The sequence below is a fragment of the Paraburkholderia sp. HP33-1 genome (assembly GCF_021390595.1).
GTDB lineage: Bacteria > Pseudomonadota > Gammaproteobacteria > Burkholderiales > Burkholderiaceae > Paraburkholderia.
In genome coordinates this window covers 399,059-626,589 of the sequence record NZ_JAJEJR010000001.1, presented here as the reverse complement: position 1 = coordinate 626,589, position 227,531 = coordinate 399,059, and the positions used below count along the sequence as shown (strand labels likewise).

Sequence of the window (227,531 nt, the reverse complement as noted above, 5' to 3'; positions counted from 1 at the left end):
CGGCGAGCCTGTTTTCGAGCTTCACCTATATCACCCCGATTCTCGAGGACGTGACCGGCTTCACGCCGCACGCGGTCACGCTGGTGCTGCTGCTGTTCGGCCTTGGCCTGACGGTCGGCAACACGCTCGGCGGCAAGCTCGCGGACTGGCGGCTGATGCCGTCGCTGGTCGCGTCCATGATGGCGATCGTCGTGATTCTGTGTGTGTTCGCGGGCACGATGCACGCCCGCATTCCGGCGATGCTGACCGTGTTCGTGTGGGGCGCGCTCGCGTTCGCGATCGTGCCGCCGCTGCAGATGCTGATCGTCGACCGCGCGAGCCACGCGCCGAATCTTGCGTCGACGCTGAACCAGGGAGCGTTCAATCTCGGTGACGCGACCGGCGCGTGGCTCGGCGGCATGGCGATCGGCGCGGGCGCGCCGCTCACGACGCTGCCGTGGGTCGGCGTCCTGACCGCGCTCGGCGCGCTGCTGCTGACGCTGTGGTCGGTGTCGATCGAACGTCGGGTGGCGGTGGCGGGATAAGGCGAAAGCCGGCGGCGAGTTGACGATTAGGCCCTGGTTGCTGCCTATTGCCATCGATCCGCACGGTGCTAATCTTCAACCCACGTTGCGCGGGCACTCGATAAACGGCCCATATTTTGTGGCGCCGCCGCAAGCAACGGGGAGACATTCATGGTATCTCTGCGCGCGTTGCGCCGTGTCTGCCTGTCGGGCGCGGCGATCGCGGTAACCGCAATCGCCGCCGCGAACTGCGGAGGCGGCGGAGGCGGAAACAACAACGCCCCGACGGGCGCGAGCGCCGGCGGCAGCACCGGTACATCGGGCAGTGGCTCGGGCACATCGATGGCGGCCGCGCAGGACGTGCTTACCTATCACGACGACGTCGCGCGCACCGGCCAGAACCTCAGCGAAACCACGCTGACGCCCGCCAACGTGACGGCATCGACGTTCGGCAAGGTCGGCTTCTTCGCCGTCGACGGCAAGGTCGATGCGCAGCCGCTGTTCGTCGGTTCACTGGCGATCGCGGGCGGCACGCACAACGTGCTGTACGTCGCCACCGAGAATGACAGCGTGTTCGCATTCGATGCCGACACTGGCGCGACGCTGTGGCAGGTCAGCGCGCTAGGCGCCGGCGAAACCCCGAGCGACAGCCGCGGCTGCAGCCAGATCGTGAACGTAATCGGCATCACGTCGACACCGGTGATCGACCGTTCGCGCGGGGCGCACGGCACGATCTACGTCGTCGCGATGTCGAAGGACGCGGCCGGCAGCTATCATCAGCGCATTCACGCGCTCGACCTCGCGACCGGCGCCGAGCTGCTGAACGGTCCCAATGAAATCGGCGCCTCTTACCCGGGCACAGGCGCGGGCAATACGAACGGCGTCGTGCCGTTCACACCGTCGTTGTATGCGGAGCGCGCGGCGCTGCTGCAGCTCGGCAACACGGTCTACACGACGTGGACCTCGCACTGCGACGACGGCGGCTATACCGGCTGGATCATGGGCTACAGCGCCGACACGTTGCAGCAGACCACCGTGCTCAACGTGACGCCTAACGGCACCGGCGGCGCGATCTGGATGAGCGGCGCGGGCCCGGCGTCGGACGGCTCGTCGATCTATCTGCTCGATGCCAACGGCACCTTCGACACCACGCTCAACTCGAGCGGCTTTCCGGCCAGCAACGACTTCGGCAATGCGTTCCTGAAGCTCGGTACGTCGGGTGGCCTGTCGGTCGCGGACTACTTCGCGATGACGAACGTCGTGCAAGAGTCCAAAGGCGACATCGACCTCGGCTCCGGCGGTGCACTCGTGCTGCCGGACCTGACCGACGCGAACGGCGTCGTGCAGCATCTGGCAGTCGGCGCGGGCAAGGACAGCACCATTTACATGGCGAATCGCGACTCAATGGGCAAGTTCAACGCGACGGCCGACAACATCTATCAGGAGCTTCCCGCGCAGCTGGCCGGCGGCGTGTTCGGCATGCCTGCGTATTTCAACGGGCGCGTGTATTTCGGCTCGGTCGGCGATTATCTGAAGGCGTTCACCGTGAGCAATGCGAAGCTGTCGATCACGCCGACCGCGCAGAGCGCAATGACGTTCGCCTATCCCGGCACGACCCCGAGCATCTCGGCGAACGGCGCCACGAACGGCATCGTGTGGGCCGCCGAAAACGGCACCGTCGCGGCACTGCATGCGTTCGACCCGGTCACGCTCGCCGAGCTGTACAACAGCAACCAGATGGGCACGCGCGATCAGTTCGGCGCGGGCAACAAGTTCATCACGCCATTGATCGCGAACGGCAAGGTGTATGTCGGCACGACCAATGGGGTGGCGGTATTTGGGTTGTTGGGCGGCTGAGAGGACGGCGTGCCGGGCCATTGCGACCCCGCGCGTCCAAGGACTCGCTCGTCGCGACTGCTTCGCGTTCACTGCCGCGCCGGCAAAATCTCCCCGGCACACGCGCCGAACCCCACGCGATATCCGTCGCCCTGGCACCAGCCGACGAGCGTCAACTCATCACCGTCCTCGATAAACGTGCGCGTGCCGCCCTCCTTCAACTCCAGCGGCTTCGTGCCGTTCCACGTCAGCTCGAGCAGGCTGCCATATGAATCCTCGCTCGGCCCGCTGATCGTCCCCGAGCCCATCAGGTCGCCCACCCGCGTATTGCAGCCCGCCACCGTGTGATGCGCGAGCTGCTGCGCCATCGTCCAGTACATGTATTTGAAATTGGTCCGCGCGATCGTGCTCGCTTGCTGCGCGTGTTGAGCACGCAACGTCACTTCGAGGTGGATGTCGAACGCGTGCTCGCCTTGATGCCGCAGGTACGCGAGTGGCTGCGGCTCCTGCACCGGCTGCGCGACGCGGAACGGTTCGAGCGCATCGAGCGTGACGACCCACGGCGAGATCGTCGTCGCGAAGGTCTTCGCGTTGAACGGGCCGAGCGGCACGTATTCCCATTGCTGGATGTCGCGTGCGCTCCAGTCGTTCAACAGCACCATGCCGAAGATGTGCGCCTCCGCATCCTCGCACGCGATCGATTCGCCGAGCGCATTGCCGCCGCCGATAATGAAACCCGTTTCCAGTTCGATATCGAGCTTGCGGCACGCGCCGAATACCGGGCGCTCCTGATCCGGCAGCTTCAGCTGACCGTTAGGACGACGCACCGGCGTGCCGCTCACCACCACCGACGACGCGCGGCCGTTGTAGCCGATCGGCATCTCCGACCAGTTCGGCAGCAGCGCATTCTTCGGATCGCGAAACATCGTGCCGACATTGGTCGCGTGTTCCTTCGACGAATAAAAGTCCGTGTAGCCCGGAATCTGCACCGGCAGATGCAGGCGCGCATCGGCCACGCGGACCAGCGCCTTCGTGCGCAACGCGGCAGCGTCGCGCAGCGTCGCGGTGTCGCGCGCGAGCAGCTGGCTCAGCTGAATACGCACGCTGCGCCACGCATCGCGGCCGAGCGCGATGAAATCGTTCAGGGCATCGCGTGCGAACACGTTCTGCGCCGGCGCGCTCAGCAGACCCGCGGCTTGCAACCCGGCAAGATCGACGATCTGATCGCCGATCGCGACGCCCACGCGCCGCGCGTCGTTGCCACGGTCGCTGAAAATGCCGAACGGCAGGTTCTGGATCGGAAAGTCGCTGGCCGGGTCGTTGGCCGACTCGATCCAGCTCTTGCGCGCCGGATCGAGCGTCGCCTGAAGATCGTTCACCGCGTTCATCGTTGCTCCGGATTGAAGTGTTTCTTGAGACCTTGCCAGCACTCGTAGTAATGCGCCTGCAGTTGCGCGGTTTCGAGCGCGAAGCGCGTCGGCTTGATCAGCGTGCGCGTCTCGAACATGAAGGCCATCGTGTCGTCGACCTTCTTCGGCACCGAGGTATCGCTATGCGAGGCCTTCTCGAACGTGTCCGCGTCCGGGCCGTGGCCCGACATGCAGTTGTGAAGGCTCGCGCCGCCGGGCACGAAGCCCTCGGCCTTGGCGTCATAGACGCCATGCACGAGACCCATGAACTCGCTCGCGACGTTGCGATGGAACCAGGGCGGGCGGAAGGTATCTTCGGCGGCGAGCCAGCGCGGCGGGAAGATCACGAAGTCGATCGTATCGACGCCCGGTGTATCGCTTTGCGATTGCAGGACCAGAAAGATCGACGGATCCGGATGGTCGAAGCTGATCGAGCCGATCGTGTTGAAGCGGCGCAGGTCGTACTTGTACGGCGCGTAGTTGCCGTGCCAGGCCACGACGTCGAGCGGCGAATGGCCGATGTCCGCGCGCCACAGATTGCCGTTCATCTTCGCGACGAGTTCGAACGCGCCTTCGCGGTCTTCGTACGCGGCTTGCGGCGTCAGGAAATCGCGCGGATTCGCGAGACCGTTCGAGCCGATCGGCCCCAGGTCCGGAAGACGCAGCAGCGCGCCGAAGTTCTCGCAGATATAGCCGCGCGCGCTGCCGTCCGGCAGGCTCACCGCGAAGCGCACGCCGCGCGGGATCACCGCGATTTCGAACGGTTCGATATCGACGCGGCCCATCTCGGTCGCGATCTGCAGGCGCCCTTGTTGCGGCACGATGAGCAGCTCGCCGTCGGCGCTGTAGAAGAAGCGGTCCTGCATCGAGCGGTTCGCCGCGTACAGATGAATCGCGCAACCGCTCATCGCTTCGGCCGAGCCGTTGCCCGCTATCGTGACCCAGCCGTCGATGAAATCGGTCGGCGCAGTCGGCATCGGCAGCGGGTCCCAGCGCAGCTGGTTCGGCGGCGTCGGCGGAACCTCGGCGAAGTTCGCAACGAGCCGCTCCGACGATATCAACGTGAACGGCTTGTGCATGGCCGCCGGGCGAATCCGGTACAGCCACGAGCGACGGTTGTGACCGCGTGGCGCCGTGAACGCGGTGCCCGAAAGCTGTTCGGCGTACAAACCATAGGCCGCACGCTGTGGCGAATTGCGGCCGCTCGGCAGCGCGCCCGGCAACGCCTCTGTCGCGAATTCGTTCGCGAAACCCGACTGATAGCGAGGCTCGATTTCAGGCCGCAGGCTTTGGTCGGCCGGCGCACGTTTTGAGGTATCCATGCAATTCTCCGAAAGTTGCTCGGTTCTTTCCCGGTTAGTACGTGATTTTTGCCATCAGGCCGGCTCCACCTCGGACGCGCGGCTGCGTTGCCGGGTCACGCTCGCGCATGACCGGATTGGTCTGGAATCGATGCGCGGGCGCTTCGGCATCGTCTTAGCGACGCCTAGATTTACGTATAGTAAAACGAATTATGAATAGTGAAACTAACGTATACCCTTGGAATACCACGTCCCGGATGTCGTTCACACCTCGCTCGGCCCCGGCCGATAAGCGTGCGGCCAATATCGTTATGAACATTTTGTTCATGTGAGCACGGCGCGGACTGCTACCATCAATGGATGCGACCATTGCGTCGCGTCGTCACGCGCCCGGTGCGCGTTCACCGTCGCCACTCATTCGCCCACATGATTTCGCCGACCATCCCCGATCTGATCGCCCGCGCCGCTCATCACCCGTTTCTCGGCGAGCATCTGGCTATGGGACACGGCACGCAAGGCGGTATCGCGCTCGCGCACTTCGACGGCATCGAGCTTGCGAGCGCCTACGAACCGATCTTCGATATCAGCGTGCATGGCCTCGCGCAGTCGCTGTCCTGCGGCGCGGAAGGAGTCGACCGGTTCGGAGACGAACTCGGCTTTCAGGCGGTCACGCACAGGCTCGACGCACCGCCGTTCGACGTGTTCGATCCGTTCGACAAGATCGCCGACGACCAGCGGCTGGTCGCGCTGGATCGCATGTCGCGCGCGCTGCACGCGATCAACTTCTTCGGCGCGCAGCGCCATGGGCTGCTGTTTCTGCGCGTGCACGAGCGGCTGCTGAAGAGCGTGAAGTACGATCACGGCCGCCATTTTTCGAGTGTGCTGACGTCGTTCAATCTGAATCCGGCGCGCATCGTGATCGAGCTGCCGGCGGCGGCGGTCGCGCACAAGACCTTTCTCGGCTATCTGACGCGCAGCTATCAGCACTACGGGTTCAAGGTGGCGGGCAATCTGTCGAACGCGGGGCAGATTCTGTCGGTGTCGGAAACCGCGCGGCTCGACTTCATCAAGATGGATGCGGCGGTCGCGTTGCGCGACGCGACCGTGAAGCCGCTCGTCGGCTACGCGAACCGGCTGCGGGTGCCGCTGATTTTCAATCGCGTGACGGATGAAGCACAGTTCCTGGCGCTACAGCAGTACGACGTGCGCTTCGTGCAGGGGCCATTGTTCACTGCGCATTATCACGACCGGGCGGCGTGACACGGTGTGTGCCCGGCGAGCCAGGGCGCCTCTGGATCATTTCAGCCTGGCTCCCCCAGGCGACGCGCGAGCGCCTTCAGGCGCGGTGCGACATTCTCGCGAAACACCTGCTCCCCCATCGACGACGCCGGCCCGCTACAGCTGAGCACGAGCCAGCGCTTGTCGCGCGGCTCGCGAAACGGCACCGCGACCGCATTCACGTCGTCGTGCCACGCGCGAAACGAGTAGCAGCAGCGCTCGGTTGCGAACGCGGCGATCTCCTTTTCGGCTTTCGCGACGAGCATCGGCCCCGCCTTGCCGGCCGCTTTTTTCAGTTCTGAGAGTAGCGCGGCGCGGACGTCGAGCGGCTGCACGGCGAGATACGCGCGGCCCATCGAGCTCGTCAGCATCGACAGTTTCGAGCCGGATGCGAGGCCGAGCGTCAGCGCGGTTTCGCTGCGAATCGTCTCCAGATACACCATGTCGAGCCCGTCGCGGCAGCCGAGCGAGACCGCCGCGCCGACCTCGCGCGCGAAGCTGCGCAGGTGCGGGCGCGCGAGTTCGAGTGTGTCGGTGCCCGACAGCAGCGCGAAGCCGAGCGACAGCACGCCCGCGTCGAGCGCATATTTGCCGTGGGTTTCGTCGAGCCGCAGATAGCCGAGCACGCTCAACGTGTAGGCGAGCCGGTTCACGGTCGCCTTCGGCAATCCCGTGCGTTCGACGAAATCGCGGTTACCGAGCATCGTTTCGCCCGGCCGGAACGCGCGCAACAGGTCCAGCCCGCGAGCGAGGGCCACGACGAACTTGCGTTCGTCGAGCGCAGCGGAGAATGTGGATGGCAGCGTCATAGGGTGCTACACTCGATCGTCGATTGCAAAACATTGTTTCGCAGGGCGGAACTCAAGTCAAGCTTGTTCTGAGCGAGAGAATCAGGAGATACGTCATGGCCGTGGCCGCGCAGTTTCACTGGGAAGACCCGTTGCTGCTGGATCAGCAACTCACCGAAGACGAACGCATGGTGCGCGACGCCGCTGCGGCTTACGCGCAGGACAAGCTGCAACCTCGCGTGCTGGAGGCGTTCCGCCACGAAAAGACCGACATCGAGATCTTTCGCGAAATGGGCGAGCTCGGCCTGCTCGGCCCGACGATTCCCGAACAGTACGGAGGCCCCGGTCTGAACTATGTCGCGTACGGGCTCATCGCGCGCGAAGTGGAACGTGTCGACTCCGGCTATCGCTCGATGATGTCGGTGCAGTCGTCGCTGGTGATGGTGCCGATCCACGAATTCGGCTCGGACGCGCAGAAGGACAAATATCTGCCCAGGCTCGCGCGCGGCGAGTGGATCGGCTGCTTCGGTCTGACCGAGCCGAACCACGGTTCCGATCCGGGCGGCATGGTCACGCGCGCGAAGAAGGTCGACGGCGGCTACTCGCTGTCGGGTTCGAAGATGTGGATCACGAATTCGCCGATCGCTGACGTGTTCGTCGTGTGGGCGAAGCTCGAGGAAGACGGCGAGGACAACATCCGCGGCTTTATTCTCGAGAAGGGCTGGAAGGGTCTGTCGGCGCCGGTGATCCACGGCAAGGTGGGTTTGCGCGCGTCGATCACCGGCGAAATCGTGCTCGACGAAGTGTTCGTGCCGGAAGAGAACATCATGCCGGGCGTGAGCGGCCTGCGCGGCCCGTTCACGTGTCTGAACTCGGCGCGCTACGGCATCGCCTGGGGTGCGCTCGGCGCGGCTGAAGCGTGCTGGCACACCGCGCGTCAGTACGTGCTTGATCGCAAGCAGTTCGGCCGGCCGCTCGCCGCGAACCAGCTGATCCAGAAAAAGCTCGCCGACATGCAGACCGAAATCACGCTCGGCCTGCAAGGCGTGCTGCGGCTCGGCCGCATGAAAGACGAAGGCACCGCCGCCGTCGAAATCACCTCGATCATGAAGCGCAATTCGTGCGGCAAGGCACTCGACATCGCCCGCCTCGCGCGCGACATGCTTGGCGGCAACGGCATTTCGGACGAGTTCGGCGTGGCCCGCCATCTGGTGAACCTCGAGGTCGTCAACACCTACGAAGGCACCCACGACGTTCACGCGCTGATCCTCGGCCGTGCGCAGACGGGCATTCAGGCGTTCTTCTGATACCGATGTCGCAGTACCGATAATGGCAAAAAGCCGGTTCTTTCGAACCGGCTTTTCGTTTGGTGTCGCGCCGCTTAGCTGTTCGGCTGCGGCGTCAGGCGCAGGTACGGACGCAGCGCCTTGTAGCCCTTCGGGAATTTCTGCCTGATGACTTCTTCGTCCTTCAACGACGGCACGATCACGACGTCATCGCCCTGCTTCCAGTTGCCCGGCGTCGCGACCGAGTGACTGTCGGTCAGCTGCAGCGAGTCGATCACGCGCAGCACTTCGTCGAAGTTGCGGCCGGTGCTCGCCGGATAGGTGATGATCAGACGCACCTTCCGGTTCGGATCGATCACGAACAGCGAACGCACGGTGAACGTCTCGTTCGCGTTCGGATGAATCATGTCGTACAGCCCGGAGACCTTGCGGTCGCCGTCCGCGAGAATCGGAAAACCGACGTTGGCGGCTTGCGTCTCGTTGATGTCCTTGATCCACTCCTTGTGCGACTCCGCGCTGTCGACCGACAACGCGATCGTCTTCACGTTGCGCTTTTCGAACTCGCTCGCGAGCTTCGCGGTCAGGCCCAGCTCGGTCGTGCAGACCGGCGTGAAGTCGGCGGGATGCGAGAACAGCACGCCCCAGCTATCGCCGAGCCACTCGTGAAACCTGATGCGGCCAATACTCGACTCCTGTTCGAAATCCGGCGCAATGTCGCCAAGACGTAGACTCATAGTGCATCTCCTGTAGGTATTCGGATGGGTTCGCGGGTGCGTCCGCGGCGGATCGTTGCGATAAAGCATAAGGCAGCGATGGTACGTGGCGAACCAACATCGCGTCAGTACTTTATGCGTTTTTGTAATTTTCTCCCATTTGACGGAAACTTTGCGGGACAGATCAACTCAATCCCCTATCGGTCTGGAGCAGAGTGCCCTCAAAAGGGTTTCTTAACGCCGCGCGCTGCCGGAAACGGTTCATGCGGCGGCGGCAAGCAACCGGCACTACGCTCGCCAGCAACCGTTTCTTTGGTTACGATTCTCGCGTAGCGTGAGACAAAGGGAGCTGTCAATGTCGGAAGTCAACAAGGAGAGATTGATGTCGGATATCAAAACCGTCCTCGCGGACGCTGAAGACCTGCTGAAACAGGCCGCGAGCGCTACCGGCGAACGCGCGTCGGAACTGCGCGAGACCGCGCTGACGCGCCTGAAGCAGGCGAAGGAAAAGGCAGCCGACGTTCAGGTCGTGGTCGTGGAAAAAGGCAAGAAGGCCGCCCGCGCCACCGACGACTACGTTCACGAGCATCCGTGGGCGTCGATCGGCATCGCCGCCGGCGTCGGCGTGCTGGTCGGTCTGCTGATCAATCGCAAATAAATGCCGGTGAGGCCGCCGGAGCGGGCCCGTCCGGCGCATCGGCGAAATGGGCGGACCGGCGCGAGCCTCGCCGGTCCCCTTCCGCTGGCGCGCGTGCGCGCCGGTTAGGCCATCACGCGCAACGCCCACAGCCATGACGACCGAAACACACTCGCAGCGCGCAGAACACAGCCCGTTGCGCCGTATTCTCAGTTCCGTGTTTGCGATCCTGCAAACGCGGCTCGAACTGGTGGGCATCGAACTCGCCGAGGAAAAAGACCGCCTGCTTGGCGTGCTGTTTCTCGGCCTTGCCGCGATGATGCTCGCGTCGATGGCCTTGATCGCGTTGACCGCACTGGTCGCCATTGCCTTCTGGGACACCTACCGATGGCAGGCGCTCGCCGGCATCACTGCGGTCTACGCGATTGCCGGCCTCGTCTGCGCGCTGAAAGCGCGCAGCGGTTTGCGCAACGCGCCGATGGTATTCGAAGCGACCATCGCCGAGTTCGAAAAGGATCGCGACGCGTTTCGCAACCGCGACTGATGGGCAGATTTGACTGCGTCCGATCCATCGCCCCACCTTCACTGCCACCGACACGCCATGAGCCCCTCCCGCCCCGATACTGCCTTTCGTAACAAGCGCCCTTCGAAGGATCTGAGCGCGCCGCATCTGCGAGCGCTGCGCAAGGAATTGCTGCTCGTGCGCGCGGACGTCGAGCGCGTCGAACTCGCTCAGGCTACCTTCGAATTTCGCCAGGCCGTTACGCGTTTCAGCTGGCTCAAGTTCGTCATCCCCGGTTTCGGCGGCGTGCGCGTCGGCAAAGGGCCGAAGGCGAGTGTGCTCAACGCGGGCACCATCGGCGCATTGCTCAAGCAGTATCCGATCATCAGCTCGATCGCTTCGCTGTTGCTCGCCAAACCGCTGCGCGCGACAGTCGTCGCGGGCGCGAAGCCCGCGCTCAAGTGGGGCAGCATTGCGCTCGGAGTGTGGGAAGCGTTCCGGATCTGGCAGCAGATGAAGAATGACTCGGCGGCGGCGGCTTCCGCTTCGGCGCAATCTGCGGCCGCGCAAGCCGAGCCGATGTGAAGCGGCTATCGTGCTCGCCGCCGCCGGGAGTGGTTTTCGATGATCCGCTAACTCGTATTCCAGCATTCATTGCCTGTAGGCGCAGAGCCGCCCGCGTCGTTTCTGTTGCCCCGCTGACCTGCCGCATCGAGCATGAACGTGCCGCATGGGTCGTCGCGCATCGGGCCCGCTTCCGCGGGCGCCGCTTCGACCGAATAGCCGCCGTTCGTGTCGTCCGCGGGCAACACGCGCAGGTGATACACCGGCGTGCCGAACTGCGGCGCCTGATCGAGTCCCGCAGGCAAGGCCGGCACGCCATCGCTCGCTGCACCCTCGACGAATTGCGCAGCCCGATATAACGCCGACGCCGCATCGATGCGATGTGTGCGCGCGATGTGACCGCGGTACGAAGGGATCGCAAACGCAGCGAGCGTGGCGACGATCGCTAGCGCGATCACGAGTTCGAGCAGCGTAAATGCGCAAGTGTTTGGCCTTCTCATACGTCTCCAGTCGGTGCGTTCCTCAGAATGGTCGCGCGGCAACGCGCCGCCAATGACGTTCGATCGTGCCATCCTCGATCACCAGCTCCATCTGCAACCAGACCTGCGACTCGCCGCTCTGGCCGAAGCCACGCGCGGTCAGCAGATAGGCAGTGGCGTTCGGTCGATTCGCGAGACGCCAGGGCTCGATCAGGCATTGCGGCGCGCGCGATGATCCCGGCCACTGCGCGACAGGCGTGACGGCGCCTGCGTCGAATGCGGTTTCACGCTTCCATTGGGCCGGCTCGCCGGAAACGAGTGGCGCTGTGGGCGCGTCGCCACCTGGCGACAGCACGTTGCGCGCGCACAAGGTCAGCGCTGAATCCGCCGCATGGAAAGCCTGCAGATAGTCGCGCACATTGGTCGCCGCGCGAGCCGCCGCGAGCGACGTCTCGAACCAGATTGCGGACGTGGCGAGCATCATGGCCGAGACCAGCAGCACGATGGCTAGCACGACACCGCGTTGATGCCCACGTCGGGCATGGATTCGACAACTTCGCTTAACTAAGTATTCTGGCTGGCCGCGTAGCGTTGCCGTGTGACGCCCCATCACGCCGACACCTCCGTGCGATTGCGCAGCGCAACGCGTCGCGAAAACGCCTGCCGAGGCCGCAAGTCGGTGCCAAGCGTGCTCACGCCATCGCAGTCGACGTACTTCGTGCGCTGCCCTTGCGGCGCGCCGCGGACCAGTATGCAGACATCGACCGCAACGACGTTCGTCCATTGATCCACCGGCACTGCCGACGCATTCACTGCATCGGCCGCGCCGGCCAGCCAATAGCGCAGTCGCACGCGCTCGACGCCTTCCACCAGCGGCTGCGCAGACCCGGCATTGCCGCTGCCCACACAGTAAAGTTCCGGCTCGCCGGTCGAGCCGCTGACATTGGCGAAGTAGCGATTGACCACCGGCGCGCCCTGATCGCCCAGTGCCGCGTCGCCGCCTTTGACGGCCTGTCCGACGCAGTCGGTGATCTGGCCGCTCGACGATGGCCACGTCGATACGACGTCTGCGACGTAACGGATCGCGACGCCATCCGAGCCGGTGCTCAACGTGGAGCAAGCGAGGCTGTCGTCGGCGCCGGTCGGGCGACCGCCCGAGCAGCCGAACAACGCAGGCGCCTCGTTGTAGCCGATGACATCGGCGGGAACGAAGCCGGCCATCTGCAATTGCTGGCCGATCAGCATCAGCGCGGTCAACCCGGCTTCGCGAATCCGTGCCGCGTTGCTCGCCTGCACGAACGCGCTACGCTGCGTTGTGTAGAGGGACACGGCGCCCGCAGTCACGATCAGCCCAAGCGCCATCGCGATCACGAATTCGATCAGCGTATGGCCGCGTGCGCAATGCGGCCGTTTCATTTCGCGAACGCCAACGCGACGCACGATGATCCGGCGGGCGCATCGATCCCGCCGCAAGGCTCCGGTTTATCGATCACCTGGCCGGCAATCGGCCGGTCCTGCACGGACGCCCACGTCACGCGCGCCGTCGCGACCGCGCCGCTCTCGCCGATCGATACATCGGCTTGCGGCAGCAGGACGCTCGCCCGCGCGCTCCATTGATTGAGCCCGACATCTCCCGTGGAAGACGTGCTCGCCGCTTCGGCAATCGAGTCGGCTAGCCACACGGCATTCTCGCGCAGCGTCATTGCACGGGCTTCGCGTGCGGTCCACACCTGAGCCGCGATCAAACCCAAAGTGGTTGTCGCGATCAACGCTACCGCCAGCATCACCTCGATCAGCGAACTGCCGACGCAGGCCGATGCGCGCGCGCGCAAACCAGTATTGAGTACGGACCGCCTCATGACGTCGCTCCGCACGCGCCCTGTGCAAGCCGCGCGCGACCACCTGCCGCGATACTGATGCAGCGCCGCCACGGGTTCCCTTGCATCGATTTCGATGGACTTCGCGGCGCAATGTCGAAGCTTCGAAATGCGCCGATCAGTTGCCCAGCCGGCGGCGTGAACGTCATATCCGTCTGTACGCCGGTGATGCTGACCGCCGCGAGCGCCGGCTGCGCGCGCAGCAGCGACGGCTTGCCGCCGCGCTCGGCGAACACAGCCCAGCCGCAGGCCCAGTCGGCAATGCCGTCGGCGCAGGGTTGGCCCGACGCAAGACAGACGCGCGCCGCATTGACGCGACACACCGTGATGCGCGTACCACGCCGTAGCGCCTCGCTGCGGGCATAGGCGAGCGTCGATAGCAGCGCCTTCGAGCGCGCGTCGACCTGATCGCGCATATGCCATGCGGCAAACGACGGCATTGCCATCACGGCAATCAGCATCACGAGCGCTATGACCGCCAGCGTTTCGACGAGCGTGAAACCGGTGCGTGATGGCCGGTAAATCCCATTGCATTTCATCTGCATACCTGATCGTTTTGAACGAATGCAGCCAATCTAGCGATTTGCGGGCGTTCCGACCATCGTCCGAACGGCCAGGTGGCATTCAGACGCTAGCGCACGCAACAATGCACGTGACGATCCATCACGGAGGCGGGAGAAGCGATGCGTGAACAAAGGCGCGAAATGCGCGAGGCGATGAAAACGAACGACCGCAAGCCAGGTGCGGCACGCGCGCGCTCAGCGCTTGCGGGACGGCTTGGGCGGGGAAGAGGCGCGGCGGAATTCCTCGATCACGTCCTCGAATTCGGAGACGTCTTCGAAGCGCCGGTACACGGAAGCGAAACGGACATAGGCGATCGTATCGAGCGCGCGCAACTCGTTCATCACGAGTTCGCCGAGGCGCTCGCTACGCACCTCGCGCTCGCCGCTGCCAAGCAGCTGATACTCGATGCGGGCGACCGCCGCCTCGATCGCGTCCACCGCAACCGGGCGCTTGCGCAGCGCCAGTTGCATGCTCGCGACGATCTTGCGGCGATCGAACTCCGTGCGCGTGCCATCCTTCTTGACGACCGACGGCAACGCCAGCTCGACCCGCTCATACGTCGTGAAACGCTTGTCGCAGGCCGGGCAGCGGCGGCGCCGGCGAATCGTCGCGCCGTCTTCGGATACGCGCGAGTCGACGACCTGCGTATCGGCATGGCGGCAGAAGGGGCAATGCATGACAGCTTAGCCGTAGACCGGGAAGCGCTTGGTCAGCTCGGCGACCTGAGCCTTCACGCGCTCGATCGTCGCGGCGTCTTCCGGGTTATCCAGCACGTCGGCGATCAGGTTGCCGACCTGCTCGGCTTCCTTCACGCCGAAGCCGCGCGTGGTCATGGCCGGCGAACCGAGGCGGATGCCCGAGGTCACGAACGGCTTTTCCGGATCGTTCGGGATCGCGTTCTTATTGACCGTGATGTGCGCCGCGCCGAGTGCCGCTTCGGCAGCCTTGCCGGTAATCTTCTTCGCGCGCAGGTCGACCAGCATCACGTGGCTTTCGGTGCGGCCCGATACGATGCGCAGACCGCGCTTGACCAGCGTCTCAGCGAGCACGCGCGCGTTCTCGACGACCTGCTGCTGATACGCCTTGAATTCCGGCGACAGCGCTTCCTTGAACGCGACGGCCTTCGCGGCGATCACGTGCATCAGCGGACCGCCCTGGATGCCCGGGAAGATTGCCGAGTTGATCTGCTTCTCGAACTCGGCCTTCATCAGGATCACGCCGCCGCGCGGGCCGCGCAGGCTCTTGTGCGTGGTAGTGGTGACGAAATCGGCGTGCGGCACCGGGTTCGGATAGACGCCCGCAGCGACGAGACCGGCGTAGTGCGCCATGTCGACCATGAAGTAGGCGCCAACCGACTTCGCAATCTTCGACATGCGTTCGAAATCGATGCGCAGCGCGAACGCGGACGCGCCCGCCACGATCAGCTTCGGCTTGTGTTCGTGCGCGAGCTTTTCAGCAGCGTCGTAGTCGATGTCTTCGGCTTCGTTCAGGCCGTAGCTGACCACGTTGAACCACTTGCCCGACATATTGACGGGCGAGCCATGCGTGAGGTGACCGCCGTGCGCGAGGCTCATGCCCATGATCGTGTCGCCCGGCTTGAGCATCGCGAAGAACACACCCTGGTTCGCCTGCGAGCCCGAGTTCGGCTGCACGTTCGCGGCTTCGGCGCCGAACAGCTGCTTCACGCGATCGATCGCCAGTTGCTCCGCGACGTCGACGTATTCGCAGCCGCCGTAGTAGCGCTTGCCCGGATACCCTTCGGCGTACTTGTTCGTGAGTTGCGAGCCTTGGGCGGCCATCACGGCCGGGCTCGTGTAGTTTTCCGACGCGATCAGTTCGATGTGCTCTTCCTGACGGCGGTTTTCCTGCTCGATGACTTTCCAGAGTTCAGGATCGACGTTGGCGATGGTGCTTTGGGCTCTGTCAAACATACGGGTTCCGTTGAGTGTTTTCAGGTTGACCGGATCGTGCGCCGAATCCTGCGTAGAGGGTACACAGCGGGGTACGCAGCGCTGCGGGTGGTGAGGTCTGCCGTGACGTGGCGAGTGGAGAGTCGCCGCACGCGCGAGGCAGGCCAGCCACCGTCAGCGCAGATTCATGCGCGCGGTTCACGGCTGCCCAGGCGAACGGCAAAACGGCACCCTGCGCTTCACGGTGGGTTGTTCCACCTTGAACCCGATTGGTTGAATCGGCTGAGTCGGACGACTCGGTTCTATCGCCAGTCACGCAGGGTCGAGCGCGTTAGTGTATTGGAAGAGGCCCGAATAGGCAACCAGCTTGCGGGCGCTCCAGCGGCCGCTGGCGGGCCATCCAGCCATGCTGGCGCGGCCGCCACGCAACCGTCTGACGAAAGCGCGCCGCCCGCGTCGCGCACCCGCTGCGCGCCCCCGCGACCGGCGCCGATCTGCCTCGTGCATCCTTGCCGCAGCGCCGCATTGGAAGTAGGCTTGGGGCCTTTGCCTCTTACCGACCAGGGAACTGCAATGATCGTGTTTGTCACTGGAGCGTCGGCCGGCTTCGGCGCCGCCATCGCCCGCGCATTTGTCAAAGGCGGCCATCGCGTCGTCGCCACCGCCCGCCGCAAGGACCGCCTGCAGGCACTCGCCGACGAGCTCGGCGACGCACTGCTGCCGTACGAACTCGACGTGCGTGACCGCGCCGCCGTCGAAGCCGTGCCGGCCTCGCTGCCGGCCGGGTTCGCCGCGATCGACGTGCTCGTCAACAACGCCGGCCTCGCGCTCGGCACCGAGCCGGCGCACAAGGCGAGCCTCGACGAATGGAACACCATGATCGAGACGAATTGCACGGGCCTCGTGCAGGTCACGCATGCGCTGTTGCCCGGCATGGTCGAGCGCAATCGCGGGCATATCTTCAATCTGGGCTCGGTGGCGGGCCGCTGGCCGTACGCGGGCGGCAACGTGTACGGCGCGACCAAGGCGTTCGTGCGCCAGTTCAGCCTGAACCTGCGCGCCGACCTCGCCGGCACCGCGCTGCGCGTGACCGACATCGAGCCGGGTCTGTGCGGCGGCACCGAATTCTCGAACGTGCGCTATCGCGGCGATGACGACAAGGCCGCCAAGGTCTACGAAAACGTGCAGCCGCTGACCGCCGAAGACATCGCGGATTCGATCTACTGGATCGCCACGCGCCCGGCCCACGTCAACATCAACACGATCGAGCTGATGCCGGTCGCGCAGTCGTTCGGCGGTCTGGCCGTGCATCGCGGCTGAGTTTGAGGGCGGGCGGGGACGCCCGCCGGTGCGGCAATTTGCCCCGCCACTCCCATTCACGGCTTTGCCGCATGGCGGCCGACATCGTGCTCCTCGCAGTCCTGGCACGGCCGGAAAAGCCGGCCACGATCACCGCCGACGCCCGCCACACGGACCGCACACTTTGAAACAGACCCCTCGGTGTGCGTTCCGGTAGAATGCGCCGCATGAATATGTCGACCAGCCAGCCCGGCACGGAAATCGGCTACACGTGGCCCATCCGCGTGTACTACGAAGACACCGACGCCGGCGGCATCGTGTTTTACGCCAATTACCTGAAGTTTTTCGAACGCGCGCGCACCGAATGGCTGCGCGCGTGCGGTGTCGACCAGCATCGGCTCGCGGAAGAAAACGACGCGATTTTCATCGTGCGCAGTACCGCGGTCGACTACCGGGCTCCGGCCCGGCTCGACGACATCGTGAAAATTGTCAGCCGGATCGAGCGTCTTGGCCGAGCTTCGGTAGACTTCGTGCAGGAAGCGTGGCGCGAAGGCGTGTTGCTGGCTACCGGTTCGGTCCGGGTTGGCTGCGTGGACCGCGCGACGCTGCGGCCGGCCGCGATCCCGGCTTCGGTTCTCGCCGCGCTGCGGCGCGGGCCGGGCGTGAGCCAGCACGGGGACTGAACAGCGGCGACATGTCAACGGACGATGCCTGCGCCTCGTTGTTACGGGGCCAGCGAACTCATACCGGTCAGGTAACACAAAGCATGGTTCGGCTTCGATATCGCCGAAGCTTCCGTTTTGCTCACGGCAAGCTTGAAGCGGCCTTGCAGCCGGACGCCCCCTTCCCGGGACGTTAAAACGAATCTTTATGAACACTACACAAGATCTGTCGATCGTTTCACTCGTACTCAACGCGAGCCTGCTGGCCCAGGCCGTCATGGCTCTGCTGCTGTTGCTGTCGCTGCTCTCCTGGACTTTCATCTTCCGTAAGTGGTTTGCGATTCGCCGGGCGCGCGCGCAAACTGAACGCTTCGAGCGTGATTTCTGGTCGGGCGGAGACCTGCAGGCGCTGTATCAGAGCGCCGCGAACAACCGCCACACGATTGGCGCGCTCGAGCGGATTTTCGAGTCCGGCATGCGCGAATTCCTGAAAGGCAAAGAGAAGCGCCTGAACGATTCCGGCGCGATTCTCGACGGCGCCCGTCGCGCGATGCGCGCTGCGTTCCAGCGTGAAATGGATGTGCTCGAAGCGAACCTCGCGTTTCTCGCATCGGTCGGTTCGGTCAGCCCGTATATCGGTCTGTTCGGCACGGTGTGGGGGATCATGAATGCGTTCCGCGGCCTCGCCAACGTGCAGCAGGCCACGCTCGCGAACGTCGCGCCGGGCATCGCCGAGGCGCTGACCGCCACCGCGATCGGCCTGTTCGCCGCAATTCCGGCCGTGGTTGCCTATAACCGCTACGCGCACGACATCGACCGCCTGGCGATCCGCTTCGAAACCTTCATCGAAGAGTTCTCGAACATCCTGCAGCGCCAGGCACAGTAAGGAGGCCACGATGGCAGGCTCCCGCTCCTCAAGCATGCGCGGCTCGCGTCAGCGGCGCGCGATGGCCGACATCAACGTCGTGCCATACATCGACGTGATGCTCGTGCTGCTCGTGATCTTCATGGTCACGGCGCCGCTCGTCGCGCCGTCGATCGTCAATCTGCCGACCGTCGGCGGCGCCGCGCCCCAGCAACAGACGCCGCCCGTGATCGTCAACATCCGCGCCGACGGCAACATGAGCGTCAAGTACAAGGACGACTCCGGCACGCAGCAGCAGGAAGACATGACGAAGGCTGGCCTCAACGGTTTCATCGCGGATCGGGCACAATCGCACCCCGATCAGCCCGTCGTGATCGCCGCCGACAAAACCGTGAAATACGAAGCCGTGATGAACGTGATGTCCCAGCTGAAGGCTCAGGGCGTCAAGCGCGTTGGATTGCTCGTCAAATCGCAATGATCCGCAAGAACTCCGACTATCCGCTTCAGCCACCGCGTGAACGCGGCACCGGGCGAGCTTTTCTGTTCGCGCTGGTGATGCATGCGCTGCTCGGATTCTTCCTGTATCACGGCATCCACTGGCAGAACAGCACGCCCGAGGGCGAGGAAGCGGAACTGTGGACCGAGGTGCCGGATTCTGCGATCCCGCATCCCGTTGTCACGCCGCCGCCCGCGCCGGTCGCCCCTGCCCCGCCCGTGCGCGACGAGCAGGCCGACATCGCGCTGCAGGAAAAGAAGCGCCAGCAACAGGAAGCGGCTCGCGCGGCGCAACTGGCAGAACAGCAGCGCCAGCAGAAACTGAAAGAGCAGCAGGACGCGGAAGCGAAACGTCAGCAGCAGCTGGCGGAGCAACAGGCGGCCCAGCTCGCCGCGCAGAAAGCGGCGAAGCTCAAGCAGCAACAGGAACAGCAGCAGGCGGAGAAGCTCAAGCAACAGCAACTCGCCGAGCAGCAAAAGCAGCAGCAACTGAAAGAGCAGCAGGAGCAGCAGCAAAAGCAGGCTCAGGCGGAAGCGCAGAAGAAGGCTGACGCGGAGAAAGCGGCGAAGGCCAAGGCACAAGCCGATGCGGCCGCGCAGGCGAAGAAGCAGCTCGACGCCGAGCGTCGCGCGCGGCTTGCGCAGATGCAAGGCGTCGCGGGCGGTGTGGGCGGCAGCAGTACCAGCAGCAACGGCCTGGGCAAGAGCGGAACGGGTAGCGGTTCGGGCGGCACAGCGGCAACGTCGGCATTTAACGACAGAGTTCAACGGCGCGTTCGTCCGAACATCATCTGGTCGGGCCCGACTGAAGGCCTCGAGACGGTGATCGCGGTACGTTGCTCGCCTGGCGGCACGCTGCTGAGCGCATCCATTTCCCGCAGCAGCGGCAACTCCGCGTGGGATGCCGCCGCATTGCGGGCCGTGCAGCGTTCCGATCCAATGCCCCAAGACGTCAACGGCAAGACGCCGGAAAGCTTCACTATCACGCTGGTCCCGGCAGGTTGATGGCAGCCCTGACAACCGACTGGCGCCCCACGCCGCGCCCTGCCCCGCGCGGCGTTGCATGGGAACGAAATAGCCGCTTTCCGGTCTGTCTGCTGTCTTTGAGTATTAAGTAAAACCGTTTTGAGGAACCCATACAGCATGAGTTTGATGACCAAGCTAGGCCTGCGAACACTCGTGGCAACGTGCCTGATCGCCGTCGGCGGTGCCGCCAACGCACAACTCAACGTCCTCGTGACGGGCGTCGGATCCACCCAGTTTCCGATCGCAACGGCGAATTTCGCCAATGAAGCGAACTCCCCCCAGCAGGTCAGCACGATCGTGCGTCAGGATCTGCAACGCAGCGGCAAATTCACGAACATCGACGCAGGCTCGACGCCGGTCTCCGAAACCGATTCCGTGGACCTCGGCGCATGGAAGGCCAAGGGCGCCAATGCATTCGTCGCGGGCAGCGTAAACCGTCTGCCGAACGGCCAGTACGAAGTGCGCTTCAAGCTGTACGACACGGTCAAGGGCGAAAGCCTCGGCGGCCTCGTGCTGGTGAGCCCGGAAAGCGGCTTGCGCATGAGCGCGCACAAGGTCGCGGACTACATTTACGCCAAGCTGATGGGCAACCGCGGCGTGTTCGCGACGCGCCTGTCGTACGTGATCAAGACGGGCGGTCGTTATCAGTTGCAGATTTCAGATTCGGACGGCCAGGACGCGCATATCGCGCTGTCGAGCCCCGAGCCGATCATCTCGCCAGCCTGGTCGCCTGATGGCACCAAGGTCGCCTACGTATCGTTCGAGAAGAAAAAGCCGATCGTCTATATTCACGACCTGCCCACGGGCCGTCGCGTGGTCGTATCGGATCAGAAGGGTAACAACAGTGCGCCGGCCTGGTCGCCGGATGGCCGTACGCTCGCCGTCGCGCTGTCGCGCACCGGCAATACGCAGATTTTCGCGGTCAACGCCGACGGCAGCGGCCTGCGTCGTCTCACGCAGGGCAGCTCGATCGACACCGAGCCGACCTACTCTCCTGACGGTCAGTGGATCTATTTCACGAGCGACCGCGGCGGTGCACCACAGATCTACAAGATGCCGGCGCAAGGCGAAAGCGCGAGCAGCGCGCAGCGCGTCACGTTTACGGGCAGCTACAACACCAGCCCGCGTGTGAGTCCTGACGGCAAGCAGCTCGCCTACATCTCGCGCGTCGGCGGTGCTTTCAAGCTATATCTCCAGGACCTGCAAGGCGGAACCGCCACGGGCCTGACGGACACGACACAAGACGAATCGCCGAGCTTCGCGGCGAATGGTCAGTACATTCTTTACGCCACTCAGGTGAACGGCCGTGGCGTGTTGGCCGCAGTATCGACCGACGGTCGCACTCGGCAGGTCCTGTCCGTTCAGGGCGGCAACGTACGCGAGCCGTCCTGGGGCCCGTTTATGCAATAACGTTGATGCAATAACACAAGGAGAGTAATCAAATGATGTCCAAACTTCGTTTCGCATTCGCCGTCGTGATGGTCGGTGCATTGGCCGCATGTCACTCGGGCGTCAAGCTCGACGAAAATGCCAACAAGGGCGCTGGCAGCGCTCAACCGAACCCGAACGACGTCGCGACGGTCAACGTCGACCCGCTAAACGATCCGAACAGCCCGCTCGCGAAGCGCAGCATCTACTTCGACTTCGACGCCTACTCGGTCAAGGACGACTATCAACCGCTGCTGCAACAACACGCGCAGTATCTGAAGAGCCACCCGCAGCGTCACGTGCTGATCCAAGGCAACACCGACGAGCGCGGCACCAGCGAATACAACCTCGCACTCGGCCAGCGGCGTGCTGAAGCCGTGCGCCGTTCGCTGTCGCTGATGGGCGTGTCGGATTCGCAAATGGAAGCCGTGAGCCTCGGCAAGGAAAAGCCGCTGGCAACGGGTCATGACGAAGCGTCGTGGGCACAGAACCGCCGCGCTGACCTCGTGTATCAACAGTAAGTCAACGGGTTATGAGCCGAATGACGCATCGTTTCTCCTGGCTGCGGTTTGCCGCAGCGGCCTGCGTCGCAGGCACGGCCCTCGCGGCCGTGCCCGCCCATGCGGGCATGTTCGACGACGATCAGGCCCGCCAGGCCATTCTCGATCTGCGCTCGAAGACCGATAGTCTGTCGAGTCAGCTGTCGGCGGCGCAGCGCACGATCCTCGATCAGTCCAACCGACTCGACCAGCTGAACCAGCAGGTCGCGACGCTGCGCGGACAGAACGAGGACATGGCGAACCAGCTCACGACGCTGCAAAAGCAGCAGAAGGACTACTACACCGATCTCGATGCGCGCCTGAAGAAATTCGAGCCGCAGCAACAGACGGTGGACGGCGTCCAGGGCGACGTACAGCCGGGTGAAACCGATGCGTTCAACGCGGCTTCACAGCAATTCCGCAGCGGCGATTTCAAGAACGCGGCGGCATCGTTCCGCAGCTTCATCTCCAAGTATCCGAGCAGCCCCTATCAGCCGACGGCGCAATACTGGCTCGGCAACGCGCTGTATGCGCTGCGCGACTACAAGGGTTCGACGGCGATCTGGCAAGGTATTGTGGCCAAGTACCCGCAGCATCCGCGTGCTCCGGAAGCGCTGCTCGCGATCGCGAACAATCAGCTCGAACAAGGCCAGAAGGCCGCGGCGAAAAAGACGCTCGAGCAGATCGTCGCGCAATACGCCGGCTCGGACGTCGCGCAGTCGGCGCAGAGCAAGCTGTCGCAGATCAAGTAGTTCGTGGTGGCGGATTGATCACGTTTTGATGTAGTTGGCAGTAACGCGCAGTGTCCGGAGTGATAGCCACGCGCGCCTCTCGCTGGAAAGCCCGGGTAGCGATGCCCGGGCTTTTCATTTTCGCCCGACGGCCTTGCTGAGTTGACAGGGCATCGGTGCGCCGATATAATCTCGCTTCTCTTTTGGGTCGTTAGCTCAGCTGGTAGAGCAGCGGACTTTTAATCCGTTGGTCACAGGTTCGAATCCCGTACGGCCTACCAAAAGATTCAAGGGCTTAGCGTTCGCGCTAGGCCCTTTTTCTTTGCTCCGCAAAAAGCCTCACTGACCATCCCCCTGTCTTCGCTCACGCTGGGCGGCCGCGTTTCGGCGGTCGGCAAGATTGAAGAGCGATAATGGTCCGGCTAAGCGACTAGCTCGTTGTCTGCAACCATTCTGATCTCCCGATCGACGCTCAACTGACTAGCAAAGGGGAAGCCCCATGGTGAAAAGCACTAGCCTACGCTACGGTCCGACGGCCCAATTCTTCCATTGGTGTACTGCGATTCTTGTCCTCGTCGCATTTGTGTATGGGCCTGGCGGACCGGAGCAGCGCGTGTACTCGTCCGTCCACGATTTCGACCGGCGACTCCATGAGACATTGGGATTGTGCGTGTTCGCGCTGACTGCCATCCGATTGCTATGGCGGACGATCGATACCCGACCCAAGACACCCTCCGTGTCGCGCTGGATGGATCTCATGGCGACAGTCGTCCAATCGCTGCTGTATCTGCTTCTCGTTGCACTTCCGCTGACGGCCGTGGCTGGCGCATGGCTCGAAGGACACCCTCTGACGCTCGTCGCCGGTGTCGAAATTCCACCTTTGATCGCCGTCTCACATGATGCAGGCGCAACCCTGGCATCGGTCCACAAGTTGCTCGGCGACGCAATCATGTGGCTTGCGGGACTGCACGCGCTCGCTGCTCTGTTCCATCACGCCGTCCTGAAGGATGACGTACTGATCACCATGCTTCCTCGCTGGTTTCCGGGGGCACGGGCAAGAGCTGGCCGGTAAGCCCTGAAGCGTGCTCCTCAGAAGCGCTTGGAAAAGCCAACGGTCAGTCCGTGCGGCAGAATCTGCACGAAAATGGGCGTTTGCCAGGTGGTTGCGAAATAGCCGACCGCCGTACCCAGCGCCCAACCCGCGAGGACGTCTGTTTGCCAGTGCGCCTGTGCCTTCATCCGGGCCACTGCGTCATAGGCGGGCAATAGTTCGAGTGCCCAGACCCATGGGTACCGTCGTCCGTAGTTGACGATAAACGGCGTAACGAAGCTGGCCTGCAAGGTCACTTCGCCGCTCGGGAAGCTGTCGCCACCGCTCACGAACCATGCGCCCGGCCCCTGCCCGCTATTGGGGCGTGCACGGCGAAACGCGTATTTCATGCCCTGCGCGGCAACCGCCGAGATAGCCCCAGCATCCACCGTTTGCCAGAAAGTATGGCCAAGCTCATTGTCGTTGCCCAGCCACAGCGCGCCGCCCACTGCAGTGGCGATCACCGAATACTCGAGTGCCAGCTGGACGTTCCGGTTCCAGATGCCGCTCTGGTCGTACGCCCATACGTGGTCAATGCCGGCGTGCGCTGTCAGGCTGACGGCGCTTAACGCTGTCGTAACGATCAAACGCTTGCAGATGCAGCTCAACAACGCCAATGATCTCGTAGACATGGTTACCCCACCATTCGGTGCGGATACCGCCGCGTTGGCAATTGAAAACCGAACGACCGCACGCTGAAGGAGCCGTTGCGAAATCACAGGCTGCACCGAGGCTCAGCTATCGAAGGCCAAGCCCGAGCTCCTTTGATGATTGCGCACTTCCTCAGAATAGTTGATTGAATTGGTGGCGCAAAGTGTGGTCCAGCGAACGTTTTCGGTGACGATTCGAAGCAGGCATTCGTGCACCAAGCGTGGCGCAGAGCCCCTCTTCGGGTTCGCGCCACGCCGCATTCTAAATTTTTAGTAATTTTCGATTCACGTTTGTGCCACGGGTGGTTTGTAGCCTCGCGAGCTGCAATACCGGCTGCAACTTTCAAAAAATTTCACCACCCTACTCAAGCGAACAGAATGCAAACCACCCTGAAGGCGCTTCCTATCGCAGTTCTGATCTCCGCCATCTACGGCTGCGGCGGCAGCACCCAAAACACGGCGTCGCAAGGCAGCACGAGCGGCACCCCGGCCACGACTTCCACCAGCAACTACACGGCCGGCAACCTGCTGGTCTCGCGCACGGCCTATGACCCCACGTTCACGCTGAGCGGCACGCTGCCATACAACGCGACGCCCACGACCACCAATGCAGCGCCGGTGACCGCTGTCACGCCGGGCACCTTTCCGAATGTGTTCACCAACGATGCGAACGACGCCAACTTCGGCGTGACGTCGGAAGCGTATCTCGATCAGTGGGCACCGAACGCGACGAGCCCGTCGCAAACGCTGGACATCACCGCGCAGGCCGCGAAAAGCAACGTGAATTTCGCCTCCAGCTTCGCCTCGAAGTCCGAGCTTGCGCTGAACGTGTCGCTGGATCAGAAATCGCTGACGTTCACCGGCTACAACACGTCGATCGACCAGGCCGATATCTCGAACTCGAATACGCCGGGCGTGGTCGACACGACGAATACCGACGTCGCGACGCCGACCTACCGTACCGTCGCGCAGCTGAATTTCGCCGACAACAGCCTGTCGTTCACGAACACCAACGCCTACGCCGGCAACAACAGCCGCGCAGCGGTGCTGGCCAACGGCATGTACTACCTCGTCGGCAATGCCGGCAATTCGGGCAAGAATCCGAAGCCGACGACGGCGCAGCTCGACATGCTGACGATGGCTACCGGCGTGCAATCCATCGCCCCCGGCAGCCAATGCGCGTTCACGCAGGTAATCGGCGCCTTCCAGTCCGGCACGGGCACCGGCACATATGCAGTCGCACCGACTGGAACGGCATGCTCGCTGGCGTCGATGGGTTCGATCACGGGCGGCAGCTCGACGGGCGACCAGTTCGGTTTCTCGATCACGAGCCTGCCGACGACGCCCGCGACGGCCGCCGACAAAACCGGCAAGGACGTCAACCTCCGCGGCCTCTTCGTCGGCCCGGACGGCACGATGTACGTCTCCAAGGGCAGCGGCGGCAATGGCGTGAACACCGTCTACCAGGTGGGCGCGACCGGTGCGCTCGCCAATGGCGGTACGCTGCCGCAAAACGCCGCGATCACGATCGTGCCGGGCTTCACGACGGCCCTCGCGACGAACCTGACAGCGCTCACGTCGGCTAGCCAGGTAACCGGCACGGTCTATCCGTTCGGTATGTGGATCCCCGCGTCGAATCCGTCGATCATGTTCGTCGCCGACGAAGGCGACGGCATTGCGGGCGACCAGGTGAGCGGCAGCGGCGGCCTGTGGGTCTATCAAAACCAGAACGGCACGTGGAAGCCGCTCGCCAACCTGACGACGGGCCTGAACCTCGGCACCGCCTACACCGTGACGGACACCACCGGTGTGTACGGTACGAAGGGCGCGAGCTATACGACCACGCCTGACGGCCTGCGCAACATCACGGGCCAGGTCAACAGCGACGGTTCGTTCACGATCTACGCGGTGACCTCGACGATCGGCAACAGCCTGGGCACCGTGTTCGATGCGGGTGCCGACTCGAACCAGCTCGTCAAGATCACGGTGAGCATCAGCGGTTCGACGGTGAGCTCGGCGCAGGGATTCACCGTGATGCAGACCGTGCCGTTTGGCCAGGCGCTGCGCGGCGTCGCGCTCGTGCCGAAGTCCTGAGCGGAGTAGTCGATTCACAAGTAACGACCCGCCATCTGGTGGGTCGTTTTTTTTCATGCACTTCCATGCGTGAAAGCCGTCGCGACGGGCCGCCGTCTCACCTCAACGCGCTGGCAGTCCCGCATTGAACCGCAATACGATCCTGCAGCCCGGCGTGTTGTCGTGAATCTCCACGACGGCCTCGTGCACCCGCGCGATCGCGGCCACGAGACTCAAGCCGACTCCATGTCCTGAAGGCGCCGACTCCTGCCCGTTTCTGCTGCGATAGAACGGACGCAGAACCGCGTCGCGCTCGCCCGCCTCGATCCCGGGTCCGGTGTCCGCGACCTGCACGACCGGCCGTCCTGCTTCAAGCGCCGCTTGCAGCGTCACCGCGCCACCGCCGGGCGTGAACTTCAGCGCGTTATCGAGCAGATTCTCGATCGCGCCGAACAGCAGGTCCACGTCGCCGCGCGCGAAAACCGGTTCGGACGCAAGCACCGCGACCGACAAACGGCGGCTTTCCGCGACCGGTTCGTACAACTCCGCGACGTCGCGCAAGATGGTGTCCAGCGAGACGTCGCCGAAGCTCGCGCGTCTGACATCCGCTTCAACCTCCGCGATTCTCAATAGCGCGGTGAAACGGTTCAGCACGATGTCCGACTGTGTGATCGCGGCGTCGACGGCGCTTGCGTAGTCGTCGACGGTATGCGAGCGCCGCCGCGCACGTTCGAGCCCCGCGCGCAGATGCGTCATCGGTGTGCGCAGATCGTGGGCGATGCCCGCACATACGCCGCGGACTTCGGCCACGAGCCGCTCGATTTCATCGAGCATCAGGTTGACGATTTCCGCGAGACGATCGAGATCGTGATGCGTGCCGCGATCCGGCAGACGCCGGTTCAGCTGGCCCGCCATGATCTCGCGTGCCGTCAGACTCATCGACCGGATGCGCCGGTTCGACATCGCATGAAGCGCGGCGCCGCAGCCGACGGCGAGCAGAATCGTCAGCGTGAGCCCGAGGCACAGGATCTTCACGAGCGTATGGTCGAAATGAATGATCTCGTCGATCGAGTGACCGACGACGATCCGCAAACCGCTACGCGTCGGCACGATGATGCCGCGGAAATGACTGTCCGGCGACGGCGGCCCCTTGTTCATCGACTGCGCGTAGTAGAACGGCCGGCGTTCGCGCTCGGCCGGCAACGCAGGGATATTGCCGGCGAGCCAGCGGCCGTTCTCATCGAACACGCCATAGGGTCGGCTGCTCGCGATGTCGCGCCGGCTGAGCGCCGCGATATTGGCAATCGCCTCGGCGCGGCCAATCGAACTGAACTCGGCCACCTCTCCGCGCAGCCGTTCATCGACCTCGTGCAGCAGATACGTGTGCATCATCCAGTAAAGCATCGCGAACAGCACGACCGCGCAACTGACGAACACCATCAGCAGCCACGTGACGTGGCTCGCCGGCAGGCGCGGCCAGCGCCTAGTCGCCGGCACGGAGCACATAGCCGACATTTCGAATCGTGTGGATCATGAGCGAAAACCGTCCGTTCAAACTGATCTTGCGGCGCAGTTGACCGATGTGCATATCGATCACGTTGGTCTGCGCATTGAAGTGGTAATTCCAGACCGACTCGAACAGCATCGCGCGCGTCACCGGCTGCTCCGTATGCAGCATCAGGTATTTGAGCAACTGGTACTCGCGGGGCTTCAACTCGATCGGCTCGCCCGCGCGCCGGACCTGAGCCGTGTCCATATCGAGCACGAGGTCGCCGACACTCAGCACGAGCGGCTGATCCGAGGAAGAGCGGCGGCGCAGCAGCGCATTGAGGCGCGCGGTCAGCTCCAGACTGTCGAACGGTTTGGTCAGGTAATCGTCGCCGCCGGCGCGCAGGCCGCGTACGCGCTCGTCGACCGCTGAAAGCGCGCTCAGTATCAGTACCGGCGTTTGTTTGCCGACGTTGCGCAACGTGGAGAGGATCGACAGGCCATCCACATCGGGCAGCATCCGGTCGAGCACGACGGCGTCAAAATCGCCGTTGAGCGCGCGCAACAGGCCGGCATGGCCACTCGATACGCTTTCCACTGCGAAGTCGTAGTCCTCTAGCGCGGTGGACACCTCGAGCCTCACACGCTCGTCATCTTCGACGACGAGAATGCGGGGTCTTCGCCCCGCGGGGTAGTTGATCGCTGCTTTGCTTTCCAAGAGGACGTCGTTTCCTGTGGTCGTGTGTCACCGCATGAACGGCGACGTCAATAGCGGGGTACGTCCGTGCGGGCGCGGAGTATGACAGGGCCATGTTGCTGCTTCATGACGCGTCCGCAACCGGGCCGGAAACCGTTCACGCGCGCAACTAGTCGAGCTTCAGTGCCGCGCGGACCTCCGCCTTCGCCTCGGCAAAGTCGCGCTGAAAATCCGGATTGGCCATGAGCGCCGCCGCGACGAGCGTTCCGTCGATGCGGCCCGCTTCGACATCGCTCGGATAGTGCACGCCGTCGACGACGCGGTTCATGCCGAATTCGCGGCCGCGCTCGAACAGCGCATCGCGCTTCTCAGGGACCATCTGGGCGAGCAGGATCGCGCACAGATAGCCGAAGGTCGCATGGCCGCTCGGGTACGAGTTGTAGTCGTCTCCCGCCCGCTTCGGCACGATCGGCTGCACGTCGCGGCTCTCGACGAAGGGCCGCGCGCGGCTAAAGAAGTGCTTGCCGCCCTTTGCGACTCGCTCGGCATCGTGATCGACGGCCTCGAACAGCGCAGCGGCTTTCGGCAGACCGGCTTCGTTGAAGTCCGGCCCGAGCACATCCGCGAAACGGAACACGGACTTCGTGGCGTCCGCTTTCGCGCGCGCAACCTGCTCGGGCGTGCGGCTGCGTTGTGCGTTCAGCACGGCATCGAGATCGGCCAGCTGGCGCTCGGAACCGTCGGCGGCAGGCGGCGCGAGCAGCGCGCCAAGCGGGATTTGACGGGCGTCGATATAGCTCGCATCCGCGGACGGTGCGGCGTAACTCGCTGCACTTGCAGCGACGAAGAGTGAAGCAGCGAGGGGTATGCAGGTAAAGCGTTTCATTGTGTGCGGAAAACGAAGAGGGATTGATGCGAAGTGGCACGGCGCTATCGCCGGCACCAGAAACGAAGTGATTCACCGCCTGAACGGTGCAGCCGATGCTAGTGCGCACGTATGAATGAGCGGTGTCCACAAACTTACAAACCTGAGCGCGCCGCCTGGCTTCAGCGCGGATCGCGATGTCGTCGGGCATCCGTCATAGCAACTTTAACTTCGTAAGATACCGATCACTTCGCGTTAATGGACGGTTGATAGCATCCCGCCTCGTTCGACTCCCAGTTCATTGCCCCACTCGCGAAAGGATGCAGCACCATGCAACGGGTTAGTTTTCCCCTTAGAAAGAAACCGCTGACGCAATTCGTTCTTGCCACACTGTGCGCGGCCGGCGCGCAGATCTCGCATGCCGAGACCTCGGGCGATCTCGGCTCCGTGCAAAGCACGGCCGTCTCCTCATCGAACAGCGGCACGGCCGCCAGCACAAATGTGCAGTCGGCGCCGGCACAGGCGCCTTCGCAAGGCTCGCTCACCGCAACCCAACCGCAGTCGGTGATCAGCCGGCACTACATCGAAAACAGTACCGCTCCGACCGAGAACTACAGCGAGATCGTGCAAATCGCGCCGAGCGTGTCGAATGTCGATCCAAACGGCTCCGGCCTGATGGAATCGCAGAGCCTTTCCATTCGCGGCTTTCAGGACGGCCAGTACAACGTGACGTTCGATGGCATCCCCTTCGGAGATACCAACGACTTCACCCATCATTCGACGTCGTTTTTCTCGAACCGGGTGCTCGGCAATATCGTCGTCGACCGCGGTCCCGGTGACGCTTCGCAGATCGGCTTCGCCACGTTCGGCGGAACGATCAGCCTGCAGTCGAGGGATCCGTCGGCAACACCGGCATTCTCGGTACTCGGCTCGTACGGAAGTTTCGACACGTGGCAGGCTGGCGCCGAGTTCAATACCGGCTATCTGCAGCAATGGGGCGATGCGCGCGCGATGGTCGGCTATACGCAGAGCAGCAGCGATGGTTACCTGACCAACGCGAACCAGCGCCGTCAGAACGTCTACTTCAAGCTCGACAAACCGATCGGCGACAACACGCTGCTCACGCTGTTCGCGACTTACAACAACATCCACCAGAACGTGCCGCTCGGCGCGACGGCCGCGCAGATCCGGCAGTTCGGTCCGAACTTCGGCCTGAGCGCGGATCCGACGAGCCAGGCGTACGCCGGCTACAACTTCGACAAGATCAACACGGACTTCGAATACATCGGTGTGAAGTCGCAGGTCGCCGGGTGGGTGATCGACAACAAGCTCTATACGTACGGTTACTACCACAACGGTTTCAACGGGCTCGACCCGAACGGTGAAACGCCGAACGGCACGATCTTCGGCCCGAACAACGTGCCCGGCCAGGAGATGAACAACAACTACCGCGCCTTCGGCGACGTCCTCGCGCTCGAGCGGCAGTTCGGTCCCGGCAAGCTGCAGACCGGCATGTGGATCGCGCACCAGTCCAACTTCCGCGACAACTTCAATGTCGATGCGTCGCTGAACTTCGCGTTCATCTCGCAGAACTTCACGATGAACGACACGATGCTGACGTTCCAGCCGTATCTGCAATACGCCTGGCAACTGCAGAACGGTTTGACGATTACGCCGGGACTCAAGTACGTGTCGTTCAACCGCAGCATCGATACGCCGATGAACCAGAAGACCGGTGAGCCGCTCGATTTCAGTCACACGTGGGACAAGGTGCTGCCGTCGCTGACGCTGCATCAGCAGATCACGCCGCAATGGAGCGCGTATGCACAGTACGCGCAGGGCTTTCTCGCGCCGAACCTGAACGTGTTCTATGTCAACGATCCGACCATTTCGGGGCAGCCCGATCCGGAACAGACCGACAACTACCAGATCGGCACGACGTACAAAACGGGTCGCCTGACCGTCGCCGCCGATCTGTACTACATCAACTTCCGCAACGCGGTGACGAGCCGCACGGTCGGCAACAACGTGATCTTCTCGAATGCGGGCGGCGCGACCTACAAGGGCGTCGAAACCGAGGCGACGTTGTCGGTCGGCGACGGTTTCAGCCTGTACGGCAATCTGACCTTCAATTCGGCCAAACAGAAGAGCACCAATACGTGGATGCCCAACGCGCCGCAATCGACCGCCGCCGCCGGCGTGCTCTACGAACGCGGGCCGCTCGCCGGTTCGTTGCTCATGAAGTTCGTCGGCCATCAGTACGGCGACACCGGCAACACGCAGCCGATCGGCGGCTACGCGGTGACCAACTTCGCCAGCTCGTACAGATTTGACCGACTCGCATCGTGGACGCATAACACGCGCCTCGGCTTCCAGATCGACAACCTCTTCAACCGCACCAGCATCAACGCGCTGGCCGGTTATACCGCCGCGGACAATACGCCGCTTTACTGGACCATCCCGGGCCGCGCGTTCGTCGCGACGCTGTCCACCGATTTCTGAACGGAGCTTCTTTCATGACTGTCGAAAACCTGCTGCATCTCGCGAACAATTCTGGTGGCGTGTTGTACGTGATTGCCGCCATGCTGTTCATTGCCCTTACGATCATCATTGAGCGCTCGTGGTTCTTGCAGCGCGCATCGAGCGGCAGCCGCGCGGCGCTCGACCAGATCGACCGCCTCGAACCTCTGAACGCCGCCACGCTGACGGCATGCGCCGAGAAGTTTGAGGCGCTGCCGATGGCGAGCCTGCTGAAGGTCGCAGGCCGGCTTGCCGGTCAGACGTCGCGCGAAGAACTCGACGCATGTCTCGACGAGGAGATCATGCGCGAAGCGCCGAACATCGACCGCTTCCTGTGGGTGCTCGACACCATCGTCACGCTCGCCCCGCTGCTCGGTCTGTTCGGCACGATCGTCGGCATGTTCAATGCGTTCCAGGTGCTGTCGAATCCGGGCAATGCGCCGACCCAGGTCACGGGCGGCGTGGCCGAGGCGCTGATCGCGACCGCGTCGGGCCTGTTCGTCGCGATGATCGGCCTCGTGTTCTTCAATGGCCTGCACAACCGCGTGAGGAGCGTCGTCCATCAGCTCGAAACCGTGAAGGCGGCGCTCGTGAACCGGCTCGCGGCCAGAACGCATGAGCCGTTCAAGACCGTGCATGAAGTGCCGCGCCCGGTAGTCGGCAAATTCGCCTCGCAGGGAGCGTGACAATGAAGTATTTCGAGGTGCGAAAGGCGCGCATCGAGATCATCCCGATGATCGACATCATGTTCTTTCTGCTGGTGTTCTTCATCATGATCACGCTGCACATGATTCCGAACGCGGGCCTGCGCACGCAGCTGCCGTCGAGCGCCACATCGCAATCGCTGCCGCCGCCGCAGGTCACGGTAACGCTCGCGAGCGACGGCAGTCTGTCCGTCGACGGCCGCACGCTGAACCTTGCGCAATTGACCACCCTGCTCGCCGCCCGCACGGACGTCTCGCACACGGTCGTGACGATTGCCGGCTCGAAAGAGGCGCAGATCCAGCACCTCGTTTCGGTGATGGACGCGTGCCGCGCCGCGGGCGTGTCGCAGATCGCGCTCGCTGCGCAGCCCGTGGCGAACTGATATGGCAACCGTACCCGCCTCCGCGATCGTCCAGGAACGAACGCGCCTGTTGCCGGCCGCCGCCATCGCGCTCGCCGCGGAAGCGCTGGTGCTCGGCGTGACGATTGCGCTGCTCACGCATACGACTCGGATGTCTTCCGTGTCGCATGAGGCGCCGCCAACGCTGCTGACGCTGGCGGCACCGGCTCCCGCGCCGCAACCACCGCAACCGCCGCAGCCGCCTGCGAAGCCCGTGCCGCCGCCCGTGCGGCCGGTCGTACCGGTGCACCATGCGGCGCCTACGCCCGTGAAACCCGTGACTGCTGCGGTGCCGAAGCCTGCGCCGACTCAGGTGCCGGTGCAGCCCGCGGCGACGCCGACCGAGCCGCCGTCCACGCCAGCGCCGCAACCGCCAGCTCAGCCCGCGCCGCAACCGGCACCCGCCGCGGCGCCGGTTGCCGCCGCGCCTACGCCAAGCTTCGAGGGCGCGCTGCGCTCGGCGATTCAGGCCGCGCTGCGCTATCCCGAGTCGGCCCGCATGGCTGGCATGACGGGCCGCACACGCGTGGCCTTCAAGTATCGCGACGGCGTCGTGTCCGACGTCAGCGTCGTGGTGTCGAGTGGCATCGGACTGCTGGACCGCGCGGCGCTCGCGGCCGTGCGCGACGCCACCTATCCGAAACCCGAACCCGCGTTCGTCGGCAAAACGCTAGCGGAGCAATTGTGGGTCGACTTCAAATTCGACAACCACGAATGATGATGCGCTAACGCCCCACCGTAACAGGGACGTCATCCACTCACCGGAATGACGTTCATCTTCCCGATCGATACGCACTACTAACCTGGATCCACTCAACGTGAAACTGAAAAATATCCTGTCCGCACTGGCCACCTGCGGCGTCGCTTCCCTGCTCGCCCTGTCGAACGTCCATGCGGCAACGTCCGCCAACGCCGATCAATTCGAAATCGCGAAACGCTATGGTCTCGACGGCGGCGAGCGCTGGGATTACGTGGCGTACGACGCCGTTCGCCAGCACCTGTTCATCAGCCGCGACACGCACGTGCAGGTGATCGATACGCGCACCGGCAAACCGGCCGCCGAGATCGCCAACACCGACGGCGTACACGGCTTCGCGTTCGTCGAAGACCGCAAGCTCGGCTTCGTCACCAACGGCCGCGCCGATACGGTTAGCGTCATCGACCTCGACTCGCTCAAGGTCGTCGATATCATCAAGGCCGCGGGCCCCGACCCGGACGGCATCCTCTACGTGCCGGCCTTGCAGCGCATCTTCGTGAGCAATGGCCACGACGGTAGCGTGAGCGCGATCGACGTCGCGACGCGCAAGGTGGTCGCCACGATGAAAGTCGGCGGCAAGCCGGAGGCGCTCGCGGCGGACAGTCACGGGCACGTGTTCGTCAATGTGGAAGATCGGGCCGAGATCGTCGAGATGGACGGCCGGTCCGCGACGGTGCTGGCGCATTGGCCGCTCGAACGGTGCGAGTCGCCGACCGGACTCGCCATCGACCCGGCGAGCGAACGCCTGTTTTCGGTTTGCGGCAATCACCGCATGATGATCGTCGACGCGACGTCGGGGCGTCGCGTGGCCCAGGTGCTGATAGGTGGTCACCCTGACGCGGCGGCTTTCGATCCGGCCTTGAAGCTCGTGTTCAGTTCGAACGGCGCGGACGGCACGCTGACAATCGTTCATGAAGACGACGCGGACCACTACACGGTCGCGCAGAACATGCCGACGCTGGAAGGCGCGAAAACGATGGCGCTCGATGCGCAGCAGCACCGCATCTATCTGGTGTCGTCGAAGTTCGGCGCGGCCGAAGCGGCCACGGCCGCCAATCCTCATCCGCGCGCGACGGTCATCCCCGGCACGTTCGAAGTGCTCGAAGCGCAGCTCAAGGCACGCTGATGGGCGGCACCGACGCGCGGCCAGGCGTTGATCGCCGCGGCGGGTGAAACAGCAGTTCGCCTACATGAGGCCGTGCGCGATGCCGCTCGGCCTCGCCCGATGCTCCCTGTCGTTCGACACGCCGAAATCGGCGGCTTGCAGTGAAGTGGTGGCCGAACTGGCCGTCGTACGCTTTGCGCTGGCGCGCGCGAGGATGAGCTGCTCGTGTGCGTAGAAAAATTCGAGTTGGCGCGTGTCGGACGCTTTTCGTTCGAGTTCGAACACCTGCTCGAGCACGCGCCGTGACACGTGAAAACGCTGAAGCCCGCGGCCAAGCTGGATCTGAAAGACAACGCCGTCGCTGTTATGCGGCACCGCTGCCCAAATAAGCGGAATGCTGCTCATGGAGCCCCCGTGAGTCTGCGTCTTCATATCGGGACTACCGACGATTTCATCCTCGCACGTATAAATGCACGGCGCGACTTTTCAAAATTTAAAAACCTTGATTTGGTATTTTCGCCACAGTGGCGGATGAATGCGCGCGCCAGCACAGCAGGAACGGTCCTTGCGCATGCGGGCGCCGTCGCCTATAACTCCCGAAGACCGTGTGCTGCGGGTCATGGCACCACCGTCGTTCAATCCGTTGATGAGAACTTATAACGAGGAAACATCTTGGATATCGAAACCGTACGCACATTCATCATGACCCGGGGCGTCGACATCGGCACCAAGGTCGTCGGCGCTATCGTGCTGTGGATCATCGGCCGCTGGGTCATCGGGCTGATCTCCAGCCTGTTGCGCAAGATGCTGGCACGCAACGGCAAGGTCGATCCGACGCTCGCCAACTACCTCGCGTCGATTCTCGGCGCGTTGCTGAACCTGCTGCTCGTTCTCGCGATCCTCGAAATCTTCGGTGTGCAGACGACGTCGTTCGCCGCGTTGCTCGCCGGTCTCGGCCTCGCGATCGGTACCGCGTGGGGCGGCCTGCTTGCGCACTTCGCGGCCGGCGTGTTCATGCAGGTGCTGCGGCCGTTCAAGGTCGGCGATTTCGTCATGGCCGCGGGCGTCACCGGCACCGTCACGGAGTTGGGCCTGTTCGGCACGACGATCGTCACGCCGGACAATGTGACGACCATCGTCGGCAACAACAAGATCTTTTCCGACACAATCTCGAACTACAGCGTGTTGCCGTACCGGCGCGTCGAGCTGACTGCGAAGATCGCCAATGGCGTCGATCCGACCGACGCGATCGCGCGCTTGAAAGCCGCCGTCGCGAAGATTCCGAACGTGGCCGAAAACCCGGCGCCGGACATCGAGGTCCTGAGCTTCACGCCGGAGGGACCACTGCTGTGTGTACGGCCGTACACATCCAACCAGAACTACTGGCAGGTCTACTTCGACACCAATCGCGCGATCGTGCAGACTTTCAAGGATGCCGGCTATCCGACGCCGGAAACACCGCTCGCGCCGCGCGCAATCACGCGCGATTGACGGCATCGAACGTCCGCGCGAACGCGACCGGCGTTCGGGCAGCCCCATGAAAAAAGGCGTCGCGAGATTCGCGACGCCTTTGTGTTTTCAAGGCCCGAAATACAGCAAACAAGCGCTAGTCAACGCGGACTCGCGTTCGGCCCATTCTTGCGCAGCATCTTCCACAACGCGCCGAGCACGATCGGCACGATCGCCGCGCCGATACCGACCAGCACGATCACATTCAGATACTGACGGATAAACGGGATGTTGCCGAAGAAATAGCCAAGCAGCACGAGCGACAGCACCCACGACAGCGCGCCGACAACGTTGAACATCTGGAAGCGGCTCAAGGTCATCGACGACGCGCCCGCGACGAACGGCGCGAACGTCCGCACGACCGGGATGAAACGCGCGAGCACGATCGTCTTGCCGCCATGCTTCTCATAGAAGTTGTGAGTCTTCTGCAGCGCGGCGCGATCGAGGAAACGCTCCAGCACCGGAATATGCGTATTGAACACGCGCGGTCCGATCGCACGGCCGATCAGGTAGTTGGTCGTATTGCCGGCGACCGCCGCCGCCAGCAGCAACAGGATCAGCAGTCCAAGATGCATCTGCCCGGTCGCGCAGAACGCGCCGCCGATGAACAGCAACGAATCGCCCGGCAGAAACGGCAGAACCACGAGCCCGGTTTCGGCGAACACGATCGCGAACAGCACCGCGTAGACCCAGGCGCCGTACGCGTGAATGAAGTCCCCGAGAAACTTGTCGATGTGCAGGACAAGGTTGGCGAAATGTAGCAACGTATCCAAGGGACGTCCTTTTAAACCAATATGTGCGTAGAGGGAAAACGGCCGCCGCGCGACCCGGGAACAGGGGCAGCAAACGGCGTGCCGAGCGCTGCCGATTGACCGCGACATGATACCGAAAGTGCCTCACGGTGATTAAAAAACTGCTGATTGGGCGCATGCACGGGTGGTGTGCGCCGAGTCGCTATAATTTCGCCATGTCCGAATTCCCCGAAACGCCTGCCGGCACCATCGCCGCGACCGCACTCTCCGACGCTTCCAGCGCGGCGCCCGCGCCGCGTCCGCTGCGCGCGATCCAGCCCCTCCCCGATCAACTGATCAGCCAGATCGCCGCTGGCGAAGTGGTCGAGCGGCCGGCGTCGGTGGTCAAGGAACTGCTCGAGAATGCGCTCGACGCGGGCGCGCGGACACTGCGCATCCTGCTCGATGAAGGCGGCGTCAAACGCATCTCGATTACCGACGACGGTTGCGGCATCCCCGAGAACGAACTCGTGCTGGCACTGACGCGCCATGCGACCAGCAAGATCCGCTCGCTTGCCGAACTGGAAGCGGTCGCGACGCTCGGGTTCCGCGGCGAAGCGCTGGCGTCGATTGCGTCGGTCGCGCAGATGAGCATTACGAGCCGCACCGCCGACGTGCCGCACGCGGTGCGCATCGATGCGCAAACCGGCGTGCTGAGTCCCGCCGCCGGCACCCAGGGCACCACGATCGAAGTCCGCGAGCTGTACTTCAACACGCCCGCGCGCCGCAAATTCCTGAAGAGCGAACAGACCGAACTCGGCCACTGTCTCGAACAGATCCGCCGTGCCGCGCTCGCGCGGCCCGATGTCGCGATTTCAGTGCTGCACAACGGCAAGGCCGTCGAGCACTGGAACGCCAGCGAGCCGCCCGCGCGCGTCGCGAAGATTCTTGGCGATACGTTCGCGACCGCCCATCTGCCGCTCGACGAATCCGCTGGTCCGCTCGCGATCTACGGCTGCGCCGGTCTGCCGACCGCGAGCCGCGGCCGCGCGGACCAGCAGTATTTCTTCGTCAACGGCCGCTTCGTGCGCGACAAGCTGCTCACGCACGCAGTGCGCGCCGCGTATGAAGACGTGCTGCACGGAGAGCGCTTTCCGTCGTACGTGCTGTTTCTCGATCTTCCGCCGGAAGGCGTCGACGTCAACGTGCATCCGTCGAAGATCGAGGTGCGTTTCCGCGATTCGCGCTCGATCCATCAGTTCGTGTTCCACGCGGTGCAGCGCGCGCTCGCGCGGCATGCGGGCGCGTCGCCGGAAACCACGGCGGGCGGACATGCGGCGCATCTGGAGCCGTCGGCCGGTGGACCGGCTTCGTTTGGTTCGACAGCGCTGGGTGAGGCAAGTGGCGCAGGTGACGGCATGGGTACGGGCGCCGGTCTTTCAGGCGGCGCCGGCTTCGGCGCGGGAAGCCGTGGCGGCTTCGGCGGCGGCGGATTCAGCGCAGCGCAGCCGGGCAACACGTGGATGCGCCAGGCGCGCATGACGCAAGGCACGCTGCCGGTCGCGCAACCGCTGGCGGGTTACGACGCGCTGTTCGGCCGCAAGGATCCGCTCGCCGGTCGAGTCGAAGGGGCATCGCTGTTCGAAGCGCGCGACTCGGCAACCGACTCGACGTCGCCGTACGACGCGGCGCCATTCGCGTCGCGCCCGACACCCCACGCGTTCGATGCCACCGACGACCAGCCGCTCGGCTTCGCGCTCGGCCAGGTCCACGGCATCTACGTGCTCGCGCAGAACCGCCACGGTCTGGTGATCGTCGACATGCACGCCGCGCACGAGCGCATCCTGTACGAGCAGTTCAAGAACGCGCTCGCCGATCGCACGATCGCCGTGCAGCCGCTGCTGATCCCGCAGACGATGCAGGCCGACCCGGTCGAAATCGGCACGGTCGAGGAAGAGCGCGACACGCTCGATGCGCTCGGCTTCGACCTCGCGGTGCTGTCGCCGACCACGCTCGCGATCCGCGCGGTCCCCGCCCTGCTGAAGGACGCCGATCTGCAAGCGCTCGCGCGCGCGGTGCTGTCCGACCTGCACGCGTTCGGCGGCTCGCGCGTGCTGACCGAGCGTCAGCACGAACTGCTCGGCACGCTCGCGTGCCATCACGCGGTGCGCGCGAACCGGCGTCTGACGCTCGACGAAATGAACGCGCTGTTGCGCCAGATGGAAGCGACCGAGCGCGCCGATCAGTGCAACCACGGGCGTCCTACCTGGTACCAGCTGACGCTGGCCGATCTCGATCGGCTCTTCATGCGCGGGCAATAACGCGCCGCGTTGGATCACACCGTTGCGCCGCGCGCCCGTTTGCCCATGACGTCACGCCCTACCCCGATCCCGTGCCTGCTCGGACCCACCGCGTCGGGCAAGACCGCTGCCGCACTCGCGCTCGCCGCGCGGCGGCCGGTCGAGATCATTAGCGTCGATTCGGCGCTCGTCTATCGCGAGATGGACATCGGCACCGCGAAGCCGACCGCCGAGGAACGCGCGGTCGCGCCGCATCATCTGATCGATATCGTCGATCCGGCCGACTCCTACTCTGCCGCGCAGTTTCGCGCCGACACGCTGCGGCTCGTCGGCGAGATTCATGCGCGCGGGCGGCTGCCGCTGCTGGTCGGCGGCACGATGCTGTACTACAAGGCGCTCACGCAAGGGCTCAATGACCTGCCCTCCGCTGACGCCGACGTGCGCGCGACGCTCGACGCCGACGCCGCCCGCGACGGCTGGCCGGCGCTGCACGCACGGCTCGCCGGGATCGATCCGCTCACGGCCGCGCGTCTGGCGCCGAACGACTCGCAGCGCATCCAGCGCGCGCTGGAGGTGTTCCTGCTGACCGGCCAGCCGATGTCGACGCTCCTCGCCGCGCCCGCGCGCATCGACGACGCCGCTTCGGCGTGGCGCTTCGTGCCGGTCGCGCTGGAGCCGTCCGAGCGCGGCGTGCTGCACGCGCGCATCGAGCAACGCTTCGATGCGATGCTCGCGCACGGTTTCGTCGATGAAGTGGTGAAGCTGCGCGCGCGTGGCGACCTGCAGCCCGAGATGACGTCGATGCGCTGCGTCGGGTATCGGCAGGTCTGGGAATACCTCGACGGCACGGTCGACTATCGGACCATGCGCGACAAAGGCATCTTCGCGACGCGGCAACTCTGCAAGCGGCAGCTCACGTGGCTGCGCAGCATGCCGGAGCGGCAGGTGGTGGATTGCTGCGATCCGCACGCGACGGCGCGGGTGGTGGAGTTGATCGAGACGCTGGTTTGAGACGCCGATCAGGGCGAGTGAACCGGAGGAATTTGAAGCGGGGGGATGTAAAACGCGGGATTTGAAGCAAAGGATTCGAAGCCCGCGCGGCGCACCGTTACGGCACGCCACGCGAACCCTCGTCGATCTTTAGACCACGACCGTTTGCGCTTCGCCCGCCGCGCTTTCACGGACCGTGCCGATCTTCCAGACCTGCTCGCCCGCCGCGGACAGCGCGGCGATCGCCGCCTCGGCATCCGCCGCCGAAACGATCACCGCCATACCGATACCGCAGTTGAACACGCGGTGCATTTCCGCATCGGCGACGCCGCCGTGCTCCTGCAGCCACGAGAACAGCGGCGGCAGCGGCCACGCGCGTTGATCGAGTTCAGCCGTCAGACCTTCGCGCAGCACGCGCGGAATGTTCTCGACGAGGCCGCCGCCCGTGATGTGCGCCATACCCTTGACCTCGATCTGCTGCATCAGCGCGAGCAGCGGCTTCACATAGATGCGCGTCGGCGCCATCAGCGCGTCGGCAAGCGTGCGGCCGTCGAAGTCAGCGTTCAGATCGGGATTGGCGCGCTCGATGATCTTGCGCACCAGCGAAAAACCGTTCGAATGGATGCCGCTCGAGGCGAGTCCGAGCACCGCGTCACCCGGAGCGATCTTGCTGCCGTCGATGATCTTGCTCTTTTCCACCGCGCCGACCGCAAAACCGGCCAGATCGTATTCGCCGTCCGGGTACATGCCCGGCATTTCCGCGGTTTCGCCGCCGATCAGCGCGCAGCCCGACAGCTCGCAGCCGTGCGCGATGCCCTTCACGACAGTCGCCGCCGTGCCGACGTCGAGCTTGCCGCAGGCGAAATAGTCGAGAAAGAACAGCGGCTCGGCGCCCTGCACGAGGATGTCGTTCACGCTCATCGCGACGAGATCCTGGCCGACGGTGTCGTGCCTGTTCAGCTGGAACGCGAGGCGCAGCTTGGTGCCGACGCCGTCGGTGCCGGACACGAGCACCGGCTCCTTGTACTTCTTCGGCACTTCGAACAGCGCGCCGAATCCACCGATGCCGCCCAGCACGCCGTCGCGCAGGGTCTTCTTGGCAAAGGGCTTGATGGCATCAACGAGGGCGTCGCCCGCATCGATGTCCACGCCGGCGTCGCGATACGACAAACCTTGGGCGTCAGGGGTGGATTTCGGTTGATTCATGGGGAAGAGCGAGAAGGTCGGTAAAATGCGATTTTACCCGATGCTGGCCGCATGGCTGGAATTCGCGCGTTCCGTCGAGATCCGGGAAACGACTTTGCAATACGATACCCCGATTCCGGCGCCGCCGGCCCGCGCAATTCCGTCCGCCGCGCTTCGCGACGCGCGGCCTGGCAACCCGGCGAGCACGCTTTACGACAACTGACCGCCTGGCAACGTTCCAGGCCCCGAGGCCCGGGCCATTCGCGGCTTGAGCCTCATTTTCGGCATTAACCTACTGTGCTTCGTCAACTGACGCTCGATCTCGGCACCCCGCCGCCATCGACATTCGACAATTTCTTCGCCGGCGCGAACGCCGAGCTCGTCACGCGCCTGCGTGAGCTCGACAACGCGCTCGCCGCTGGACCGGTCGCCGATCGCACCTTCTACGTCTGGGGCGAAGCCGGCAGCGGCCGCACGCACTTGTTGCAGGCGCTCGTGCACGAAGCACCGCCGGGGCATGCGCGCTTCGCCGGTCCGCAGAGCAGCCTCGCCGCCTTCGGCTTCGATCCGCGCGTCGCGCTCTATGCGATCGACGACTGCGACGCGCTGTCGGCCGCACAGCAGATCGCCGTGTTCAACCTGTTCAACGAAGTGCGCGCGCATCCGACCAGCGCGCTCGTCGCCGCGGGCAACGCGCCGCCGATCGGCATGACGGTGCGCGAAGATCTGCGCACGCGCCTCGGCTGGGGTCTCGTGTTTCACCTCGCGCCGCTGCCCGACGACGCGAAGGCCGCGGTGCTCAAACGCGCGGCGCGCGAGCGCGGCATCATGCTCGCCGACGACGTGCCGGCCTACCTGCTCACGCACTTTCGCCGCGACATGCCGAGCCTGATGGCGCTGCTCGACGCGCTCGACCGCTTCTCGCTCGAACAGAAGCGCGCGGTCACGCTGCCGCTGTTGCGCACCATGCTCGCGTCGCCCGACCCCGCCACCGCGCCGGGTTCACACGCCGCCCTGCCCGCTTCAAGTAAAATAGGCGCCCATGGCTAACCTTGCACTCTTCGATCTCGACCACACGCTCATCCCCACCGACAGCGACCACGAATGGGGCCGCTTCATGGTGAAAAAAGGCATGGTCGACGCCGAAAATTTCGCCCGCGAAAACGACCGCTTCTACGCCGACTACAAGGCCGGCAAGCTCGACATTCATGCTTATCTGATCGCCATGCTGACGCCGCTCGCGAAGTACACGCGCGCGCAGCTCGCCGACCTTCACGCCCAGTACATGCACGAGGTCATCACACCGGCCATTCAGCCGGTGGCGCTCGAACTCGTGAAACAGCACCGCGAAGCGGGCGACCTGTGCTGCGTCGTCACCGCGACCAACGAATTCATCACGCGGCCGATCGCGCAGGCGTTCGGCGTCGACACGCTAATCGCGTGCGAGGCGGAGACCGTCGGCGGCGATCCGCACGGCGCCTACACCGGCCGCCCGACCGGCACGCCGAGCTACAAGGAAGGCAAGATCGTGCGCACCGAAATGTGGCTCGCGTCGCTCGGCAAGAGCTGGAGCGACTTCGAGCACAGCTATTTCTATAGCGATTCGCACAACGACATCCCGCTGCTCGAAAAAGTCACCGATCCCATCGCGACCAATCCGGACGACACGTTGCGCGCCCATGCGCAGGCCAAAGGCTGGCGCATCCTCGAACTCTTCCAACCCTCGTGATCAAGAAACTCATCCGCAAGCTATTCGGCCAGGACGCGGCGACCGCTGACGCCCCGCTCTCAGCCGAGACCCACGCCGCGGCCAGCGCCGACAGCGACGCTCATGGCAACAAGACGGCGCGCGGCAAGTCCGTTTCCGGCACGACCGCACGGCCGCGTCGCAAGTCTGCCGCCGCCAAGGCGCCGCCCGAGCCGGACGTGCCCGTCATCATTCCGCACGACGTTCACGGCATCGACCCCACGCTGATCTCGCGCAACGCGATCCGTGTGACCGAGGGCCTGCAACAGGCTGGCTACCGCGCGTTCATCGTCGGTGGCGCGGTGCGCGACTTGCTGCTCGGTGTGAAGCCGAAGGACTTCGACGTCGCGACCGACGCGACGCCCGAACAGGTGCAGAAGCTGTTCCGCCGCGCGCGCATCATCGGCCGGCGCTTCCAGATCGTGCACGTGCAGTTCGGCCAGGAAATCATCGAGACCTCGACGTTCCGCGCGCTGGTCGATCCGCCCGCGGCCGACGCGCCGCCTCCGAAGCGTCTGAAGCGCGACGAGCTCGACCGTCGCACCCACGCGGTCGACGCGAGCGGCCGCGTGCTGCGCGACAACGTGTGGGGCGAGCAGCACGAGGACGCCACGCGCCGCGACTTCACGATCAACGCGATGTACTACGATCCGGCCACCGAAACCGTGCTGGATTATCACAACGGCATGGCCGACATGCGCGCGCGCCTGTTGCGCATGATCGGCGACCCGGCCACGCGCTATCGCGAGGATCCGGTGCGCATGCTGCGCGTCGTGCGCTTCGCCGCCAAGCTCGATTTCGACATCGACGACGCCACGCGCGCGCCGATCGGGAAGATGGCCGATCTGATCAACAACGTGCCCGCCGCACGTCTGTTCGACGAAATGCTGAAGCTGATGCTCTCGGGTCACGCGCTCGCGTGCCTGAAGCGGCTGCGCCAGGAAGGCCTGCATCACGGGCTGCTGCCGCTGCTCGACGTCGTGCTCGAGCAGCCGACCGGCGAAAAATTCATTTCGCTGGCACTCTCCAACACCGACACCCGCGTGCTCGCCGGCAAGCCGGTGTCGCCGGGCTTCCTGTTCGCGACGCTGTTGTGGCACGACGTGCAGCAGCGCTGGCAGAAATTCGAGGCCGAAGGCGAGTATCCGGTGCCTGCGCTGCATCGCGCGATGGACGAAGTGCTCGACATGCAGACCGAAAAGCTTGCGATCCACAAGCGCTTCTCGGCCGACATGCGCGAAATCTGGGGCCTGCAACTGCGCCTCGAAAAACGCTCGGGCCGCAGCGCGTTGAAGCTGCTGGAACACCAAAGATTTAGAGCGGGGTATGATTTCCTCCTGTTGCGCTGCGCATCGGGCGAACTCGACGAGTCGGTCGGTGCATGGTGGACGGAGTTCATCGAAGGAGACGCCGCCGCGCGCGAGACATTGCTCACGCAAGGCGGGAAGGACCGGAGCCCTAGAAAACGACGGCGGCGCGGTGGCGCCAGAAACCGCAAATCAGGCGACGGAGTGGAGGGCGGCTCGTCCGCCGAACGCACGGACAACGACGCGGGCCATGAAGGCTCGTACGAAGACTGACGCGGCGTTCGCGGAAAGCCGTCAAACGACAGTTGCAGGAAGTTATGCCATGACGGTTGCTTATCTCGGCCTCGGCGCGAATCTCGGGGACGCGCGCCAGACCCTGAAAGACGCGGTGGTGTGCCTGGCCCAACAGCACACCATCACCGTGCTCGCCAAATCGAGCCTGTATCGTACTGCCCCGATCGACGCGGGCGGCGACGACTATTTCAACTGCGTCGTGAAGCTGGAAACGACGCTCCTCGTGCGGCAACTGCTCGCGCTGTGCCACAAGATCGAGCATCAGTTCGGCCGGGAGCGGCCGTTTCGCAATGCGCCGCGCACGCTCGACCTCGACATCCTGCTGTACGGCGATCAGTCCATCGACGAAGCCGATCTGATCGTGCCGCATCCGCGCCTCGTCGAGCGCGCGTTTGCGCTGGTTCCGCTCGTCGAGATCGACGCGGCGATCGTCATTCCGCAACATGGCCGGGCCGCCGCACTGCTCGACAGCGTCAGCGATCAGCGCATCGAAAAGGTGAAGTCGCCCTGCCAGTGTCCGATGTACAGTGCGCTGACCGGCAACTCCGCCGAGAAAGGCCGCTGCGAATGAGTTCGCCGCCGCTCACGGTCACCGCGCCGCAACTGCGCCCGCCGTTCGGCTATATCGCGATCGAAGGGCCAATCGGCGTCGGCAAAACGTCACTCGCGCAGCGCCTTGCGCAACGCTGGTCGATGCACGAACTGTTCGAGCGGCCACAAGACAATCCTTTTCTCGAACGCTTCTATCGCGACACCGCGCGCTATGCACTGCCGGTGCAGCTGCACTTCGCGCTACAACGCGTGCAGCAGGCGCAGGAAGTGAGCGCCGCGCAGGTGGGCGGCACACCGCTGATCGCCGACTTCATCACGCAGCGAAACGACATCTTCGCGCGTCTGACCTTGCAGGAAGACGAGTGGCAGCTGTATCGCTCGCTCGCCGCGCGGCTCGACGTCAGTGCGCCGGCGCCGGACTTCGTCGTCTATCTGCAGGCGAGCCCCGAGGTGCTGTTCGCGCGCATCCAGAAGCGCGCGGTGCCGATGGAACTGCAGATTTCCGATGCGTATTTGCGCGCGCTCTGCGACGCATACAACGAATTCTTCTACCACTACGACCGCGCGCCCGTGCTGACGGTCAACGCCGAACACCTGAATCCGCTCGACTCCGACGCGGACCTTGCGCTGCTCGCCGAACGCATCGGGACGATGCGCGGCCGCAAGGAATTCTTTGTCAAAGGCACGTCGCTGTAAGCGGCGGCGGCTATTTCTTTTTTCTGATTGGATTGACCATGACTTATTTGCAGGAAACGAGCCGGAGCGCGATTACCGTGCCGAAACTGCAGGCAATGCGCGACGCCGGCGAAAAGATCGCGATGCTCACCTGTTACGACGCGAGCTTCGCCGCGCTACTCGATCGCGCGGGGGTCGACACGCTGCTGATCGGCGACTCGCTCGGCAACGTGCTGCAAGGCCAGGCGACTACGCTGCCGGTGTCGCTTGCCGACATCGCGTATCACACGGCGAGCGTCGCGCGCGCCCGGCCGTCGGCACTGATCGTCGCGGACCTGCCGTTCGGCACGTACGGCACGCGCGAAGACGCGTTCAGGAGCTCGGTCGAACTGATGCGCGCGGGCGCGCAAATGGTCAAGCTCGAAGGCGGCGAATGGCTCGCGGACACGGTACGGTTTCTGGTCGAGCGCTCGATTCCGGTGTGCGCGCACGTCGGTCTTACGCCGCAGTCGGTGCATGCGTTCGGCGGCTTCAAGGTGCAGGGCAAGACCGAGGCGGGCGCGAGCCAGCTACTGCGCGATTCGCTCGCTGTGCAGGAGGCCGGAGCGCAACTGATCGTGATGGAAGCGATCCCGTCGCAACTCGCGGGCGAGGTCACGAAGCAGCTGCGCATTCCGACGATCGGCATCGGCGCGGGCCTCGACTGCTCGGGTCAGGTGCTCGTGCTGCATGACATGCTCGGGATTTTCCCAGGCAAGCGGCCGCGCTTCGTGAAAGATTTCATGCAGGGACAGCCGAACATTCAGGCGGCAGTCGAGGCTTATGTGCGAGCGGTAAAGGACGGCACGTTTCCGGGCCCCGAGCACACTTTCTGATGCTTCTTTGCCGCGCGAGCGCGCGGCATTCCGGCCGCAGCGCTCTAACGAACGAGCCGTGCCGGTACCGCGCCGCGCAACGCGTTGCACACGAGCAGCGCCTCGGCGTTCAGTACATCCGCCTGCGTCAGCACTTTTTCAGCTGCCTGCAGGCTCGATGCCTCGTCGAGCAACACGCTTCGCATCACGCCAGGCAGCACGCCTGATGCGAGCGGCGGCGTCCACCATCGTCCCGCGAGCTTCACGAATACGTTCGAGCGGCCGCCTTCGGTCAGCTCGCCCCGTTCGTTGAAGAACAACGTATCGAAGGCGCCCTTCGCTTCGGCTTCTCGCCAGCCGCGGTCGTAGTCGGCGCGACGCGTAGTCTTGTGGTGCAGCAGCGGATCAGCGGCGTGTGTCGGCGCGAATTGCGCGTCGGTGCCGAGCAGAACACCCACGGTCGCATCCGCTAATGGCGCAAGTACCGCGGCTGTGATCTGCGTCGCGCCGCTCTTGCTCAACGCTAGCCGCATGCGATGCGCGGTGCGCGCCGGCAGCGCCGCGCACTGCGCGGCGATCTCTTCACGAATGCGCCCTTCGTCGCACCCGAAGCCGAGCGTCGCGGCGCTCGACGACAAACGCCGCAGATGACGCTCGAGATGCCGCACGCCGTCTTCCCGCGTCGCGTACATCGTTTCGAACAGCTCGAAGCCCGGCTCGGCGCCGGTCAGAAAACGTCCTTTCAATCGACACTCCTCATGCTCGTCGGCGGCCACGCTGTCGAGCACGATGCCCGCGCCGATGCCCATGCTGCCGCGCAGACAGTCCGTGCCGCCGGCTTGCGCCGACGGAGTCAGCGTCAGCGTGCGGATTGCCACCGACAGGCAGAAGTCGCCGCAATCGTGATCATCGCCCGGCGCATCGAGCCACCCGATCGCACCGGTATAAAGCCCGCGCGGCGTACTCTCCAATTCATCGATCAACTGCATCGTGCGATGCTTCGGCGCGCCGGTAACCGAGCCGCATGGAAACAGCGCGCGCAGAATCGTCGCGAACGAGGTACCGCCGGGCAACGTCGCTTCCACAGTCGACGTCATCTGCCACACCGACGGATACGGCTCGACAGAAAACAGCGCGGGCACGTTGACCGACCCAATCCGCGCGACCCGCGACAGATCGTTACGCAACAGATCGACGATCATCACGTTCTCGGCGCGGTTCTTCGGGTCATTGGCGAGAAAGCTGGCGTTGCCTCGGTCGGTGACGGGATCATCCGAGCGCGGCGCCGTGCCCTTCATCGGCCGCGCGCGCAGCGTCTCGCCGTGCTTTTCGACGAACAGCTCGGGCGAACACGACAACACCCACGCATCGTCCGGCAACCCGATCAGCGCGCCGAACGGCACCGGCTGACGCGCTCGCAATCGCCGATAGAAGGCGAGCGGCGAGCCGAACACGTCGAAGCCGAGCCGGTAAGTGTAGTTGACCTGATAGGAATCGCCCGCGCACAGCGCGGCGTGAATCGCGTCGATCGCCGCGTCGAACTGCGCGCGATCGACGCTTTCGCGCACATTCGCCGTGCCCGCGACCGACGGCTCCAGCGCGCCGTTATCGCGCGTCATCAGCCACGCGTCGACCTCGTCGCGCGCAAGCTTCGTGCAGCGTTCGAACAATAAAAAACGCAGCGTGGCATTGCCACGCTGCGTTTCTGTGGACCGAAGCGCATCGATACCGACGAGCGCACGGCCAAATTCGTAGTCGGCGAGCACGACGGCGTGCAAACCGTTGCGGGTATCCTCCGCGACGCTGTCGCATACAGCGTCGAGCTGCGCCGCCTCCGTACAGACCCGCTCGCGCACGAAACCCGTGTACAAGCGGCTCGATGGACGCGCCGCCGTTGCATCGCAATCGTCGAGAAGCGCGAACACCGCGCCGCGCCTGTCCACCGTCATACTGACCGCCAAATCAGATCAATCGAAAAAGCTCTTCACGCGATCGAACCAGCTCTTGCTTTGCGGACTATGCCGCGAACCGCCTTCCACGAGCGCCTTTTCGAACTGCTTGAGCAGATCGCGCTGCGTCTCAGTGAGCTTGACCGGCGTTTCGACCTGCACGTGCACGTACAGATCGCCGGCGATACTCGAACGCAGCCCCTTGATGCCCTTGCCGCGCAAACGGAACGTCTTGCCCGACTGCGTGCCTTCCGGCACCGTGAAGCTGGCGCGGCCGGCTAGCGTCGGCACCTCGATCTCGCCGCCGAGCGCCGCGGTGGTGAACGGAATCGGCATCTGGCAGTGCAGATCGTCGCCGTCGCGCTCGAACACCGAGTGCTGCTTGATATGAATCTCGACGTACAGATCGCCCGACGGTCCGCCGTTGATGCCCGGCTCGCCATTGCCAGCCGAACGGATGCGCATGCCGTCGTCGATACCGGCCGGAATCTTCACTTCGAGCGTCTTGGTTTCTTTCACCTTGCCGGCGCCGTGGCAGTGATTGCACGGGTCCGGGATGTAGGTGCCGGAGCCGTGGCACTTCGGGCAAGTCTGCTGGATGCTGAAGAAGCCCTGCGACATGCGCACCGAACCCGAGCCGCTACAGGTCGGGCAGGTTTCCGGCTTGGTGCCCGGCTTCGCGCCCGAGCCGTGACAGACTTCGCACGAAACCCAGCTCGGCACGCGAATCTGCGTGTCATAGCCGTGCGCGGCCTGCTCGAGCGTGATTTCCATGCTGTAGCGCAGATCGGCGCCGCGATAGACCTGCGGGCCCGCGCGGCCACCTGCGCGTCCACCACCGCCGGCCGCCTGGCCGAAGATGTCGCCGAAGATGTCGCCAAATGCATCGGCAAAGCCGCCGAAACCCTGCGCGCCGGCCCCACCCATGTTCGGATCGACGCCCGCGTGACCGTACTGATCGTACGCAGCGCGCTTTTGCGAATCCGACAGCATTTCATAGGCTTCCTTCACCTCCTTGAAATGCTCTTCCGAATCCTTGCTGCCCGGATTGCGGTCGGGGTGGTGCTTCATCGCGAGCTTGCGATAAGCCTTCTTGATTTCGTCGTCGCTCGCGTTCTTTGCGACGCCCAGAACCTCGTAGTAATCCCGTTTCGCCATATCGGTTCAACGCCGCCGCGCAAAGCGACGCGGTAGCTCCTTGTGAATGCTGTGGAGTCTCACGACTCGTCCGGCCGCTGTCTGCGCCGCGTTTGCCCACGGTTCAAAACAACGCCCTCCATAAAACGAACGTGCCCGGAGAGCCCACAAGGCTCGCCAGGCGCGAAAACCGCTCTTGCACTCCAGGCGCCCCAAAGACGCCGTTCTGGTGCAGCCGGGCCGCGCACATTGCTGTGCACGGCTTTACGGTCGGATGCCGACCTGGCTTTAGTCTTTCTTCACTTCCTTGAACTCAGCGTCGACCACGTCGTCGGCCTGCTGGCTCGCGCCCGCCGATGCACCGGCACCGCCCGCCGCGCCGGCTGCCGCTTCGGCACCTTGCGCAGCCTGCATGTCGGCGTACATCTTCTCGCCCATCTTCTGCGAGGCCGTGGCCACCGCTTCGATCTTCGCTTCGATCGCGGCCTTGTCGCTCGCGCTGCTCTTGAGCGCGTCTTCGAGGTCCTTCAACGCGGCTTCGATCTTGTCCTTCTCGCCAGCTTCGAGCTTGTCGCCGTACTCGGTCAGCGCCTTCTTCGTGCTGTGCACGAGGGCGTCACCCTGGTTGCGGGCGTCGGCCAGCTCACGCAGCTTGTGATCTTCTTCCGCGTTCGCTTCGGCGTCCTTCACCATCTTCTCGATTTCGGCTTCGGACAGACCCGAGTTCGCCTTGATCGTGATGCGGTTTTCCTTGCCGGTCGCCTTGTCCTTCGCGCCGACGTGCAGAATGCCGTTTGCGTCGATGTCGAAGCTCACTTCGATCTGCGGCACGCCGCGCGGTGCCGGCGGAATGCCTTCGAGGTTGAACTCGCCGAGCAGCTTGTTGCCCGCTGCCATTTCGCGTTCGCCCTGGAATACCTTGATCGTCACGGCGCTCTGATTGTCGTCAGCCGTCGAGTAGACCTGCGCGTGCTTGGTCGGGATCGTGGTGTTCTTGTTGATCATCTTCGTCATCACGCCGCCGAGCGTCTCGATGCCGAGCGACAGCGGGGTCACGTCGAGCAGCAGCACGTCCTTGCGGTCGCCCGACAGAACCTGGCCCTGGATCGCGGCACCCACGGCCACGGCTTCGTCCGGGTTCACGTCACGGCGCGGATCCTTGCCGAAGAACTCCTTCACCTTTTCCTGCACCTTCGGCATACGGGTCATACCGCCGACCAGAATCACGTCGTCGACTTCACCGACCTTCACGCCCGCGTCCTTGATCGCGACACGGCACGGCTCGATGGTGCGTTCGATCAGGTCTTCGACCAGCGCTTCCAGCTTGGCGCGCGTGATCTTCAGGTTCAGGTGCTTCGGACCCGATGCGTCGGCCGTGATGTACGGCAGGTTGATTTCGGTCTGCTGGCTCGACGACAGCTCGATCTTCGCCTTTTCAGCCGATTCCTTCAGGCGCTGCAGCGCGAGCACGTCCTTCGACAGATCGACGCCCTGCTCCTTCTTGAACTCGCCGATGATGTAGTCGATGATGCGCTGGTCGAAGTCTTCGCCGCCGAGGAACGTATCGCCGTTCGTGGACAGCACTTCGAACTGCATTTCACCGTCGACGTCGGCGATTTCGATGATCGACACGTCGAACGTGCCGCCACCCAGGTCGTACACCGCGATCTTGCGGTCGCCCTTTTCAGCCTTGTCCAGACCAAACGCGAGAGCCGCGGCGGTCGGTTCGTTGATGATCCGCTTGACTTCCAGACCGGCGATGCGGCCGGCGTCCTTGGTCGCCTGACGCTGGCTGTCGTTGAAGTACGCCGGCACGGTGATCACGGCTTCCGTGACGGTCTCGCCGAGGTAGTCCTCAGCGGTCTTCTTCATCTTGCGCAGCACTTCGGCGGAAATTTGCGGCGGCGCGAGCTTCTCGTCGCGCACCTGGACCCATGCGTCACCGTTGTCGGCCTTCATGATCTTGTACGGCATCAGGCCGATGTCCTTCTGCACTTCTTTTTCTTCGAAGCGGCGGCCGATCAGGCGCTTGACCGCGTACAGCGTGTTCTTCGGGTTCGTGACCGACTGACGCTTGGCCGGTGCGCCAACGAGAATCTCGTTGTCTTCCATGTAAGCGATGATCGACGGCGTGGTGCGCGCGCCTTCCGAGTTCTCGATCACCTTGACCGAGTTACCTTCCATGATCGCCACGCACGAGTTGGTCGTGCCGAGGTCGATGCCGATGATTTTGCCCATTTTTTCAAATCTCCTGACTTTGATCGCTGCGGAAAGCGCCCGGTTGGCCCATCTGGCGGCGGGGCGATCCGCTCTCAATTCATACCTGCACTCAAAATAAGTGCGGCCGCATCGTTTTCAAGACCTTTTTTGCGATGCGGTCTTTAATTTTTTTCAATCACGGGGCGGGCCCCTGAATCTTTGCTGCGAGTCCGCTTCGTCAGCCGGCACGGCGCCCCCCGGCGCTGCTGGCCGGAAGCACCTGAATTGACTGGATCTTTTGCGACGCGAAGCGATGTGAAACGACGGTGCGGACGCGACGGGCCCAAACGCCCGGCGTGCGCCTCGCCGTACTTATTTCGGCGCCGCGACGGTCACGAGCGCGGGACGCAGCACGCGATCCGCGATCACGAAACCCTTTTGCAACACCGCGACGACGGTGTTCGGCTCCTGGTCGGCCGGCACCATCGAAATTGCCTGATGACGATGCGGGTCGAACTTTTCGCCGACCGGATTGATGGCAACGACGCGGCCCTTCTCGAGCGCGCCGCTCAGCTGACGCAGCGTGAGCTCGACGCCTTCGCGGACCTTCTGCAGGTCGTCGGATGAATGGGCCACGGCCGCCTCGAGACTGTCGACCACGGGCAGCAGATGCTCGGCGAAGTTCTCGATCGCAAACTTGTGCGCCTTGGCGACGTCTTCCTGAGCACGACGGCGCACGTTTTCGGTTTCGGCCTTGGCGCGCAGGAAGCTTTCCTGCAACTCGGCGATCTTCGCCTGAGCGTCGGCCAGTGCCTGCTCGCCAGCACCCTGGGCCAGTTCAGCGGCGGCGCCGGTGTCCGGCTGTTGAGCAGCGGCCTGGGCGGCCTCGGCGGCCTGGCGCGCGGCTTCGTCGGCGGGCGTGGGATTCTGGCTCGTCGGGTTCTCTTGCGTGTTTTCCATGTCGCTGAAAGTCGTAAAAAAAGTAAAAGCCAAAGGCGGTGAAAGCCGTTCCAACACGCGGCAATTTGTGCGTTGCAAAATCGCGACACGCGCCTTCGCGGCGACCTGCCAGTCCGGACCGCAGATGGGGCCCGAAAAAGCCGTTTCAAGCGGCTCCGACGGTTTTTTCGCACCACCTTCGGGCAGGCGAAATGCGCCGTAACAACCATTAGCGTGGCGCAATCAGATAGAGATTGAGTGCGGCCCGCAACTGGCCTATTCTCCAATCATGCAGCAGAAACGCCACGTTAACCCTAATTTAACGTAAGCCTTACCGAAGCCTGACAGTTGTTCCGATCGCTGTATCAGCCCACCATCTTCCCAAGGGGAGTACCGTGAAACTGACCTTTGCAATCGGGGTGGTCGCACTGGTACTGATAGGGGGCACCACGACCATCTGCATGTCCGGTGCGGTCAACGACCACACCACGGAGTACGGTGGCGCCAGAGCCACCATGGAGCAGTTCCTCAATCCCCACCTGAAAATCTGTCGATAGTGCGCCGGTCGCGCTTGGTCGGTCGCCCGTGCAGCGCGGCAGCCGGTTCGTGGTACACCCTGCGCCGCTCCTGCTCGACCTGCCGCTTCGCCCGGCTCTCCGCGGTTTCTACATAAAGCGTCTGCGCCACACTGGCCGGGCCGCGCACGTCGCACACGCCCAGCACTTCCACCTGCCACACGAACCGCTCGATCTCGATTTCGACCAGATCGCCGACACGCACGTCCTTCGCCGGTTTCACCGCCACACCGGCGATGCGCACGCGCCCCTTCTCGACCGCGTCCGCCGCCAGCGAACGAGTCTTGAAAAAGCGCGCTGCCCACAGCCATTTGTCTATGCGCAGCCTCGCGCCCGGTTCGGTTGAAATGCGATAGTTCATCTGCGTATTCAAGCTCCTGTGGTGTGCGGCACAGGTACCGCCTGCACCGGCCATCCCTGCAGATGCTGCGCAACGATTTCGCCGAGCGCGGCAACCCACGGCTGCGACGCGTTCAGACAGGCGATCCGGTGAAACTCCTTGCCACCCGCCTGCAGAAATTCGTTGCGCACTTCCATGCCGATTTCCTCGATCGTCTCGAGGCAGTCGGCGGTGAAGCCCGGGCAGAACACGTCAGCACGTCGCACGCCTGCCGCGCCGAGTTCCTTCAACGTCGGTGCCGTGTAGGGCTGCAGCCATTCGGCCTTGCCGAAGCGCGACTGGAACGTAATGCGGCATTCCATCGGCGTCAACCCGAGCGCCTGCATCAGAAGCGCGGCGGTCTGCTGGCATTGCTCGTGGTACGGGTCGCCGAGATCGAGCGTGCGCTTCGGTACTCCGTGAAAACTCAGCACGAGTTTGTCGCCCGCGGCGAAGTCGGGGCGGCCGTGCTGATGCCAGTAGTGATGCACCTGCGCGGCAAGCGCTGCGATATACGCCGGGTGATCGGCGTACTGGCGCACCGTGCGAATTTCCGGCTGGTTGCGCATGCGTTTGAGTGCGCTAAAGGCTTCGTCGAACGCGGTCGCGGTAGTCGACGCCGAATACTGCGGATACATCGGCATCAGCAACACGCGCTCGGCGCCGGCGAGCTTCAATTGGTTGAGCATGGCCGGAATGCCGGGCGTGCCGTAGCGCATCGCATAGTCGACCAGCACCGTGTAGTCGTTCAGTTGCAGCAGATGACGCAAGCCCTCCAGCTGCTTTTCGGTATGCACGCGCAACGGCGAGCCCTCGGGCATCCACACCGCCGCGTACTTCTTCGCGGAGCTGCGGCCACGAAACGGCAGAATCAGCAGACGCAGAATGAGCTGCCACAGCAACGCCGGAATTTCGACCACGCGCGGGTCGGACAGGAACTGGGCGAGATAGCGACGCACCGCGCGCGGCGTCGGCGCGTCGGGCGTGCCGAGATTGATCAGCAACACGGCGACGCGATGCGACGTGGCGTTCTGTGAAGGCCGCTCGAGGTCGAAGCGCATAGGCAGCAGAATTCACCGCTTCATGCGGCGAGTCGATTCAGTGGAGATTCATTATAGCGGCGCGGGTCCTGCCCGGCCCCGCCAGACACCCATGGCCATTCGGACGATTGGCAGACGCCGCGCGCTCGCGCATCATGGCCGGGACGGGCTGCGATGACGGCAGTCCCGCGCAGCGCGAGGACTACTGCTGACTCAGCGTCATGGACAGCAGCCGCGCGGTGATGTCGACGATCGGGATCACGCGGCTGTAGGCCATGCGGGTCGGCCCGATCACGCCGAGCGTGCCGACGATCTTGCCGTTCACCTCATACGGTGCGGTGACGACGCTCATTTCCTCGATCGGCACCAGAGTCGATTCGCCGCCGATGAAAATCTGCACGCCCGCCGCATGACTCGACACGTCGAGCAACTGAAGGAGGCTGGTCTTCTGGTCGAACACATCGAACAGCTTGCGCAGGCGCGCCATGTCTGACGAAAGATCGGCGACTTCGAGCAGATTGCGCTCGCCCGAGATCAGCACGGTCTCGCCGGTGTCGGATTCGTCGGTGCTCGCGGTGACGGCCGCGTGCATCAACGAGGTCATGTCGCCGCGCAGCTCGTCGATTTCCCCGCGCAGGCGGCGGCGCACTTCGTCGAACGACAGGCCCGCGAAGTGCGCGTTGATGTAATTGGAGGCTTCCACCAGCTGCGACGGCGAAAAGTCGCGCTGGGTGGCGAGGATGCGGTTCTGCACGTCGCCTTCGGGCGTCACGATGATCAGCAGAATGCGCTTGTCGGACAGGCGCATGAATTCGATCTGCTTGAACACGTGGCTGCGGCGCGGCGTGAGCACGACGCCGGCGAACTGCGACAGGTTGGACAGCACGCTCGCCGCCGCGGCAACGATCTTCTGCGGTTCGCCCACCTGCAGCGTGGTCTTGACGGTGCGCATCACCGCTTCCTCATCAGCGGCGGATTCGACCGTCAGCATCGTGTCGACGAACAGACGGTAGCCGCGCGGCGTCGGAATGCGCCCCGCCGAAGTATGCGGACTGATCACGAGCCCCAGATCCTCGAGATCGGACATCACGTTGCGGATCGTGGCCGGACTGAGTTCGAGGCCCGAATAACGCGACAGCGTGCGCGAGCCGACCGGCTGACCTTCGGCGATGTAGCGCTCAATCAGCGTTTTGAGGAGGGTTTGTGCGCGAGGATCTAGCATGACGAAAAATTTTAGCTCAATGGCACCGCAGCCGCGAGCGCCCGCGGCGCCCGCCCCCGCCGAATGCGTCGCCGTCGGCGGGCTCGCATGTCATCAGGTCTTCACCATTCTAACGATAATCGCGACATACGCAGACGCCCCATGTGCGGTGACCCACTACCGGGTTGGTCTGCGATTCTTTTCAGGCCCCACCTATGGTGTAATGCCGGCATGCAAGTGACCAGCCAGTTCAAGACCGTCGCGCTCGTCGGGCGCAGCAATACGCCGGGCATCGGCGAGCCGCTCACCGCGCTCGCCGCGTGCATCGCGAAGCTCGGCCTCGAAGTCGTGTTCGAAGCCGACACCGCCGCCGAAATCGGCGTGACCGACCACCCGGCGCTGCGTCTCGCCGAGATCGGCGCGCGCGCCGACGTCGCCGTGGTGCTCGGCGGCGACGGCACGATGCTTGGCATCGGTCGCCAGCTTGCGCCATATCGCACGCCCTTGATCGGCATCAACCATGGGCGGCTCGGCTTCATCACCGACATCCCGATTTCCGACATGCGCGAGATCGTGCCGCAGATGCTGTCCGGCAATTTCGAGCGCGAGGAGCGCATGCTGCTGGAAGCGCGCATCGTGCGCGATGGCACGCCGATCTACCACGCGCTCGCGTTCAACGACGTGGTGGTCAACCGTAGCGGCTTCTCGGGCATGGCGGAACTGCGCGTGTCGGTCGACGGGCGCTTCATGTACAACCAGCGCTCGGACGGCCTGATCGTCGCGACGCCGACCGGCTCGACCGCGTACTCGCTGTCGTCGCAGGGGCCGATCCTGCATCCGCAACTGCAGGGCATCGTGCTCGTGCCGATTGCGCCGCACGCGCTGTCGAACCGGCCGATCGTGCTGCCGGACGAATCGAAGGTCAGCATCCAGATCGTTTCCGGGCGCGAAGTCAACGTCAATTTCGACATGCAGTCGTTCACGTCGCTGGAACTCGGCGACACGATCGAGGTGCGCCGCTCGCGTCACACGGTGCCGATTCTGCATCCGGTCGGCTACAGCTATTACGCGACGCTGCGCAAGAAGCTGCACTGGCACGAGTACCCGTCGCACGAAGAAGACTCGAGGCCGTAAGCGGCGCGTTGAAGCGCGCACGCCGCCGCGGCCGTCACCCGAACCCCAAGCCCAACCCGACGACTTCCATGCTTCGCCACCTCTCGATACGCGACTTCGTCATCGTCGCCGCGCTCGATCTCGAATTCGACAGCGGCTTTACCGTTTTCTCGGGCGAAACCGGCGCCGGCAAGTCGATCCTGATCGACGCGCTCGCACTCGCGCTCGGCGCGCGCGCCGAGGCAAGCGTCGTGCGCACCGGCGAGAGCCGCGCCGACATCACCGCGGAGTTCGAGACGCACGCGCTCGTCGATCAATGGCTCGACGAGCAGGCGCTCGGCGCGGCCGACGAAGGCCAGCACGGCGGCACCGTGATGCTGCGGCGGGTGGTCGACGCGAACGGCCGCTCGCGCGCATTCATCAACGGTACGGCGGCCACGCTCGCGCAGCTGCGCGAGGTCGGCGAAATGCTGGTCGACATTCACGGCCAGCACGCGCACCAGTTGCTGATGCGCCCGGACGCGCAGCGCGAGCTGTTCGACACGCACGCGGGCCTGTCCGACATGGCCGCCGCGGTCACGCGCGCATGGCGCACGTGGCGCGACAAGGCGCAGGCGGTCGAGCACGCGCAGACGCGCGATCGCGAGCTGCAACTCGAGCGCGAGCGACTCGCGTGGCAGCTCACCGAGCTCGACAAGCTAGCGCCGCAACCGGGCGAATGGGAAGAGGTCAACACCGAGCATCGGCGGCTGTCGCACTCGGCGAATCTGATCGACGGCGTGCAGGGCGCGCTCGGCGCGCTGTCCGAATCGGACGACGCGATGATCACGCATCTCGGCTCGATCGTATCGAAGGTGCGCGACCTCGCGGAGATCGACCCGGCGCTGAACGACGTGCTCGCCGCGCTCGAACCCGCCGAAATCCAGTTGCAGGAAGCGGCGTATTCGCTAAGCCACTACGCACAGAAGCTCGAGCTCGATCCCGAGCGGCTCGCGCAGGTCGAAAAGCGCCTCGACGCGCTGCACTCGGCCGCGCGCAAATTCCGCCTGCAACCCGAGACGCTCCCGGAAGAACACGAAGCGCGGCGCAAGCAATTGGCCGCGCTCGACGCCGCCGCCGACCTCGACGGCCTGCGCGCCGCCGAGGCGCAAGCGAAGGACGTGTTCGTCGCCGAAGCGAAAAAGCTGTCGAAGGCGCGAGCGAAAGCGGGCAAGGCGCTCGGCGAGGCGGTCACGACCGGCATGCAGGAACTGTCGATGAAAGGCGGCAGCTTCGAAGTCGCGCTGGTGCCGCTGCCCGAAGGCGGCGCGCATGGGCTCGAGCAGATCGAGTTTCGCGTGGCCGGTCACGCCGGCGTGCCGCTGCGGCCGCTCGCGAAGGTTGCGTCGGGCGGCGAACTGGCGCGTATCAGTCTTGCGCTCGCGGTGATCGCGAGTGCGGCCAGCCCGACCCCGACGCTGATCTTCGACGAAGTTGACACCGGTATCGGTGGCGCCGTGGCCGAAGTGGTCGGTCGGCTGCTGCATCAACTCGGTGAGGCGCGCCAGGTGTTGTGCGTAACGCACCTGCCGCAGGTCGCCGCGCGCGGCGATCATCATTTCCAGGTGGCGAAGACCGGCAACGGCAAGGGCGGCACGCTCAGCAGCGTGACCTCGCTAGACAAGGCGAGCCGCATCGAGGAAGTCGCACGCATGCTCGGCGGCCTCGAAATCACCGCGACCACGCGCAAGCACGCGAAGGAAATGCTGACCGCTTGAGTTTGCGCCGTGTGTAGGTCACGGCAAATGACCTGAGCCAAGTTGGCCGAGACCTCACCACCCATCCCGGCCACGCATGACGCGCTTCGCGAAGCGCGTCAGCGCCGTCACCCAAACACCCTCTTCCACAACGCCAGCACCGCCTCGCGCTCGGTCGTCACCAGCGCGGGATCGACCCGCGCCTTCTCCATCCCGTCGAGCCTCAGAGTGTGCTGCAGCTTGCGATACCGCCGATACGCGGCGCCGACCGTCTCCGCTTCCGCCTCGCTCATCAGCCCGAAACGCGACACCTCGCGCAACAGCGCGATATTGCCGGTATTGCGAATCAGCTCGGGATCGCGCGCCGCATGCAGCAGCACCCAGTACTGCACGGTGAATTCGATATCGACCATGCCGCCGCGGTCGTGCTTCAGATCGAATAGCGCCGGCGTATGGTTCGGATGTCCCGCCGCGACACGCGCGCGCATCTCGACGATCTCCTTCGCGAGCGGCGGCGCTTCGCGCGGCGTCGTCAGCACCTGTTCGCGGATCGCCTCGAACTTCGCGCCGATCTCCGCATCGCCCGCGCAGTAGCGTGCACGCGTCAGCGCCTGGTGCTCCCACACCCACGCGGTGTTCGCCGCGTCGCCCTCGCGCAGCTGGTAGCGGCGAAACGCGTCGAGATCGGTGACGAGCAGGCCCGACTCGCCGTTCGGCCGCAGCCTCAGATCGACGTCGAACAGCGTGCCGGCGCCGGTCGCGGTCGTCAGCCACGTGATCAGGCGCCGCGTGTAGGTGGCGTAGACGTCGGCGGCGGCATCGTCGGGATCGTCGTACAGGAAGATCAGGTCGAGGTCCGACGCGTAGCCGAGCTCCTTGCCGCCAAGCTTGCCGTAGGCGATCACCGCGAAGCGGGGCGCGTCGCGGTGACGTTTGGGCAGCTGCTTCCACACTGCGTCGAGGGTCACGTCGAGCACCGCGTCGGCCAGCGCGGACAGCTGGTCGCTAACTTGCTCGACGGAGAGCTTGCCGGCGAGATCGATCAGCAGAATGCGGAACACCTCGGCCTGATGCGCGTGGCGCAACAGATCCATCTGCTGCTCGACGCCGTCGGCGGCCGCGAGCCGCCGGCGCAGCGTGCGCTTGAATTCGGTCCAGTCGAATGGGCTGTTGATCGCCTCGCCGTCGAGCAGCTCGTCGAGCAGTTGCGGATGGCGGATCAGATAGCCGGCCGCCCAGCGCGAGCCGCCCAGCACCGACAGCACCTGGTGCAGCGCCTGCGGATACTCGGTCAGCAGCGCCAGATACGCGCCACGCCGGCTCACCGCTTCGAGCAGATCGAAAAAGCGCGCGACGGTGTCGCCGCGCCGCCCGGCCGGCTCCAGGGTGCGCGCGGCTTCGAGCGCGCGCTGCGCGACGATGTCGAAACGCTGCCGGCTGCGCTCGTTCAGGCCCGCGTAGCGCGACGAACGCCACACCGCCTGCAGCCGCGCGAGCAGCACGCCGGGCTCTGCCACCCCCAGTTCGACGAGGCGCGCGCGCAGCGCGTCGTCGGCGCTGTCGTCGGCGAGCGCGCTGCTCCACACCCACGCAGCCGCGCCGTCCTCAGGCGCTGCGCAGCCGTCGCGGCCGCCCACCTTGTCAGCAAAAATCTGGTCGAACTGCTGTTCGACGAACTCACGATGCGCGTCGAGCTTCGTCATCAATTGCGCATAGTCGTCGCAATCCATGGCGCGCGCGAGCGCCAAGCGGTCTTCGTCATCGACGGGCATCGCGTGGGTCTGCGCGTCGTTGCGGTATTGCAGACGATGCTCGATCTCGCGCAGAAAGCGGTACGCGTGCGACAGCTTCAAGCAGACCGACGGATCCATCAGCCCGTGGGTAGCCGCGTGACGCAGTACGGCGAGCGTCGGTCGCACGCGAAAGCCGGCATCCTGGCCGCCGCGGATCAGCTGAAACACCTGCGCGCTGAATTCGATTTCGCGGATGCCGCCACGGCCGAGCTTGATGTCGTCGGCCTTGTCCGGACGCATCGAGGCGCGGCGCTGCGCCTCCTGGCGAATCTGCAGATGCAGCGCGCGAATCGCGCTGATCACGCCGAAGTCGAGATAGCGTCGATAGACGAACGGCGTGACGATCGCGTCGAGCTGCTTGCGCAGCCGCTGCGCCGCGGCGCTCGCGCCCTCGGATACGAGCCGCCCCTTGATCCACGCGTAGCGCTCCCACTCGCGGCCCTGCACGTAGAAATATTCTTCGAGCATGCCGAGGCTGCACACGAGCGGCCCTGAATCGCCGTTCGGCCGCAGACGCATGTCGACGCGGAATACATAGCCGTCGGCGGTGACTTCGGCGAGCGCGCCGATCAGCCGCTTGCCGAGGCGCGTGAAGAACTCCTGGGTCGCGATCGGTGGGCGTTGGCCGCCGGCGGTCTCGCCGTCGTCTTCATAAACAAAGATCAGGTCGATATCCGACGACACGTTCAGCTCGCGCCCACCGAGCTTGCCCATACCGACCACGCCGAGCGCGAGCCGTTCGCCCTGCGGGCCGCGCGGCTCGCCGTACAGCGCCTCGAGCTCGGCGCTCAGCACCGCCAGCGCGCGCTGGATCGTCGTTTCCGCGAGATCGGTCATCGCGCCGGTGACTTCGGCGACATCGGCCTCGCCTGCCAGATCGCGCTCCATCACCGCGCAGAATACTTCGGTGCGCAGCTGGCGCAGCGCGCGCTTGAGCGCATCTTCATTGAACGGCGCACCGGCTGGGCCCGCCGCCTCGGCACACAGTAGGTCGAGACGCGCGTCGATGCGCTCGCGCGTCAGCGGCTCGTCGGCCAGCGCGCTGACACGCGCGACGAGTTGCGGGCGGGCCGCGGCGGCGCGCGCGGCGTAGTGCGAATAGCTGGAACTCAGCAGAATGGCGTCAGTCATCGAAAATCTGGCTCGCTCGTTGCTTGATCGTATTTGTCCGGCGGTATCTGACGGTGTCCGGATGCCCTCGCGCCTGCCCCGTCGCGGGCCGCGAGGCAGCGTGCGAACAGGGTTTGCAGAAGGTCCGCCGACGCTTTCCCGTGTGTTACATTTCGTCGTTAACTCGCAAAACTACCATACGCCTAGCCGCTGCAGCATGTCCGAGCGAAACGAATCCGCCGACCCGCAAGACCCATCGCAGGTCCGGCATGTGCGCGGAAGCGACCACATTGTGCTGCGTCGGACGTTGCGCGTGCTCGCCACGCTCGCACTCGTCCTCTATTTCATCGCGACCGGACTGTTTCTGGGTTTGCGCTACGTGGTGCTGCCGCGCGCCGACCTGTTCCGGCCACGCATCGAAGCCGCCGTCTCCGACAAGCTGAGCGCCCAGTTCACGATCGGCCGCCTCGCGCCGCACTGGAGCGGCTTCCAGCCGGGGCTCGATGTGACAAACCTCGTCATCCGCGATCACGACGGCCAACCCGCGCTGACGATTCCGCACGCCACGGCGACGATGTCCTGGCGATCGCTATGGTTGTTTCATCCCGCGCTGTCGAGTCTGATCGTCGATCAGCCGGATGTGCTGGTGTCGCGCAGCGAGGACGGCGTGCTGTCGGTCGCGGGCGTGCCGGTGCCGACGCGCCATAGCGGCAACGACATCCTGTCCACCTGGCTGCTGCGCCAGCAGGCGATCGTCGTGCGCGGCGGGGTGCTGCGCTGGCGCGACTCCACCCGCAAGGAGCCCGAACTCGCGCTGCGCGACATCCGCATCGCGATCCTCAATGACGGCTACGACCACCGCATGGCACTGCAGGCGCCGCCCGACGGCCAGGTGCTGAAAGGCCCGCTCGATTTCCGCACCTCCTTCCGCCACGCACCACTCTCCGCGATCGGCAAACCGATCAACTGGAGCGGCCAGGCATACGTATCGACGGGCCCGGTCGATCTGCCGACGCTCGCGCGCTACGTCGAATTCCCGATCGAGACGTTCGCCGGCCGCGTCGACAATGCAATCTGGATCGACTTCCGCGAAGGCCGCATGACTCAGGCGAGCGGCCAGCTGAACGGCAACGACGTCGCGCTGCGCGTGAGCCCGACCCAGCCGAAGCTGCTCCTGCCGGTCGCCCATTTTCTGTGGCGCGTAGGAGCGGGCGAAGGCGACTACACGCTGCAGCTGTCGGACCTGAGGGCCGAACTCGGCCAGCCGCCGCTCGAAGACGGCACGCCGCTCACGCGCATCCTGGACTTCGAGACCCTCGACAGCCGCTACCGGACCGCAACGCTGCAGCATGGGCAGCTTTTGAGCATCAGCGGCGATCGCGTCGATCTCGGGATCCTCGCCGAATTCAGCCGCGCGCTGCCGCTGCCGCGGCGCTTGCTGAACGAACTCGTGCGCATCAATCCGCGCGGGCTCGTCGCGAACTACGTCATCGAGGTCGAGCGCGCCAAGCCGGAATCCGGCGAGTTCGGCGGCGACCGTCGGCCAGGGGGATCGGAGCCGATCGAGCGTTATCGCTTCAAGGGCGATCTGCAGGGCATCAGCTTCGCTGCCCAGGAGCCGGGGCCGGGTCTCACGCCGCGCGGACACCCACGCGCCGGCGTTCCCGGCATCGAAAACCTGTGGGGCAATGTCGACGCCGACGAAAAAGGCGGCCACGCGAACCTCGACACGTCCGACGTGGCGATCACGCTGCCGGGCGTGTTCGACGATCCGCGCCTCAAGTTCGCCCATCTGCACGGCCGCGCCGACTGGACGATGGGTGCGAAGGCACCAGGCGACACGCGTCCGGCGTTCGCGGTCAAGCTCAACGACTTCGGTGTATCGAACCCGGACGCCGACGCGACCTTGACCGCGAGTTACAGCAATCCCGGCCATGGCCGCGGTTCGCTCGACCTGAAAGCCGACTTCCAGCGCGCGCAGGTGACGCGCATTGCCCGCTATCTGCCGACCGCGGTCAGCGAAAAGCTGCGCATTTACCTCGGCCACGGATTGCAGGCTGGTGTGTCGCGCGGCGGCACGATCGAAGTGCACGGCGACCTGACCAAGTTCCCCTACGCGCGCGACCCAGACGCCGGCATCTTCCACATCGTCGCGCCATTCACTGGCGGCAAATTCGATCCGACGCCGTTTCCGCCGCGCAACATGCGCAACGGCACGCCAAACGTTTGGCCGCCGCTCGACGGCATCGACGGCGTGTTCGAGCTCAAGCAGAACGTACTGCGCTTCGACATCGATCGGGGGCGCTACAAGCGCGTCGCGCTGACTGACGTGAACGGCCATATCGACGACCTCGGCACGAAAGGCTCGAACCTGATCATCCAGGGCAACGGCCGCGGCCCGCTCGCGGACATGCTCGACTACGTGAACGGCAGCTCGCTTGGCATCATGGCGCGGCATCAGACCGAGAAGATCCGTGCCGAAGGGGCGGCGTCGCTCGCGCTGAAGCTGACGATCCCGCGCACGCCGAAGCCGCATATCGGCGTCGAGGGCGCGCTCGGCTTCCAGAACAACCGCCTGAGCGTGAGCCACGTGCCGCCGCTGTCGCAGCTGAACGGCCGGGTGCGTTTCACCGAGCATACGGCCGAGGCCGACCGGCTCTCCGGGCGGTTCCTCGGCGGCGACGTGCACGCGAACGGGGGCTTCCGCCAGGACGGCACGTACGCTCTCGCGCTCAACGGCCATATCGCTGTCGCTGCCGCGCGCGAGCTGAATCTGCAGGGTCCGGCCGCGCAGGTCCTCGCCCATATGAGCGGCAGCGCGCCTTATGCGCTGAACGTCACCGGCGCGAAGGGCCGCCTGCCCCAAGTCAGCGCCAACTCCGATCTGACCGGGCTCGCGCTTGATTTTCCGGCGCCGTTCAAGAAGGCGGTCGGCACGCCAATGCCGCTACATTTCTCAGTCAATCCGTCGACGGCGCCGGGCGAAGCCGGCCTCGAGCGCGCCGACCTGACGTTGGGGCCGATCGCCGCCGCGTATCTGCTGCGCTATCAGCCGAGGGTGCAGCCCAATACGCCACCAACCGTCGTGCGTGGCGCGATCGGCGTGAACCGCCCCGCCGATCTGCCGTCCGAGGGCGTGGTCGCCGCCGTCGACGTCAAGGAGTTCAATGCCGACGATTGGCGTGCGCTCGCCGCGCTGCTGCGCGCGGAGGCGGCCGGGGCGAATCGGGCGAACAGCGGCAACACCGCCAGCAGCGCGGCCACTCCCGCCGCCGCGCCGAATCCCACGCTCACTCAATTCCTGCCGAATCGTTTCGCGCTGCACATCGACAAGCTGACGCTGCTCAAGCGCCACTGGGACAATGTGATCGTCGGCGCATCGCACACGGACCGCACGTGGCAGGCAAACATCGCGTCGAACCAGGTGTCCGGCCACGTATCGTGGCTGCCCGGCGCGACCCGCGAGTCTCCCGGCGAGCTGCAGGCGCGCTTCGCGCGGATCGTGATTCCGTCGGTCGAGGACAAGGACCTGCTCGGCCCGGCGATGTCCGCGCCCGCTCTGAACATGCCGTCGATCGATCTGGTGGTGGACGAGTTGATCGTGCGCGATCGCAACGTCGGCCGGCTCGAAGTCGACGCGCACAACTACGAAGAAAACGGCGTGCCGGTCTGGCAGCTCGACAAGCTCGACGTGACGAACCCCACCGCAACACTCACCGCGACCGCGAACTGGCGCACGTCGACCGAGCTGCCCACGTCGGCCGATGAAACCACGCCGCGTCGCACCGTCTTCGATTTCAAGCTCGACGTCAAGGATGCCGGCGCGATGCTCGAGCGCTTCGGTCTGCCGAAGACGCTCAAGGGCGGCACCGGCTCGCTCGCGGGCAAGGCCGTGTGGCAAGGCGGCCCGACCACGATCGACTATTCGACGCTGAACGGCAACCTCGCGCTCGATCTGCGCCACGGCCAGATCCTCAAGGTCGAACCGGGCGTCGCGACGCTGCTCGGTGTGCTGAGCCTGCAAAGCCTGGCGCGGATCGCCACGCTCGATTTCCGCGACGTGATCGGCGAGGGCCTGCCGTTTTCGAGCGTGACTGGGACCGCGCAGATTCATGACGGCATCGCCCGCACCGACAACTTCAGGATGGTGACCGCACCGGCACGCGCCGAGATGGTGGGCTCGGTCGACATCGCGCAGAGAACCCAGGACCTGCACCTGCACGTGGTGCCCACCGTCAGCGCCGGCTCCGCGGTGATCGCCGCGACGATCATCAATCCGCTGATCGGCCTCGGCGCGCTGGTCGCCGACGTCGCGTTCTCGCATGGCGTGTCGCAGGTGTTCGCGCGCGAGTACGCGATCACCGGCTCGTGGACGCATCCGCACGTCGAGCGGGTGACGACCGAACGGGGTAAGATTGACGCTCCGGCTTCGTCCGTGGAAGCGCACTGAGTTTCGCCGGGTTCGCGCGGTTTCGCCTCCCGGCGGCCTCGCTTGTCCGGTCCACTCCGGTGTCGCCGGCGCCGCTGTCTCGCACCTCGCGGCCGCTCGCGCAACCTCGCCGACTCAATGCGCCAACGGGGCCGAGCCAGCCCAGAACCATGCATGCGGCGCCCACGCTTTGCGTCGCTGCCCTGCAAGGAGCCTTTCGACACGCTCATGAGCGAAACACACGCCTCTTCTTCTCTATCCGACGCGGCATCCGGCGGTCCATCGGGCAGCCCCTTCCGGGTCGCCGCGCTGCAGATGGTCAGCACGCCGGATCGCGAGCGCAATCTCGCCGATGCAGAGCGCCTGATCGCCGAAGCCGCCGCCGATGGCGCGCAACTCGTGCTGCTGCCTGAATACTTCTGCTTCATGGGTTTCAAGGACACCGACAAGCTCGCCGTACGCGAGCCGTATCAGGACGGTCCGATCCAGCGCTTTCTCGCCGACGCCGCGCGCCGCCACCGCATCTGGGTGATCGGCGGCACCCTGCCGCTGACCGCGCCGGAGCCGTCGCGCGTATTGAACACGACCCTCGTGTTCGATCCGCACGGCAACGAAGCCGCGCGCTACGACAAGATCCACCTGTTCAATTTCGAAAAGGGCGAAGAATCGTTCGACGAAGCGCGCACGATTCGCCCCGGCACCGCCGTGCGAGGCTTCGACGCGCCATTCGGCCGGGTCGGCCTGTCGGTCTGCTACGATCTGCGCTTTCCCGAGCTGTACCGGCGCATGGGCGACTGCGCGCTGATCGTGGTGCCGTCCGCGTTCACCTACACGACTGGCCGCGCGCACTGGGAGCTGCTGCTGCGCACCCGCGCGATCGAAAATCAGTGCTACGTGCTTGCCGCGGCGCAAGGCGGCAAACATGAGAACGGCCGCCGCACCTGGGGCCACAGCATGCTGATCGACCCGTGGGGCGAGATCGTCGCGGTGCGCGACGAGGGCGCCGGCGTGGTCGCGGGCAACCTCGATCGCGCGCGCATCGACGAAGTGCGGCAGAGCCTGCCGGCATGGCGTCATCGCGTGCTGACCTGAAACCGACATTGAAACTGCGGCGCCTGCCACACATATAACGACGCAGGCGCTCCCCGACCCCTTCGTATCGAGCAGAACATACTTCGCATGAACATCATCGAACCCGGTATCCGTAATCTCGCCGCCGCCAAGGACATCCTTCTCACGCCCTATGGTCTCGACGAATCGCTGCTCACGCGCACGCTCGCCGAAATCTTCACGCACCGCGTCGACTACGCAGACCTCTACTTCCAGGCCACCCGCAGCGAAGCGTGGAGTCTCGAGGAAGGCATCGTGAAGTCGGGCAGCTTCAGCATCGATCAGGGCGTCGGCGTGCGCGCCGTGTCGGGCGACCGCACCGCGTTCGCCTACTCGGACGACCTGTCGCCCGAAGCGATCCGCCAGGCGGCCATCGCCACGCGCGCGATCGCCAAGGCAGGCGGCGGCAAGCAGAAGATCAAGGTGGCGTCGTCGCTGACCGGCATCGCCGGGCGCGATCTGTACCTGCCCTCCGACCCGCTCCATTCGCTCGACGCAACCGCAAAGGTCAAGCTGCTCGAGCGCATCGAGCAGATGGCGCGCGGCCGCGATCCGCGCATCCAGCAGGTGATGGCGGGCCTCGCCGGCGAATACGACGTGGTGCTGGTCGCTCGCAGCGACGGCGGCTTCGCGGCCGACATCCGCCCGCTCGTGCGCGTCTCGGTGACGGTCATCGCCGAGCAGAACGGCCGCCGCGAAATCGGCAGCGGCGGCGGCGGCGGGCGCTTCGACTACGGCTACTTCACCGACGAAGTGCTGTCGCGCTACGTCGACGACGCGGTGCACGCCGCACTCGTCAATCTCGACGCGCGACCGGCGCCGGCCGGGGCGATGACCGTCGTGCTCGGCCCGGGCTGGCCCGGCGTGCTGCTGCACGAGGCGATCGGCCACGGGCTGGAAGGTGACTTCAACCGCAAGGGGTCGTCGGCGTTCGCGGGACGCATCGGCGAGCAGGTCGCCGCGAAGGGCGTCACCGTGGTCGACGACGGCACGCTGCCGAACCGCCGCGGTTCGCTCAATATCGACGACGAAGGCAACCCGACCCAGTGCACGACGCTGATCGAGGACGGCATCCTGAAGGGCTACATCCAGGACTCGCTGAACGCGCGTCTGATGAAGATGCCGATCACCGGCAACGCGCGGCGCGAATCGTACGCGGCGCTGCCGATGCCGCGCATGACCAACACGTACATGCTGAACGGCGACAAGGATCCGCAGGAGATTCTCGAGTCGGTGAAGAACGGCCTGTATGCAGTGAACTTCGGCGGCGGTCAGGTCGACATCACCAACGGCAAGTTCGTGTTCTCGGCTTCTGAGGCTTACATGATCGAAAACGGCAAGATCACGTACCCGGTCAAAGGCGCGACGCTGATCGGCAGCGGCCCGGAATCGCTGAAGTACGTCACGATGATCGGCAACGACATGAAGCTTGATTCGGGCGTCGGCGTGTGCGGCAAGGAAGGCCAGAGCGTGCCGGTGGGCGTCGGTCAGCCGACGCTGCGCATCGAACGCATGACGGTCGGCGGCACGGCCTGATTTCGAGATGAATGCACGCTTCGCGCACGCAAAGCGCGAAGCGTGCGGGTTTTCCGCATTTTTCGACGTCCTGGCTTGTCAACCGAGCCTGTGCCGGGTTATAAAGTCACTCACCCTTTTTTGACCAGCGACGCATTTCACTTCGCCATGTCCGCCAAGTTTTATTTTTACTTTTTTTGGTATCTCAGACCGCTGGCGGATCGAGAGGGGTGTTAGTGCACGCAGGACACCGAGAATTCCCGAAAAACCGCCAGCCAGCCTGGCGGTTTTTTTTCGCCTCACGCTTTTCGACACCTATCTGACATTTTGTCGTTGACTATTTTTTGATCGTCGCTGCCCGCGCGAACACGCTACGAACCGACTCAGGAGAACCACATGCCCCCGCACAATACCGACGATGTCCGCATCCGCGAATTGAAGGAACTCACGCCGCCCGCTCACCTGATCCGCGAGTTTCCCTGCGACGAGACGGCGTCCAACGTGATCTACGACTCGCGCACCGCGATGCATCGCATTCTGCACGGCATGGACGACCGTCTGATCGTCGTGATCGGCCCGTGCTCGATCCACGATCCGAAGGCCGCAATCGAATATGCGGGCCGTCTGATCGAGCAGCGCAAGCGCTTCGCCGGCGAACTCGAGGTCGTGATGCGCGTGTACTTCGAAAAGCCGCGCACGACGGTGGGCTGGAAGGGCCTCATCAACGATCCGCACATGGACAACAGCTTCAAGATCAACGAAGGTCTTCGCACCGCGCGCGAGCTGCTGCTGCGCATTAACGAACTCGGCCTGCCGGCCGGTACCGAGTACCTCGACATGATCAGCCCGCAGTACATCGCGGATCTGATCTCGTGGGGTGCGATCGGCGCGCGCACGACGGAGTCGCAGGTGCACCGCGAACTGGCGTCGGGACTGTCATGCCCGGTCGGCTTCAAGAACGGCACGGACGGCAACGTGAAGATCGCCGTCGATGCGATCAAGGCCGCCTCGCAGCCGCACCATTTCCTGTCGGTCACGAAGGGCGGCCACTCGGCGATCGTCTCGACCGCGGGTAATGAGGACTGCCACGTGATCCTGCGTGGCGGCAAAACGCCGAACTACGACGCCGACAGCGTCAACGCGGCGTGCGCGGACATCGGCAAGGCGGGTCTCGCCGCGCGTCTGATGATCGACGCGAGCCACGCGAACAGCTCGAAGAAGCACGAGAACCAGATTCCGGTGTGCGCAGACATCGGCCGTCAGATTGCCGCGGGTGACGAGCGGATCGTCGGCGTGATGGTGGAGTCGCACCTCGTCGCAGGCCGTCAGGATCTGCAGGAAGGCTGCGAGCTCACGTATGGCCAGAGCATTACCGATGCGTGCATCGGCTGGGACGAAAGCGTCGCCGTGCTCGAAGGCCTCGCCGACGCGGTCAGGCAGCGCCGCATCGCGCGCGGCAGCGGCAACTGATCACCCGCCCTGTCGCCACTTCGGCGACTTGTCAGCACTTCGTAGAAAAACCCGGTTCGATTTCGAACTGGGTTTTTTATTGGCCATTCGGACGAATGGTACTCAGCCTGCCGCCTCGATATCGTCATAGCTCGTTGCCTGGTCGTACGCAAGACTTGACCGGGCTGGAGAACGCGTATAAGATTTTATACATGAGGTGGCGATGGAGCAGGAAAAAGAAATTCGCTGGCTGGGCTCCAGCTACCGTGATTTGCTCGCTTTCCCCAATGAAGCGCGTCGTCTGGCCGGGTTTCAGCTTCACAAGATTCAGTCGGGACTCGACCCCGACGACTGGAAACCGTTCGACTCCATCGGCGCGGGAACGCGCGAAATTCGCATCAGAGACGAAGACGGCATTTTTCGCGTGATGTATGTCGCGAAATACGCCGAAGCGCTGTACGTGCTGCATTGCTTTCAGAAGAAAACGCAGAAGCTCGGACTGCTCGACAGAAAAATTGCCGAAGCGCGCTACCGCGCCATCACCCATTACAGGACCATCGAATCATGACGATCGACACGAACATTCGTCACGTAACGCGAGCCGGCGCGAACGTGTTCCTCGAACTCGGTTTTTCCGCCGAGGAGGCGAAGCGCCTTCACGCGGCGTCGCAAAAGCAGATCAACGACACGCGGCTGCTCAAGGAGCAGCTGATGACCGAGCTGTCCACGTGGATCGAACAGCATCATCTGAAGCAGGCGGAGGCGGCCGAAATTCTGATGGTGTCGCGCCCTCGCGTGTCCGACGTCGTTAACAAGAAAACCAGCAAGTTCACGATCGACACGCTCGTCGAAATGTTGAGCCGCATCGGCAAGCCGGTGACGCTCGCCGTAGGTTGAGCGTCGGCTCGTGCACAGCACCGCGCGTATCTAAACGCGCATGTGGTTCGCCATTCAACGCGCGTCGCGATCGCGTTGCCACAGCACGTCGGTGCCGCCGTCCGCGCGATTGAGCACGCGCGCCAGCACGAACAGCAGATCGGACAGCCGGTTCACGTATTGGCGCGGCGCCGCGTTCAGGGCCTCGTGTTCACCGAGCGCGACGATCGTGCGCTCCGCGCGGCGACAAACCGTACGGCACACATGCGCAAGTGCAGCCGCGCGCGAACCGCCCGGCAGAATGAATTCCTTCAGCGGAGGCAGCGCGGCGTTGTAGTCGGCAAGCCAGCCGTCGAGCTGCGCGAGTTGCTGGTCGGTCATCACCGCGTGACCGGGAATGCACAGCTCGCCGCCAAGATCGAACAGGTCGTGCTGAATTGCGACCAGCGCCGCGCGCACGTTCTCGGGCAAGGTCTCGCACAACAGCACGCCGAGATTCGAATTGAGTTCGTCCACGTCGCCAATCGCAGCGATGCGCGCGCTGTCCTTGCGCACGCGGCTGCCGTCGCCGAGACCGGTGGTGCCGTCGTCGCCGGTGCGAGTGGCGATTTTGCTGAGGCGATTGCCCATGATGTCTCCCATACATTCAGTGGTGATACGGCCACCACGTTTATCCATATTGCACGCATCGCGAAATCGCCGCCACTATATGAGTGGGAGCCGGCCCGACGCCGGCTGGCGGGTGAACGGCGTAAAATGAAACAGCTGCGGCAAACAGGCTGCTACCTAAAGAAACTTTCATGCGACCGGGGTAAGTGCATTGCATGGGACCGGAGTAGGTGCTTTGCATGGGACCGGAGTAGGCGCTAAAGCGCCAACTCCGGATCGACAGCTAAAGCGCCAACTCCGGATCGACAGCTTTGCACTTACCCTGATCGACTGGAGACATGCGTGAACCATCCCGTGCCACCGGCCCCGCTGCGCCGGCCGTTTCCCGCCGAATTGCTGAACCAGCTCAAGGCCGCTTTCGGTGAGCGCGTGTCCGTTGCCGAAGCCGTGCGTGCGCACCACGGCCGCGACGAATCGCCCTTCGATCCGCAACTGCCTGACGCCGTCGTCTTCGCGCGCACAACCGAAGACGTGCAGACCGCCGTCAGGCTGTCCGGCCAGTACGACGTACCGATCATCCCATACGGCAACGGCTCGTCGCTCGAAGGACATCTGCTTGCCGTGCAAGGCGGCGTGTCGATCGATCTGTCGCAAATGAACCGCGTGTTGTCGATCAACGCCGAAGACCTGACCGTCACCGTCGAGCCCGGCATCTCACGCAAACAGCTGAACGAAGCGCTGCGCGACACGGGCCTGTTTTTCCCGATCGACCCGGGCGCGGACGCGAGCATCGGCGGTATGTCGGCCACCCGCGCGTCGGGTACCAACGCCGTGCGCTACGGCACGATGCGCGAAAACGTGCTCGGCCTGACGGTCGTGCTCGCCGATGGCCGCGCGATCAAAACCGGCTCGCGCGCGCGCAAATCGTCGGCGGGTTATGACCTCACACGTCTGTTCGTCGGCTCGGAAGGCACGCTCGGCGTGATCACCGAAATCACCTTGCGCCTCTATCCGCAGCCCGAAGCGGTGTCGGCCGCGGTGTGCACGTTCCCCTCGATGGGCGATGCGGTTCGCGCGGTCATCGAGACGATCCAGATCGGCGTGCCGATTGCACGCGTCGAATTCGTCGATTCGCTCGCGATCCGCTCGATCAATCGTCATTCGAATCTGACGCTGCGCGAAGCGCCCACGCTGTTCTTCGAATTTCACGGCACCGAGGCCGGCGTCAAGGAACAGGCCGAACTCGTCCAGGAAATCGCCGCGCAGAACGCGGGGGAAGGCTTCGAATGGGCGACGCACCCCGAAGACCGCAGCCGTCTATGGAACGCGCGCCACAACGCCTATTTCGCGATGCTGCAGCTAAAGCCCGGCTCGCGCGCGGTCACCACCGACGTCTGCGTCCCGATCTCGCGTCTGGCCGAGTGCGTGGTCGAAACGGAGCAGGATCTGGTGGCGTCGCCGCTGCCCTGCCCGATCGTCGGTCATGTCGGCGACGGCAACTTCCACGTCGCGATCCTGATCGACCCGGACAAGCCCGAAGAGCTCGAGGAAGCCGAGCGCCTGAACCATCGCATCGTGCAGCGCGCGCTGCGCATGGACGGCACCTGCACCGGCGAGCATGGCATCGGCCTGCACAAGATGGGCTTTTTGCTCGAAGAACATGGCGACGTCGCGGTCGACACGATGCGCTCGATCAAACACGCGCTCGATCCCCGCAACCTGATGAATCCGGGCAAGATCTTCGCCTGGGCGGCGGCCTGATCGATGCTGCAAAGCCTGGCCGCAGCAAGCCGGACCGGCGCAAGCCACGAGGAGACAACTCACATGAACGCACCCGCTGAACTGTCGGCCGAAGTCCTCGCGCAGCGTCAGCGCGAAGTCGTGCAGGCGCTGATGGCCGTATTGCCGACCCACTGTCTGCTGTATCGCGAGGAAGACACCGTAGCGTACGAATGCGACGGCCTCGCCGCGTACCGGCGTCTGCCGCTTGCGGTCGCGTTGCCGGAAACCGAATCGCAGGTGCAGCGCATCATCCAGATCTGCCATCGCCTCGAGGTGCCCATCGTGCCTCGCGGCGCGGGCACCGGGCTGTCCGGCGGCGCCATGCCGATTCAGCACGGCGTGGTGGTGTCGCTCGCCCGCTTTCGCAAGATCATCGAGGTCGACTCGTATGCGCGTACCGCGACCGTGCAGCCGGGCGTGCGCAATCTGGCGATCTCCGAGGCCGCGGCGCCGTACGGCCTTTACTACGCACCTGACCCGTCGTCGCAGATCGCCTGCACGATCGGCGGCAACGTGTCCGAGAATTCCGGCGGCGTGCATTGCCTGAAATACGGCCTCACCGTGCACAACGTGCTGCGCGTGCGCGCTGTGACGATGGAAGGCGAGATCGTCGAATTCGGCTCGCTGGCGCCGGACGCGCCGGGGCTCGATCTGCTCGCGGTGCTGATCGGCAGCGAGGGCATGTTCGCGATCGTCACCGAGGTGACCGTCAAGCTCATTCCGAAGCCGCAAATGGCGCAGGTCATCATGGCCAGTTTCGACGACGTCGTCAAAGGCGGCGATGCGGTCGCGGGCATCATCGCGGCGGGCATCATTCCGGCCGGCCTGGAAATGATGGACAAGCCCGCCACGCGCGCGGTCGAGGAATTCGTCAACGCGGGCTACGACCTCGACGCGGCGGCGATCCTGTTGTGCGAGTCGGACGGCACGCCCGAGGAAGTCGCGAACGAGATCGTGCGCATGACCGCGGTGCTGCGCGAGCACGGCGCGACCCGCATCCAGATTTCGCGCACGGAAGCGGAGCGGTTGCGCTTCTGGTCCGGGCGCAAGAACGCGTTTCCGGCCGCCGGCCGCATTTCGCCGGACTACTACTGCATGGACGGCACCGTGCCGCGCCGCAGTATCGGGCCACTGCTCGCGCGCATCGAGGAGATGGAGAAGAAGTACCAACTGCGCTGCATCAACGTGTTCCATGCCGGCGACGGCAACATGCATCCGCTGATCCTGTTCAACGGCAACGACCAGGACGAGTGGCACCGCGCCGAACTGTTCGGTTGCGACATTCTGGAAGCGTGCGTCGAGCTGGGCGGCACGGTGACGGGTGAGCATGGCGTTGGTATCGAGAAGATCAATTCGATGTGCGTGCAGTTCTCGCCCGAGGAGCGCGACACGTTCCACGCGGTCAAGCGTGCATTCGACGCGCCCGGCCTGCTGAACCCCGACAAAGGCATCCCCACGCGGGCGCGCTGTGCCGAATACGGCAAGATGCACGTGCGCGGCGGGCTGCTGCCTCATCCCGAGCTGCCGCGCTTCTAGCGGCCGACGCATCCACCGTTCGCCACGCCCGCGGGAGTCCCGGCGCGGGCGCGGCCTGGGCAGCGCATGGCGTCTTCTTCAGACCGATGCGACGCGCCCCCAATGCGGGTGCGCTCCGGGTTGCCAGCAAGCCCCCGCCCGGTACAATCAAACGAAACACAACGAGCAGGACACCATGGAAGAGGACGACATCGTCGCCGTATGGTCCGAACGCGTGCGTTCGGCCAGCGCCGAGGGACGCGCGTTGCGCATACGTGGCGGCGGCACCAAGGACTGGTATGGCCAGACGCTGGAAGGTGAGATCCTCGACACGCGAGCTTATCGCGGCATCGTTGCGTACGATCCGGCCGAGCTCGTGATCACAGCGCGCGCGGGCACCCCGCTGCTGGAAATCGAAGCCGCGCTCGCCGAGCACGACCAGATGCTGCCGTTCGAGCCGCCGCACTTCGGCCCGCAGGCCACCTTCGGCGGCTGCATCGCCGCCGGGATTTCCGGGCCGCGCCGGCCGGCCGTCGGCGCCGCGCGCGACTTCGTGCTCGGCGCCGTCGTGATGAACGGCCAGGGCCAGGTGCTGCACTTCGGCGGCCAGGTCGTGAAGAACGTCGCGGGCTATGACGTATCGCGGCTGCTCGCGGGCTCGCTCGGCACGCTCGGGCTGATCCTCGAACTGTCGGTCAAAGTGCTGCCCCTGCCGCAGGCCGAAGCCACGCTAAAGTTCGACATGAACGGCACCGACGCGGTACGCAAGCTAAACGAATGGGGCGGCCGGCCGCTGCCGATCACGGCGAGCGCATGGCGCAATGGCACGCTCGCGGTCCGGCTCGGCGGCGCGGAAGCTGCCGTCAAGGCCGCGCGCACCGGGCTCGGCGGCGAAGTCGTCGATGCGGTCGAAGCCGAACGTTTCTGGGCCGGCCTGCGCGAGCAGACCGATTCGTTTTTTGCGGGGATTCCCCCGAAGGCCGCGCTGTGGCGTCTCGCGCTACCGTCGATCACCGAGCCGCTGCAACTGCCCGGCGCGCAACTGATGGAATGGGGCGGCGGCCAGCGCTGGTGGATCACCGACACCGACGCGCAAACCGTGCGCATCAGCGCGAAGCAGGCCGACGGCCACGCGACGATCTTCCGTAGCGGCCACGGCTACGACCGCAGCGCCGGCGTGTTCACGCCGCTGCCCGCGCCGTTGATGAAAATCCATCGCGGCCTCAAACACGCCTTCGACCCGGCCCGCATCTTCAACCGCGGCCGTCTCTACCCCGACTTCTGAGCGACGCGATGCAAACCAACCTCGCGGACTTCATTCGCAATACGCCCGATGGGGACGAAGCAGACTCCATCCTGCGCAAATGCGTGCATTGCGGTTTCTGCACGGCAACCTGCCCGACCTATCAACTGCTCGGCGACGAGCTCGACGGCCCGCGCGGGCGCATCTATCTGATCAAGCAGATGGTCGAAGGTGCGCCGGTCACGCGCAGCACGCAGCTTCACCTCGACCGCTGCCTCACCTGCCGCAACTGCGAATCGACCTGTCCGTCCGGCGTGCAATACGGGCGGCTCGTCGAAATCGGCCGCAAGCTAACCGAAGAGAAAGTCACGCGTCCGCTCAATCAGCGGCTGATGCGCCGCCTGCTCGCAAGCGTGCTGCCGAACAGCGCGATCTTCACGCCGGCGATGCGGCTGGGCCAGCACGTGCGCGGTCTGCTGCCGAAGAAGCTGCGCGACAAGGTGCCCGCGCGCCAGCGTCCGCTCGAGTGGCCGAGTGCGAAACACGAACGCAAGGTGCTGATGCTCGCGGGCTGCGTGCAACCCTCGATGATGCCGAACGTGAACATCGCGACCGCGCGCGTGTTCGACGCGCTCGGCATCGAAACGCTGATCGCGCCCGAAGCCGGCTGCTGCGGCGCGATCCGCCTGCACCTCGGCTATCACGACGAAGCGCTCGACGACCTGCGCACGAACATCGACGCATGGTGGCCCTACGTCGAACAAGGCGTTGAAGCGATCGTGATGAACGCGTCGGGCTGCGGCGCGATGGTCAAGGAATACGCGCATCTGCTGCGCCACGATCCCGCTTATGCGGAAAAGGCGCGCCGCATCGTCGAGCTGACGCGCGACGTCTCCGAGATCCTGCCCGAGTTCGAAGAACACCTCGTCGCGATCACGCGGCGCCGTTCGGTGCACACGGTCGCGTTTCATCCGCCCTGCACGCTGCAGCATGGCCAGCAGATCCGCGGTAAGGTCGAACAGCTGCTCGGCGCGCTCGGCGTCGAAGTGCGACTGCCCGCCGACAGCCATCTCTGCTGCGGCTCGGCCGGCACCTACTCGCTGATGCAGCCGCGGCTTTCCTACGCGCTGCGCGACCAGAAGCTCGAGCGTTTGCAGGCGCAGGAACCGCAGGTGATCGTGTCGGCGAACGTGGGCTGCATCGCGCATCTGCAAAGCGGCACGTCGACGCCGGTCGCGCACTGGATCGAACTGGTGGAGCACATGCTGTCCGTATAATCGGGGCATCGTCTTTGCTAAACACCGGTTCGTTCCATGTCCGATCTGCTTCACCACCTGGGTCACAACCTCGCTGACGTGCAGCAGCGCATCGCCAGGGCTGCGCAAGCGGCCGGCCGCGATGCGCAGTCCGTGACGTTGCTCGCGGTCTCCAAAACGTTTCCCGCCGATGCCGTGCGCGCCGCTTATGCGGCCGCTCAGCACGCGTTCGGTGAAAACTATGTGCAGGAAGCGCTCGACAAGATCCAGACGCTCGCCGATCTGCGCGCGTCGCTCGAATGGCATTTCATCGGGCCGCTGCAATCGAACAAGACGCGGCCGGTCGCCGAGCATTTCGACTGGGTGCATTCGGTCGATCGCCTGAAGATCGCGCAGCGGCTATCGGAGCAGCGCCCCGACGACCTGCCGCCGCTCAACGTGTGCCTGCAGGTCAACGTCAGCGGCGAAGCATCGAAAAGCGGCGTCGCGATCGCCGAGGCGCCCGCTATCGCGCAACAGATCGCCGCGCTGCCGAAGCTGAAGCTGCGCGGACTGATGTCGATTCCCGAACCGGCCGGTGATCTCGACGCGCAACGCGCGCCGCATCGCGAACTGCGCATGCTGTTCGAGCGCTTGCGCAACGACGGGCTCGCGCTCGATACGCTGTCGATGGGCATGTCGGCGGATCTCGAAGCAGCCGTGCTCGAAGGCGCGACGATCGTGCGTATCGGCACCGCGATCTTCGGCGCGCGCGATTATTCGCGCTGAACTTCAGCACGGCGTTGCGCGTGCCTGCGCCCGACCCTCATCGCATTTCCGCATCTCAACTGAACTTATCCGGACCATCATGAAAATTGCGTTTATCGGCGGCGGCAACATGGCCGCCGCGTTGATCGGCGGCCTCATCAAACGGGGCGTTGCGCCCGCTAACCTGTACGCGATCGATCCGAACGAAGACGCGCGCAAGCGCAACGAGCAGCAATTCGGCATCCGCACCGGCACGGCCGCCGACGGCACGCTCGCCGACTACGACGCAGTCGTGCTCGCGGTGAAGCCGCAGATCCTGAAGAGCGTCGCCGAGACGGTTGCGCCACATCTGCGCGCGTCGCAGCTCATCGTCAGCATCGTCGCGGGGATTCGCATCGGTGACATGTCGCGCTGGCTCGCTGGCCACAACCGTATCGTGCGCGTCATGCCGAATACGCCGGCGCTGATCGGCATGGGCGTGACAGGTCTCGTCGCCACCAGCAGCGTCGACGAAGCAGGCCGCGCGCTCGCGTCGCAGTTGCTCGGCGCCGTCGGCGAAACCGTCTGGTTCGACGACGAAGCGAAAATCGACGCGGTAACCGCGATCTCGGGCAGCGGGCCGGCCTACGTGTTCTATTTCATCGAAGCGCTGCAGGAAGCCGCGCGCCAGCTCGGCATGGACGAAGCGCAGGGTCGCGCGCTCGCGGTCGCGACGTTCACGGGTGCCGCGCAACTCGCGGCCAATTCCGACGAGCCTTTGAGCGTGCTGCGCGAGCGCGTGACATCGAAAGGCGGCACGACCGCGGCGGCGCTCGCCTCATTCGACGCGAGCGGCATCAAGGATGCAATTGTGCGCGGCACCCTGGCCGCCGATGCGCGAGCGCGCGAGATGGGCGACGAGTTCGGCAAGCAGTAACGCGAACCGGCGTCGAAAAGAAGCAGCGGAAACAGACACGCCGTAGAGCGACTGCCGCTTTCAATCAGGGCAGGCGCCTACGGCGTACGTGAATTAAAACGAAGTCACCGCGTAATGCGCGGCGATCCCCGCGAACAACGCGCCGCCGAGCCAGTTGTTGTGACGGAACGCGGCAAAGCACGGCATGCGCTCGCGATGGCGGATCAGCGTGTAGTGATAGATCGCGCAACCCACCGCGACCGCCCAGCCCAGCCAGTACAGCAGACCAAACCCGAGCGTCACGCCGATACCGACGTAGATGCCGAGCGTCACCGCGTAGCACAGCATGACCGCGGCCACGTCGAAGCGGCCGAACGTCAGCGCCGACGTGCGGATGCCGATCTTGATGTCGTCGTCGCGATCGACCATCGCGTATTCGGTGTCGTACGCAACGGCCCAGAAGATGTTCGCGACCAGCATCACCCAGGCGAGCAGCGGCACATGGTCCTGCACCGCCGCGAACGCCATCGGAATGCCGAAGCCGAATGCGATCCCCAGATACGCCTGCGGAATGGCGAAGAAGCGCTTCATGAACGGATACGTGCCAGCGACGAACAGCGCGACCACCGACAACTCCTTCGTCAACGCGTTGAGCGGCTGAATCAGCAGAAACGCGATCAGCGACAGCGCAGTGGCCAGCGCGACCGCTTCCCATGCATTGATCTTGCCGGACGTGATCGGCCGGTTTTCGGTGCGCTTCACGTGACGGTCGAAATCGCGGTCCGCATAGTCGTTGATCGCACAGCCGGCCGAGCGCATCAGCACCGTGCCGAGCGTGAAGATGACCAGCAACTGCCACGACGGATGTCCGCCGGACGCGATCCACAGTGCGTTGAGCGTCGGCCACAGCAGCAGCAGGCTGCCGATCGGCTTGTCCATGCGCACGAGGCGCAGATACAGGGGAAGTCGGGCGAACATGGGGCGAATTCGGTGAAGTGCGAACACGGTGCGCCTATTCTACGGGAAGCGCTGGGTGCGCCTGGATACGAGCGGCGGCGGCGCAAAAAACAAAGCCTCCCGTGCGGGGAGGCCTGTTCGTTTTCAGCGCGGCTTGGGGGTGGCCCGAGCCGGCTTCAGTTGTGACTCAAGGGCAACTCAAGCGAGCAGCGAGCGCAGCATCCACGCGGTCTTTTCGTGCGTTTGCATGCGTTGCGTGAGCAGGTCGGCGGTCGGCTCGTCGTTGGCGGCTTCGGTCGACGGGAAAATCGCGCGCGCGGTGCGCACCACGGCTTCCTGGCCTTCGACCAGCTGGCGGATCATGTCTTCGGCCGCCGGCACGCCATCCGCTTCGGGGATCGACGACAGCTTCGCGAAGTCCTTGTAGCTGCCCGGCGCATGCACGCCCAGTGCGCGGATGCGTTCGGCGATCGCGTCGACCGCGAGCGCGAGTTCGCTGTATTGCGTTTCGAACATCAGATGCAGCGTGTTGAACATCGGACCCGTGACGTTCCAGTGGAAGTTGTGGGTCTTCAGGTACAGCGTGTAGGTATCGGCGAGCAGACGCGACAGCCCTTCGGCGATCTTCTTGCGATCCTTGTCGCTGATCCCGATATTGACGTGCTGTACGGCTGCGGCTTCCTTCTTGGCCATGACTACTCCTTTGAAGAGTGATACGAACCGGTCGGCAAATGACGGTCTGCAGAAACAGACATAAAACGTTCGACAGTGTAGCGTGAAACGCCGCAAGGCTTGCGCAAGCCTTGCCTGAAAGCCTTGCTACGCGGCCATTGCGGCGGGACCGTGCTCAGGCGCCCAGCGCGTGTTGCAACGCCTGCTCGGCGATCACCGCAAAGCCGCTCGCGACGATCGCGAAGCCCACCACCTTGCGCAACATTAAGACCTGCCGACGCGCCCGCATGCCGCGCGTGGTGGCCGGAGCGCCGATGGTTGCCATCATCATCCGAATCATGACCGTGCTCCCGGATCGTATCGTGACGGGCGCAGCGCGATGCGCCGCGCCGTCGGTTACTTTAGTACTGCTTTGCCTTCCTGCAACGCGGCGAGCGCCGCGATCACCCCTTCCGCGTAGGCCGGATCGGCCCGCCGGAAATGGTCGATCTGACGCGCGACGATCTCCTGCGGCACGCCGTCGATATGTCGCGCGATATTGCCGAACAGACGCTCACGCTGCGCCTCGTCGAACAGCGCGAACAGCATGCGCGGCTGGGTGTAGTAGTCGTCATCCTCGCGATGCTCGTGACGTGCGACCACCCCCGCCGCGAGCGGCGGCTCCGACGCGTTCGCGTCCTGCGCGAAGTCGCCGAAGCGATTCGGCTCGTAATTCACGTTGCCGCCGAGATTGCCGTCGGTGCGCATCGCGCCGTCGCGATGGAACGAATGTGCGCCCGGCACGCGCGGCGCATTCACCGGAATCTGATGGTGATTGATACCGAGCCGGTAACGCTGCGTATCGCCGTACGAGAACAGGCGCCCCTGCAACAGACGGTCCGGCGAAAAGCCGATGCCCGGCACCACGTTCGCCGGCGTGAACGCCGCCTGCTCGACGTCCGCGAAATAGTTCGCCGCGTTGCGGTTCAGCTCGATCGTGCCGACGTCGATCAACGGATAGTCCTTCTGCGACCACACTTTCGTGATGTCGAACGGGTTGAAGCGGTAGTTCGCCGCATCCGCTTCGGGCATCACCTGAATCGCGAAGCGCCACTTCGGGAAGTTGCCCGCGTCGATGCTGTTCACCAGATCGCGCTGTGCGCTTTCGCGGTCATTGGCGACCACCTGCGCGGCTTCGGCGTCGGTGAAATTCTCGATCCCCTGCAGCGACTTGAAGTGGAACTTGACCCAGAAGCGCTCGTTGTTCGCGTTGATGAACGAGTACGTGTGCGAGCCGAAGCCGTGCATCTGCCGGTAGTTCTTCGGGATGCCGCGATCGCTCATCAGAATCGTCACCTGATGCAGCGACTCCGGATGACGCGACCAGAAATCCCACGCGGCGACGTTGCTGCGAAGATTCGTATACGGATCGCGCTTCTGCGTATGGATGAAGTCCGGAAATTTCAGCGGATCGCGGATGAAGAACACCGGCGTATTGTTGCCGACCACATCCCAGTTGCCTTCCTCGGTATAGAACTTGATCGAGAAACCGCGCACGTCGCGCTCGGCATCGGCCGCGCCACGCTCGCCGGCCACCGTCGAAAAGCGCATGAAAAGCGGCGTTTCCTTGCCGATCCGGGCGAACACTTTGGCCTTGGTGTAGCGCGAAATGTCGTGCGTCACCTTCAGCGTGCCGAATGCTCCCGAACCCTTCGCGTGAACGCGGCGCTCGGGAATCACTTCGCGATCGAAGTGCGCGAGCTTTTCGAGCAGCCAGACGTCCTGCAGCACGACCGGGCCGCGCGGGCCGGCGGTCATCGAGTTCTGGTTGTCGGCGACGGGTGCGCCGGCGGCGTTGGTGAGCTTACGTTCGGACATGAGTACTCCTGCGTGGTTTTTGTTGAATCAGGGAGAATGCGCACGGCATCCGCGCGACGGATGCCGTCATGGTCGGCACGTCAGGCGGCCAGCACCCGGTCGACCAGCAACGACACGGCGATCGTGCGAAAACTCGGTTCCGCGGCCATCGTGGCCAGTTGCGCAGGCAAAGCTTGAGTGGGCTGTGAATCTGCTTGCATGGTGTTTTCCTCCTGGCTTGCCTCAGGCCCCGAGCATTGGGTCAGGGCGCTGAGCCTTGTCGAATAAGGGGATCGGGCGATCCGTGGAGGAAACTATAGCAACCCTATCGAATATTCGTATTTGATTAATTTAATCTATTCGATAGGGCTTGGGCCCTTTTTGCGGCGGGCCGCCCCGGTGTCCGGCGCGGCTGCGCAGAGAAGGCGCGTCAGTTGACGGCGGCCGGCAGATCGAGCTTCTTGACGCCCGGCAGGTCGCAGGCAGCGATTGCGTCGCAGATCGCATCGATCGCGGGCATGCGCGTGAAGCTCTTGCGCCACGCGAGCACGACGCGGCGATCGGGCACCGGCTCGTCGAACGCGACGTAGCTGAGCAGGCCCGCGTCGATCCCGCCCGCATGCGGCTTGACCTCATGCACCGACATGCGCGGCAGCACCGTAATGCCGACGCCGCTCGCGACCATATGGCGAATCGTTTCGAGCGACGAGCCCTCGAAAGTCTTCTGGATGCCGTCCGCGTTCTGCGAGAAGCGCATCAGCTCGGGACACACGCCGAGCACGTGATCGCGGAAGCAATGGCCGCTGCCGAGCAGCAGCATGGTTTCCTGCTTCAGATCATCAGGGTCGATCTTCGGGCGGCTTTCCCACGCGTGGCCGGACGGCAGCGCGACGACGAACGGCTCGTCGTAGAGCGGGCGCAGCATCAGACCGGTTTCGGGAAACGGCAGCGCCATGATCGCGACGTCGATTTCGCCCTGCTTGAGCAGCTCGATCAGCTTCAGCGTGTAGTTTTCCTGCAGCATCAGCGGCATCTGCGGCACGCGCTGGATCATCTGCTTGACGAGCGTCGGCAGCAGGTACGGCCCGATCGTGTAGATCACGCCGAGGCGCAGCGGGCCGACCAGCGGGTCCTTGCCCTGCTTGGCGATCTCCTTGATCGCGAGCGTCTGCTCCAGCACGCGTTGCGCCTGCGTGACGATCTGTTCGCCGATCGGCGTGACGCTGACCTCGCTGGTGCCGCGCTCGAAGATCTGCACGTTCAGCTCGTCTTCGAGCTTCTTGATGGCGACGGACAGCGTGGGCTGGCTGACGAAACACGCTTCGGCGGCCCGGCCGAAGTGCCGCTCGCGGGCCACCGCCACAATGTATTTCAATTCGGTGAGCGTCATTCGGGGATCAATCAGTCCGATGGATTCGATAGGTTCTAGTTATACACCTATAGGGTCGGTTCGCCAACCTTTTAGCCGTTCCGCTTGCAGCGAGGGCTGCGCTCAGGCCTTCAGATACTGCTCGCGGGCGCCGAGCCAGCGCGCCAGATGCTGGATGACCACGTCCGGATACTGGTCGAGCAGCGTCGCGGCGGCTTCGCGCGCAGGCTCGATCAGGTGCTGATCGTTCTGCAGGTCGGCGAAGCGCAGCATCGCCGCACCTGACTGCCGCGCGCCGAGGAACTCGCCGGGCCCGCGGATTTCGAGGTCGCGCCGGGCGATCTCGAAGCCGTCGGTGGTTTCGCGCATGGTCTGCAGGCGGGCACGGGCGGTCATCGACAGCGGCCCGGTGTACAGCAGCACGCAGACCGACGCGGCGCTGCCGCGCCCCACGCGCCCGCGCAACTGATGCAGCTGTGCGAGACCGAAGCGCTCCGCATGCTCGATTACCATCAGCGACGCGTTCGGCACGTCGACGCCCACTTCGATCACCGTGGTCGCGACCAGCAACTGGATCTCGTTGCGCGAGAACGCGTCCATTACCGTGGCCTTTTCGGCGGGCGCGAGACGCCCGTGCACGAGCCCGACCTTCAGCTCCGGTAGCGCGGCCACCAGCGTCTCGTAGGTCTCGACCGCGGTTTGCAGCTGCAGGGTCTCGCTTTCCTCGATCAGCGGACACACCCAGTACACCTGACGCCCCGTCAGCGCCGCCTCGCGCACACGGCCGATCACCTCTTCGCGGCGCGCGTCGGAGACGAGCTTCGTGAGAATCGGTGTGCGGCCGGGCGGCAGTTCATCGATCGTCGAGACGTCGAGGTCCGCGTAGTAGGTCATGGCGAGCGTGCGCGGAATCGGCGTCGCGGACATCATCAATTGATGCGGCTGAAAATCGGGCGCGCCTTCGGCGGCGCCCTGCGCCTTCGCGCGCAGCGCGAGCCGTTGCGCGACACCGAAACGATGTTGTTCGTCGACGATCACGAGCCCGAGGCGCGCAAACTCGACCGCGTCCTGGATGATCGCGTGCGTGCCGATCACGAGCTGCGCGGTGCCGAGCGCGGCCGCTTCGATCGCGGCGCGCTTCTCCTTCGTCTTCAGACTGCCCGCGAGCCACGCGACCTGCACGCCGAGCGGCTCCAGCCAGCCGCGCAATTTGCGCGCGTGCTGCTCGGCGAGGATTTCGGTCGGCGCCATCAGCGCGGCCTGATAGCCGGCGTCGATCGCCTGCGCGGCGGCGAGCGCCGCGACGATCGTCTTGCCGCTGCCGACATCGCCCTGCAACAGCCGCTGCATCGGATGCGGCTGCGTCAGATCGAGCGCGATCTCGCCGCCGACGCGCTCCTGCGCTGCCGTCAGCGAAAACGGCAGCGCCTTCAGCAGGCGCGCGACCAGCGCGGATTCGTCGCCGAGCTTGCGGCGCGGCATCGCCGGCGCGGCACGCGTGCGGCGCTCGTCGTGCGCGCGCTTCAACGACATCTGCTGCGCGAGCAGTTCCTCGAACTTGATGCGCACCCACGCCGGATGCGTGCCGTCGATCAGCGCCGTTTCGTCCGACTGCGCGCCCGGATGATGCAGCGTGCGTACCGCGTCCATCAGCGCCGGCACGCCGAGCGGTTCGAGAAACGCGCGCGCGACCGGCGCGGGCAGCAACTCCGGCAGCGAGGTGCGCGCGAGCGCATTGTCGATCGCCTTGCGCAGATACGCCTGCGACACGCCCGCCGTGCTCGGATAGACCGGCGTCAATGCCTGCGGCAGCGGCGTGTCTTCCTCGACGACGCGCACGCTCGGATGCACCATCTCCATGCCGAAGAAGCCGCCGCGCACGTCGCCGCGCACGCGCAGGCGCGCGCCGGGCGCCATCTGCTTGACCTGCGAGCCGTAGAAATTCAGAAAGCGCAGCACGAGTTCGTCGCCGTCGGCGTCGCGCAGCTTCACGAGGAGCTGCCGGCGCGGGCGATACGCGATCTCGTTGTCGAACACCACGCCCTCGGTTTGGGCGATGCCGCCCGGCAGCAGGTGGCCGATCGGCGTCAGCGAGGTTTCGTCCTCGTAGCGCATCGGCAGATGCAGCACGAGGTCGATGTCGCGGGTGAGGCCGAGTTTGGCGAGCTTGTCGGCGGTTTTGACTGGGGCTTTGGTTTTGGCGGCGGGTTTGCCGTCGTCACGTCCGACATCGTGGCCGGCGGCCGTCATGCCGCCTTCCGCAGCCGCTTGCGCCGTATCACCTTCCCGCGCCTGCGCTCGCGCACCGCGGCGCCGCGGTGCGGCGCCCGCTTCGAGGGTGGCAACGGACGATCGGCGGTCGGACAAAGGCATAGGCTGCTTCGCAAGTACAATATCGGCTGCTGTCGAAAAAAGTCGTGCCGCCCTTCACGCATACATCGTAAGCAGGACGCGGCACAGGGCGCGCGGGCCGCATCGGCGTCCCGCCATCATAGCCGCCCGGCTCCGGCTTCGGCTCAATTCACTCCCAAATCAGCCCCAACCCGCTTCCAGTCGTTCGCATGTTTACGCTTTCCGATTTCGATTTCGATCTGCCGCCCGAGCTGATCGCGCAAGTCGCGCTGCCCGAGCGCAGCGCGAGCCGTCTGCTCGACGTGGACGCCGCAGGCGCTGCCGATGGCGCCGCGCGTCTGATCGACCGCCGCTTCACCGAACTGCCCGAGTGCATCGCACCCGGCGATCTGCTCGTCTTCAACGATACCAAGGTGCTGAAGGCGCGCTTCTTCGGCCAGAAGGCCAGCGGCGGCAAGGTCGAAGTGCTGGTCGAGCGCCTGACCGGCGAGCGCAGCGCGCTCGCGCAGATCCGCGCGAGCAAGAGCCCGCAGGCGGGCACGACGATCCGTCTCGCGGATGCGTTCGAGGTCACAGTCGGTGAGCGCGTCGATCAGTTCTACACACTGCATTTCCCCGACGACTGTCTGATGCTGATCGAGCAATACGGCCGTCTGCCGCTGCCGCCGTACATCGAGCACGATCCCGACGCAACCGACGAAACCCGCTACCAGACCGTATTCGCGCAGAATCCGGGCGCGGTCGCCGCGCCGACCGCCGGCCTGCACTTCGACGACGCGCTGCTCGCCAGCCTCGACGCACACGGCGTCGAGCGCGCCACGCTTACGTTGCACGTCGGCGCGGGCACGTTTCAGCCGGTGCGGGTCGAGAACCTCGCCGAGCACAAGATGCACAGCGAGTGGTATCACCTGCCGCAAGCGCTCGCGGACAAGATCGCCGCGACCAAAGCGCGCGGCAACCGCGTGATCGCGGTCGGCACGACCTCGATGCGCGCGCTCGAAGCCGCCGCGCGCGACGCCGAAGCGGCCGGCCACCCGCTCGCCGCGGCGAGCGCGGAGACCGACATCTTCATCACGCCCGGCTATCGGTTCCGCGTGGTCGACCGGCTGGTCACGAACTTCCATCTGCCGAAGTCGACGCTGCTGATGCTGGTGTCGGCGTTCGCGGGCGTCGAGACGATTCGCGCCGCATATCGTCATGCGATCGAAGAGCGGTATCGCTTTTTCAGCTACGGTGACGCGATGCTGCTCACCCGGCGCGATGCATAAGCCGGTACACGCACTGCTTCGACGTCTTGCAGTTTTCCCAGCCGCCGCGATCCTTCGTGGCGGTTTTCATTGATTGCGCCGGACTGTTTTCCGGTAGCCCAGGAGTGATCCCAATGACCCTCGGTCATCCCTCGCAACAGCCTGTCCACGAGCGCCCGGAGAACGGCCTCAAATTCGAACTGCTCGCCACCGACGGCCTCGCGCGCCGCGGCCGCGTCACGCTCAATCACGGTGTCGTCGAGACGCCGATCTTCATGCCGGTCGGCACCTACGGCACCGTGAAGGCGGTCCAGCCGCGCGAGCTCGAGGAAATGCACGCGCAGATCATCCTCGGCAACACCTTTCACCTGTGGCTGCGCCCCGGCCTTGAAACGATCGAGGCGCACGGCGGCCTGCACGGCTTCATGGGTTGGAAAAAGCCGATCCTGACCGACTCGGGCGGCTTCCAGGTGTTCTCGCTCGGCGATCTGCGCAAGATCACCGAGGACGGCGTCACGTTCGCGTCGCCGATCAACGGCGACCGGCTATTCCTGTCGCCGGAAGTGTCGATGCAGATCCAGAAGGTGCTGAACTCGGACATCGTGATGCAGTTCGACGAATGCACGCCATACGCGACCAACAACATCCCGACCTCGCACAAGGAAGCGGCCGAATCGATGCGCATGTCGATGCGCTGGGCACAACGCTCGATCGACGAATTCCAGCGCCTCGGCAATCCGAATGCGCTGTTCGGCATCGTGCAGGGCGGCATGTTCGAGGATCTGCGCGACGAGTCGCTCGCCGGTCTCGCAGAAAAGAACTTCCACGGCCTCGCGATCGGCGGTCTGTCGGTCGGCGAGCCGAAGGAAGACATGATGCGAATCCTGAACCACATCGGCCCGAAGCTGCCGGCCGACAAGCCGCACTACCTGATGGGCGTCGGTACGCCGGAAGACCTGGTCGCCGGGGTCGCGGCCGGCGTCGACATGTTCGACTGCGTGATGCCGACGCGCAACGCGCGCAACGGCTGGCTCTTCACGCGCTTCGGCGACGTCAAGATCCGCAACGCCACGCACAAGAACTCGCTGCGCCCCCTCGACGAGCAATGCGGCTGCTACACCTGCCGCAACTTCACGCGCGGCTACCTGCACCACCTGCACCGCGTCGGCGAAATCCTCGGCGCGCAGCTGAACACGATTCACAATCTGCACTACTACCTGGAACTGATGCAGGAAATGCGCGATGCGATCGAGGCGAAGCTGTTCGACGCGTTCCGCAAGCGCTTCCACGAAGACCGCGCGCGCGGCGTCGAACCGTCGTCCTGACGGCCCGGCGCGCGGATTCCGCTGAGGAATCCGCGCTGCCGCCCCGCGTCGCACGCGGGCAGCTTACAATCCACTTTCGCCTGTCACTGGATTTGCCTCGACGCGGACCTTTAAACGGTTGATCGCAAAGCCGATTCGCCGTGCCGGCGCGCGCGTGGCCGGTGGTAGAATAATCGGCTAACTTTTATGTTCGTTTGACTGATAACGGAGAGACCAACGTGTCGTTCATTTCCAATGCCTTCGCGCAAGGCGCTGCAGCAGGCGGTATCGAATCGAACCTGATGAGCTTCCTGCCGCTGATCCTGATGTTCGGCGTGCTGTACTTCATCATGATTCGCCCGCAAATGAAGCGCCAGAAGGAACATCGCAACATGCTCGCAGCGATGGCCAAGGGCGATGAAGTCGTGACGAACGGCGGCATCGTCGGCAAGGTGACGAAGGTGGGCGAAGCCTACGTCGGCATCGAAATCTCGGAAGGCACGGAAATCACCGTGCAAAAGGCGTCGGTTACGACGATTCTGCCGAAGGGCACGATCAAGTCGCTTTAAGGCCTGCTCTCCTGCGTCCGGCGCGGCCTCGCCGGCAGTTCAGGCACTTCGCTGAACGGCCCGCGCTCATCGTCGGACGCATCGCATCCAAGCCAACCTTCCCGTTGGACCACTCATGAATCGCTACCCCCTCTGGAAATACGCCGTGATGCTGGTGGCTCTGGTCATCGGCCTCGTGTACACGCTGCCCAATCTGTACGGCGAAGCACCGGCGGTGCAGGTGTCGAGCGGCAAGGCGACGGTCAGGCTCGACGCCACCACGCTCGCATCGGTCGAAGCCGCGCTCGCGGCCAGTCAGATCAAGCCGACCGCGGTCACGTTCGACAACTCGCAGACCAACGCGAACATTCGCGTGCGCCTGACGGACACGGACACGCAGCTGCGCGTGAAAGACCTGCTGCAGAAGTCGCTCAATAGCGACCCGAACGATCCGCAGTACATCGTCGCACTGAACCTGCAAAGCGCGTCGCCGAGCTGGATGACCGCGCTGCGCGCACTGCCGATGTACCTCGGTCTCGACCTGCGCGGTGGCGTGCACTTCCTGCTGCAGGTCGACATGGCCGGCGCGTTGAACAAGAAGCTCGACTCCGACGCCTCGGACGTGCGCACGCTTCTGCGCGACAACAACGTGCGCGACGGCGGCGTGAATCGCGTGAACCAGTCGGTGGTGGTGAATCTGGCCGACCAGGCCACGGCGGATGCGGCACTCAAGCTGCTCGGCCGTAGCGTCAGCGAACTCCAGTGGGCGTCGCAGCCGAACACCGGCGCGGACGGCGGCGTGCAGCTCGTCGGCACGTTCACGCCGGCCGTGCAGCGCGCGGTGCAGGACGCCGCGCTCAAGCAGAACATCACGACACTCCATAACCGCGTGAACGAACTTGGCGTGGCCGAGCCCGTGATCCAGCAACAGGGATCGGACCGCATCGTCGTCGAGCTGCCGGGCGTGCAGGACACCGCGAAGGCGAAGGACATCATCGGCCGTACGGCGACGCTCGAAGCGCGCCTCGCCGATCCGGTCAACACGCACCCGAACCCGAACGACCCGGTGCCGGCAGGCGATGAACTCTTCACGCAAGGCAATCAGGCGCCGGTGCTGCTGCGCAAGCAGGTGATCTTCACCGGCGACCGCATCATCGACGCGTCCGCGGGCTTCGACGAGCATCAGCGTCCGTCGGTCAACATCCGTCTCGACTCGGCCGGCGGCCGCGCGGTGCGCGCAGTGTCGCGCGATAACATCGGCAAGCCGATGGCGATGGTGCTGTTCGAACGCGGCAAGGGCGAAGTGCTGACGGTCGCGACGATCCAGTCGGAACTGGGCGACCGCTTCCAGATCACTGGCCAGCCAACCCCGCAAGCCGCCGCCGACCTCGCGCTGCTGCTGCGCGCCGGTTCGCTCGCCGCGCCGATGGAAATCATCGAGGAACGCACGATCGGCCCGAGCCTCGGCGCAGACAACATCAACAAGGGCTTCCACTCGGTCGTGTGGGGCTTCGCGGCCATCGCCGTGTTCATGATCGCGTACTACATGCTGTTCGGCGTGATCTCGATGATTGGCCTGTCCGTGAACCTGCTGCTGCTGGTCGCGGTGCTGTCGATGCTGCAGGCCACGCTCACGCTGCCGGGTATCGCCGCTATCGCGCTCGCCCTCGGTATGGCGATCGACGCGAACGTGCTGATCAACGAGCGCGTGCGCGAAGAACTGCGCAACGGCGCACCGCCGCAACTGGCCATCCAGAACGGCTACGCGCATGCATGGGCGACGATTCTCGACTCGAACGTGACCACGCTGATCGCCGGCCTCGCGCTGCTCGCGTTCGGCTCGGGTCCGGTGCGCGGCTTCGCGATCGTCCACTGTATCGGCATTCTGACGTCGATGTTCTCGGCGGTGTTCTTCTCGCGCGGCCTCGTCAACTTCTGGTACGGCGGCAAGAAGAAGCTGAAGTCGCTGTCGATCGGCCAGGTGTGGCGTCCGCAAACGGCGGCCGCAGGCTCGGCTGCGTATGTCGGCGACAGCCTGGGCGACAACGACGCCGCGACCGACACGGCACAGGCCATCGCCAAGGCGAAGGCACGCTCGAAGGCACCGGCCGCGGCCGGCGCGCAGGGTCGCGCGAAGCCGACCGTGCGTCGTCGCAATGCGCCGGGCACGCCGACGTCGAACGACTCGACGCCGCAAAAACCGGGTTCATCCCGCTGAGTCCCGGAGAACAAGACCATGGAATTTTTCCGCTTCCGTAAAGACATTCCGTTCATGCAGCGCGCGTTGATCTTCAACGCGATCTCGCTGATCACCTTCCTCGCCGCCGTGTTCTTCCTCGTGCATCGCGGGCTGCATCTGTCGGTGGAATTCACCGGCGGTACCGTGATCGAGGTGCAGTATCCGGGCGCGGTGCCGCTCGACCCGGTGCGCAATACGCTCGGCAAGCTCGGCTATGCGGACGCCCAGGTGCAGAACTTCGGCTCCTCGCGCGACGTGCTGATCCGTCTGCCGCTGAAGTCGGGCTTCACGTCCGCGCAGCAGAGCGACCAGGTGATGGGCGCGCTGAAGGCCGACACGCCGGAGGTGCAGTTGCAGCGCGTTGAGTTCGTCGGTCCGCAGGTCGGCAAGGAACTCGCCACCGACGGTCTGCTCGCGCTCGCGTGCGTGGTGGCCGGTATCGTCATCTATCTGTCGTTCCGCTTCGAATGGAAGTACGCGGTGGCCGGCGTGATCGCGAACCTGCACGACGTCGTGATCATTCTCGGCTTCTTCGCGTTCTTCCAGTGGGAGTTCTCGCTGTCGGTGCTGGCCGCGGTGCTCGCGGTGCTCGGCTATTCGGTCAACGAGTCGGTCGTTATCTTCGACCGGATTCGCGAGACCTTCCGCCGCGAACGCAAGATGACCGTGATCGAAGTGATCAACCACGCGATCACCAGCACGATGTCGCGAACCATCATCACGCACGGCTGTACGCAGATGATGGTGCTGTCGATGTTCCTGTTCGGCGGCCCGACGCTGCACTACTTCGCGCTCGCGCTGACGGTCGGTATTCTGTTCGGTATCTACTCGTCGGTATTCGTCGCCGCGGCGCTCGCCATGTGGCTCGGCGTCAAGCGCGAAGACCTGCTGAAGGACAAGAAGGAACGCGCCGATCCGGACGATCCGAACGCAGGTGCACAGGTTTGATGCGCGCGTAGCTGCTCATTGCGCAAACAGGAAAGGCCGGTTCTTGCGAACCGGCCTTTTGCGTTTACACCGTGCGTCGTGTTGCGGCGCAGCGTAAAGGCGCGATTGCGCTTACTGCTGCTTGATGCCTTCCGACTGGATATGCAGGCGCGTCTGCATGCTGAAGCCGTACTTCGTGCCGAAGTCCATGCCGAAGTCGGCGCGGTTGAATTCGGTACTCGCCTCGACGCCGCACACTTCACGCTTGAGCATCGGATGCGGCATGCACTTGAACGAATCGATCTTAAGGTTCACCGGCTTCGTGACGCCGCGAATCGTCAGATCGCCGATCACCTCGACCGGCTTGTCGCCGTCGAACTTGATCTGGGTGCCTTTGTACGTCACCGCCGGATACTTCTCGACGTCGAAGAACTCGTTGGACCTCAGATGATCGTCGAGCTTAGGGTTGCCGGTCTGCACCGAAGCGGGATCGACGCTCACGTCGACGCTGCCGGTTCTGGCCGCGCGATCGAGCGTCACCGTGCCGGTACTCTTCGTAAACTTGCCGCGCCAGATCGACAGACCGCCCAAGTGGTCGGCCTCGAAGCTCGGAAACGTATGCATCGGATCAAGCACATAGGTATCGGCAGCAAAGGCGCCGAGCGACAGCGACGAAGCCAGCGCGCCAACAGCGATCAACATGGACGTTTTCAATTCATGCTCCTGTTTTGCGTTGAAAATCGCGGTGCAACCTGCGGTGGAAAAACGGCCGCGCCCCACGTGGCGCGCCGGACATCGCGAACGCCGCACGCGTTATGTGTGCGCGGCGACGATATGAAACCTGATCACCACTTCGTCGGCGACGACCGACGTGTCCTTCCATTCACCAGTGCCGATGTCGAACTGCGAGCGCTTGATCGGCAGCGCGCCGTCGAAGGTCTGGGTCGCGCCCTGCTGGCTGACCGTGACCGGCACGACGACCGTCTGCGATTTGCCCTTGATGGTCAGCTTGCCAGTCACATTGAACTTGTTGCCGCCAGCCGGCGCGATCGCGCTCGACACGAACGTCGCGCCCGGATAGGTCTTCGCGTCGAACCATTCCTTGCCGCGCACCTGCTCGTTGTAGCTCTCGTCACCGAGATCGTAGCTGGCGACGTCGATGTTGATCTGTGCGCTGCCGGACTCGGGCCTTGCCGGATCGAAGCTGACCTGGGCGGTGAACTTGCCGAACTTGCCTTCGACCGGCACGTTCATCTGCTTCGAGGTGGCCGTCACCGAACTCTTCGCGACGTCGACCTGCGCGAGCGCCGCGCCCGCGGTGCTCAGCGACGCGGCCGCAAACGCGGCGAGCATGTAGCGATAAAACGAGACCTTCATGGTTGTCCTTATTTGAGGAAGGGGAGCATGCGCGACAGCAGGCCGTCCCGATCGAGCCATTGATGCTTGAGCGCGCCCGCGACGTGCAGCCCGACCAGCACAAGCAGCGTGTAGTTCAGCGCGATGTGCATGTTCTTCAGCACTTCCTTAAGGTGCGGATCGGGCGCGATGAGGCGCGGCAGCGGAATCAGCCCGAGATAGACGACCGGCACGTTCGCCGCCGAGCTATACAGATAGCCGGACACTGGAATCGCGATCATCAGCACGTACAGCAGCAGATGCACGAGATGCGCGGCGCCGCGCTGCCAGGTCGGCATGCGGCGCGGCATCGGCGGCGCGCCGTGGATCGCGCGCCATACGATCCGCACGATCGCGAGCGCGAACACGGTCACGCCGATCCATTTGTGCCACGAGAAATAGCGCAGCTTGGTGGGCGTGAAGCCCGGAATGTCGGTCATCACCCAGCCGAGCGCAAAGCCGCAGACGATCAGCAGCGCGATCAGCCAGTGAAAAGCGATGGCGGTCCGCGTGTACGACTCCCGGGTACCGAACGATGGATTGAGTGTCATGACAGATCAACGCAGGCAGGTAGAAGTTAACGGCGTCCCGCGGCCGCCTATTCCGCGGTAACCGCAGTACATCGGTGCGGCGCGCGGCCGATCCGGCGGGCATCATCGCCGGAACAGGCCGCCGCGCATGCCAAGGCCGCCATGCTACCCCAAGCGCGAAAAGCTGGCTGAAGCGCATCAGCGGAACAGGCCCGGATATTGCGGTGCAGCGGTTCGCGCCGGTCGCGGGGCGGCGTTTGGTACCATTGCTCCTCGCCGCCGCCTGACCCATCGTCAAGAAAGTGCCTCGCACCCCGCCACCACGTCGTTAGCCCACCCGCCGCATGGAACATGACAACCTGATCGCGTGCCATGAATGCGATACGCTGTTCCGCAAGCCAACGCTTGTCGGGCGCACCGTCGCGCGCTGTCCGCGCTGCGGCGCGACGCTCTATCTCGGCGTCTCGCGCAAGCTCGACGTGATCTGCGCGCTGACGCTCGCCGCGCTGATCACGTTCGTGATCGCCCAGGGCTTTCCGATCGTCGAACTCGAAACCAACGGCATCACCTCGCAGACCACGCTGTTCGGCGCGCTGGTCGCGCTGTGGGGCGAGGACATGGAGATCGTCGCCGTGATGGTGTTCTGCTCGACGATCCTCTTTCCGCTCACCGAACTCGTCGCTCTGCTGTACGTGCTGGTGCCGCTGCGCGCCGGCTACGTACCCGCGCACTTCAACCGCGTGCTGCGCGCGATCCAGTTCGTGCGGCCGTGGGGCATGATCGAAGTGTTCATGCTCGGCGTGCTGGTCACGATCGTGAAGATGGTGAGCCTCGCGCGCGTGATTCCCGAGGCGGCGTTGTTCGCGTTCGGCGCGCTGACGCTCATGTTCGCGGTCGTCGTCACGTTCGATCCGCGCGTGCTGTGGGATGTCGCCGACGAGATCGGCGCGCGTGGCGACCGGCCATTGCCGCGCACGTCGCGCGAAGGATGAGCCGGCGATGAAATACGTCACCGCGAAACGCGCCGGCCTGCTGTCCTGCCATGCGTGCGGACGCGTCGAACCGCGCGACCGCTCGGTCACGCCGCAGCCCTGCGGCCGCTGCGGCGCGCCGCTGCACTCGCGCAATCCCGACAGCCTGATGCGCACATGGGCACTGCTGATCGCCGCGGCGCTGCTGTATATTCCGGCGAACCTGCTGCCGGTGATGCACACGTCGTCGCTGCTCGGCTCCGAGGACGACACGATCATGAGCGGCGTCGTCTATTTCTGGACCTCCGGCGACTGGCCGCTCGCGGTGATCGTGTTCATCGCCAGCATCCTGGTGCCGATGCTGAAGCTCACGGTGCTCGTGCTGCTCACCGTCACGGCGCAGCGCCGCTCGCGCTGGCGCCCGCAGCAGCGCACGACGCTGTACCGGATGGTCGAGCGAATCGGCCGCTGGTCGATGCTCGACGTGTTCGTCGTCACGCTCACCGTGGCGCTCGTGCGCTTCAAATCGCTGGCCGTGATCACGGCCGGGCCGGGCGCGATCGCGTTCGGCTCGGTCGTGATCCTGACGATGCTGGCCTCCATGCAATTCGATCCACGACTCATCTGGGACCCCGTGGAAGGCAGTACCCCAACACCTCAGGATCTTCACCATGACTAGCCCGCAAGGACCGACGCCCGCTTCCGGTGATGCGCCGCGCAACGATTCGAACGGACCCACACTGCCGCCCCAACTGCCCGACCCCGACATCGAGCCACGCAGCCGCTGGCTGCCGTCGCTCGTCTGGGTGATTCCGCTGATCGCCGCGCTGATCGGCATCGCGCTCGTGATCAAGTCGGTGACCGAGCGCGGTCCCGTGATCACGATCAGCTTCATCAGCGCCGAAGGGCTCGAGCCGGGCAAGACCCAAGTCAAGTACAAGGACGTCACCGTCGGCTCGGTGAAGACGATCACGCTGTCGCAGGATCTGTCGCATGTGCTCGTGCAGGTGCAGCTCACCAAGGAAGGCGGCAAGTTCGCGGTCAAGGATTCGCGCTTCTGGGTGGTGCGTCCGCGCGTCGGCGCGAGCGGCGTGTCGGGTCTGACCACACTGCTGTCCGGCTCGTACATCGGCGCCGACGCGGGCCGTTCGACCGACAGCGAGAGCAACTTCGTCGGCCTCGAAACGCCGCCGCCCATCACCGGCGACCAGAAAGGCCGTCAGTACACGCTGCACGGCGATTCGCTCGGCTCGATCGACATCGGCTCGCCGATCTTCTACCGGCGCGTGCAGGTCGGCCAGGTGGTCGGCTTCTCGCTCGACAAGGACGGCACCGGCGTGACGATGCAGGTGTTCGTGTCGTCGCCGTTCGACCAGTATGTCGGCACCAACACGCGGTGGTGGCACGCGAGCGGCGTCGATCTGCGGCTCGATTCGAGCGGCTTCAAGCTGAACACGCAGTCGCTCGCGACGGTGATCGTCGGCGGTCTGTCGTTCCAGTCGCCGCCAGGCCAGAACACGGGCCCGCAGGCGCCGAACAACGAGACGTTCCGCCTCGGCTCGGACGAAGCGGACGCGATGCGCGAACCGGACGGCATCCCCTTGCACGTCGTGATGAACTTCAACCAGTCGCTGCGCGGCCTGTCGATCGGCGCGCCGGTCGACTTCCGCGGCATCGTGCTCGGCCAGGTGACCAATATCGGCATCGACTACGATCCGAAGACGCAGAGCTTCACGATGCCGGTCACGATGAACATCTACCCGGACCGCCTCGGCAAGCGCTTCCGCGAGACCGCGCCGCAGCCGGGCACGCTCGCCGGCGAGAACATGTTGCAGGAGCTCGTCAGACACGGCCTGCGCGGCCAGCTTCGCACCGGCAACCTGATCACGAGCCAGCTGTACGTGGCGCTCGATATCTTCCCGAAAGCGGCGCCGGCCAAGGTCGACGTGACGCGCGATCCGCTCGAGCTGCCAACCATTCCGAACACGCTCGACGAATTGCAGCTGCAGGTCGCCGACATCGCGAAGAAGCTCGACAAGGTGCCGTTCGACCAGATCGGCGACAACCTGAACAGCGCGCTGAAGAACGCCGACCAGCTGTTCGCGCGTCTCGACAAGGAAGTGGTGCCGCAGGCGCGCGATACGCTGACGGCCGCGAAACAGACCTTCAGTTCGGCCCAGGCGACCTTGCAGCAGGACTCGCCGTTGCAATCCGACGTTCATCAGGCGTTGCAGGAACTGACGCGCACGTTGCAGTCGCTGAACGCGCTGTCGGATTACCTCGAGCGTCATCCCGAATCGCTGTTGCGCGGTAAATCAGGAGATAAACCATGATGTTTGCCCGGCTCCCCCGCTCGCCGCGCGCGCTCGTGCGCGGTGCCGTACGCGGCGTCGCGTATGGCACCGCGCTGGCCGCGGCGCTCGCCATCGCGGCGTGCTCGTCGCCGTCGAGCCGTTTTTATACGTTGGGCGGCGCGGATAGCACGGGCACTGCCGCGAATGGCGCCGCACCGGCGCTCGCGCGCACCGGCGCCGCGCCCGCGTGGCTGATCGAAGTCGCGGCGGTCAACGTGCCGCCGCAGGTATCGAGAAATCAGCTCGTCGTGCAGACCGGGCCGACTCAGGTGCAGCTGCTCGAAGAGGAGCGCTGGGCGTCGCTGCCCGGCGACGAAATCCGTCGCGCGCTATCGACGAATCTGACGCAGCAGCTCGGCACCATCGATGCGTTCGGCACCGCGCGGCCGGACGACGCGGCCGTGTACCGGATCGCGATGAACGTGCAGCGCTTCGAGTCGTGGCCCGGCTCGCATGCGTTGATCGATGCGGTGTGGAGCGTGCGGGCCGTGCGCAGCAACGCGGTGATGACGTGTCGCAGCGTGGTCAGCGAGACGGTTGGCGGCGGGTATGACGCGCTCGTCGATGGACATCGGCGCGCGCTCGCGGAAGTGTCGACGCAGATCGCGGCGGGGGTGCGGGCGATGGCGGCAATGCCCGTCGCTGCCACGGCCACAACGGGCAGGAATGCCTCGTCGGCCCAATCGGCGGCGCCGGTCGTGCCGCCCTGTCCTTCCGCGGAAACGGCCGCGGGAGCCGGCGCCTGACAGGATAGAGCGACGCGCCGGCCGGTCCGCCGACCCCGAGCGCGTACAATAGCGCGTTATCCAACGCCTTGCGGCAACCTCAATGTCCTTCGATTTTTTCCTTCCTTGCCCGCGCGGGCTCGAAGCTCCGCTCGCGGCCGAACTCGCCGAAATTGCCGCCAAACATCTGAACGGCGCCGCCTTCACGGCCGGCGCCCAGGTGCCGGGCGGCGTGCATTTCCGCGGCGGCTGGGCCGCCGGCATGGCCGCCAATCTGCACTCGCGTCTCGCGAGCCGCGTGCTGCTGAAAATCGCGCAGCGGCCCTATCGCAGCGAGCAGGACATCTACGCGCTCGCGCTCGAACAGCGCTGGGAGCAGTGGTTCTCCGCGCACGAGACGCTGCGCGTCGACGTCACCGCGATCAAGTCGCCACTGCGCAGCCTCGAGTTCACGACGCTGCGCGTGAAGGACGCGATCTGCGATCGCCTGCGCGAAAAAAGCGGCGCGCGGCCGAGCATCGACACCGCGATGCCCGACGTGCGCGTGTTTGCGTTCCTGACTGCCACCGATTGCACGCTCTACCTCGATACCTCGGGCGATCCGCTGTTCAAGCGCGGCTGGCGTCTGGACAAGGGCGCGGCGCCGCTGCGCGAGAACCTCGCGGCGGGCATTCTGCGTCTGACCGGCTGGCAGGCCGGCACGCCGCTCTACGATCCGATGTGCGGCAGCGGCACGTTCCTCGCGGAAGCGGCGCAGGTCGCGATGAACATCGCACCGGGCGTCGAGCGCCGCTTCGGCTTCGAGATGCTCAAACAGTTCGACTCGCGAGCCTGGCAAGCGCTGAAGGGGGCCGCACTCGAAGCGAAAAACGCGGCACGCAGCTCCCGCGCCGACCTGCAGATTTTCGGCAGCGACATCTCCGGCGACATGCTTGAGAAAGCGCGCGCCAACTTCGAGCGCGCCGGCTTGCCGTCCGTTCCGCTCAAGCAGCTCGACGCACGCGACATGACGCCCCCGACATCGACGGCCGGCATACTCGTCGCAAATCCGCCGTATGGCGAGCGGATCGAAGTGCGCGGGCGCAATGCACGCGGCGAACTTCGCGAAGGCCGCGGCAATCGCGACGACGAGGGCTTTCGCCGCGTTCAGGAAGAAGCGCCGGACAGTGAATTTTTCCAGTTGCTCGGCAATGCGCTGAAGCAGCGCTTTGCCGGATGGCATGCGTTCATCCTGACGTCGGATCGCAAGCTGCCGGGCCAACTGCGCTTGCGCGAATCGACGAAGACGCCGCTCTTTAACGGCGCGCTCGAATGCCGGCTGTTCCGCTTCGATCTGATCGCGGGCAGCGTGCGGCAGCGTCCGCAGGGCGAGACGCCGGCGCCTTGAGGCTGCGTCGGCAGGGCAGCGCGCTGTCGTCGTCGTTGTCGTGATCGTTGACATGGAAACCGCGGACTTCGTGCCGCGGTTTTTTATTGCGCCACGTGACCGCCGTGCCGTCCCGCAACACCCCGCCTCCCCCTCCCCGCTGTTTCCCTCTCTTCGAACGCGCCCGCATTTGATCCCGCCCTTCATATTTGCAAACGTTTGCCGTAAACCCTAATGACCCCGCGTACTGTCCCGGCGCGCCGCTTTCCCGTTCCGTTGTTCCGAGGCATCCATGTTTTCGAACCTCACGATTCGTACGCGCCTGGCCCTTGCTATGGGTTTCCTCGGCTTGCTGATGGCGATCGGCGCCGCGCTCGGCGTCACCGGTATTGCGATGAGCAATGCCGACCAGAAGGGGCTGTACACCGACGATCTTGCATCGGCGAGCGCACTCGGCAAGTTCGACTTCTACTACGCGCGCGGCCGGCTCGCGCTCGACCGTATCGCGGCCCAGCCTGACCGTGCGGACATCGCGAGCCTCGAACAACATGCGCGCGAGCAGTTCGCGATCGGCGACAAAGCCTGGGCGGCTTACCGCGCGCTGCCCGCCGATGCGCAGGAGCGTCAACTCGCCGATGCGCTCGAGGCCAAACGGGCCGAGGCGCTGAACGGCCCGGTCGCGCAGGTGTTCGCCGCGATCGAACGACGCGACGCCACGCAGCTCGCCGATCTGATCTCGAACAAAATGACGGACCCGTTCAATGAGATCACGGACCGTTCCGCGAAGCTCGAAAAGATCCAGCAAGACAACGCGCGGCAGCGCTACGAAGCGGCGCAGGACCGCTTCCACACGATTCTCGCGATTGCCGGGGCCGGTCTTCTGCTGGGATTGTCGATGGCCGCGTTCGCATGGCATGCGCTGCGCAAGTCGATCGCCGGTCCGCTCGAAGAAGCCACCGGGCACTTCCGCGCGATTGCCAATGGCGATCTGAGCCGACGTATCGACGTACGTTCGCGCGACGAGATGGGGCGCATGATGGAAGACCTGCGCGTGATGCAGTCGCGCCTCGGGCAAGCGCTGCAGTCGGTACGCGACGGCACGCAGTCCATTTCCACGGCGACCGCGCAGATTTCGGCGGGCAACACCGATCTGTCGCAACGCACCGAACAGCAGGCCGCGTCGCTCGAGGAGACCGCGTCGAGCATGGCCGAGCTGACCTCGACCGTGCGCCAGAACGCCGACAACGCGCGTCAGGCGAGCGAACTCGCGCGGGCCGCGGTCGGCGTCACCAGCGAAGGTAGCGACGTCGTCTCGAAGGTGGTGCTGACGATGGGCGAGATCGACGCGAGCTCGAAGCAGATCGCGGAGATCATCGGCGTGATCGAGGGCATCGCGTTCCAGACCAATATCCTCGCGTTGAACGCCGCCGTCGAAGCGGCGCGCGCCGGCGAACAGGGCCGCGGCTTCGCGGTGGTCGCGGGAGAAGTGCGCACGCTGGCGCAGCGCAGCGCGTCAGCGGCGAAGGAAATCAAGACGCTGATCAGCGAGTCGGTCGAGCGCGTCGGCAACGGCACCGAACTGGTCGGCCGGGCCGGCAAGACCATGACGCAGATCAACGAAGCGGTGCGCCGCGTGACCGACATCATGGCCGAGATCGCGGCCGCATCGGAAGAACAGAGCGACGGCATCGAGCAGGTCAACCGCACCGTCTCGCAGATGGACGAAGTCACGCAGCGCAACGCGGCGCTCGTCGAGCAGGCCTCGGCCGCGGCGGCGTCGCTCGAAGAGCAGGCGGCGTGCATGGGCGAGGTGGTGGGGGTGTTTCAGTTGCCGGCGCAGTGACGCTGTCGCCTTTCCCACCCTACTGCCACCACGCTGTCAGCAGCACCCCCGCACACTCCTTCTCACGCCATCCGGCGCTTGAACGGCCTACTGCCAACCAAAGGAGAATGTCATGTCCGCATTGCCCAAACTCGTTGCCTGGTTCGAGATTCCGTCCATCGATTTCGATCGCGCGGTGCGCTTTTACGAGGCCACGCTCGACGTCACGCTGACTCGCCAGGAGTTCGGCGGCCAGCCGATCGCCGTGTTCGGCTACGAGGAGCCCGCCACCGGCGGCGCGATCGTCCATAGTCCGTCGATGACACCGGCCGAAGACGGCGTCATCGTCTACCTGAACGCGCAGCCCACCGTCGACGCCGCGCTTGCACGCATCGAACGGGCGGGCGGCAAGACCGACGGCCCGGTGATCAAGCTGCCGCAGGACATCGGCTATATCGCGTTCTTCACCGATACCGAAGGCAACCGCCTCGGTCTGCATTCGCGCACCAACGGCTAAGCGCGCCTGACGCCGCCGCGCCCCAACCGAAGGCCGCCATGCGGCGCTATCATCGCGGGACGATCCCCCTCCTCCTTGACCCGACGCCCACGATGACGCGCCGCGCCGACCGCCTGTTCCAGATCGCCGAGCTGCTGCGCGGCCGGCGTCTGACCACCGCGCAGCAACTGGCAGACTGGCTGAACGTCTCGCCGCGCACGGTCTATCGGGACGTGCGCGATCTGCAATTGTCAGGGGTGCCAATCGAAGGCGAAGCGGGCATCGGCTATCGGCTGTCGCGCTCGGCGAGTCTGCCGCCGCTCACCTTCACCGCGGACGAACTCGCCGCGCTCGCGGCCGGCGCGCGCATGCTCGAATCGTGGGGCGGCGCGGGCTTCGCGAGCGGCGCGCGCGGCGCACTGGCGAAGATCGCATCGGCGATGCCCGCCGACAAGCGCGCGGCGCTCGAACGGCTCGCGATCTTCGCGCCGTCGTTTCACATCAAGGGGGATTTTTCGACGCAGCTCGACACGCTGCATCGCGCGATCGATACGCGCCAGGTGGTGCGCTTTGCCTACACCGACGCCAACGGCGCCGACACCGAACGCCGCGTCTGGCCGCTCGCGCTCGCGTATTGGGGCGCGCGCTGGACGCTCGGCGCCTGGTGCGAACTGCGTCATGATTTCCGCAATTTCGGACTGGAGAAGATGCGCGATCTCGAAGTGCTCGAGACGTATCCGGATCAGGAAGGCAGGCGGCTCGCGGATCTGCTGCGGCATCTGAACGCGAAGCCGAACAGATAAAAGGGATCGCGGCGGCTCGCCGCGATCTTCACGGCTGACGACCTACTCGACCGACTTCACCATGTCCTCGATCACCTTCTTCGCGTCGCCGAACACCATCATCGTCTTGTCCATGTAGAACAGATCGTTGTCGAGACCTGCGTAGCCCGCCGCCATCGAGCGCTTGTTGACGATCACGGTCCTCGCCTTGTACGCCTCGATGATCGGCATGCCCGCGATCGGCGACTTCGGATCGTTCTTCGCCGCCGGATTCACGACGTCGTTCGCGCCAAGCACGAGCACGACGTCGATCTGGCCGAACTCGCCATTGATGTCGTCCATTTCGAACACCATGTCGTACGGCACTTCGGCTTCGGCGAGCAGCACGTTCATGTGACCCGGCATGCGGCCGGCCACCGGGTGAATCGCATACTTCACCTCGATGCCCTTCTCGACCAGCTTGTCGGTCAGCTCCTTCAGCGCATGCTGCGCGCGCGCGACGGCCAGCCCGTAGCCCGGCACGATCACGACGGTTTCCGCGTTGCCGAGCATGAACGACGCGTCATCGGCCGAACCGGATTTCACCGGACGCTGCTCCGACGTGCCGCCCGCGGCCGCGCCCGGCTCGTTGCCGAAGCCGCCGAGGATCACGTTGAAGAACGAGCGGTTCATGGCCTTGCACATGATGTACGACAGAATCGCACCCGACGACCCCACCAGCGACCCCGCGATGATCAGCATCGCGTTGTTCAACGAGAAGCCGATGCCCGCCGCCGCCCAGCCCGAGTACGAGTTCAGCATCGACACGACCACCGGCATGTCGGCACCGCCGATCGGGATGATGATCAGCACGCCGAGCACGAACGCGATGATCGTCATGATGATGAACGGCAGCCACGACTGCGTGAGGAAGAAGAGGATCCCGAAGCCGAGCATCGCGAGCGCGAGCATAAGGTTGAGCAGATGCTGACCACCGTAGACGACCGGCGCGCCCTGAAACAGGCGGAACTTGTACTTGCCCGACAGCTTGCCGAACGCGATCACCGAACCCGAGAACGTGATCGCGCCGACGAACGTGCCGATGAACAGCTCGATGCGATTGCCGTACGGCAGGAAGCCCTCGATCGGCACGTCGGGATCGACGAGGCCGAACGCGGCCGGCTCCGACACGACCGCGTACGCGATGCACACGGCCGCGAGACCGATCAGCGAGTGCATCGCCGCGACGAGCTCAGGCATTTTGGTCATCTCGACGCGCGCGGCGACGAACGCACCGACTGCGCCGCCGATCACGAGCCCGAACAGCAGCAAGCCGAGCCCGAGGCCAAGATTGGAGCCGAGTGCCTCGGCCTGCTTCGAGATCAGCACGATGGTCGTCAGAATCGCGATCGCCATGCCGACCATGCCGAAGGTATTGCCGACGCGCGCGGTCTTCGGATTCGACAGCCCCTTGAGCGCCTGAATGAAGCAGACCGACGCGACCAGATACAGCAGCGTGACGACGTTCAGGCTCATTGCGCGCCCTCCTTAACGGCTGCCGGGAGTTTCTTCGGTTCCTTCTTCCTGAACATCTCCAGCATGCGCCGCGTGACGAGAAAGCCGCCGAACACGTTGACGGCCGCGAGCGCGACCGCGATCGTGCCGAAGAACTTGCCCGCGCCGCCGACCGTGAGACCCGTCGCGAGCATCGCGCCGACGATCACGATCGCCGAGATCGCATTGGTCACCGCCATCAGCGGTGTATGCAGCGCGGGCGTGACGTTCCAGACCACGTGATAGCCGACGTAGATCGCCAGCACGAAGATGATCAGATTGATCACCGTGTGATTGATGACTTCCATCTTCCGGCCTCCTGTCGATCAAAGTTGGCGCTTTAGCGCCTTACTCTGGTCCCATGCACGTTAGTGCGTTATGTGTTGCGCGTGACCTGGCCGTCGCGAGCCAGCAGCGTGGCCGCGACGATGTCGTCCGCGAGATCGATGTTCAGCGTGCCTTCCTTCGTGACGATCAGCTTCAGGAAGTCGAGCAGGTTGCGCGCGTACAGCGACGAGGCGTCGGCGGGCACCATCGCGGCGAGGTTCGTATAGCCGACGATCTGCACGCCGTAGCGCACCACCACCTGGTCCGTCTCGGTCAGCGGGCAGTTGCCGCCGCGCTTACCGTCGATCTCCGGGCCGCGGCCGGCCGCGAGGTCGACCAGCACCGAGCCCGGCTTCATCGCCCGCACGGTGTCGACCGGAAGCAGCGTCGGCGCGGGGCGGCCCGGAATCAGCGCGGTGGAGATCACCACATCGGCCTGCCTGGCGCGCTCGTGCACGAGCGCCGACTGGCGCGCGAGCCACGACGGCGGCATCGGCCTGGCATAGCCGCCGACGCCCTGCGCGGCCTCGCGCTCTTCGTCGGTTTCGTAGGGCACGTCGAGAAATTTCGCGCCGAGCGATTCGATCTGCTCCTTGACGGCCGGGCGCACGTCGGACGCTTCGATCACCGCGCCGAGGCGCTTCGCGGTCGCGATCGCCTGCAGGCCAGCCACGCCCGCGCCGAGAATCAGCACGCGCGCGGCCTTCACGGTGCCGGCCGCGGTCATCAGCATCGGCATGAAGCGCGGATAGAGCGTCGCCGCGAGCAGCACCGCCTTGTAGCCGGCGATATTCGCCTGCGACGACAGTACGTCGAGGCTTTGCGCGCGCGTCGTGCGCGGTGCGGCTTCGAGCGCGAACGCGGTGACGCCGGCCGCGGCGAGCTTGCCCGCATTGTCGGCGTTGAACGGGTCGAGCATGCCGACCAGCGTCGCGCCGCGCTTCAGGAGCGGCAGTTCGGAATCGGTAGGGAACTGGACTTTGAGGACGAGATCGGCGCCGAACGCGGTGGCGGCATCGACGATTTCCGCGCCCACGGCCGTATAGGCATCATCGGGAAAGCTCGCGCCGGCGCCGGCGCCGCTCTGGACGGTGACCCGATGGCCTTGCGCCACGTACTTCTTGACCGTTTCGGGTGTCGCGGCAACGCGGGTTTCATGCGCGCGCGTCTCGACTGGCACTCCGATGTGCATCGTTGATCCTCCTCGACTTCCTGTTTGACGACAGATCTGCCGACGAGGCACGCCGGCACGCAAATGCAAATGCAACGGCTAACGCAGGCCCCACTTTAACCGAAACGGCCGCCTCGCCAAAATCGGGGGCGATGCGAATGCGCGGCAGACCTCCAAACCCCTTTCGGGCGGCTGGCAGCCGCTCAGAACCGGCTGCCAGCCGCCACCGGCCGTGGCCCGAGCCGGCGCCGACCCGCCGCCCGGCAGCCGGCGCGCATAACCGGTAAAATGCGCACCCATGAAACCGGAAACCTGGCTGCCGCACGTCACCGTCGCGGCAATCGTCGAGCGTGACGGGCGCTTCCTGCTGGTCGAGGAACACACCGCCACCGGCCTGCGCCTGAACCAGCCCGCCGGGCACCTGGAGGCGGGCGAAACGCTGCTGGAAGCGGTGGTCCGCGAAACACTCGAGGAAACCTCCCATCCGTTCGCGCCCGAGGCGCTCGTCGGCATGTACATGACCCACTTCGAGCGGCCGGCCCGCGAGGGCACCACGTACCTGCGCTTCACCTATTGCGGCGCGGGCGGCGAACCTGACCCGGCGCGCGCGCTCGATCCCGACATCGTCCGCACGCTGTGGATGAGCGCCGACGAACTTCGCGCGTGTCCCGAGCGGCATCGCACGCCGCTCGTGATGCAGTGCATCGACGATTACCTGGCCGGCCGGCGTTTCCCGCTCGACTTCGTGCATACGCATTCGGTCGGGCCCAGGCGATAGACCAACCTCGCGAGAACCATCACGGTAAGGCCGTCACGAGCGGCCCACACGATCCATGCAGTCATGCAGCACCCAGTGAGTACCTTATGAGCAAGCGCAAAGTCGTAGTAGGCATGTCGGGCGGCGTCGATTCGTCGGTCACCGCGTGGCTGCTGAAGGAACAGGGCTACGACGTGGTCGGCCTGTTCATGAAGAACTGGGAAGACGACGACGACAGCGAATACTGCTCGACGCGGCAGGACTGGATCGACGTGGTGTCGGTCGCGGACCTGATCGGCATCGACGTCGAGGCGGTCAACTTCGCGGCCGAGTACAAGGACCGCGTGTTCGCCGAGTTCCTGCGTGAATATTCGGCCGGCCGCACGCCGAACCCGGACGTGCTTTGCAACGCCGAAATCAAGTTCAAGGCCTTTCTCGATCACGCGATGTCGCTCGGCGCGGAAACCATCGCGACCGGCCACTATGCGCGCGTGCGCGAGAACGACGGCCGCTTCGAGCTGCTGAAGGCGCTCGATCATACGAAAGATCAGTCGTACTTCCTGCATCGGCTGAACCAGGCGCAGTTGTCGAAGACGCTGTTCCCGCTCGGCGAGATTCCCAAGACGAAGGTCCGCGAGATTGCCGCGCAGATCGGCTTGCCGAACGCGAAGAAGAAGGATTCGACCGGCATCTGCTTCATCGGCGAGCGGCCGTTCCGCGACTTCCTGAACCGCTACCTGCCGACCAAACCCGGCCCGATGAAGACCACCGACGGCAAGACCGTCGGCGAGCACATCGGCCTCGCGTTCTACACGTTCGGCCAGCGCAAGGGCATCGGCCTCGGCGGCAGCAAGGACGGCAGCGGCGAACCGTGGTTCGCCGCGGGCAAGGATATTCCGACGAATACGCTGTACGTCGCGCAGGGACACGACCATCCGTGGCTGCTGTGCCATACGCTGTCGGCGGGCAATACGAGCTGGGTCGCGGGCGAACCGCCGGCCGACGGCTTCGCGTGCGGCGCGAAGACGCGCTACCGGCAAGCGGACGCGCCGTGCACGTTCAATGCGGCGGCTGCGGGCGCGGGCGAAGGCCTGTTCGAGCTGACCTTCGACGCCGCGCAATGGGCGGTCACGCCGGGCCAATCGGCGGTGCTGTACGACGGCGACGTGTGCCTCGGGGGCGGCATCATCGAGCGCGCGATGACCGGGCAGCCGGCCGAGCTGCCCCAGGATCAGGCGCCGAAACAGACGCGATCCCAGCGGCGCAAGCAGGCGCACAAACCCCGGCAGCCGCAAGGCCAAGCGAAGGATGCGCCGCAAACCTCACGGCAAAAAGCGGCGCTGCTCGGCGCGTGCTGAACGATGCATAGCGGCGAGCGCGACGGGTCGTACAACTGCGACGCGCGCGCCGTACGCGCCGATCACCTCGTTTCCCCCGCTCGACGCAGTCACACACGCTTCACCTTTGCGTGCGACGCTTGGCTTTCATTCGCATGCCTTATCTTCCGGCTTCCCCGGTCCGCGCCATGCCGTGACCTGCAGACGCCAGTTTTCCTTCGCGACGGATTCCGCCCGCGCCTTTCGCGCAGACGATCCCGCCGCAGTGATCTTCACTGTACTGGAGTCCCCATGTTCTCTCGACGTTATCTGGCCATGTGGTGCGCAACTGCGCTGCTCGCGTTCTGCGCCGCGCTCGCGGCGAACCACCACCTGTCGTGGTTCTGGATCGTCGTGCCGGCCGCGCTCATCGCGCTCGGCGTGTTCGACCTGACGCAACAGCGCCACGCGATCCTGCGCAATTACCCGCTGTGGGGCCACTTGCGCTTCATTTTCGAATTCATCCGCCCGGAGATCCGTCAGTATTTCGTCGAAGACGATACCGACGAAAAGCCGTTCTCGCGCGCGCAACGCAGCATCGTCTACCAGCGCGCGAAGAACGACGTCGACAGCCGCCCGTACGGTACCGAACTCGACGTGAAGGCGGTCGCGCACGAGTGGATCAGCCATTCGCTCGCGCCGACCACGCTCGACGGTCACGACTTTCGCATCGTCGTCGGCCCCGATCGCGCGCAGCCGTATTCGATGTCGATCTTCAACGTGTCGGCGATGAGCTTCGGCTCGCTGTCGGCCAACGCGATCATGGCGCTGAACCTCGGCGCGAAGAAAGGCAACTTCGCGCACGACACCGGCGAAGGCTCGATGTCGAAGTATCACCGTGAACATGGCGGCGACATCATCTGGGAAATCGCGTCGGGTTATTTCGGATGCCGTAACGACGACGGCACCTTCAACGCCGAAAAATTCGCGAAACAGGCCGCCGAGCCGCAAGTGAAGATGATCGAGGTGAAGCTGTCGCAAGGCGCGAAGCCGGGTCACGGCGGCGTGCTGCCGGCCGCGAAGATCACGCCCGAAATCGCCGAAACGCGCGGCGTGCCAATGGGCCGTGATTGCATCTCCCCCGCGACCCACTCCGAGTTCTCGACGCCGCGCGAGCTGCTCGAATTCGTCGAACGGCTGCGCACGCTCTCGGGCGGCAAGCCGACCGGCTTCAAGCTGTGCATCGGGCATCCGTGGGAATTCTTCGGCATCGCCAAGGCGATGCTGGAAACGGGGATCCTGCCGGACTTCATCGTTGTCGACGGCGCCGAAGGCGGCACCGGCGCGGCGCCGCTCGAGTTCACCGATCACGTCGGCGTGCCGTTGCAGGAGGGACTGCTGCTCGCGCACAACACGCTGGTCGGCATTGGTCTGCGGCAGCGCATCCGCATCGGCGCGAGCGGCAAGATGATCACTGCATTCGATATCGCGAAGACGCTCGCGATCGGCGCGGACTGGGTCAACGCGGCGCGCGGCTTCATGTTCGCGGTCGGCTGCATCCAGGCGCAGACCTGCCACACCGGCCGCTGCCCGACCGGCGTTGCGACCCAGGACCCGGTGCGCCAGCGCGCGCTCGTCGTGCCGGACAAGGCCGATCGCGTGTTCAACTTCCACCGCAACACGCTGCACGCGTTGCAGGAGATCATCCAGGCGGCCGGGCTCAGGCATCCGGCGCAGTTGCGCGCGCATCACATCGTGCGGCGCGTGTCGTCGCATGAGGTGCGGCTGATGTCGGATCTGCTCAAGTATCTCGAACCGAACGATCTGCTCAACGGCAACTATCGCTATACGCTGTTCAAGAAGTACTGGCCGGTCGCGCAAAGCGATTCGTTTGCGCCGAAGACGGAGCTGGCGGCGACCTGAGAGGCAACGTGTGGGCTGGCGTTGCGGCGGCCTTGACGGGCCCTTCACGGCCCGTCTCATCCCATCTGTCGCCCAGAAACCGCATCCGCGCCCGTCCGACCCCGCAAATCGGGCCGCCCCCCTTCCTTTCCGTTAAAATCTCGGGTTTAGCACTTCGCTCCACGGCCCCGTCGCGCGCTTAGGCACACGCGGCATGGCCCCATGCCCGAAAGGCACTTCATGCTCACGTTTCAGCAAATCATCCTGACCTTGCAGTCCTACTGGGACAAGCAGGGCTGCGCGTTGCTCCAGCCGATCGACATGGAAGTCGGCGCGGGCACGTCCCACGTCCATACGTTCCTGCGCGCGATCGGCCCCGAGCCGTGGCGCGCCGCCTACGTGCAACCGTCGCGCCGCCCGAAGGACGGCCGTTACGGCGAGAACCCGAACCGCCTGCAGCACTACTACCAGTACCAGGTGGTGCTCAAGCCCGCGCCGGAAAACATTCTCGATCTGTACCTCGGCTCGCTCGAAGCGCTCGGCTTCGACCTGAAGCAGAACGACGTGCGCTTCGTCGAGGACGACTGGGAAAACCCGACGCTCGGCGCGTGGGGTCTGGGCTGGGAAGTGTGGCTGAACGGCATGGAAGTGACGCAGTTCACGTACTTCCAGCAGGTCGGCGGTCTCGACTGCAAGCCGGTGCTCGGCGAAATCACCTACGGTCTCGAGCGCCTCGCGATGTATCTGCAGAAGGTCGAGAACGTCTACGACCTCGTCTGGACCGAGTGGGAAGAGCAAGGCCCGAACGGCCCCGAACTGCGCCGCCTGACCTACGGCGATGTGTACCACCAGAACGAGGTCGAGCAGTCCACCTACAACTTCGAGCACGCGAACGTCGATCTGCTGTTCACGTTCTTCAACAGCTACGAAGCCGAAGCGAAGCGCATGATCGACTCGCAGATCGCGCTGCCCGCCTATGAGCTCGTGCTGAAGGCCGGCCACACGTTCAACCTGCTCGACGCGCGCGGTGCGATCTCGGTCACGGAACGAGCGGCGTACATCGGCCGGATTCGCGCGCTGTCGCGTCTGGTCGCGCAGGCCTACTACGACTCGCGCGAAAAGCTCGGCTTCCCGATGCTCGGCAACCCGGTGCACGGCGTGCCCGGCCTCACCACCGACGAGCAGGAAGCCGCGATGCCCGCGTGGGCGCCGCCGCTGAAAGTCGAACGCAAGATCGACCAGGACTGACGAGAACTTCAACCAATGACTCAATCTCAACACGCTACCCTGCTCGTCGAGCTGCTGACCGAAGAACTGCCGCCGAAGGCACTCGCGCGCCTCGGCGACGCCTTCGCCGAAGGCATTGCGCAGCGCCTCGCGGCGCGCGACCTGATCGAAGGCGAGCCGTCGTTCGAACGCTATGCCACGCCGCGTCGCCTCGCGGTGACGATTCACAACGTGCGCGCGGTCGCGCCGGAAAAACACGTGCGCGAAAAAGTGCTGCCCGTTTCCGTCGCACTCGATAAGGACGGCCAGCCCACCGCGCCGCTCGCGAAGAAGCTCGCCGCGCTCGGCTTCCCCGACTTCACGGTGAACGACCTCGAACGCGCGCCGGACGGCAAGGCCGAGGCGTTCTTCCTGCGCTACGCCGCGCCGGGCGCGACGCTCACCGACGGCCTGCAGGGCGTGCTCGACGAAACGCTCGCGAAGCTGCCGATTCCGAAGGTGATGACGTATCAACGCCCGGACGGTTCGAGCGTGCAGTTCGTGCGCCCGGTGCATCGTCTGACCGCGCTGCACGGTGAGGAAATCGTGCCCGTCACCGCGCTCGGCATCGACGCCGACGACACCACGCTCGGCCACCGCTTCCTGTCCGAAGGCTTCGTGCAGATCCAGCATGCGCAGACGTATGCCGAAACGCTCGAACACCGGGGCCGCGTGATCGCGAGCTTCGCGAAGCGCAAGGAAGCGATCCGCTCGCAACTGCTCGCGCAGGCCGGTGACGACCAGGTCGTGATGCCCGAAGCGCTACTCGACGAAGTGACGTCGCTGGTCGAATGGCCGGTCGTCTACGAGTGCCGCTTCGAGGACGAATTCCTGCAAGTGCCGCAGGAATGCCTGATCCTCACGATGCAAACGAACCAGAAGTACTTCGCGCTGACCGATGCGAACGGCAAGCTGCGCTCGCGCTTCCTGATCGTATCGAACATCGAGACGGCGACGCCGGTCGAGATCGTCGAAGGCAACGAGCGCGTGGTGCGTCCGCGTCTCGCCGACGCGAAGTTCTTCTTCACGCAGGACAAGAAGAAGCCGCTCGCGGAGCGCGTGCCGCTGCTCGCGAACGTCGTCTATCACAACAAGCTCGGCTCGGCGCTGCAACGCGTCGAGCGGCTCGAAGGGCTGGCCGGCGCGATCGCCGGACTGATCGGCGCCGACGTCGCGCTCGCGAAGCGCGCCGCGCGTCTCGCGAAGGCCGACCTGATCACCGACATGGTCGGCGAATTCCCCGAGCTGCAAGGCACGATGGGCACGTACTACGCGCGCCACGACGGCGAGCCGGAAGAAGTCGCGCTCGCGTGCTCGGAGCACTATCAGCCGCGCTTCTCGGGCGACGCATTGCCCACCACCGCGACCGGCACGGTCGTCGCGCTCGCGGACAAGCTCGAAACGCTGGTCGGCATCTGGGGCATCGGCCTGCAACCCACCGGCGAGAAAGACCCGTTCGCGCTGCGCCGTCATGCGCTCGGCGTGCTGCGCATTCTGGTCGAGAAGCAACTGAACGTCGACTTCGTCGAGCTACTGCGTGCGGCCTATGCGCAATTCGCCGGCGTGGCGAACGTCGCCGACTCGACCGACGCGATCTACGAATTCAGCATGGACCGCCTGCGCGGCCTGTTGCGCGAACGCGGCCACGCGGCCAGTGAAATCGACGCAGTGCTCGCGCTGAACCCGACGCGGCTCGACGACATCGTCGCGCGCCTCGACGCGGTACGCGAATTTGCGTCGCTCGCCGAAGCAGCATCGCTCGCGGCGGCCAACAAGCGCATCTCGAACATCCTGAAGAAGTCGGAAGGCGTGACGAACGGCGGCGTGCAGCCCGCGTTGCTCACCGAGGCAGCGGAGAAGGCACTGAACGCGCAGCTCGAACAGGTGACGCCGCGCGTGCAGTCGCAACTGGCCGCGCGCGACTACACCGGCGCGCTCACGGCACTCGCCGCGCTGCGCGAACCGGTCGACACGTTCTTCAACGACGTAATGGTCAACGCCGAAGACCCGGCGTTGCGCGCGAACCGTCTGGCTCTGCTCGGCGCGCTGCATCAGCAGATGAACTGCGTCGCCGACATTTCCCGACTCGCCGCCTGAGCACCGCGCCATGCCGATCAAGAAAGTGGTGATCCTCGACCGCGACGGCGTGATCAACGTCGACTCCGACGCGTTCATCAAGTCGCCGGACGAATGGGTCGCGCTGCCTGGCGCACTGGAAGCGATCGCGCGCCTGAACCAGGCGGGCTATCGCGTTGCGATCGCGACGAACCAGTCGGGCATCGGCCGCGGTCTGTTCGACATGGACGCGTTGAACGCGATGCATCTGAAGATGCATCGGATGGCGGCGTCCGTCGGCGCGCGCATCGACGCGGTGTTCTTCTGCCCGCACACGGCGGAAGATCACTGCGAGTGCCGCAAGCCGAAGCCCGGCATGCTGAAGATGATCGCCGAGCGATTCGAGATCGATCCGGCGCATACGCCGACGGTCGGCGATTCGCTGCGCGATCTGCAGGCGGGTGCGGCGCTCGGTCATCCGACCCACCTCGTGCTGACGGGCAAGGGTCGCAAGACCCTCGCGGCCGGTGGCCTGCCCGAAGGCACGCTCGTGCACGACGACCTGCGCGCGTTCGCGCTCGACTTCCTTGCCCGCGTCCACGAGTGACCCGCGCACCGCGCGTTTCCAACCCTCACCGACCACGCCGATGCGCTTTATCCGCTCCCTGCTGCTGCTGATTTATTTCGTTGTCGCCACCGTGCCGTACGCGACCGCATGCTTTATTGCGTTTCCGTTTTTGCGCGCGGAAAACCGCTACTGGATGGCGGCCGGCTGGTGCCGTCTCACACTGTGGACGGTGCGCTTCCTGAACGGCATCCGCTACCGCATCGAAGGCTTCGAGAACCTGCCCACCGGTCCGGCCGTGCTGCTGTCGAAGCATCAGTCGGCGTGGGAAACGATCGCGTTTCCAGCGCTCATGCCGCGCCCGCTGTGCTACGTGTTCAAGCGCGAACTGCTGTACGTGCCGTTCTTCGGCTGGGCCCTCGGCATGCTGAAGATGGTTCACATCAACCGCAAGGAAGGCAAATACGCGTTCGAATCGGTCACGAACCAGGGCAAGCTGCGCATGGCCGAAGGCGCGTGGGTCATCATGTTTCCGGAAGGCACGCGCACGCCGACCGGCAAGCAGGGCAAGTACAAGACCGGCGGCGCGCGCTTCGCGATCGCGACCGGCGCGCCCGTGGTGCCGATCGCACACAACGCGGGCCGCGTGTGGCCGCGTAACTCGTTTACGAAATATCCGGGTATAGTCACGGTGTCGATTGGCAAGCCGATCGACACGACGGGGCTCACGCCCGAAGAAGTGAACACGCGCGTCGAACAGTGGATCGAAGCCGAAATGCGCCGCATCGATCCGACTGCCTATAGCGCAGCGGCAGGTGGTTCCGCCGCCGCTCCCATCTGACGCGCCACGCCTTCGAAGCCGGAAGGCGTATTGCGCGAAGCGAAGCCGATGCAGAAGTCTCCCACGCCGCAGCCCGCCGCGGCGCTTGAAAACCGGCAGCTCGATCTCCCGCTCTTCGCCGAGCCGGGGTCCACGTCGTCGTCTCCTTCACCTTCCGCGCCTCGTTCATCGGACTCAGCGCCGGTCATGCCGCCCGCCGTGCCGCTCGCGCCGGACGGCAGCAAGCTGCGCAGTCTCACCATCGGTTCACGCACGCTGTACTACGCGCTCAAGCGTTCCTCACGCCGCTCGATCGGCTTTGCGATCGACAGCACCGGCCTCACGATCACCGCACCGCGCTGGGTCACGCTCACCGATATCGAAACCGCGATCACCGAAAAACAGCGCTGGATTTTCACGAAATTGATCGAATGGCAAACGCGCGTCGAGCAGCGTGCGTTGCCGAAGATCGACTGGAAAGACGGCGCCGAAGTGCCCTACCTCGGTCAACCGGTGCGCGTGACGCTCGGCGCACCGCGAGGCATGCTCGCGTACAGCGCCGAGCACGCAGCGCTGCAATTGCCGCTGCCGTTGCAAGCCGATCCGCAGCAGATCAAGGATCGGGTGCAGGGCTGGCTGCAGGGCGAAGCGAAGCGGGTGTTCGGCGAGCGTCTTGCGATTTACGCACAGAAGCTCGGGGTCAACTATCGCGCGTATGCGCTATCTTCCGCGGCGACGCGTTGGGGCAGTTGTTCGAGCGACGGCAAGATCCGCCTGAACTGGCGGCTGATTCACTTTCCGCTGTCGATCATCGACTACGTCGTCGCGCACGAGCTGTCGCATCTGCGCGAGATGAATCACAGTCCTCGCTTCTGGCAGACGGTCGAATCGATTTTTCCGGAATTCCGCGAGGCGCGGCAGACGCTGAAGTCGCATCCGCCGGAGTTGTTGCCGACGCTTTGAAGCCGGGCGGCAAACCGCTCGCCGCGCATCGAACGCAAGATGCTATCTCTGCGAGAGCGCCTTCGCGGACTGCAATAGATCGTCGAGCATCGCGCCGCGTCTGTCCGGGCTCGTGTCGCGGCCGGTCATGAAACACAGCGCTGCAATCGGCAGGCCCGCGCGATCGCGAATCGGCGCCGCCATACAAAGCCTGAACGCATTCGAGAGTCCTTCGGTGCAGCAATAGCCCTGCTCTTTGGCGGCCTGCACGTCCTTCAGGAATTCGGCGAATCCGATACTCACCCCGTTGTCGAGGACGAAATCCTCCGCCGGAATGAGCGCGCGAATCTCGTCGGCGCTAAGGTGGCCTAGCAGCAGACGGCCCGTGGCGGTCCACGGAATCGGCACTCTCACGCCGATGTCCGAACTGATGTTGAATGGCCGGGCGCTTTGCTCGGACAACACGACCGTGTACTTGTTGCCTTCCAGCATGCACAGCTGCGTGGTCTCATCGTACTTCCTCACCAATGCCAGAATGGATTGATGCGCGCGGCTGATCAGATCGTTGTGGGTTGCATAGTCGGACCCGTAGTAGTGCATCTCGCGCCCGAAGAACACGCTCCCATCCCCCGCCGTCTCGAGCCAGCCCACCTCCGCGAGAATCGCCACCAACTCGTAAATGCTCGACCGCGGCGCGCCGGTTGCCTCGATTAACTCGCGCATCGTCAGCGGGCGTTGGGCGATATGCAATTGCCGGAAGATCTCGATGACGCGGTCCACGCCTCTCGCCCGTGACGATTCTGTAACAGCCATGCAATCACTCCGTAAAGCGTTCATCCGACCGGTTGTGTTTCAAGCGACGTGAGTGTATCGCGCGGCACACCCGCGAAAGCGACTTTCAGGCCGCGCGACGTCAATGGTCGAGAACGCGATGCAGGAACTGCCGGGTGCGTTCGTTCGCGGGATTGACGAAGATCTGTTCCGGATCGCCCTGCTCGGCGATGACACCCTTGTCCATGAACACGACGCGGTCGGCAGTCTTGCGGGCAAAGCCCATTTCATGCGTGACGACGACCATCGTCATGCCGTCTCGGGCGAGTCCGCGCATCACCTCGGTGACCTCGCCGACCAGCTCCGGGTCAAGCGCGGACGTCGCCTCGTCGAAGAACATGATGCCGGGCTCGACCGCGAGCGCTCGCGCAATCGCCACACGCTGCTGCTGACCGCCCGACAGCTGGCTCGGATAATGTTCCGCGCGGTCCGCGAGCCCGACGCGGTCGAGCACGTCCATCGCACGCTTGCGCGCATCGGCCGGACTCATGCGGCGCGCCTTGATGAGCGCGAGCGTGACATTGCCGAGCGCCGTCTTGTGAGGAAACAGATTGAACTGCTGGAAGACCATGCCGACATGGCCACGAATCTCAGGTGCCCGGCGCGGATCATGCAACGGCACGTCGTTAACCCAGACCTCGCCGGAATCGGTCGTCTCCAGTCCCGCCATGATTCGCAGGACGGTGCTCTTGCCCGAGCCGGACGCGCCAATCAGCACCAGCACTTCACCCGGGCGGACCTCGAGATTGATTTCGTTCAACACGCGGGTCGAACCGAATGCTTTGCTGACGCCCGTCAGTGAAATGATGGGCCTGGGTTGGCTTTGGTTGCTCACGACAATCTCCTGCGGTCATGGTGGCGTACCCATTGCGAGAGCGGGAAGCACACGGCGAAGTAAATGAGCGCGACGAGTCCGTAGATTTCCACGGGCTTTCCGATTCGGTCGACAATGGCCTGGCCACCGTGCATCAACTCGGACATGCCGATCATGCTGACGATCGACGTGTCCTTGATGAGCGACAGATACTGCCCGACGAGAGGCGGCAGCACGATCTTTCCGGTCTGCGGCAGCACCACGAACGAGAACGCCTGAGCCCGCGTGAGGCCAAGGATTTGCGATACCTCCCATTGGCCCTTGGGTACCGATTCGATCCCTGAGCGGAAAATTTCGGCGATGTAGGCGCCCTGGTACACGCTCAAGCCAATGACGCCAGCTGCGAACACATCGATCGCATAACCGAAGTACGACACGCCGAAATAGATGAACATCAGCGTGATCAGCACGGGCGTGCCGCGAAACAGCTCCGTGTAGAGCCTGGCGATGCGGGGCGTGCCCCACGGTCCGAACGAGCGCAACACCGCGGCGAAAAGGCCGATCAGCGTGCTGCCCACGATGGCCGCAACGGACAGCACCAGCGTCGTCACCAGCCCCTGCAGCAGGATCGAGAGACTGGTTTTCAGTAATTCGACTGACATGATCCAACTCCAATCCGGGAATCAGGCCCGCTTCGTCCGGCGCATGAATCCTCGCCCGAAACCGTTGCGCGCCGGCATGACGAGGGGAGGATGAAAGATTCGCGCTCCGAGCTGGTCCGCGAGCCAGGACAGTACGTTGCTGAGCACGAGATAAGCGACGAGCGTCACGCTGAACGTTTGAAGGTAGAGAAGCGTGCGCGAATTGATCACGGTCGCCGTGCCGGTCAACTCCGGCAACGCGATCGCGGACAGCAACGACGTGCCGAGCAGCAACTGGATCAGGTAGTTGACGATGGCCGGATAGACCGCGCGCGTGGCCTGCGGCAGCACGACCTCCGCGAAGATCTGCGCGCGCTCGAGTCCGAGAATGCCGGCGGCCTCGATTTGACCGCGCGGCACCGACTGGATGCCTGCGCGGAACACTTCCGATAGGTAAGCACCAACGTTCAGGCCGAGCGCAATGACGCCCGCCCAGTATGCGTCGAGCGAAATACCCGCCGATGGCAGACCGAAGAAAACGATGAAAATCTGCAGGAGTACAGGCGTATTGCGGATGATTTCAACGTAGCCACGGGCGATCCACCGAATCAGCGCGAGCGGAGAAGCACCGGCGACCGCGGTCAGCAGACCAAGCAGTACCGCCAATACGAAAGCCAGAACGGTCACCTGCAACGTCAACCAGCTCGCACTCAAAAACTCAGGCACGTAGCCCCACAAAGTCAGCCACTCGTAACTCATCACGTACTCCCGACCGTTCGGGTTTCATCGGACATCGACATCTCCCGCTCCTTAAAACTGCGGGTTGAGCGGGTAGCGCGGATCGGTGCCGAACCACTTGTTGTAGAGCTGCGCGTTGAGCTTCGACGCGTTGATGTTGAAGAGGAACAGATTCAGGTAACTGAGCCATTCCTGATCGCCGGCCTTGACGCCGAACGCGTTGTATTCGAGCGGGACTAGCGCTTCGTTCGTGACCGCGAGCTCAGGATCGAGCTTGGCCTGATACGCGAGGAAGTTGTTGTCCTCGATCATCGCGTCGGCCTGTCCCTGCTTGACGGCGAGAATCGCGGCCTGCGAGCTGTCGTATTCCTGGATCTTGACCGGGATATTCAGCGAGCGAACTTCGTCGCCATTGGTCGAGCCCTTGACCGTCGCAATCGTGCGACCGCCCATGTCCTTGATCGACTGAATGCCGCTTTTTTTTCTGACCAGCAGGGCTTCGCTGGCAACCACGTAGGGGGTCGTGAATTCGATCACTTTCGCGCGCTCCAGATTACGCGTGAAGTTGCAGAACACGACGTCCACCTTGCTGGTCTGCAGATTCGGAATCCGGTTCGCGCTCGTCGTATTCACGACCTCGAGCTTCACGCCCATCTGCTTCGCGAGTTCCTTCGCGAGGTCCACGTCATAACCGTCCGGTTGGCCATCCTTGTTGTAGAACCCGAAGGGCGCGAACGTCAGACAGTCGCCGACCCGCAGCGTGCCTCGCTGCAACACGGCCTGAAGCGTCGACGGGGATGCCGCAGCACCCTGCTCCGGCGTGGCAACCTTGGTGCAGCCAGTGATTGCGAGCAATCCGGCAACAGCGAACAGAAAGGCGGCTTTGGCGCCTCGTTGGGCAAGTTTCATGGACAGGGTCCTAAACGGAGAGGAGTATTCCGGAGCGGACAAATCGGCTTCAGCACCTTTCGGCATGCTCGACATTCGCCGGGTCACGCATCGATTGTCCGATATATCAGACTACTATCTGGCAAACCGGATTGATGTTGAGTTTTGGACACTAATATCAGACGGGCAACTGGACACAACACCTATTGCTGTCTCGTTTTTGTTCGAATAGGTCGAGTTGAATGTTTCGACAACGCGCATCGGGTTTGCTGGGCGCCGGCTGGTCCGTGCGGCTTCGCTCAAGGTTTGAGGCGATCATTTACAATCGCCGCATGTCAATGCACTTATCGACAAACCACCAAAGGATTAATCATGCGCATCTTGCATACCATGCTTCGAGTCGGTGATCTGGACGCATCGATCCGTTTCTACACTGAAGTTCTCGGCATGCGCCTGCTTCGGAAGAGCGACTACCCGGACGGCAAGTTCACCCTCGCATTCGTCGGTTACGAGGACGAATCCAAAGGCGCGGCGATCGAACTGACTTACAACTGGGACACGAGCAAGTACGACCTCGGAACCGGGTACGGCCACATCGCCCTCGAGGTCGACGACGCCTATGCGGCGTGCGAAGAAGTCAAGAAACGCGGGGGTGTCGTTACTCGCGAGGCCGGACCCATGAAACACGGCACGACCGTCATCGCCTTCGTCGCCGATCCGGACGGGTACAAGATCGAGCTGATACAGAAGAAGGGCCGAGTCGACTAATGGGTCCTGGGCTCGGCGCCAGAACGATGAAAATAAAGCCATGAGCACGACCACCGCCCTGCCGGCGCGCCGCGCCCCGGATAGCTTCGCCATCCTGTTGATGATCGGCCTGTGCGCAATCTGGGGGCTTCAACAGGTCGCGATCAAGACCACCAATGCGGCGGTTCCACCGGTGTTTCAGGCGGGGCTGCGCTCGACGATCGCGGCGTTGCTCGTATGGGCGTGGGCGCGCTCGCGAGGCACGCCGCTCTTTCGCGACGACGGCACGCTCGGCGCGGGGCTGCTCGCGGGTGTGCTGTTCGCGGCCGAGTTCGTGTGCATCTTTCTCGGCCTGACGCTGACGACCGCGTCGCGCATGGCAGTGTTTCTGTACACGGCGCCGTGCTTCACGGCGCTTGGCCTGCACTGGTTCGTCGATGGCGAGCGCATGCGGCGCATCCAGTGGTTCGGCATCGCCGTCGCGTTCGCGGGGATGGCGCTCGCGTTCGCCGACGGCTTCCTGCACGCGGGCTCCAGTCCCGGTGCAAGCGCAACCCACGGCTCGACGCTCGCGGGCGCGGCCGGTGATGCACTCGGCGTGCTCGCCGGCATCACGTGGGCCGCGACCACGGTCGTCGTGCGCGGATCACGGCTCGCGCAGACGAGCGCAAGCAAGACGCTGCTCTATCAGTTGACGGTATCGGCGGTAGTGCTGCTCGCGCTGGCGCTCGGGCTCGGCCAGGTACGCGTGGAAAGCGTGACGCCGCTCGCGCTCGCGAGCCTCGCGTATCAGGCCGTGATCGTCGCGTTCGTCAGCTATCTGCTGTGGTTCTGGTTGTTGACGCGTTATACCGCGTCGCGGCTGTCGGTGTTTTCGTTTCTGACGCCGCTGTTCGGCGTGACCTTCGGCGTGCTGTTGCTCGGTGAGTCGTTCAGTGCTCGCTTTCTGATCGCCGCGCTGCTGGTGCTGACCGGCATCGCACTCGTCAACGCACCGGCGAAGCGGTAAGCGTCGGGACTATTCCGGCGCAGCCGCCGAGCGCGCCGCCACCGCCTGCGCAACGCTCACGTATTCGGCGACCGGCACGTCTTCCGCACGGCGTTGCAGATCGAAGCCGAGCGCGTCGAAATCGACCGTATCGCGCAGTGCGGCAAGCGTGTTGCGCAGCATCTTGCGACGCTGCGAGAACGCCGCCGTCACCACCTCGCCCAGCACGTTTTCATCGACCACCGGCAGTTCGTGCAGCTCGTACGGAATCATCCGCACGATCGCCGAATCGACCTTCGGCGGCGGCTGGAAGGCCTCGGGCGGCACGTCGAGCTGTTTGTCGATCACATAGCGGTATTGCAGCATCACCGACAGGCGACCGAACGCCTTCGTGCCCGGCTCCGCGACCATCCGCTCGACCACCTCGTTCTGCAGCATGAAGTGCTGATCGATCACGCGGTCCGCGAACGCCGCCAGATGAAACAGCAGCGGGCTCGAGATGTTGTACGGCAGATTGCCGACGATGCGCAGCGACGCCTTCTCGCCAGGCGCCGCGAGCGAGCCGAAGTCGAATTCGAGCGCGTCGCCCGCGTGCAGTTCGAGCAGGTCGCCGAACTTCTTCTTCAGACGGCCGATCAGATCGCGGTCCAGTTCGACGGCGTGCAGCGGCGCCTCGGCTGTGGCGAGCCGCTCGATCAGCGGCTCGGTCAGCGCGCCGAGGCCCGGCCCGATTTCGACCATGCGCTCGCCGCGCTGCGGCCGGATCACGTCGACGATCGAATCGATCACGCCCATGTCGACCAGAAAGTTCTGACCGAAACGCTTGCGCGCGAGATGGCCCTGGTGCCGGCCTTGCTGTCTGCTGGTGGACATCGAAGAAACGCTAGAAAGAAAACTGCTTGAGAATGAAATACGTCACGGTGGAAATACGGCGCCGCGCGCCGCAACCGCTCACGTAACCTGGACCTCGGCCTCAGCCCGCGCGACGCTGCTGCGCCATCGACACCGCCGTGTCGATCGCGGCGATCAGGCTGCCCGCGTCGGCGCGGCCGGTGCCGGCCAGATCGAGCGCGGTGCCGTGGTCGACCGACGTGCGGATGATCGGCAGGCCGAGCGTCACGTTGATACCTTCGCCGAACGTCGCATACTTCAGCACCGGCAGGCCCTGATCATGAAACATCGCGAGTACGCAGTCGGCTTCTTCGAGGTAACGCGGCTGGAACAGCGTGTCGGCCGGATAGGGACCGCGCGCGTCGATGCCCTCGCCGTCCGCCTGCTGCAACGCAGGCGTGATCACGTCGATTTCCTCGCGGCCCAGATAGCCGTTTTCGCCCGCGTGCGGATTGAGCCCTGTCACGAGGATGCGCGGCGCGGGCAAGCCGAAGTGGTGGCGCAGGTCGTGATCGATGATACGCAGCGTCTCGACGAGGCTTTCGATCGTCAAGGCCGCCGACACGTCCTTCAACGGCAGATGCGTGGTCGCGAGCGCGACGCGCAACGGCCGCTTGCCGGTGCCCGCGAGCATCATCACGACGCGCGGCGTATGGGTGCGCTCGGCCAGATACTCGGTGTGGCCGGTGAACGGCACCCCGGCATCGTTGATCGTGCTTTTTTGCAGCGGTGCGGTGACGATCGCGTCATACGTGCCGGCCACCGCGCCGTCGATGGCCGCATCGAGCAGATCGAGTACATAGCGGCCGTTCGCGGCGTCGAGCTTGCCCGCCTGCGACGGCGCGCCGAGCGCACGATGCTCGACCCGCACGCGCGGGCCCTGCGCGATGAGCGCGGCCCAGTCGACGCCGACCGCGCGCGCCCGCTCAGCGAGCAGCGCAGCATCGCCGAGCACGGTGAACTGCGCGGTGGGCCAGTGTGCCGCCGCGCCGGCCAGCGCCTGCGCGCTCAGCTCGGGACCGACGCCGGCGGGCTCGCCGGTCGTGATCGCGATCTGCAGCGGGCGGTGGACGGACTCGGCAGCGCTTGTCATGACATTAGCTCTGTTACTGCACGCTCGCCGCGGTCGGCTTCACTTCGACGAACGCGGTGTCGCGCAGCTCGCGCAGCCAGTCGGCGTAGGCCTGCTCCGCCTTGCGCTGCCCGATGGCCTGGCGCGCGAGATCCATCTGCTGTGTAATCGAGCCTTCCGCATCGCGGCGGCCGAGCACCTGGATCAGGTGGTAGCCGTATTCGCTGCGCACCGGATTGCTGATCTGGTTGTCCTGCAGCGAGTTCATCGCGCGCTCGAATTCGGGCACGGTCTCGCCCGGGCTGATCCAGCCGAGGTCACCGCCTTGCGACGCGGAGCCGTCCTGCGAGTAGGTACGCGCGAACTTCGCGAAGTCGCCGCCCGCGGCGATCTGGTCACGAATGTCGAGCAGCTTCTGGCGTGCCTGCGGTTCGGACAGACCGTCGCCGACGCGCAGCAGAATGTGGCGCACGTGCGTCTGCACGAGCTTCGGCGCGTCCGAGCTGTTGCCCTGGCCGGCGCGGCGCTCGACGAGACGCACGATTTCGAAGCCGTCGTTGGTGCGGATCAGTTCCGGATTGACCTCACCCGGACGCAGCGCCGCCGCGGCTTTCGCGAACTCTGGCGGCAGCTTCGACGGTGCGAGGAAGCCGAGATCGCCGCCGTTTTTCGACGCGTCCGGCGCCTGCGAATTGTTTTTCGCCAGCTTTTCGAAATCCGCGCCGCCCTTCGCTTCGGCGAGCAGCCCCTCTGCTTTCTTCTGTGCCGCCTCGATGTCGGTCTGCGACGCGTTCAGCGGCGCCTTCACGAGAATGTGCTGCATGTGCAGGTCGTTCGTCTGGCCGGCGCCCGGGCCGCGCTGGCTGGCGATGTAGTTCGCGACCTCGGCGTCCGTCACCGTGATCTTGCTGTCCACTTCCTTCTCGCGCAGACGCGACAGCGTCAACTCCGTGCGCGCGTCGTTCATGAAGGTGGTCCAGGGCACGCCTTGCGCCTCGATGCGCGCGCGGTACATTTCGAGCGACATGTTGTTCGCCTGCGCGAGACGCTCGAGCGTGCGCTGCACGGCTGCGTCGTCGATGGTAATGCCGTCTTCCTTGGCCTTCTGCAACTGGATGCGCTCGAGCACCATCTGCGTGAGCACCTGCTGGCGCAGCTGGTCCATCGGCGGCACCGGGGCGTTCTGCTGGTTCAGCCGGTGCGCGATCAGGCCGGCCCGCTCGTCGAGTTCGCGCTGCGTGATGACACCGTTGTTGACCACCGCGGCGATGGTGTCGACCGTCTGGCCGCTATTGCCGCCCAACGCCTGCGCCTGCACCGACGCAACCGGAAGGAAAGACGCCGCAGCGACGAGACTCGCCGCGAGCGTTGCCAAGCGAAGCTGTTTCATGATTGCCACAAATACTCCAGTGATGTCGGGCGCTTCGCCCGTCTTTTCGCAAGCGATGAATGACCGGGCGACCGTCATTCGAGGTTGGTGAACCGGGACTCCGGCGGCGGCGGCGGCGGCAACGGCGTATAGCCGGCCACACTGCTGCGGAACGCGGTCATCAGTCCGTTGTCGACGCTCGACAGGCCCTTGAACGTCAACTGCGCCAGAAACCGCGTGCTCGACTGATTCTGCCCCGACGTGTTCACACCGTTCGCATAGCGCTGGATGCCGGCGCCGAGCGTCCAGCAGTCCGCGTCGTATTGCAGGCCTATCAGGCCGTCGACGATACGGTGCCCACCCACGTCGTAGTTGAACCGGCCGACCCCGTACATCCGATGCGACAGCGGCCATTGGCCCGAAATCAGCACCTGATTGATCGGCTGGTTGTCGAGCGTGGTGTTGGCGCGCGTGTAGCGATACGCGACGTTGACGACCTTGCCGGTCTCCGGACTGAACCCGAAGCCGACACTCGCCTTCGTGAGCTGGTTATTGTCGGCATTATATTGGAACGCCGTTTCCGAAGCGAAACCAGCGCCCAGCTTGATTGACGCACCCGCGATCAGGTCCGAATGCGTGGCCTCGGTGCTGGTCTGGGTCGGCTCCAGCGTGACGCGCTGATCCCGGAAGTAATACTGCTGCGCGATCACGAAACGCGCGCGTTCGTCGCCGGTGGCCGGGTTGATGAAGCGCGTGGTGAGACCGGCGGTCAGGCGGTTCGCATCGGCGATCCGGTCGTTACCGACGAACGTGTTCGGCGTGAAAATCTCCGCTAGACCGAAGTCGGACTCGGCGGTATCGAACAGCGGCGCGTTGTTCTGGTTGCGGTACGGCGTGTACACGTAGTACAGGCGCGGCTCCAGCGTCTGGATAAAGTCCGCGCCGAAAATGCGCACCGAGCGCTCGAACGTCAGGCCCGTGTCGAACGTGAAGGTCGGGATCGACTCGGTGAAATTCTTCTGCGCTCCCGGCACGCTCGCCAGATCGGTGCCGATGTTGTTCAGGTTGTACGACGCAAAGTGCCACTGCACCTTCGGCGTGACGAAGTAACCCGGCCCCACCACCGAATACGACAGGTACGGGTTGAACAGCACCCGCTGGCCTTCGGTCAGATCCGCGGTGGTGATGCGGAAATTCGTGTAATCGGCTTCGGCGCCGAAGTCGAAGCCGCCGATGTTGTACTTCGCGTACTTCACGTTCAACTGCGGCTCGCGGCCGTACGGCGCGACCGACGGCTCCAGCGTCTGCCAGTGCTGCTCGCGCGCGAGCACGGACCACGGTCCGTTGTTGTAGGTCAACCCGGCTTCCTGCTGGTACAGGAGCTGGGTGCCGTTCATGAACTGGTTGACCGACGACGACAGGTCTTGCGGATAGGTGTTATCCGAAACCTTGTTGTAATAGATGTAGCCGCCGAAGCCGTTACCGAAATTCTGGTTGTGCTGGATGTACAGCGCGTAGCGATTGGTCTTCGTCAGGCGATCGTCGGGCAGAAATTCACCGGTGATCGACCCGGAATACGTCGGCGAAAGGTAACGGAACGTGCTCTGCAGTTGCACACCGCGCTTCGAGATCAGACGTGGCGTGACGGTCAGATCGCGATTCGGCGCGATGTTGAAGTAATACGGCACCGACAGCTCGAAACCGTTCGTCGAGCTCAGCGAGAACGTGGGCGGCAACAGGCCGCTGCGGCGGTCGCCCGACAACGGGAACGACAGCCACGGTGACGCGAACACCGGGACGCCCTGGAAGAACAGCACGCTGTTGTAAGCGACGCCTTCGTCCGCGCCGGTGTCGAAATCGAACTCGCTGCCCTTGATGTACCAGGCCGGATTGTCCGTACACGCGCACGCCGTGTAGGTGCCCTTCGTGAACACCGAGCGCTCGGCGTCGAGCAGGTCGACGCGCTGCGCGCTGCCCGAACCGCCCGTCAGCGTGAAGTGGTACTTCGGCGCGGTCATGAAGCCTTCGGTCGAATCGACGCGCAAATGCGCTTCGGGTCCGATGAAGGTGTTGCCGGTATTGATCACGTGGACATTGCCGTACGCATCGGCCATGTCCGTGTCCTGGTCATAGTGCAGGTCGTCGGCCTTGATCACGGACGTGTTGTGGCGCACTTCGGCCGAGCCCTTGGCGGCCAGATCCTGGTCGATCGTGCCGCTCGCGTGATCGCCGAGCACGAAGGTGGCCGGCCGCTGGCCCGTTTGCAACGGATGCTCTTCGAGCTGCGGCGCAAGTTGCATGCCCCACGGCGGGTAGACCGGTTGCGGCTGTGCAGCTTCCCCCGTCAGCTGGGCGTGCGCAAGCGCGGGCATCAGACCCGGAACGGCGATCAACGCCGCGACGAGCCGCCTTTTGCGCGGCGCTACTGCACAGGAAGGAGTGGTATCGGAAAGCTGTCTGGGCGGCATGTATCGTTTGGCGAGTCGACTCGTGCGCAAGCTTCCGTTATCACGATCCACCGCCTGCACACCGCGACCGGGAGAGTCGGCTGCACATCTGGATTCCCAATTTGCCGAGTGATAAGGCGGGCGGTAAAACGGAGCACGCGAAAGCTGGCGTGTGAGTCGCGTCAAAAAAGTCGTGGGGTATTATATGGCAAGACGTTGTCCCCAAGAATTTGCTGCCGCTTTTCATGACGCTGCCTTCCACCCAAGATTTCACCGACACCCGTCTCTCCCTGCTCAAGGCCTGGCTGCAAGGCCACGCGGCGCGCCATGCGCTTGAGCCCGACACCCTCGTTCCCGCCTCATCCGACGCCAGTTTCCGCCGTTATTTCCGGCTCGCCGGTAAGGCCGCGAAAGGCGATGGAGCGGCCACGCTGATCGCCGTCGACGCGCCGCCGCCCGAAAAATGCCGCGAATTCGCGCAGATCGCGCAGTTGCTCGACGCCGCCGGCGTACACGTGCCGCGCGTGCTCGAAGTCGACTTCGACGCGGGCTTCATGCTCGTCACCGATCTCGGCACCGCGTCGTACCTCGCCGCGCTGACTGACGCGCAAGCCGCGTGCGACATGCGCGCGGCTCGCACGCTGATGCGCGACGCGCTCGACGCGCTGGTCCGCTGGCAGCTCAGCTCGCGCGAAGACGTGCTACCGCCGTTCGACGAAGCGTTCCTGCATCGTGAAATGGAACTGATGCCCGAATGGTTCATCGGCCGGCACCTTGGGCGCGAGGTCGACGCCGCTACCCGCGCGCAGCTCGATCGCACGTTCGCGCTGCTGATCGCGAGCGCGCGCGCACAGCCGCAGAGCTTCATGCTGCGCGATTTCATGCCGCGCAATCTGATGATCGCGGAGCCGAACCCTGGCGTGCTCGACTTCCAGGACGCGGTGTACGGCCCGATCACGTACGACGTCGTGTCGCTGCTGCGCGACGCGTTCCTCAGTTGGGACGAGGAGTTCGAACTCGACTGCTTCGTGTACTACTGGGAGCGAGCGAAAAAAGCCGGCCTGCCGGTGGATGGCGATTTCGGCGAGTTCTACCGCCAGCTCGAATGGATGGGCCTGCAGCGCCACATCAAGGTGCTTGGCCTCTTCTGCCGCATCAACTATCGCGACGGCAAGGCGCATTACATGAACGACCTGCCGCGCTTCATCGGCTATGCGCGCAAGGTGGCGGAGCGTTACGCGCCGCTGCGCGGGTTTGCGAAACTGCTCGACGACCTCGAAGGCCGCGCGCAGGAAATCGGCTACACCTTCTGACCGATGACGATGTCCGTGAAGAAAGCGATGATTTTCGCCGCGGGCCGCGGCGAGCGCATGCGTCCGTTGACGGACGCATGCCCGAAGCCTTTGCTCGAAGTAGGCGGCAAGCCGCTGATCGTGTGGCAGATCGAACGGCTCGCGCGGGCCGGCATCCGCAGCATCGTGATCAATCATGCGTGGCTCGGCGCGCAGCTCGAAGCCGCGCTCGGCGACGGTTCGCGCTGGCAGGTCGAGTTGCGCTACTCGCCTGAGCACGAAGCGCTGGAGACCGCGGGCGGCATCGCCCAGGCGCTGCCTTTGCTGACCGATGACGGCGCGGATCACATCTTCGTCGCGGTGGCCGGTGACGTGTACACCGAATACGATTACGCCGCGCTGCACGCACGCGCCGGTAAGCTGAAGGCGCTGCCCGATCCCGGCATGCATCTGGTGATGGTACCGAACCCGGTGTTTCACCCGAACGGCGACTTCGGTCTCGTGGACGGCGTGCTGTCGCTCGATTCGCAGCCGCGCCTCACGTTCGGCAGTTTCGGGCTCTACGACACGCGCATGTTCCGTGATCTGCCGCGCGGCACGCGGCGCGCGCTGAGCCCGTATTACCGCGAGACGATCGCGCGTGGGCTGGCGAGCGGCGAGCTGTATGAAGGCTTGTGGGAGAACGTCGGCACGCAGGCGCAACTGGACGCGCTCGATAGCCTGTTGCGCGCGCGCTGAGCTTCACTTCGCCGCGCTCTCGCCTGCGCCGACCGCTTCCACCCTCTCCGCCGCGTCCGTGGTCTGCGCGGCGCGCTGTTGCAATGCCCACATCTGCGCGAACAGGCCGTTCGCGCGCAACAACTCGGCATGCGTTCCGCGCTCGACGATGCGCCCCTTGTCCATCACGATGATCTGCTGCGCGTGCACGACCGTCGACAGCCGGTGCGCAATGATCAGCGTCGTGCGTTCGCGCGCGATCTGGTCGAGTTCATGCTGGATCGCACGCTCGGAGCGCGAATCAAGCGCGGATGTCGCTTCGTCGAACAGCAGGATCGGCGGATTCTTGAGAATGGTCCGCGCGATCGCGACGCGCTGCTTTTCGCCGCCTGAGAGTTTGAGCCCGCGCTCGCCGACCGGCGTGTCGTAGCCCTTCGGCAAACTGTCGATGAAGTCGTGGATATGCGCGGCGCGCGCCGCCGCGATCACCTCGTCGCGCGTCGCCGATGGCCGCCCGTACGCGATGTTGTAGTAGATCGAGTCGTTGAACAGCACCGTGTCCTGCGGCACGATGCCGATCGACGCGCGCAGCGAATCCTGCGTGACGTCGCGAATATCCTGCCCGTCGATCCGGATCGCGCCGCCCGTCTCGCGGTCGAGATCGTAGAAACGGAACAGCAGCCGCGCGAGCGTCGACTTGCCCGAGCCGCTGTGGCCGACCACCGCGGTCGTCGTGCCGGCTGGAATCGTGAAGCTCACGTCGTGCAGAATCGCGCGCGAAGGCTCGTATGCGAAGCTCACGTTGTCGAAGCGCACCTGCGCGCCGCTCACCCTCAAGTCCACCGCGTTGGGCGCGTCGGGCACTTCCTGCGGTGCGCCGAGCAGCGAGAACATGCGGTCCATGTCGGTCAGGCTCTGCTTCAGCTCGCGATAGACCACCCCGAGAAAATTCAGCGGAATATACAGCTGCAGCATGAACGTGTTGATCAGCACCAGATCGCCGAGCGTCAGGCGCCCGGCCATCACGCCCTGCGTCGCGCGCCACAGGATGAACACGAGCCCCGTGCCGATGATCGCCTGCTGCCCGAAGTTCAGCGCCGACAGCGAGCGCTGCGACTTGATCGCCGCCGCGCGATAGCGCTTCAGGTTTTCGTCGTAACGGCTTGCTTCCCACTCTTCGTTGCCGAAGTACTTGACGGTCTCGTAGTTGAGCAGCGAGTCGATCGCGCGCGAATTCGCCTTCGAATCGAGCTCGTTCATCGTGCGGCGAAAGTGCGTGCGCCACTCGGTGACCTTCACCGTGAACGCGATGTACACCGCGAGCGCGACGAACGTGACGATCGCGTAATAGGCCTCGTATTTGACGACGAAAAAGCCGAGCACGAGCCCGACTTCGACGAGCGTCGGCAGGATGCTGTACAGCGAATAGGAAATCAGCTGGGTGATGCCGCGCGTGCCGCGTTCGATATCGCGCGACATGCCGCCCGTCTGCCGCTCGAGATGAAAGCGCAGCGACAGCCCGTGCAGATGGCGAAACACCTTCAGCGCGAGCTGGCGCACCGCGCTTTCGGTGACTTTCGAAAACAGGATCTCACGCAGCTCGGTGAAAAACGAAGTGGACAGCCGCACCACCGCATACGCGACCACCAGCAGGCCGACGCCACCGAGCAGCACGATGCCGGGCGCGTCCTGCGCACGGCCGAGCGCGGTCAGATGCCGGACCGACGCGAGACCGTCGACGATGTGCTTCATCACGATCGGCACGCCGAGGTTCGCGACTTTCGCGCCGATCAGGCAGCTGAGCGCGAAGCCGACCCGCCATTTGTAGGTCGCGAGATAAGGCAGCAGCGACAGGATCGTCTGCCAGTCGTTGCGGGGTTGGGTGGAAATCGGCGAGGGTTCGGACGGAAGCGAGCGGCGCATGGATCGTGGGAAGAAAGCGGAACTGCCGGAGTTCGCAGCGGCGCGCGGATGGCGCGCCTCACTGGGCGCTTTCCCGTACAATTCCTGATCTGTGTATTGTCGCAGAAGCCGGCTGGCACTGCTTTTCGTGGCCCACGGCCGAGCCGGTTCAGCCAATACGTCAATACGCGTGAATGCGTTTCTCAAGGATGTCCCGATGACCGATCTTCCTCAACTTCCGTCCAAGCCTTGCGCGCTGCGCGTGATGCCACAGCCCTCGGACGCGAACATCCACGGCGACGTGTTTGGCGGCTGGATCATGGCGCAGGTCGACATCGCCGGCTCGATTCCGGCAAGCCGTCGCGCGAACGGTCGCGTCGCAACGATCGCGGTCAATTCGTTCCTGTTCAAGCAGCCGGTGTTCGTCGGCGATCTGCTGAGCTTTTACGCGGATATCGTGAAGACCGGCAATACCTCGATAACGGTATCGGTCGAGGTCTACGCGCAGCGGATGAGCGTCGTGCAGGAAGTTGTCAAGGTCACGGAAGCGATCCTCACCTACGTCGCCACCGACAGCGATCGTCGTCCGCGCGCGCTGCCCGTGCTGGACTGAGCCGCCGAAGATCCTTAAGCTAGCGATTCCACGCGTCACGCGCCGCGCCGCCAGCTAGCCGTTTCAGCCGAATAGCGCACGAGGCCGTGGCGGCCCATTGTCGATCTTCTAACGGACACGAGATGAAACTGATCGGAATGCTCGACTCGCCCTACGTGCGGCGCGTCGCCATCTGCATGAAGCTGCTGAAGCTCGACTTCGAACACGAGTCGATTTCGGTATTCCGCACTTACGACCAGTTCGCGAAGATCAACCCGGTCGTCAAGGCGCCGACGCTCGTCGCCGACAACGGCGCGATCCTGATGGACTCGACGGTGATCCTGCAGTATCTCGCGACGCTCGCCGGTCCCACCCCGCTGTTCCCGACCCAGGCCGACGCGGCATTGCGCGCCGCGCGTCTGACCGGTCTCGCGCTCGCCGCGTGCGAAAAGAGCGTGCAGATCGTCTACGAGCGCGATCTGCGGCCGCAGGACAAGCAGCATGAACCGTGGGTCGAGCGCGTGCGCACGCAACTGTTCGCCGCTTACGCCGAACTCGAACGCGAGTTGGGCGAAGGGCCGCTGCCCGATACTCAGGAACAATTCACCGCGGCGGACGTAGCGGTCGCCGTCGCGTGGCAGTTCACCCACATGATGTTGCCGGAGACGGTCAGCAAGGCCGATCATCCGCAGCTCGAAAAGTTTTCCGCGTTCGCGGAAAGCCTGCCGGTCTTCAAGGACACGCCGGCGGAATGACCGGCGTTTGACTCGACACGGGGCAAGACGGGCCGTTGCGCGTCACGCCCCGTTCACGCCGGCTCCGGCTCCAGCTCCCGCACCGCCCCGCCGTGCAGCAACTCCGAAATCGCTTCGGTCGATAGCGGCTTGGCGAAGTAAAAACCCTGCATCTCATCGCACGCCCGTTCCCTCAGGAAATCGAGTTGCGCGGACGTTTCCACGCCCTCGGCGATCACCTGCAGTTTCAGCGAATGCGCGAGCGCGATGATCGCCGACGTGATCGTCTCGTCGTCGCCCGACACGCCGATATCCGACACGAACGAGCGGTCGATCTTCAACCGGTCCACCGGGAAGCGCTTCAGATAGCTGAGGCTCGAATAGCCGGTGCCGAAGTCGTCGATCGCGAGACCGATGCCGAGCGCGTGCAGTTCGTGGAGCATCGACACCGCTTCTTCCGCGTTGCGCATGATCGTGCTTTCGGTCAGCTCGAGTTCGAGGTACTTCGGCTCGAGCCCGGTCTCGGCGAGCACCTGCATCACGAGCTTCGCAATGTCGCGCTGCTGAAACACGCGCGCCGACAGGTTCACCGACACGCGTGCCGGCGGCAGCCCCTGGTCCTGCCACGCCTTGTTCTGGCGACACGCCTCGCGCAGCACCCACTCCGACAGCGGCCCGATCAACCCGCTTTCCTCGGCGAGCGGAATGAACGACGACGGCGGCACGAGCCCGACCTCGGGATCGTGCCAGCGCACCAGTGCTTCGATACCGACGATCTGTCCGCTGCCGATATCGACCTGCGGCTGATAGTGCAGCAGGAACTCGTTGTCGCGCAGCGCGCGGCGCAGGCGTCGTTCGAAATTCAGGCGCGCGCCCGCGCTCGCATTCATCTCCGGCTGATAGAACTGGAACGTGTTGCGGCCCATGTCCTTTGCGCGATACATCGCGACGTCGGCCTTTTTCATCAGCGTCTCGGCGTCGTCGCCGTCCTGCGGGAACACGCTCGCGCCCATGCTGCAGCCCACGTACAGCTCGGTGCCGTCGAGCCACACCGGCTCGGCGATCGACGCGCGCACGCGCTCCATCCATGCGATCAGTGATTGTTCGTCGACGACGTCGGTCATCACGATCACGAACTCGTCGCCGCCGTGGCGCGCGACCGTGTCGGTGGTGCGCGAGCAGCGCGCGAGCCGTTCGGCGACCACGCCGAGCAGCCGGTCGCCTACGCTGTGGCCAAGGCTGTCGTTGACGTTCTTGAAGCCGTCGAGATCGAGGAACACGACTGCGACGCCCGCCTGATGCCGCTGCGCGACGACGAGAGCATGTTCGAGCCTGTCGCGCAGCAGATTGCGGTTCGGCAGCCGCGTGAGGCCGTCATAGTTGGCCTGATATTCGAGCTGCTCCTGATAGCGGATCAGCTCGGTCACGTCGTTGATCACGCCGATATGATGGGTGATCACGCCGTCCGCGTTCGGCACCGGCGCGATGAACAGCTGATTCCAGAACAGCGCGCCGTCCTTGCGATAGTTGCGCACCACCGCGCTGACCTCGCGGTTCGCCGCGAGCGCCTCGCGGATCAACGCGACGCCCTCCTGGTCACGGTCGTCGCGTTGCAGCACGCGGCAGTCCTGGCCGATCACTTCGGCGGGATCGTAGCCGGTGATGCGCATGAACGCCGGATTCACGTATTCGATCAGATTGCCCGACGGCGACGGCGCGGTAATCAGGATCGCGTTGACGCTCGCGTCGAGCGCACGGCTTTGCAGACGCAGTGCGAGATCGGCACGCTTGCGCTCGGTGATGTCGGTGTACGAGCCGAGCACGCCGATCACCTGGCCGTCGCCGTCGGTGAACGGCAGCTTGCTCGTGACCCTCGTGTGATGGGCGCCGTCGATCACGAAGTCGACCTCGAAGTTCATCTTCGGCACACCGGTGCTCGCGACTTCGTGATCGTGCTCGTTCAGCAGATCGGCGAACGCGCGCCACGGCAGATCGGCGTCGCTCTTGCCGACCACCTGCTCGGGATAAGCGAGCCCCGCGTCGCGCGCGAACGCCATGTTGCAGCCAAGATAACGCGAATTCAGATCCTTCCAGAAAATCCGCTGCGGAATGTTGTCGATCACCGCTTCGAGCATCTGGTTCGAACGCTGCGCTTCGGCTTCGGCGTTGATCTGGTCGGTCACGTCTTCCGCCAGCACGAAGGACGCGTCGCGGCCCATGAAATTCAGCGTGTGGTACGACACGTTGACGCTGATGATCGAGCCGTCCTTGCGCCGATGCCGCCAGATGCCCGCCATCGTGTGGCTCTGGCGCAGCTCGGCGACGCGCTGCAGATGCTTCTCGAGGCGCGCGATCTCGGAGTTCGGGCGAATCGCGCGGATCGTCATGCCCAGAAACTCGCTTTCCGTATAGCCGTATTGCTGGATCGCGGCCGCGTTGACGGCGAGAAAGCGCAGCGTGTCGCGATCGAATATGTACATCGGTACCGAGTGATCGTCGAACAGGCTGCGAAAGCGCTCGTCGTTGCGCACCATTGCGCGGGCGCTGCGCAGCTTTTCGCGCGCGCTGTTCTCGCGCACGCCGAACGTGAGGAGCAACAGCGTGCTGCCGCCGAGCATCGTCACGAGCAGCATGAACATCGCGCGCTCGCTGTTGCTCGCCGATGCCGCTAGCGAGGTCTGCAGCGAGAGGTTTTCCTCGCCGCGCAACGCGGCGAGCGCGGCATCGACGCGCTCGAGCGCGGGGGCAAGATGCGAGCCGGAAGGCGCGGTGTCGAGGGGTGCCGCTCCGGGCACGTCGCTCCCGCTATTGCGCAGCGTGTCCTCGATATCCTGCTGCAGCCCCTGCCGCGCCACGCTCAGGCTGGCGAGCGCGCCCGACATGCGCGACTCGCTCGCGAGCGCGTCGCTCAGCGCGTGCTCGCGGTTCGCGAGCGCCTTCGTCATCGAATCGGCCGCGTCCGGTGGCACCGGTTTGCCCGATGCCTTCAGGCGGTGCAGCGCGGCGGCCACGTTATCGAGCGCGGCGTGATATGCATCGAGGTTCTGGCGCACGCTGGTCGAGCGCTGCAGGCGCTCATCGGCATCGCGGTGCCCGCGAATCTGCGTGTACGCGACGAACACGTTTGCACCGACCGCGATGGCCACGACTGCAAGATTGATCAGCAGCCGCTTCGATAAGAAAGGAATCATGGGTTCCGAACGTCAATCGTTCCGAGGGCGGGAGCGCGTGCTTGCTGTCGATGCGTCGGGCCGCATCGATGCAAGTCTTTTACGCGCCATCCTTTGGATATCGGCAGCGTCCGGAAGGGGTTGAGGGTTGACGTGAAAAAAATATGAGGATTGGAAAAAAGGCCGCGCCTAGCCGGCCGCACCAAACTCCTTCATCGCCGGGAGGAAATCGTGGTTCGCCTCGGGCTTGCGCGACAGCTTCGCGAGCACGTAGCGCTTGAATGGATCGAGCTCGGCCCAGCACGCGACGCTCGGCGAGGCAAGACCGGCCAGCCCCGCCTGCTGCGCGACGCCTTCGGGCACGCTGTCGGTGCGTCGCCAGGCCGGCGACTCCTCCGGCGTGAACCACTCCGGTTCGATGTTCGCGTGGGTGCGCAGCATCTCGAACAGCGCGTGATCGAAATTCGGTTCGATCTGCGTGTCTTCGTCGACCGGGAACCGCGCGAGCAGCTTGCGGTCTTCGAGCGGCAGCTGCTGCCACTGCGCGAGCGTGATGCGCAGACCGAAACGGTCGAGATTGAAGCGCACCGACATCGGGATATATGTGAAATTCTCCGAAGACGCGACTTCGAAGTCGAACAGAAGCGGTGCTTCGTTGAGTCCCATGACAGTGCTCCTTATCGGTGTCGAACAGCGTGCGGGCGTCGCTTGAGGTATTTTAGAACCTTATTCGCGCGACAGCGGTCCGCGCGGCGGCCGCCGAGACGCACCCGGCGAGCCAGGCGGACACTTGAACGCGCAGCAAGGCATAGGAGTAAAGCAGCTTGAACAGACAGGAAAACGGGCGGGAAAGCGCCCAGGCGATCGGCCGGCCCCTCGCCCTCGACACCGACGAACAACCCGGCGCGGTGCAACTCGAAGTGCACCGTCATCGCGGCACGTCCGTCGAAACCCTCACCGATCACGTCGGCCAGGAATGGCCGGTCGCACTCGTGTTCAACGGCATTTCGCACGCGGTGATGATGTGCACGCCGCGCGATCTCGAAGCGTTCGCGGTCGGCTTCGCGATTTCGGAGGGGATCGTCGAGCGCGGCAGCGATATACAGGACATCGAGGTTGAATTCCACGATCACGGCGATCTGCCGCATGCCGAGGTGCAGTTGCAGGTCGTACAGCAGGCGTTCGCCGGTTTGAAGGAAAAGCGCCGCGCGCTCGCCGGGCGCACCGGTTGCGGCGTGTGCGGCATCGAAAGCATCGATCTGCTAGATCTGAAACCGCAGCGTGTGCCCGACACCGGCTTTCTGCAGCGGCTCGCGCCCGATGCGATCGCGCGCGCCGCGCACGCGCTGCCCGAGCACCAGGCACTCACGCGTTTGACAGGCGGCTTGCACGCGGCCACGTGGTGCGATGCGCAAGGCGCGATCCGCTACGCGTTCGAGGACGTCGGCCGCCACAACGCGCTAGACAAACTGATCGGCCAGCTCGTGCTCGAGCGCGTCGATACGCGCGACGGTTTCGTGTTTCTGTCGAGCCGCGCCAGCTACGAGCTGGTGCGCAAGGCCGCGCGCGTCGACGTGCCGATGGTCGCGACGATCTCGGCGCCGTCGTCGCTCGCGATTGCGATCGCGCGCGAGGCGGGCGTGCGGCTCGTGAGTTTCTGCCGCGAAGACGGCTACGTCGACTACGACACGTGGCGAGCGCAGCCCTGAGCGGCTGAAACGGCGCAGCGACGATTCACGCTCGACGCACCCGAATCCCGCCTGCGCCGCACGCCCCTTAGTCGAACTGCCGAAAATCCGGCTTGCGCTTCTCGAAGAACGCCTTGAACGCCTCGCGCGCTTCGGGCGCGAGCAGCATCTTGCCGAAGTGCACCGCTTCCTCGGTGATCTGAGTCTGTAGTTCCTGCTGGCTTGCACGCTTCATCAGGCTCTTCGCCACGCGCAACGACGATGCCGGCAACGCCGCCAGCTTCGCAGCCTGCGACGCCGCAAACGCGTCGACTTCGCCCGCCGGAAGCACGCGATTCACGAAGCCCATACGATGCGCTTCCGCCGCGTCGAACGCCTCGCCGAGCAGCAGCTTTTCGGCCGCCGCCTGATAGCCGGCCACGCGCTGCAGCAGCAGGCTCGACGCCGCCTCCGGACACAGCCCGAGTTGCGTGAACGGTAGCGAAAAGCTCGCGGTATCGGCCGCGTAGACCAGATCGCAATGCAGCAGCATGGTCGTGCCGACGCCAATCGCCGGCCCTGCCACGGCCGCCACGATCGGTTTTTCCGCCGCGCAGATCGTGCGCAGGAACTGGATCACCGGCGGGGCTTCGCCGACCGGCGGTGACTTCATGAAGTCTTCGAGATCGTTGCCCGCACTGAAAATACCCGCGCTGCCGCGAATCAGGATCGCGCGCACCGACGTGTCGCCCTGTGCGTCGACTAGTGCGTTGGTCATGGCCTGATACATCGCGGGCGTGATCGCGTTTTTCCTGCCGGGCCGGTTGAAGGTGATGGTCAGCACCGCGTCGGCGCGCTCGACCAGAATATCCGTTGTCATCCCGTTCATCTCCTTTCGCTGCTGCTGAATGCAAAAACGGTTCGCGAGCCGGGCGGCCTGCGAACCGTTGCGCGATCCTTAGTGGATCACTGAAGGATCCCCCGTTCGATCAAAGGCTCACAGGCGCTCGATAATGCCTGCTGCGCCCATGCCGGTACCGACGCACATCGTCACCATGCCGTACTTATAGTTGCGGCGACGCAAGCCGTGCACCACCGTCGCCGCACGGATCGCGCCCGTCGCGCCGAGCGGATGGCCCAGCGCGATTGCGCCGCCGAGCGGGTTGATCTTCGACGTATCGAGACCGAGGTCCTGAATCACCGCGAGTGACTGCGCGGCGAACGCCTCGTTCAGCTCGATCCAGTCGAGGTCATCCTGCGTGAGACCCGCGGCCTTCAGCGCGGCCGGAATCGCTTCCTTCGGGCCGATGCCCATGATTTCCGGCGGCACGCCGCGCACCGCGAAGCTGACGAAGCGCGCGAGCGGCGTCAGGTTGAACTGCTTGAGGATCTTTTCCGATACGACGATCAGCGCGCCAGCGCCGTCCGAGGTCTGCGAGCTGTTGCCGGCCGTGACCGAGCCTTTGTTCGCGAACACCGCGCGCAGCTTCGCGAGCCCTTCCATCGACGTCTCCGCGCGCGGACCTTCGTCGAGCGACACCTCGCGCGTCTTCACGCTGATTTCGCCGGTGGCGAGATCGGGCACGCGGTCGGTCACCGTGTACGCGGCGATTTCGTCGTTGAATTCGCCGGCCTGCTGCGCGGCGATCGCGCGACGGTGCGATTCGACCGAGAACGCGTCCTGCGCTTCGCGGCTGATCTTCCAGCGCTCGGCGACCTTCTCCGCGGTCAGGCCCATGCCGTACGCGATGCCGACGTCTTCGTTGCGATCGAAGATATGCGGCGACAGCGACGGCTTGTTGCCCATCATCGGCACCATGCTCATCGATTCGCAGCCGCCCGCGATCATCGCATCCGCCTCGCCGACGCGGATGCGGTCCGCGGCCATCGCGAGCGCGGTCAGCCCCGACGCGCAGAAGCGGTTCACCGTGACGCCGCCGACCGTGTTCGGCAGACCGGCGAGCAGCGCGCCGATCCGCGCGACGTTCAGGCCCTGCTCCGCTTCCGGAATCGCGCAACCGACGATCGCGTCTTCGATCACGCTGGTGTCGAGGCCGGGCACCTGAGCGACGGCCGACTTGATCGCGTGAACCAGCAGCTCATCCGGGCGCGTGTTCCTGAACACGCCGCGCGGCGCCTTGCCGATCGGCGTACGGCTCGCGGCGACGATATATGCGTCCTGCAATTGCTTTGCCATTTCAATCTCCCCCGCTTAGTTGCGCACCGGCTTGCCGGTCTGCAGCATGCCCATGATCCGTTCCTGCGTCTTCTGCGTGCCGAGCAGTTCGACGAACGCACGACGCTCGAGTTGCAGCAGCCATTCTTCGTCGACGAGGCTGCCCGCTTCCACGTCGCCGCCACACACCGCTTCGGCGATGCGGCTCGCGATCAGGAAATCATGCTCGCTGATGAAGCGGCCGTCGCGCATGTTGACGAGCGACGCCTTGATCGTCGAGATCGCCGAGCGGCCCGCGACCGGCACCTGCGTCGCGCGCAGCGGCGCACGATAGCCCGCAGCGGCGAGCGCGCGCGCTTCCTTCTTCGCGACGTCGAGCAGTTCGAACACGTTGAAGACGATCGTGTCGGACGGCTTCAGGTAGCCCATCGCGCGGGCGTCGAGCGCGGAGGCCGACACCTTCGCCATCGCCGCGTTCTCGAACGACTTCTGCACGAACTTCAGCAGATCGTTCGTCGCGCCGACCTGGGTGGCCGCTTCGGCCGCGCGCAGTGCCGCTTCCTTCAGGCCGCCGCCCGCCGGCACGAGACCCACGCCGACTTCGACGAGACCCAGATAGCTTTCGATGTGCGCGACGCGCTTCGCGCTATGCAGCGCGAGTTCGCAGCCACCGCCGAGCGCGATGCCCGAGATCGCCGAGATCACCGGCACATTCGCGTACTTCACGCGCAGCATGCCCTGCTGGAATTTCTTCACGAACGGCTCGATGCCCTTCGCGCCGCCCATCATGAAGGCGGGCATCGCCTCCTCGAGGTTCGCGCCCGCCGAGAACGGACCGCCCGGCGTGCCGAGCTTCAGCGACGTCGGCTGCCACACCACGAGGCCCTTGTAGTCCTTTTCGGCCAGTTCGATCGCCTGCGTCAGACCGTCGATCACCGCCGGTCCGATCGTGTTCATCTTGCTCTTGAACGACACGATCAACACATCGTTCTCGCCCGCGCGATCGTCGACCCACGCGCGCACCGCATCGGTCTCGAACAGCGTCTTGCCATAGGTCTTCGGATCGGCACCGGTTTCGCCGACGAGCGGCGCGCGGAACACCTGCTTGCGGTACACGTCGAGCGACGAGCGCGGCACGAAGGACTTCGTGGCCGGCGACCACGAACCTTCAGCCGTGTGCACGCCGCCCTTCTCGGCGACCGCGCCTTCGAGCACCCACTGCGGCAGCGGCACGTTGGCGAGCGCCTTGCCCGCCGCGATGTCTTCCTGCACCCACTCGGCGACCTGCTTCCAGCCAGCCATCTGCCAGCCTTCGAACGGGCCTTCGTTCCAGCCGAAGCCCCAGCGGATCGCGAGATCGACGTCGCGCGCGTTATCGGCAATCGACTCCAGATGCACGGCGATGTAGTGATAGACGTCGCGGAAGATCGACCACAGGAACTGGGCCTGCGGATGTTGCGTTTCGCGCAGCAGCTTCAGACGCTCGGCGGCCGGGCGCTTGAGAATGCGGCCAATGATTTCGTCCGCCTTCGCGCCGCCGTCGACATACGCGCCCGAGTTCGGGTCGAGCACCTTGATCGCCTTGCCTTCCTTCCGGTAGAAGCCGCCGCCCGTCTTCTGGCCGAGTGCGCCCTTCTTCACCAGTTCGGCGAGCACGGCCGGCGTTTCGTAGACCGGGAAGAACGGATCGTCCGGCAGCGTGTCCTGCATCGTCTTGATCACGTGCGCCATCGTGTCGAGACCGACCACGTCGGCGGTGCGGAACGTCGCCGACTTCGCGCGGCCGAGACGCGCGCCGGTCAGGTCGTCCACTTCGTCGAAACGCAGGCCGAACTTCGCGGCTTCGGTGATGACCGCGAGGATCGAGAAAATACCGACGCGGTTCGCGATGAAGTTCGGCGTGTCTTTCGCGCGCACGACGCCCTTGCCGACCACGCTGGTCAGGAACGTTTCGAGCTGGTCGAGAATTTCGGGGCGCGTCGTCGCGGTCGGGATCAGTTCGACCAGATGCATGTAGCGCGGCGGATTGAAGAAGTGCACGCCGCAGAAGCGCGCCTTCAGGTCATCGGCGAAACCTTCGGACAGTGCGGTGATCGACAGACCCGACGTGTTGGTCGCGAAGATCGCGTTCGGGCCGATGTGCGGCGCGACCTTCTTGTAGAGGTCATGCTTCCAGTCCATCCGCTCGGCGATCGCTTCGATCACGACGTCGCATTCGGCGAGCTTCGCGATGTCGTCGTCGTAATTAGCGGGCTGGATGTATTGCGCGTCTTCCTTCACGCCGAACGGCGCCGGCGACAGCTTCTTCAGGTTCTCGATCGCCTTCAGCGCGATCCCGTTTTTCGGGCCTTCCTTGGCGGGCAGGTCGAACAGCAGCACGGGCACCTTGGCGTTGATCAGGTGCGCGGCGATCTGCGCGCCCATCACGCCGGCGCCGAGCACGGCTACCTTGCGAATGATCAGATTGCTCACGTCGTTTCTCCGGAGAGTTGTGCGGTGGCGCGAAGCGTCAGACATGCTTCGCGCGATGTGTTTGGCGTTGAGCGAGGCAGCGCGGTTTCGCTACCCACGGGCGCCTCGCTCGCGGGGTGAGCGTCAGAACAACGCTTCTTCGACGTCCATCATCGGCTTCGAACCCGCGCGCGCCTGGCGGATCGTCATGGCCGTTTCGGGCAGCAGCTTGGCGAAGTAGAAACGCGCGGTCGCAAGCTTCGCCTTGTAGAACGGATCGCCCGATGCCTCTTTGTCCAGCGCGATGCGCGCCATGCGCGCCCAGAAGTACGAGAACACCAGATGGCCGACCGTACGCAGATACGGCACGGCCGCGGCGCCGACTTCGTCCGGGTTCTGCATCGCCTTCATGCCGATTTCCATCGTCAGCTTCTGCACCTTTTCGCCGATGTCGGCCAGCGGGTTCACGAACTCCTGCATTTCCGGCTTGATGCCTTCAGCTTCGATGAACCCGGCGACGAGCTTGCCGAACTTCTTCATCTTCGCGCCCATGTCGCCGAGCACTTTACGGCCGAGCAGGTCGAGCGACTGGATGCCATTGGTGCCTTCGTAAATCATGTTGATGCGTGCGTCGCGCACGTACTGCTCCATGCCCCATTCGGCGATGAAGCCGTGGCCGCCGTAGATCTGCATCGCGTGATTGGTGCCCTCGAACGCGTTGTCCGACAGGAACGCCTTCAGGATCGGCGTGAGCAGCGCGACGAGGTCGGCGGCTTCCTTGCGCTCGGCTTCGTCCGCGTGCGACAGCTCCTTGTCGATCTGGAGCGCCGACCAGTAGGAGAACGCGCGGCCGGCTTCGGCGTAGGCCTTTTGGGTGAGCAGCATGCGACGCACGTCCGGATGCACGATGATCGGATCGGCCGCCTTCTCCGGCGCCTTCGGGCCGGTCAGCGAACGCATCTGCAGACGCTCTTTCGCGTACGTGAGCGAGTTCTGATACGCGACTTCGGTGAGGCCGAGGCTCTGCATGCCGACGCCGAGACGCGCGGCGTTCATCATCACGAACATCGCGTTCAGGCCTTTGTTCGGCTCGCCGACCATCCAGCCCTTCGCGTTGTCGAGATTGATCACGCAGGTCGCGTTGCCGTGAATGCCCATCTTGTGCTCGATCGAGCCGCACTTGACGCCGTTGCGCTCGCCGGGCTCGCCCGCTTCGTTCGGGACGAACTTCGGCACGATGAACAGCGAAATGCCCTTGGTGCCCTTCGGCGCATCCGGCAGACGCGCGAGCACCAGGTGAATGATGTTCTCCGCCATATCGTGCTCGCCGCTCGAGATGAAGATCTTCGTGCCGCTGATCGAGTACGAGCCGTCGCCGTTCGGTTCGGCCTTGGTGCGCAGAATGCCGAGGTCGGTGCCGCAATGCGGCTCGGTCAGGCACATCGTGCCGGTCCAGATACCCGCGACGAGTTTCGGCAGATAGCGCTGCTGCAGCTCCGGCGTGCCGTGCGCGTGCAGGCATTCGTACGCGCCGTGCGACAGGCCCGGATACATCGTCCACGCCTGATTCGCCGAGTTCAGCATTTCGTAGAGTGCGTTGTTGACGAACGCGGGCAGCCCCTGGCCGCCGTATTCCGGGTCGCAGCCAAGCGCCGGCCAGCCGGCTTCGACATATTGCTGATAGGCTTCCTTGAAGCCCTTCGGCGTGGTCACGACGCCGTCGCCGGCATACGTGCAGCCTTCCTGGTCGCCGCTTTGGTTGAGCGGGAACAGCACTTCGGAGCAGAACTTGCCGGCTTCTTCGAGCACCGCGTTGATCGTGTCGGCGTCGAGATCGGCGTGCTTCGGCATTTCCCGAAGTTCAGCCTCGACGTTGAGCAGTTCGTGCAACACGAATTGCATGTCGCGCAGCGGCGCGGCGTACTGTCCCATGACTCTCTCTCCCTAATTTGACAAAAAGCCAGGCCGTTGGCCGGGTCCGTGGACGGACCTTCTGCGCGGCGCGTTTCCGGCAAGTTCCGGCGACGCTGCTAACGGCTTTCGCTTTGATACGAATTAATCAGTTTTTCCAGTGCGGCCCACGTGAGACTCACCGCATCCGGCAGATGCAGGAAGCGCGCGTCGTGATGCAGGCCGAGCGTGACGCTATACAGTTCGAACAGCATCAGCTGCGGATCGGTATCGGCTCGCAGATGCCCTTCTTCCATCGCTTGCGAAATCGCGCGCGTGAGCGCCGCACGCCACATCGTCACGCTCGACACCAGCTGCTCGCGCACCTGGCTGTCCGCGCGATCGTCGTATTCCACGGCGCCGCTGATGTAGATACATCCGGTCGTGACTTCCTGGATGCGCTTCTCGATCCAGCGGGAAATCATCGCGCGCAAGCGCGGCAGACCGCGCGGCTCGCGCAAGCTCGGGAAGAACACCTCGTCCTCGAAACGGCGGTGATACTCGCGCACGACCTCGAGCTGCAGGTCCTCGCGCGACCCGAAATGCGCGAACACACCACTCTTGCTCATCTGCATGCGCTCGGCCAGCAGGCCAATGGTCAGACCTTCCAGTCCGTCTCGGCCTGCCAGATCGAGTGCTGCGTCAAGAATCGCGGCTCGGGTTTGTTCGCCTTTTCGCATAGCTGTTTTTTACCGTTCTAATGTGACCGAAATGAAAATCGAACGGCCGTACTATTATTGAGTGTTGCCGTCCGCGAAACAAGGACTTTATTAGAAACCGGTTTCTAACGGGTTTCCAATTTCGCGGGTTTCGACAATCAGATCAATCAGATTTTTAGAGGCGTTTGCCTTGAATCGATGGTTGCCGAGCGGCGCACCTGTGTTCTATTTCTTTGCCCGGTGCTAGTCGTAGCCGCCCACCGTCAGCAGCTTCATCGCGACGCGGTAGCTCGTGTACGCGATCCAGCTCAGCGCGCGCACCCGTGCCGGTCGCGATTCGTAGTGCGCTTCATCGATCGGACGCGCGTCGGCGAACGCGCCGAGAATCGCGTCGCGCAGTCTGGCAATCGCGGGATCGTTCACGAGCACCACGTTCGCTTCGTTGTTGAGCATCAGGCTGAGCGCATCGAGATTCGATGAGCCGACCGTGCCCCAGTTCGAATCGACCACCGCGACCTTGCCGTGCAGCAGCGTCTTCTCGTATTCGGCGATCTGCACGCCCGCGCGCAGCAGTGCGTTGTACAGGAACGGCACCGCGTAATCGAGCGCCCTGAACTCCTTGCGCCCGATGATCAGCTTCACGACCACCCCGCGCCGCGCCGCGAACACCAGCGCGCGCCGCAGCTTGCGCCCCGGCATGAAGTACGGATTGGCAAGCAGGATTTCGTGGCGCGCCTGGCCGATCGCGGCCAGGTAGGCCTTTTCGATCGCGCGGCGGTTGATCAGGTTGTCGCGCGCGACGAACGCGACGCACGGCTCGCCGCCCGCCCACAGCGCCTCGTTGCGGCGCCGCCGGCGCCGCCGCAGACTGCCGAGCGAGTTGGCGTCGTCCGGCGACAGGTCGGGCTTCATCGATTCGAGCGGCCGATGGCCGACACGAATCCGTCGCCACTGCACATCAATCGCATAGCGAACGTCCGCGACCACCGGCCCGCGCAACTCGACCGCGAAGTCCCAGCGGCGGTACGGCAGCTTCTCGCCGTTGTTCTCGTAATCGTCGACGATATTGATGCCACCGCAATATGCGATCTGATCGTCGATCACGGCGAGCTTGCGGTGCGTGCGCGAAAAGCCGAAGCGGCCGAACAGATGCGGGTTGTAGATCCGATGCTCGATGCCGCCAGCCGGCCATTGCTCGAACATCTTCAGGCGCGCGGTGCCGATGCCGTCGGTGATCACGCGCACCCTGACACCGCGCGCGGCCGCGCGCAGCAACGCCTCGCTGACCGCCTGGCCGGCTTCGTCGTCGGAGAAGATGTAGGTTTCGAGCGCGACATCGTGCTCGGCTGCGTCGATACGCCCGATCAGCGCGTCGAATAAATCGTCGCCGGAGCGCAGCAGCTCGACCTCGTTGTGACTGGTGAAGCGGTAGCGCTGCCAGTAGCGGCGGCCGAGCAACGCTTGCCGCAGTCGGGCGAAACGGCCTGAGCCGCCTGCACTCACTGGCCACGCTCCCCGGCCTGCGGGCCGGCTTGCGTGTCGACCGGGCGTGCGGCGAGCCGGCGCGGCAACTGCAGGATCGCATCGGCATTCGACGCCGAAAAGCAGCGCGATGCCGCCTCTTCATACGGTAGCCATATATAAGCGGTGTGTTCGCGCGGCGCGAGCGTCACGTCGATGCGCTCGGAGACCTGCAGGCTGAACCAGTGCTCGGTGTTGTAGAGCACGCCCGCTTCGTAGCGGTAGCGAAATTCCGGGTAGATCTCGTAGTCGATCGAGTACTGCCAGTCGAACAATGCGCTACGCGGCACCTGCGCGCCGCCGATCGTGATGCCGGTTTCCTCGCCGACTTCGCGCACCGCCGTGTCGGCGAGCGGTTCGTCGAGCTGGTCCTTCGAACCCGTCACCGACTGCCAGAACCCCGCATGATCGGCGCGCTCGATGAGCAGCACGTCGAGCGCGGGCGTATGAATGATGACGAGGACGGACTGCGGAATTTTCGGCGGTTTCGGCATGGCTCAAAACTGGGCGCGGCGATACGCGCGGTACATGTCGGATGACGGTCGAAAGAGTCTGGAAAGCGGTGGCTTCACTGTAACGCAAAAAGACAAAAAGGCGCTGAGGTGGAGATCACCTCAGCGCCTTTTCGTTGCGCTTGTGTAGATTTTTTTGCGGCCGCCGGCTCGATGGCCGGCACCTGCAAGACCGCTTGCCGGCCGCGCGAAGCGGCCGCGGCGTTACACCTTCGGTTCCGGCGTACGCAGACGGATGTGCAGCTCGCGCAGCTGACGCTCGTCGACTTCGCTCGGCGCCTGCGTGAGGAGATCTTGCGCGCGTTGCGTCTTCGGGAACGCGATCACGTCGCGGATCGAGTCGGCGCCGGCCATCATCGTGACGATGCGGTCCAGACCGAACGCGATACCGCCGTGCGGCGGCGCGCCGTATTGCAGCGCGTCGAGCAGGAAGCCGAACTTGGCCTGCGCTTCTTCCGCGTTGATCTTCAGCGCGCGGAACACCTTGCTCTGCACTTCCTCACGATAGATACGCACCGAGCCGCCGCCGATTTCCCAGCCGTTCAGCACCATGTCGTAGGCCTTCGCGAGGCAGCGCGCCGGGTCCGTTTCGAGGTACTCGAGGTGCTCGTCCTTCGGGCTCGTGAACGGGTGATGCGCGGCGACGTAGCGGTTGTCTTCCTCGTCGTATTCGAACATCGGGAAGTCGACAACCCACAGCGGCTTCCAGCCCGTCTCGACGAGACCGTTGGCCTTGCCGAATTCCGAATGACCGATTTTCAGACGCAGCGCGCCGAGGCTGTCGTTGACGACCTTCGCGCGATCCGCCGCGAAGAAGATGATGTCGCCGTCTTGCGCGCCGGTGCGCTCGATGATCGCCTTCAGCGCTTCGTCGTGCAGGTTCTTGACGATCGGGCTTTGCAGACCGTCACGGCCCTTCGCCGCCTCGTTGACCTTGATCCACGCGAGACCCTTTGCGCCATAGATGCGCACGAATTCCGTGTAGCTGTCGATGTCGCCACGCGACAGCTCGCCACCCTTCGGCACGCGCAGCGCCGCAACGCGGCCGTCTTTCGTGTTGGCCGGTGTGCTGAACACCTTGAAGTCGACGTCGCGCATCGCGTCGGTGAGCTCGGTGAATTCGAGCTTCACGCGCAGGTCCGGCTTGTCCGAACCGAAGCGACGCATCGCTTCCGCGTATTCCATGACCGGGAATTTCTCAGCGAGCTCGACGCCGATCGTCGTTTTGAACACGTGACGGATCATCGCCTCGAACAGATCGCGGATTTCCTGTTCCGACAGGAACGAGGTTTCGCAGTCGATCTGCGTGAATTCCGGCTGACGGTCGGCGCGCAGGTCTTCGTCGCGGAAGCACTTGGTGATCTGGTAGTAACGGTCGAAGTTCGCGACCATCAGCAGCTGCTTGAACAACTGCGGCGACTGCGGGAGCGCGAAGAACTGGCCCGGGTTCGTGCGCGACGGCACGAGGTAGTCGCGCGCGCCTTCCGGCGTGCTCTTCGTGAGCATCGGCGTTTCGATGTCGATGAAGCCCTGCTCGTCGAGGTACTTGCGCACTTCGATCGCCACGCGGTAGCGCAGGCGCAGGTTGTGCTGCATCTGCGGACGGCGCAGGTCGAGCACGCGATGCGTGAGGCGCGTGGTTTCCGACAGGTTGTCGTCATCGAGCTGGAACGGCGGCGTGACCGACGCGTTCAGCACGATCAGCTCGTGGCACAGCACTTCGATCTTGCCGCTCTTCAGCGAGGCGTTGGTCGTGCCTTCCGGGCGACCGCGCACGACGCCCTTGACCTGCACGCAGAACTCGTTGCGCACGCCTTCGGCGACCTTGAACATGTCCGCACGATCCGGATCGCAGACGACCTGAACGAGCCCTTCGCGATCACGCAGGTCGATGAAGATGACGCCGCCATGGTCGCGGCGGCGGCTTACCCAGCCGCACAGCGAGACAGATTGGCCCAGCAGTTCTTCGGTCACCAGACCGCAGTATTCAGATCTCATCGACATGATGTTTGTCTTTCGTTTTGCATTGGTTGAACGGCGCGCCGCAGACGATCCTGCATGAAGCGTAGCGCGCCGGCATTACAGCGGAGGCTCGACGGTGGTGCGGCGCACGGGCGCCGGCGGCGGCGCGGACGGCGCCACGACGCCCATCGAGACGATGTACTTGAGCGCAGCGTCGACCGTCATGTCGAGCTCGATCACTTCGCTTTTCGGCACCATCAGGAAGAAGCCTGACGTCGGGTTCGGCGTGGTCGGCACGTAGACGCTGACGTAGTCTTCTTTCAGATGGTTGACCACGTCGCCGCCCGGAATGCCGGTCAGAAACGCGATCGTATATGAACCACGGCGCGGGTACTCGATCAGCAGCGCCTTGCGGAATGCATTGCCGCTGCTCGACAGCAGCGTGTCGGACACCTGCTTGACACTGGTGTAGAGCGGGCCGACCACGGGAATGTGCGCGACCAGCAGTTCCCACCACTTCACGAGCTTCTGCCCAATGAAGTTCTGCGTCAACAGCCCCACGACGAAGATGAACGCGAGCGTGAGCACCGCGCCGAGGCCGGGCATTTTGTAGCCAATCGCGCGTTCCGGCTGCCACGAGGTGGGCAGCAGCAGCAGCGTCTGGTCCATCGTGCCGATGATCAGGCCGAGCACCCACAGTGTGATGGCCAGAGGCACCAGCACCAGCAGGCCGGTCAGAAACACCGATTTGAGCGTGGTTTTCTTTGTCGTCATGTGTACCGCCAGAAAGCTGCGCGGGCCATAGCCCATGCGCGGTAGATACGCCGCCCGCGCGGGGCGGCAGTCCCACTAGGCGCTGCCGGAACCGCTCGGGCTCGCGGCGGCGGGCGCTGCGGCAGGGGCCGCGGGCGCGGCCGGGGCAGCCGACGTAGCCGAGGCAGCCTGCGCAGCCGGTTCAGCAGCTGCAGCCGACTCGGACTTCGCTTCCGACGTGGCCGGCGCGCTCGCGCCGCCGTTGCCGCCGCGGAAATCGGTCACGTACCAGCCGGAGCCTTTCAACTGGAAGCCGGCGGCGGTGAGTTGTTTGCTAAAGGTGTCTTTTCCGCACTCGGGACACTGCGTCAACTGGGGGTCGCTCATCTTCTGGAGCACGTCCTTCCCGAAACCGCATGACCCGCATCGATAAGCGTAGATCGGCATGATCCTTTCCTACTCCAAATCCCTACTGAAATCTTGTAAACGCTTGCAAAGCCTTGAATTATAGCCGCAAACGATGTCCGTTCCCCGGATTTCGGGAAGCGCACGCACGACGCGCCCGCCACCGAGCCAGATGGGGGCAACCGGTGGACCTCTCAAGAGCGGCTCGGGTCGTTACCCGCGACGCCGCCAGGTGAGCCAGCGCTCATGTCCGGCGAATACGGCGATCGAGTCGGTCACCGCTTCGTCTTCGATCAGCTCGAAGTGCGGCGCGAGCAGCGCGTCGAGTTCGCCGCGCTCGATGCCGAACGGCGGTCCCTTCGGCGTAGAGCCAATAAAAAAGAATCCTGCGAGCAACGCGCCGGCCGGCAGCAGCCCGGCCATGCGCTGCGCGTAGTCGGCGCGGCGCGCCGGCGGCAGCGCGCAGAAGAACGCGCGCTCATAGATCCACGCCGGTGCGAACGGCGGAGCGTAGGTGAAGAAATCCGCCTGCTCGACGAGCGCTGCGTGCTGCGCGCCGAGCTGCGCGTGCGCCGCAGCGACGGCGGCCGGCGAAAAGTCGATCGCGCGTACCGGGTTGCCCTGGCGTGCGAGCCAGACCGCTTCGTACGCGCTGCCGCAGCCAGGAATCAGCACGGCGGCGTCACGGTGGCGTTCGGCGAACGCGCGAAACGCGGACGGCACGCCCGCCTGATCCCATGGTGTGAAGTGGCGCTCGAAGCGCTCGTCCCAGAACTCGGGCGAGTTGGGATCGCGGTTCGCGAAATCGGGTACGGGGGGTTGGGTCGGATCGCTCATTGGAATTTATCCCCCATAAGCCAGCGCCAGAAACGCCCGCGCTAGCATCGCGCCGACGCCGACCGCCACACCGAACAACAGCAGGCCTTGCAACAGACGGTTAGTACGCTTCTGCTCGAGCAGGATCTGGCGGATCACGTCGTCGTTCGCGCCGCCGACACGATGATGACGCTCGGCCAGCATGTTATGGACGAGGCGCGGCAACTGCGGCAGCGTCTTGCTCCACTGCGGCGCCTCGATCTTCAGACGCTCGTACCAGCCGCGCAAGCCGATCTGCTCGTTCATCCAGCGCTCGAGGTAGGGCTTCGCGGTCTTCCACAGGTCCAGTTCGGGATCGAGCGAACGGCCGAGGCCTTCCACGTTCAGCATCGTCTTTTGCAGCAGTACGAGCTGCGGCTGGATCTCGACGTTGAAGCGCCGCGACGTCGAGAACAGCCGCATCAGCACCTGGCCGAGGGAAATGTCCTTCAGCGCGCGATCGAAGTACGGTTCACAGACCGCGCGGATCGCGCTTTCGAGCTCCTCGACTCGCGTGGTCGGCGGGACCCAGCCCGACTCCAGATGCAGCGTCGCGACGCGATGGTAGTCGCGCTTGAAGAACGCGAGGAAATTCTGCGCGAGGTAGTTTTTGTCGAAGTCCGACAGCGCGCCGATGATGCCGAAGTCGAGCGCGATATACCGGCCGAAGTGCGCGGGATCGAGGCTCACCTGGATATTGCCGGGGTGCATGTCGGCGTGGAAAAAGCCGTCGCGGAACACCTGTGTGAAGAAAATCTCGACACCCTCGCGCGCGAGCTTCGGAATGTCGACGCCCGCCACGCGCAACGTATCGACCTGGCTGATCGGCACACCGACCATGCGCTCCATCACCAGCACCGTGGGCGTGCAGAACTCCCAGTACATCTCGGGCACGAGCAGCAGATCGAGCCCGTGGAAGTTGCGCCGCAACTGGCTGCCGTTAGCGGCTTCGCGCATCAGGTCGAGTTCGTCGTGCAGGTACTTGTCGAATTCGGCGACCACCTCGCGCGGCTTCAGGCGCTTGCCGTCGGCCCACAGACGTTCAGCCCACACGGCGATGTCGCGCAACAGCGCGAGGTCGGAATCGATCACCGGCAACATGTTCGGGCGCAGCACCTTGACCGCGACCGACTTGCCTGCATGCTGGCCGGCCTTCACCTTCGCGAAGTGCACCTGCGCGATCGATGCGCTCGCGACCGGCACCCGTTCGAACTCGTCGAACAGCACGTCGACCGGTGCGCCGAGCGACTTCTCGACGAGCGCGATCGCGACCGCCGAATCGAACGGCGGTACCTGGTCCTGCAGCTTCGCGAGTTCATTGGCAATGTCGACCGGCAGCAGATCGCGGCGCGTGGACAGCACCTGGCCGAACTTGACGAAGATCGGCCCGAGGCTTTCGAGCGCGAGCCGCAAGCGCACGCCCGGCGGCGCCTCGAACTTGCGGCCGAGCGTCGTGATACGCAGCAGCAGACGCACGCGCCGGTCGTTGATGCGGCTCAGCATCATTTCATCGAGGCCGAAGCGGATGACCGTAAAAAATATCTTGAGAAAACGCAGAAAACGCATGACTGGGCCCGTTGACTAGCGCGTGCCGCGCGACGTGGCGGCGCCGCCCGGCGCATGCGCGCCGCGGGCTTCGACCTTCTGTTCGAGACGCTCGACGCGTTTCTCGACGCGCGCGAGCGAATCGCGCGCGCGCGCCAGCTCGACGTTGAAGTCCGCGAGCGCGGTGCGGCGCACCAGTTGCGGATTCTCGTCGAGCAGATACTCGGCGGCGGTGTCGAGCAGGTTACGACCGGTGCGCTGCACATGCTCGCCGACCGAGCGCACGAGCGACGTGACGCGCCACGCGGGTCCATCGCCGATAAGCCTGGCGAGATCTTCCTCCGGCTCCCAGCGCAGATGCTCGGCGAGCTTCGCGATCACGGTCGCGAACTCAGCGTCACCCTCGATCTTCACGTGCTTCATCACCGCGGCCTGGCCACCTTGCAGGAAGGCCGGCAGTGCGTCGGACGGCACCGAGATCGTCACGTCGAACTGATGCGCATCGGCTTCGTCGAGCGTGCCGAGGTAACCATCGGGCTGCACGAGCAGCGCGAGCACAACCGGCGGACATGATAGGCGAGCGGTCTTGCCCGCGTACGGGGCGAGGCGCTCACGAGCCCACGATTCGCGGGCGAGCAGATGATTGACAGCAGCAGCGAAGGGCTTGGCGGCGAGGGTCATCGAAAGTGGCAAGAAAAAACCCGCGCGAGCGAGGTGCTTGCGCGGGTTCCCATTGTAACGTCCGTTCGCTTCGCGGCCTTCTATGCCGAACGGCCTAAGCCATGCGCAAAGTCAGGAATCGCTCTGCCGCGGCCCGCACTATTCGAGCCAAACCCGACCTGAGTCTTCGGCATGTCAATGCTGCTCCACCTGCTGGATGCCGGCAAGCAGCCAGCCTTCGCCGGCGCGGTTCGACTTCGACAGGTTCCACACTTCGACGAACGGCTCGGCCGCCGCGCCCGGTTGCTCGCGAATCAGACCGGAGAAGCGCACGCTCGCGAAGTGTTCGTTCGCGCGCTCCTCGACGCCGAGCAACTCGGCGTTCAGCTGCACGACGTCGGTCTGGTTCGGCTGCGTGCCGCGCGACGCGAGATCGACGCGCACTTCGGCGAACATTTCCGGCGTCGTGAATTCGCGGATGTCCTCGATATTGCCGACGTCCCACGCAGCCTGCAGACGCACGAAGTACACCTTCGCGTTGCGCAGGAACGCTTCCGAATCGAAGCCGGTCGGCACCGACGGCGCCGCGCCGAGCGACGGCGTGGTCAACGGATTGCCTAGCGGCTCGAGATACGCGCCAGTGGGCGGCGCAGTGTAACGCGGCTCCTGTATATAGTCGGTGGCGTTCGTGTTCAGCGACGGCGCCGTGCCCGCATACGCCGGCTGCGAGCTCGCGCGCTTGCGACCGGTGAAGCGGCGGATCAGCCAGATCACGACCATCGCGATCAACGCGATCACGATCACGTTGGCGAGCATGCCGGCGAATGCTTCGCCAAGCCCGAAATGCGAAAGCAACGCGGCAATGCCGAGACCGGCCGCGAGACCGGCGATCGGCCCGAGCCAGCGATTGCGGTTCGGCGCGGCGGGCGGCGTGGGCGTGGTGGCGGGTGTAGGTTGCGCGCGCTGCTGAGTCGCCTGGTTGTTCTGCGCTGGCTGTGACGGCGACGGTGTCTGGCTCTGCTGCACGCTGTTCGATTGACGGCCGAAACTGCGGCCGCCGCCCAGGCGGCGTGCTTCGGCGTCGAGGGAGGCAAGGGTGCCGGCCATCAACAGACCGACCATCGCGATCAGTCCGACTCTTCTCGCCAGCGACACCTTAACTTTACGAGTAGATAACAAATTCGAATCGGACATTTCACGCTTTCCTTTAAAAATCGATGGGTTAGGAACCCTAGTACTTGGTCCCCACATGTAAAGCTACCACGCCAGCTGACAAATTGTAATATTTGACGCCATCGAGACCAGCTTGTTCCATCATTGTTTTCAAAGTTTCCTGGTCCGGATGCATGCGGATCGATTCCGCCAGGTACTGATAGCTCTCCGCGTCCTTGGCGAAGCGCTCGCCGAGCCACGGCAGCACCTTGAACGAATACACATCGTAGACCTTCTTCAGCGGATCCCAGACCTTCGAGAACTCCAGCACGAGCAGGCGCCCGGCCGGCTTCAGCACGCGCCGCATCTCGGCGAGCGCGATGTCCTTGTGGGTCATGTTGCGCAGGCCGAACGCGACTGTCACGACGTCGAAGTAGTTGTCCGGAAACGGAATTTTCTCGGCATCGCAGAGCAGCGTCGGCGTGATGATGCCCTTGTCGAGCAGCCGGTCGCGGCCCACCCGCAGCATCGATTCATTGATGTCGGTATGCCAGACCTCGCCCGTCTCGCCCGCCTGTTTCGCGAACGCCTTCGACAGGTCGCCCGTGCCGCCCGCGATGTCGAGCACCTTGTAGCCCGGCCGCACGTTCGCCTGGGCGATCGTGAAGATCTTCCACGCCCGGTGCAATCCGCCCGACATCAGGTCGTTCATCAGGTCGTAGTTCGCGGCCACCGAGTGGAACACCCCCGCCACTTTCTGCGCCTTGTCCTGTTCGTCGACCGATTGAAAGCCGAAGTGGGTTTTGCTCATCGCGCTCGTCCTTTCGCGTGTTCTTGAATGTTGCGCCGCTCGAGCGGCGTTCGGGGGCGAATCGTATCAGTGACAGTGCCCGTGCGCAGCAGCGGCAGGCACCATCGGTGTATCGCGGTCGAGGCCGGCCGCTGCCAGTCTGGCGAGATACGCGCGCCAGAGTTCATCCTGACGCACAGCCATGTCGTACAGCAGGTCCCACGAGTAGATGCCGGTGGAGTGTCCATCGGAGAAGGTCGGCTGCAGCGCGTAGTTGCCGACGCCTTCGATCATCGTGATCGTGACCTCGCGCTTGCCGGTCTGCAGCGTTTCCTGGCCGGGCCCGTGGCCCGCCACTTCCGCCGACGGCGAATACACGCGCAGCAACTCGAACGGCAGGCGATACGCTTCGCCGTTCGCGTACTGCAGTTCGAGCACGCGCGACTTCGAATGCACGACCACGCCGGTCGGCACTGGAGTCTCGGGAGTCAATCCGCTCATGTTGGCCTCATCAGATAACGGCGGGTGGTAACGACGGTCAGCCGCCCGGTGCGCCGGCTCGGGTCCGGCGACACGGGCGACGGATTCAGCGACGCTCAGCCCAGCGCCTGTTCGATTTCCTGCCGCACCGCTTCGCGCAGCAGCGTGGCGTGCGCGCGACGCGACGACAGCATCGCTTCAGACACCGTGCGCTGGCGCGGCGCCCAGATTGGCAGGGGGAAATGCGCGTCGTTCGAGAAACGCGGAATCACGTGCCAGTGCACGTGCGGCACCTGGTTGCCGAGGCTCGCGAGATTGACCTTGGCGGGCTGCATCACGCGCCGCAGCGCGCGCTCGACCGCGTACACGGCCTTCATCACGTGATCGCGCTCACCGTCCGAAAGATCTGAAAACTCGGCGACGTGTGCGTTCCAGATGACCCGGCAAAATCCCGGGTAATCGTGTTCGTCGGTGAGGACGACGCGCAACGAGTCGTCCTGCCACAGCACATCGCCGCCGTCTTCACGGCAAAAAACGCAGTCCATCGTCGTCCTCGGCAAAAATCGTTTGTCGTGCCATTAAACCAGCACGCGCTCGATTCCGCCATTGTTCGCCCGTTGAACGTAGTCCGCCATCCAGTTTTCGCCGAGCACATGGCGTGCCATCTCGACCACGATGTAGTCCGCCTCGGTACCCGCGTCTTCGTTGTAGCGCGACAGCCCTTGCAGGCACGACGGGCAGCTCGTGAGGATCTTCACGTCGGTTGCGCCGTTCGGCGCCGCCGCGGCGCCGGCCGATGCATTGGCCGGGTTGATCGCGTTCGCGCCCGCTTCGGCGACGAGCGGAGCGCCGCCCGGCGGGATGCCTCGCAGCTTCGCCGCGCCCTTGCGGATTTCCTCTTCCTTGCGGAAGCGCACCTGCGTGGAAATGTCGGGACGCGTGACCGCGAGCGTGCCCGATTCGCCGCAGCAGCGATCGTTCTTCTCGATCTTGTAGCCGTCCTTCTCCGAGCCCATCAGCTGATTGACGAGCTTGACCGGATCCATCGTCTTGATCGGCGAATGGCACGGGTCGTGGTACATGTAGCGCACGCCGTTCACGCCGTCGAGCTTGATGCCCTTCTCGAGCAGATACTCGTGAATGTCGACGATCCGGCAGCCCGGGAAAATCTTCTCGAATTCATACCCGGCGAGCTGGTCGTAGCACGTGCCACAGGACACCACGACCGTTTTGATGTCGAGGTAGTTCAGCGTGTTTGCCACGCGGTGGAACAGCACGCGGTTGTCGGTGACGATCTGCTCGGCCTTGTCGTACTGGCCCGAGCCGCGCTGCGGATAGCCGCAGCACAGGTAGCCCGGCGGCAGCACGGTCTGCACGCCCGCCTCCCACAGCATCGCCTGGGTCGCGAGACCGACCTGCGAGAACAGTCGCTCGGAGCCGCAGCCCGGGAAGTAGAACACCGCTTCGGTATCGGCGGTGGTCGTCTTCGGATTGCGGATGATCGGGACGATCTTGTTGTCCTCGATATCGAGCAACGCGCGCGCGGTCTTTTTCGGCAGGTTGCCCGGCATCTTCTTGTTCATGAAGTGGATCACCTGCTCGGTGATCACCGGCTTGCCGACCGTGGCAGGCGGATGCGCGGTCTGCTTCTTCGCGAACTTCTTCAGCACCTCGTTGCCGAGACGCTGCGCCTTGTAGCCGACACCCATCATCGCGGTGCGCGCGAGATTGATGGTCTGCGGGTTGGTCGCATTCAGGAAGAACATGCCCGCCGCGTTGCCCGCGTTGAACTTCTTCTTGCCCATCTTGCGCAGCAGGTTGCGCATGTTCATCGTCACGTCACCGAAGTCGATCTTCACCGGGCACGGCGTCACGCACTTGTGGCAGACCGTGCAGTGATCGGCGACGTCGTTGAATTCGTCCCAGTGCTTGATCGACACGCCGCGGCGCGTCTGCTCTTCGTACAGGAACGCCTCGACCAGCAGCGACGTGGCGAGAATCTTGTTGCGCGGGCTGTACAGCAGGTTTGCACGCGGCACGTGCGTCGCGCAGACGGGCTTGCACTTGCCGCAGCGCAGGCAGTCCTTGATCGATTCGGAGATCGCGCCGATATCGGACTGCTGCATGATCAGCGATTCGTAGCCCATCAGGCCGAAGCTCGGCGTGTACGCGTTGCGCAGGTCCGCGCCTTCGAGCAGCTTGCCGGCGTTGAAGCGGCCATGCGGATCGACGCGCTGCTTGTACTTGCGGAATTCACCGATCTCGTCGTCGGTCAGGAATTCGAGCTTCGTGATGCCGATGCCGTGCTCGCCGGAGATCACGCCGTCGAGCGAACGCGCGAGCTTCATGATGCGCGCGACCGCAACGTGCGCGTCCTGCAGCATCTCGTAGTTGTCGGAGTTGACCGGCAGGTTCGTGTGGACGTTGCCGTCGCCCGCGTGCATGTGCAGGGCGACGAACACGCGGCCGCGCAGCACCTTCTTGTGGATCGCCTGGGCTTCGTCGAGGATCGGCTTGAACTCGCCGCCGTTGAAAATCTGCCGCAATTCGGCGCGGATTTCCTGCTTCCACGACACGCGAATCGTGCGGTCCTGCGCAAGGTGGAACACCGTCGCGTCGGGTTGTGCGTCGACGCGATCGGCGAACCTCTCGGCGAGCGATTCGTAGCCGAGGCCGACCAGATAGTGCTGCGCCTCGCGCAGCGACAGGTCGAGCTTGTCGCGCACGAACTCCCAGCGCGTGCGCACGCGCGCGAGCAGATCGAGCGCCTGCTGTACGCGGTCTTCGAGCAGTTCGGCGCTCGGGATCTCGTTCGCGTCGTCACTCTTGCCGAGCGGCAGCTTGCCGCCCTTGAAGAACGCTTCGAGCGCGTCGACCAGTTGCAGCTTGTTCTTCAGCGACAGCTCGATGTTGATGCGCTCGATGCCGTCCGTGTACTCGCCCATGCGGTCGAGCGGAATCACGACGTCTTCGTTGATCTTGAACGCGTTGGTGTGCTTCGCGATCGCGGCGGTGCGGCTGCGGTCGAGCCAGAAGCGCTTGCGGGCCTCGGCGCTCACGGCGACGAATCCCTCGCCGCTCTTGCCGTTGGCCATGCGCACGACTTCCGACGTGGCCTGCGCGACCGCGTCCGCATCATTGCCGACGATGTCGCCGATCAGCACCATCTTCGGAAACGCGTTGCGCTTGCTCTTGGTCGCATAGCCGACCGCGCGCAGATAGCGCTCGTCCAGATGCTCGAGGCCGGCCAGAATCGCGCCGCCCTGGCGCGAGGTCTCGAACAGATAGTCCTTGATTTCGACGATGCTCGGAATCGCCTCGCGCGCCTGGCCGAAGAACTCGAGACACACGGTGCGCGTATGCGCGGGCATCTTGTGCAGCACCCAGCGCGCGGACGTGATGAGCCCGTCGCAGCCTTCCTTCTGCACGCCCGGCAGGCCGGCGAGGAATTTGTCGGTGACGTCCTTGCCGAGGCCTTCCTTACGGAACACACGGCCTTTGATGTCCAGCGCTTCGGTGCGCAACAGCTTTTCGCCCGGCGCGTAGTTGCCGTCGAACCACTTCAGCTCGAACCGCGCGACTTCGATGTCGTGGATTTTGCCCATGTTGTGCTCGAGACGCGTGACTTCGAGCCAGTTCCCTTCCGGGTCGACCATGCGCCACCACGCGAGGTTGTCGAGCGCCGTGCCCCACAGCACCGCCTTCTTGCCGCCCGCGTTCATCGCGACGTTGCCGCCGACGCAGGACGCGTCGAGCGAGGTCGGGTCGACCGCGAACACGAAGCCGGCCTGCTCGGCCGCCTCGGTCACGCGGCGCGTGACGACGCCCGCGCCCGAGAAAATCGTCGCGACCTTGCGATCGACACCCGGCAGGTCGGTCATCTCGACCGGACCGAGCTGTTCGAGCTTTTCGGTGTTGATGACGGCCGAGAACGGTGTGAGCGGCACCGCGCCGCCCGTGTAGCCGGTACCGCCCCCGCGCGGAATCACGGTCAGGCCGAGTTCGAAGCAGGCCTTGACCATGCCAGCGATCTCGGCTTCCGAGTCCGGCGTCAGCACGACAAACGGGTATTCGACGCGCCAGTCGGTCGCGTCGGTCACGTGCGCGACGCGCGACAGGCCGTCGAACTTGATGTTGTCCTTCTGTGTGACCTTGCCGAGCACGCGCGTGGCGCGGCGGCGCAGGTCGTAGGTCTGCTGGAATTCGCTGGCGAATTCGTCGATCGCGCGACGCGCGGCCTGCACGAGCTTTTCGACGCGCGCGGCGCGATCGACGCCGGCTTCGTCGCCGTGTTCGCGCAAATCGGCGCGGCGGCGCTTCTCGATTTCCGCGAGACGGTGATTGAGCGCTTCGATCAGGAGCGCGCGGCGCTTCGGGTTGTCGAGCAGGTCGTCCTGCAGATACGGATTGCGGCGCACGACCCAGATATCGCCGAGCACTTCATACAGCATGCGCGCCGAGCGGCCGGTGCGGCGTTCGGCACGCAGCTCGGCGAGCGCATCCCACGCGGCATTGCCGAGCAGGCGGATGACGATTTCGCGGTCCGAGAACGACGTGTAGTTATAGGGAATTTCGCGCAGACGCGCTTCGGGATCGGCGGCCACCGCAGCGGCGGCGCCGTGCGGATCGAAAACTTGAGGTGCGTTCATGTTTGGACGACTCGGTAGGTCAGCCTGGCGCGCTCGTCACGAGGCGTCGGCGGACAATGCGCGTGGGGCGCAATGCTTGAAATCTTCTAGGGCTTCCAGGGGAGCGAGCACGACCGGCGGTCAACTCACGGCGGTCGCTTCGCGGCACTCAGAGACAGCTACACGATCGCGCGTGGCGGACATGCCGCTCCGCCGCGGGGCAGGATTCGCGCGGGACGGGCATCAAATGGGCGATCCGAGGCTGCCAGTGCATCTTCCGATCCTTATATTCCAAAACGAAATTCTACCGCATCATTCCGCCGCGCGTTGACGGCGGGAATCGGGGCGGCAGCGAGAGTTCGCCGGTTTTGAACACGATTCCGGGGGCGTTTCGCATCCCGTCGATTGACCGACCGGACGGTTCGGCGAAACTCGATCACGCGATTCCAAAGCGGCCGGGGCAAAGGCATGGCACCTTCCCGCGGAATACGCGCAGCGGCCAGAGCGGGCACCGTTGGCGCTATCATTGATGCTTTCCCGTCTTACACAGCGCACCGCGCTACCCGCATGGCTTCCCACGACTACCTGAAAAAGACCCTGACCGCGCGCGTCTACGACGTGGCGCGGGAGACCGAACTCGAACGCGCGCCGAACCTGTCGGCGCGGCTGCGCAATCCGGTCTATCTGAAGCGCGAGGACAACCAGCCGGTGTTCTCGTTCAAGCTGCGCGGCGCGTACAACAAGATGGCGCATATTCCGGCCGAGGCGCTCGGACGCGGCGTGATCACCGCGTCGGCGGGCAATCATGCGCAGGGTGTGGCGTTGTCGGCGGCACGCATGGGCGTGAAGGCGATCATCGTCGTGCCGGTGACGACGCCGCAACTCAAGGTCGACGCGATCCGCACGCACGGCGGCCCGACTGTCGAGGTCGTGCAGTTCGGTGAGTCGTACAGCGATGCCTATGGCCACGCGGTCAAGCTGCAGGAAGAACGCGGCCTGACCTTCGTGCATCCGTTTGATGACCCCTACGTGATCGCCGGCCAGGGCACGGTGGCAATGGAAATCCTCAGCCAGCACCAGGGCCCGATTCACGCGATCTTCGTGCCGATCGGCGGCGGGGGTCTCGCAGCCGGTGTCGCTGCGTACGTGAAATCGGTGCGCCCCGAGATCAAGGTGATCGGCGTGCAGACCGATGACTCGTGTGCGATGGCGGCATCGCTGAAGGCAGGCGAGCGTGTGACGCTGAACGAAGTGGGCCTGTTCTCCGACGGCACCGCGGTGAAACTCGTGGGCGAAGAAACCTTCCGCCTGTGCAGCGAATATCTCGACGAAGTGCTGCTCGTGAATACCGATGCCCTGTGCGCCGCGATCAAGGACGTGTTCCAGGACACGCGCAGCGTGCTCGAACCCGCAGGCTCGCTCGCGGTGGCCGGCGCCAAGCAGTACGCCGAGCGGGAAGGCATCGAGAATCAGACGCTGATCGCGATCACGTCGGGCGCGAACATGAACTTCGACCGCATGCGCTTCGTCGCTGAACGCGCCGAAGTGGGTGAAGCGCGTGAGGCCGTATTCGCGGTGACGATTCCCGAAGAGCGCGGCAGCTTCAAGCGCTTCTGCGAACTGGTCGGCACGCGCAGCGTCACCGAATTCAACTACCGGATTGCCGACGCGAACTCGGCGCATATCTTCGTCGGCGTGCAGATCCGCAATCGCAGCGAATCGGCGCAGATCGCCGGCGCATTCGAAGCGCACGGCTTCGCCACCGTCGACCTGACCTTCGACGAGCTGTCGAAGCAGCATATCCGCTACATGGTCGGGGGCCGCTCGCCGCTCGCGCGCGATGAACGTCTGTTTCGCTTCGAGTTTCCGGAGCGTCCGGGTGCGCTGATGAAGTTCCTGTCGTCGATGGCGCCGAACTGGAACATCAGCCTGTTCCACTATCGCAATCAGGGCGCGGACTACAGCTCGATTCTGGTTGGGATTCAGGTGCCCGAGAGCGACCACAATGCCTTCGAGCGCTTTATCGAAACGCTCGGCTACCCATGCTGGGAAGAAACGAAAAACCCGGTCTACCGCCTCTTCCTCGCCTGATCTCTCCGGACAGAACGCAACGATGGCGCTTTCGCTTGCCGACAAACTGGTGGTCGCAATCTCGTCGCGCGCGCTGTTCGACTTCGAGGAGGAGAACAGCGTCTACGAGGCCGGCGATCTGAAGGCCTATGAAGCGTTGCAGCGCGAACGCCTGAACGTGCCCGCGAAACCGGGCGTCGCGTTTGCGCTGATCCGCAAGCTGCTCGCGCTGAACGCCGGCGGTCATCGCGTCGAAGTGGTGATCCTGTCGCGCAGCGATCCGATCAGCGGCCTGCGCGCGTTTCATTCGTGCCGCGAACACGGGCTCGCGATCGAGCGCGGTGTATTCACGCGCGGCCGCGCACCGTTCAGTTATCTGAAACCGCTGAACGCGTCGCTGTTTTTGTCGGCGAATCAGCAGGACGTGCGCGACGCACTCGCCGCCGGTTTCCCGGCCGCACGCGTATTGCCGGAATCGGCGAAAATGGCGAGCAAGTACCCGGACGAAATCCGCATCGCGTTCGACGGCGACGCGGTCCTGTTTTCCGACGAAGCGGAACGCATCTTCCAGAAGGACGGCTTGCGCGCGTTCGTCGGTCACGAGATCGACAACAAGCACTTGCCGCTCGCGGACGGTCCGCTGAAGCCGCTGCTCGAAGCACTGCACCGGCTGCAGAAACTCGCGGACGCGGCCGCGCCGATGCGCATTCGCACGGCCTTGGTCACCGCGCGCTCGGCGCCCGCGCACGAGCGCGCGATCCGCACCCTGATGGCATGGAACATCGAAATCGACGAAGCGATGTTCCTCGGCGGCCTCGACAAGAGCGCATTTTTGCGCGAGTTCGAGCCCGACTTTTTCTTCGACGACCAGATCGGCCACTGCGAATCGGCCCGTGTCGTAACGGCGACCGGGCACGTGCTGAGTGGCATCGTGAACGCATCATGACACCCGAACAATCTCCGCTCGGTAAGTCCTCGACTTACTCCGAACAATACGATCCGACATTGCTGTTTCCGATTGCGCGCAGCAATGCGCGCGAGGCGATCGGCATTACCGCGCGACTGCCGTTTTTCGGCACCGACATCTGGAACGCCTACGAACTGTCGTGGCTCAACACGCGCGGCAAGCCGCAGATCGCGGTCGCGACGTTCTTCGTGCCGGCCGACTCGCCGAACATCGTCGAATCGAAGTCGTTCAAGCTCTATCTCGGCTCGTTCGCGCAGACCGCTTTCGAGTCCACCGAAAGCGTGCGCGACACGATCAAGCGCGACGTGTCCGCATCGTGCGGCGCGACGGTATCGGTGCACCTGAGCACACCGCACGATTTCGGCAAGCTGAAAATGGAAGAGTTCGACGGCCTGTCGCTGGACCGGCTCGATCTCGAGGCGAGCATCTATCAGCCGGACGCGTCACTCTTGAGCGCCGCGCACGACGAAGCGCCGGTCGAGGAAACGCTGTTCTCGAATCTGCTGAAGTCGAACTGCCCGGTGACCGGTCAGCCGGACTGGGGCAGCGTGCAGATCCACTACACCGGCCCGCAGATCGATCACGCAGGCCTGTTGCGCTACATCATCTCGTACCGCAATCACACCGGCTTTCACGAGCAATGCGTCGAGCGGATCTTCGTCGACGTCATGAAGATGTGCAAGCCGCTGAAGCTCGCGGTGTACGCGCGTTATACGCGCCGCGGCGGGCTCGACATCAATCCGTTCCGCACCAACTACAACCTGCCGATGCCGGACAACATGCGACTTGCGCGGCAGTAACGCGCACGCACGAGAAAACACAGCGGTAAACGCGACGAGGGCGCCGCAAGCCATCACAGGCTGCGGCGCCCTCGCCACATAAAAGCCGTCAAAGCAATCAGGCCGCCGGCTTCTTATAAGCGACGCAATCCACCTCGACCTTGCAGTCGATCACCATCGACGACACGACGCACGCGCGCGCCGGCGGATTCTCGCCAAAGTACTCGCGAAATACCTTGTTGAACGATGCGAAGTCGCGCGGATCGTCGAGCCACACGCCGCAACGCACGACGTGCTCGGCGCCATAGCCCGCTTCCTTCAGGATCGCGAACACGTTCTGGATCGCCTTGTGCGATTGCTCGACGATGCCGCCGTTGATCACTTCGCCGTTTTCCATCGGCGTCTGGCCAGACACGAACAGCCAGCCGTCCGCCTCGACCGCACGCGCAAACGGCATCACCTGACCGCCCGTTCCCTTTCCGCCTTCCACGCCATATCGCTTCATCGTCACACTCCTTAAAAAGTCGGGCACGCGCGGCGCTCTCGCCGCGCGTGCCGCCATCAATCGATAAAAATCAGAACGCGCCCTGCGCATCGCCCTTCGACGGCGCGCCGCGCGTGACGAACCGGCCAGCGCGCTCGCCCGTCACCGCGCCGTCGCGATACGACAGCACGCCGTTGACCCACACCGCGTCGATGCCGGCGGCCGGCTGCTGCGGCTTGTCGAACGTTGCCGCATCGTGCACTTTCGCCGGATCGAACAGCACGAGGTCGGCGTGATAGCCGATATGCACTTCGCCGCGCTGCGCGAGACCGAAACGGCGCGCGGACAGGCTCGTCATCTTGCGCACCGCCTCTTCGAGCGGCAGCAGGGCGGCATCGCGCACGTAGTGGCCGAGCACGCGCGGAAACGCGCCCCAAAGACGCGGATGCGGCAGCGGATCGTTCGGCAGGCCGTCCGAGCCGACCATCGTCGCCGGATGCGACAGGATGCGTCGCACGTCGTCTTCGGACATGTTGTGATAGACCGCGCCCGCCGGTTGCAGGCGCTTGCCCGCTTCCTGCTGCGAGACGCCCCACGCGGCCGCGACTTCCTTGATCAGCTTGCCCGCCATCTCCGGATGCGGCTCCGACCACGTAATCGTGATGTCGATGTCGCCCGTCACCTGCTTCAGATCGAGCGTCGACGAGCTGCGGTTGTACGGATAGCAGTCGCAGCCGACCGGCTGAGCGCCGCGCGCGCCTTCGAGCGACTTCAGCACCTCGACGCTGCGCCCCCAGTTCGACGGCCCCGCGCACTTCAGATGCGAGATCACGACCGGCACGCGCGCATGACGGCCGACGCGGTAGGCCTCGTCCATCGCGTCGAGAATCGCGTCGAACTCGGTGCGCATGTGGGTCGTGTACAGCGCGCCCACAGCGGCGAGCGGCTCGGCGAGCGCCATCACTTCCTCGGTCGGCGCGGCGAACGCCGAACCGTACGCGAGCCCCGAGCTCAGACCCAGTGCGCCGTGCGCTAGCGCTTCCTCGAGTTGCGCGCGCATGCCTTCGATTTCCTGTGGAGTCGCCGCGCGATCGAGCCGGTCCATCTGGTTGTTGCGCAACGCCGTGTGGCCGATCAGCGCGCCGACGTTCACCGCCGGGCGCGCGGCATTCACCGCGTTCACGTAGTCGGCGAAGGTCGGGTACTGGAACGCGTCGCGCTCGCCGAGCAGGTTCATCGGATCGGGCGGATCGCCCTTCAGCGATACCGGCGACGCGCTGATCCCGCAATTGCCGACGATCACCGTCGTCACGCCCTGGGTGATCTTCGGCAGCATCTGCGGCGAGCGGATCACGTGGGTGTCGTCATGCGTGTGTACGTCGATGAAGCCCGGAGCGAGCGCGCGCCCCTCGGCCTCGATCACCTCTTCGGCAAGCCAGTTCGACAGATTGCCGATCGCGGCGATGCGCCCGTCGCGGATCGCCACGTCGCGCTCGACGGGCGGTGCACCCGTGCCATCGTATAGTTGCGCGCCGACGATCAGCGTATCGGCGGCTTCTGGATGCGAATGCATGGATCAATCTCCTAACGGTTGTCGATCGCCGCCGCCGCGGTGCGTGTCGAGCACGTGCTTCATACGGCGCAGCAATTCGCGGCTCTCGTCGCCCTGACTGACAGCGAGTTCGGTGACGAGCACATCGAGCGCCATCATCATCGCGTAACGGGATGACGACGGCTTGTAAATGAAATCGGTTTCGAACGCGACGATCGGGATCAGCCAGTCGGCGAGCTTCGCCAAAGGTGACGCGGGCGCGGTCAGCGCGATCACGGTCGCGCCGTAGCTGCGTGCGATCCTGCAGTTCTCGACCATCTCGGGCACGCGGCCGGTGGTGGACAGCGCGATGACTACGCACTCGCGCGACACCGTGCTCGCGACCATCCGTTGCAACAGCCCATCCTGATACGTCGCGACCGGGCGGCCGAGGCGCACGAGCCGGAAACGCATCTCGTCGGCGAGCGCGGTCGAGCCGCCGCCCATGCCGAACACGTAGATCATCCGCGCGGCGCGCAGTGCGGCCGCCGCTTCGGCGAGCGGCGCCTGACGCAGCAACTGGTGGTTGCGCGCGAGCGCGGTTTGCAGCTCGTCGAAAACGCGCGTGGCGATCGGCTCGGGTGCGCCGCTTGCTACCTCGCGCTCGAGAAAACGCTGACCGACCGCGGCCGCCTGCGCGAGCCGCAGCTTCAGTTCGCGCACGTCGCGGCAGCCGACCGCCTTGGCGAAGCGCGTGACGGTCGCGATGCTCACCTCGGCCTGCTGCGCGAGCGCGCCGATGCTCGCGCGCGACGCGCTGGTCAGATCGTCGAGGATCAGCGCGGCGACCTTGCGTTCAGCGGAACGCAACTCCGGCGCGCATTCGGCGATGCGCGCAACGATGTCGAATGCGAGCGGTTCGGCGCTACTGTTCATGGCGGACGGTGGGGTTGGCGACACGGCTTTCGCGCGCCTTTCCGGCAGCCTTCGAAACCCGTGGTACTAAATAACATTTCTCCAGACATCGTACTTTCGGTAACATGGTAAAGTCAAATCTGATGCAATTTAACCGGACGATGGAGCACGGAGACATGAAAGTTACAAACTATCAGGGCGCGACGATTGATCCTTATAGCAAGGGCTTGGGCATGGTTCCGGGCACCAGCGTCCAGCTGAAGGACGCCGCGCGCCTCGAGTGGAACCTGCTCGCAGAAGACGTCAGCCTGCCGGCCGCCGTGCTGTACGAGGATCGCGTCGAGCACAACCTGAAGTGGATGCAGGCGTTCGTCGCCGAATATGGCGTCAAGCTCGCGCCGCACGGTAAGACCACGATGGCGCCGCAACTGTTTCGCCGTCAGCTCGAAACCGGCGCGTGGGGCATCACGCTCGCCACGGCCCACCAGGTGCGCGCCGCGTACCACGGCGGCGTGTCCCGCATCCTGATGGCGAACCAGCTGGTCGGCCGCCACAACATGATGATGATCGCCGAGTTGCTCACCGATCCGGAGTTCGAGTTCTTCTGCCTCGTCGATTCGGCCGAAGGCGTCGAGCAGCTCGGCGAATTCTTCACGTCGGTGAAGAAGCCGCTGCAGGTGCTGCTCGAACTCGGCGTGCCGGGCGGTCGCACCGGCGTGCGCGATGAAGCGCAGCGCAATGCGGTGCTGGACGCGATCGCGCGCTATCCGGACGTGTTGAAGCTCGCGGGCGTCGAGCTGTACGAAGGCGTGCTGAAGGAAGAACCCGAGGTGCGCGCGTTCCTGCAAGGCGCGGTCGCGGTGACGCGCGAACTCGTCGAGCAGGGGCGTTTCGCGCGCTCGCCGGCGGTGCTATCGGGCGCGGGCTCGGCGTGGTACGACGTGGTCGCCGAAGAGTTCGCGCAAGCGACGCAATCGGGCAAGGTCGAAGTCGTGCTGCGCCCGGGCTGCTATCTGACGCACGACGTCGGCATCTATCGCAAGGCGCAGACCGACATCTTCGCGCGCAATCCCGTCGCGAAGAAAATGGGCGAAGGGCTGTTGCCGGCGCTGCAATTGTGGGCGTACGTGCAGTCCATTCCAGAGCCGGATCGCGCGATCATCGGCCTCGGCAAACGCGACTCCGCGTTCGACTCGGGCATGCCGGAACCGTCGCGCCACTATCGTCCGGGCAACGAAGCACCGCGCGATATCGCCGCGAGCGAGGGCTGGGAAATCTTCGGCCTGATGGACCAGCACGCGTATCTGCGGATTCCCGCCGGCGCCGATCTGAAAGTCGGCGACATGATCGCGTTCGACATCTCGCATCCGTGCCTGACGTTCGACAAGTGGAAGCAGGTACTGGTTGTCGATCCGCAGTATCGCGTGAAAGAAGTGATCGAGACGTTCTTCTGATTGGATCGCGCTGCGCTGACTGAGGCAGGGGCGTTTCCACCACAAAAAATGGCTGTGTGCCCTTGGGCGCACAGCCATTTTTATCGCCACGCACGCAGCAAAAATTACGCGTGTTACGCCGCCTCGTCGCCCGCGGTCTCCTGCGCCGCCGCGGCGGCCACGGCCGCTGCGCTCGCATTGGCCGTCACTTCGCCGATGCGCGTCTCCAGCATTTTCAGCGCGCTCGACAACGCCCCAAGCACCTCGTCCGGCAATGCCGCCATCGTGTCGTGCAAAAACGCATTGCGACGCGGCAGGCTCGCCTCGGTCGCGGCGTAGCCCGCTTCGGTCAGGCGCACATTGGTCACGCGGTTATCGCGCGTATCCATGCTTCGTGCGATCCAGCCCATGCCTTCGAGTGTCTTCAGCTGCCGCGTGAGCGCGCCCGGATCGACGCGCAGCAGCTCGACGAGCCGCTTCTGCGACGACTCGCCGGCCCGCTCGCGCAGCGCGAGCAGAATACGCCAACGTGGCAACGGATGCCCCACCTGGGCCTCGAATGCCGACATGAACGACCGATAAGTGCGGCCGAATTGCTGCACGACGGCGACGCGATCCTGTTCTTCCATAATCTGTCTGTCCAACACCAAGTCCAAAAATCAGTCCGCGTGAGTCACGGGCTCGAGCTTGCGCCGCAGCTTGATCGGCGGCACGCGGCGGCATTGCCACACCGACACGACGGCGATTGCCGCGGCTATCGCGAGACCCAGATGGATCGCCCCGACCAGCGCCTCGCGCGCACTTTCGAGCAGCATCGCGCCGTTATGGCCCGCGTGCGTCAACTGGTTGACGAGCGTGGTCTGCGCGTCGCGGTTGATCAGGATCTGCGGATCGCCGAGATCGGCGAACCAGTGCGATGCGCCCGCGCCTTCCAGCACATTGCGCACGCCGCTCTTGTACATATGGGTCACGAGCGTGCCGGTCAGCGCCGTGCCGATCATGCCGCCGATCATCCGCAGCGACTGCAACAGCGCGGTCGCAATACCGAGGTGCTCGCGGCCCGCGGTCTGCTGCGCGAAGATCGTCAGGTTCGGCATCACGAAGCCGAGCCCGAGGCCGCCGGCGATCATAAACGACATCAGCACCCATTGCTGCATCGACCGGGTCGCCACGACGATGCCAAGGCACGACAGCGCAACCATCGCAAAGCCGATGTACAGCATCAGGTTCGGATTCTTCACCCGCGACACGACGCGCCCGTTCGTGATGCTGCCAATCGTGATGAACACGACGAGCGGCGTGATCACGATGCCCGCCTCTTTCGGCGACATGCCGAAGCCGCCCTGGAACAGCAGCGGCGCATAGAACAGCAGCGAGAACATCGTGAAGCCGCCGAGCACGGCCAGCGTGAACAGCGCGGCGAGACTGCGGTTGCGGAACATGTCGACCGGCAGGATCGCGGTCGGGCAGCGCTTTTCCCATTTCCACAGCGAGATCGCCGACGCGACGCTCAATCCGAGCAACGCAAGCGCGCTTAGCGTGAGGCCATGCTTCGGCAGCAATTCGACGAACAGCTGCAGCGAGCCGAGCGCAATCGCGATCAGCAGCGCGCCGGGCCAGTCGAGCCGCATTTTGACGGTATGCTCGACGTGCCGCAGATGCGGCAGGAAACGCCAGACGAAAAACAGCGACAGCAGCCCAACCGGCAGATTCACGTAGAACACCGAGCGCCAGCCGTAGTACTGCGTCAGAAAACCGCCGAGCGACGGGCCGACAGCATTCGCGATGCCGAACGCCGAGCTCATCAGGACCTGCCAGCGCAGCCGCACGACGGAATCGGGGAACAGATCGGGAATGCAGGCGAACGCGGTACCGACCAGCATGCCGCCGCCGATGCCCTGCAGCCCGCGCGCGAGCACCAGAAATAGCATGCTGTTGGCCGCGCCGCACAGCACCGATGCGCCGGTAAACACGACGATCGACGCGATCACGAACGGCTTGCGCCCGTAGTAGTCGCCGAGCCGCCCGAAGATCGGCACGGTGATCACCGAGCTGAGCAGATACGACGTGGCGACCCACGCGTACAGCTCGAAGCCGCGGAGTTCGGACACGATGGTGGGCAGCGCGGTACCGACCACGGTCTGGTCGAGCGCGACCAGCATCGTGACGAACGAGATGCCGAGCATGGCCAGCAGGGATTCGCGGAACGGTAAGACTTGCCCACTCGAATGGTGGGCGGCGGTGTGGACAGCCATTTTTGACGGGAGCAAAAGTTGACTTGTCAAAGGATTCGGAATCATACCACGGCGCAACGCTCTAACCGGGACGGAACGCGTCTTGCAGCGCGTAGGTAAACTGACCTGAACTAACCACGACACGACACCACATGCCAGGGAGGCCCATGCAGCCAAGCACGCTCGCAGCCCCATCCTTATCGGAGCAGGACCTGAACGCGCTGCGGCGCGCGAAACACCAGCTCGAAAGCCCCGCGCTCACGATGAAGCTCGCGAGCGTCGTCGGCGCGCCGATCGAGAAGCTGCTGTCACGCATTCCCACGTTCGCCAACGAAAAGGTGGCCGATGCGACGCAGGCCGCGTTGCGCAAATGCCTGTCGATCGCGCTGCGCACGCTCGGCCGCCGCGACGACACCAAGCCGCTCGCACCCGACAAGCCGAGCAACCTGCTGCACAAGTTCGCGGTCGCGACGACTGGCGCGGCCGGCGGCGCGTTCGGCCTCCTCGCGCTGCCGGTCGAGCTGCCGGTGACGACCACGCTGATGTTCCGCTCGATCTGCGACATCGCGCGCAGCGAGGGCGAGGACCTGAACTCAGTCGAAACGCAGCTGCAATGTCTGACCGTGCTCGGCATGGGCGGCACGTCGAGCGAGGACGACGCCGCCGACTTCGGCTACTTCTTCATGCGCGGCGCGCTCGCGCAGGCGGTGTCGAAGGCGTCGTCCGAAGTCGCCAGCAAGGGCTTTACGACGCACGGCTCGGCGGCGCTGCTGCGGCTGCTCAACGCGATCGCCGCGCGCTTTTCGGTGCAGGTCAGCGAGCAGATCGCGGCCAAATCGATTCCGGCGATCGGCGCGGTGCTCGGCGCCATGGTCAACACGGTATTTATCGATCACTTCCAGCAAGTGGCGCACGGGCACTTCACCGTGCGCCGGCTCGAGCGGCAATACGGCCAGCAAACGATCGAAGCCGTCTATCAGACGCTCGACGTCACGCTCGACGCCTGAGCCTGATTCGCGGCACGGCTCGTCGCGCGTCGCACGAACGCGGCCGCGCGGTCGAGCGCGCGGTTCGCCTCCGGCATGAACGGCGCGAACATCGGCCACACGTGCGGCACGTCCTTCCACACCTCGCATTCGCAATCGACACCCGCCGCGTGCGCGTTGTCGGCGACGCGGCGCGCGTCGTCGAGCAGCACCTCGGTGCTGCCCGCCTGCACGAACAGCGGCGGCAGACCGTGCAGGTCCGCATAGACCGGCGATGCGTACGGATGGATGGCCGGCGCGTCGCCGAGATAGACCTTGGCCGCACGCCCGATCGAGGCGCCGCAAAACATCGGATCGACGCTGTCGTTGGTACGCAGGCTTGCGCCGGTCGTCGCGAGATCGGTCCACGGCGAGAACAGCAGGCCGCCCGCGGGCATCGGCGCGCCGGCGTCGCGCAGCGCGACCAGCGTAGCGAGCGCGAGACCGCCGCCGGCCGAGTCGCCGGCGATCACGATCGAACTGGGTGCGATGCCCATGGCGAGCAACTGACGATAGGCCGCGGTGGCGTCGTCAAGCGCGGCCGGGAAGCGATGCTCGGGGGCGAGGCGGTAGTCGAGGGAGAAGAGCCGCGCGTCGGCGCGCGTCGCGAGGGCGAACGTCAGCGACCGATGCGTACGCGGCGAGCAGAAGTAGTAGCCGCCGCCGTGGCAATACAGCACCGTAGGCTCCGCGCCGCCGGCCGTGCCGCCGTCCGCACGCTCCAGCCATTCGCCGACCAGCGGTGCGTCGCTCGCGCCATACGTTTCGCGCAGATGCCAACCGCGTGGCACGCGGGGCGACCACACGCGCTTCGAGGTCAGCGCGCGCGCCCGTTCGACATTGATAACCGGCTTGAGGGTTTCAGGCCGAAATCGCCTGCGCAAATACCAGCACGCGAGCGCGTTTTGCCAGCTCATCGGGACATGCTCCTTCGTTGAAGTCCCGTCATGGTACGTGCGTTGGGGGCGCCAGTGGGTAGCGCGTTCTAGTCGGGTGATGGTGTGTCTGCGCCGCGGCACGCGCGCGAGGCGCATGCGAACGCCGCCCTTAGTTCGCCGGCAGCACCTGCCCACGAATCTCGCCGGTCGGATTCTGCGCGGTATAAACGTTGAAGTACCACTGCCCTGCCAGCAGATCCGTGACCTGCTGCTCGGTCAGCTTCGCCGTGCCTTTGATCGGGCTCGCGAGCGCATTCCTGTCGATCGGCACCTGGACCTTCGCGTTCTGTCCGACCGGCGCGGGACCGTGGAAATGCGCGGCGGTGCACGGGCCGCTCAAGCCCTCATAAGTGATGGTCCACTGCAGCGATTGGGTGGACGTGTCGAAGGTGGCATCCAGTATGCCGTGCCCGTGACTCACGCGCGGCGGTACTTCGCTCGACGGCTGGAGATTCGCCTTCAACGCCACCGTATCCGCGAATGCAGCGCCCGATGCGAGGGCCCACAACACCACGGCCAGATTCAATTTTCGCAGCGAAATCATGGTCTTCTCCGGACATTGACGCGCCGCGGCGGCGCCACTGTCGGCCGCGCGGAGCTTCCACATACTAGTGCAAATCGTTCGGAGCCGGTGAGGCTGGACTGGCAGCTTGTTTGATGCCGGTCTAATTCGAACCGGACTGTGAATCAAACGCAATGCTCATTGGCGCAAAGTGCGCAATGCGTATACGTTTTCGTCGAATGAGCCTGAAATAAAGACAGAAAGCGTATTGCTAAACCGCTTTAATCGATTTAGCCGAAAAGTTAATTGCGCGAATTGCAATGAATAAATGACGCCATTCCTGGTATCATTCCGTTCGCGAGAAGTGACTCCTTCATCGAAGGACGTCTCCAAATCTTTAACGCGGCTTCGGCCGCGTTTTTTTTCGTCCCGATTTTTCCCCGACCTTTTGAATTGCTTGTGTGTTTGCGCGGGGCCACTGCGCGCCGCACACTAGGCGAGCAACGCGGCCTGCTGTTCGATGCCGTCGAGCATCGCCTCGCATTCGCGGATCAGCGCATGCCCCTCGTCACGCAACTGCTCGGGCGATTTCGCGCTGATGTCGCAGCAATAGGCTTCGAGCGCTTGCACGAGCGGCGGATACTGCAGCACGCTCGCCGCCCCCGTCACCCGATGCAGCCACTCGCGCACCCGCCCCTCGTCCGCGCGTTCGAGTAACGCCGCAAGCGCTTTGATGTCGTCGCGCATCGACGAGACGAATGAGCCGAGCAACGCCTTGACCGTCGCCTCGCTCCCCCACAATTGCGTCATGTGCGCGAGTTCGACCGGCACGAACGGCTCGGCGCTCACGCTCTGCATGGCCGGCCGCTCGCCGGCCGGCGCTGACGACGTGCGACCGGGCGTTTCCGGCGGCGCGGCCTGCCGCACGCTGTCGGTGCCAAACCAGCGGCCCAGGTTGTCGCGCAGCGTCGCGAGCCGGGTCGGCTTGATCAGACTGTCGTCCATGCCGGCTTCGCGGCAGAGACCCAGATCGTCGGGCGCGGTATTGGCCGTGATGCCGAGTATCGGCAGACGTTGCGCGCCGCCGCGCCGTGCCTCCGCTTCGCGGATACGGCGGGTCAGTTCGTAGCCGGACAGGTTCGGCATGTGACAGTCCGTGATCAGGCAACCATAGTTCGTGCGCTCCAGCGCCGCGAGCGCCTCGACGCCGTCGTTCGCGACGTCGCACGCGAAACCCAGCAGTGCGAGTTGCTGGCGGATCAGCTCCTGATTGACTGGATGATCTTCCGCGACAAGAATCAGCCGCCCGCTCGCGATCGCGCGTTCACGATCCGGCGGCGGCGCGACGCCTTCGATCGCGGACGGCACGCCTGCCGCGCGCGAGCCCATCGGGGCCATCGACGGCAGCCCCGTCATCGCTGCCGCGCACGCGGCGCCGAGACCGCGCCAGGAAATCGGGTTGATGCTCACGCGCACCTTGTCGTCGACGATGCGGTAACCCGTCGGCTGCGATTTTTCGGTCAGCGTGATGACGCGCGTATTGGCGCCGATACGCGCGGGCAACGTGACGTCGTCGCCGACGAACAGCAGATCCGCGCGGCTCAGTGTGGCACTGTCGCCCAGCGTCGCCGCGTCGGGCGCGAGGCGGCGCAGTTCGAGCCCAAGCGCCTCGCCGAACTGCGCCAGGGCGCGGCCGATGCAAGGATCACGCGTGATCACCACGCCGAGTTTGCCGCGCAGACCATTGACCGGATAGCGCCGCGCGACGACCGGCATCGTCAGCCGCACGATCATGCTCGTGCCGTGGCCGAGTTCGCTGCGCAGCGTGAGCGTGCCGTTCATCAGTTCGATCAGCTTGCGGCAGATCGTCAGCCCGAGGCCCGTGCCGCCGAAGCGCCGCGTGGTGGACGATTCCGCCTGCACGAACGGCTCGAACAAACCCGCCTGCAGGTCCGGTGCGATGCCGATGCCGGTGTCCTGCACGGTCAGTTCCAAGGTCTGCGAATCCGCGCGATCTTCGACGACCGATACGCTCACGCCCACCTCGCCCTTCGGCGTGAACTTGATCGCATTGCCGAGCAGGTTGAACAGAATCTGCCGCAGACGCACGCTGTCGCTGCGCAGCGTCGCAGCGACGCGGGCCGCAATGTCTACGCGCACTTTCAGACCTTTTTCGTGGGCGCCCCCCGCCAGCAAGCCGACCGCGTTATCGACGAGCTCACGCAGATCGATCGGCTCGGCTTCGAGCGTGAGCCGCCCCGCCTCGATCTTCGAATAGTCGAGCAGGTCATCGAGAATCTGCAGCAGCGCGCCCGCCGACTCGTGGATCATGCCGAGCATTTCGCTCTGGTCGGTACTGAGCTGCGTGCGCTCGAGCACTTCGACGAGACCCAGCACGCCATTCATCGGCGTGCGGATTTCGTGGCTCATCATCGCGAAGAAGTTGTCCTTCGCGCGCGAGGCCGCCTCGGCCACATCGCGTGCCCGCGCGAGCTCCTCCGAACGCGCGCGCTCGACGCTCGCATCGACCCAATAGCCGCTCCACACGACGCTGCCGTCGGCTTCGCGCCGCGGCACCAACTCGGCCCGCACCCATTTCAGCTGGCCGGCGCTTTCGAGGCGGAACTCCATATGCACGGGAGTGGCACGGCTCGCGGAACGCTCGAGCTCGCCGAGCACGAGCGGCCGATCCAGCTCCGACACGCGCTGGAAATCGACCCGCGCAAGCCCTGGCGATGCGTTTGCGTCGCCACCACCCTCGCCGAGCAGATGCCGCGTGTCGCCGCCGATGTACGGGAACGAATACGCGCCGGCCGGCGAGCGCCGCAACTGGAACACAACGGCCGGCAACGAGCGCGTGACGTCGAACAGGCGCCGTTCGGTTTCGCGCGCGCGCATTTCGGCACGCCGGATATCGGTGATGTCGACCATCGTGCCGAGCACGTACGCCGGCTGTCCGTCGGTGCCTTTGCAGACTCTCGTCCAGAAAAGCCCATGCCGCGACTCGCCGGCGCTGTCCTCGAACTGCAACTCGACATTCGCGCTGCCGCCGCCGCGCAGAATCTCGCGCGTCATGTCGTCGAGCATGCGGCTGTTCGCGTCGCCCCATGTGCCGACCTCGGCCGTCGTGCGCCCGAGCACGGCCTCCCGGTCGAGCCCGCACGCTTTCTCATAGGCTTCGTTGATCGCGATGTACCGTCCGTCCAGGCCTTTCGCGGTGAGCGGATACGGCACCGTCTGCATCATCGTTTCCTGGAAGTTGAGTTGCAGTGCAAGCTCGCGCTCGGTCTGCTTGCGCAGCCGGACTTCGCGCTGCAGCAGCACGTACGAGCGCAACGTGACCAGCAGCACGACGCCGATGGCGATCAGGACCGGCAGCAGCCGCACCGCGGTCACGCTCCAGATCGCGTCGTGCGGTGCGGCGGGCCTCACCCACTTGCGGCGGATGCGCTGCTTTTCGGCCGCAGGCATCGCCTGCAACGCGCGATCGATCAGCTTGACGAGCGGGCTCAGATCCTCGCGCACGGCAAAATACAACGAGTCGGATTCGCCGAGCGTGCCGAGCACCCTGAGGGCGGCGGCGTAGTGCCGCCGCAGCTGCGCGTTGATCGCGGCCGCGTTGCCGACCGCCACGTCGGCCTCGCCGCTCGCGACCTCGCGCAGCGCATCGTCGAGGCTCGCCGCGACGACGATGTGATCGACCGGCACCGCTTCGAACGCGAGCGGCACCGAACCGGCTACATGCGGCGACATCACGATGCTGCACGACGCGAAGTCGTCGAACGAACATGCGGGCGGCACGCCGTTGCGCCCGACGATCACCAGCGGATCGCGCTCGTACACGCGGGTATGCTCGGCGCCTTCGAGAAGCGAACCGCGGCTCGACGCGGTGGCCAGCACCGCGAGGTCGCCGCGCTGAAACGCTTCGACGGTGGTGGGCCAGTCAGCCATGCGCGCGCGGTTGAGCACGACGCCGAGCGTACTGCTCAGGTACGCGAGGTAATCGGCGGTCAGACCGACGGGGCGACCGGCGTCGTCAACATAGCTGAACGGCGCCCAGTCCTTGTCAAAACCGATCTGCAACGGCGGCAGTGAACGCAGCCAGTTCTTTTCTTCCGGCGTTAGCGTGAAGCCAGAGGTGTCTGGTACGGGCACCGTGTTGAAGTTGCCGGACAGCCAGCGCGCGCGTATCTCGGCGGCCTCGGCGGGGTTCAGCGAAGCGAACGCGCGGTTCAGTTGATCACGCAACGCAATCTGTCGAGGCGAGACGGCAAAGCGCAGGTCGAGCGCCTTGCCGACTGGCTCGAAGGCCACGCGCAGGCCGCGATAAGCCTCCGTGGCCAGTTCATATCGCACGACCGGCGTGAAGCCGAAGTACACGTCGGCATCGCCATGCAGGACCGCCGTCAGCGCCTCTTGCGTGCTCGCAAACAAGACGATCCTCGCGTGCGGAAAGCCATCGCGCAACAGACGCTCACGCGCAAAACCTCGCTCAATCGCGATACGCGCGCCGCCGAGGTTGGCAGAGTTCGCGTAATGGGTATCGTCGCGACGCACGACAGCCGACGCGAACGCGCGGAAGTACGGCGCCGTGAAACCGAGGCAGCGTTCGCGCTCCGGCGTACGCGCTACGCTCATCAGCAGGTCGACCTGGCCGGAGCATGCGGCGTCGATGAGTTTGGCCATATCGGGAAAGGTCTTCGTCTCGATGACGACGTTCGGCCCCACGAGCACGCGCAACAGGTCGCCGCTGATGCCGGCGGGCCGGCCGTCCTGCTGGATGTCGAATGGCGGCCAGCCGCCTTCGAGTATGCCGACGGTCAATCTGGCGGGAAATGCAGTGGGCGACGGGGCTAAAGAGCGCACATGCACTGCGGAGGCCGCGGAGACAGAGACGATTGCGGACGCCTCCGACTCCACGCCGCCGGGTGCGGCCATGCAGATCGCATGCGTGGCGGCCAGCAGACATAACGCGAGCCAATGCATCGTCGAGTGGCGCAGCGAGTGACGCCCCGCGCTCACGAAACGTCACCCTGCCCGTCCGCCAGCGACCCTGTGGACGCATCAGCATGGCCGTCCAGAAACGAAAACAGCACGCCAGCCGCGATCGCACCCGCCAACGGCGCGGCCCAGAACAGCCACAGCTGGTCCAGCGCCCAATTGCCGACGAATAGCGCCTGCGCTGTCGAGCGGGCGGGATTGACCGATCCATTGGTGACCGGAATCGACACCAGATAGACGAGCATCAGACATGCGCCGGTGATGAACGGCGCAACCGTAGCCAGCTCTTTTCGAACGACGACCAGCAGGCAGGCCGCGACGAAAACGAACGACAGCACGAACTCCATGACGAGCGCCGAATGCAACGGATAGTCGGCGGGCGAATGCGCGCCGAAGCCGTTCGCCGCGAATTCGCTCGCGGCAAGTTCGAAACCCGGCCGGCCGCAGGCGAGATAGGCAAGAAACGCCGCTGCGACGATTGCGCCCGCGATCTGCGCGGCGATATAGGGCAACAGATCGCGCACCGGAAAACGCTGAGCGACCGTGAAGCCGATGGTGACGGCAGGATTGAAATGGGCGCCGGAAATCTTGCCGAAGGCATAGCTGGCGGTAGCGAGCGCAAGACCGAACGCCAACGACATTTGCAGCGCACCGCTAGCCTGCAGCACGCTCGCGGTATCCAGCACCGTGCTGGCGCAGCCGACGAACACGAGCCATGCCGTACCCACGCCCTCGCTCCACAATCGCTTGCCCAACGCCACCATTTCTATCCCATCCGTCAAGAATTTTTGAGTATCACAGCGCCTCATACGAGCCCGATCTGAGCGGCGTAGTCGATCAGATCGGCTTCCGTTTCCAGTCCGAGCTTGCGCATCGCGCTGCGCTTTTGCGTGCTGATGGTTTTGTCGCTACGTCGCAGACGCGTGGCGATTTCGTGCACCGCGAGGCCTCGCGCATAGAGCTGAAACACCTCCCACTCGCGCGCGCTCATCGCACCGCCGCGACCGGGCGGCGCAGGATCGGCAGCCGCGAGTACCGCCATCACCTGCTCCGATAGATGAGTGCGCCCGGCGGCAACGGCCTCGATTGCGTCGATCAGTGCGCTCGCGGCGTCGCGCTTGTCGACGATTCCTGTCACACCGATATTGCGCAAGCCCGTCAAGACGTGTGCACGCTCGATCATAGTCAGCACGACCACGTGCGGGTGCGACTTGCGCCGCAACAGGCGACGCAATAGCGGCACCGCGCTGCTGTCTCCGTCGAGTCCCGGCATGCCGATGTCCGACACGACGACGTCGCATGCGCAGGCATCGAGCAGCTTCGCGAGACTATCGGTGTCGGCCGCTTCGCCGACGATTTCGATATTCGGCTTGTCGCGCAGCAGAGATCGGACGCCCTCACGAACGCAGTCGTGATCGTCCGCCACGACGACGTATATCTTGTTGGTCATTCTTTTGCGTGGCTTTCTTATATTGTCGATCGGCATACCGCACGAAATGTGTCCCCGGTTATGCCGATACATTCGCTGCGCGCCTGCGCAGCAGGTTGCCGCCCGGTTAGCGGTCGCTACCATGCCCTTCGGGCACTACTCCATATTCGACGGCGAAACGAAACAATTCGGCTTCGCTATTCAGCGACAGCTTGCGCATGGCCATGCACTTTTGCGCGCTGATCGTCTTCACGCTACGCCCCAGCCGAATAGCGATTTCCGTGACCCCGAGTCCCGACGCGTACTGCGTAAATACCTCGAACTCGCGGCGAGACAATGTGGCGCGCACGTAGTCGCGCCGTTGCGCCAGCGTGACGTCGGTGAGCATGGCGCGCACCGCCGGACCGACATAACACTCGCGCGCCAGCGCCATGACCACCGCCACATGAATCAGATCGATGCGGTCGCGCTTGCTCAGCAGTCCATTCACGCCGAGCGACATCACCTTGCGCAGCGTCGTGGCCTCCGTTTCCATTGTCAAAATGACGAGCGCGACGTTGGGATAGCGTGCCTTGAACTGCCTCACGGCTTCGAACCCGTTGTCGTTGTGCCCTCCCGGCATGTATAGGTCCATCAGCACGAGATCGCAGGGACTGCGGTCGGCTTCGATAAACAGTTCGGCGACATCTGCCGCGCGGCCAACCACCTTCAGGTTGGGATAATTGCCAATCAGATTTTCTATAGCCAGCAGAACCAACGGATGATCGTCCGCGATGATCGTTCGAACAGGCGTGCCTGATGCAGCCATGAGGTTCATCGTCTGGCGCTCCACGATACTTTCATTTCCCGACACCTTGTTGTGTATGACCGGCGCTCACTGAATGGTCGAGCATTTCTTTTGCGACCAACATAAGAACGCTCTGAAATCGACCGAATAGCGTTTACCGGATGCTTAGGGTTCCAGCAGGAGCGTGCCGCAGGCGCGCACACAGGAGAAAAGCGCGGGATCGTCGGCGACGCCAAGCCGCGCCATCGCTTCGCGTTTTTGCCGGCTCACCGTGCGGCGATGGCAGCCGAGCGCCGTCGCGATCTGCGCGATGGACTCGCCGTTCACCAGCCTGCGCAGGATGTCGGTCTGCCGCTTCGACAACAGCAGTGCCGACACGAGCACACCGTTGTCCTGCTGCGAACACGCAAGCGTTTCGGCCACCGAGCGGCCCAGGTAGCGCGCGCTGTCGCTGATGGCCCGCGGCAATTCGTCGAGCGAGTCGGTTTTCCCGATCACGCTGACGGCGCCATCGGAGGCGATGACGCGCAACATCGCGGCGTTCGTCTGCGCGGTCACGACGACGACGCGCAATGAAGGCCACGTGCGGCGGATGTGTCGGATCAAGGCGAGTCCGTCGCCGATCCCTCCGGCGGGCTCCGGCATGGAAAGATCGACGGCGAGCACGTCGCACCGCGTGTGTTGCAGCATGGCGATCAACGCGGTGGGCGCGCTCGCCTGACCGACGACGGACAGTCCTTCGTACCTCTCCAGTGTCGATTTCAGGCCAAGCAGGACGAACGGATGATCGTCCGCCAGAATGATTCGTAGATTCGCCACGATTGGTTTCGCTCGTTATATGAGTGGTGGGTATGTGCGCAGGAATTACCGTGCGTGCATCGACCTGCGTCGCGGCACTCAGGCGCCGCGCCGGAGAAGCCATCTCATCACCCTCACACAATCACGACAATCGGAGCCTTCCGAATCCGGCTGAAGCATTGGGATAATTTGCAGTTCTACAAAGCAATTTGCGCACTGCCATTCATGTCGCATCACAAGCGCGCATCGCACGTGTCGACGCCACGCGCGGAAACACCGGCAACGCGAGCAACGCGCACGCGCTCGCGACCGCCCACACCAGCGGCCATGCTCCGATCGACAGCAGCGTCGGAATCGCGAGCGGCGTCAGGAACAGTGTGAGGAACACGCAGGTGTTGCCCATCGCGAGCGCGGTGCCCGCGCGGCGCGTACCGGCGAGCGTCGCGAGTTCGGTGAACGCGACGCCGTGCCACGCCGACGCACAGACGCCGCCGAGCACGATCATCAGCGCGAACAGCACGACGCTCCCGGCGCGATGCAGGCCGACGAGCCCGGTCGCGAGCGCGAGCAGCACGAACAGCACGGCGGTCAACAGACTGCATGTCCGCATATACGCGCGACGATTCCCGCGCCGGTCGGTCCACGCGCCGCTCCAGACCCGCGCGATCGCGGCGCCGCTCTGCACAGCGGCCATCGTCGCGCTGATCGCGAACACGCCGGCACGGCCGAAGTCGTGCAGGAACACCGTGCCGAACGTGATGACGGCAATCTGCGGCACGCACAGCGCGCCCGCGCCGAGCGCGACGCGCCAGATCGCGATGTCTCGCAATGGCGAAATCGCTGGCGGCGCGCTGACGTTGGGGGTGTTTGCGCTCTGCGCGCCGGCCGCAAACGCGTCGTCGGCGTGCGCGGGCTCGTGCAGCCACACCCACGCGAACCACGCGGTGATCGCGCACGCCAACGCGAGTCCCCCATAAGCACTCGCAAAACCAAAGCGCGAGGCGAGCACTGGCAGCGCCAGTGCGCCGAGTCCGCCACCCGCGGGCACGGCGGTTTGACGGATGCTCATCGCGAGACCGCGCTCACCATCGCGAAACCACGCCATCACCGCGCGGCCGCTCGATCCGTTGACGCTACCGCCCAGCAGTCCGACCAGCAGCAGCCCGAGCGCGAGCGGCGCGGTGCCTGGCACATGCGCGCCGCCCGGCGACACGAACAGCGCAAGACCGGCAAGCGCGGCCGCGGTCGACAGCAGCCCGAGCAGCAACACGCGACGGTCGCCCCAGCGGTCGGTCAGCAGCCCCCACGGCAACTCGCTGACGGCGATGCCGAGCCCAAGCATGCCGAGCACGAGGCCGAGCTCGTGGTTGCCGAGGTGGTAGTCCGAGCGCAGGAACACCGCGGTCGTCGGGATCCCGGAAAAAGCCGCCGAAAAACTCGCGTTTGCGGCAAAGCCTACGCCCAGCACCTTCCAGCGATGCTTCGCGCCGCGTTCGCCGGCGCCGCGCGCCACTGCCATGGATCCGTTCTCCATCACACCCTCCGCAAGTCATTCGGGGGTATGCTACGGCTGGGCATTCCATCGGAAAAGCCGGAATTTCAGATCACCGCCATCGGAAAACCCGAATCATGAGCCAACGTGGTTTCGATCTTGCGCAGTTGCGGACCTTCGTCGCCGTCGCCGAATCGGGCAGCGTTTCGGCGGGCGCCGAGCGCGTGTTCCTGTCGCAATCGTCGGTGAGTGAGCAGTTGAAGAAGCTCGAGGAACGCACCGGCCAGCCGCTCTTCGTGCGCGGCCGGCAGGGCGTCAGTCCGACGCCCGCGGGCGAGCGTCTGCTCGGACACGCGCGCCGCATCATCGCGATGAGCGAAGCGGCGTTCGACGATCTGCAAGGCCGCTCGCTCGACGGCGAACTGCGCATCGCGATCACCGACTACTACCGGCCGCATGACATCGCCCGCATCCTGAAGACGTTTTCGGAACAGCATCCGCGGCTGAAGCTGCACGTGACCGTGCTGCCGAGCGCGGTGATCGACTGCGGCGCGGACGATCACGCGTCGTTCGATATCGGTCTGTCGGCGCGCCTCGTGACAGGCCAGACGCGCGCGCGCGGCGCCAGCGCCGGTGCCCCGAGCATCGTCGTGCGCCGCGAAAAGCTGTTGTGGGCCAGTTGCGCCGATGCCGCGAGCCGCCCCGCCGCACCGTTTCAGCTGGTGCTGCTGCCGTCGACGTGTCAGTTGCAGCGCTTCGTCGTCAAGCTGCTCGACGAACACAAGGTGGCCTACGTGGTGTCGCATTCGGCGTCCGGCGTCGCGGGCCTGCAGCTCGCGCTGAAGGCGGGGCTTGGCATTTCCTGTCTGAACGAGTCGTCGCTCGGCGGCGGCGTGGCGGCGTGTGCCGCGAACATCGGCTTGCCCTCGCTGCCTGCCATCGAGTTTCATCTGCTGCCGCGACGTCCGGGCGAAAGCGAACTCGTCAGCAATGCGCGTGAGGCGCTCGTGCGGCTCTTCGCATGACACGCACCGGCGTTTGCGCAAAATGTGAAGCAGCGCGAATGAGACGCAGATACAGGCGCAAAAGCAATTCATAGCAAAATTGATCGATCGACATCAGATAATCACATTCACGTGATCCATTGAGATCAATTGCCCGCGCTGCAACAAAACCCTATGCAGCCGCGCCTTCATCCGCGTCGACCACGATTATCGGAACGCCTGGTTTGCTTTGCATTCTCTATTGACGCGTCCGATAAATTGCTGCACGCTGCCACTCGGTATCGCGCGTTTTTTCAGCGCCTCATGGGTTGTGCCTTGCAGCCCGAAAGCCGCCGTCCCAGGCGCATCCAGCGCGGATCATTGTCGCAGATCAAAGTTTTGGCCTGACAATTGCATCATCATTGCGCATCTGTACTTCGCGGTCCCGAACAAGCCCGTTCCGATTAGCGGTTAATAGCAAGTCAGATAAGAACAGGTAGTCCCGTGATGCGTCGTTTCCGGATTCATAAGGCAATCCGCACACGCGCGCAGGGTAAATAAATCGAGCAATAAGAACGTTCCCCAACGAGGCCCGGTGTGTATCGCAAAACTATCGGCTCTTCGGTGCTGTTCGCGTTATGCGCGCTCCACGCGCTGTGGAGCGGCGCGGCTTTCGCGGCCACCGATGCAGCGGCCGGCGCGAATCCTACGGCGATGGACCAGCGCGTGCGCGCCTGCACGTCGTGTCATGGCGTGCAGGGCGAGGGCCGCAAAAACGACTACTTTCCACGCATCGCCGGCAAACCGGCCGAGTACCTGTTCAATCAGCTGATCGCATTTCGCGACGGCGGCCGCACCTATCCGCCGATGGGCTATCTGCTCGCGTACCTGCCCGACGACTACCTGCATCAGATCAGTGAGTATTTCGCGGCCCTGCAGCCGCCTTACCCCGAATCCGATCACGCCGCCGTATCGTCGAAGCTGCTTGCCGCCGGCGAAAAGCTCGTCAAGCATGGCGACCCTGCGCGCGGCATACCGGCGTGCATCGCCTGTCACGGCGCGCGCATGACCGGCACGCAGCCCGGCATTCCGGGCCTGCTCGGGTTGCACGCGAGCTATATCGCCGGACAGATGGGCACCTGGCGCTCGGGCACCCGCCACGCGCTCGCGCCGGACTGCATGCACACGATCGCGGTCAAGCTGAACGACAGCGACATCTCCGCGGTATCGAACTGGCTCGCGCGCCAGCCGCGCCCCGACGATCCCCGGCCCGCACCGGCATCCGCCGCGCGGCTGCCCCTCGCTTGCGGGAGCCAACCGCAATGAAGCCGACACTTCGCCCGCCCGGTTGGCTGCGCCCGGCAAGCATGGCCAGCGTCCTTGCGACCGGCAGCCTCGCGCTTGCGTTGCTGGTCCACGCACCGCTCGCCACGACAGCGCATGCCGCCTCGCCCCAAGTCGCTCAAACGGGCGCCACGACCGCGACAGCCGGCGCCGGCACCGACACGCGCCCCGACATCGTCAAACGCGGCGAATACCTCGCGCGCGCGGGCGACTGCATCGCGTGTCACACCGCGCCGCGCGGCAGGATGTTTGCCGGCGGCCTCGCGATGGAAACGCCGTTCGGCACGCTGTACTCGCCGAACATCACGCCGGACCCGCAGTACGGCATCGGCACCTGGAGCGAGGACGCGTTCTTCAACATGATGCGCACGGGCAAAAAGCCGGACGGCTCGCTGATCTACCCCGCCATGCCGATCGCCCAGTACACGAAGGTCACGCGCGAGGATTCGAATGCGATCTTCGCGTTCCTGAAGACCGTCGAGCCGGTGCGTCAGCCGAACCGGCCGCACACGCTGCGCTTCCCGTTCAATCAGCGCGATCTGCTGTACGGCTGGCGCACCCTTTATTTCCGCGAAGGCGAGTTCAAGCCCGATCCGACCAAATCGGTCGAATGGAATCGCGGCGCGTATCTGGTCGAAGGGCTCGGGCACTGCACGTTGTGCCACACCCGCATCAACATGCTGGGCGGCTCGTCGCCGCGCGAGCAGTTCGCGGGCGGCCTGATTCCGGTGGAGAACTGGTACGCGCCGTCGCTGACCTCGGACAAGGACGGCGGGCTCGGCGACTGGAGCATCGAGGACATCGTCGATCTGTTGCAGGCGGGCATCTCCAAACGCGGCGCAGTCTATGGTCCGATGGCCGAAGTCACTTATCACAGCCTTCAATACCTGACGGACGAGGACATCCGGGCGATCGGCGTCTATCTGAAGTCACTGCCCGACGTTCAAAGCCGCAAGACCGGCCCGAGCGCGACGCCGGACCCCAAGGTGTTCGCACTCGGCAAGCAGATCTACGCGGACAAATGCGCGATCTGCCACGGCGACAATGGCGAGGGACAGCTGCCCCATTACCCGCCGCTCGCGAGCAACCAGTCGATCGAAATGGACTCGGCCGTCAACCCGATCCGCATCGTGCTGAACGGCGGCTTCCCGCCGGGAACGGAACGCAATCCGCAGCCGTTCGGCATGCCGCCGTTCGGCCAGGAGCTGAACGACACCGAGGCGGCCGCCGTCGTCACGTTCATCCGCACCGCGTGGGGCAATCACGGCCTGCCGGTGACGGCCCACGAGGTCAACGAGCTGCGCAAGGCGCCACTGCATTGAGGCGCCGCCTCGAGGCACACCACCGAGGCACCGCATAGGAGAACCAACCACATGAAAGCGAAGGACCCGTACAGTGCCGCCCCGCCGACCGACGACGAAGTCGAACACGTCGTCGCGGCCGGTCCTCGCGGCGCGATCGCACTGGCAGGCGTCTCCACGGTGATCGTGATGGCGATCTGGTTCGCCTTCTACTTTTTCGCGTTTTTGCCGCGCGGCATCATCCACTGACCATGTCGACCGACTCTTCTCATCAACCCGGTAGCGGCCACGCGGTCGCGTTGCGCGCCGAGCGGCGCTGGGCGATCTTCGCGGTCGCGCTGATCCTGCTGATGCTTGCCGTGATCGTGTTCTCGGGCGTGCATTGGGCGATGATGCCGCCGTCGCGCGTCGAGACCGTCGACCCCTCGCGCCTGCAGCTTTCCGGCGAATTCGCCGAGGACAATCTCGGCAGCGCGGTGCAGCCGGACGGCTCGGTGATCGTGCGCTTCATCGCGCAACAGTACTCGTTCACGCCGCAATGCCTGCTCGTGCCCGCCGATACGCCGATCACGATCCGCACCACCAGCGCCGACGTCATACACGGCCTGCTCGTCATCGACACCAACATCAACACGATGGTCGTGCCCGGCTACGTCGCGACGCTGAACACGCAGTTCGACCATCCCGCCGATCACGCGATGCCGTGCCACGAATTCTGCGGCTTCGGCCATCAGACCATGTGGGCACACGTGAAGGTGATCGACAAAGCCGCCTTTTTCGAACAGGCCCGACAATCACGGAGACTGAGCTGTGTTCCACGCTAAGCGACTCGTACTCGCGCATTTCTGGATCGCCTTCATCACGTTCGCGATCGCGTTGTGCCTCGGCGCGTGGCAGATGCTGGTGCGCAGTCCCCTATTGCCGTGGATCGGCGACCCTGAGCTGTACTATCGATCGGTGACCGCGCACGGCACCATGATGGCCTACGTGTTGCCGACGCTGGTCGCGATGGGTTTCGGCTACGCGATCGTCGAGCTCGCGCTCGCGCAGCGCCTCGTCGGCCTCAAATGGGCGTGGGCTGCGCTCGTCATGCTGGTGGTCGGCGCGGTGATGGCGATGGTGCCGGTCGCGCTCGGCCAGGCCTCGGTGCTCTTCACGTTCTATCCGCCGATGATCGGCAGTCCGTTCTACTACCTCGGCGTCGTGCTCGTGGTGGTCGGCTCGTGGATCTGGGTCGCGCTGATGCACGTGAACCTGCGCATCTGGAAGCGCGCCAATCCCGGCAAGCCCGTTCCGCTCGCAATGTTCGCGAACGTCGCGGGCGCGTACCTGTGGGCATGGACCGCGATCGGCGCGGCGCTCGAGATCCTGTTCCAGATCCTGCCCGTCGCGCTCGGCTTTGCCCACACGATCGACGCCGGCCTCGGTCGGGTGCTGTTCTCGTGGACGCTGCACGCGATCGTCTACTTCTGGCTGATTCCGGCGTACATCGCGTACTACACGCTAGTGCCGCGCGCGATCGGCGGACGGCTCTACAGCGATTCGATGGCGCGTGTGTCGTTCATCCTGTTCCTCGTGTTCGCGATGCCGATCGGCATCCATCACCTGTTCGTCGATCCGCAGGTCGGCGCGGGCTTCAAGTTCCTGCACGCGGTGTTCACGGGCATGGTGTCGGTGCCGACGCTGCTGACCGTGTTCACGATCTGCGCGTCGGTGGAAATCGCCGGCCGGCTGCGCGGCGGCAAGGGCGCGCTCGGCTGGCTCACCGCACTGCCGTGGAGCAATCCGATGATGCTGGTGCTCGCGTTCTCGTTCGTGATGCTCGGCTTCGGCGGCGCGGGCGGCCTCATCAACATGAGCTATCAGATGAACTCGACCGTGCACAACACGCAATGGGTGACCGGCCACTTCCACCTGATTTTCGGCGGCGCGATCGTCATCATGTACTTCGCGATCGCGTACGAACTGTGGCCGCAACTGACCGGCCGCGCGATCGTGTCGGCGAAACTGGTGCGCACGCAATTGTGGATGTGGTTCATCGGCATGATGGTGGTCACGATACCGTGGCATTGGGTCGGCCTGCTCGGCGCGCCGCGCCGCATGGCCTATTACGACTACGCCATGGCGGGCATGCAGGGGCAGGGATTCTGGGTCGTTGTGTCGGCGCTCGGCGGATTGGTCCTGCTGGTATCCGGCCTGCTGTTCGTCTATATCCTCGCGAAGTCGCAATTCGGCCCCGTGGAAGAGCCGCCGGCGTTCCGCTTCGCGAGCGCGGCGCACCCGGTCGAGCGCGTGCCCGTCGCGCTCAACAGCTTCGGCCTGTGGGTCGCGCTGATGATCGGGCTCACGGTCGTCAATTACAGCGTCCCGATCGTCCAGCTGCTCAGACTGCCGCAGACTTCAGTGCCGGCTGTCGTCATCGGGGCACAGCGATGAACGAAGAACGCCTCTTCACCCTGCGCAATCCGTGGTTCGTGTGGAGCGTCGGCGGTACGATCGCGATCGCGATCGTCTCGATCCTGATCGGCTTCGTGTGGCTGCCGTCAACGAGCACCGCGTTCGGCGACCTCAGCCTGTGGGCGAGAATTTGCGGCGCCGCCGGCGTGCCGTCGAGCTGGTACAGCGGCAAGGCGACCAGCCAGGTGCCGAGTGACGTCGTCGTGTTGCCGCCTTCGGACCAGGGTCACCCGATGGCGGATGCGATCGGCCGTGGCGCAACGCTCGCGACGCAGCACTGCTCGATGTGTCACGGTGTACTCGCCAACGGGCAGGTCACCGCACCTCCGCTCGCCGGGCAGTACGCCGATGTGATCTACAAGGAAATGCGCGACTTCCAGAGCGGCCAGCGGCCGAGCGCGGTCATGCAGCCGATCATCGCGGCACGCAGCGTCCAGGATCTGCACGATCTGGCGGCTTACTACGCGTCGCTGCCACGCGCTGCGGCGGTCGAGAAGGCCCGGGCCGGCGAAGGCCCCGATGCGACCGCGGTCAGGCTCGTGATGCAGGGCGATCCGCAACGCAATATCGCGCCGTGCGCCGCGTGTCATGGCCAACTCGATCGGAAGGGCGCGGCGCCGTGGCTCGGCGGACAATCGTCGGTCTATCTGGCCGCGCAGTTGCACGCGTTCGCGTCGGGCGAACGGCACAACGACATCAACGAGCAGATGCGCCATATCGCGCGGCAGATGACGCCCGAGGAAATCGATGCCGTGGCGCGGTACTACGCGGCGATGCCGTAGTGGGCGGTGAGCGGCGGCGCAGCGCCACCGCTCGCATCACGCAGCAGCAAATTCGCCTTCCAGCCGCCGCTCACCGGCCGGCTTCGCGCGGCGCGCCGAAGCACCGCCACGCGACTCGCTCCCGGTCCGGAACACCGCCACCGCCGCCGACAGGCGCCGCGCCTGATCTTCCAGCGATCCCGCCGCCGCGGCCGCCTGCTCGACGAGCGCCGCGTTCTGCTGCGTGACTTCGTCCATCTGACCGACCGCGCGATTGACATGATCGATGCCGGTGCTCTGTTCGAGCGCCGCCGCCGCGATTTCGCCCATGATCGAACTGACACGCGCGATCGCGCCGACGATCTCGTTCATCGTCGAGCCCGAGCGTTCGACGAGCTGGGAGCCCTGCTCCACGCGGGTGCTCGACGCGTCGATCAAGCCCTTGATTTCCTTGGCCGCCGCTGCGCTGCGCTGCGCGAGCGAGCGCACTTCGCTCGCGACGACCGCGAAGCCGCGTCCCTGCTCGCCCGCGCGCGCCGCTTCGACTGCGGCATTCAGCGCGAGGATGTTGGTCTGGAACGCGATCCCCTCGATCACGCCGACGATATCGGCGATCCGCCGCGAATCGTCGACGATGCCCTGCATCGTGCCGACCACCTGCCCGGTCAGCTCGCCGCCCTGCGCAGCCAGTGTCGAGGCACCTTGTGCGAGCGAACTCGCCTCTTTCGCGTTGTCGGCCGTCTGCTTGACCGTCGAGGTCAGTTCCTCGATGCTCGCGGCCGTTTCCTCGAGCGCCGCGGCCTGCTCCTCGGTGCGCTGCGACAGGTCGGCATTGCCAGCTGCGATCTCGCTGACGCCGGTATCGATCGATTCGGTGCCTTGACGAACCGCGTTCACGGTCGCGATCAGCGACTCCTGCATCCTGCGCAGCGCGGCCGCGAGACGGCCCATTTCGTTGTCGCTGTGCAGCTCGACGCGGCCGCTCAGGTCGCCGTTGGCGATACGCTGGAACTGCGCGATCGTCGCATCGACCGGCGTGACGATCGAACGCACGAGCACGAAGCGGGCGAGCAAGCCGCCAATCAGCGACAGCACCATGCCGATCGCCACCGCCATACTGATGGCGTAGAACAGGTCTTGTGCGTCCTTATAGCGCTGCTCGCCGTGATCGAGCTGCAGCTGCTCGAGCGCGAGCATGGCCTTCTCGTACGCGCTGTACAGTGACGGCAGCTTGTGCGCCTGCAATTGCTGGAATGCGTTGGTGTCGCTCGACTTCAGCGCGGCGAGCGCCGGCTCGACGCCGTCGTGCAGGAACGCGTCGCGCTGCTGCTGCATGCCGGCGATCAGGCGCTGTTCGGCGGCATCCGTACCCGCATGGCTCAGATAGTGGGCGAGCCGCTCGTCGGAGGCTTTGCGGTACTGATCGAAGCGCTTGAGCACGGCGTTCGCGCCGTCCTGATCGTTCAGCGCGACGAGCGATGCGTACGTCGCCAGCGCGAGCCGCAGGCGCAGCAACTGGCCGGAGCTGCCTTCGAGGTCGGCAACAGCTGGCGTGTCGACCGTGTACATCTGTTGCAGCGACGCGTTCGACGAGCGCAGCGACAACAATCCCGCGGCCGCGCCGAGCAGCAGCACGATGCCGAAGAACACGATCATCAGGGTGAGGCTGGTGCGAATCGACAGATTTTTCAACATCGGACTGGTCTCCTTGGGCTGCCCGGCCGATGGTGCCGGCCACGCATGCTGCGCCCACGCCGATTGGCCCGGTCCGCAACCTGACTGAAAATTAAGCAAACACCTCATTGAGGGACAACGGCGCGCCCCACGGAAACTTTATGGTTGATCGCGGGCGCCGCTTGCGTTAAATCAGTAATGCCTCGAAGCCCCTTCCTGCCCGGAGCGCTCGCATGTCGGAAATCGGTTCGGCCGTACTCGTGTTCGCGCTGCTGTTGATCGCTACTGGCATCGGCGTCGGGGTGCGGCCGCTGCTGCCGGAGGAGCACAAGGCGCACGAGACCGTGCAGCTCGTGCAACTGGTGATTGGCATGCTGGTGACGTTCGCGGCGCTGGTGCTGGGTTTGCTGACGGCATCGGCGAAATCGAGCTTCGATACCGCGTCGAACGATATGCGCACCTATGCGGCCGAGCTGATCGAGTTCGACACGACGCTGCGCGAGCTTGGCAGCGCGGCCGACGAAGCGCGGCGCGTGCTGCGCCAGTACACGGCGGCGGCGATCGCATCGACGTGGCCGCAGGAGCCGGCACCGAGCGGCGACTATCCGCGCGAGCTCGGTGCGCCGGACAATTCGCAACAACTCGAAAGCGTGCGGCTTGGCGACATGCTGACCGCGGTGGGCCGCGAGTTGCGGCGATTGCGCACGCAGGATTCGTTGCAGCAGCGTGCGCTCGATGACGCGTTGACGCAGTACCGGCGCGTCATCGATGCGCGCTGGAAACTCATCGAGGAAGCGCACAGCTCGATTTCGCGGCCGTTCTTCACAATGCTGACGTTCTGGCTAGGCGTGATTTTTCTGAGCTTCGGGTTGATCGCGCCGCGCAATGCGTTGGCGCTGGTGACGATATCACTGGGGGCCGTGTCGATTGCTTCGGCGATTTATGTGATCGTCGATCTGGATACGCCGTTTACCGGGTCGATCGTGATTTCGAGTATGCCGTTGCGGGATACGTTGGAGCATTTGAGGCGGTGAGTTTTTGGGAATGCTCTGCGCGTGTGGCGGAAAAAACCTGGAAACAGAAAGGCCCGCATTCTTAAGAGCGGGCCTTTCTTGATGTGTCGATCAGCGGGAAGCTGGTCGGGTCGGTATTGAGCCGGGTGGTTAGAATGGTTATGGTTACCTAAAAACGCAAATAGCCTTGGATGTGAGTGAGTGAAGCCGTTTCCGGCGGAGGACTCTACACCGATGTCAATAAATGGTTACGACGGGAACCGTTGTTGACACTTCACTAGCTGCAAGGACGGTGACTGAAGGTGCCCCAGGAGGAGCGCCGTCAATCCGACCTGTCGCAGATGTGCTTTTGGTAGAGCCTCTACCGCAGCCTTGGCGGCCTCGGCGCTTCCAACCAGAATGACCTGTTGCTGGGCCCGGGTGACGGCGGTGTAAAGCAGCGTCCGGTCCATCAGACGGTTTCCGGTAACGGGAACAATCACGCGAGGCCACTGCGAACCTTGCGCCTTGTGAACCGTAATTGCGTATCCCAGCTCGAGGTCGTCAAGCATTTCCTCGTGGACCGGGCGACGTTCGCCGTCGTCCCATAAAATCCACCCAAGTACCGGACGCGCCTCGTCCGTTTCGTCGTCGTCCGGCGCCCGAGGCGCGTCATCGACCTGAACAACGCGTCCGAGAGAGCCATTCTGGAGACCATAGCTCCACAGGTTTCTCGTGCAAAGGATTGCATCACCCAACCTGAAACCGGTATGGGCAAACGACTCATGTTCGCCACTCCACGCAAGCATTGGAGAATCGTCCGCCAAAGCTTTCTGGCAAAGCGAATTCAACCATCGAGTTCCATCTGCGCCACTGCGTCGCGAACACAGTATCTGGGTGTTTTCCGGGTCTGTGCGGTACAAACGCAAGACGATTGCAGCCAGGCTGTTATCCCCGTCGTAAGAGGTGTTCCGGCACTCCACCATGGCAATGGGCGAGGTGCTGTCAGTTGCCAACGTTGGCCAGATGCCATTGCGGATAGAGAGTGCCGCCTGAGCAATTTCGCCACCATATCGCTTGACGACCTTCAGCTCAGAAGAGGCGACCTGCGGCAGACCCACCAGCGCATGCAATACGAGCCCGGGCCCCACAGGCATCAACTGCGACGGGTCACCGATGAGAAGCAATCGGACATGCCTGGGCAGGACGCTACAAAGACGGTACATCGTAATGATGTCAATCATGCTCGCTTCATCGACAACGACCACAGTCGGGCTGTCCAGGTCTTCGCGCGAAACGTTCTTGAGGAATCCGGCAATCGTCGATGCTGCGCGACTGGTAGCCTCCTGCATCCTTTTGGCAGCGAGGCCAGCCAGCGCCATCTGGCAGATGCGGATTCCAGCCCGGTCGAACAGCGGGTACACCGCCTTGAGCACCGTGGTTTTGCCAACACCTGCGCCGCCGGTGATGACAGCGAATGTCTCAGTTGCAGCGATTCGTATCGCTTCCCGCTGCTCGTCGTTCAGGGAGATGCCTTCGGCCGATTCGTATCGCTTAATGAGCACCGGAAGTTCGTGGTCGTCGACGAGCGGTGCGACACTGGTGTCCAAGATGCGTCCAGCGATAGCAGACGCAACCGCTGTTTCCATGACTAGCGGCCCGGTCGGGTGAATCGTGTCATCTGCTCCGACTACGTAGCTGCCGTTCCAAAGTCCTTGGTCGAGCGATGCGTCGATGAGCGAACGCCAGCGGAACTTCGGGGTCTGGGGACCAAGAACGCCAACGAGCCGCTCAATGAGCATGGCGCGCGAAGCGCAGGTGTGTCCGGAAGCGAAGATGCGATACAGCGCTTCCTCGACCGCACCGCGCAACCGTCGGTGGTCGTCAATTCCGATATTGAACCTGGAACGGGCAAACGCATCAGCGGCCTTCCATGTACCGCAGAAGCTAACGAGGCGGTAAGGGTCTTCTGCAATCTTTGCAGCTGTGTCGGTACCGAAGAATTTCAGCAACTTGCGGCCGACCTGTGTCTCGAACCCTTTGCCCTGAAGCCATTGAAGGTTTCGCGTATCGCCAAGTGTCGCCCACGCGGTGACTGCGATTTGCGCAATGTCTGGAGCGAGCACGGCGGAAAGTGACTCGACGTCCCCCTCATCAAGCAGGCCGTACAGCCGCTGGCCAAACGTCTCCCAGAGCGTGCGCGCCTTCACGTAGCCGATACTCCGGAACTCATCGCTTTCAGCCATCAACGTAATGATGTGCTCACCAGACGGGAGTCGAAACTCAAGCTCGGACGCCTCAATCTGCAGTTCCGTAAGTGCATAGCCGTTCATGTTGCTAGTCCGGCTGCGGCACTCGCCGGTCACATGCCACCACTGGCCCACCTCAACACGATTGTTACCAATCATGGAGAAGGAGGCGCGCACGACGAGGTAAGCGCCTGCGTCGAGCGTCTCGCCGCTTGAGCTGATAGGTGCGCCCGAGAAGATACATCCTCCGATGCCACGAATGCCCCGGCTGCGCACAGAGGTGACTCGCAGTAATTGCGAAGTGGTCAACGCAGCAACCTCCCCGTCGTCGCCAGCGCTTCGTCGAGCAGTTCATAGCGTTCAAGCTTGCGCTTGACCTCGCTGAGCTCTGCGCGAGCTGCGGCGAGGTCTGACTCCAACCGCCTGACATGTTCGGCGCTTACAGCAGCACGTGACGTGTCAGGCTTGCGCATAGGCAATCCGGCAGCGCCCGCGGACCCTTCGTCCGCAAGAGCAGGCAATATCCCGCTTTCCCGGAGCTCGTCCTCCTTGGCCTTGAGCGCGGCCTTGATGCGCGGATTCTGATTGAGCGCGGATTGTGCGAAACCGCATTCCTTCGCAATTTCTTTCCGCGATAGGACACCCCGGCTAACCATGGCACGGAACTCTGCATCGGTCTTGCTGGCGAGCCACACGGTGAATGTCGTCAGGTTCTGTTCCGAGAGCTGTTGTCCACTAGGCATGGCTAGCCCCGCTTTACTGGTTGAGCACGCCCGCCTCTACGGGGTGCATCGCTGCGCTCCCGGTCCACCGGTGGCAATGGCCGGTTGAGCAGTTCCTCAGTCAGGTTCTTCTTGCTCGCGTTGTACGTCCACCGCACGAACTGTTCGAGAAGCCGGTTGTTTTCGTTTTCAAGGCGCTCATTCGCGGCAGTCAGTCGCGCAACCTCATCGAGCGCTATCTTGAGCTCAGGTGGTCCATCAAACACGCCCATTGCAGGCTTGTCGGTGGACAGCGCCTTTTTTCGCCCCCCATACGCTTGGCGAATCCGCTCGTGAGAGTACAACGCCTGTCGCGTATATCGTTGTTTCGAACGGTGCTGGATTGCATCGATGAGAAGCTGCCAAGTGAGCTTGCCGCTCCAGCCATCGAGGATTTGCACAATCCGCCCGATAGCAGCGTCATCAAGGTTTGGCATCCTCGTACGCTTCATTGCTCCACCTCAGCGCTCGGGGTGTTGCTCAACGCAAGAGGCGTGTCATCCAAAGCCTGCGCCTGGTCTCGCGTCTCCTGAGCACGCTCAAGCCAAGATGCCACTCCCTCCGGCGTCGACCGGATAACCGCTCCGACCGGCACCAGTGGATTGTCCAGAACCGCGACCAGCGCCGCCAGCTTCGAATGGACCGCACGATGATGTTTTACCCATTCCGCCGCGCCATAATCGCCATCTGCCGCTGCCCGCTCCGCGTCATCGAGAAGCCGGGTCGCTTCCGAGAACGATTGCCGTATCCGAGTTTCGCTCTCCAGGTCGCCTTTGATGCATACCTGCTCATCACAGTTCGCGCAGTCCCCGTGAATCGGGCATGGTGTCATGACGAAGTCATGGACGCAGTAGCCGAAATCTGTCGTATGAGCTGTGGGTATCTTGAGGTTTCCGAAGGCGTTACGCTCAATGAGCACCCTTCGCGCCGAAGCAACGACCGGCCCCGACATGCGCTTACTATTACCAACGATTTCGCGTGCCTGCTTCAGAAGCGCTTGCGTCGATTCGTGGTCGTAAACTTCGTTCTGCCGGACGTCTTTCCGGCCCGCCCACTTGGCAATGTCCAGCTGGCTCATGCCACCCATCTGCGCCAAGGTATCAACGTAGTGCCGGAACTGGTGTGAATGGACGCGGATGGGACTACCGTCCTGCTCGAAGAGTCCGCAACTGTCGAAGACAGATTCGACGCCGGTCGTCGACCGCGAACCGAGGCGGTTGTGTATGATGTTCTGGCCTATAGGGTCGATAAGGCAGTTGGACCGACGTTGTTTTGTAGCCAGTGCATTTCGTTGCAAAACGCACAGCGCCTCGCTGTATTTCAGACCGAGTGCCTTGTTCATTACTGGGAAGCCGGGTGGCAGCTGCCTTAGCACCGCAGACTGCAAATCTTCTAACCGGACCCAGTGCTTCTGGGGTTGCCCCTCCTGAAATGGCACGCCGTTTGCCTTGCACCAAGTGCGAACTGCGTTGGTGCCGGCGGGGCAAGCAAACAGAATATCGCCGACCTCTTGCGCCGTCAGCCATTTTTTGCGCCTCAATTTCTTGAGTTCGTCGGTGGCGAGGTAGATTTTTCCAGGATGTGTCTCGTACCAGCGAGCAACCTTGCGCGCCTCAGCGGTGAGCTTCCGAATCCTGGCAATAGCTTCCTTAACCACGTCGACCATCGACGGCACAATCCACTTAATCATCGGCTCCGCGCCCTTCGCCGGAAACCAACGAAGGCCATACCGGAGCGTGCCATCTTCATCGGGCTCAGTGTGCTCGCAGTTTTCCGCAAGGAGTAGCACCTCGCTTATACGGTCAGGGGCGGAAACAAAGATGGCAGTCACCGACGAAACGAGCACATCTGCGGGTTTGCGTGCCAAACGGAACGCCTGGGGCAGTGCGTCAAGGGCCGCTGGCGAGGGCAACTTGCTAATGCGAATCGCGTCCGCGTCCTCTCCCACCTTGTTGTCGCTTTCGCCAGGGCGTTTGATTGGATTGTGCCAGGTGGAAAGACCTACGGTCAGCCGCTTACTGGTCAGGAACGTCCCTACCATCTCAATCTGCGTACCAACTCGATAGGCGTTGGCCGGAGCAAACCGGGCTTGGGCCAGCTGCGCGGCCCGGTTAAGGACATCTGCATCAATCGCCAGTGGATTGGCCATCCCTGTTTCAACGAGTGCCGCTTCAATAACGCGCAACGCGGCCAAACGGTTTCCCACCGCCTTGGTCGGTCGCACGCCCTGCTGATAGCGCATGAAGGCTTTGCTAAAGGTGCGGAAGGGCTCCTCCATCATGACAAGCTCTCGCTTCTTGCAGGTTTCGAGATTGCTATAAGTAAGCCTCAACGGGTGGTATTTGCCCTTCAGCTCAATGCCAGTGACCCACTTATTCGCCTCGAAGTCGAGGTTGGCGCCGAATATCGTCAGCTGGCTGCGACAGGCGTCCACGAAGGCATCGAGGTTCTGCTGGGCATCGAGCTCGGCCCGAGGTACGAACGTGATGATTTCAGTCATCGGCATCTTCCGGGTCCTTGCTGCTGTCGTTGGCGTCAGTAAAGTCGAAACCAATGGTGGCATCGCCGCTACCGGCGACGTCGCTCTCGGCCCGTACCGCTGCACACAACTGGATGACCTCCGCTATCGCAAAGATGGTCCGGTCGTTGATTGATGCGATGCGTGGGTCACAGGTCTTCATCTTCCGTTCGCGGTCAGAGAGCATGAAGTCCAGGACCAGCTCGTGTGGCCCGTCCAACCAGGGCTCAAAGCTCTCGCAGGTATAGCAGGCAATGGGCTTGGAGAAGCCGCAGAAGCCATATTTCCCGCAGCTGGACATGCCGTCGAAGGATGCAAGCATTTGGGGCGCCCTTATATCGCTCGCGGGGTCGAACGCACGGGTCGCATAGGAAGGTCCGGCGATGAGCTTTCCCGCGAACGCCTGGGCATAGGGCGCCATTGTCATCGCCATAGCCTTGTCAATACGTTTGACAATAGCAGGGGTAGCTTTTACGTAGACGCCGACATGCTGTGTATCGATATGGTCCAGTAGCGCGGCAATGACACGCTCGGAATGCCCCTCCTGCGCGGCTCGTGTTCCAATCGTGTGACGGAAACGCTTGGCACCGATTTTCGCGTAGTCGCCGGTCCGTTCGGAGATGACGCCCAGGCTGCTCATTACGCGAACCATCGCCTCGGCAATTTCTTCGGAGGTCTGGTGAAACTCAAATCCGGCGGGCGCGTCGCCAACAGCGTCAGAAGGAAACAGCGGAGCCTCGTCCGCATTTTCGATTCGACCCACAAACGCTTCTTTGACCCGCTTGGCGTACCGAGCGAGATGCCTTCCGAGCTGCGGTGTCAGTTCACGTTCAGTGAATTCGATACGGGGCTTGTCCGTACGGTTTTTTGCCCGAGGAATACGCAACTGATAGCTGATGACGCCGTCCTCTCGGACCTTTTCCTTCACGTCGCACGCTTTCAGATACGAGTACTGCACTGCTCTTTGACCCAGCGCCATGAACAACCAGCACAGGGCAAATTCCCCCTCCGTAACAAGCTTTTTCCCATATGCTTGATTCAAGGCCTGCTGCAACGCCTCTAGTTCCAAGTTAGTGAAGGGGCCCTTCGCTACGTCCTGAGTCAGGACGTCGACACCCTTGGCGTTTCCCGTCAGCCGCATCTCCAGGAGTAGGCCAACCGCATCGTCCGAGATTCCCCAGAGTCCCAATTCGTGCCATTTAATGAGGAACCCTGACACGGCACCAAGCTTATATTCGTCTTCGTGACTCAAGCTTGAGCGATAGTTGAGAATATCAACTGAGGTTACCTTGCTGATGAGCGTACCAGTCGCGGCAAACTTTGCATCCAGCAGGTTTCTGGCCCTCTGGAACATATTGTGGAAGTGGCAAAGCGAGGAATTCCTTGCATACCAGATGAGCGCGCATTGGAAAGCAGCCTTGAACGGAACAGACAACTGGGGGAGCTTGTTAAATGCCAAACGAACTCTCAACGCAGCCTCACGAACCTCCCAGACGTCATGGCGAGTCTCGAATGTGGCACCAGCACGCGTCGTCACGAATTCGGGAACATAGCCAACATAAGGTTCGACCGCGTTACTTGCTGATTCAGTCTTCGGCATCAGCTGGTAGCTCCATCTTCTCCTGCAGGCTCAGTGATACCGCACGTGCCTCTCGGTCCGTGTGGCGCTTGTCGTACGTCGAGGCGGTCTTTGAGGTCGGCTTCCACCCCATCAGTTTTGCACGCACCTTCTGCTCACGTTCCGGTGGAATCTTCTTTTCGTCCACTTCGTTCGAGAAGTTGTCGTTCCATGTATGACGCAAGAGATAAGGGAAGATGGGTCCGAGTTCTGGGTGCCGTTCGCACAACACCACGAATATCCTGTAAAGCCCAGATTTGGAGAGCGGCTCTCCGCCCGTCGCCACAAACAGGAACGGATGCTTTCTTGCCTTAGGGTAGTTGCGGCGCACATCGAAGATGTAGTGGCGAGTCAACCTGGCCTGTTCTACGGAAAGCGGCACAAGGCGGTCGTTTGTTTTTGTGTTCGGCTCCGCAGCCCGGGGGTCCTCGATGTCATCGGCACGCCGGGCGATAAATAATTCATTCTTTCGGAGGTCAACGTCCTGCACCCGGGCACCGCGCAGTTCACCCGGACGCAGTCCCAATCCCATAAACCAGCGAATAATCAGTTCGTTTCGCACCTGAGTTTCGTGGCGCGTCCAAGGATTTTCCGGCGAGCCGGTAACGACGACTTCCCAGAGCCGGTCCTGTATGTCCGGCAAGAGAGCGAGACGACCGCCCTGAGCGTTCCGTCCCCGGCCATCCGGGATGCGAGCCTTCATTGCGGAAAGAACGGTGTCGCGAGCAGAGAGAAAGGCCGGTCGCGGAGAATGCGAGCCAGTAACCGCAAGATGATGCCTGTTCGAAAGCCACTCCAGAAACTTGTGGATGTAGCGAATACGAATGCCTGCGGAGTCCCGATTGATAACAGATTGGGGCTGTGCGCTTGCACGGGCGCGGTGAGCCTCGAGCGAGGTCACCTTGCGACTTTGCGGAGCCGACCGTGGGAGCGCAGCGCAGACGCGGGATTCAATGGCCTCAAGCGGCTCATTGCACATCTCGATGAGCGCATCGAGTTCCCCCATGGTGAGGAAAAGGCCCTCACGCATTCGTGCATACAGGTCGACGCCGTGGTCGTCGCCGAAAAGCAGCCAGACCTTGCAGGAGCGCACGACCTGCTCCAGCGTCGCGCTGGCACGGCTGACCTGCCGGAATTCGCTTAATGTGAACGCCGTGACGTCAAATACAGGGATGCCTGTCCGAACGTCAATGAGCAGAGGGAACCGCTCACCCGATGCGAACACCTGCATTCTGACGGCATACCGGACGCTCACTATTGACGTTTCCCGAAGGTAGACCCTTCGACAAACAGTAGGCCATTTCCCGAAAAATGCAAATAAGAAAAAAGCCTGCAACCACAAGGGTTACAGGCTTCTTAATTACATTTTGAAAAAGGTAGACCTCAGAACGGAATATCGTCATCCATTTCATCGAACCCGCCGCCAGCCGGCGCGCTCGGACGGCTCGCGCCGCCACCGCCGCTGCCGCCACGCGAGCCGCCGCCTGACGACATCGCGCGACCACCACCGCCGCCGCCGCTGCGCTCCGACGGCTCGCCGCGGCTATATCCGCCTTCATCGCCGCCACCCATCGACGCGCCGCCACGGCCGCCGAGCATCTGCATCTGCTCCGCGACGATCTCGGTCGAGTAACGATCGGTGCCGTCCTGCGCCTGCCACTTGCGCGTGCGGATGCGCCCTTCGAGGTACACCGACGAGCCCTTCTTCAGATATTCCGACACGATTTCCGCGAGGCGGCCGAAGAACGCGACGCGGTGCCACTCTGTGGCTTCCTTCATCTCGCCCGACGCCTTGTCCTTGTAGCGGTCCGTTGTCGCAAGGCGGATGTTCGCCACTGCGTCGCCGCTCGGAAGATAGCGGACTTCCGGATCGGCTCCGAGGTTGCCGACCAGAATGACCTTGTTCACGGATGCCATGAGTTTCTCCTGTTGATTCCTGTTGCAGGCGGCGCGGCACTACGCGGTTCGCGTCTCACGCCCGGCAGGCCCGAGACCAGAAGAGCGCCTCTGCCCGCCGCCGGGTGAGTTCTGGATGATTCGGGACCGTGCCCCGAGTACGCTGTGTTATGCCTTGCGGGGCGGCTGTTTCATCTTGGCGGCGATTATAAGCCAGCAAAATACCAGCCCGGAGCAGGCGAAGAATACCGCGCTCTGGCCGTTCACCTTCAGCAGCCAGCCGCCGATCATCCCGCCCAGCGCAAGACCGATCGACTGTGTGGTGTTGTACACGCCGGCCGCCGCCCCTTTGCGGGTGCCGGGCGCCAGTTTCGACACCAGCGACGGCTGCGAGGCTTCGAGAATATTGAAGCCGAGAAAGTACACGAACAGGATCGCCGCCACACTCAGAATCGTATGCGGAGCAACGCCCAATAACAACTGGCCGATCAGGATAAGGGCGATCGCCGACAGCAGCACGATCTTCATCTTGCCGCGCTTCTCGGCGGCGATGATCGCCGGCACCATCATCACGAACGACAGCCCCATCACCGGCAGATATACCTTCCAGTGCGACGCGACCGGCAGCCCGCCCGCTTCGAGAATGCGCGGCACGACGAGGAACAGCGCGGTTTGCGTCGCGTGCAGCACGAGCACCCCGAAATTCAGACGCAGCAGCTCGACGTTGTGCAGCACTTCGGCGAACGGCGCGCGCACGTGCACAGGCTTCGGCGCATCGGGCACGACCCACACCACGACGCCGATCGCGAGGATCGCGAAGACGCCGACCAGCGTGAAGAGCCCGCTCATGCCGAGCCATTGGAACACGATCGGCGCGCCGACGATCGCCACCGCGAACGACACGCCGATGCTGCCGCCGACCATCGCCATCGCCTTGGTGCGATGTTCCTCCGAGGTCAGATCGGCGATAAACGCGATCACCGCCGACGACACCGCGCCCATCCCCTGAATCACCCGGCCGACGATGATCCACGTCATGTCGTGCGCGCCCGCCGCGACGAAGCTGCCGATCGCGAAGATCAGCAGGCCCGTGGCGATCACCGGCTTGCGGCCAATCTTGTCGGAAATCCAGCCGTAGAAGATGTAGAGCATCGACTGCGTGACGCCGTACGCGCCGAGCGCGATGCCGACGAGCAGCACGTTCTCGCCGCCGGGGATGGTCTTCGCGTAGATCGAGAACACCGGCATGATCATGAAGAGACCCAGCATGCGCAGCGCGAAGATGGCAGCAAGCGACACGGTCGCGCGCAATTCGGGCGCGCTCATGCGTGTGGAGATGGCGGACGGATTGGACATCGAAGCGTTGTTTGAATGAACCGGGCGGCGAGCCCGTGGGGACAGCCCCGGCCGCCGGCACACGCGGCGCGAAAGCGCCGCTTTGCAGCTCACCCCGAACCTGCCCTCGCGCCTCGTTCCCGTTGTCAGGAAGCCGTAACGGCGGTCTTGAAAAGTCGTTATAGTAGCAGGTTTGGCCTGTCTCCCTTTCCGCAGTTCATGGAATAGATCCGTGGAACAAATCCGTATTCGTGGGGCTCGCACCCACAACCTGAAGAACGTCAATCTCGACCTACCGCGTCACAAGCTCGTCGTTGTCACGGGGCTTTCGGGCTCCGGCAAATCGTCGCTGGCGTTCGATACGCTGTATGCGGAAGGGCAGCGGCGCTATGTCGAAAGTCTGTCCGCCTACGCGCGGCAGTTCCTGCAACTGATGGAAAAACCGGACGTCGACCTGATCGAAGGTCTGTCGCCCGCCATCTCGATCGAACAAAAGGCGACTTCGCACAATCCGCGCTCGACGGTCGGCACCGTCACCGAAATCCACGACTATCTGCGTCTGCTGTTCGCGCGCGTCGGCACGCCCTACTGCCCCGATCACGAGATTCCGCTCGAAGCGCAAAGCGTGTCGCAGATGGTCGACGCGGCGCTCGCGCTGCCCGAGGAAACGCGCCTGATGATCCTCGCGCCCGTCGTCTCCGATCGCAAGGGCGAGCACACGGATCTGTTCGAGGACATGCAGGCGCAAGGCTTCATCCGCTTTCGCGTGCGCTCGGGCGGCGGCACCGCCAACGAAGGCACCGCGAAAATCTACGAAGTCGACTCGCTGCCGAAGCTGAAGAAAAACGACAAGCACACGATCGACGTCGTGATCGACCGTCTGCGCGTGCGCCCGGACATGAAGCAGCGCCTCGCCGAATCGTTCGAAACGGCACTGCGTCTCGCCGACGGCCGCGCGATCACGCTCGAAATGGATACGGACAAGGAGCACCTGTTCAGTTCGAAGTTCGCCTGCCCGATCTGCTCGTATTCGCTGCCGGAACTCGAGCCGCGCCTGTTCTCGTTCAACAACCCGATGGGCGCGTGCCCCGAATGCGACGGCCTCGGCCAGATCACGTTCTTCGATCCGAAGCGGGTGGTCGCGCATCCGTCGCTGTCGCTCGCCGCGGGCGCGGTGAAGGGCTGGGACCGGCGCAACCAGTTTTACTTCCAGATGCTGCAGAGCCTCGCGGCGTTCTACGACTTCGACATCGACACCGCGTTCGAAGACTTGCCTGAAAAAGTCCGCAAGATCCTGCTGTACGGTTCAGGCAAGCAGGAGATTCCGTTCTCGTACATCAACGAGCGCGGCCGCACCTCGGTGCGCGAGCACGTGTTCGAAGGGATCATCCCGAATCTGGAGCGACGCTACCGCGAAACCGATTCGTCCGCGGTCCGCGAAGAGCTCGCCAAGTATCAGAACAACCAGCCATGCCCGGCGTGCGCGGGCACGCGACTGCGTCGCGAAGCGCGCTTCGTGCGCATCGGCGCGGACAGTGATGCGCGCGGCATCTTCGAGATCAGCGGCTGGCCGCTGCGCGATGCGCTCGGCTACTTCCAGACCCTGCGCCTAGAAGGCTCGAAGCGCGAGATCGCCGACAAGGTCGTGAAGGAAATCGTCGCGCGTCTGATGTTCCTCAATAACGTCGGGCTCGATTACCTGTCGCTCGAACGCAGCGCGGAAACGCTGTCGGGCGGCGAAGCGCAGCGCATCCGCCTCGCCTCGCAGATCGGCTCGGGGCTCACCGGAGTGATGTACGTGCTCGACGAACCGTCGATCGGTCTGCATCAGCGCGACAACGACCGGCTGATTTCGACGCTCAAGCATCTGCGCGACCTCGGCAACTCGGTGATCGTCGTCGAGCACGACGAGGACATGATCCGCATGGCCGACTACGTGGTCGACATGGGTCCGGGCGCGGGCGAGCACGGCGGCATGGTGATCGCCGAAGGCACGCCGAAAGAGGTGCAACAGAACGCGGCGTCGCTGACTGGCCAGTACATGTCGGGCGCGCGCACGATCGAATTCCCCGACGAGCGCAAGGATCCCGACGAGCGGCGCCTGCGCATCGTCGAGGCGCACGGCAACAATCTGCACAACGTGACGCTCGATCTGCCGGTGGGTCTGCTGACCTGCGTGACCGGCGTGTCCGGCTCGGGCAAATCGACGCTGATCAACGACACGCTGTATCACGCGGTCTCGCATCATCTTTACGGCTCGGCCACGGAGCCGGCGCCGTACGAGTCGATCGAGGGTCTCGAGCACTTCGACAAGGTCATCAACGTCGATCAGTCGCCGATCGGCCGCACGCCGCGCTCGAATCCGGCGACCTACACCGGCCTCTTTACGCCGATCCGCGAGTTGTTCGCGGGCGTGCCGGCCGCCAAGGAGCGCGGCTACGATCCGGGCCGCTTCTCGTTCAACGTGAAGGGCGGCCGCTGCGAGTCGTGCCAGGGCGACGGCGTGCTGAAGGTCGAGATGCACTTCCTGCCGGACGTGTACGTGCCGTGCGATGTCTGCCACGGCAAGCGCTACAACCGCGAAACGCTCGACATCCAGTACAAAGGCAGCAACATCAGCGAAGTGCTCGACATGACGGTCGAGCACGCGTATGAGTTCTTCAAGGCCGTGCCGGTCATCGCGCGCAAGCTGAAAACCTTGCTGGATGTGGGCCTCGGCTATATCCGCCTGGGCCAGTCTGCCACCACGCTGTCGGGCGGCGAAGCGCAGCGCGTGAAACTGTCGCTGGAACTGAGCAAGCGTGATACCGGTCGCACGCTATACATCCTTGACGAACCGACCACCGGCCTGCACTTTCACGATATTGCCTTGCTGCTGGAAGTGATTCACCGGTTGCGCGACCAGGGTAATACCGTCGTGATCATCGAACATAATCTCGATGTAATTAAGACTGCGGACTGGGTCATCGATCTCGGTCCCGAAGGCGGCGCCGGCGGCGGGCAGATCATCGCGCAGGGTACTCCTGAGCAGATCGCGAAGTCGAAGGCAAGCTTTACCGGCAAGTACCTGGCACCGCTGCTCAAGCGCACCGCCAGCGTAAAGTAACGCTGCACTACAGAAGTTGGAGACGGAATAAGCCATGACCAAGCGTAATCAGGCGCGCGAAGACGAACGGGTGCAGGACCTGCGCCCGCGCCCGGTCAGGCTGACCAGCGACATGAGTCTGCCGAAGCTGTCGGCGGTCGAAATCGGCAGCTATGGGGTGATGCTGTTCGGCATGTGGGCGGTCATCGAACTGAAGCTGCTCGGCGCGCTGCTCTCCGGGATGCTGGTGTTTCAGCTCGTGCATACGATCGCGCCGCGCATCGAACGTCATATGTCGAGCAAGCGGGCGCGCTGGCTCGCGGTGGTGATCCTGTCGACGGTGATCGTCGGCGCGCTGACGGGGCTCACGCTCGGCATCATCTCGCATTTCGAGAACGACGTGCCAAGCGTGCAGGCGCTGCTCGATCAGGCGATGCAGCTGATCGACCAGGCGCGTGGCAGGATTCCCCAATTCGTCGCGAACTATCTGCCGGTCGACACCGAGCAGATGAAGACGAAAGCCGCGGAACTGATGCACACGCACGCGAACATGCTGCAGCAAAGCGGCACGACTGCGGCGCGCGCGTTCACGCACGTCCTGATCGGCATGATCATCGGCGCGATCATCGCCGTCGGCGCGCAGAAACAGATCCAGCGGCTGCCGCTGTCCACCGCGTTCGTCACACGCGTCTCGCGTTTTGCCGACGCGTTTCGCCGTATCGTGTTCGCCCAGGTGAAGATCTCCGCGCTCAACGCGGTGTTCACGGCGGTCTTCCTGCTCGTGATCCTGCCGGTCTTTCACGACCGGCTGCCGCTGTCGAAGACGCTGGTGCTTGTCACGTTCATCGTGGGTCTGCTGCCGGTGATCGGCAATCTGATCTCGAACACGATCATCGTCGCGGTCGCGCTATCGGTGAGTTTTCCGGCGGCGATCATGTCGCTCGTGTTCCTGATCCTGATTCACAAGCTCGAGTACTTCCTGAACGCGCGGATCGTCGGTGGCCAGATCGAGGCGCGCGCGTGGGAGTTACTGATCGCGATGCTGGTCATGGAAGCGGCGTTCGGTGTGGCCGGGGTGATCGCGGCGCCGATTTTTTATGCATATATCAAGCGGGAGCTGATTTATTTGCGGTTGGTTTGAGGGGGTGAAAGCCGCTCAGCAAAAAGTCAGCACTCACTAGCGCTCATATCGGGCCGGCCATTCAGGCGACCAAAGCGAAAGCGGCACTTCGGTGCCGTTTTTTTTTTGCTTCCCGCGACGATGCGGTCCCGCCTCTTGCTGACAGAATACTTGCAGCAGATCGGGCCCGCCCCTAAGATGCGAACAATTCCTATTTAGATTTTGTTCGCATCGTGATGTTTCGCCTGCTTTCCCGCTCACGTTCCCGCTACCCCTTGCTGGCTCGCGCATGAGACGCCAGCTTGTCCGCCTGCACCGCTGGTTCGGCGTCGCGACCGCGCTGTTTCTGTTCGTCGCCGGCCTCACGGGCGCGATCATCGCGTGGGACCACGAGCTCGATGCCGCGCTGAACCCGTCCTTCTACCAGGCCCGCACGGCCGGGCCCACGCTGTCCAGCCTCGAACTGGCTCGTCGCGTCGAAGCCGCCGATCCGCGTCTTCGGGTGACCTATCTGCCGCTGGCGGTCGAACCGGGCCACACGCTGCAGATGATGGTACTGCCGCGCACCGACCCGCTGACGAAGCAGCCCTACTCGCTCGGCTTCAACCAGATCGCCGTCGATCCGGTCATCGGCGAGATCCTGGGACGTCGCGAATGGGGCGTCGTGTCGCTCGCGCGGCTCAACCTGATTCCGTTCATCTACAAGCTGCATTACACGCTGCAACTACCGTTTACCGGCGGCGTCGACATCGGCACGTGGGTGATGGGGATCGTCGGTATCGTGTGGCTGTTCGATAGCGTGATTGCGTTGTGCCTGTCGTTTCCGAGCCTGAAGGCCTGGCGCAAGTCGTTCGCATTCCGCCTGAAACGCGGCGGTTATGCGCTGACGTTCGATCTGCACCGCTCCGGCGGCGTGTGGATCTGGGGCCTGCTGACGATCGTCGCGCTGACGTCGATCTCGATGAATCTGTCGTCGCAAGTGGTGCGGCCGATCGTCTCACGGCTGTCGACGCTGACGCCCGATCCGATCAACAACCCCGAAATCCGGCGCGCGCCACAACCGGGCGATCAGCTGCTGAGCCGCGAGCGCATCGTCGAACTCGCCGGGCAGGCCGGCAAGGAGATGCATGTGGCCGCGCCGCCGGGCGGGCTCTACTACGCCGAATTCATGCACGCGTATGGTGTCGGCTTCTACGCGCCCGGCAACGATCACGGCGACAGCGGCCTCGGCAATCCGTGGATGTATTGGGACGCCGTCACCGGCAAACGGCTCGCCGCGCAGATTCCCGGCAAGGGCACGGCCGGCGACATCTTCATGCAGGTGCAGTTTCCGCTGCACTCGGGGCGCATCCTCGGTACTGGAGGGCGGATTCTGATCAGTGCGGTGGGGGTAGCGGTGGCCGTGCTGAGCGTCACGGGCCTGCTAATCTGGCTGAAGAAGCTGAATGGGCGCCGCCGTTCCGCGCAAAACGCGAATCTCGCGAGAAGCACAGGCGGCACGGCGGCGCGCTCGTAACGCAACTTTCCGGCGCAGTTTTTAGCGGAACACGACCGTCTTGCTGCCGTTCAGCACGACGCGATGCTCGACGTGCCACTTCACCGCGCGCGCAAGCGTCACGCACTCGACGTCGCGGCCGATTGCCGTCAGTTGGTCCGGCGTCATGCTGTGGTCCACGCGCTCGACTTCCTGCTCGATGATCGGACCTTCGTCGAGATCGGTCGTCACGTAGTGAGCGGTCGCGCCGATCAGCTTCACGCCACGGTCGAACGCCTGGTAATACGGCTTCGCGCCCTTGAAGCTCGGCAGGAACGAGTGATGGATGTTGATCGCGCGACCGGCCAGCGCCCCGCACAGATTCGGCGACAGGATCTGCATGTAGCGCGCGAGCACCACGAGGTCGGCCTGATGTTCGTTAATCACTTCGAGCACGCGCGCTTCCTGCGCGGCTTTTGCATCCGGCGTGCCGCCGAGCAGCGGGAAATGATGGAAAGGAATGTCGTAGCTCGCCGCGAGCTGGTAGAACTCCTTGTGGTTCGAGATGATCGCCGGGATCTCGATGTTGAGCTGACCGGTGCGATAGCGGAACAGCAGATCGTTCAGGCAGTGACCGATCTTCGACACCATGATCACGACGCGCGGCTTCACGTTCGCGTCGTGCAACTCCCAGCTCATGCCGAACTGTTCGGCGAGCGTCACGAACGATGCGCGCAGCGCGTCGAGCCCCGGATCGCCGCCCACCTGCTGAAAATGCACGCGCATGAAGAACTCGCCGGTGCCGCTGTCGCCGAACTGCGCGGAGTCGAGAATATTGCTGCCACGCTCGAACAGAAAGCCCGACACGGCGTGAACGATGCCGGGCCGGTCGGCGCACGACAGTTTGAGGATAAAGCTGTGATCGGTCGACATGACCTCGGTGACTCCCTTCTTCAATGCGTGATTTGTTTCAGTGCGTACTGGCTGTGCGGCATGAGCCTAACCTAGCCGAGCGCCGGCGGCGCGAACAGCGGGTCGATGCCCGCGCACGCGTCTTCGTCGATCCAGCGGCGGCGCAGCAGGCAATCGAGCGTCGCGAGGCTGGCATCGACGGTCAGCGCGCCTTCCTCGATCCAGCGCGCGACTTCGTCGATGCGCGCGAGCCGGTGTTCACCCACTTCGCCGTCCTGGTTGCGTGGCGCGAAATCGGCGGGCAGCGCGAGGTCGTAGATAAAAATCTGCTCGGCCTGTGTACCTTCCGGCAACGATTGCAACACGTGCGCGGTGCGGCCCGCCACTGCGCTTGCGGCGATCTCCGCCGGAATACCCGCTTCTTCCCAGCACTCCTTGACGATCGTCTCGGCGATGCCGAAGCCCCAGCCGATCCCGCCCGCAACGACATTGTCGAGCATGCCGGGGTCGGTCGCTTTCGTGTCGCTACGGCGCGCGATCCACAATTGCGGGGGCCCGCCAAAGGGCGCGCCACCATGCGCGTATTCTACGACGCCGTTCAGATGCACCGCGTAGGTCATCGTGCCGAAGAAGCGCGACGCTGCGCGCTCGATATACGCTAGCGGCGGCGCGTCGAACGCGTTGCGGATGGCGTAGGTTTCGTCGCGCCAGCCGGGGATGCAGCCATCGGCGGCCAGCGCGCCGATCACGGAAGCGAGCGCCGCGCTGCGCAGATCGAGGGTATCGAACCGCGCGGCGAGCGTCACGCCGCCGCTCGCAATCTCGAACACGTCGGGCCAACGCGCGAGCAGCTGCACGTCGCGTTCGCGAATCCAGCCGACCTGTTCGACGCCGATCAGAAACGGCCGATGCGCGTTCGCGTCGAAGCGGCGCGCAGCGGTGATGCAAGGCAAAGTCATCGAAAACTCCAGACTGTCCGCCATTTCGGCGAACCGGGGCAAAGCAGAACCGGGCGTGTTGCGTGACGCCCGTCAGTCGCGCAACGCGACGCGAATCCCGATCGCGATGAACGTCGCGCCGGCCACGCGATCGAGCCACAGGCCAACACGCGGCCGCCGTCTGAGCCAGCCGCCGATGATCCCCGCGCACACGCCGAACAGCGAAAACACCACGACGGTCTGCAGCATGAACAGCGCGCCGAGTTCCAGCATCTGCACGGTCACGCTTTGCGCGCCGTTCGGCTGCACGAACTGCGGCAAGAACACGACGAAGAACAGCGTGACCTTCGGGTTCATCAGATTGCCGAGCACGCTCTGGCGAAACACCGTCGAAAGCGGCTGCGGCGCACGCTCGTGCGCGGTCGCGAGCCCCTGGCTGCGCACCGCCTTGATGCCGATCCACACCAGATACGCGGCGCCGGCGAGCTTGATCACTTCGAATGCGAGCGGCGACGAACGCAGCAGCGCGGCAACGCCGAGCGCGGCGAGCGTGGTGTGAAACGTGATGCCGGCGGCGAAGCCGAGTGCGGCGACGAGACCGGCCGCGCGGCCCTGAGAGATGCCGCGCGCGAGCACCTGCAGATTGTCCGGGCCGGGCGCCACGGTGATCGCGATCGAGGTGGCGAGAAACAGCAGGAAGTTGGGCATTGTTTTGTGACCTTCTGGTTGGACGACTTTTGCTACTCGTACAGCGCAAAAACTTGCGGCGCTCCGTAACGACGTCCCGGTTCAATGACCGTCGAAACTCGTCACCGTATAGAGCGCAAGGCCGCCCTCGCCCAGCAGCTTCGAGCCGCCCAGCTCCGGCAGATCGACGATCGCCGCGCCTTCCACGACGACCGCGCCGAGCCGCTCGAGCAACTGCTTGCCGGCCATCATCGTGCCGCCGGTCGCGATCAGATCGTCGATGATCACGACGCGGTCGCCCGGCTCGCACGCATCCTCGTGAATCTCGACGGTCGCGGTGCCGTACTCGAGCGCATACGATTGCGAGATCCGCTTGTACGGCAGCTTGCCCGCCTTGCGGATCGGGATGAAGCCGAGGCTCAGCTCGTGCGCGACGATCGGCCCGATGATGAAGCCGCGCGCATCGAGCCCGGCGATGTAGTCGAGCTTCGCGTCGATATAGCGCTGCACGAACAGGTCGATCAGCACGCGCAGCGACTTCGGCTCGCGCAACAGCGGCGTGATGTCGCGGAACTGCACACCCGGCTGCGGCCAGTCGGGCACGGTGCGAATGTGACTTCTGATGTAGTCGGCCGCATCGAGCGGCGCGCTCGTGAGCGCGTTGGACATGATGTCTCCGGATGGACCTCGGCAGGTCCGGTGAAAAGCTTGAATCAGGGTCGCCCGACAGAACGGGCCCGGTTCACGGGTTCAGGCCGCGGCGGCGCGGCGGTGCTTCGACAGCAGCTCCTCGGCTTGCGCCAGGTGCTCGGGCAGACCGCGCAGCACCACGATGTCGCTCGCGCGCAGTTTCGTCGACGGGTCCGGCTCGACGCCGCGAATGCCGTGCCGGCGGATCGCGGTCACTTCGACGCCGAGATCGAACAGGCCCAGCTCGGCGAGCGTGCGGCCTACCGCATCGGCGCTCTCGTCGACCGGCACCGATTGTAGCCGCACCTGCTCGTGGCCGTCGTCGTCGTCGATGTCGTCGGCGCCGTGGAAATAGCCGCGCAACAGCGAGTAGCGTTCGTCGCGCATCTCTTCGACGCGCCGCACCACGCGCCGCATCGGCACGCCCATCACGACGAGCGTGTGTGACGCGAGCATCAGACTGCCCTCGACGATCTCCGGAATCACCTCCGTCGCGCCGGCGGCGAGCAGTTTCTCCAGATCGGCGTCGTCGACGGTGCGCACGATGACCGGCAGCGTCGGCTCCATCTCGTGAATGTTGTGCAGCACCCGCATTGCCGACGGCGTGTTCGCGTAGGTGATCGCGATCGCTCCCGCGCGATGCAAGCCCGCGGCCACCAGCGACTCGCGCCGTCCCGCGTCGCCGAACACGACCGATTCGCCGGCCGCTGCGGCCGCCGCGACACGGTCGGGATCGAGGTCGAGCGCCACATAGGAGAGCCCTTCATGCTCGAGCATGCGGGCGAGGTTCTGCCCGGCGCGGCCATAGCCACAGATGATCACATGGCCGCTCTGCTTCAGGCTTTGCGTCGCGATGCGCGTCATCTGCAACGACTGCATCATCCATTCGGTCGACGACAGCCGCAGTACGATGCGGTCCGCGTTCTGGATCATGAACGGCGCGGCGAGCATCGACAGCAGCATCGCGGCGAGAATCGCCTGCAACAGCGTCGCGTCGACAAGATGCCGGTCGAGAATCAGGTTCAACAGCACGAAGCCGAACTCGCCCGCCTGTGCGAGACCGATGCCGGTGCGCATCGCGACGCCGGGCGTCGCGCCAAAAAGCCGCGCGAGGCCGGTAATCATGAGCACCTTCAGCAGCACGGGGCCGATGAAAAAGGCCAGCACGATCAGCGGATGCTCCCAGATCACACGCGGATTGAGCAGCATGCCGGTGGTCACGAAGAAGAGCCCAAGCAGCACGTCGCGAAACGGCTTGATGTCCTCCTCCACCTGATGCCGGTACGGCGTCTCGGCGATCAGCATGCCCGCGATGAACGCGCCGAGCGCGAGCGACAGGCCGAATTTGTCTGTGATGAACGCGGCGCCGAGCGTCACCAGCAGCAGATTGAGAATGAACAGCTCCTGCGAGCGGCGTCGCGCGACCACGTTGAACCAGCGCGTCATGACGTTCTGCCCGACGATCAGCAGCAGCGCCAGGGCCACGACGATCTTGATCGCCGCGACGCCGAGCGCGCTGACCAGATTCTCCGAGCGGCCGCCGAGCGCCGAAATGATGATCAACAGCGGCACCACCGCCAGATCCTGAAACAGCAGCACGCCGAAGATATTGCGGCCGTGCTCGGTTTCGATTTCGAGCCGCTCCGCGAGCATCTTGCTGACGATCGCCGTCGACGACATCGCCAGCGCGCCACCGAGCGCGACACTCGCTTGCCACGTGATATGCACCCAGCGCTCGAGCACGAAACCGAGTGACACCGCCACCGCGACCGTGCCGAGCACCTGCAGCAAGCCGAGTCCGAACACGAGCCGGCGCATCGTACGCAGCTTGGCGAGCGAAAACTCGAGCCCGATCGAGAACATCAGGAATACGACGCCGAATTCCGCAAGATTCTGCGCGCCCGCCGAATCGGGAACCAGTCCGAACGCATGCGGCCCGACGACGATACCGACCGTCAGGTAGCCGAGCATCGGCGGCAGATTCAGGAAACGAAAGATCACCACGCCCACTACCGATGCCAGCAGCAGAAACAGCGTCATTTCGAGCGGGGAAATCATCGGCAAAAACGCATGGGTGAAGCGTCCTCGTTCGTCAGCGGAACCACGCACGAGAACGCCGTGCGACATGTTTGATTGGGCCGGTAAAAAGCTGCTAAAGAGCGGCAAAGCGGCCGAAAAAGGGATTCTCGACAGACCGAGGCGGACGGCGGCTCGGCACGGCAGGCCCGGCGCGGCGAACAGGCGCCTTTGCTATACTCCGCGCATGATAGCGAAAATCAATGGCGACAGGGCACTCGCGCTTGCGCGTGACGTGCTCGACATCGAAGCGGACGCCGTGCGTGCGCTTCGCGACCAGCTCGACGGCGGTTTCGTCGGCGCGGTCGATTACATCCTGAGTTGCCGTGGACGCGTGGTCGTCTCCGGCATCGGTAAATCCGGCCACGTGGCCCGCAAGCTGGCGGCCACGCTGGCAAGCACCGGCACGCCCGCGTTCTTCGTGCATCCCGCGGAAGCGAGTCATGGCGACCTCGGCATGGTCACCGCCGACGACGTATTCCTCGCACTGTCCAATTCGGGCGAAACCGAGGAGTTGATGGCGATCCTGCCGCTCATCAAGCGGATCGGCGCAAAGCTGATCGCAATGACGGGCCGCCCGGGCTCCAGCCTCGCGCAGCTCGCGGATGTGCATCTGAATTCCGGCGTCGCGAAGGAAGCCTGTCCGATGAATCTCGCCCCCACCGCCAGCACCACCGCCGCGCTCGCGCTCGGCGACGCGCTCGCGGTCGCGGTGCTCGACGCGCGCGGCTTCGGCCGCGACGACTTCGCGCGCTCGCATCCGGGTGGCGCGCTCGGCCGGCGCCTGCTGACCTACGTGCGCGACGTCATGCGCACCGGCGACCAGTTGCCGCAGGTCACCCCCGAAGCAACCGTGCGCGATGCCCTCTTTCAGTTGACGGCCAAGCGCATGGGCATGACCGCGATCGTCGACCACGAGGGCCGTGTGACGGGCATCTTCACCGACGGCGACCTGCGCCGCGTGCTTGAACGCGACGGCGATTTCCGCCAGCTGCCGATCGCCTCGGTGATGACCGCCGGCCCGCGTACGATCGGTCCCGACCATCTCGCGGTCGAAGCCGTGGAACTCATGGAGCGCTATCGCATCAATCAGATGCTGGTCGTCGATGAAAAGGGCAAGCTGATCGGCGCGCTCAACATGCACGACCTGTTTTCGAAGAAGGTGATCTGATGGCCGTTGCCCCTCCTACCGCTACTGAACGCGCAAGCCGCGTGAAGCTGATGATTTTCGACGTCGACGGTGTACTGACCGACGGCGGCCTGCTGTTCACGGCGGAAGGCGACACGATGAAAGGCTTCAACTCGATGGACGGCCACGGCATGAAGCTGCTGCGCCAGGCCGGCATCGAAACGGCGATCATCACCGGGCGCAAGTCGGGCATCGTGGCGGCGCGGGTGAAAGAAATGAACATCACGCACGTCTACCAGGGCGTGCAGGACAAGCCGCAGGCGTTCGCCGACCTGCTGCAGCAAACCGGCCTCACCGCCGAGGACTGCGGCTACATGGGCGACGACTGGGTCGATCTCGCGGTAATGCTGCGCGTCGGCTTTGCGGCCGCGCCGGCTAATTCGCATCCCGAGGTGATCGCGCGCGCACACTGGGTCAGTGAGGCACGCGGCGGCCATGGCGCGGCGCGCGAAGTGTGCGACACGCTGCTGCGCGCGCAGCACAAATACGAAGCACTGCTTGCGGCGGCGTGCAGCGGCGAGCAACGGGGCCTCGTGGGATGAACCAGTTCCGCCTGACTTCGCTGATCCCGCTCATCGCGATGGCGGCGCTCGCCGGCATCACGTGGTGGCTGCTGCAAGCCACGATGCCTCGCAAGACCGACGACGAGGTCCGCCCGAAGGAACACACGCCGGACTACTTCGCGGACAACTTCTCGGTGTCCGAACTCGACCAGTCGGGCGCGACGCAGTACCGGCTGACCGCGCAGTCGTTGATCCACTATGAGGACGACGAAATGAGCGACCTCGTCAAGCCGGCAATGCGCGCGTTCCAGCCCGGCAAGCCGATCGTCACCGCGACCGGCGACACCGGCACGGTCAACGCGGATGCGTCGATCGTCAATCTGTACGAAAATGCGCGCATCCTGCGCGCGCCCGGCGGTGGCGATCCGCAGATGCAAGCCGATTCCGAGCATTTCAGGGTCCTCGTCAACGACGATGTGATCGAGACTGAAAAGCCAGTTAAACTTCAGCGCGGCATGTCGGTGATGACTGCCAGCGGCATGAAATACAACAATGTCACCCGGTTTATGCAGCTGTTCGGCAATGTAAGAGGCGCAATCGCCGCGTCCGATTCCGGCCACTAATCCAGCGCATACCGGGTAATCCATTCCAGGCGTGACTGCATGAACGAATCGTTCCCCCGTTTTGATACCAGCCGCTCGCGCGCGCTGTCCGCGTGCCGCGCCGGACTCGCCGCGCTCGTCGTCGCGCTGCCGCTCGTCGGCTTCGCGCCGCTCGCGCACGCCGACCGCGCCGACAAGGACAAGCCGCTGAACATCGAAGCGGACAACATGACTTACGACGACCTGCGGCAGGTCAGCATCTTTACCGGCCACGTGGTCGCGACCAAAGGGACGATCCTGATCAAAGCCGATCGCGTCGAAGTGTCGCAAGACCCGCAGGGCTACCAGTACGCGACCGGCACCTCGAGCGGCAACAATCTGTCGTATTTCCGCCAGAAGCGCGAGGGGCTCGACGAGTACATCGAGGGTACGGCCATCCGTATCGACTACGACGGCAAGCGGGATCTGACCACGCTAACCACCAACGCGACTGTGCGCCGCCTGCAGAGCATGACGACGCTGCTCGACCAGGTGCACGGCAGCGTGATCACCTACGACGGCCAGAATGACTTCTATACCGCGAAGGCGGGCAAGGACGTCGCCGGTCCGGGCAACCCGACCGGCCGAGTGCGCGCGATGCTGGCGCCCCGCAACGCCGGCGCCGCGCCGCTGACCGGCGCGTCGGCCACGCTCACGCCGTCCAACTCGATCGAGGGAGCGCCGAACCAGTGAGCACCGTCAGCAGCACCATCACGCCCCTCCCCCATCGCAAGCCGGCCGGCACCAGCAGCTCGCTGGTCGTGCGCAATCTGAAGAAGCGCTATGGCTCGCGCACGGTCGTCAAGGACGTGTCGCTCGACGTGAAGAGCGGCGAAGTGGTCGGTCTGCTCGGCCCGAATGGCGCCGGCAAGACCACGTCGTTCTACATGATTGTCGGCCTCGTGCCGCTCGACGCCGGCGAAATCGATCTGGATGGCAAATCGATCAGCCTGCTGCCCATTCACAAACGCGCATCGCTCGGCCTGTCGTATCTGCCGCAGGAAGCGTCGGTGTTCCGTAAGCTGAGCGTCGAGCAGAATATTCGCGCGGTGCTGGAATTGCAGCACGAAGAAAACGGCAAGCGCCTCAGCAAAGAGGCGATCACGTCGCGCACCGAAGCGCTGCTCGACGAGTTGCAGATCGCGCATCTGCGTGAAAATCCGGCGTTGTCGCTGTCGGGCGGTGAGCGTCGTCGCGTTGAAATCGCACGCGCTCTGGCAACCAACCCGAGCTTCATTCTGCTCGACGAACCGTTCGCGGGCGTCGATCCGATCGCGGTTCTGGAAATCCAGAAGATCGTCAAGTTTCTGAAGCAGCGCAATATCGGCGTCCTGATTACCGACCACAACGTGCGCGAAACGCTCGGCATCTGCGACCACGCGTACATCATCAGCGACGGCAGCGTGCTGGCCGCCGGCGCGCCCAGCGACATCATCGAAAACGAGAGCGTGCGGCGCGTCTATCTGGGCGAGCACTTCCGCATGTAAGCACACACGGCGTCCCGGCCCCGCAATTTCGCGTGGCCGGGGACGCCGTTTTGCGGCACCCGCACATCCGTTTTCAGGCGGCGCAGGCTGGCGCCGCGTGCCAATTGGGCGTATCTGCAAATTGCGAGTGCCGGAAGGTATCGCGGTCGTGGCAAACTCTCTACAATGAATCTCAACTTGCCATGAAAGCCAGCCTCCAACTCCGCCTATCGCAGCATCTTGCGCTGACGCCGCAACTGCAACAGTCCATCCGGCTGCTACAGCTGTCGACGCTCGAATTGCAGCAGGAAGTCGCCATGGCGATCTCGCAGAATCCGCTCCTCGAAAACGAAGACGAGTGGATCGCGAGCCCGTTGCGGGTGGCGGCCGACGGTACCGTGATAGCCCAGACGCCCGGCTCCTCCTCCGCGCCGGTCGATCCGATGGCGGGCAACGGCTCGGCATCGTCCGAGGGCTCCGGCGAGCGCGCCGAAAGCGGCGAGCCGCAGGGTGTCGACGAATACAACGGCCTCGGCGGTGACGGCGGCGGCGATTCGTCGCAATGGAACCTCGACGACTACGGCCGCTCCGGCAACGCGTCGGACGACGACGACCTGCCTCCCCTGCAAATCCACGAATCGAGCACGTCGCTGCGCGACCATCTGATGGCGCAACTGCGCGTCACCCAGGCGAGCCCGCGCGACCGCGCGCTCATCACGTTCCTGATCGAATCGCTCGACGACGACGGCTATCTCGCCGCGACGCTCGAAGAAGTGTTGGCCGACCTGCCTGAAGAACTCGAAGTCGATCTCGACGAACTGAATGCTGCGCTTGCGCTGCTGCATAGCTTCGACCCGTCGGGAGTCGGCGCGCGGTCCGCGTCCGAATGTCTGAAGCTGCAATTGCTGCGGCTCGATCCATCGCCTACGCGCACGCTTGCGCTAGACATTGTCGGCCATTACCTGGAACTGCTCGCCGCGCGCGATTTCACGCGCCTGCGCAAGCACCTGAAGGCCAGCGACGACGAACTGCGCGACGCGCACGTGCTCATCCGCTCGCTCGAACCATTTCCGGGCGCCGCCTACGGCAAGGCCGAAGCGGACTACGTGGTGCCCGACATCATGGTGCGCAAAACAGCACAGGGCTGGCAAGCGGAACTGAATCCTGAGGTGGTACCGAAGCTGCGCATCAACCATCTGTACGCGAATATTCTGCGCAATAACCGCGGCGATCCGGGCAGCGGATCGTTGCGCCAGCAACTTCAGGAAGCACGCTGGCTGATCAAAAACATCCAGCAGCGATTCGAGACGATCCTGCGGGTTGCGCAGGCTATTGTCGAGCGTCAAAAGAGCTTTTTTGTGCACGGCGAAATCGCCATGCGCCCCTTGGTTTTGCGGGAAATAGCTGATACGCTGGGCCTACACGAGTCGACTGTCTCGCGTGTGACAACCGGTAAATACATGCTGACCCCATTCGGGACGCTGGAATTCAAGTACTTTTTCGGCTCACACGTTTCGACAGACACCGGCGGCGCGGCCTCCTCCACAGCCATTCGCGCGCTGATCAAACAACTGATAGGAGCGGAAAACCCGAAATCGCCACTTTCAGACAGTCGCATAGCCGAACTGCTGGCGGAACAGGGCTTCGTGGTCGCACGACGTACCGTTGCGAAATACCGTGAGGCGCTCAAAATCCCGGCAGTCAACCTGCGCAAGTCTCTGTAGCCCGTCGCGTTTTGCAGCGGGCATTTACCGGCCGCTCCGCACCTGGCGGACAGGCCGGCCGCTGCGACCTGCCAGATGTCCGTCACCGGGGGGCGACTCAGGCAAGCCGTCAGATCGACCGGACCTTTGTCATTGTGCGGACCAAGCGGCCATTAGCTTGGAGAAGCACTATGAATCTCAAGATCAGTGGACACCACCTCGAAGTAACGCCTGCGTTGCGCGAATACGTGATCACCAAACTAGACAGGGTGCTAAGACATTTCGATCAGGTCATCGACGGCAGTGTGGTCCTCTCGGTCGACAACCATAAGGAAAAGGACAAGCGTCAAAAGGTGGAAATCAACCTCCACCTGAAGGGTAAGGATATCTTCGTCGAGAGTTGTGACAGTGATTTGTACGCTGCGATCGATCTGATGATCGACAAGCTCGACAGGCAGGTGATACGCCACAAGGATCGTCTGCAAGGCCATCAGCACGAAGCGATCAAGTATCAGCCGGCGCCGCAACAAGACGTGCCGCCGCAATAGGAGAAATTAGAGGGAATTCCTCATTTTCCCTGAGCTCGTCAAACCGCCCGCGACCGGGCGGTTTTTCGTTTCGGCGCGCGGTTTCCGCTCACCGCCGCTGGGCCTCGTCGAGGCCCCGTTCAACCGTTCCCGCACACGTTTGCGCAGCGCGACATGCGTCGCTCCGCAAGCGGTAAAAAACCTGATATGCATGGATGGCGCGCCGCACCATCGGCTGTCACCCTGATCTATAATGTTCCGGTTACCATCGGGGTCAAGCCAGCTCTGATGAAGTATGGCCGGCCAAAGTCTCACGCTCTTGCGATCGACTCTCACCGCCAGTCTTCGCCAGCATCGAACGAATGGAACGCCACTCAACCGCCCCGGTGGGGAGAACTCAGGCCACGTTTTCGCCTGTCAAAATGAATCGTTTAGCCAAATTTCTTCCCCTCGAGAACGTCGTCATCGGACTATCGGTCACCAGCAAGAAACGCGTGTTCGAGCAAGCGGGCCTGATCTTCGAGAACCAGAACGGCATCGCCCGCAGTACCGTCACAGACAATCTTTTTGCGCGAGAACGACTCGGCTCGACCGGGCTCGGCGAAGGCGTCGCGATTCCGCATGGGCGGATCAAGGGCCTCAAGCAGCCGCTCGCCGCATTCGTCAGACTCGCCGAACCCATCCCCTTCGAAGCGCCGGACGGCCAGCCGGTCTCGCTGCTGATCTTCCTGCTCGTCCCCGAACAGGCCACTCAACAGCACCTCGAAATTCTTTCCGAGATCGCGCAACTGCTGTCCGATCGCGACGCCCGCGAGCGGTTGCACACCGAAACAGACCGCGAATCGTTGCATCGCCTGCTCACTCAGTGGCAACCTTGATGTAACGGCGGCAGTCGTTCGTACGCGCGCACGCACGCAGGTAAGGCCCGACAAGCGGCTCAAACTGGAGTCACTGACTCATGGATACGTCCAGCATCAACGCCCAGAGCATTTTCGACGACAACGCCGCCATGCTGAAGCTCAGCTGGCTCACGGGGCATGAGGGCTGGGAGCGCGGCTTTTCTTCGGAATCGGTCGCCAATGCCACCTCGAGCGCCGATCTCGTCGGCCACCTGAACCTGATCCACCCGAACCGGATCCAGGTGCTCGGCGACGCTGAAATCGACTACTACAAACGTCAGACCGACGAAGACCGCTCGCGCCACATGGCCGAGCTGATCGCGCTCGAGCCACCGTTTCTCGTCGTCGCGGGCGGAGTCGCCGCGCCGCCGGAGCTGGTGCTGCGCTGCACGCGCTCGTCGACACCGCTGTTCACGACGCCGACCTCGGCGGCCGCGGTGATCGATAGCCTGCGTCTTTACATGTCGCGCATTCTCGCGCCGCGCGCGACGCTGCACGGCGTGTTTCTGGACATCCTCGGCATGGGCGTGCTGCTGACCGGCGACTCGGGTCTCGGCAAAAGCGAACTCGGCCTGGAGCTGATCAGCCGCGGCCACGGTCTCGTCGCCGACGACGCGGTCGACTTCGTGCGCCTCGGCCCGGACTTCGTCGAAGGACGCTGTCCGCCGCTGCTGCAGAACCTGCTCGAAGTGCGCGGCCTGGGTCTGCTCGACATCAAGACGATCTTCGGCGAAACGGCGGTGCGCCGGAAAATGAAGCTGAAGCTGATCGTGCAACTGGTGCGCCGTCCCGACGGCGAATTCCAGCGACTGCCGCTGGAAAGCCAGACCGTCGACGTGCTCGGCCTGCCGATCAGCAAGGTGACGATCCAGGTGGCCGCGGGCCGCAACCTCGCGGTGCTGGTCGAAGCCGCCGTGCGCAATACGATCCTGCAGCTGCGCGGCATCGACACGCTGCGCGATTTCATGGATCGGCAACGTCTCGCGATGCAAGATCCCGATAGCCAGTTTCCCGGCAAACTGATCTAAGCGGGCCGCAGCGCCATGAAGCGCCCGTAGAAGGCAGGCCGCGGGCACGCGCATGGAGGCCAGATGCTATGATGAAATCTACGCTTTCGACGACTCCATGCGCATAATTCTGATCACCGGTATATCCGGCTCCGGCAAGTCGGTTGCCCTGAACGCGCTCGAAGACGCGGGCTATTACTGCGTCGACAATCTGCCGCCGCGCTTTCTGCAGCAACTCGCTACCTACCTCGCCGCGGACGGCCAGGATCGTCTCGCGGTCGCGATCGACGCGCGCTCCGGTTCGTCGCTCGACGAAATGCCCGCGATGATCCGCGATCTCAAGCGCTCGCACGACGTGCGTGTGCTGTTCCTCAGCGCGAGCACGCAGTCGCTGATTCAACGCTTTTCCGAAACACGTCGCCGCCATCCGCTGTCCGGCTCGCCCGCGCACGACGCAGATGTGGGCCTGCTCACGTCGCTCGCCGAAGCGATCGAGCGCGAGCGCGAACTGGTCGCGGGGCTGGCCGAATTCGGCCATCAGATCGACACGAGCAATCTGCGCGCGAACGTGCTGCGCGCGTGGGTCAAGCGCTTCATCGAGCAGGAGGACGCGGGGCTCGTGCTGATGTTCGAATCGTTCGGCTTCAAGCGCGGCATACCACTCGACGCGGATTTCGTATTCGACGTACGCACGCTGCCGAACCCATACTACGATCATGAGTTGAGGCCGCTCACCGGCCTCGACAAACCGGTGATGGATTTTCTCGATGCGCAGCCCGTCGTCCACGAGATGATCGACGACATCGAGAAGTACCTGTCCAAGTGGCTGCCGCAGTTCCGCGACGACAATCGCAGCTACCTGACCGTCGCAATCGGTTGCACGGGCGGCCAGCACCGCTCGGTGTTTATCGCGGAGACGCTTGCCGCGCGTCTCGCAACATCGGCGAATGTGATTGTGCGGCACCGCGATGCGCCGGTCGACGTCGGCGAATCATCGAAGCTGGTGGCTTAACCGGCCGCACCGCGCGGCCTTAACCCGAAGCGTTGCGCCATGTCCTCTACGCCTACTGTGTATGCCGATTTGCCGCTGTTTCCGCTGCATACGGTGTTGTTTCCCGATGGCTTGCTGCCGCTCAAAATCTTCGAAGCGCGCTACCTCGACATGGCGCGCGACTGTCTGCGCGAAAAAACGGCGTTCGGCGTGTGCATGCTGAAAAGCGGCGCTGAAGTCGCGCGGGACGAAGAACCTTCGGTGCCCGAAACGATCGGCTGTCTCGCCGAAATCGACGAGTGCGACGTCGAGGCGTTTGGCATGCTCCTGATTCGCGCGCGCGGCACGAAGCGCTTTCGTCTGCTGTCGCATCGCGTCGAAGCAAGCGGTCTGCTGGTCGGCATGGCCGAGCCGCTCGCCGACGACCTGCCGCTCGAAGGCAACGTGCTATTGGCCAAATTCGGTGCGTGCGCGGAAGTGCTGGAGCGGATCATCGCAACGATCCGTGAACGCGCTCCGGACAGCCTGCCGTTCGCGGAGCCATTCCGGCTCGACGACCCGTCCTGGGTATCGAACCGTCTCGCCGAGGTGCTGCCGATTGCGTTGCGCGCGCGGCAAAAGCTGATGGAACTGACCGATGCCGGCGCGCGCATCGACGTCGTGCATCACTACATGCAGCAGCATCAGTTGCTGTGAAGTCGTAATGGCGGCCGCACACAACGCACGTCGTGCACGCAAGGCCGCCCATCCCTTGCGCTAGATCAACGAACCATGCAGGCTGGCTAGCAGCTTGCGCACCGGCGCCGGCACGCCGAACGAATCCAGATCGCTGAGCGCAACCCACGCGGTATCCGCATCGTCGAGCGCGGCCAATGCGCCGACACCGCGATCGAGTTCGGCGAGCCGCGGTTCGATATCCAGCTTGAAATGCGTGAAGACGTGCGAAAACGACGCGAGCGCAGACACTTCGCCGTCGCTGCCGAACGACCGCGCCCGCTCGGCGAGCGACGCTTCGTCGGCGGCTTCGGGCAAACTCCACAGACCGCCCCAGATGCCTGATGGCGGACGCCGCTCGAGCATCACCGCGTTGCCGTCGCGCAGCACCAGCATCCACGTGCGGCGTGTCGGCACCGCTTTCTTCGGCCGCGCGGTCGGCAATTCGCGCTGGCGTCCGGTGACGTTGGCGACGCAGTCGGGCGCAAACGGGCAGCGTGCGCAATCGGGCTTGCCGCGCACGCACAGCGTCGCGCCGAGATCCATCAAACCCTGCGTATATGCGCTGACCTCCTCGTTCGACGCGTTCGCCGGCAGCAGCGATTCCGCGAGCGTCCACATCGCGTTCTCGACTTTCTTCTCGCCCGGAAAACCTTCGACGCCAAACACGCGCGCAAGCACGCGCTTCACGTTGCCATCGAGGATCGTCGCACGCGCGCCGAACGCGAACGACGCGATCGCCGCGGCCGTTGAACGACCAATGCCGGGCAACTCGGCGAGCTGCTCGACCGACGCCGGAAACACGCCGCCATGCCGCTCGACGACGACCTGCGCGCATCGATGCAGATTGCGCGCGCGCGTGTAGTAGCCGAGGCCGGCCCACAGCGCCATCACGTCATCGGACGGCGCAGCGGCGAGCGCGGCGACATCGGGGAAACGCGCAAGAAATTTCGCGTAGTACGGAATCACCGTCGACACCTGGGTCTGCTGCAGCATGATTTCGGACAGCCAGATGCGATACGGATCGCGCGTGTTCTGCCACGGCAGATCGTGGCGGCCATGCTGGCGTTGCCACGCGATCAGGCGCGCGGAGAAATCGGGCATCGGCGGAAATGCGGGTGTAGCGTCGGACGCGCTGGAGCGTGCGTTGGTCGTTGGAGTCAGGCGGGAAGGCATCGAGAATCTAGCGCTGGCAGGTGGGGCAGAAGTACGTGGAGCGCTGTCCCTGCACGATCTGTTTGATTGGCGTTCCACACACGCGGCATGGCAGGCCCGCGCGATCATAGACGAAGTAGTCGAGCTGGAAATAGCCGCTTTCGCCATCGCTGCCGACGAAATCGCGCAACGTGCTGCCGCCCTTGTCGATCGCGGCGGCGAGCGTGACGCGCACGGCATCGGCCAGCAGTTCATAACGCACGAGCGACACGCGGCCCGCCGCGGTGGTCGGCCGGATGCCCGCGCGAAAGAGACTCTCCGACGCGTAGATATTGCCCACGCCGACGACAATGTCCCCCGCCAGCAGCGCCTGCTTCACCGACACCTTGCGCCCGCGCGTCAACCGATACATCAGCGCGCCGGAGAACGCCGGCGAGAAAGGCTCGGCGCCAAGGCTCGCGAGAAGCGGATGTTCGAGAATGTCGCCTTGTTCGCGCGGATGCCACAGCACCGCGCCGAACCGACGGGGATCGCGATAGCGCAGGATGAAGTCGTCAAAGATCCAGTCGACGTGATCGTGCTTCGCCGCGGCGGGAGGATGCGGCACATGGCGCAGCACGCGCAGCGTGCCCGTCATGCCGAGGTGGACGATGAACCACCCCGCGTCGATTTCGAACAGCAGATACTTGCCGCGCCGCTCTACCTTGCGGACCACATGCCCGCGCAAAGTTTTCGCGAGGTCGGCCGGAATCGGCCAGCGCAGCGCGGCCGTCCGCACGTCGACGCGCTCAACCTTGCGCCCGGACACATACGGTTCGATCCCTCGTCGGGTAACCTCGACTTCTGGCAGCTCTGGCATGTCTGATTGGTCTGCTACTTGCGTGAGTGGTTGTGCGCGTATTGTAGCGAGCGCGTTACAATCGACTGAAACATTGAACGGATTTCCATGAACGTGTCCTTCGTGAAGCTGCTTTCAAAGCGCCGCGCGCGCGTGTCCAACGTGCCGCTCGCCGTATCCGCTCGCCGGATGCTCGGTGCAGCCGCGCTCGCATTGTGGGCGCTGGCCGCCGTGCCCGCGTATGCGCAGGACCCGTCGCCGGATTCCGACGACACGTCGGTCACGATGCCGGACGCGCTGGGCCCGTCGACGGCGGAAGACGAAAAGTCGCTGCCCGACGTGCCGCTGTCGAGCCAGATCGTCTTCCAGGTGCTGGCCGCCGAAATCGCGCTGCAACGCGACCAGCCGGCGCCCGCCTACCAGACCTATCTCGCGCTCGCACGCGATACCCACGACCCGCGCATGGCGCAACGCGCCACTGAAATCGCGCTGGCCGCGCAGAGCCCGTCGGACGCACTGGCCGCCGCGCAACTGTGGCAACAGTACGCGCCCAGCTCCGAGCGCGCCGCGCAGCTCGACGCGTCGCTGCTCGTGCTGTCGGGCAAGCCCGACGATGCGTCGCCGATCCTGTCGCAAGAACTCGCGAAAATACCTGACGAGAATCGCGGTAGCGCGGTTCTCGCACTGCAACTGCTGCTGTCGCATGGCCCGAACCGCGTCGGTGGCCTGCATGTGTTGCAGGATCTGCTGAAGAACGATATGAACCGGCCGGAGGCGCAACTCGCCATCGCGCGCCAGCAGCTGCTGGCCGACGATGCGCCGGGTGCGCGTAAGTCGCTCGAGCAGGCGCTGGCGATCAAGCCCGACTATCTGCCGGCCGCGCTGATGCTGTCGCAGATGGGCCCGGAAGAGCGCAAGGAAGGCATCGCATCGCTTGAAAAGTACGTGCAGCAGAATCCGAAATCGCACGACGCGCGGCTCGCCCTTGCGCAAATGTATCTCGCGAGCGACCGTCTCGACGACGCGCAGAAGCAGTTCGAGATCATGCGCAAGGCCAACTCCAACGACCTGACGCCGCTGATGGCGCTCGCGCTGATCAAGATCCAGCAGAAGAATTTCGCCGAAGCACAGACGTATCTGACGCAGTACGCGCAGCAGGCCGAGAAGACGCGGGGCGCCGATGCGGGCCAAGCCTACATCTATCTCGCCCAGCTGTCGCTCGAACAGAAGAACGAAGCGGCCGCGAGCGACTGGCTGAACAAGATCTCGCCGGCGAGCCAGCAATACATGGCCGCGCAGATCACGCGCGCACAACTCCTCGCCAAGCAAGGCAAGACCGACGAGGCGCGCCAGTTGCTGGCCAATCTGCAGACCTCGGATCCGCGCGACGTGGCGCTGATCGCGCGCACCGACGCGGCGATCCTGTTCGACGCGAAACGCTATTCGGAGGCCGAAGAGCGCCTGCAGCAAGCTACGGCGAACTTCCCTGACGACCCCGACCTCACGTACGACTATGCGATGGCCGCCGAGAAAACCGGCCATTACGACATCATGGAAGCGCAGTTGCGCAAGCTGATCCAGACGCAGCCGGAAAATCCGCAGGCGTATAACGCGCTCGGCTACTCGCTGGCCGATCGCAACCAGCGCCTGCCTGAGGCGGACAGGCTGGTCGAGAAGGCATCGTCGCTTGCACCGAACGATGCATTCATCATGGATAGCGTGGGCTGGGTCAAGTACCGGATGGGCGATACGGCCGATGCGATCAAGCTGCTGCGCAAGGCGTACAGCCTCCAGCCGAACGCCGAAATCGGCGCGCACCTCGGCGAAGTGCTGTGGAAGGCCGGCGAACAGGAACAGGCGCGCGCCGCGTTCCGTGAGGCGCGCAAGCTCGAACCCGACAACGAGACTCTCGTCAAAACGTTGCAACGTCTTCAGGTAAACGATCTTTGATACGTCTTTCCCGTTTCATTTCTTTTTCCAGGGCGCCGCGCGGCATGGCGCTTGGCTTCGCGGCAGCAGCGGTTGTAGCGCTGGCGGGCTGTGCGTCGGTGAAACCTCGGGGGCCGTCCACGTCGAACGCCGCGACCGAAGTCACCGCTCAGACGAGCCGCTCGTATCAAGGCCGCTTCGCGGTCCAGTACAACGATCAGAACGGCCAGCAGCGTAATGCTTATGGCAATTTCTCGTGGCAGGAAACGGGCGACACCGTTACGCTGCAATTGCGCAGTCCGCTCGGCCAAACACTGGCCATCGTGACCTCGTCGCCGGCTTCCGCCACGCTCGAGTTGCCGAACCGGCAGCCGCTAACCGCTGA

Annotated in this window: 203 protein-coding genes, 1 tRNA gene and 1 riboswitch (2 of these 205 running past the window's edge); of the genes, 106 read left to right on the top strand and 98 right to left on the bottom strand. The window is 64.4% G+C overall.

Features of this window, described 5'->3' with window-relative positions; genetic code table 11:
• On the top strand, positions 1–524 hold the end of the coding sequence (locus tag L0U81_RS02890; RefSeq protein WP_233800086.1) for an MFS transporter. The gene continues 634 nt to the left of window position 1, outside the view; only the last 524 of its 1,158 coding nucleotides appear in the window; its start codon lies off the left edge, out of view; its stop codon occupies positions 522–524.
• Between the two features lie 150 nt (positions 525–674).
• Positions 675–2,360 carry an outer membrane protein assembly factor BamB family protein gene (locus tag L0U81_RS02885; RefSeq protein ID WP_233800085.1) on the top strand — a complete coding sequence of 562 codons (1,686 nt, stop codon included), beginning with the start codon at positions 675–677 and terminating at the stop codon, positions 2,358–2,360.
• A 68-nt stretch (positions 2,361–2,428) separates the two neighbouring features.
• Here L0U81_RS02885 and fahA read toward each other — a convergent pair whose 3' ends face one another.
• Positions 2,429–3,727, bottom strand: a complete 1,299-nt coding sequence (gene fahA, locus L0U81_RS02880; protein WP_233800084.1) for a fumarylacetoacetase — start codon at positions 3,725–3,727, stop codon at positions 2,429–2,431.
• Positions 3,724–5,070: a homogentisate 1,2-dioxygenase gene (gene hmgA / locus L0U81_RS02875; RefSeq protein ID WP_233800083.1), complete on the bottom strand. Its 1,347-nt coding sequence runs from the start codon at positions 5,068–5,070 to the stop codon at positions 3,724–3,726. The genes fahA and hmgA overlap by 4 nt, the downstream gene beginning before the upstream one ends.
• A 405-nt stretch (positions 5,071–5,475) precedes the next feature.
• Between hmgA and L0U81_RS02870 the strand changes: the two genes are divergently transcribed.
• Positions 5,476–6,309 (top strand): EAL domain-containing protein, encoded by an 834-nt coding sequence (locus L0U81_RS02870; protein ID WP_233800082.1) that lies wholly within the window; start codon positions 5,476–5,478, stop codon positions 6,307–6,309.
• 41 nt (positions 6,310–6,350) lie between these two features.
• Here the strand turns inward: L0U81_RS02870 and L0U81_RS02865 are convergent, their stop codons facing one another.
• Complete coding sequence (locus tag L0U81_RS02865; protein WP_233800081.1) at positions 6,351–7,136, bottom strand: IclR family transcriptional regulator; 786 nt, start codon at positions 7,134–7,136, stop codon at positions 6,351–6,353.
• Between the two features lie 95 nt (positions 7,137–7,231).
• Between L0U81_RS02865 and L0U81_RS02860 the strand changes: the two genes are divergently transcribed.
• Positions 7,232–8,422 (top strand): acyl-CoA dehydrogenase, encoded by a 1,191-nt coding sequence (locus L0U81_RS02860; protein WP_233800080.1) that lies wholly within the window; start codon positions 7,232–7,234, stop codon positions 8,420–8,422.
• A gap of 74 nt (positions 8,423–8,496) precedes the next feature.
• Here the strand turns inward: L0U81_RS02860 and L0U81_RS02855 are convergent, their stop codons facing one another.
• Entirely contained in the window at positions 8,497–9,135 is a 639-nt protein-coding gene (locus L0U81_RS02855) for a peroxiredoxin (RefSeq protein ID WP_233800079.1), read from the bottom strand.
• 334 nt (positions 9,136–9,469) lie between these two features.
• Here L0U81_RS02855 and L0U81_RS02850 point away from each other — a divergent pair, with 334 nt between their 5' ends.
• The 3 genes from L0U81_RS02850 (at position 9,470) to L0U81_RS02840 (ending at position 10,838) form a co-directional block, all read left to right on the top strand.
• Positions 9,470–9,772 (top strand): DUF883 family protein, encoded by a 303-nt coding sequence (locus tag L0U81_RS02850; protein ID WP_008919742.1) that lies wholly within the window; start codon positions 9,470–9,472, stop codon positions 9,770–9,772.
• 133 nt (positions 9,773–9,905) lie between these two features.
• The gene (locus L0U81_RS02845) at positions 9,906–10,295 is read left to right on the top strand and encodes a phage holin family protein (RefSeq protein ID WP_233800078.1); all 390 of its coding nucleotides are present in this window, start codon (positions 9,906–9,908) and stop codon (positions 10,293–10,295) included.
• Positions 10,296–10,352: 57 nt separating this feature from the next.
• Positions 10,353–10,838, top strand: a complete 486-nt coding sequence (locus L0U81_RS02840) for a DUF3318 domain-containing protein (protein WP_233800077.1) — start codon at positions 10,353–10,355, stop codon at positions 10,836–10,838.
• 47 nt (positions 10,839–10,885) lie between these two features.
• Here the strand turns inward: L0U81_RS02840 and L0U81_RS02835 are convergent, their stop codons facing one another.
• From L0U81_RS02835 to glyA, 7 genes are all read right to left on the bottom strand, one after another.
• Positions 10,886–11,317: a type IV pilin protein gene (locus L0U81_RS02835; protein ID WP_233800076.1), complete on the bottom strand. Its 432-nt coding sequence runs from the start codon at positions 11,315–11,317 to the stop codon at positions 10,886–10,888.
• 22 nt (positions 11,318–11,339) lie between these two features.
• Positions 11,340–11,810 (bottom strand): pilus assembly PilX family protein, encoded by a 471-nt coding sequence (locus L0U81_RS02830; RefSeq protein WP_442793381.1) that lies wholly within the window; start codon positions 11,808–11,810, stop codon positions 11,340–11,342.
• A gap of 95 nt (positions 11,811–11,905) precedes the next feature.
• Positions 11,906–12,712, bottom strand: coding sequence for a PilW family protein (locus tag L0U81_RS02825; RefSeq protein ID WP_233800075.1), 807 nt, complete (start codon positions 12,710–12,712; stop codon positions 11,906–11,908).
• On the bottom strand, positions 12,709–13,155 hold the full coding sequence (locus L0U81_RS02820) for a type IV pilus modification PilV family protein (protein WP_233800074.1): 447 nt from the start codon (positions 13,153–13,155) through the stop codon (positions 12,709–12,711). Before L0U81_RS02820 ends, L0U81_RS02825 begins: the two co-directional genes overlap by 4 nt.
• Positions 13,152–13,718, bottom strand: a complete 567-nt coding sequence (locus L0U81_RS02815; protein WP_233800073.1) for a GspH/FimT family pseudopilin — start codon at positions 13,716–13,718, stop codon at positions 13,152–13,154. Before L0U81_RS02815 ends, L0U81_RS02820 begins: the two co-directional genes overlap by 4 nt.
• 213 nt (positions 13,719–13,931) lie before the next feature.
• Positions 13,932–14,414 (bottom strand): transcriptional regulator NrdR, encoded by a 483-nt coding sequence (gene nrdR / locus L0U81_RS02810; RefSeq protein ID WP_008919734.1) that lies wholly within the window; start codon positions 14,412–14,414, stop codon positions 13,932–13,934.
• 6 nt (positions 14,415–14,420) lie between these two features.
• Complete coding sequence (gene glyA / locus L0U81_RS02805) at positions 14,421–15,668, bottom strand: serine hydroxymethyltransferase (protein ID WP_233800072.1); 1,248 nt, start codon at positions 15,666–15,668, stop codon at positions 14,421–14,423.
• Between the two features lie 178 nt (positions 15,669–15,846).
• Positions 15,847–15,973, bottom strand: a riboswitch (ZMP/ZTP riboswitch).
• Between the two features lie 247 nt (positions 15,974–16,220).
• On the opposite strand from glyA, the gene ydfG reads away from it, so the two are divergent.
• The 10 genes from ydfG (at position 16,221) to L0U81_RS02755 (ending at position 23,764) form a co-directional block, all read left to right on the top strand.
• Complete coding sequence (gene ydfG, locus L0U81_RS02800) at positions 16,221–16,967, top strand: bifunctional NADP-dependent 3-hydroxy acid dehydrogenase/3-hydroxypropionate dehydrogenase YdfG (RefSeq protein WP_233800071.1); 747 nt, start codon at positions 16,221–16,223, stop codon at positions 16,965–16,967.
• A gap of 197 nt (positions 16,968–17,164) precedes the next feature.
• The gene (gene ybgC / locus L0U81_RS02795) at positions 17,165–17,629 is read left to right on the top strand and encodes a tol-pal system-associated acyl-CoA thioesterase (protein WP_233800070.1); all 465 of its coding nucleotides are present in this window, start codon (positions 17,165–17,167) and stop codon (positions 17,627–17,629) included.
• A 187-nt stretch (positions 17,630–17,816) separates the two neighbouring features.
• Positions 17,817–18,494, top strand: a complete 678-nt coding sequence (tolQ, locus tag L0U81_RS02790) for a protein TolQ (RefSeq protein WP_012431821.1) — start codon at positions 17,817–17,819, stop codon at positions 18,492–18,494.
• 10 nt (positions 18,495–18,504) lie between these two features.
• Entirely contained in the window at positions 18,505–18,951 is a 447-nt protein-coding gene (gene tolR, locus L0U81_RS02785; protein ID WP_233800069.1) for a protein TolR, read from the top strand.
• Positions 18,948–19,973 (top strand): cell envelope integrity protein TolA, encoded by a 1,026-nt coding sequence (gene tolA, locus L0U81_RS02780; protein WP_233800068.1) that lies wholly within the window; start codon positions 18,948–18,950, stop codon positions 19,971–19,973. Before tolR ends, tolA begins: the two co-directional genes overlap by 4 nt.
• Before the next feature lie 138 nt (positions 19,974–20,111).
• The gene (tolB, locus tag L0U81_RS02775; RefSeq protein ID WP_233800067.1) at positions 20,112–21,404 is read left to right on the top strand and encodes a Tol-Pal system beta propeller repeat protein TolB; all 1,293 of its coding nucleotides are present in this window, start codon (positions 20,112–20,114) and stop codon (positions 21,402–21,404) included.
• A gap of 32 nt (positions 21,405–21,436) precedes the next feature.
• Positions 21,437–21,943 (top strand): peptidoglycan-associated lipoprotein Pal, encoded by a 507-nt coding sequence (gene pal / locus L0U81_RS02770; protein ID WP_233800066.1) that lies wholly within the window; start codon positions 21,437–21,439, stop codon positions 21,941–21,943.
• A gap of 20 nt (positions 21,944–21,963) precedes the next feature.
• Positions 21,964–22,713 carry a tol-pal system protein YbgF gene (gene ybgF / locus L0U81_RS02765; RefSeq protein WP_233800065.1) on the top strand — a complete coding sequence of 250 codons (750 nt, stop codon included), beginning with the start codon at positions 21,964–21,966 and terminating at the stop codon, positions 22,711–22,713.
• Between the two features lie 184 nt (positions 22,714–22,897).
• A tRNA-Lys gene (locus L0U81_RS02760) sits at positions 22,898–22,973 on the top strand.
• Positions 22,974–23,191: 218 nt separating this feature from the next.
• Positions 23,192–23,764 (top strand): cytochrome b, encoded by a 573-nt coding sequence (locus tag L0U81_RS02755; protein WP_233800064.1) that lies wholly within the window; start codon positions 23,192–23,194, stop codon positions 23,762–23,764.
• Between the two features lie 17 nt (positions 23,765–23,781).
• Here the strand turns inward: L0U81_RS02755 and L0U81_RS02750 are convergent, their stop codons facing one another.
• Positions 23,782–24,399: a phosphatase PAP2 family protein gene (locus L0U81_RS02750; RefSeq protein WP_233800063.1), complete on the bottom strand. Its 618-nt coding sequence runs from the start codon at positions 24,397–24,399 to the stop codon at positions 23,782–23,784.
• Positions 24,400–24,810: 411 nt separating this feature from the next.
• Here L0U81_RS02750 and L0U81_RS02745 point away from each other — a divergent pair, with 411 nt between their 5' ends.
• A complete protein-coding gene (locus L0U81_RS02745) occupies positions 24,811–26,526 on the top strand; it encodes a hypothetical protein (RefSeq protein ID WP_233800062.1) in 1,716 nt (571 codons plus the stop codon).
• A gap of 102 nt (positions 26,527–26,628) precedes the next feature.
• On the opposite strand, the gene L0U81_RS33650 is transcribed toward L0U81_RS02745, so the two are convergent.
• The 3 genes from L0U81_RS33650 to L0U81_RS02730 form a co-directional block, all read right to left on the bottom strand.
• The gene (locus L0U81_RS33650) at positions 26,629–28,002 is read right to left on the bottom strand and encodes a sensor histidine kinase (RefSeq protein WP_233800061.1); all 1,374 of its coding nucleotides are present in this window, start codon (positions 28,000–28,002) and stop codon (positions 26,629–26,631) included.
• Complete coding sequence (locus tag L0U81_RS02735; RefSeq protein ID WP_233800060.1) at positions 27,989–28,711, bottom strand: response regulator transcription factor; 723 nt, start codon at positions 28,709–28,711, stop codon at positions 27,989–27,991. The genes L0U81_RS33650 and L0U81_RS02735 overlap by 14 nt, the downstream gene beginning before the upstream one ends.
• A gap of 148 nt (positions 28,712–28,859) precedes the next feature.
• Complete coding sequence (locus tag L0U81_RS02730) at positions 28,860–29,576, bottom strand: acid phosphatase (RefSeq protein ID WP_233800059.1); 717 nt, start codon at positions 29,574–29,576, stop codon at positions 28,860–28,862.
• Positions 29,577–29,885: 309 nt separating this feature from the next.
• Between L0U81_RS02730 and L0U81_RS02725 the strand changes: the two genes are divergently transcribed.
• The 5 genes from L0U81_RS02725 to L0U81_RS02705 all read left to right on the top strand — a co-directional run bounded on the left by L0U81_RS02725 (position 29,886) and on the right by L0U81_RS02705 (position 35,063).
• The gene (locus tag L0U81_RS02725; RefSeq protein WP_233800058.1) at positions 29,886–32,057 is read left to right on the top strand and encodes a TonB-dependent receptor; all 2,172 of its coding nucleotides are present in this window, start codon (positions 29,886–29,888) and stop codon (positions 32,055–32,057) included.
• Positions 32,058–32,071: 14 nt separating this feature from the next.
• Positions 32,072–32,761, top strand: coding sequence for a MotA/TolQ/ExbB proton channel family protein (locus L0U81_RS02720; RefSeq protein WP_233800057.1), 690 nt, complete (start codon positions 32,072–32,074; stop codon positions 32,759–32,761).
• A gap of 2 nt (positions 32,762–32,763) precedes the next feature.
• Positions 32,764–33,162: an ExbD/TolR family protein gene (locus tag L0U81_RS02715; protein ID WP_233800056.1), complete on the top strand. Its 399-nt coding sequence runs from the start codon at positions 32,764–32,766 to the stop codon at positions 33,160–33,162.
• Between the two features lies 1 nt (position 33,163).
• Positions 33,164–33,898 (top strand): TonB family protein, encoded by a 735-nt coding sequence (locus tag L0U81_RS02710; protein ID WP_233800055.1) that lies wholly within the window; start codon positions 33,164–33,166, stop codon positions 33,896–33,898.
• Between the two features lie 100 nt (positions 33,899–33,998).
• Entirely contained in the window at positions 33,999–35,063 is a 1,065-nt protein-coding gene (locus L0U81_RS02705; protein WP_233800054.1) for a YncE family protein, read from the top strand.
• 60 nt (positions 35,064–35,123) lie between these two features.
• Here L0U81_RS02705 and L0U81_RS02700 read toward each other — a convergent pair whose 3' ends face one another.
• Positions 35,124–35,447 (bottom strand): hypothetical protein, encoded by a 324-nt coding sequence (locus L0U81_RS02700; protein ID WP_233800053.1) that lies wholly within the window; start codon positions 35,445–35,447, stop codon positions 35,124–35,126.
• 9 nt (positions 35,448–35,456) lie between these two features.
• On the opposite strand from L0U81_RS02700, the gene L0U81_RS02695 reads away from it, so the two are divergent.
• Complete coding sequence (locus L0U81_RS02695; protein WP_233800052.1) at positions 35,457–35,702, top strand: hypothetical protein; 246 nt, start codon at positions 35,457–35,459, stop codon at positions 35,700–35,702.
• A 12-nt stretch (positions 35,703–35,714) separates the two neighbouring features.
• On the top strand, positions 35,715–36,533 hold the full coding sequence (locus tag L0U81_RS02690) for a mechanosensitive ion channel family protein (protein ID WP_233800051.1): 819 nt from the start codon (positions 35,715–35,717) through the stop codon (positions 36,531–36,533).
• 119 nt (positions 36,534–36,652) lie between these two features.
• Here the strand turns inward: L0U81_RS02690 and L0U81_RS02685 are convergent, their stop codons facing one another.
• The gene (locus tag L0U81_RS02685) at positions 36,653–37,324 is read right to left on the bottom strand and encodes a VTT domain-containing protein (protein ID WP_233800050.1); all 672 of its coding nucleotides are present in this window, start codon (positions 37,322–37,324) and stop codon (positions 36,653–36,655) included.
• Between the two features lie 194 nt (positions 37,325–37,518).
• Here L0U81_RS02685 and mutL point away from each other — a divergent pair, with 194 nt between their 5' ends.
• Positions 37,519–39,603 carry a DNA mismatch repair endonuclease MutL gene (gene mutL, locus L0U81_RS02680; RefSeq protein ID WP_233800049.1) on the top strand — a complete coding sequence of 695 codons (2,085 nt, stop codon included), beginning with the start codon at positions 37,519–37,521 and terminating at the stop codon, positions 39,601–39,603.
• A 45-nt stretch (positions 39,604–39,648) separates the two neighbouring features.
• On the top strand, positions 39,649–40,593 hold the full coding sequence (miaA, locus tag L0U81_RS02675) for a tRNA (adenosine(37)-N6)-dimethylallyltransferase MiaA (protein WP_233800048.1): 945 nt from the start codon (positions 39,649–39,651) through the stop codon (positions 40,591–40,593).
• 129 nt (positions 40,594–40,722) lie between these two features.
• On the opposite strand, the gene purM is transcribed toward miaA, so the two are convergent.
• Positions 40,723–41,778, bottom strand: coding sequence for a phosphoribosylformylglycinamidine cyclo-ligase (purM, locus tag L0U81_RS02670; protein WP_233800047.1), 1,056 nt, complete (start codon positions 41,776–41,778; stop codon positions 40,723–40,725).
• Here purM and L0U81_RS02665 point away from each other — a divergent pair.
• The 7 genes from L0U81_RS02665 to panB all read left to right on the top strand — a co-directional run bounded on the left by L0U81_RS02665 (position 41,777) and on the right by panB (position 47,207).
• A complete protein-coding gene (locus L0U81_RS02665; protein WP_233800046.1) occupies positions 41,777–41,980 on the top strand; it encodes a hypothetical protein in 204 nt (67 codons plus the stop codon). The two genes, purM and L0U81_RS02665, sit on opposite strands and share 2 nt — an antisense overlap.
• Positions 41,981–42,054: 74 nt before the next feature.
• Entirely contained in the window at positions 42,055–42,807 is a 753-nt protein-coding gene (gene hda / locus L0U81_RS02660; protein WP_233800045.1) for a DnaA regulatory inactivator Hda, read from the top strand.
• Positions 42,800–43,486, top strand: coding sequence for an HAD family hydrolase (locus tag L0U81_RS02655; RefSeq protein ID WP_230560216.1), 687 nt, complete (start codon positions 42,800–42,802; stop codon positions 43,484–43,486). The genes hda and L0U81_RS02655 overlap by 8 nt, the downstream gene beginning before the upstream one ends.
• Positions 43,483–45,084 (top strand): polynucleotide adenylyltransferase PcnB, encoded by a 1,602-nt coding sequence (pcnB, locus tag L0U81_RS02650; RefSeq protein WP_233800044.1) that lies wholly within the window; start codon positions 43,483–43,485, stop codon positions 45,082–45,084. Before L0U81_RS02655 ends, pcnB begins: the two co-directional genes overlap by 4 nt.
• Positions 45,085–45,133: 49 nt before the next feature.
• Positions 45,134–45,676 (top strand): 2-amino-4-hydroxy-6-hydroxymethyldihydropteridine diphosphokinase, encoded by a 543-nt coding sequence (gene folK, locus L0U81_RS02645; protein WP_233800043.1) that lies wholly within the window; start codon positions 45,134–45,136, stop codon positions 45,674–45,676.
• Positions 45,673–46,353 carry a deoxynucleoside kinase gene (locus L0U81_RS02640; protein ID WP_233800042.1) on the top strand — a complete coding sequence of 227 codons (681 nt, stop codon included), beginning with the start codon at positions 45,673–45,675 and terminating at the stop codon, positions 46,351–46,353. The genes folK and L0U81_RS02640 overlap by 4 nt, the downstream gene beginning before the upstream one ends.
• 38 nt (positions 46,354–46,391) lie before the next feature.
• Complete coding sequence (gene panB, locus L0U81_RS02635; RefSeq protein ID WP_233800041.1) at positions 46,392–47,207, top strand: 3-methyl-2-oxobutanoate hydroxymethyltransferase; 816 nt, start codon at positions 46,392–46,394, stop codon at positions 47,205–47,207.
• 44 nt (positions 47,208–47,251) lie between these two features.
• Here the strand turns inward: panB and pabB are convergent, their stop codons facing one another.
• The 4 genes from pabB to grpE form a co-directional block, all read right to left on the bottom strand.
• Positions 47,252–49,135 (bottom strand): aminodeoxychorismate synthase component I, encoded by a 1,884-nt coding sequence (gene pabB, locus L0U81_RS02630; protein WP_233800040.1) that lies wholly within the window; start codon positions 49,133–49,135, stop codon positions 47,252–47,254.
• Between the two features lie 18 nt (positions 49,136–49,153).
• Positions 49,154–50,293 (bottom strand): molecular chaperone DnaJ, encoded by a 1,140-nt coding sequence (gene dnaJ, locus L0U81_RS02625; protein ID WP_233800039.1) that lies wholly within the window; start codon positions 50,291–50,293, stop codon positions 49,154–49,156.
• Positions 50,294–50,560: 267 nt separating this feature from the next.
• Entirely contained in the window at positions 50,561–52,510 is a 1,950-nt protein-coding gene (gene dnaK, locus L0U81_RS02620) for a molecular chaperone DnaK (protein WP_233800038.1), read from the bottom strand.
• A 333-nt stretch (positions 52,511–52,843) separates the two neighbouring features.
• On the bottom strand, positions 52,844–53,431 hold the full coding sequence (gene grpE / locus L0U81_RS02615) for a nucleotide exchange factor GrpE (RefSeq protein ID WP_233800037.1): 588 nt from the start codon (positions 53,429–53,431) through the stop codon (positions 52,844–52,846).
• On the opposite strand from grpE, the gene L0U81_RS02610 reads away from it, so the two are divergent.
• Entirely contained in the window at positions 53,430–53,633 is a 204-nt protein-coding gene (locus L0U81_RS02610) for a hypothetical protein (RefSeq protein WP_233800036.1), read from the top strand. The two genes, grpE and L0U81_RS02610, sit on opposite strands and share 2 nt — an antisense overlap.
• A 305-nt stretch (positions 53,634–53,938) precedes the next feature.
• Here the strand turns inward: L0U81_RS02610 and L0U81_RS02605 are convergent, their stop codons facing one another.
• From L0U81_RS02605 to hrcA, 3 genes are all read right to left on the bottom strand, one after another.
• The gene (locus L0U81_RS02605; RefSeq protein ID WP_233800035.1) at positions 53,939–54,346 is read right to left on the bottom strand and encodes an RNA-binding S4 domain-containing protein; all 408 of its coding nucleotides are present in this window, start codon (positions 54,344–54,346) and stop codon (positions 53,939–53,941) included.
• Between the two features lie 8 nt (positions 54,347–54,354).
• Positions 54,355–55,425: a ferrochelatase gene (gene hemH, locus L0U81_RS02600; RefSeq protein ID WP_233800034.1), complete on the bottom strand. Its 1,071-nt coding sequence runs from the start codon at positions 55,423–55,425 to the stop codon at positions 54,355–54,357.
• A 181-nt stretch (positions 55,426–55,606) separates the two neighbouring features.
• Entirely contained in the window at positions 55,607–56,626 is a 1,020-nt protein-coding gene (gene hrcA, locus L0U81_RS02595) for a heat-inducible transcriptional repressor HrcA (RefSeq protein WP_233800033.1), read from the bottom strand.
• 210 nt (positions 56,627–56,836) lie between these two features.
• Here hrcA and L0U81_RS02590 point away from each other — a divergent pair, with 210 nt between their 5' ends.
• Positions 56,837–57,739 (top strand): NAD kinase, encoded by a 903-nt coding sequence (locus L0U81_RS02590; protein WP_233800032.1) that lies wholly within the window; start codon positions 56,837–56,839, stop codon positions 57,737–57,739.
• A 68-nt stretch (positions 57,740–57,807) separates the two neighbouring features.
• Complete coding sequence (gene recN, locus L0U81_RS02585) at positions 57,808–59,475, top strand: DNA repair protein RecN (protein WP_233800031.1); 1,668 nt, start codon at positions 57,808–57,810, stop codon at positions 59,473–59,475.
• 107 nt (positions 59,476–59,582) lie between these two features.
• Here the strand turns inward: recN and glnE are convergent, their stop codons facing one another.
• Positions 59,583–62,411, bottom strand: a complete 2,829-nt coding sequence (glnE, locus tag L0U81_RS02580; RefSeq protein WP_442793413.1) for a bifunctional [glutamate--ammonia ligase]-adenylyl-L-tyrosine phosphorylase/[glutamate--ammonia-ligase] adenylyltransferase — start codon at positions 62,409–62,411, stop codon at positions 59,583–59,585.
• Positions 62,412–62,574: 163 nt separating this feature from the next.
• On the opposite strand from glnE, the gene L0U81_RS02575 reads away from it, so the two are divergent.
• The 6 genes from L0U81_RS02575 to L0U81_RS02550 all read left to right on the top strand — a co-directional run bounded on the left by L0U81_RS02575 (position 62,575) and on the right by L0U81_RS02550 (position 71,757).
• On the top strand, positions 62,575–66,807 hold the full coding sequence (locus tag L0U81_RS02575) for a YhdP family protein (protein WP_233800029.1): 4,233 nt from the start codon (positions 62,575–62,577) through the stop codon (positions 66,805–66,807).
• Between the two features lie 207 nt (positions 66,808–67,014).
• A complete protein-coding gene (locus tag L0U81_RS02570; RefSeq protein WP_233800028.1) occupies positions 67,015–67,878 on the top strand; it encodes a carbon-nitrogen hydrolase family protein in 864 nt (287 codons plus the stop codon).
• An 87-nt stretch (positions 67,879–67,965) separates the two neighbouring features.
• Positions 67,966–69,432, top strand: coding sequence for a metalloprotease TldD (gene tldD, locus L0U81_RS02565; RefSeq protein WP_233800027.1), 1,467 nt, complete (start codon positions 67,966–67,968; stop codon positions 69,430–69,432).
• Between the two features lie 375 nt (positions 69,433–69,807).
• The gene (aroG, locus tag L0U81_RS02560) at positions 69,808–70,881 is read left to right on the top strand and encodes a 3-deoxy-7-phosphoheptulonate synthase AroG (protein ID WP_233800026.1); all 1,074 of its coding nucleotides are present in this window, start codon (positions 69,808–69,810) and stop codon (positions 70,879–70,881) included.
• 202 nt (positions 70,882–71,083) lie between these two features.
• Complete coding sequence (locus tag L0U81_RS02555; protein ID WP_233800025.1) at positions 71,084–71,428, top strand: type II toxin-antitoxin system RelE/ParE family toxin; 345 nt, start codon at positions 71,084–71,086, stop codon at positions 71,426–71,428.
• Complete coding sequence (locus L0U81_RS02550) at positions 71,425–71,757, top strand: helix-turn-helix domain-containing protein (RefSeq protein ID WP_233800024.1); 333 nt, start codon at positions 71,425–71,427, stop codon at positions 71,755–71,757. The genes L0U81_RS02555 and L0U81_RS02550 overlap by 4 nt, the downstream gene beginning before the upstream one ends.
• A gap of 54 nt (positions 71,758–71,811) precedes the next feature.
• Here L0U81_RS02550 and L0U81_RS02545 read toward each other — a convergent pair whose 3' ends face one another.
• Complete coding sequence (locus tag L0U81_RS02545; protein WP_233800023.1) at positions 71,812–72,366, bottom strand: cob(I)yrinic acid a,c-diamide adenosyltransferase; 555 nt, start codon at positions 72,364–72,366, stop codon at positions 71,812–71,814.
• 321 nt (positions 72,367–72,687) lie between these two features.
• On the opposite strand from L0U81_RS02545, the gene L0U81_RS02540 reads away from it, so the two are divergent.
• The 6 genes from L0U81_RS02540 (at position 72,688) to proC (ending at position 79,804) form a co-directional block, all read left to right on the top strand.
• The gene (locus tag L0U81_RS02540; RefSeq protein WP_233800022.1) at positions 72,688–74,106 is read left to right on the top strand and encodes an FAD-linked oxidase C-terminal domain-containing protein; all 1,419 of its coding nucleotides are present in this window, start codon (positions 72,688–72,690) and stop codon (positions 74,104–74,106) included.
• Positions 74,107–74,169: 63 nt separating this feature from the next.
• The gene (locus L0U81_RS02535; protein WP_233800021.1) at positions 74,170–75,663 is read left to right on the top strand and encodes an FAD-linked oxidase C-terminal domain-containing protein; all 1,494 of its coding nucleotides are present in this window, start codon (positions 74,170–74,172) and stop codon (positions 75,661–75,663) included.
• Positions 75,664–75,838: 175 nt separating this feature from the next.
• On the top strand, positions 75,839–76,927 hold the full coding sequence (gene glcE, locus L0U81_RS02530; RefSeq protein ID WP_233800020.1) for a glycolate oxidase subunit GlcE: 1,089 nt from the start codon (positions 75,839–75,841) through the stop codon (positions 76,925–76,927).
• Between the two features lie 8 nt (positions 76,928–76,935).
• Positions 76,936–78,162, top strand: coding sequence for a glycolate oxidase subunit GlcF (gene glcF, locus L0U81_RS02525; RefSeq protein WP_233800019.1), 1,227 nt, complete (start codon positions 76,936–76,938; stop codon positions 78,160–78,162).
• 36 nt (positions 78,163–78,198) lie between these two features.
• Positions 78,199–78,909 carry a YggS family pyridoxal phosphate-dependent enzyme gene (locus tag L0U81_RS02520; protein WP_233800018.1) on the top strand — a complete coding sequence of 237 codons (711 nt, stop codon included), beginning with the start codon at positions 78,199–78,201 and terminating at the stop codon, positions 78,907–78,909.
• Positions 78,910–78,988: 79 nt separating this feature from the next.
• The gene (gene proC, locus L0U81_RS02515) at positions 78,989–79,804 is read left to right on the top strand and encodes a pyrroline-5-carboxylate reductase (RefSeq protein ID WP_233800017.1); all 816 of its coding nucleotides are present in this window, start codon (positions 78,989–78,991) and stop codon (positions 79,802–79,804) included.
• 93 nt (positions 79,805–79,897) lie between these two features.
• On the opposite strand, the gene ubiA is transcribed toward proC, so the two are convergent.
• The 6 genes from ubiA to recG all read right to left on the bottom strand — a co-directional run bounded on the left by ubiA (position 79,898) and on the right by recG (position 86,990).
• Positions 79,898–80,761, bottom strand: a complete 864-nt coding sequence (gene ubiA, locus L0U81_RS02510) for a 4-hydroxybenzoate octaprenyltransferase (protein WP_233800016.1) — start codon at positions 80,759–80,761, stop codon at positions 79,898–79,900.
• Positions 80,762–80,938: 177 nt separating this feature from the next.
• Positions 80,939–81,433: a Dps family protein gene (locus tag L0U81_RS02505; RefSeq protein WP_233800015.1), complete on the bottom strand. Its 495-nt coding sequence runs from the start codon at positions 81,431–81,433 to the stop codon at positions 80,939–80,941.
• 154 nt (positions 81,434–81,587) lie between these two features.
• On the bottom strand, positions 81,588–81,752 hold the full coding sequence (locus L0U81_RS02500) for a hypothetical protein (protein ID WP_233800014.1): 165 nt from the start codon (positions 81,750–81,752) through the stop codon (positions 81,588–81,590).
• A gap of 56 nt (positions 81,753–81,808) precedes the next feature.
• Positions 81,809–83,269 (bottom strand): catalase, encoded by a 1,461-nt coding sequence (locus tag L0U81_RS02495; RefSeq protein ID WP_233800013.1) that lies wholly within the window; start codon positions 83,267–83,269, stop codon positions 81,809–81,811.
• A 409-nt stretch (positions 83,270–83,678) separates the two neighbouring features.
• Positions 83,679–84,638: a LysR substrate-binding domain-containing protein gene (locus tag L0U81_RS02490; RefSeq protein ID WP_008922481.1), complete on the bottom strand. Its 960-nt coding sequence runs from the start codon at positions 84,636–84,638 to the stop codon at positions 83,679–83,681.
• A 102-nt stretch (positions 84,639–84,740) separates the two neighbouring features.
• On the bottom strand, positions 84,741–86,990 hold the full coding sequence (gene recG / locus L0U81_RS02485; protein WP_233800012.1) for an ATP-dependent DNA helicase RecG: 2,250 nt from the start codon (positions 86,988–86,990) through the stop codon (positions 84,741–84,743).
• 188 nt (positions 86,991–87,178) lie between these two features.
• On the opposite strand from recG, the gene queA reads away from it, so the two are divergent.
• The 5 genes from queA to secF all read left to right on the top strand — a co-directional run bounded on the left by queA (position 87,179) and on the right by secF (position 93,255).
• Positions 87,179–88,237, top strand: coding sequence for a tRNA preQ1(34) S-adenosylmethionine ribosyltransferase-isomerase QueA (gene queA / locus L0U81_RS02480; RefSeq protein ID WP_233800011.1), 1,059 nt, complete (start codon positions 87,179–87,181; stop codon positions 88,235–88,237).
• Between the two features lie 113 nt (positions 88,238–88,350).
• The gene (gene tgt, locus L0U81_RS02475; protein WP_233800010.1) at positions 88,351–89,541 is read left to right on the top strand and encodes a tRNA guanosine(34) transglycosylase Tgt; all 1,191 of its coding nucleotides are present in this window, start codon (positions 88,351–88,353) and stop codon (positions 89,539–89,541) included.
• A 218-nt stretch (positions 89,542–89,759) separates the two neighbouring features.
• The gene (yajC, locus tag L0U81_RS02470) at positions 89,760–90,089 is read left to right on the top strand and encodes a preprotein translocase subunit YajC (RefSeq protein WP_008922485.1); all 330 of its coding nucleotides are present in this window, start codon (positions 89,760–89,762) and stop codon (positions 90,087–90,089) included.
• A gap of 115 nt (positions 90,090–90,204) precedes the next feature.
• Positions 90,205–92,286, top strand: coding sequence for a protein translocase subunit SecD (gene secD / locus L0U81_RS02465; protein ID WP_233800009.1), 2,082 nt, complete (start codon positions 90,205–90,207; stop codon positions 92,284–92,286).
• Positions 92,287–92,304: 18 nt separating this feature from the next.
• Positions 92,305–93,255 carry a protein translocase subunit SecF gene (gene secF / locus L0U81_RS02460; protein ID WP_233800008.1) on the top strand — a complete coding sequence of 317 codons (951 nt, stop codon included), beginning with the start codon at positions 92,305–92,307 and terminating at the stop codon, positions 93,253–93,255.
• Between the two features lie 111 nt (positions 93,256–93,366).
• Here the strand turns inward: secF and L0U81_RS02455 are convergent, their stop codons facing one another.
• The 3 genes from L0U81_RS02455 to L0U81_RS02445 form a co-directional block, all read right to left on the bottom strand.
• Positions 93,367–93,936, bottom strand: a complete 570-nt coding sequence (locus tag L0U81_RS02455) for a YceI family protein (protein ID WP_233800007.1) — start codon at positions 93,934–93,936, stop codon at positions 93,367–93,369.
• Positions 93,937–94,047: 111 nt separating this feature from the next.
• The gene (locus L0U81_RS02450; RefSeq protein WP_233800006.1) at positions 94,048–94,611 is read right to left on the bottom strand and encodes a YceI family protein; all 564 of its coding nucleotides are present in this window, start codon (positions 94,609–94,611) and stop codon (positions 94,048–94,050) included.
• Between the two features lie 8 nt (positions 94,612–94,619).
• The gene (locus L0U81_RS02445) at positions 94,620–95,180 is read right to left on the bottom strand and encodes a cytochrome b (protein WP_233800005.1); all 561 of its coding nucleotides are present in this window, start codon (positions 95,178–95,180) and stop codon (positions 94,620–94,622) included.
• 323 nt (positions 95,181–95,503) lie between these two features.
• On the opposite strand from L0U81_RS02445, the gene L0U81_RS02440 reads away from it, so the two are divergent.
• The 8 genes from L0U81_RS02440 (at position 95,504) to L0U81_RS02405 (ending at position 103,696) form a co-directional block, all read left to right on the top strand.
• A complete protein-coding gene (locus L0U81_RS02440) occupies positions 95,504–96,151 on the top strand; it encodes a paraquat-inducible protein A (protein WP_233800004.1) in 648 nt (215 codons plus the stop codon).
• A gap of 7 nt (positions 96,152–96,158) precedes the next feature.
• A complete protein-coding gene (locus L0U81_RS02435) occupies positions 96,159–96,809 on the top strand; it encodes a paraquat-inducible protein A (protein ID WP_233800003.1) in 651 nt (216 codons plus the stop codon).
• Positions 96,802–98,463, top strand: a complete 1,662-nt coding sequence (locus tag L0U81_RS02430) for a PqiB family protein (RefSeq protein WP_233800002.1) — start codon at positions 96,802–96,804, stop codon at positions 98,461–98,463. Before L0U81_RS02435 ends, L0U81_RS02430 begins: the two co-directional genes overlap by 8 nt.
• Positions 98,460–99,230, top strand: coding sequence for a PqiC family protein (locus L0U81_RS02425; RefSeq protein ID WP_233800001.1), 771 nt, complete (start codon positions 98,460–98,462; stop codon positions 99,228–99,230). The genes L0U81_RS02430 and L0U81_RS02425 overlap by 4 nt, the downstream gene beginning before the upstream one ends.
• 82 nt (positions 99,231–99,312) lie before the next feature.
• Positions 99,313–100,596 carry a THUMP domain-containing class I SAM-dependent RNA methyltransferase gene (locus tag L0U81_RS02420; protein ID WP_233800000.1) on the top strand — a complete coding sequence of 428 codons (1,284 nt, stop codon included), beginning with the start codon at positions 99,313–99,315 and terminating at the stop codon, positions 100,594–100,596.
• A gap of 271 nt (positions 100,597–100,867) precedes the next feature.
• Entirely contained in the window at positions 100,868–102,418 is a 1,551-nt protein-coding gene (locus tag L0U81_RS02415; RefSeq protein ID WP_233799999.1) for a methyl-accepting chemotaxis protein, read from the top strand.
• Between the two features lie 112 nt (positions 102,419–102,530).
• On the top strand, positions 102,531–102,914 hold the full coding sequence (locus L0U81_RS02410) for a VOC family protein (RefSeq protein WP_233799998.1): 384 nt from the start codon (positions 102,531–102,533) through the stop codon (positions 102,912–102,914).
• Between the two features lie 38 nt (positions 102,915–102,952).
• Positions 102,953–103,696, top strand: a complete 744-nt coding sequence (locus tag L0U81_RS02405) for a helix-turn-helix transcriptional regulator (RefSeq protein ID WP_233799997.1) — start codon at positions 102,953–102,955, stop codon at positions 103,694–103,696.
• A 42-nt stretch (positions 103,697–103,738) separates the two neighbouring features.
• Here the strand turns inward: L0U81_RS02405 and L0U81_RS02400 are convergent, their stop codons facing one another.
• From L0U81_RS02400 to L0U81_RS02390, 3 genes are all read right to left on the bottom strand, one after another.
• A complete protein-coding gene (locus L0U81_RS02400) occupies positions 103,739–105,190 on the bottom strand; it encodes an NAD(P)(+) transhydrogenase (Re/Si-specific) subunit beta (RefSeq protein WP_233799996.1) in 1,452 nt (483 codons plus the stop codon).
• Positions 105,187–105,516 (bottom strand): NAD(P) transhydrogenase subunit alpha, encoded by a 330-nt coding sequence (locus L0U81_RS02395; protein WP_233799995.1) that lies wholly within the window; start codon positions 105,514–105,516, stop codon positions 105,187–105,189. The genes L0U81_RS02400 and L0U81_RS02395 overlap by 4 nt, the downstream gene beginning before the upstream one ends.
• Before the next feature lie 68 nt (positions 105,517–105,584).
• Positions 105,585–106,727, bottom strand: a complete 1,143-nt coding sequence (locus L0U81_RS02390; RefSeq protein WP_233799994.1) for a Re/Si-specific NAD(P)(+) transhydrogenase subunit alpha — start codon at positions 106,725–106,727, stop codon at positions 105,585–105,587.
• 277 nt (positions 106,728–107,004) lie between these two features.
• On the opposite strand from L0U81_RS02390, the gene L0U81_RS02385 reads away from it, so the two are divergent.
• From L0U81_RS02385 to L0U81_RS02350, 8 genes are all read left to right on the top strand, one after another.
• Positions 107,005–107,484 (top strand): NUDIX hydrolase, encoded by a 480-nt coding sequence (locus L0U81_RS02385; protein WP_233799993.1) that lies wholly within the window; start codon positions 107,005–107,007, stop codon positions 107,482–107,484.
• Positions 107,485–107,570: 86 nt separating this feature from the next.
• Positions 107,571–108,821 carry a tRNA 2-thiouridine(34) synthase MnmA gene (mnmA, locus tag L0U81_RS02380; protein WP_233799992.1) on the top strand — a complete coding sequence of 417 codons (1,251 nt, stop codon included), beginning with the start codon at positions 107,571–107,573 and terminating at the stop codon, positions 108,819–108,821.
• A gap of 270 nt (positions 108,822–109,091) precedes the next feature.
• Complete coding sequence (locus tag L0U81_RS02375; protein WP_233799991.1) at positions 109,092–110,702, top strand: FMN-binding glutamate synthase family protein; 1,611 nt, start codon at positions 109,092–109,094, stop codon at positions 110,700–110,702.
• 219 nt (positions 110,703–110,921) lie between these two features.
• Positions 110,922–111,929, top strand: coding sequence for a glycine--tRNA ligase subunit alpha (gene glyQ / locus L0U81_RS02370; protein WP_233799990.1), 1,008 nt, complete (start codon positions 110,922–110,924; stop codon positions 111,927–111,929).
• Positions 111,930–111,944: 15 nt separating this feature from the next.
• Positions 111,945–114,044: a glycine--tRNA ligase subunit beta gene (gene glyS, locus L0U81_RS02365; protein WP_233799989.1), complete on the top strand. Its 2,100-nt coding sequence runs from the start codon at positions 111,945–111,947 to the stop codon at positions 114,042–114,044.
• A gap of 10 nt (positions 114,045–114,054) precedes the next feature.
• Positions 114,055–114,609 (top strand): D-glycero-beta-D-manno-heptose 1,7-bisphosphate 7-phosphatase, encoded by a 555-nt coding sequence (gmhB, locus tag L0U81_RS02360; protein WP_233799988.1) that lies wholly within the window; start codon positions 114,055–114,057, stop codon positions 114,607–114,609.
• Between the two features lie 40 nt (positions 114,610–114,649).
• Positions 114,650–115,408 (top strand): lysophospholipid acyltransferase family protein, encoded by a 759-nt coding sequence (locus tag L0U81_RS02355; RefSeq protein WP_233799987.1) that lies wholly within the window; start codon positions 114,650–114,652, stop codon positions 115,406–115,408.
• 48 nt (positions 115,409–115,456) lie between these two features.
• On the top strand, positions 115,457–116,350 hold the full coding sequence (locus tag L0U81_RS02350) for a M48 family metallopeptidase (RefSeq protein ID WP_233799986.1): 894 nt from the start codon (positions 115,457–115,459) through the stop codon (positions 116,348–116,350).
• 42 nt (positions 116,351–116,392) lie between these two features.
• Here L0U81_RS02350 and L0U81_RS02345 read toward each other — a convergent pair whose 3' ends face one another.
• The 5 genes from L0U81_RS02345 to L0U81_RS02325 form a co-directional block, all read right to left on the bottom strand.
• A complete protein-coding gene (locus tag L0U81_RS02345; protein WP_233799985.1) occupies positions 116,393–117,142 on the bottom strand; it encodes an IclR family transcriptional regulator in 750 nt (249 codons plus the stop codon).
• A gap of 100 nt (positions 117,143–117,242) precedes the next feature.
• Positions 117,243–117,995 (bottom strand): amino acid ABC transporter ATP-binding protein, encoded by a 753-nt coding sequence (locus L0U81_RS02340; RefSeq protein ID WP_326489812.1) that lies wholly within the window; start codon positions 117,993–117,995, stop codon positions 117,243–117,245.
• On the bottom strand, positions 117,992–118,636 hold the full coding sequence (locus L0U81_RS02335; protein WP_233799984.1) for an amino acid ABC transporter permease: 645 nt from the start codon (positions 118,634–118,636) through the stop codon (positions 117,992–117,994). The genes L0U81_RS02340 and L0U81_RS02335 overlap by 4 nt, the downstream gene beginning before the upstream one ends.
• 21 nt (positions 118,637–118,657) lie before the next feature.
• Entirely contained in the window at positions 118,658–119,374 is a 717-nt protein-coding gene (locus L0U81_RS02330; RefSeq protein ID WP_233799983.1) for an amino acid ABC transporter permease, read from the bottom strand.
• Between the two features lie 51 nt (positions 119,375–119,425).
• Entirely contained in the window at positions 119,426–120,262 is an 837-nt protein-coding gene (locus L0U81_RS02325) for an ABC transporter substrate-binding protein (RefSeq protein ID WP_233799982.1), read from the bottom strand.
• A gap of 351 nt (positions 120,263–120,613) precedes the next feature.
• Here L0U81_RS02325 and gloA point away from each other — a divergent pair, with 351 nt between their 5' ends.
• A complete protein-coding gene (gene gloA / locus L0U81_RS02320) occupies positions 120,614–121,009 on the top strand; it encodes a lactoylglutathione lyase (protein WP_233799981.1) in 396 nt (131 codons plus the stop codon).
• Positions 121,010–121,049: 40 nt separating this feature from the next.
• Positions 121,050–121,997 (top strand): DMT family transporter, encoded by a 948-nt coding sequence (locus tag L0U81_RS02315; RefSeq protein ID WP_233799980.1) that lies wholly within the window; start codon positions 121,050–121,052, stop codon positions 121,995–121,997.
• A 9-nt stretch (positions 121,998–122,006) separates the two neighbouring features.
• On the opposite strand, the gene rsmA is transcribed toward L0U81_RS02315, so the two are convergent.
• The 4 genes from rsmA to L0U81_RS02295 all read right to left on the bottom strand — a co-directional run bounded on the left by rsmA (position 122,007) and on the right by L0U81_RS02295 (position 127,776).
• On the bottom strand, positions 122,007–122,849 hold the full coding sequence (gene rsmA, locus L0U81_RS02310) for a 16S rRNA (adenine(1518)-N(6)/adenine(1519)-N(6))-dimethyltransferase RsmA (RefSeq protein ID WP_233799979.1): 843 nt from the start codon (positions 122,847–122,849) through the stop codon (positions 122,007–122,009).
• Between the two features lie 100 nt (positions 122,850–122,949).
• Positions 122,950–123,960 carry a 4-hydroxythreonine-4-phosphate dehydrogenase PdxA gene (gene pdxA / locus L0U81_RS02305; protein WP_233799978.1) on the bottom strand — a complete coding sequence of 337 codons (1,011 nt, stop codon included), beginning with the start codon at positions 123,958–123,960 and terminating at the stop codon, positions 122,950–122,952.
• 13 nt (positions 123,961–123,973) lie between these two features.
• Entirely contained in the window at positions 123,974–125,338 is a 1,365-nt protein-coding gene (locus tag L0U81_RS02300; protein WP_233799977.1) for a peptidylprolyl isomerase, read from the bottom strand.
• Between the two features lie 65 nt (positions 125,339–125,403).
• Positions 125,404–127,776, bottom strand: a complete 2,373-nt coding sequence (locus L0U81_RS02295) for an LPS-assembly protein LptD (RefSeq protein WP_233799976.1) — start codon at positions 127,774–127,776, stop codon at positions 125,404–125,406.
• A gap of 224 nt (positions 127,777–128,000) precedes the next feature.
• On the opposite strand from L0U81_RS02295, the gene L0U81_RS02290 reads away from it, so the two are divergent.
• Both L0U81_RS02290 and murU read left to right on the top strand, forming a co-directional pair.
• Positions 128,001–129,068 carry an aminoglycoside phosphotransferase family protein gene (locus L0U81_RS02290; protein ID WP_233799975.1) on the top strand — a complete coding sequence of 356 codons (1,068 nt, stop codon included), beginning with the start codon at positions 128,001–128,003 and terminating at the stop codon, positions 129,066–129,068.
• Between the two features lie 3 nt (positions 129,069–129,071).
• Positions 129,072–129,785, top strand: a complete 714-nt coding sequence (gene murU, locus L0U81_RS02285) for an N-acetylmuramate alpha-1-phosphate uridylyltransferase MurU (protein ID WP_233799974.1) — start codon at positions 129,072–129,074, stop codon at positions 129,783–129,785.
• Between the two features lie 3 nt (positions 129,786–129,788).
• Here the strand turns inward: murU and L0U81_RS02280 are convergent, their stop codons facing one another.
• Positions 129,789–131,687, bottom strand: a complete 1,899-nt coding sequence (locus L0U81_RS02280) for an ABCB family ABC transporter ATP-binding protein/permease (protein WP_233799973.1) — start codon at positions 131,685–131,687, stop codon at positions 129,789–129,791.
• Positions 131,688–131,883: 196 nt separating this feature from the next.
• Between L0U81_RS02280 and L0U81_RS02275 the strand changes: the two genes are divergently transcribed.
• Both L0U81_RS02275 and L0U81_RS02270 read left to right on the top strand, forming a co-directional pair.
• A complete protein-coding gene (locus L0U81_RS02275) occupies positions 131,884–132,279 on the top strand; it encodes an acyl-CoA thioesterase (RefSeq protein ID WP_233799972.1) in 396 nt (131 codons plus the stop codon).
• 122 nt (positions 132,280–132,401) lie between these two features.
• The gene (locus L0U81_RS02270) at positions 132,402–133,013 is read left to right on the top strand and encodes a glutathione S-transferase family protein (RefSeq protein WP_233799971.1); all 612 of its coding nucleotides are present in this window, start codon (positions 132,402–132,404) and stop codon (positions 133,011–133,013) included.
• 53 nt (positions 133,014–133,066) lie between these two features.
• On the opposite strand, the gene L0U81_RS02265 is transcribed toward L0U81_RS02270, so the two are convergent.
• Both L0U81_RS02265 and L0U81_RS02260 read right to left on the bottom strand, forming a co-directional pair.
• Positions 133,067–136,183: a sensor domain-containing protein gene (locus L0U81_RS02265; RefSeq protein ID WP_233799970.1), complete on the bottom strand. Its 3,117-nt coding sequence runs from the start codon at positions 136,181–136,183 to the stop codon at positions 133,067–133,069.
• Positions 136,184–136,351: 168 nt separating this feature from the next.
• Positions 136,352–136,828 (bottom strand): nitrate reductase associated protein, encoded by a 477-nt coding sequence (locus L0U81_RS02260; protein ID WP_233799969.1) that lies wholly within the window; start codon positions 136,826–136,828, stop codon positions 136,352–136,354.
• A 158-nt stretch (positions 136,829–136,986) separates the two neighbouring features.
• Between L0U81_RS02260 and fdhD the strand changes: the two genes are divergently transcribed.
• On the top strand, positions 136,987–137,871 hold the full coding sequence (fdhD, locus tag L0U81_RS02255; RefSeq protein WP_233799968.1) for a formate dehydrogenase accessory sulfurtransferase FdhD: 885 nt from the start codon (positions 136,987–136,989) through the stop codon (positions 137,869–137,871).
• A 67-nt stretch (positions 137,872–137,938) separates the two neighbouring features.
• Here fdhD and L0U81_RS02250 read toward each other — a convergent pair whose 3' ends face one another.
• The 18 genes from L0U81_RS02250 to L0U81_RS02165 all read right to left on the bottom strand — a co-directional run bounded on the left by L0U81_RS02250 (position 137,939) and on the right by L0U81_RS02165 (position 160,349).
• Positions 137,939–138,709, bottom strand: coding sequence for an enoyl-CoA hydratase (locus tag L0U81_RS02250; protein WP_233799967.1), 771 nt, complete (start codon positions 138,707–138,709; stop codon positions 137,939–137,941).
• 117 nt (positions 138,710–138,826) lie between these two features.
• Positions 138,827–140,026, bottom strand: a complete 1,200-nt coding sequence (locus tag L0U81_RS02245; protein ID WP_233799966.1) for an acetyl-CoA C-acyltransferase — start codon at positions 140,024–140,026, stop codon at positions 138,827–138,829.
• 15 nt (positions 140,027–140,041) lie between these two features.
• Entirely contained in the window at positions 140,042–142,477 is a 2,436-nt protein-coding gene (locus L0U81_RS02240) for a 3-hydroxyacyl-CoA dehydrogenase/enoyl-CoA hydratase family protein (protein ID WP_233799965.1), read from the bottom strand.
• Between the two features lie 123 nt (positions 142,478–142,600).
• The gene (locus L0U81_RS02235) at positions 142,601–144,388 is read right to left on the bottom strand and encodes an acyl-CoA dehydrogenase C-terminal domain-containing protein (RefSeq protein ID WP_233799964.1); all 1,788 of its coding nucleotides are present in this window, start codon (positions 144,386–144,388) and stop codon (positions 142,601–142,603) included.
• A gap of 98 nt (positions 144,389–144,486) precedes the next feature.
• Positions 144,487–145,086 (bottom strand): TetR/AcrR family transcriptional regulator, encoded by a 600-nt coding sequence (locus L0U81_RS02230; protein WP_233799963.1) that lies wholly within the window; start codon positions 145,084–145,086, stop codon positions 144,487–144,489.
• Between the two features lie 222 nt (positions 145,087–145,308).
• Complete coding sequence (clsB, locus tag L0U81_RS02225; RefSeq protein WP_233799962.1) at positions 145,309–146,568, bottom strand: cardiolipin synthase ClsB; 1,260 nt, start codon at positions 146,566–146,568, stop codon at positions 145,309–145,311.
• On the bottom strand, positions 146,565–147,080 hold the full coding sequence (gene nudB / locus L0U81_RS02220; RefSeq protein ID WP_233799961.1) for a dihydroneopterin triphosphate diphosphatase: 516 nt from the start codon (positions 147,078–147,080) through the stop codon (positions 146,565–146,567). Before nudB ends, clsB begins: the two co-directional genes overlap by 4 nt.
• 222 nt (positions 147,081–147,302) lie before the next feature.
• Positions 147,303–149,102 (bottom strand): aspartate--tRNA ligase, encoded by a 1,800-nt coding sequence (gene aspS / locus L0U81_RS02215; protein ID WP_233799960.1) that lies wholly within the window; start codon positions 149,100–149,102, stop codon positions 147,303–147,305.
• Positions 149,103–149,177: 75 nt separating this feature from the next.
• Entirely contained in the window at positions 149,178–149,834 is a 657-nt protein-coding gene (locus L0U81_RS02210) for a DUF502 domain-containing protein (protein WP_233799959.1), read from the bottom strand.
• 75 nt (positions 149,835–149,909) lie between these two features.
• A complete protein-coding gene (locus L0U81_RS02205; protein WP_233799958.1) occupies positions 149,910–150,260 on the bottom strand; it encodes an FmdB family zinc ribbon protein in 351 nt (116 codons plus the stop codon).
• A gap of 171 nt (positions 150,261–150,431) precedes the next feature.
• Positions 150,432–151,055 carry a TPMT family class I SAM-dependent methyltransferase gene (locus L0U81_RS02200; protein WP_233799957.1) on the bottom strand — a complete coding sequence of 208 codons (624 nt, stop codon included), beginning with the start codon at positions 151,053–151,055 and terminating at the stop codon, positions 150,432–150,434.
• Between the two features lie 6 nt (positions 151,056–151,061).
• Positions 151,062–152,639 (bottom strand): ubiquinone biosynthesis regulatory protein kinase UbiB, encoded by a 1,578-nt coding sequence (ubiB, locus tag L0U81_RS02195; RefSeq protein WP_233799956.1) that lies wholly within the window; start codon positions 152,637–152,639, stop codon positions 151,062–151,064.
• A 15-nt stretch (positions 152,640–152,654) separates the two neighbouring features.
• Positions 152,655–153,299, bottom strand: a complete 645-nt coding sequence (locus L0U81_RS02190; RefSeq protein WP_233799955.1) for a ubiquinone biosynthesis accessory factor UbiJ — start codon at positions 153,297–153,299, stop codon at positions 152,655–152,657.
• A 174-nt stretch (positions 153,300–153,473) separates the two neighbouring features.
• Positions 153,474–154,472, bottom strand: coding sequence for a Tim44 domain-containing protein (locus tag L0U81_RS02185; protein ID WP_233799954.1), 999 nt, complete (start codon positions 154,470–154,472; stop codon positions 153,474–153,476).
• Between the two features lie 37 nt (positions 154,473–154,509).
• On the bottom strand, positions 154,510–155,241 hold the full coding sequence (ubiE, locus tag L0U81_RS02180) for a bifunctional demethylmenaquinone methyltransferase/2-methoxy-6-polyprenyl-1,4-benzoquinol methylase UbiE (protein WP_233799953.1): 732 nt from the start codon (positions 155,239–155,241) through the stop codon (positions 154,510–154,512).
• A 66-nt stretch (positions 155,242–155,307) separates the two neighbouring features.
• The gene (locus L0U81_RS02175; RefSeq protein WP_233799952.1) at positions 155,308–155,721 is read right to left on the bottom strand and encodes a gamma-butyrobetaine hydroxylase-like domain-containing protein; all 414 of its coding nucleotides are present in this window, start codon (positions 155,719–155,721) and stop codon (positions 155,308–155,310) included.
• Positions 155,722–155,816: 95 nt separating this feature from the next.
• Positions 155,817–156,245 carry an HIT family protein gene (locus L0U81_RS02170; protein WP_233799951.1) on the bottom strand — a complete coding sequence of 143 codons (429 nt, stop codon included), beginning with the start codon at positions 156,243–156,245 and terminating at the stop codon, positions 155,817–155,819.
• Positions 156,246–156,278: 33 nt separating this feature from the next.
• On the bottom strand, positions 156,279–160,349 hold the full coding sequence (locus L0U81_RS02165; RefSeq protein ID WP_233799950.1) for a DUF3683 domain-containing protein: 4,071 nt from the start codon (positions 160,347–160,349) through the stop codon (positions 156,279–156,281).
• Between the two features lie 447 nt (positions 160,350–160,796).
• Here L0U81_RS02165 and ilvA point away from each other — a divergent pair, with 447 nt between their 5' ends.
• Genes ilvA through queF form a run of 3 tightly spaced genes read left to right on the top strand, consistent with a single transcriptional unit; the run spans position 160,797 to position 164,165 of the window.
• Positions 160,797–162,419 (top strand): threonine ammonia-lyase, biosynthetic, encoded by a 1,623-nt coding sequence (gene ilvA / locus L0U81_RS02160; protein ID WP_267956382.1) that lies wholly within the window; start codon positions 160,797–160,799, stop codon positions 162,417–162,419.
• A gap of 22 nt (positions 162,420–162,441) precedes the next feature.
• A complete protein-coding gene (locus tag L0U81_RS02155; protein WP_233799948.1) occupies positions 162,442–163,344 on the top strand; it encodes a 5'-nucleotidase in 903 nt (300 codons plus the stop codon).
• The gene (queF, locus tag L0U81_RS02150) at positions 163,341–164,165 is read left to right on the top strand and encodes an NADPH-dependent 7-cyano-7-deazaguanine reductase QueF (RefSeq protein ID WP_233799947.1); all 825 of its coding nucleotides are present in this window, start codon (positions 163,341–163,343) and stop codon (positions 164,163–164,165) included. Before L0U81_RS02155 ends, queF begins: the two co-directional genes overlap by 4 nt.
• Positions 164,166–164,262: 97 nt before the next feature.
• On the opposite strand, the gene L0U81_RS02145 is transcribed toward queF, so the two are convergent.
• The 3 genes from L0U81_RS02145 to L0U81_RS02135 form a co-directional block, all read right to left on the bottom strand.
• Entirely contained in the window at positions 164,263–164,649 is a 387-nt protein-coding gene (locus L0U81_RS02145; protein ID WP_008923846.1) for a RidA family protein, read from the bottom strand.
• A gap of 70 nt (positions 164,650–164,719) precedes the next feature.
• Positions 164,720–166,201: an N-acyl-D-amino-acid deacylase family protein gene (locus tag L0U81_RS02140; protein WP_233799946.1), complete on the bottom strand. Its 1,482-nt coding sequence runs from the start codon at positions 166,199–166,201 to the stop codon at positions 164,720–164,722.
• Positions 166,202–166,204: 3 nt separating this feature from the next.
• Entirely contained in the window at positions 166,205–167,095 is an 891-nt protein-coding gene (locus tag L0U81_RS02135; protein WP_233799945.1) for a MurR/RpiR family transcriptional regulator, read from the bottom strand.
• Between the two features lie 155 nt (positions 167,096–167,250).
• Between L0U81_RS02135 and L0U81_RS02130 the strand changes: the two genes are divergently transcribed.
• Complete coding sequence (locus L0U81_RS02130; RefSeq protein WP_233799944.1) at positions 167,251–168,528, top strand: amino acid deaminase; 1,278 nt, start codon at positions 167,251–167,253, stop codon at positions 168,526–168,528.
• A gap of 113 nt (positions 168,529–168,641) precedes the next feature.
• Here L0U81_RS02130 and L0U81_RS02125 read toward each other — a convergent pair whose 3' ends face one another.
• Together L0U81_RS02125 and L0U81_RS02120 are read right to left on the bottom strand one after the other, a co-directional pair.
• A complete protein-coding gene (locus L0U81_RS02125) occupies positions 168,642–169,136 on the bottom strand; it encodes a MarR family winged helix-turn-helix transcriptional regulator (protein ID WP_233804184.1) in 495 nt (164 codons plus the stop codon).
• A 30-nt stretch (positions 169,137–169,166) separates the two neighbouring features.
• Positions 169,167–170,762, bottom strand: coding sequence for an MDR family MFS transporter (locus L0U81_RS02120; RefSeq protein ID WP_233799943.1), 1,596 nt, complete (start codon positions 170,760–170,762; stop codon positions 169,167–169,169).
• Between the two features lie 146 nt (positions 170,763–170,908).
• On the opposite strand from L0U81_RS02120, the gene L0U81_RS02115 reads away from it, so the two are divergent.
• The gene (locus L0U81_RS02115) at positions 170,909–171,748 is read left to right on the top strand and encodes an EcsC family protein (protein WP_233799942.1); all 840 of its coding nucleotides are present in this window, start codon (positions 170,909–170,911) and stop codon (positions 171,746–171,748) included.
• Here the strand turns inward: L0U81_RS02115 and L0U81_RS02110 are convergent.
• From L0U81_RS02110 to L0U81_RS02075, 8 genes are all read right to left on the bottom strand, one after another.
• Positions 171,718–172,683, bottom strand: a complete 966-nt coding sequence (locus tag L0U81_RS02110) for an alpha/beta hydrolase (protein ID WP_233799941.1) — start codon at positions 172,681–172,683, stop codon at positions 171,718–171,720. The genes L0U81_RS02115 and L0U81_RS02110 overlap by 31 nt on opposite strands.
• A 130-nt stretch (positions 172,684–172,813) precedes the next feature.
• Positions 172,814–173,248, bottom strand: coding sequence for a CHRD domain-containing protein (locus L0U81_RS02105; RefSeq protein ID WP_233799940.1), 435 nt, complete (start codon positions 173,246–173,248; stop codon positions 172,814–172,816).
• 450 nt (positions 173,249–173,698) lie between these two features.
• Positions 173,699–178,192 (bottom strand): ATP-binding protein, encoded by a 4,494-nt coding sequence (locus L0U81_RS02100; protein WP_233804183.1) that lies wholly within the window; start codon positions 178,190–178,192, stop codon positions 173,699–173,701.
• Positions 178,193–178,224: 32 nt separating this feature from the next.
• Entirely contained in the window at positions 178,225–178,971 is a 747-nt protein-coding gene (gene aqpZ, locus L0U81_RS02095) for an aquaporin Z (protein WP_233799939.1), read from the bottom strand.
• Between the two features lie 41 nt (positions 178,972–179,012).
• Positions 179,013–179,657, bottom strand: a complete 645-nt coding sequence (locus L0U81_RS02090; protein ID WP_233799938.1) for a response regulator transcription factor — start codon at positions 179,655–179,657, stop codon at positions 179,013–179,015.
• 106 nt (positions 179,658–179,763) lie between these two features.
• Positions 179,764–180,453, bottom strand: a complete 690-nt coding sequence (locus L0U81_RS02085) for a response regulator transcription factor (RefSeq protein WP_233804181.1) — start codon at positions 180,451–180,453, stop codon at positions 179,764–179,766.
• A gap of 135 nt (positions 180,454–180,588) precedes the next feature.
• On the bottom strand, positions 180,589–181,242 hold the full coding sequence (locus tag L0U81_RS02080) for a response regulator (RefSeq protein WP_233799937.1): 654 nt from the start codon (positions 181,240–181,242) through the stop codon (positions 180,589–180,591).
• 202 nt (positions 181,243–181,444) lie between these two features.
• Entirely contained in the window at positions 181,445–182,755 is a 1,311-nt protein-coding gene (locus tag L0U81_RS02075) for an MFS transporter (protein WP_233799936.1), read from the bottom strand.
• A 95-nt stretch (positions 182,756–182,850) separates the two neighbouring features.
• On the opposite strand from L0U81_RS02075, the gene L0U81_RS02070 reads away from it, so the two are divergent.
• From L0U81_RS02070 to L0U81_RS02040, 7 genes are all read left to right on the top strand, one after another.
• On the top strand, positions 182,851–183,738 hold the full coding sequence (locus L0U81_RS02070) for a LysR family transcriptional regulator (protein WP_233799935.1): 888 nt from the start codon (positions 182,851–182,853) through the stop codon (positions 183,736–183,738).
• Between the two features lie 555 nt (positions 183,739–184,293).
• A complete protein-coding gene (locus L0U81_RS02065; RefSeq protein WP_233799934.1) occupies positions 184,294–185,022 on the top strand; it encodes a c-type cytochrome in 729 nt (242 codons plus the stop codon).
• Positions 185,019–186,362: a c-type cytochrome gene (locus tag L0U81_RS02060; protein ID WP_233799933.1), complete on the top strand. Its 1,344-nt coding sequence runs from the start codon at positions 185,019–185,021 to the stop codon at positions 186,360–186,362. Before L0U81_RS02065 ends, L0U81_RS02060 begins: the two co-directional genes overlap by 4 nt.
• 51 nt (positions 186,363–186,413) lie before the next feature.
• Positions 186,414–186,590, top strand: coding sequence for a hypothetical protein (locus L0U81_RS02055; protein WP_233799932.1), 177 nt, complete (start codon positions 186,414–186,416; stop codon positions 186,588–186,590).
• Positions 186,591–186,592: 2 nt separating this feature from the next.
• The gene (locus tag L0U81_RS02050; protein WP_233799931.1) at positions 186,593–187,165 is read left to right on the top strand and encodes a cytochrome C oxidase subunit II; all 573 of its coding nucleotides are present in this window, start codon (positions 186,593–186,595) and stop codon (positions 187,163–187,165) included.
• The gene (locus tag L0U81_RS02045; protein WP_233799930.1) at positions 187,152–188,777 is read left to right on the top strand and encodes a b(o/a)3-type cytochrome-c oxidase subunit 1; all 1,626 of its coding nucleotides are present in this window, start codon (positions 187,152–187,154) and stop codon (positions 188,775–188,777) included. The genes L0U81_RS02050 and L0U81_RS02045 overlap by 14 nt, the downstream gene beginning before the upstream one ends.
• On the top strand, positions 188,774–189,580 hold the full coding sequence (locus tag L0U81_RS02040) for a c-type cytochrome (RefSeq protein WP_233799929.1): 807 nt from the start codon (positions 188,774–188,776) through the stop codon (positions 189,578–189,580). Before L0U81_RS02045 ends, L0U81_RS02040 begins: the two co-directional genes overlap by 4 nt.
• Before the next feature lie 36 nt (positions 189,581–189,616).
• On the opposite strand, the gene L0U81_RS02035 is transcribed toward L0U81_RS02040, so the two are convergent.
• The gene (locus tag L0U81_RS02035) at positions 189,617–191,254 is read right to left on the bottom strand and encodes a methyl-accepting chemotaxis protein (protein WP_233799928.1); all 1,638 of its coding nucleotides are present in this window, start codon (positions 191,252–191,254) and stop codon (positions 189,617–189,619) included.
• A gap of 212 nt (positions 191,255–191,466) precedes the next feature.
• On the opposite strand from L0U81_RS02035, the gene L0U81_RS02030 reads away from it, so the two are divergent.
• Positions 191,467–192,267 carry a bestrophin-like domain gene (locus tag L0U81_RS02030; RefSeq protein WP_233799927.1) on the top strand — a complete coding sequence of 267 codons (801 nt, stop codon included), beginning with the start codon at positions 191,467–191,469 and terminating at the stop codon, positions 192,265–192,267.
• 227 nt (positions 192,268–192,494) lie between these two features.
• Here L0U81_RS02030 and L0U81_RS02025 read toward each other — a convergent pair whose 3' ends face one another.
• The 8 genes from L0U81_RS02025 to L0U81_RS01990 all read right to left on the bottom strand — a co-directional run bounded on the left by L0U81_RS02025 (position 192,495) and on the right by L0U81_RS01990 (position 202,623).
• The gene (locus L0U81_RS02025) at positions 192,495–194,783 is read right to left on the bottom strand and encodes an ATP-dependent DNA helicase (protein ID WP_233799926.1); all 2,289 of its coding nucleotides are present in this window, start codon (positions 194,781–194,783) and stop codon (positions 192,495–192,497) included.
• On the bottom strand, positions 194,780–195,217 hold the full coding sequence (locus L0U81_RS02020; RefSeq protein ID WP_233799925.1) for a VPA1267 family protein: 438 nt from the start codon (positions 195,215–195,217) through the stop codon (positions 194,780–194,782). Before L0U81_RS02020 ends, L0U81_RS02025 begins: the two co-directional genes overlap by 4 nt.
• A 2-nt stretch (positions 195,218–195,219) precedes the next feature.
• The gene (locus L0U81_RS02015) at positions 195,220–195,672 is read right to left on the bottom strand and encodes a hypothetical protein (RefSeq protein ID WP_233799924.1); all 453 of its coding nucleotides are present in this window, start codon (positions 195,670–195,672) and stop codon (positions 195,220–195,222) included.
• An 11-nt stretch (positions 195,673–195,683) separates the two neighbouring features.
• Entirely contained in the window at positions 195,684–197,735 is a 2,052-nt protein-coding gene (locus tag L0U81_RS02010) for an integrase (protein ID WP_233799923.1), read from the bottom strand.
• Positions 197,728–199,353, bottom strand: a complete 1,626-nt coding sequence (locus L0U81_RS02005) for a site-specific integrase (RefSeq protein WP_233799922.1) — start codon at positions 199,351–199,353, stop codon at positions 197,728–197,730. The genes L0U81_RS02010 and L0U81_RS02005 overlap by 8 nt, the downstream gene beginning before the upstream one ends.
• Positions 199,340–200,602 (bottom strand): tyrosine-type recombinase/integrase, encoded by a 1,263-nt coding sequence (locus L0U81_RS02000; protein WP_233799921.1) that lies wholly within the window; start codon positions 200,600–200,602, stop codon positions 199,340–199,342. The genes L0U81_RS02005 and L0U81_RS02000 overlap by 14 nt, the downstream gene beginning before the upstream one ends.
• A 152-nt stretch (positions 200,603–200,754) precedes the next feature.
• Positions 200,755–201,288 carry a single-stranded DNA-binding protein gene (locus L0U81_RS01995; RefSeq protein WP_233799920.1) on the bottom strand — a complete coding sequence of 178 codons (534 nt, stop codon included), beginning with the start codon at positions 201,286–201,288 and terminating at the stop codon, positions 200,755–200,757.
• A 147-nt stretch (positions 201,289–201,435) separates the two neighbouring features.
• Complete coding sequence (locus L0U81_RS01990; protein WP_233799919.1) at positions 201,436–202,623, bottom strand: MFS transporter; 1,188 nt, start codon at positions 202,621–202,623, stop codon at positions 201,436–201,438.
• A gap of 211 nt (positions 202,624–202,834) precedes the next feature.
• On the opposite strand from L0U81_RS01990, the gene uvrA reads away from it, so the two are divergent.
• From uvrA to L0U81_RS01975, 3 genes are all read left to right on the top strand, one after another.
• Positions 202,835–205,708 carry an excinuclease ABC subunit UvrA gene (uvrA, locus tag L0U81_RS01985; RefSeq protein WP_233799918.1) on the top strand — a complete coding sequence of 958 codons (2,874 nt, stop codon included), beginning with the start codon at positions 202,835–202,837 and terminating at the stop codon, positions 205,706–205,708.
• Positions 205,709–205,742: 34 nt separating this feature from the next.
• Positions 205,743–206,828: an AI-2E family transporter gene (locus L0U81_RS01980; RefSeq protein ID WP_233799917.1), complete on the top strand. Its 1,086-nt coding sequence runs from the start codon at positions 205,743–205,745 to the stop codon at positions 206,826–206,828.
• Positions 206,829–207,096: 268 nt separating this feature from the next.
• On the top strand, positions 207,097–208,323 hold the full coding sequence (locus L0U81_RS01975) for a PepSY-associated TM helix domain-containing protein (protein ID WP_233799916.1): 1,227 nt from the start codon (positions 207,097–207,099) through the stop codon (positions 208,321–208,323).
• A gap of 21 nt (positions 208,324–208,344) precedes the next feature.
• Here L0U81_RS01975 and purU read toward each other — a convergent pair whose 3' ends face one another.
• The 5 genes from purU to L0U81_RS01950 form a co-directional block, all read right to left on the bottom strand.
• Complete coding sequence (gene purU, locus L0U81_RS01970; protein WP_233799915.1) at positions 208,345–209,214, bottom strand: formyltetrahydrofolate deformylase; 870 nt, start codon at positions 209,212–209,214, stop codon at positions 208,345–208,347.
• Positions 209,215–209,285: 71 nt separating this feature from the next.
• Positions 209,286–210,152, bottom strand: coding sequence for an NUDIX hydrolase (locus L0U81_RS01965; RefSeq protein WP_233799914.1), 867 nt, complete (start codon positions 210,150–210,152; stop codon positions 209,286–209,288).
• Positions 210,153–210,224: 72 nt separating this feature from the next.
• The gene (locus tag L0U81_RS01960) at positions 210,225–210,839 is read right to left on the bottom strand and encodes a LysE family translocator (protein WP_233799913.1); all 615 of its coding nucleotides are present in this window, start codon (positions 210,837–210,839) and stop codon (positions 210,225–210,227) included.
• Between the two features lie 81 nt (positions 210,840–210,920).
• Positions 210,921–211,487, bottom strand: coding sequence for an adenine phosphoribosyltransferase (locus L0U81_RS01955; RefSeq protein WP_233799912.1), 567 nt, complete (start codon positions 211,485–211,487; stop codon positions 210,921–210,923).
• 81 nt (positions 211,488–211,568) lie between these two features.
• On the bottom strand, positions 211,569–213,566 hold the full coding sequence (locus tag L0U81_RS01950) for a cation:proton antiporter domain-containing protein (protein ID WP_233804179.1): 1,998 nt from the start codon (positions 213,564–213,566) through the stop codon (positions 211,569–211,571).
• Positions 213,567–213,771: 205 nt separating this feature from the next.
• Here L0U81_RS01950 and kdsD point away from each other — a divergent pair, with 205 nt between their 5' ends.
• The 11 genes from kdsD (at position 213,772) to L0U81_RS01895 (ending at position 223,206) form a co-directional block, all read left to right on the top strand.
• Positions 213,772–214,755, top strand: a complete 984-nt coding sequence (kdsD, locus tag L0U81_RS01945; RefSeq protein WP_233799911.1) for an arabinose 5-phosphate isomerase KdsD — start codon at positions 213,772–213,774, stop codon at positions 214,753–214,755.
• The gene (locus L0U81_RS01940) at positions 214,755–215,315 is read left to right on the top strand and encodes a KdsC family phosphatase (RefSeq protein WP_233799910.1); all 561 of its coding nucleotides are present in this window, start codon (positions 214,755–214,757) and stop codon (positions 215,313–215,315) included. Before kdsD ends, L0U81_RS01940 begins: the two co-directional genes overlap by 1 nt.
• Complete coding sequence (lptC, locus tag L0U81_RS01935) at positions 215,312–215,899, top strand: LPS export ABC transporter periplasmic protein LptC (RefSeq protein WP_233799909.1); 588 nt, start codon at positions 215,312–215,314, stop codon at positions 215,897–215,899. The genes L0U81_RS01940 and lptC overlap by 4 nt, the downstream gene beginning before the upstream one ends.
• Before the next feature lie 39 nt (positions 215,900–215,938).
• Complete coding sequence (lptA, locus tag L0U81_RS01930) at positions 215,939–216,610, top strand: lipopolysaccharide transport periplasmic protein LptA (RefSeq protein WP_233799908.1); 672 nt, start codon at positions 215,939–215,941, stop codon at positions 216,608–216,610.
• Positions 216,611–216,627: 17 nt separating this feature from the next.
• Positions 216,628–217,404, top strand: a complete 777-nt coding sequence (gene lptB, locus L0U81_RS01925) for an LPS export ABC transporter ATP-binding protein (RefSeq protein ID WP_233804178.1) — start codon at positions 216,628–216,630, stop codon at positions 217,402–217,404.
• A 182-nt stretch (positions 217,405–217,586) separates the two neighbouring features.
• Entirely contained in the window at positions 217,587–219,107 is a 1,521-nt protein-coding gene (locus L0U81_RS01920) for an RNA polymerase factor sigma-54 (protein ID WP_233799907.1), read from the top strand.
• 170 nt (positions 219,108–219,277) lie between these two features.
• The gene (hpf, locus tag L0U81_RS01915) at positions 219,278–219,634 is read left to right on the top strand and encodes a ribosome hibernation-promoting factor, HPF/YfiA family (RefSeq protein ID WP_233799906.1); all 357 of its coding nucleotides are present in this window, start codon (positions 219,278–219,280) and stop codon (positions 219,632–219,634) included.
• A gap of 341 nt (positions 219,635–219,975) precedes the next feature.
• Positions 219,976–220,491: a PTS sugar transporter subunit IIA gene (locus tag L0U81_RS01910; RefSeq protein WP_233799905.1), complete on the top strand. Its 516-nt coding sequence runs from the start codon at positions 219,976–219,978 to the stop codon at positions 220,489–220,491.
• An 80-nt stretch (positions 220,492–220,571) separates the two neighbouring features.
• Positions 220,572–221,540, top strand: a complete 969-nt coding sequence (hprK, locus tag L0U81_RS01905) for an HPr(Ser) kinase/phosphatase (RefSeq protein WP_008921706.1) — start codon at positions 220,572–220,574, stop codon at positions 221,538–221,540.
• Positions 221,541–221,637: 97 nt separating this feature from the next.
• Entirely contained in the window at positions 221,638–222,531 is an 894-nt protein-coding gene (rapZ, locus tag L0U81_RS01900; protein ID WP_233799904.1) for an RNase adapter RapZ, read from the top strand.
• 39 nt (positions 222,532–222,570) lie between these two features.
• Positions 222,571–223,206, top strand: coding sequence for an LON peptidase substrate-binding domain-containing protein (locus tag L0U81_RS01895; RefSeq protein ID WP_233799903.1), 636 nt, complete (start codon positions 222,571–222,573; stop codon positions 223,204–223,206).
• Between the two features lie 60 nt (positions 223,207–223,266).
• Here L0U81_RS01895 and mutY read toward each other — a convergent pair whose 3' ends face one another.
• Together mutY and mutM are read right to left on the bottom strand one after the other, a co-directional pair.
• Positions 223,267–224,400, bottom strand: a complete 1,134-nt coding sequence (gene mutY, locus L0U81_RS01890; protein ID WP_233799902.1) for an A/G-specific adenine glycosylase — start codon at positions 224,398–224,400, stop codon at positions 223,267–223,269.
• A 7-nt stretch (positions 224,401–224,407) separates the two neighbouring features.
• The gene (mutM, locus tag L0U81_RS01885; RefSeq protein ID WP_233799901.1) at positions 224,408–225,238 is read right to left on the bottom strand and encodes a bifunctional DNA-formamidopyrimidine glycosylase/DNA-(apurinic or apyrimidinic site) lyase; all 831 of its coding nucleotides are present in this window, start codon (positions 225,236–225,238) and stop codon (positions 224,408–224,410) included.
• Positions 225,239–225,325: 87 nt separating this feature from the next.
• Between mutM and L0U81_RS01880 the strand changes: the two genes are divergently transcribed.
• Both L0U81_RS01880 and lolB read left to right on the top strand, forming a co-directional pair.
• A complete protein-coding gene (locus L0U81_RS01880) occupies positions 225,326–227,167 on the top strand; it encodes a tetratricopeptide repeat protein (protein ID WP_233799900.1) in 1,842 nt (613 codons plus the stop codon).
• Positions 227,167–227,531, top strand: partial view of a lipoprotein insertase outer membrane protein LolB gene (gene lolB / locus L0U81_RS01875; protein ID WP_233804176.1) — the 5' portion only. It continues 268 nt past the right edge of the window; only the first 365 of its 633 coding nucleotides appear in the window; the start codon lies at positions 227,167–227,169; the stop codon falls past the right edge of the window. Before L0U81_RS01880 ends, lolB begins: the two co-directional genes overlap by 1 nt.

What these genes read in the sequence shown, in the direction of transcription:
- L0U81_RS02885 (WP_233800085.1), top strand. Translation starts at nt 675, where the DNA reads ATGGTATCTCTGCGCGCGTTGCGCCGTGTCTGCCTGTCGGGCGCGGCG.
- fahA (WP_233800084.1), bottom strand. Translation starts at nt 3,727, where the DNA reads ATGAACGCGGTGAACGATCTTCAGGCGACGCTCGATCCGGCGCGCAAG.
- hmgA (WP_233800083.1), bottom strand. Translation starts at nt 5,070, where the DNA reads ATGGATACCTCAAAACGTGCGCCGGCCGACCAAAGCCTGCGGCCTGAA.
- L0U81_RS02870 (WP_233800082.1), top strand. Translation starts at nt 5,476, where the DNA reads ATGATTTCGCCGACCATCCCCGATCTGATCGCCCGCGCCGCTCATCAC.
- L0U81_RS02865 (WP_233800081.1), bottom strand. Translation starts at nt 7,136, where the DNA reads ATGACGCTGCCATCCACATTCTCCGCTGCGCTCGACGAACGCAAGTTC.
- L0U81_RS02860 (WP_233800080.1), top strand. Translation starts at nt 7,232, where the DNA reads ATGGCCGTGGCCGCGCAGTTTCACTGGGAAGACCCGTTGCTGCTGGAT.
- L0U81_RS02855 (WP_233800079.1), bottom strand. Translation starts at nt 9,135, where the DNA reads ATGAGTCTACGTCTTGGCGACATTGCGCCGGATTTCGAACAGGAGTCG.
- L0U81_RS02850 (WP_008919742.1), top strand. Translation starts at nt 9,470, where the DNA reads ATGTCGGAAGTCAACAAGGAGAGATTGATGTCGGATATCAAAACCGTC.
- L0U81_RS02845 (WP_233800078.1), top strand. Translation starts at nt 9,906, where the DNA reads ATGACGACCGAAACACACTCGCAGCGCGCAGAACACAGCCCGTTGCGC.
- L0U81_RS02840 (WP_233800077.1), top strand. Translation starts at nt 10,353, where the DNA reads ATGAGCCCCTCCCGCCCCGATACTGCCTTTCGTAACAAGCGCCCTTCG.
- L0U81_RS02835 (WP_233800076.1), bottom strand. Translation starts at nt 11,317, where the DNA reads ATGAGAAGGCCAAACACTTGCGCATTTACGCTGCTCGAACTCGTGATC.
- L0U81_RS02825 (WP_233800075.1), bottom strand. Translation starts at nt 12,712, where the DNA reads ATGAAACGGCCGCATTGCGCACGCGGCCATACGCTGATCGAATTCGTG.
- L0U81_RS02820 (WP_233800074.1), bottom strand. Translation starts at nt 13,155, where the DNA reads ATGAGGCGGTCCGTACTCAATACTGGTTTGCGCGCGCGCGCATCGGCC.
- L0U81_RS02815 (WP_233800073.1), bottom strand. Translation starts at nt 13,718, where the DNA reads ATGCAGATGAAATGCAATGGGATTTACCGGCCATCACGCACCGGTTTC.
- nrdR (WP_008919734.1), bottom strand. Translation starts at nt 14,414, where the DNA reads ATGCATTGCCCCTTCTGCCGCCATGCCGATACGCAGGTCGTCGACTCG.
- glyA (WP_233800072.1), bottom strand. Translation starts at nt 15,668, where the DNA reads ATGTTTGACAGAGCCCAAAGCACCATCGCCAACGTCGATCCTGAACTC.
- ydfG (WP_233800071.1), top strand. Translation starts at nt 16,221, where the DNA reads ATGATCGTGTTTGTCACTGGAGCGTCGGCCGGCTTCGGCGCCGCCATC.
- ybgC (WP_233800070.1), top strand. Translation starts at nt 17,165, where the DNA reads ATGCGCCGCATGAATATGTCGACCAGCCAGCCCGGCACGGAAATCGGC.
- tolQ (WP_012431821.1), top strand. Translation starts at nt 17,817, where the DNA reads ATGAACACTACACAAGATCTGTCGATCGTTTCACTCGTACTCAACGCG.
- tolR (WP_233800069.1), top strand. Translation starts at nt 18,505, where the DNA reads ATGGCAGGCTCCCGCTCCTCAAGCATGCGCGGCTCGCGTCAGCGGCGC.
- tolA (WP_233800068.1), top strand. Translation starts at nt 18,948, where the DNA reads ATGATCCGCAAGAACTCCGACTATCCGCTTCAGCCACCGCGTGAACGC.
- tolB (WP_233800067.1), top strand. Translation starts at nt 20,112, where the DNA reads ATGAGTTTGATGACCAAGCTAGGCCTGCGAACACTCGTGGCAACGTGC.
- pal (WP_233800066.1), top strand. Translation starts at nt 21,437, where the DNA reads ATGATGTCCAAACTTCGTTTCGCATTCGCCGTCGTGATGGTCGGTGCA.
- ybgF (WP_233800065.1), top strand. Translation starts at nt 21,964, where the DNA reads ATGACGCATCGTTTCTCCTGGCTGCGGTTTGCCGCAGCGGCCTGCGTC.
- L0U81_RS02755 (WP_233800064.1), top strand. Translation starts at nt 23,192, where the DNA reads ATGGTGAAAAGCACTAGCCTACGCTACGGTCCGACGGCCCAATTCTTC.
- L0U81_RS02745 (WP_233800062.1), top strand. Translation starts at nt 24,811, where the DNA reads ATGCAAACCACCCTGAAGGCGCTTCCTATCGCAGTTCTGATCTCCGCC.
- L0U81_RS02730 (WP_233800059.1), bottom strand. Translation starts at nt 29,576, where the DNA reads ATGAAACGCTTTACCTGCATACCCCTCGCTGCTTCACTCTTCGTCGCT.
- L0U81_RS02725 (WP_233800058.1), top strand. Translation starts at nt 29,886, where the DNA reads ATGCAACGGGTTAGTTTTCCCCTTAGAAAGAAACCGCTGACGCAATTC.
- L0U81_RS02720 (WP_233800057.1), top strand. Translation starts at nt 32,072, where the DNA reads ATGACTGTCGAAAACCTGCTGCATCTCGCGAACAATTCTGGTGGCGTG.
- L0U81_RS02715 (WP_233800056.1), top strand. Translation starts at nt 32,764, where the DNA reads ATGAAGTATTTCGAGGTGCGAAAGGCGCGCATCGAGATCATCCCGATG.
- L0U81_RS02710 (WP_233800055.1), top strand. Translation starts at nt 33,164, where the DNA reads ATGGCAACCGTACCCGCCTCCGCGATCGTCCAGGAACGAACGCGCCTG.
- L0U81_RS02700 (WP_233800053.1), bottom strand. Translation starts at nt 35,447, where the DNA reads ATGAGCAGCATTCCGCTTATTTGGGCAGCGGTGCCGCATAACAGCGAC.
- mutL (WP_233800049.1), top strand. Translation starts at nt 37,519, where the DNA reads ATGTCCGAATTCCCCGAAACGCCTGCCGGCACCATCGCCGCGACCGCA.
- miaA (WP_233800048.1), top strand. Translation starts at nt 39,649, where the DNA reads ATGACGTCACGCCCTACCCCGATCCCGTGCCTGCTCGGACCCACCGCG.
- L0U81_RS02665 (WP_233800046.1), top strand. Translation starts at nt 41,777, where the DNA reads ATGGGGAAGAGCGAGAAGGTCGGTAAAATGCGATTTTACCCGATGCTG.
- purM (WP_233800047.1), bottom strand. Translation starts at nt 41,778, where the DNA reads ATGAATCAACCGAAATCCACCCCTGACGCCCAAGGTTTGTCGTATCGC.
- L0U81_RS02655 (WP_230560216.1), top strand. Translation starts at nt 42,800, where the DNA reads ATGGCTAACCTTGCACTCTTCGATCTCGACCACACGCTCATCCCCACC.
- folK (WP_233800043.1), top strand. Translation starts at nt 45,134, where the DNA reads ATGACGGTTGCTTATCTCGGCCTCGGCGCGAATCTCGGGGACGCGCGC.
- L0U81_RS02640 (WP_233800042.1), top strand. Translation starts at nt 45,673, where the DNA reads ATGAGTTCGCCGCCGCTCACGGTCACCGCGCCGCAACTGCGCCCGCCG.
- panB (WP_233800041.1), top strand. Translation starts at nt 46,392, where the DNA reads ATGACTTATTTGCAGGAAACGAGCCGGAGCGCGATTACCGTGCCGAAA.
- pabB (WP_233800040.1), bottom strand. Translation starts at nt 49,135, where the DNA reads ATGACGGTGGACAGGCGCGGCGCGGTGTTCGCGCTTCTCGACGATTGC.
- dnaJ (WP_233800039.1), bottom strand. Translation starts at nt 50,293, where the DNA reads ATGGCGAAACGGGATTACTACGAGGTTCTGGGCGTCGCAAAGAACGCG.
- dnaK (WP_233800038.1), bottom strand. Translation starts at nt 52,510, where the DNA reads ATGGGCAAAATCATCGGCATCGACCTCGGCACGACCAACTCGTGCGTG.
- L0U81_RS02610 (WP_233800036.1), top strand. Translation starts at nt 53,430, where the DNA reads ATGTCGCTGAAAGTCGTAAAAAAAGTAAAAGCCAAAGGCGGTGAAAGC.
- grpE (WP_233800037.1), bottom strand. Translation starts at nt 53,431, where the DNA reads ATGGAAAACACGCAAGAGAACCCGACGAGCCAGAATCCCACGCCCGCC.
- L0U81_RS02605 (WP_233800035.1), bottom strand. Translation starts at nt 54,346, where the DNA reads ATGAACTATCGCATTTCAACCGAACCGGGCGCGAGGCTGCGCATAGAC.
- hemH (WP_233800034.1), bottom strand. Translation starts at nt 55,425, where the DNA reads ATGCGCTTCGACCTCGAGCGGCCTTCACAGAACGCCACGTCGCATCGC.
- hrcA (WP_233800033.1), bottom strand. Translation starts at nt 56,626, where the DNA reads ATGCTAGATCCTCGCGCACAAACCCTCCTCAAAACGCTGATTGAGCGC.
- L0U81_RS02590 (WP_233800032.1), top strand. Translation starts at nt 56,837, where the DNA reads ATGCAAGTGACCAGCCAGTTCAAGACCGTCGCGCTCGTCGGGCGCAGC.
- recN (WP_233800031.1), top strand. Translation starts at nt 57,808, where the DNA reads ATGCTTCGCCACCTCTCGATACGCGACTTCGTCATCGTCGCCGCGCTC.
- L0U81_RS02575 (WP_233800029.1), top strand. Translation starts at nt 62,575, where the DNA reads ATGTCCGAGCGAAACGAATCCGCCGACCCGCAAGACCCATCGCAGGTC.
- L0U81_RS02570 (WP_233800028.1), top strand. Translation starts at nt 67,015, where the DNA reads ATGAGCGAAACACACGCCTCTTCTTCTCTATCCGACGCGGCATCCGGC.
- tldD (WP_233800027.1), top strand. Translation starts at nt 67,966, where the DNA reads ATGAACATCATCGAACCCGGTATCCGTAATCTCGCCGCCGCCAAGGAC.
- aroG (WP_233800026.1), top strand. Translation starts at nt 69,808, where the DNA reads ATGCCCCCGCACAATACCGACGATGTCCGCATCCGCGAATTGAAGGAA.
- L0U81_RS02555 (WP_233800025.1), top strand. Translation starts at nt 71,084, where the DNA reads ATGGAGCAGGAAAAAGAAATTCGCTGGCTGGGCTCCAGCTACCGTGAT.
- L0U81_RS02550 (WP_233800024.1), top strand. Translation starts at nt 71,425, where the DNA reads ATGACGATCGACACGAACATTCGTCACGTAACGCGAGCCGGCGCGAAC.
- L0U81_RS02545 (WP_233800023.1), bottom strand. Translation starts at nt 72,366, where the DNA reads ATGGGCAATCGCCTCAGCAAAATCGCCACTCGCACCGGCGACGACGGC.
- L0U81_RS02535 (WP_233800021.1), top strand. Translation starts at nt 74,170, where the DNA reads ATGAACGCACCCGCTGAACTGTCGGCCGAAGTCCTCGCGCAGCGTCAG.
- glcE (WP_233800020.1), top strand. Translation starts at nt 75,839, where the DNA reads ATGGAAGAGGACGACATCGTCGCCGTATGGTCCGAACGCGTGCGTTCG.
- glcF (WP_233800019.1), top strand. Translation starts at nt 76,936, where the DNA reads ATGCAAACCAACCTCGCGGACTTCATTCGCAATACGCCCGATGGGGAC.
- L0U81_RS02520 (WP_233800018.1), top strand. Translation starts at nt 78,199, where the DNA reads ATGTCCGATCTGCTTCACCACCTGGGTCACAACCTCGCTGACGTGCAG.
- proC (WP_233800017.1), top strand. Translation starts at nt 78,989, where the DNA reads ATGAAAATTGCGTTTATCGGCGGCGGCAACATGGCCGCCGCGTTGATC.
- ubiA (WP_233800016.1), bottom strand. Translation starts at nt 80,761, where the DNA reads ATGTTCGCCCGACTTCCCCTGTATCTGCGCCTCGTGCGCATGGACAAG.
- L0U81_RS02505 (WP_233800015.1), bottom strand. Translation starts at nt 81,433, where the DNA reads ATGGCCAAGAAGGAAGCCGCAGCCGTACAGCACGTCAATATCGGGATC.
- L0U81_RS02500 (WP_233800014.1), bottom strand. Translation starts at nt 81,752, where the DNA reads ATGATTCGGATGATGATGGCAACCATCGGCGCTCCGGCCACCACGCGC.
- L0U81_RS02495 (WP_233800013.1), bottom strand. Translation starts at nt 83,269, where the DNA reads ATGTCCGAACGTAAGCTCACCAACGCCGCCGGCGCACCCGTCGCCGAC.
- L0U81_RS02490 (WP_008922481.1), bottom strand. Translation starts at nt 84,638, where the DNA reads ATGACGCTCACCGAATTGAAATACATTGTGGCGGTGGCCCGCGAGCGG.
- recG (WP_233800012.1), bottom strand. Translation starts at nt 86,990, where the DNA reads ATGCCTTTGTCCGACCGCCGATCGTCCGTTGCCACCCTCGAAGCGGGC.
- queA (WP_233800011.1), top strand. Translation starts at nt 87,179, where the DNA reads ATGTTTACGCTTTCCGATTTCGATTTCGATCTGCCGCCCGAGCTGATC.
- tgt (WP_233800010.1), top strand. Translation starts at nt 88,351, where the DNA reads ATGACCCTCGGTCATCCCTCGCAACAGCCTGTCCACGAGCGCCCGGAG.
- secD (WP_233800009.1), top strand. Translation starts at nt 90,205, where the DNA reads ATGAATCGCTACCCCCTCTGGAAATACGCCGTGATGCTGGTGGCTCTG.
- secF (WP_233800008.1), top strand. Translation starts at nt 92,305, where the DNA reads ATGGAATTTTTCCGCTTCCGTAAAGACATTCCGTTCATGCAGCGCGCG.
- L0U81_RS02455 (WP_233800007.1), bottom strand. Translation starts at nt 93,936, where the DNA reads ATGTTGATCGCTGTTGGCGCGCTGGCTTCGTCGCTGTCGCTCGGCGCC.
- L0U81_RS02450 (WP_233800006.1), bottom strand. Translation starts at nt 94,611, where the DNA reads ATGAAGGTCTCGTTTTATCGCTACATGCTCGCCGCGTTTGCGGCCGCG.
- L0U81_RS02445 (WP_233800005.1), bottom strand. Translation starts at nt 95,180, where the DNA reads ATGACACTCAATCCATCGTTCGGTACCCGGGAGTCGTACACGCGGACC.
- L0U81_RS02440 (WP_233800004.1), top strand. Translation starts at nt 95,504, where the DNA reads ATGGAACATGACAACCTGATCGCGTGCCATGAATGCGATACGCTGTTC.
- L0U81_RS02435 (WP_233800003.1), top strand. Translation starts at nt 96,159, where the DNA reads ATGAAATACGTCACCGCGAAACGCGCCGGCCTGCTGTCCTGCCATGCG.
- L0U81_RS02430 (WP_233800002.1), top strand. Translation starts at nt 96,802, where the DNA reads ATGACTAGCCCGCAAGGACCGACGCCCGCTTCCGGTGATGCGCCGCGC.
- L0U81_RS02425 (WP_233800001.1), top strand. Translation starts at nt 98,460, where the DNA reads ATGATGTTTGCCCGGCTCCCCCGCTCGCCGCGCGCGCTCGTGCGCGGT.
- L0U81_RS02420 (WP_233800000.1), top strand. Translation starts at nt 99,313, where the DNA reads ATGTCCTTCGATTTTTTCCTTCCTTGCCCGCGCGGGCTCGAAGCTCCG.
- L0U81_RS02415 (WP_233799999.1), top strand. Translation starts at nt 100,868, where the DNA reads ATGTTTTCGAACCTCACGATTCGTACGCGCCTGGCCCTTGCTATGGGT.
- L0U81_RS02410 (WP_233799998.1), top strand. Translation starts at nt 102,531, where the DNA reads ATGTCCGCATTGCCCAAACTCGTTGCCTGGTTCGAGATTCCGTCCATC.
- L0U81_RS02405 (WP_233799997.1), top strand. Translation starts at nt 102,953, where the DNA reads ATGCGGCGCTATCATCGCGGGACGATCCCCCTCCTCCTTGACCCGACG.
- L0U81_RS02400 (WP_233799996.1), bottom strand. Translation starts at nt 105,190, where the DNA reads ATGAGCCTGAACGTCGTCACGCTGCTGTATCTGGTCGCGTCGGTCTGC.
- L0U81_RS02395 (WP_233799995.1), bottom strand. Translation starts at nt 105,516, where the DNA reads ATGGAAGTCATCAATCACACGGTGATCAATCTGATCATCTTCGTGCTG.
- L0U81_RS02390 (WP_233799994.1), bottom strand. Translation starts at nt 106,727, where the DNA reads ATGCACATCGGAGTGCCAGTCGAGACGCGCGCGCATGAAACCCGCGTT.
- L0U81_RS02385 (WP_233799993.1), top strand. Translation starts at nt 107,005, where the DNA reads ATGAAACCGGAAACCTGGCTGCCGCACGTCACCGTCGCGGCAATCGTC.
- mnmA (WP_233799992.1), top strand. Translation starts at nt 107,571, where the DNA reads ATGAGCAAGCGCAAAGTCGTAGTAGGCATGTCGGGCGGCGTCGATTCG.
- L0U81_RS02375 (WP_233799991.1), top strand. Translation starts at nt 109,092, where the DNA reads ATGTTCTCTCGACGTTATCTGGCCATGTGGTGCGCAACTGCGCTGCTC.
- glyQ (WP_233799990.1), top strand. Translation starts at nt 110,922, where the DNA reads ATGCTCACGTTTCAGCAAATCATCCTGACCTTGCAGTCCTACTGGGAC.
- glyS (WP_233799989.1), top strand. Translation starts at nt 111,945, where the DNA reads ATGACTCAATCTCAACACGCTACCCTGCTCGTCGAGCTGCTGACCGAA.
- gmhB (WP_233799988.1), top strand. Translation starts at nt 114,055, where the DNA reads ATGCCGATCAAGAAAGTGGTGATCCTCGACCGCGACGGCGTGATCAAC.
- L0U81_RS02355 (WP_233799987.1), top strand. Translation starts at nt 114,650, where the DNA reads ATGCGCTTTATCCGCTCCCTGCTGCTGCTGATTTATTTCGTTGTCGCC.
- L0U81_RS02350 (WP_233799986.1), top strand. Translation starts at nt 115,457, where the DNA reads ATGCAGAAGTCTCCCACGCCGCAGCCCGCCGCGGCGCTTGAAAACCGG.
- L0U81_RS02345 (WP_233799985.1), bottom strand. Translation starts at nt 117,142, where the DNA reads ATGGCTGTTACAGAATCGTCACGGGCGAGAGGCGTGGACCGCGTCATC.
- L0U81_RS02335 (WP_233799984.1), bottom strand. Translation starts at nt 118,636, where the DNA reads ATGTCAGTCGAATTACTGAAAACCAGTCTCTCGATCCTGCTGCAGGGG.
- L0U81_RS02330 (WP_233799983.1), bottom strand. Translation starts at nt 119,374, where the DNA reads ATGAGTTACGAGTGGCTGACTTTGTGGGGCTACGTGCCTGAGTTTTTG.
- L0U81_RS02325 (WP_233799982.1), bottom strand. Translation starts at nt 120,262, where the DNA reads ATGAAACTTGCCCAACGAGGCGCCAAAGCCGCCTTTCTGTTCGCTGTT.
- gloA (WP_233799981.1), top strand. Translation starts at nt 120,614, where the DNA reads ATGCGCATCTTGCATACCATGCTTCGAGTCGGTGATCTGGACGCATCG.
- L0U81_RS02315 (WP_233799980.1), top strand. Translation starts at nt 121,050, where the DNA reads ATGAGCACGACCACCGCCCTGCCGGCGCGCCGCGCCCCGGATAGCTTC.
- rsmA (WP_233799979.1), bottom strand. Translation starts at nt 122,849, where the DNA reads ATGTCCACCAGCAGACAGCAAGGCCGGCACCAGGGCCATCTCGCGCGC.
- pdxA (WP_233799978.1), bottom strand. Translation starts at nt 123,960, where the DNA reads ATGACAAGCGCTGCCGAGTCCGTCCACCGCCCGCTGCAGATCGCGATC.
- L0U81_RS02295 (WP_233799976.1), bottom strand. Translation starts at nt 127,776, where the DNA reads ATGCCGCCCAGACAGCTTTCCGATACCACTCCTTCCTGTGCAGTAGCG.
- L0U81_RS02290 (WP_233799975.1), top strand. Translation starts at nt 128,001, where the DNA reads ATGACGCTGCCTTCCACCCAAGATTTCACCGACACCCGTCTCTCCCTG.
- murU (WP_233799974.1), top strand. Translation starts at nt 129,072, where the DNA reads ATGACGATGTCCGTGAAGAAAGCGATGATTTTCGCCGCGGGCCGCGGC.
- L0U81_RS02280 (WP_233799973.1), bottom strand. Translation starts at nt 131,687, where the DNA reads ATGCGCCGCTCGCTTCCGTCCGAACCCTCGCCGATTTCCACCCAACCC.
- L0U81_RS02275 (WP_233799972.1), top strand. Translation starts at nt 131,884, where the DNA reads ATGACCGATCTTCCTCAACTTCCGTCCAAGCCTTGCGCGCTGCGCGTG.
- L0U81_RS02270 (WP_233799971.1), top strand. Translation starts at nt 132,402, where the DNA reads ATGAAACTGATCGGAATGCTCGACTCGCCCTACGTGCGGCGCGTCGCC.
- L0U81_RS02265 (WP_233799970.1), bottom strand. Translation starts at nt 136,183, where the DNA reads ATGATTCCTTTCTTATCGAAGCGGCTGCTGATCAATCTTGCAGTCGTG.
- L0U81_RS02260 (WP_233799969.1), bottom strand. Translation starts at nt 136,828, where the DNA reads ATGGGACTCAACGAAGCACCGCTTCTGTTCGACTTCGAAGTCGCGTCT.
- L0U81_RS02250 (WP_233799967.1), bottom strand. Translation starts at nt 138,709, where the DNA reads ATGACAACGGATATTCTGGTCGAGCGCGCCGACGCGGTGCTGACCATC.
- L0U81_RS02245 (WP_233799966.1), bottom strand. Translation starts at nt 140,026, where the DNA reads ATGGCAAAGCAATTGCAGGACGCATATATCGTCGCCGCGAGCCGTACG.
- L0U81_RS02235 (WP_233799964.1), bottom strand. Translation starts at nt 144,388, where the DNA reads ATGGGACAGTACGCCGCGCCGCTGCGCGACATGCAATTCGTGTTGCAC.
- L0U81_RS02230 (WP_233799963.1), bottom strand. Translation starts at nt 145,086, where the DNA reads ATGCGAAAAGGCGAACAAACCCGAGCCGCGATTCTTGACGCAGCACTC.
- nudB (WP_233799961.1), bottom strand. Translation starts at nt 147,080, where the DNA reads ATGCCGAAACCGCCGAAAATTCCGCAGTCCGTCCTCGTCATCATTCAT.
- aspS (WP_233799960.1), bottom strand. Translation starts at nt 149,102, where the DNA reads ATGTCGATGAGATCTGAATACTGCGGTCTGGTGACCGAAGAACTGCTG.
- L0U81_RS02210 (WP_233799959.1), bottom strand. Translation starts at nt 149,834, where the DNA reads ATGACGACAAAGAAAACCACGCTCAAATCGGTGTTTCTGACCGGCCTG.
- L0U81_RS02205 (WP_233799958.1), bottom strand. Translation starts at nt 150,260, where the DNA reads ATGCCGATCTACGCTTATCGATGCGGGTCATGCGGTTTCGGGAAGGAC.
- L0U81_RS02200 (WP_233799957.1), bottom strand. Translation starts at nt 151,055, where the DNA reads ATGAGCGATCCGACCCAACCCCCCGTACCCGATTTCGCGAACCGCGAT.
- ubiB (WP_233799956.1), bottom strand. Translation starts at nt 152,639, where the DNA reads ATGCGTTTTCTGCGTTTTCTCAAGATATTTTTTACGGTCATCCGCTTC.
- L0U81_RS02190 (WP_233799955.1), bottom strand. Translation starts at nt 153,299, where the DNA reads ATGACCCTCGCCGCCAAGCCCTTCGCTGCTGCTGTCAATCATCTGCTC.
- L0U81_RS02185 (WP_233799954.1), bottom strand. Translation starts at nt 154,472, where the DNA reads ATGTCCGATTCGAATTTGTTATCTACTCGTAAAGTTAAGGTGTCGCTG.
- ubiE (WP_233799953.1), bottom strand. Translation starts at nt 155,241, where the DNA reads ATGAGCAAAACCCACTTCGGCTTTCAATCGGTCGACGAACAGGACAAG.
- L0U81_RS02175 (WP_233799952.1), bottom strand. Translation starts at nt 155,721, where the DNA reads ATGAGCGGATTGACTCCCGAGACTCCAGTGCCGACCGGCGTGGTCGTG.
- L0U81_RS02170 (WP_233799951.1), bottom strand. Translation starts at nt 156,245, where the DNA reads ATGGACTGCGTTTTTTGCCGTGAAGACGGCGGCGATGTGCTGTGGCAG.
- L0U81_RS02165 (WP_233799950.1), bottom strand. Translation starts at nt 160,349, where the DNA reads ATGAACGCACCTCAAGTTTTCGATCCGCACGGCGCCGCCGCTGCGGTG.
- ilvA (WP_267956382.1), top strand. Translation starts at nt 160,797, where the DNA reads ATGGCACCTTCCCGCGGAATACGCGCAGCGGCCAGAGCGGGCACCGTT.
- L0U81_RS02155 (WP_233799948.1), top strand. Translation starts at nt 162,442, where the DNA reads ATGGCGCTTTCGCTTGCCGACAAACTGGTGGTCGCAATCTCGTCGCGC.
- queF (WP_233799947.1), top strand. Translation starts at nt 163,341, where the DNA reads ATGACACCCGAACAATCTCCGCTCGGTAAGTCCTCGACTTACTCCGAA.
- L0U81_RS02145 (WP_008923846.1), bottom strand. Translation starts at nt 164,649, where the DNA reads ATGAAGCGATATGGCGTGGAAGGCGGAAAGGGAACGGGCGGTCAGGTG.
- L0U81_RS02140 (WP_233799946.1), bottom strand. Translation starts at nt 166,201, where the DNA reads ATGCATTCGCATCCAGAAGCCGCCGATACGCTGATCGTCGGCGCGCAA.
- L0U81_RS02135 (WP_233799945.1), bottom strand. Translation starts at nt 167,095, where the DNA reads ATGAACAGTAGCGCCGAACCGCTCGCATTCGACATCGTTGCGCGCATC.
- L0U81_RS02130 (WP_233799944.1), top strand. Translation starts at nt 167,251, where the DNA reads ATGAAAGTTACAAACTATCAGGGCGCGACGATTGATCCTTATAGCAAG.
- L0U81_RS02125 (WP_233804184.1), bottom strand. Translation starts at nt 169,136, where the DNA reads ATGGAAGAACAGGATCGCGTCGCCGTCGTGCAGCAATTCGGCCGCACT.
- L0U81_RS02120 (WP_233799943.1), bottom strand. Translation starts at nt 170,762, where the DNA reads ATGGCTGTCCACACCGCCGCCCACCATTCGAGTGGGCAAGTCTTACCG.
- L0U81_RS02115 (WP_233799942.1), top strand. Translation starts at nt 170,909, where the DNA reads ATGCAGCCAAGCACGCTCGCAGCCCCATCCTTATCGGAGCAGGACCTG.
- L0U81_RS02110 (WP_233799941.1), bottom strand. Translation starts at nt 172,683, where the DNA reads ATGAGCTGGCAAAACGCGCTCGCGTGCTGGTATTTGCGCAGGCGATTT.
- L0U81_RS02105 (WP_233799940.1), bottom strand. Translation starts at nt 173,248, where the DNA reads ATGATTTCGCTGCGAAAATTGAATCTGGCCGTGGTGTTGTGGGCCCTC.
- L0U81_RS02100 (WP_233804183.1), bottom strand. Translation starts at nt 178,192, where the DNA reads ATGCATTGGCTCGCGTTATGTCTGCTGGCCGCCACGCATGCGATCTGC.
- aqpZ (WP_233799939.1), bottom strand. Translation starts at nt 178,971, where the DNA reads ATGGTGGCGTTGGGCAAGCGATTGTGGAGCGAGGGCGTGGGTACGGCA.
- L0U81_RS02090 (WP_233799938.1), bottom strand. Translation starts at nt 179,657, where the DNA reads ATGACCAACAAGATATACGTCGTCGTGGCGGACGATCACGACTGCGTT.
- L0U81_RS02085 (WP_233804181.1), bottom strand. Translation starts at nt 180,453, where the DNA reads ATGAACCTCATGGCTGCATCAGGCACGCCTGTTCGAACGATCATCGCG.
- L0U81_RS02075 (WP_233799936.1), bottom strand. Translation starts at nt 182,755, where the DNA reads ATGGAGAACGGATCCATGGCAGTGGCGCGCGGCGCCGGCGAACGCGGC.
- L0U81_RS02070 (WP_233799935.1), top strand. Translation starts at nt 182,851, where the DNA reads ATGAGCCAACGTGGTTTCGATCTTGCGCAGTTGCGGACCTTCGTCGCC.
- L0U81_RS02060 (WP_233799933.1), top strand. Translation starts at nt 185,019, where the DNA reads ATGAAGCCGACACTTCGCCCGCCCGGTTGGCTGCGCCCGGCAAGCATG.
- L0U81_RS02055 (WP_233799932.1), top strand. Translation starts at nt 186,414, where the DNA reads ATGAAAGCGAAGGACCCGTACAGTGCCGCCCCGCCGACCGACGACGAA.
- L0U81_RS02050 (WP_233799931.1), top strand. Translation starts at nt 186,593, where the DNA reads ATGTCGACCGACTCTTCTCATCAACCCGGTAGCGGCCACGCGGTCGCG.
- L0U81_RS02040 (WP_233799929.1), top strand. Translation starts at nt 188,774, where the DNA reads ATGAACGAAGAACGCCTCTTCACCCTGCGCAATCCGTGGTTCGTGTGG.
- L0U81_RS02035 (WP_233799928.1), bottom strand. Translation starts at nt 191,254, where the DNA reads ATGTTGAAAAATCTGTCGATTCGCACCAGCCTCACCCTGATGATCGTG.
- L0U81_RS02030 (WP_233799927.1), top strand. Translation starts at nt 191,467, where the DNA reads ATGTCGGAAATCGGTTCGGCCGTACTCGTGTTCGCGCTGCTGTTGATC.
- L0U81_RS02020 (WP_233799925.1), bottom strand. Translation starts at nt 195,217, where the DNA reads ATGCCTAGTGGACAACAGCTCTCGGAACAGAACCTGACGACATTCACC.
- L0U81_RS02015 (WP_233799924.1), bottom strand. Translation starts at nt 195,672, where the DNA reads ATGCCAAACCTTGATGACGCTGCTATCGGGCGGATTGTGCAAATCCTC.
- L0U81_RS02010 (WP_233799923.1), bottom strand. Translation starts at nt 197,735, where the DNA reads ATGACTGAAATCATCACGTTCGTACCTCGGGCCGAGCTCGATGCCCAG.
- L0U81_RS02005 (WP_233799922.1), bottom strand. Translation starts at nt 199,353, where the DNA reads ATGCCGAAGACTGAATCAGCAAGTAACGCGGTCGAACCTTATGTTGGC.
- L0U81_RS02000 (WP_233799921.1), bottom strand. Translation starts at nt 200,602, where the DNA reads ATGCAGGTGTTCGCATCGGGTGAGCGGTTCCCTCTGCTCATTGACGTT.
- L0U81_RS01995 (WP_233799920.1), bottom strand. Translation starts at nt 201,288, where the DNA reads ATGGCATCCGTGAACAAGGTCATTCTGGTCGGCAACCTCGGAGCCGAT.
- L0U81_RS01990 (WP_233799919.1), bottom strand. Translation starts at nt 202,623, where the DNA reads ATGTCCAATCCGTCCGCCATCTCCACACGCATGAGCGCGCCCGAATTG.
- L0U81_RS01980 (WP_233799917.1), top strand. Translation starts at nt 205,743, where the DNA reads ATGACCAAGCGTAATCAGGCGCGCGAAGACGAACGGGTGCAGGACCTG.
- L0U81_RS01975 (WP_233799916.1), top strand. Translation starts at nt 207,097, where the DNA reads ATGAGACGCCAGCTTGTCCGCCTGCACCGCTGGTTCGGCGTCGCGACC.
- purU (WP_233799915.1), bottom strand. Translation starts at nt 209,214, where the DNA reads ATGTCGACCGATCACAGCTTTATCCTCAAACTGTCGTGCGCCGACCGG.
- L0U81_RS01965 (WP_233799914.1), bottom strand. Translation starts at nt 210,152, where the DNA reads ATGACTTTGCCTTGCATCACCGCTGCGCGCCGCTTCGACGCGAACGCG.
- L0U81_RS01960 (WP_233799913.1), bottom strand. Translation starts at nt 210,839, where the DNA reads ATGCCCAACTTCCTGCTGTTTCTCGCCACCTCGATCGCGATCACCGTG.
- L0U81_RS01955 (WP_233799912.1), bottom strand. Translation starts at nt 211,487, where the DNA reads ATGTCCAACGCGCTCACGAGCGCGCCGCTCGATGCGGCCGACTACATC.
- L0U81_RS01950 (WP_233804179.1), bottom strand. Translation starts at nt 213,566, where the DNA reads ATGATTTCCCCGCTCGAAATGACGCTGTTTCTGCTGCTGGCATCGGTA.
- kdsD (WP_233799911.1), top strand. Translation starts at nt 213,772, where the DNA reads ATGATAGCGAAAATCAATGGCGACAGGGCACTCGCGCTTGCGCGTGAC.
- L0U81_RS01940 (WP_233799910.1), top strand. Translation starts at nt 214,755, where the DNA reads ATGGCCGTTGCCCCTCCTACCGCTACTGAACGCGCAAGCCGCGTGAAG.
- lptC (WP_233799909.1), top strand. Translation starts at nt 215,312, where the DNA reads ATGAACCAGTTCCGCCTGACTTCGCTGATCCCGCTCATCGCGATGGCG.
- lptA (WP_233799908.1), top strand. Translation starts at nt 215,939, where the DNA reads ATGAACGAATCGTTCCCCCGTTTTGATACCAGCCGCTCGCGCGCGCTG.
- L0U81_RS01920 (WP_233799907.1), top strand. Translation starts at nt 217,587, where the DNA reads ATGAAAGCCAGCCTCCAACTCCGCCTATCGCAGCATCTTGCGCTGACG.
- hpf (WP_233799906.1), top strand. Translation starts at nt 219,278, where the DNA reads ATGAATCTCAAGATCAGTGGACACCACCTCGAAGTAACGCCTGCGTTG.
- L0U81_RS01910 (WP_233799905.1), top strand. Translation starts at nt 219,976, where the DNA reads ATGGAACGCCACTCAACCGCCCCGGTGGGGAGAACTCAGGCCACGTTT.
- hprK (WP_008921706.1), top strand. Translation starts at nt 220,572, where the DNA reads ATGGATACGTCCAGCATCAACGCCCAGAGCATTTTCGACGACAACGCC.
- rapZ (WP_233799904.1), top strand. Translation starts at nt 221,638, where the DNA reads ATGCGCATAATTCTGATCACCGGTATATCCGGCTCCGGCAAGTCGGTT.
- L0U81_RS01895 (WP_233799903.1), top strand. Translation starts at nt 222,571, where the DNA reads ATGTCCTCTACGCCTACTGTGTATGCCGATTTGCCGCTGTTTCCGCTG.
- mutY (WP_233799902.1), bottom strand. Translation starts at nt 224,400, where the DNA reads ATGCCTTCCCGCCTGACTCCAACGACCAACGCACGCTCCAGCGCGTCC.
- mutM (WP_233799901.1), bottom strand. Translation starts at nt 225,238, where the DNA reads ATGCCAGAGCTGCCAGAAGTCGAGGTTACCCGACGAGGGATCGAACCG.
- L0U81_RS01880 (WP_233799900.1), top strand. Translation starts at nt 225,326, where the DNA reads ATGAACGTGTCCTTCGTGAAGCTGCTTTCAAAGCGCCGCGCGCGCGTG.